General features: G+C 70.9%; 207 protein-coding genes and 1 tRNA gene (2 of these 208 running past the window's edge). 107 read left to right on the top strand and 101 right to left on the bottom strand.

Annotated elements, in window-relative coordinates:
• A protein-coding gene (locus ACZBH1_RS07805) for an ABC transporter substrate-binding protein (RefSeq protein WP_336394269.1) crosses the window boundary here: on the bottom strand, positions 1-956 show its 5' portion. It extends 34 nt beyond the left edge of the window; the window shows 956 of its 990 coding nt (coding positions 1-956); the start codon lies at positions 954-956; its stop codon lies beyond the left edge, outside the window.
• 331 nt (positions 957-1,287) lie between these two features.
• Here ACZBH1_RS07805 and ACZBH1_RS07800 point away from each other — a divergent pair, with 331 nt between their 5' ends.
• The 4 genes from ACZBH1_RS07800 (at position 1,288) to ACZBH1_RS07785 (ending at position 5,240) form a co-directional block, all read left to right on the top strand.
• A complete protein-coding gene (locus ACZBH1_RS07800; RefSeq protein ID WP_463646039.1) occupies positions 1,288-2,172 on the top strand; it encodes a methylenetetrahydrofolate reductase in 885 nt (294 codons plus the stop codon).
• Positions 2,169-3,044 (top strand): formyltetrahydrofolate deformylase, encoded by an 876-nt coding sequence (gene purU, locus ACZBH1_RS07795; RefSeq protein ID WP_336394267.1) that lies wholly within the window; start codon positions 2,169-2,171, stop codon positions 3,042-3,044. Before ACZBH1_RS07800 ends, purU begins: the two co-directional genes overlap by 4 nt.
• Positions 3,045-3,072: 28 nt before the next feature.
• A complete protein-coding gene (ligM, locus tag ACZBH1_RS07790) occupies positions 3,073-4,482 on the top strand; it encodes a vanillate/3-O-methylgallate O-demethylase (RefSeq protein WP_463646038.1) in 1,410 nt (469 codons plus the stop codon).
• 113 nt (positions 4,483-4,595) lie between these two features.
• Positions 4,596-5,240: a PadR family transcriptional regulator gene (locus tag ACZBH1_RS07785; RefSeq protein ID WP_378878795.1), complete on the top strand. Its 645-nt coding sequence runs from the start codon at positions 4,596-4,598 to the stop codon at positions 5,238-5,240.
• Between the two features lie 48 nt (positions 5,241-5,288).
• Here ACZBH1_RS07785 and ACZBH1_RS07780 read toward each other — a convergent pair whose 3' ends face one another.
• Entirely contained in the window at positions 5,289-5,756 is a 468-nt protein-coding gene (locus ACZBH1_RS07780; RefSeq protein WP_336394264.1) for a MarR family winged helix-turn-helix transcriptional regulator, read from the bottom strand.
• 186 nt (positions 5,757-5,942) lie between these two features.
• Between ACZBH1_RS07780 and ACZBH1_RS07775 the strand changes: the two genes are divergently transcribed.
• Positions 5,943-7,730, top strand: a complete 1,788-nt coding sequence (locus tag ACZBH1_RS07775; RefSeq protein ID WP_463646037.1) for a tannase/feruloyl esterase family alpha/beta hydrolase — start codon at positions 5,943-5,945, stop codon at positions 7,728-7,730.
• Between the two features lie 180 nt (positions 7,731-7,910).
• On the opposite strand, the gene ACZBH1_RS07770 is transcribed toward ACZBH1_RS07775, so the two are convergent.
• The 3 genes from ACZBH1_RS07770 to ACZBH1_RS07760 all read right to left on the bottom strand — a co-directional run bounded on the left by ACZBH1_RS07770 (position 7,911) and on the right by ACZBH1_RS07760 (position 11,980).
• Entirely contained in the window at positions 7,911-9,581 is a 1,671-nt protein-coding gene (locus ACZBH1_RS07770; protein WP_463646036.1) for an alkaline phosphatase D family protein, read from the bottom strand.
• 76 nt (positions 9,582-9,657) lie between these two features.
• Positions 9,658-10,329 (bottom strand): Type 1 glutamine amidotransferase-like domain-containing protein, encoded by a 672-nt coding sequence (locus ACZBH1_RS07765; RefSeq protein WP_463646035.1) that lies wholly within the window; start codon positions 10,327-10,329, stop codon positions 9,658-9,660.
• Between the two features lie 154 nt (positions 10,330-10,483).
• The gene (locus ACZBH1_RS07760) at positions 10,484-11,980 is read right to left on the bottom strand and encodes an aldehyde dehydrogenase family protein (protein WP_463646034.1); all 1,497 of its coding nucleotides are present in this window, start codon (positions 11,978-11,980) and stop codon (positions 10,484-10,486) included.
• Positions 11,981-12,217: 237 nt separating this feature from the next.
• Here ACZBH1_RS07760 and ACZBH1_RS07755 point away from each other — a divergent pair, with 237 nt between their 5' ends.
• Positions 12,218-12,877, top strand: a complete 660-nt coding sequence (locus ACZBH1_RS07755) for a GntR family transcriptional regulator (RefSeq protein ID WP_463646033.1) — start codon at positions 12,218-12,220, stop codon at positions 12,875-12,877.
• A 110-nt stretch (positions 12,878-12,987) separates the two neighbouring features.
• Here the strand turns inward: ACZBH1_RS07755 and ACZBH1_RS07750 are convergent, their stop codons facing one another.
• The 5 genes from ACZBH1_RS07750 to ACZBH1_RS07730 are packed head-to-tail and all read right to left on the bottom strand — an operon-like array spanning position 12,988 to position 17,767.
• A complete protein-coding gene (locus tag ACZBH1_RS07750) occupies positions 12,988-14,259 on the bottom strand; it encodes an ABC transporter substrate-binding protein (protein WP_452323627.1) in 1,272 nt (423 codons plus the stop codon).
• An 18-nt stretch (positions 14,260-14,277) separates the two neighbouring features.
• Entirely contained in the window at positions 14,278-15,408 is a 1,131-nt protein-coding gene (locus ACZBH1_RS07745; protein WP_452323628.1) for a branched-chain amino acid ABC transporter permease, read from the bottom strand.
• Positions 15,408-16,289, bottom strand: a complete 882-nt coding sequence (locus ACZBH1_RS07740) for a branched-chain amino acid ABC transporter permease (RefSeq protein ID WP_452323629.1) — start codon at positions 16,287-16,289, stop codon at positions 15,408-15,410. Before ACZBH1_RS07740 ends, ACZBH1_RS07745 begins: the two co-directional genes overlap by 1 nt.
• 1 nt (position 16,290) lies before the next feature.
• The gene (locus ACZBH1_RS07735; RefSeq protein ID WP_336394255.1) at positions 16,291-17,001 is read right to left on the bottom strand and encodes an ABC transporter ATP-binding protein; all 711 of its coding nucleotides are present in this window, start codon (positions 16,999-17,001) and stop codon (positions 16,291-16,293) included.
• A complete protein-coding gene (locus tag ACZBH1_RS07730) occupies positions 16,988-17,767 on the bottom strand; it encodes an ABC transporter ATP-binding protein (protein ID WP_336394254.1) in 780 nt (259 codons plus the stop codon). The genes ACZBH1_RS07735 and ACZBH1_RS07730 overlap by 14 nt, the downstream gene beginning before the upstream one ends.
• 256 nt (positions 17,768-18,023) lie before the next feature.
• Between ACZBH1_RS07730 and ACZBH1_RS07725 the strand changes: the two genes are divergently transcribed.
• The 4 genes from ACZBH1_RS07725 (at position 18,024) to ACZBH1_RS07710 (ending at position 22,986) form a co-directional block, all read left to right on the top strand.
• Positions 18,024-19,394, top strand: coding sequence for an aminomethyl transferase family protein (locus ACZBH1_RS07725; protein ID WP_463646032.1), 1,371 nt, complete (start codon positions 18,024-18,026; stop codon positions 19,392-19,394).
• A gap of 113 nt (positions 19,395-19,507) precedes the next feature.
• Positions 19,508-20,404 carry an IclR family transcriptional regulator gene (locus tag ACZBH1_RS07720; RefSeq protein WP_336394252.1) on the top strand — a complete coding sequence of 299 codons (897 nt, stop codon included), beginning with the start codon at positions 19,508-19,510 and terminating at the stop codon, positions 20,402-20,404.
• 9 nt (positions 20,405-20,413) lie between these two features.
• The gene (locus tag ACZBH1_RS07715; protein ID WP_463646031.1) at positions 20,414-21,193 is read left to right on the top strand and encodes a DUF1932 domain-containing protein; all 780 of its coding nucleotides are present in this window, start codon (positions 20,414-20,416) and stop codon (positions 21,191-21,193) included.
• A gap of 170 nt (positions 21,194-21,363) precedes the next feature.
• A complete protein-coding gene (locus tag ACZBH1_RS07710) occupies positions 21,364-22,986 on the top strand; it encodes a tannase/feruloyl esterase family alpha/beta hydrolase (RefSeq protein ID WP_463646030.1) in 1,623 nt (540 codons plus the stop codon).
• A gap of 75 nt (positions 22,987-23,061) precedes the next feature.
• On the opposite strand, the gene ACZBH1_RS07705 is transcribed toward ACZBH1_RS07710, so the two are convergent.
• Together ACZBH1_RS07705 and ligM (ACZBH1_RS07700) are read right to left on the bottom strand one after the other, a co-directional pair.
• Positions 23,062-23,937, bottom strand: a complete 876-nt coding sequence (locus ACZBH1_RS07705; protein WP_463646029.1) for an IclR family transcriptional regulator — start codon at positions 23,935-23,937, stop codon at positions 23,062-23,064.
• Between the two features lie 63 nt (positions 23,938-24,000).
• On the bottom strand, positions 24,001-25,407 hold the full coding sequence (gene ligM, locus ACZBH1_RS07700; RefSeq protein ID WP_378878813.1) for a vanillate/3-O-methylgallate O-demethylase: 1,407 nt from the start codon (positions 25,405-25,407) through the stop codon (positions 24,001-24,003).
• A gap of 150 nt (positions 25,408-25,557) precedes the next feature.
• Between ligM (ACZBH1_RS07700) and ACZBH1_RS07695 the strand changes: the two genes are divergently transcribed.
• The 4 genes from ACZBH1_RS07695 to ACZBH1_RS07680 are packed head-to-tail and all read left to right on the top strand — an operon-like array spanning position 25,558 to position 29,154.
• Entirely contained in the window at positions 25,558-26,313 is a 756-nt protein-coding gene (locus ACZBH1_RS07695; RefSeq protein ID WP_452323635.1) for a PIG-L deacetylase family protein, read from the top strand.
• Between the two features lie 16 nt (positions 26,314-26,329).
• On the top strand, positions 26,330-27,058 hold the full coding sequence (locus ACZBH1_RS07690; protein ID WP_463646028.1) for a 4-carboxy-4-hydroxy-2-oxoadipate aldolase/oxaloacetate decarboxylase: 729 nt from the start codon (positions 26,330-26,332) through the stop codon (positions 27,056-27,058).
• Positions 27,045-28,133, top strand: coding sequence for a 4-oxalomesaconate tautomerase (locus tag ACZBH1_RS07685; protein ID WP_463646027.1), 1,089 nt, complete (start codon positions 27,045-27,047; stop codon positions 28,131-28,133). Before ACZBH1_RS07690 ends, ACZBH1_RS07685 begins: the two co-directional genes overlap by 14 nt.
• Before the next feature lie 58 nt (positions 28,134-28,191).
• Positions 28,192-29,154: a VOC family protein gene (locus ACZBH1_RS07680; RefSeq protein ID WP_463646026.1), complete on the top strand. Its 963-nt coding sequence runs from the start codon at positions 28,192-28,194 to the stop codon at positions 29,152-29,154.
• A gap of 160 nt (positions 29,155-29,314) precedes the next feature.
• Here the strand turns inward: ACZBH1_RS07680 and ACZBH1_RS07675 are convergent, their stop codons facing one another.
• From ACZBH1_RS07675 to ACZBH1_RS07665, 3 genes are all read right to left on the bottom strand, one after another.
• The gene (locus ACZBH1_RS07675) at positions 29,315-30,427 is read right to left on the bottom strand and encodes a 5-methyltetrahydropteroyltriglutamate--homocysteine S-methyltransferase (RefSeq protein ID WP_378878821.1); all 1,113 of its coding nucleotides are present in this window, start codon (positions 30,425-30,427) and stop codon (positions 29,315-29,317) included.
• A gap of 68 nt (positions 30,428-30,495) precedes the next feature.
• Positions 30,496-31,407: a serine hydrolase gene (locus ACZBH1_RS07670; protein ID WP_378878823.1), complete on the bottom strand. Its 912-nt coding sequence runs from the start codon at positions 31,405-31,407 to the stop codon at positions 30,496-30,498.
• A 64-nt stretch (positions 31,408-31,471) separates the two neighbouring features.
• Positions 31,472-33,454, bottom strand: a complete 1,983-nt coding sequence (locus tag ACZBH1_RS07665) for a M13 family metallopeptidase (RefSeq protein WP_463646025.1) — start codon at positions 33,452-33,454, stop codon at positions 31,472-31,474.
• Positions 33,455-33,599: 145 nt separating this feature from the next.
• Here ACZBH1_RS07665 and ACZBH1_RS07660 point away from each other — a divergent pair, with 145 nt between their 5' ends.
• The 3 genes from ACZBH1_RS07660 to ACZBH1_RS07650 all read left to right on the top strand — a co-directional run bounded on the left by ACZBH1_RS07660 (position 33,600) and on the right by ACZBH1_RS07650 (position 37,280).
• Entirely contained in the window at positions 33,600-34,919 is a 1,320-nt protein-coding gene (locus ACZBH1_RS07660) for an MATE family efflux transporter (RefSeq protein ID WP_336394240.1), read from the top strand.
• Positions 34,920-35,007: 88 nt separating this feature from the next.
• Positions 35,008-36,069, top strand: coding sequence for a semialdehyde dehydrogenase (locus tag ACZBH1_RS07655; protein ID WP_463646024.1), 1,062 nt, complete (start codon positions 35,008-35,010; stop codon positions 36,067-36,069).
• Complete coding sequence (locus ACZBH1_RS07650) at positions 36,066-37,280, top strand: NAD(P)/FAD-dependent oxidoreductase (RefSeq protein WP_463646023.1); 1,215 nt, start codon at positions 36,066-36,068, stop codon at positions 37,278-37,280. The genes ACZBH1_RS07655 and ACZBH1_RS07650 overlap by 4 nt, the downstream gene beginning before the upstream one ends.
• A 12-nt stretch (positions 37,281-37,292) precedes the next feature.
• Here ACZBH1_RS07650 and ACZBH1_RS07645 read toward each other — a convergent pair whose 3' ends face one another.
• Positions 37,293-37,970 carry a TrmH family RNA methyltransferase gene (locus ACZBH1_RS07645; RefSeq protein ID WP_378878829.1) on the bottom strand — a complete coding sequence of 226 codons (678 nt, stop codon included), beginning with the start codon at positions 37,968-37,970 and terminating at the stop codon, positions 37,293-37,295.
• A gap of 124 nt (positions 37,971-38,094) precedes the next feature.
• Between ACZBH1_RS07645 and ACZBH1_RS07640 the strand changes: the two genes are divergently transcribed.
• The 6 genes from ACZBH1_RS07640 (at position 38,095) to ACZBH1_RS07615 (ending at position 43,961) form a co-directional block, all read left to right on the top strand.
• Positions 38,095-39,243, top strand: a complete 1,149-nt coding sequence (locus tag ACZBH1_RS07640; protein WP_463646022.1) for a PP2C family protein-serine/threonine phosphatase — start codon at positions 38,095-38,097, stop codon at positions 39,241-39,243.
• Positions 39,240-41,201, top strand: a complete 1,962-nt coding sequence (locus ACZBH1_RS07635; RefSeq protein WP_463646021.1) for a glycosyltransferase family 2 protein — start codon at positions 39,240-39,242, stop codon at positions 41,199-41,201. Before ACZBH1_RS07640 ends, ACZBH1_RS07635 begins: the two co-directional genes overlap by 4 nt.
• Positions 41,198-41,530 (top strand): STAS domain-containing protein, encoded by a 333-nt coding sequence (locus tag ACZBH1_RS07630; RefSeq protein ID WP_336394235.1) that lies wholly within the window; start codon positions 41,198-41,200, stop codon positions 41,528-41,530. The genes ACZBH1_RS07635 and ACZBH1_RS07630 overlap by 4 nt, the downstream gene beginning before the upstream one ends.
• Positions 41,520-41,933, top strand: coding sequence for an ATP-binding protein (locus tag ACZBH1_RS07625; RefSeq protein WP_452323645.1), 414 nt, complete (start codon positions 41,520-41,522; stop codon positions 41,931-41,933). The genes ACZBH1_RS07630 and ACZBH1_RS07625 overlap by 11 nt, the downstream gene beginning before the upstream one ends.
• A gap of 82 nt (positions 41,934-42,015) precedes the next feature.
• The gene (locus ACZBH1_RS07620) at positions 42,016-43,302 is read left to right on the top strand and encodes an Nramp family divalent metal transporter (protein WP_336395033.1); all 1,287 of its coding nucleotides are present in this window, start codon (positions 42,016-42,018) and stop codon (positions 43,300-43,302) included.
• A gap of 23 nt (positions 43,303-43,325) precedes the next feature.
• Positions 43,326-43,961, top strand: coding sequence for a metal-dependent transcriptional regulator (locus tag ACZBH1_RS07615; RefSeq protein ID WP_463646020.1), 636 nt, complete (start codon positions 43,326-43,328; stop codon positions 43,959-43,961).
• Between the two features lie 118 nt (positions 43,962-44,079).
• On the opposite strand, the gene ACZBH1_RS07610 is transcribed toward ACZBH1_RS07615, so the two are convergent.
• Positions 44,080-45,039, bottom strand: coding sequence for an SDR family NAD(P)-dependent oxidoreductase (locus ACZBH1_RS07610; RefSeq protein ID WP_463646019.1), 960 nt, complete (start codon positions 45,037-45,039; stop codon positions 44,080-44,082).
• Between the two features lie 40 nt (positions 45,040-45,079).
• On the opposite strand from ACZBH1_RS07610, the gene ACZBH1_RS07605 reads away from it, so the two are divergent.
• From ACZBH1_RS07605 to ACZBH1_RS07585, 5 genes are all read left to right on the top strand, one after another.
• Entirely contained in the window at positions 45,080-45,889 is an 810-nt protein-coding gene (locus ACZBH1_RS07605; RefSeq protein ID WP_336394231.1) for an HAD-IIA family hydrolase, read from the top strand.
• Between the two features lie 35 nt (positions 45,890-45,924).
• Positions 45,925-46,497, top strand: coding sequence for a YdeI/OmpD-associated family protein (locus ACZBH1_RS07600; protein ID WP_336394230.1), 573 nt, complete (start codon positions 45,925-45,927; stop codon positions 46,495-46,497).
• 245 nt (positions 46,498-46,742) lie between these two features.
• Positions 46,743-48,071 (top strand): ABC transporter substrate-binding protein, encoded by a 1,329-nt coding sequence (locus tag ACZBH1_RS07595; protein WP_463646017.1) that lies wholly within the window; start codon positions 46,743-46,745, stop codon positions 48,069-48,071.
• A 59-nt stretch (positions 48,072-48,130) separates the two neighbouring features.
• Positions 48,131-49,093: a carbohydrate ABC transporter permease gene (locus ACZBH1_RS07590; protein ID WP_452323648.1), complete on the top strand. Its 963-nt coding sequence runs from the start codon at positions 48,131-48,133 to the stop codon at positions 49,091-49,093.
• Positions 49,087-49,989 carry a carbohydrate ABC transporter permease gene (locus ACZBH1_RS07585; protein WP_463646016.1) on the top strand — a complete coding sequence of 301 codons (903 nt, stop codon included), beginning with the start codon at positions 49,087-49,089 and terminating at the stop codon, positions 49,987-49,989. Before ACZBH1_RS07590 ends, ACZBH1_RS07585 begins: the two co-directional genes overlap by 7 nt.
• On the opposite strand, the gene ACZBH1_RS07580 is transcribed toward ACZBH1_RS07585, so the two are convergent.
• A complete protein-coding gene (locus ACZBH1_RS07580; protein WP_378878837.1) occupies positions 49,990-50,853 on the bottom strand; it encodes a helix-turn-helix domain-containing protein in 864 nt (287 codons plus the stop codon).
• 94 nt (positions 50,854-50,947) lie between these two features.
• Here ACZBH1_RS07580 and ACZBH1_RS07575 point away from each other — a divergent pair, with 94 nt between their 5' ends.
• Both ACZBH1_RS07575 and ACZBH1_RS07570 read left to right on the top strand, forming a co-directional pair.
• Positions 50,948-54,229 carry a DUF5107 domain-containing protein gene (locus tag ACZBH1_RS07575; protein WP_463646015.1) on the top strand — a complete coding sequence of 1,094 codons (3,282 nt, stop codon included), beginning with the start codon at positions 50,948-50,950 and terminating at the stop codon, positions 54,227-54,229.
• A complete protein-coding gene (locus ACZBH1_RS07570; protein WP_463646014.1) occupies positions 54,226-55,530 on the top strand; it encodes a cellulase-like family protein in 1,305 nt (434 codons plus the stop codon). The genes ACZBH1_RS07575 and ACZBH1_RS07570 overlap by 4 nt, the downstream gene beginning before the upstream one ends.
• Before the next feature lie 119 nt (positions 55,531-55,649).
• Here ACZBH1_RS07570 and ACZBH1_RS07565 read toward each other — a convergent pair whose 3' ends face one another.
• The 4 genes from ACZBH1_RS07565 to ACZBH1_RS07550 all read right to left on the bottom strand — a co-directional run bounded on the left by ACZBH1_RS07565 (position 55,650) and on the right by ACZBH1_RS07550 (position 60,575).
• Positions 55,650-56,444 (bottom strand): S1 family peptidase, encoded by a 795-nt coding sequence (locus tag ACZBH1_RS07565; RefSeq protein WP_463646013.1) that lies wholly within the window; start codon positions 56,442-56,444, stop codon positions 55,650-55,652.
• A gap of 127 nt (positions 56,445-56,571) precedes the next feature.
• Positions 56,572-57,150, bottom strand: coding sequence for an orotate phosphoribosyltransferase (gene pyrE / locus ACZBH1_RS07560; protein WP_336394222.1), 579 nt, complete (start codon positions 57,148-57,150; stop codon positions 56,572-56,574).
• 10 nt (positions 57,151-57,160) lie between these two features.
• A complete protein-coding gene (locus ACZBH1_RS07555; protein ID WP_463646012.1) occupies positions 57,161-58,021 on the bottom strand; it encodes a hypothetical protein in 861 nt (286 codons plus the stop codon).
• 274 nt (positions 58,022-58,295) lie between these two features.
• Positions 58,296-60,575, bottom strand: a complete 2,280-nt coding sequence (locus ACZBH1_RS07550; RefSeq protein WP_463646011.1) for a hypothetical protein — start codon at positions 60,573-60,575, stop codon at positions 58,296-58,298.
• 135 nt (positions 60,576-60,710) lie between these two features.
• Here ACZBH1_RS07550 and ACZBH1_RS07545 point away from each other — a divergent pair, with 135 nt between their 5' ends.
• Positions 60,711-61,550: an exodeoxyribonuclease III gene (locus ACZBH1_RS07545; RefSeq protein ID WP_463646010.1), complete on the top strand. Its 840-nt coding sequence runs from the start codon at positions 60,711-60,713 to the stop codon at positions 61,548-61,550.
• Positions 61,551-61,653: 103 nt separating this feature from the next.
• Here ACZBH1_RS07545 and ACZBH1_RS07540 read toward each other — a convergent pair whose 3' ends face one another.
• The 3 genes from ACZBH1_RS07540 to ACZBH1_RS07530 are packed head-to-tail and all read right to left on the bottom strand — an operon-like array spanning position 61,654 to position 63,451.
• Entirely contained in the window at positions 61,654-62,271 is a 618-nt protein-coding gene (locus ACZBH1_RS07540; RefSeq protein ID WP_336394218.1) for a dihydrofolate reductase family protein, read from the bottom strand.
• A 29-nt stretch (positions 62,272-62,300) separates the two neighbouring features.
• A complete protein-coding gene (locus ACZBH1_RS07535; protein WP_463646009.1) occupies positions 62,301-63,014 on the bottom strand; it encodes a winged helix-turn-helix transcriptional regulator in 714 nt (237 codons plus the stop codon).
• Positions 63,014-63,451 (bottom strand): VOC family protein, encoded by a 438-nt coding sequence (locus ACZBH1_RS07530; protein ID WP_463646008.1) that lies wholly within the window; start codon positions 63,449-63,451, stop codon positions 63,014-63,016. Before ACZBH1_RS07530 ends, ACZBH1_RS07535 begins: the two co-directional genes overlap by 1 nt.
• A 154-nt stretch (positions 63,452-63,605) precedes the next feature.
• Between ACZBH1_RS07530 and ACZBH1_RS07525 the strand changes: the two genes are divergently transcribed.
• Both ACZBH1_RS07525 and ACZBH1_RS07520 read left to right on the top strand, forming a co-directional pair.
• Positions 63,606-64,874: a sensor histidine kinase gene (locus tag ACZBH1_RS07525; RefSeq protein ID WP_463646007.1), complete on the top strand. Its 1,269-nt coding sequence runs from the start codon at positions 63,606-63,608 to the stop codon at positions 64,872-64,874.
• A complete protein-coding gene (locus tag ACZBH1_RS07520) occupies positions 64,871-65,641 on the top strand; it encodes a response regulator (protein ID WP_463646006.1) in 771 nt (256 codons plus the stop codon). Before ACZBH1_RS07525 ends, ACZBH1_RS07520 begins: the two co-directional genes overlap by 4 nt.
• A 120-nt stretch (positions 65,642-65,761) precedes the next feature.
• On the opposite strand, the gene ACZBH1_RS07515 is transcribed toward ACZBH1_RS07520, so the two are convergent.
• Positions 65,762-66,331, bottom strand: a complete 570-nt coding sequence (locus ACZBH1_RS07515; protein WP_452323659.1) for an NADPH-dependent FMN reductase — start codon at positions 66,329-66,331, stop codon at positions 65,762-65,764.
• A 342-nt stretch (positions 66,332-66,673) separates the two neighbouring features.
• On the opposite strand from ACZBH1_RS07515, the gene ACZBH1_RS07510 reads away from it, so the two are divergent.
• The 6 genes from ACZBH1_RS07510 (at position 66,674) to ACZBH1_RS07485 (ending at position 74,055) form a co-directional block, all read left to right on the top strand.
• Entirely contained in the window at positions 66,674-70,138 is a 3,465-nt protein-coding gene (locus tag ACZBH1_RS07510; protein WP_463646005.1) for a hypothetical protein, read from the top strand.
• 131 nt (positions 70,139-70,269) lie between these two features.
• On the top strand, positions 70,270-71,154 hold the full coding sequence (locus ACZBH1_RS07505; RefSeq protein ID WP_463646004.1) for an ABC transporter ATP-binding protein: 885 nt from the start codon (positions 70,270-70,272) through the stop codon (positions 71,152-71,154).
• Positions 71,151-72,263, top strand: coding sequence for an ABC transporter permease (locus ACZBH1_RS07500; protein ID WP_463646003.1), 1,113 nt, complete (start codon positions 71,151-71,153; stop codon positions 72,261-72,263). The genes ACZBH1_RS07505 and ACZBH1_RS07500 overlap by 4 nt, the downstream gene beginning before the upstream one ends.
• A gap of 652 nt (positions 72,264-72,915) precedes the next feature.
• Positions 72,916-73,119 carry a hypothetical protein gene (locus ACZBH1_RS07495; RefSeq protein WP_463646002.1) on the top strand — a complete coding sequence of 68 codons (204 nt, stop codon included), beginning with the start codon at positions 72,916-72,918 and terminating at the stop codon, positions 73,117-73,119.
• Positions 73,120-73,166: 47 nt separating this feature from the next.
• Positions 73,167-73,601: a hypothetical protein gene (locus ACZBH1_RS07490; protein WP_463646001.1), complete on the top strand. Its 435-nt coding sequence runs from the start codon at positions 73,167-73,169 to the stop codon at positions 73,599-73,601.
• A gap of 310 nt (positions 73,602-73,911) precedes the next feature.
• Entirely contained in the window at positions 73,912-74,055 is a 144-nt protein-coding gene (locus ACZBH1_RS07485) for a hypothetical protein (protein ID WP_463646000.1), read from the top strand.
• Positions 74,056-74,075: 20 nt separating this feature from the next.
• Here the strand turns inward: ACZBH1_RS07485 and istB are convergent, their stop codons facing one another.
• Positions 74,076-74,867: an IS21-like element helper ATPase IstB gene (gene istB / locus ACZBH1_RS07480; protein ID WP_463645999.1), complete on the bottom strand. Its 792-nt coding sequence runs from the start codon at positions 74,865-74,867 to the stop codon at positions 74,076-74,078.
• A complete protein-coding gene (istA, locus tag ACZBH1_RS07475; protein ID WP_463645998.1) occupies positions 74,867-76,072 on the bottom strand; it encodes an IS21 family transposase in 1,206 nt (401 codons plus the stop codon). Before istA ends, istB begins: the two co-directional genes overlap by 1 nt.
• A gap of 597 nt (positions 76,073-76,669) precedes the next feature.
• On the opposite strand from istA, the gene ACZBH1_RS07470 reads away from it, so the two are divergent.
• On the top strand, positions 76,670-77,134 hold the full coding sequence (locus ACZBH1_RS07470) for an AAA family ATPase (protein WP_463645997.1): 465 nt from the start codon (positions 76,670-76,672) through the stop codon (positions 77,132-77,134).
• Between the two features lie 51 nt (positions 77,135-77,185).
• On the opposite strand, the gene ACZBH1_RS07465 is transcribed toward ACZBH1_RS07470, so the two are convergent.
• Entirely contained in the window at positions 77,186-78,778 is a 1,593-nt protein-coding gene (locus ACZBH1_RS07465) for an alpha/beta hydrolase-fold protein (protein ID WP_463645996.1), read from the bottom strand.
• Between the two features lie 124 nt (positions 78,779-78,902).
• Entirely contained in the window at positions 78,903-80,801 is a 1,899-nt protein-coding gene (locus ACZBH1_RS07460) for a family 43 glycosylhydrolase (protein WP_463645995.1), read from the bottom strand.
• A 227-nt stretch (positions 80,802-81,028) separates the two neighbouring features.
• Here ACZBH1_RS07460 and ACZBH1_RS07455 point away from each other — a divergent pair, with 227 nt between their 5' ends.
• The 11 genes from ACZBH1_RS07455 to ppk2 all read left to right on the top strand — a co-directional run bounded on the left by ACZBH1_RS07455 (position 81,029) and on the right by ppk2 (position 93,151).
• Complete coding sequence (locus ACZBH1_RS07455) at positions 81,029-81,742, top strand: GntR family transcriptional regulator (RefSeq protein ID WP_463645994.1); 714 nt, start codon at positions 81,029-81,031, stop codon at positions 81,740-81,742.
• 77 nt (positions 81,743-81,819) lie between these two features.
• Positions 81,820-82,818 (top strand): sugar phosphate isomerase/epimerase family protein, encoded by a 999-nt coding sequence (locus tag ACZBH1_RS07450; protein ID WP_463645993.1) that lies wholly within the window; start codon positions 81,820-81,822, stop codon positions 82,816-82,818.
• 47 nt (positions 82,819-82,865) lie between these two features.
• Positions 82,866-83,834, top strand: a complete 969-nt coding sequence (locus tag ACZBH1_RS07445; RefSeq protein ID WP_463645992.1) for a 3-hydroxyacyl-CoA dehydrogenase family protein — start codon at positions 82,866-82,868, stop codon at positions 83,832-83,834.
• Positions 83,835-83,931: 97 nt separating this feature from the next.
• On the top strand, positions 83,932-85,305 hold the full coding sequence (locus ACZBH1_RS07440) for an ABC transporter substrate-binding protein (RefSeq protein ID WP_463645991.1): 1,374 nt from the start codon (positions 83,932-83,934) through the stop codon (positions 85,303-85,305).
• A gap of 72 nt (positions 85,306-85,377) precedes the next feature.
• On the top strand, positions 85,378-86,298 hold the full coding sequence (locus ACZBH1_RS07435) for a carbohydrate ABC transporter permease (RefSeq protein WP_463645989.1): 921 nt from the start codon (positions 85,378-85,380) through the stop codon (positions 86,296-86,298).
• A 50-nt stretch (positions 86,299-86,348) separates the two neighbouring features.
• On the top strand, positions 86,349-87,230 hold the full coding sequence (locus ACZBH1_RS07430; RefSeq protein ID WP_463645988.1) for a carbohydrate ABC transporter permease: 882 nt from the start codon (positions 86,349-86,351) through the stop codon (positions 87,228-87,230).
• Entirely contained in the window at positions 87,227-88,792 is a 1,566-nt protein-coding gene (gene arfA, locus ACZBH1_RS07425) for an arabinosylfuranosidase ArfA (RefSeq protein WP_463645987.1), read from the top strand. Before ACZBH1_RS07430 ends, arfA begins: the two co-directional genes overlap by 4 nt.
• Complete coding sequence (locus ACZBH1_RS07420; RefSeq protein ID WP_463645986.1) at positions 88,789-90,552, top strand: dihydroxyacetone kinase family protein; 1,764 nt, start codon at positions 88,789-88,791, stop codon at positions 90,550-90,552. The genes arfA and ACZBH1_RS07420 overlap by 4 nt, the downstream gene beginning before the upstream one ends.
• Positions 90,545-91,015, top strand: a complete 471-nt coding sequence (locus tag ACZBH1_RS07415; RefSeq protein ID WP_463645985.1) for a ribose-5-phosphate isomerase — start codon at positions 90,545-90,547, stop codon at positions 91,013-91,015. Before ACZBH1_RS07420 ends, ACZBH1_RS07415 begins: the two co-directional genes overlap by 8 nt.
• Positions 91,015-91,890 (top strand): triose-phosphate isomerase family protein, encoded by an 876-nt coding sequence (locus tag ACZBH1_RS07410; protein ID WP_463645984.1) that lies wholly within the window; start codon positions 91,015-91,017, stop codon positions 91,888-91,890. Before ACZBH1_RS07415 ends, ACZBH1_RS07410 begins: the two co-directional genes overlap by 1 nt.
• A 418-nt stretch (positions 91,891-92,308) precedes the next feature.
• Positions 92,309-93,151 (top strand): polyphosphate kinase 2, encoded by an 843-nt coding sequence (gene ppk2, locus ACZBH1_RS07405; protein ID WP_463645983.1) that lies wholly within the window; start codon positions 92,309-92,311, stop codon positions 93,149-93,151.
• 537 nt (positions 93,152-93,688) lie between these two features.
• On the opposite strand, the gene ACZBH1_RS07400 is transcribed toward ppk2, so the two are convergent.
• The 4 genes from ACZBH1_RS07400 to ACZBH1_RS07385 all read right to left on the bottom strand — a co-directional run bounded on the left by ACZBH1_RS07400 (position 93,689) and on the right by ACZBH1_RS07385 (position 98,188).
• Positions 93,689-94,735 (bottom strand): glycoside hydrolase family protein, encoded by a 1,047-nt coding sequence (locus ACZBH1_RS07400; RefSeq protein ID WP_463645982.1) that lies wholly within the window; start codon positions 94,733-94,735, stop codon positions 93,689-93,691.
• Between the two features lie 2 nt (positions 94,736-94,737).
• The gene (locus tag ACZBH1_RS07395; protein ID WP_463645981.1) at positions 94,738-95,640 is read right to left on the bottom strand and encodes a carbohydrate ABC transporter permease; all 903 of its coding nucleotides are present in this window, start codon (positions 95,638-95,640) and stop codon (positions 94,738-94,740) included.
• Positions 95,637-96,533, bottom strand: coding sequence for a carbohydrate ABC transporter permease (locus ACZBH1_RS07390; RefSeq protein WP_463645980.1), 897 nt, complete (start codon positions 96,531-96,533; stop codon positions 95,637-95,639). The genes ACZBH1_RS07395 and ACZBH1_RS07390 overlap by 4 nt, the downstream gene beginning before the upstream one ends.
• A gap of 167 nt (positions 96,534-96,700) precedes the next feature.
• Positions 96,701-98,188, bottom strand: coding sequence for an ABC transporter substrate-binding protein (locus ACZBH1_RS07385; RefSeq protein WP_463645979.1), 1,488 nt, complete (start codon positions 98,186-98,188; stop codon positions 96,701-96,703).
• Positions 98,189-98,192: 4 nt separating this feature from the next.
• Between ACZBH1_RS07385 and ACZBH1_RS07380 the strand changes: the two genes are divergently transcribed.
• Both ACZBH1_RS07380 and ACZBH1_RS07375 read left to right on the top strand, forming a co-directional pair.
• Positions 98,193-99,221: a LacI family DNA-binding transcriptional regulator gene (locus ACZBH1_RS07380; RefSeq protein ID WP_463645978.1), complete on the top strand. Its 1,029-nt coding sequence runs from the start codon at positions 98,193-98,195 to the stop codon at positions 99,219-99,221.
• Positions 99,222-99,416: 195 nt separating this feature from the next.
• Positions 99,417-102,359 carry a discoidin domain-containing protein gene (locus ACZBH1_RS07375; protein WP_463645977.1) on the top strand — a complete coding sequence of 981 codons (2,943 nt, stop codon included), beginning with the start codon at positions 99,417-99,419 and terminating at the stop codon, positions 102,357-102,359.
• A gap of 427 nt (positions 102,360-102,786) precedes the next feature.
• Here the strand turns inward: ACZBH1_RS07375 and ACZBH1_RS07370 are convergent, their stop codons facing one another.
• From ACZBH1_RS07370 to ACZBH1_RS07350, 5 genes are all read right to left on the bottom strand, one after another.
• On the bottom strand, positions 102,787-103,803 hold the full coding sequence (locus tag ACZBH1_RS07370; protein ID WP_463645976.1) for a glycoside hydrolase family 43 protein: 1,017 nt from the start codon (positions 103,801-103,803) through the stop codon (positions 102,787-102,789).
• Positions 103,800-105,104 carry a family 1 glycosylhydrolase gene (locus tag ACZBH1_RS07365; RefSeq protein WP_463645975.1) on the bottom strand — a complete coding sequence of 435 codons (1,305 nt, stop codon included), beginning with the start codon at positions 105,102-105,104 and terminating at the stop codon, positions 103,800-103,802. The genes ACZBH1_RS07370 and ACZBH1_RS07365 overlap by 4 nt, the downstream gene beginning before the upstream one ends.
• Entirely contained in the window at positions 105,101-105,988 is an 888-nt protein-coding gene (locus ACZBH1_RS07360; RefSeq protein WP_463645974.1) for a carbohydrate ABC transporter permease, read from the bottom strand. Before ACZBH1_RS07360 ends, ACZBH1_RS07365 begins: the two co-directional genes overlap by 4 nt.
• Complete coding sequence (locus ACZBH1_RS07355) at positions 105,985-106,926, bottom strand: carbohydrate ABC transporter permease (protein WP_463645973.1); 942 nt, start codon at positions 106,924-106,926, stop codon at positions 105,985-105,987. The genes ACZBH1_RS07360 and ACZBH1_RS07355 overlap by 4 nt, the downstream gene beginning before the upstream one ends.
• Positions 106,927-106,994: 68 nt before the next feature.
• A complete protein-coding gene (locus ACZBH1_RS07350; RefSeq protein ID WP_463645972.1) occupies positions 106,995-108,254 on the bottom strand; it encodes an ABC transporter substrate-binding protein in 1,260 nt (419 codons plus the stop codon).
• Between the two features lie 178 nt (positions 108,255-108,432).
• Here ACZBH1_RS07350 and ACZBH1_RS07345 point away from each other — a divergent pair, with 178 nt between their 5' ends.
• The gene (locus ACZBH1_RS07345; RefSeq protein WP_463645971.1) at positions 108,433-109,494 is read left to right on the top strand and encodes a LacI family DNA-binding transcriptional regulator; all 1,062 of its coding nucleotides are present in this window, start codon (positions 108,433-108,435) and stop codon (positions 109,492-109,494) included.
• A gap of 42 nt (positions 109,495-109,536) precedes the next feature.
• Here the strand turns inward: ACZBH1_RS07345 and ACZBH1_RS07340 are convergent, their stop codons facing one another.
• The 10 genes from ACZBH1_RS07340 to ACZBH1_RS07295 form a co-directional block, all read right to left on the bottom strand.
• Positions 109,537-109,734, bottom strand: coding sequence for a helix-hairpin-helix domain-containing protein (locus tag ACZBH1_RS07340; RefSeq protein WP_336394205.1), 198 nt, complete (start codon positions 109,732-109,734; stop codon positions 109,537-109,539).
• 95 nt (positions 109,735-109,829) lie between these two features.
• Entirely contained in the window at positions 109,830-110,432 is a 603-nt protein-coding gene (locus tag ACZBH1_RS07335) for a DUF998 domain-containing protein (RefSeq protein WP_463645970.1), read from the bottom strand.
• The gene (locus ACZBH1_RS07330) at positions 110,429-110,761 is read right to left on the bottom strand and encodes a hypothetical protein (RefSeq protein WP_463645969.1); all 333 of its coding nucleotides are present in this window, start codon (positions 110,759-110,761) and stop codon (positions 110,429-110,431) included. Before ACZBH1_RS07330 ends, ACZBH1_RS07335 begins: the two co-directional genes overlap by 4 nt.
• 104 nt (positions 110,762-110,865) lie before the next feature.
• Complete coding sequence (locus ACZBH1_RS07325; RefSeq protein ID WP_463645968.1) at positions 110,866-112,446, bottom strand: molybdopterin-dependent oxidoreductase; 1,581 nt, start codon at positions 112,444-112,446, stop codon at positions 110,866-110,868.
• A gap of 221 nt (positions 112,447-112,667) precedes the next feature.
• The gene (locus ACZBH1_RS07320) at positions 112,668-113,240 is read right to left on the bottom strand and encodes a YdeI/OmpD-associated family protein (protein WP_336394201.1); all 573 of its coding nucleotides are present in this window, start codon (positions 113,238-113,240) and stop codon (positions 112,668-112,670) included.
• A gap of 96 nt (positions 113,241-113,336) precedes the next feature.
• A complete protein-coding gene (locus ACZBH1_RS07315; RefSeq protein WP_452323670.1) occupies positions 113,337-113,840 on the bottom strand; it encodes an NlpC/P60 family protein in 504 nt (167 codons plus the stop codon).
• Between the two features lie 53 nt (positions 113,841-113,893).
• Positions 113,894-114,280, bottom strand: a complete 387-nt coding sequence (gene panD, locus ACZBH1_RS07310; protein ID WP_378878887.1) for an aspartate 1-decarboxylase — start codon at positions 114,278-114,280, stop codon at positions 113,894-113,896.
• A 104-nt stretch (positions 114,281-114,384) separates the two neighbouring features.
• A complete protein-coding gene (locus tag ACZBH1_RS07305) occupies positions 114,385-115,047 on the bottom strand; it encodes a cation diffusion facilitator family transporter (protein WP_463645967.1) in 663 nt (220 codons plus the stop codon).
• Positions 115,044-115,382: an ArsR/SmtB family transcription factor gene (locus tag ACZBH1_RS07300; RefSeq protein WP_463645966.1), complete on the bottom strand. Its 339-nt coding sequence runs from the start codon at positions 115,380-115,382 to the stop codon at positions 115,044-115,046. The genes ACZBH1_RS07305 and ACZBH1_RS07300 overlap by 4 nt, the downstream gene beginning before the upstream one ends.
• A gap of 148 nt (positions 115,383-115,530) precedes the next feature.
• Positions 115,531-116,337, bottom strand: coding sequence for a trypsin-like serine protease (locus ACZBH1_RS07295; RefSeq protein ID WP_463645965.1), 807 nt, complete (start codon positions 116,335-116,337; stop codon positions 115,531-115,533).
• Positions 116,338-116,532: 195 nt separating this feature from the next.
• Here ACZBH1_RS07295 and ACZBH1_RS07290 point away from each other — a divergent pair, with 195 nt between their 5' ends.
• Both ACZBH1_RS07290 and ACZBH1_RS07285 read left to right on the top strand, forming a co-directional pair.
• A complete protein-coding gene (locus tag ACZBH1_RS07290) occupies positions 116,533-117,006 on the top strand; it encodes a hypothetical protein (protein ID WP_378878895.1) in 474 nt (157 codons plus the stop codon).
• A gap of 91 nt (positions 117,007-117,097) precedes the next feature.
• Positions 117,098-118,465: a glucose-6-phosphate dehydrogenase gene (locus ACZBH1_RS07285; RefSeq protein ID WP_463645964.1), complete on the top strand. Its 1,368-nt coding sequence runs from the start codon at positions 117,098-117,100 to the stop codon at positions 118,463-118,465.
• A 45-nt stretch (positions 118,466-118,510) separates the two neighbouring features.
• Here ACZBH1_RS07285 and ACZBH1_RS07280 read toward each other — a convergent pair whose 3' ends face one another.
• The gene (locus ACZBH1_RS07280) at positions 118,511-118,927 is read right to left on the bottom strand and encodes a VOC family protein (protein ID WP_336394193.1); all 417 of its coding nucleotides are present in this window, start codon (positions 118,925-118,927) and stop codon (positions 118,511-118,513) included.
• A gap of 133 nt (positions 118,928-119,060) precedes the next feature.
• On the opposite strand from ACZBH1_RS07280, the gene ACZBH1_RS07275 reads away from it, so the two are divergent.
• Genes ACZBH1_RS07275 through xdhC form a run of 3 tightly spaced genes read left to right on the top strand, consistent with a single transcriptional unit; the run spans position 119,061 to position 123,779 of the window.
• Entirely contained in the window at positions 119,061-120,488 is a 1,428-nt protein-coding gene (locus ACZBH1_RS07275; RefSeq protein WP_463645963.1) for a xanthine dehydrogenase small subunit, read from the top strand.
• Positions 120,485-122,941 (top strand): xanthine dehydrogenase molybdopterin binding subunit, encoded by a 2,457-nt coding sequence (gene xdhB, locus ACZBH1_RS07270; RefSeq protein WP_463645962.1) that lies wholly within the window; start codon positions 120,485-120,487, stop codon positions 122,939-122,941. The genes ACZBH1_RS07275 and xdhB overlap by 4 nt, the downstream gene beginning before the upstream one ends.
• 4 nt (positions 122,942-122,945) lie before the next feature.
• Positions 122,946-123,779, top strand: coding sequence for a xanthine dehydrogenase accessory protein XdhC (gene xdhC / locus ACZBH1_RS07265; protein WP_463645961.1), 834 nt, complete (start codon positions 122,946-122,948; stop codon positions 123,777-123,779).
• A gap of 20 nt (positions 123,780-123,799) precedes the next feature.
• Here xdhC and ACZBH1_RS07260 read toward each other — a convergent pair whose 3' ends face one another.
• The 3 genes from ACZBH1_RS07260 to ACZBH1_RS07250 all read right to left on the bottom strand — a co-directional run bounded on the left by ACZBH1_RS07260 (position 123,800) and on the right by ACZBH1_RS07250 (position 125,495).
• Entirely contained in the window at positions 123,800-124,291 is a 492-nt protein-coding gene (locus tag ACZBH1_RS07260) for a nucleoside deaminase (RefSeq protein WP_378878905.1), read from the bottom strand.
• Between the two features lie 108 nt (positions 124,292-124,399).
• A complete protein-coding gene (gene rraA, locus ACZBH1_RS07255) occupies positions 124,400-124,867 on the bottom strand; it encodes a ribonuclease E activity regulator RraA (RefSeq protein WP_378878907.1) in 468 nt (155 codons plus the stop codon).
• Positions 124,868-124,958: 91 nt separating this feature from the next.
• Positions 124,959-125,495: an ArsR/SmtB family transcription factor gene (locus tag ACZBH1_RS07250; protein WP_452323677.1), complete on the bottom strand. Its 537-nt coding sequence runs from the start codon at positions 125,493-125,495 to the stop codon at positions 124,959-124,961.
• Positions 125,496-125,552: 57 nt separating this feature from the next.
• Here ACZBH1_RS07250 and ACZBH1_RS07245 point away from each other — a divergent pair, with 57 nt between their 5' ends.
• From ACZBH1_RS07245 to ACZBH1_RS07225, 5 genes are all read left to right on the top strand, one after another.
• Entirely contained in the window at positions 125,553-126,998 is a 1,446-nt protein-coding gene (locus ACZBH1_RS07245) for an MFS transporter (RefSeq protein WP_463645960.1), read from the top strand.
• A gap of 154 nt (positions 126,999-127,152) precedes the next feature.
• Positions 127,153-128,313: a type III polyketide synthase gene (locus ACZBH1_RS07240; RefSeq protein ID WP_463645959.1), complete on the top strand. Its 1,161-nt coding sequence runs from the start codon at positions 127,153-127,155 to the stop codon at positions 128,311-128,313.
• Between the two features lie 70 nt (positions 128,314-128,383).
• Positions 128,384-129,088, top strand: a complete 705-nt coding sequence (locus ACZBH1_RS07235; RefSeq protein ID WP_336394184.1) for a methyltransferase domain-containing protein — start codon at positions 128,384-128,386, stop codon at positions 129,086-129,088.
• On the top strand, positions 129,081-130,241 hold the full coding sequence (locus ACZBH1_RS07230) for an FAD-dependent oxidoreductase (protein ID WP_463645958.1): 1,161 nt from the start codon (positions 129,081-129,083) through the stop codon (positions 130,239-130,241). Before ACZBH1_RS07235 ends, ACZBH1_RS07230 begins: the two co-directional genes overlap by 8 nt.
• A complete protein-coding gene (locus ACZBH1_RS07225; protein ID WP_463645957.1) occupies positions 130,238-130,552 on the top strand; it encodes a hypothetical protein in 315 nt (104 codons plus the stop codon). Before ACZBH1_RS07230 ends, ACZBH1_RS07225 begins: the two co-directional genes overlap by 4 nt.
• Positions 130,553-130,599: 47 nt before the next feature.
• Here ACZBH1_RS07225 and ACZBH1_RS07220 read toward each other — a convergent pair whose 3' ends face one another.
• The 4 genes from ACZBH1_RS07220 to ACZBH1_RS07205 form a co-directional block, all read right to left on the bottom strand.
• Positions 130,600-132,234 (bottom strand): glycoside hydrolase family 10-like protein, encoded by a 1,635-nt coding sequence (locus tag ACZBH1_RS07220; protein ID WP_463645956.1) that lies wholly within the window; start codon positions 132,232-132,234, stop codon positions 130,600-130,602.
• Between the two features lie 81 nt (positions 132,235-132,315).
• Positions 132,316-133,158 (bottom strand): UbiA family prenyltransferase, encoded by an 843-nt coding sequence (locus tag ACZBH1_RS07215; RefSeq protein WP_463645955.1) that lies wholly within the window; start codon positions 133,156-133,158, stop codon positions 132,316-132,318.
• A gap of 392 nt (positions 133,159-133,550) precedes the next feature.
• Positions 133,551-135,767 carry an ATP-dependent Clp protease ATP-binding subunit gene (locus ACZBH1_RS07210; protein ID WP_463645954.1) on the bottom strand — a complete coding sequence of 739 codons (2,217 nt, stop codon included), beginning with the start codon at positions 135,765-135,767 and terminating at the stop codon, positions 133,551-133,553.
• A 97-nt stretch (positions 135,768-135,864) separates the two neighbouring features.
• Positions 135,865-137,532, bottom strand: coding sequence for a SulP family inorganic anion transporter (locus ACZBH1_RS07205; RefSeq protein WP_463645953.1), 1,668 nt, complete (start codon positions 137,530-137,532; stop codon positions 135,865-135,867).
• Between the two features lie 195 nt (positions 137,533-137,727).
• On the opposite strand from ACZBH1_RS07205, the gene ACZBH1_RS07200 reads away from it, so the two are divergent.
• Positions 137,728-138,138 carry a DUF7144 family membrane protein gene (locus ACZBH1_RS07200; RefSeq protein ID WP_463645952.1) on the top strand — a complete coding sequence of 137 codons (411 nt, stop codon included), beginning with the start codon at positions 137,728-137,730 and terminating at the stop codon, positions 138,136-138,138.
• 31 nt (positions 138,139-138,169) lie between these two features.
• On the opposite strand, the gene ACZBH1_RS07195 is transcribed toward ACZBH1_RS07200, so the two are convergent.
• The 3 genes from ACZBH1_RS07195 to ACZBH1_RS07185 all read right to left on the bottom strand — a co-directional run bounded on the left by ACZBH1_RS07195 (position 138,170) and on the right by ACZBH1_RS07185 (position 142,005).
• A complete protein-coding gene (locus ACZBH1_RS07195; protein ID WP_378878931.1) occupies positions 138,170-139,210 on the bottom strand; it encodes a GlxA family transcriptional regulator in 1,041 nt (346 codons plus the stop codon).
• Positions 139,211-139,500: 290 nt separating this feature from the next.
• Positions 139,501-140,781, bottom strand: coding sequence for a glycosyltransferase family 4 protein (locus tag ACZBH1_RS07190; protein ID WP_463645951.1), 1,281 nt, complete (start codon positions 140,779-140,781; stop codon positions 139,501-139,503).
• Between the two features lie 6 nt (positions 140,782-140,787).
• Positions 140,788-142,005, bottom strand: coding sequence for a glycosyltransferase (locus ACZBH1_RS07185; RefSeq protein ID WP_452323687.1), 1,218 nt, complete (start codon positions 142,003-142,005; stop codon positions 140,788-140,790).
• 128 nt (positions 142,006-142,133) lie between these two features.
• On the opposite strand from ACZBH1_RS07185, the gene ACZBH1_RS07180 reads away from it, so the two are divergent.
• The 3 genes from ACZBH1_RS07180 to cls are packed head-to-tail and all read left to right on the top strand — an operon-like array spanning position 142,134 to position 145,181.
• A complete protein-coding gene (locus ACZBH1_RS07180; protein ID WP_463645950.1) occupies positions 142,134-142,775 on the top strand; it encodes a hypothetical protein in 642 nt (213 codons plus the stop codon).
• Positions 142,776-142,804: 29 nt separating this feature from the next.
• The gene (locus tag ACZBH1_RS07175; RefSeq protein ID WP_463645949.1) at positions 142,805-143,650 is read left to right on the top strand and encodes an LLM class F420-dependent oxidoreductase; all 846 of its coding nucleotides are present in this window, start codon (positions 142,805-142,807) and stop codon (positions 143,648-143,650) included.
• A gap of 55 nt (positions 143,651-143,705) precedes the next feature.
• Positions 143,706-145,181: a cardiolipin synthase gene (gene cls / locus ACZBH1_RS07170; protein ID WP_463645948.1), complete on the top strand. Its 1,476-nt coding sequence runs from the start codon at positions 143,706-143,708 to the stop codon at positions 145,179-145,181.
• A gap of 27 nt (positions 145,182-145,208) precedes the next feature.
• Here cls and ACZBH1_RS07165 read toward each other — a convergent pair whose 3' ends face one another.
• A complete protein-coding gene (locus ACZBH1_RS07165; RefSeq protein WP_378878948.1) occupies positions 145,209-146,336 on the bottom strand; it encodes an AI-2E family transporter in 1,128 nt (375 codons plus the stop codon).
• 160 nt (positions 146,337-146,496) lie between these two features.
• Here ACZBH1_RS07165 and ACZBH1_RS07160 point away from each other — a divergent pair, with 160 nt between their 5' ends.
• Genes ACZBH1_RS07160 through ACZBH1_RS07150 form a run of 3 tightly spaced genes read left to right on the top strand, consistent with a single transcriptional unit; the run spans position 146,497 to position 147,692 of the window.
• Complete coding sequence (locus ACZBH1_RS07160) at positions 146,497-146,886, top strand: SHOCT domain-containing protein (RefSeq protein WP_336394169.1); 390 nt, start codon at positions 146,497-146,499, stop codon at positions 146,884-146,886.
• A 24-nt stretch (positions 146,887-146,910) separates the two neighbouring features.
• A complete protein-coding gene (locus tag ACZBH1_RS07155; RefSeq protein ID WP_463645947.1) occupies positions 146,911-147,327 on the top strand; it encodes a DUF6325 family protein in 417 nt (138 codons plus the stop codon).
• Between the two features lie 29 nt (positions 147,328-147,356).
• Positions 147,357-147,692, top strand: a complete 336-nt coding sequence (locus tag ACZBH1_RS07150; RefSeq protein WP_336395032.1) for an SHOCT domain-containing protein — start codon at positions 147,357-147,359, stop codon at positions 147,690-147,692.
• A gap of 69 nt (positions 147,693-147,761) precedes the next feature.
• Here ACZBH1_RS07150 and ACZBH1_RS07145 read toward each other — a convergent pair whose 3' ends face one another.
• Entirely contained in the window at positions 147,762-148,577 is an 816-nt protein-coding gene (locus ACZBH1_RS07145) for a potassium channel family protein (protein WP_378878956.1), read from the bottom strand.
• Positions 148,578-148,688: 111 nt separating this feature from the next.
• Here ACZBH1_RS07145 and ACZBH1_RS07140 point away from each other — a divergent pair, with 111 nt between their 5' ends.
• Positions 148,689-150,053 carry an ion channel protein gene (locus ACZBH1_RS07140; RefSeq protein ID WP_463645946.1) on the top strand — a complete coding sequence of 455 codons (1,365 nt, stop codon included), beginning with the start codon at positions 148,689-148,691 and terminating at the stop codon, positions 150,051-150,053.
• Here ACZBH1_RS07140 and ACZBH1_RS07135 read toward each other — a convergent pair whose 3' ends face one another.
• Both ACZBH1_RS07135 and ACZBH1_RS07130 read right to left on the bottom strand, forming a co-directional pair.
• Positions 150,054-151,148 (bottom strand): DUF998 domain-containing protein, encoded by a 1,095-nt coding sequence (locus ACZBH1_RS07135; RefSeq protein ID WP_463645945.1) that lies wholly within the window; start codon positions 151,146-151,148, stop codon positions 150,054-150,056.
• Positions 151,149-151,184: 36 nt separating this feature from the next.
• A complete protein-coding gene (locus tag ACZBH1_RS07130; RefSeq protein WP_378878964.1) occupies positions 151,185-152,282 on the bottom strand; it encodes an AI-2E family transporter in 1,098 nt (365 codons plus the stop codon).
• Positions 152,283-152,393: 111 nt separating this feature from the next.
• On the opposite strand from ACZBH1_RS07130, the gene ACZBH1_RS07125 reads away from it, so the two are divergent.
• Positions 152,394-153,788 (top strand): DUF2252 domain-containing protein, encoded by a 1,395-nt coding sequence (locus ACZBH1_RS07125; protein ID WP_336394163.1) that lies wholly within the window; start codon positions 152,394-152,396, stop codon positions 153,786-153,788.
• A 114-nt stretch (positions 153,789-153,902) separates the two neighbouring features.
• Here ACZBH1_RS07125 and ACZBH1_RS07120 read toward each other — a convergent pair whose 3' ends face one another.
• A complete protein-coding gene (locus tag ACZBH1_RS07120) occupies positions 153,903-154,316 on the bottom strand; it encodes an MmcQ/YjbR family DNA-binding protein (protein WP_463645943.1) in 414 nt (137 codons plus the stop codon).
• Positions 154,317-154,466: 150 nt separating this feature from the next.
• Here ACZBH1_RS07120 and ACZBH1_RS07115 point away from each other — a divergent pair, with 150 nt between their 5' ends.
• Positions 154,467-155,114 (top strand): hypothetical protein, encoded by a 648-nt coding sequence (locus tag ACZBH1_RS07115; RefSeq protein WP_463645942.1) that lies wholly within the window; start codon positions 154,467-154,469, stop codon positions 155,112-155,114.
• Between the two features lie 9 nt (positions 155,115-155,123).
• On the opposite strand, the gene ACZBH1_RS07110 is transcribed toward ACZBH1_RS07115, so the two are convergent.
• The 7 genes from ACZBH1_RS07110 to ACZBH1_RS07080 all read right to left on the bottom strand — a co-directional run bounded on the left by ACZBH1_RS07110 (position 155,124) and on the right by ACZBH1_RS07080 (position 162,698).
• Positions 155,124-155,603 carry a heat shock protein transcriptional repressor HspR gene (locus ACZBH1_RS07110; RefSeq protein ID WP_336394160.1) on the bottom strand — a complete coding sequence of 160 codons (480 nt, stop codon included), beginning with the start codon at positions 155,601-155,603 and terminating at the stop codon, positions 155,124-155,126.
• 31 nt (positions 155,604-155,634) lie between these two features.
• Complete coding sequence (locus ACZBH1_RS07105; protein WP_336394159.1) at positions 155,635-156,633, bottom strand: DnaJ C-terminal domain-containing protein; 999 nt, start codon at positions 156,631-156,633, stop codon at positions 155,635-155,637.
• Positions 156,634-156,651: 18 nt separating this feature from the next.
• Positions 156,652-157,278 (bottom strand): nucleotide exchange factor GrpE, encoded by a 627-nt coding sequence (locus ACZBH1_RS07100; protein ID WP_463645941.1) that lies wholly within the window; start codon positions 157,276-157,278, stop codon positions 156,652-156,654.
• Positions 157,279-157,280: 2 nt separating this feature from the next.
• Positions 157,281-159,152: a molecular chaperone DnaK gene (gene dnaK / locus ACZBH1_RS07095; RefSeq protein WP_463645940.1), complete on the bottom strand. Its 1,872-nt coding sequence runs from the start codon at positions 159,150-159,152 to the stop codon at positions 157,281-157,283.
• A gap of 205 nt (positions 159,153-159,357) precedes the next feature.
• Positions 159,358-160,557 carry a cation:proton antiporter gene (locus ACZBH1_RS07090; protein ID WP_463645939.1) on the bottom strand — a complete coding sequence of 400 codons (1,200 nt, stop codon included), beginning with the start codon at positions 160,555-160,557 and terminating at the stop codon, positions 159,358-159,360.
• Between the two features lies 1 nt (position 160,558).
• Entirely contained in the window at positions 160,559-161,047 is a 489-nt protein-coding gene (locus ACZBH1_RS07085) for a cation:proton antiporter regulatory subunit (protein ID WP_378878986.1), read from the bottom strand.
• A 73-nt stretch (positions 161,048-161,120) separates the two neighbouring features.
• Complete coding sequence (locus ACZBH1_RS07080) at positions 161,121-162,698, bottom strand: MFS transporter (RefSeq protein WP_463645938.1); 1,578 nt, start codon at positions 162,696-162,698, stop codon at positions 161,121-161,123.
• Between the two features lie 84 nt (positions 162,699-162,782).
• On the opposite strand from ACZBH1_RS07080, the gene ACZBH1_RS07075 reads away from it, so the two are divergent.
• The 3 genes from ACZBH1_RS07075 (at position 162,783) to ACZBH1_RS07065 (ending at position 167,069) form a co-directional block, all read left to right on the top strand.
• On the top strand, positions 162,783-164,228 hold the full coding sequence (locus ACZBH1_RS07075; RefSeq protein WP_463646665.1) for an MFS transporter: 1,446 nt from the start codon (positions 162,783-162,785) through the stop codon (positions 164,226-164,228).
• A 126-nt stretch (positions 164,229-164,354) separates the two neighbouring features.
• Entirely contained in the window at positions 164,355-164,912 is a 558-nt protein-coding gene (locus ACZBH1_RS07070) for a hypothetical protein (protein ID WP_378878992.1), read from the top strand.
• A gap of 120 nt (positions 164,913-165,032) precedes the next feature.
• Entirely contained in the window at positions 165,033-167,069 is a 2,037-nt protein-coding gene (locus ACZBH1_RS07065; RefSeq protein ID WP_463645937.1) for a vWA domain-containing protein, read from the top strand.
• Between the two features lie 133 nt (positions 167,070-167,202).
• Here the strand turns inward: ACZBH1_RS07065 and ACZBH1_RS07060 are convergent, their stop codons facing one another.
• Positions 167,203-167,868: a MarR family winged helix-turn-helix transcriptional regulator gene (locus tag ACZBH1_RS07060; RefSeq protein WP_463645936.1), complete on the bottom strand. Its 666-nt coding sequence runs from the start codon at positions 167,866-167,868 to the stop codon at positions 167,203-167,205.
• 113 nt (positions 167,869-167,981) lie between these two features.
• On the opposite strand from ACZBH1_RS07060, the gene ACZBH1_RS07055 reads away from it, so the two are divergent.
• The 14 genes from ACZBH1_RS07055 (at position 167,982) to ACZBH1_RS06990 (ending at position 182,188) form a co-directional block, all read left to right on the top strand.
• Positions 167,982-168,863, top strand: coding sequence for a MarR family winged helix-turn-helix transcriptional regulator (locus ACZBH1_RS07055; RefSeq protein ID WP_463645935.1), 882 nt, complete (start codon positions 167,982-167,984; stop codon positions 168,861-168,863).
• Between the two features lie 238 nt (positions 168,864-169,101).
• Positions 169,102-169,842: a sirohydrochlorin chelatase gene (locus ACZBH1_RS07050; protein ID WP_463645934.1), complete on the top strand. Its 741-nt coding sequence runs from the start codon at positions 169,102-169,104 to the stop codon at positions 169,840-169,842.
• Positions 169,843-169,995: 153 nt separating this feature from the next.
• On the top strand, positions 169,996-171,723 hold the full coding sequence (locus ACZBH1_RS07045) for a nitrite/sulfite reductase (RefSeq protein WP_463645933.1): 1,728 nt from the start codon (positions 169,996-169,998) through the stop codon (positions 171,721-171,723).
• Positions 171,720-172,463: a phosphoadenylyl-sulfate reductase gene (locus ACZBH1_RS07040; RefSeq protein ID WP_463645932.1), complete on the top strand. Its 744-nt coding sequence runs from the start codon at positions 171,720-171,722 to the stop codon at positions 172,461-172,463. Before ACZBH1_RS07045 ends, ACZBH1_RS07040 begins: the two co-directional genes overlap by 4 nt.
• Positions 172,460-173,410, top strand: a complete 951-nt coding sequence (cysD, locus tag ACZBH1_RS07035) for a sulfate adenylyltransferase subunit CysD (RefSeq protein WP_463645931.1) — start codon at positions 172,460-172,462, stop codon at positions 173,408-173,410. Before ACZBH1_RS07040 ends, cysD begins: the two co-directional genes overlap by 4 nt.
• Positions 173,410-174,750, top strand: a complete 1,341-nt coding sequence (locus tag ACZBH1_RS07030) for a sulfate adenylyltransferase subunit 1 (RefSeq protein WP_463645930.1) — start codon at positions 173,410-173,412, stop codon at positions 174,748-174,750. The genes cysD and ACZBH1_RS07030 overlap by 1 nt, the downstream gene beginning before the upstream one ends.
• Before the next feature lie 91 nt (positions 174,751-174,841).
• A complete protein-coding gene (locus ACZBH1_RS07025; protein ID WP_378879017.1) occupies positions 174,842-175,888 on the top strand; it encodes an aliphatic sulfonate ABC transporter substrate-binding protein in 1,047 nt (348 codons plus the stop codon).
• Position 175,889: 1 nt separating this feature from the next.
• Positions 175,890-176,780: an ABC transporter ATP-binding protein gene (locus ACZBH1_RS07020; RefSeq protein ID WP_463645929.1), complete on the top strand. Its 891-nt coding sequence runs from the start codon at positions 175,890-175,892 to the stop codon at positions 176,778-176,780.
• The gene (locus ACZBH1_RS07015) at positions 176,770-177,690 is read left to right on the top strand and encodes an ABC transporter permease (protein ID WP_452323717.1); all 921 of its coding nucleotides are present in this window, start codon (positions 176,770-176,772) and stop codon (positions 177,688-177,690) included. Before ACZBH1_RS07020 ends, ACZBH1_RS07015 begins: the two co-directional genes overlap by 11 nt.
• Positions 177,687-178,712: a uroporphyrinogen-III C-methyltransferase gene (gene cobA / locus ACZBH1_RS07010; RefSeq protein WP_463645928.1), complete on the top strand. Its 1,026-nt coding sequence runs from the start codon at positions 177,687-177,689 to the stop codon at positions 178,710-178,712. The genes ACZBH1_RS07015 and cobA overlap by 4 nt, the downstream gene beginning before the upstream one ends.
• A complete protein-coding gene (locus ACZBH1_RS07005) occupies positions 178,709-180,103 on the top strand; it encodes an FAD-dependent oxidoreductase (RefSeq protein WP_336394141.1) in 1,395 nt (464 codons plus the stop codon). Before cobA ends, ACZBH1_RS07005 begins: the two co-directional genes overlap by 4 nt.
• The gene (fdxA, locus tag ACZBH1_RS07000) at positions 180,100-180,429 is read left to right on the top strand and encodes a ferredoxin (RefSeq protein ID WP_336394140.1); all 330 of its coding nucleotides are present in this window, start codon (positions 180,100-180,102) and stop codon (positions 180,427-180,429) included. The genes ACZBH1_RS07005 and fdxA overlap by 4 nt, the downstream gene beginning before the upstream one ends.
• Positions 180,422-181,393 (top strand): NAD(P)/FAD-dependent oxidoreductase, encoded by a 972-nt coding sequence (locus tag ACZBH1_RS06995; RefSeq protein WP_463645927.1) that lies wholly within the window; start codon positions 180,422-180,424, stop codon positions 181,391-181,393. Before fdxA ends, ACZBH1_RS06995 begins: the two co-directional genes overlap by 8 nt.
• Positions 181,394-181,522: 129 nt before the next feature.
• Entirely contained in the window at positions 181,523-182,188 is a 666-nt protein-coding gene (locus ACZBH1_RS06990; protein ID WP_463645926.1) for a hypothetical protein, read from the top strand.
• A 10-nt stretch (positions 182,189-182,198) separates the two neighbouring features.
• Here the strand turns inward: ACZBH1_RS06990 and ACZBH1_RS06985 are convergent, their stop codons facing one another.
• Positions 182,199-182,852, bottom strand: a complete 654-nt coding sequence (locus tag ACZBH1_RS06985) for a PadR family transcriptional regulator (protein ID WP_463645925.1) — start codon at positions 182,850-182,852, stop codon at positions 182,199-182,201.
• 296 nt (positions 182,853-183,148) lie between these two features.
• Between ACZBH1_RS06985 and ACZBH1_RS06980 the strand changes: the two genes are divergently transcribed.
• Positions 183,149-184,072 carry a hypothetical protein gene (locus ACZBH1_RS06980; protein ID WP_463645924.1) on the top strand — a complete coding sequence of 308 codons (924 nt, stop codon included), beginning with the start codon at positions 183,149-183,151 and terminating at the stop codon, positions 184,070-184,072.
• Positions 184,073-184,256: 184 nt separating this feature from the next.
• Positions 184,257-185,183 (top strand): hypothetical protein, encoded by a 927-nt coding sequence (locus ACZBH1_RS06975; protein WP_463645923.1) that lies wholly within the window; start codon positions 184,257-184,259, stop codon positions 185,181-185,183.
• A gap of 4 nt (positions 185,184-185,187) precedes the next feature.
• Here the strand turns inward: ACZBH1_RS06975 and dcd are convergent, their stop codons facing one another.
• Positions 185,188-185,793 carry a dCTP deaminase gene (gene dcd / locus ACZBH1_RS06970; RefSeq protein WP_336394134.1) on the bottom strand — a complete coding sequence of 202 codons (606 nt, stop codon included), beginning with the start codon at positions 185,791-185,793 and terminating at the stop codon, positions 185,188-185,190.
• Between the two features lie 57 nt (positions 185,794-185,850).
• Here dcd and ACZBH1_RS06965 point away from each other — a divergent pair.
• The 4 genes from ACZBH1_RS06965 (at position 185,851) to ACZBH1_RS06950 (ending at position 189,063) form a co-directional block, all read left to right on the top strand.
• Positions 185,851-185,924, top strand: a tRNA-Gly gene (locus tag ACZBH1_RS06965).
• A gap of 340 nt (positions 185,925-186,264) precedes the next feature.
• Positions 186,265-187,776, top strand: coding sequence for an HNH endonuclease signature motif containing protein (locus ACZBH1_RS06960; RefSeq protein ID WP_463645922.1), 1,512 nt, complete (start codon positions 186,265-186,267; stop codon positions 187,774-187,776).
• Between the two features lie 171 nt (positions 187,777-187,947).
• The gene (locus ACZBH1_RS06955) at positions 187,948-188,373 is read left to right on the top strand and encodes a pyridoxamine 5'-phosphate oxidase family protein (protein WP_452323725.1); all 426 of its coding nucleotides are present in this window, start codon (positions 187,948-187,950) and stop codon (positions 188,371-188,373) included.
• Positions 188,374-188,394: 21 nt separating this feature from the next.
• On the top strand, positions 188,395-189,063 hold the full coding sequence (locus tag ACZBH1_RS06950) for a hypothetical protein (protein ID WP_463645921.1): 669 nt from the start codon (positions 188,395-188,397) through the stop codon (positions 189,061-189,063).
• A 22-nt stretch (positions 189,064-189,085) separates the two neighbouring features.
• Here ACZBH1_RS06950 and ACZBH1_RS06945 read toward each other — a convergent pair whose 3' ends face one another.
• The 13 genes from ACZBH1_RS06945 to ACZBH1_RS06885 form a co-directional block, all read right to left on the bottom strand.
• Positions 189,086-189,727, bottom strand: coding sequence for a DUF6226 family protein (locus ACZBH1_RS06945; protein WP_378879052.1), 642 nt, complete (start codon positions 189,725-189,727; stop codon positions 189,086-189,088).
• A 94-nt stretch (positions 189,728-189,821) separates the two neighbouring features.
• Positions 189,822-191,588, bottom strand: coding sequence for a glycoside hydrolase family 35 protein (locus ACZBH1_RS06940; protein WP_463645920.1), 1,767 nt, complete (start codon positions 191,586-191,588; stop codon positions 189,822-189,824).
• Complete coding sequence (locus ACZBH1_RS06935) at positions 191,585-192,241, bottom strand: bifunctional 4-hydroxy-2-oxoglutarate aldolase/2-dehydro-3-deoxy-phosphogluconate aldolase (protein WP_463645919.1); 657 nt, start codon at positions 192,239-192,241, stop codon at positions 191,585-191,587. The genes ACZBH1_RS06940 and ACZBH1_RS06935 overlap by 4 nt, the downstream gene beginning before the upstream one ends.
• 112 nt (positions 192,242-192,353) lie before the next feature.
• Positions 192,354-193,271, bottom strand: coding sequence for a sugar kinase (locus tag ACZBH1_RS06930; RefSeq protein ID WP_463645918.1), 918 nt, complete (start codon positions 193,269-193,271; stop codon positions 192,354-192,356).
• A 30-nt stretch (positions 193,272-193,301) separates the two neighbouring features.
• Entirely contained in the window at positions 193,302-194,153 is an 852-nt protein-coding gene (kduI, locus tag ACZBH1_RS06925; RefSeq protein WP_463645917.1) for a 5-dehydro-4-deoxy-D-glucuronate isomerase, read from the bottom strand.
• A gap of 42 nt (positions 194,154-194,195) precedes the next feature.
• On the bottom strand, positions 194,196-194,960 hold the full coding sequence (gene kduD, locus ACZBH1_RS06920) for a 2-dehydro-3-deoxy-D-gluconate 5-dehydrogenase KduD (protein WP_463645916.1): 765 nt from the start codon (positions 194,958-194,960) through the stop codon (positions 194,196-194,198).
• Complete coding sequence (locus ACZBH1_RS06915; protein WP_463645915.1) at positions 194,957-195,838, bottom strand: fumarylacetoacetate hydrolase family protein; 882 nt, start codon at positions 195,836-195,838, stop codon at positions 194,957-194,959. Before ACZBH1_RS06915 ends, kduD begins: the two co-directional genes overlap by 4 nt.
• A complete protein-coding gene (locus tag ACZBH1_RS06910; protein WP_463645914.1) occupies positions 195,835-197,037 on the bottom strand; it encodes a glycoside hydrolase family 88 protein in 1,203 nt (400 codons plus the stop codon). Before ACZBH1_RS06910 ends, ACZBH1_RS06915 begins: the two co-directional genes overlap by 4 nt.
• 46 nt (positions 197,038-197,083) lie before the next feature.
• Positions 197,084-197,773 (bottom strand): ferredoxin-NADPH reductase, encoded by a 690-nt coding sequence (locus ACZBH1_RS06905; protein ID WP_463645913.1) that lies wholly within the window; start codon positions 197,771-197,773, stop codon positions 197,084-197,086.
• Positions 197,774-197,777: 4 nt separating this feature from the next.
• On the bottom strand, positions 197,778-198,737 hold the full coding sequence (locus ACZBH1_RS06900) for a carbohydrate ABC transporter permease (protein WP_463645912.1): 960 nt from the start codon (positions 198,735-198,737) through the stop codon (positions 197,778-197,780).
• Complete coding sequence (locus ACZBH1_RS06895; RefSeq protein WP_378879076.1) at positions 198,737-199,669, bottom strand: carbohydrate ABC transporter permease; 933 nt, start codon at positions 199,667-199,669, stop codon at positions 198,737-198,739. Before ACZBH1_RS06895 ends, ACZBH1_RS06900 begins: the two co-directional genes overlap by 1 nt.
• 81 nt (positions 199,670-199,750) lie before the next feature.
• Positions 199,751-201,055, bottom strand: coding sequence for an ABC transporter substrate-binding protein (locus ACZBH1_RS06890; RefSeq protein WP_452323736.1), 1,305 nt, complete (start codon positions 201,053-201,055; stop codon positions 199,751-199,753).
• 49 nt (positions 201,056-201,104) lie between these two features.
• Positions 201,105-203,159 carry a DUF2264 domain-containing protein gene (locus ACZBH1_RS06885; protein WP_463645911.1) on the bottom strand — a complete coding sequence of 685 codons (2,055 nt, stop codon included), beginning with the start codon at positions 203,157-203,159 and terminating at the stop codon, positions 201,105-201,107.
• Between the two features lie 173 nt (positions 203,160-203,332).
• Here ACZBH1_RS06885 and ACZBH1_RS06880 point away from each other — a divergent pair, with 173 nt between their 5' ends.
• From ACZBH1_RS06880 to ACZBH1_RS06870, 3 genes are all read left to right on the top strand, one after another.
• A complete protein-coding gene (locus tag ACZBH1_RS06880; protein ID WP_463645910.1) occupies positions 203,333-205,312 on the top strand; it encodes a heparinase II/III domain-containing protein in 1,980 nt (659 codons plus the stop codon).
• Entirely contained in the window at positions 205,309-206,415 is a 1,107-nt protein-coding gene (locus ACZBH1_RS06875; RefSeq protein WP_463645909.1) for a LacI family DNA-binding transcriptional regulator, read from the top strand. Before ACZBH1_RS06880 ends, ACZBH1_RS06875 begins: the two co-directional genes overlap by 4 nt.
• 61 nt (positions 206,416-206,476) lie before the next feature.
• A complete protein-coding gene (locus ACZBH1_RS06870) occupies positions 206,477-207,940 on the top strand; it encodes a glutamate-cysteine ligase family protein (RefSeq protein ID WP_463645908.1) in 1,464 nt (487 codons plus the stop codon).
• Positions 207,941-207,974: 34 nt separating this feature from the next.
• On the opposite strand, the gene ACZBH1_RS06865 is transcribed toward ACZBH1_RS06870, so the two are convergent.
• From ACZBH1_RS06865 to ACZBH1_RS06855, 3 genes are all read right to left on the bottom strand, one after another.
• Complete coding sequence (locus ACZBH1_RS06865) at positions 207,975-208,955, bottom strand: Gfo/Idh/MocA family protein (protein WP_378879092.1); 981 nt, start codon at positions 208,953-208,955, stop codon at positions 207,975-207,977.
• A gap of 64 nt (positions 208,956-209,019) precedes the next feature.
• The gene (locus ACZBH1_RS06860; RefSeq protein WP_463645907.1) at positions 209,020-209,928 is read right to left on the bottom strand and encodes an EamA family transporter; all 909 of its coding nucleotides are present in this window, start codon (positions 209,926-209,928) and stop codon (positions 209,020-209,022) included.
• Positions 209,928-211,196, bottom strand: a complete 1,269-nt coding sequence (locus ACZBH1_RS06855) for a serine hydrolase domain-containing protein (RefSeq protein WP_378880208.1) — start codon at positions 211,194-211,196, stop codon at positions 209,928-209,930. Before ACZBH1_RS06855 ends, ACZBH1_RS06860 begins: the two co-directional genes overlap by 1 nt.
• Positions 211,197-211,275: 79 nt before the next feature.
• On the opposite strand from ACZBH1_RS06855, the gene ACZBH1_RS06850 reads away from it, so the two are divergent.
• Positions 211,276-211,602, top strand: a complete 327-nt coding sequence (locus ACZBH1_RS06850) for a DUF2470 domain-containing protein (RefSeq protein ID WP_378879096.1) — start codon at positions 211,276-211,278, stop codon at positions 211,600-211,602.
• A gap of 43 nt (positions 211,603-211,645) precedes the next feature.
• Positions 211,646-212,299: a biliverdin-producing heme oxygenase gene (locus tag ACZBH1_RS06845; RefSeq protein ID WP_378879098.1), complete on the top strand. Its 654-nt coding sequence runs from the start codon at positions 211,646-211,648 to the stop codon at positions 212,297-212,299.
• Positions 212,300-212,330: 31 nt separating this feature from the next.
• Here ACZBH1_RS06845 and ACZBH1_RS06840 read toward each other — a convergent pair whose 3' ends face one another.
• Complete coding sequence (locus tag ACZBH1_RS06840) at positions 212,331-213,695, bottom strand: ATP-dependent DNA helicase (RefSeq protein ID WP_336394110.1); 1,365 nt, start codon at positions 213,693-213,695, stop codon at positions 212,331-212,333.
• A gap of 9 nt (positions 213,696-213,704) precedes the next feature.
• Positions 213,705-214,187: a MerR family transcriptional regulator gene (locus ACZBH1_RS06835; RefSeq protein WP_378879103.1), complete on the bottom strand. Its 483-nt coding sequence runs from the start codon at positions 214,185-214,187 to the stop codon at positions 213,705-213,707.
• Between the two features lie 55 nt (positions 214,188-214,242).
• Between ACZBH1_RS06835 and ACZBH1_RS06830 the strand changes: the two genes are divergently transcribed.
• The 3 genes from ACZBH1_RS06830 to ACZBH1_RS06820 all read left to right on the top strand — a co-directional run bounded on the left by ACZBH1_RS06830 (position 214,243) and on the right by ACZBH1_RS06820 (position 218,119).
• Positions 214,243-215,076, top strand: a complete 834-nt coding sequence (locus ACZBH1_RS06830) for an NAD(P)/FAD-dependent oxidoreductase (protein ID WP_463645906.1) — start codon at positions 214,243-214,245, stop codon at positions 215,074-215,076.
• 159 nt (positions 215,077-215,235) lie between these two features.
• Entirely contained in the window at positions 215,236-216,291 is a 1,056-nt protein-coding gene (locus ACZBH1_RS06825; protein ID WP_463646664.1) for a hypothetical protein, read from the top strand.
• A 40-nt stretch (positions 216,292-216,331) separates the two neighbouring features.
• Positions 216,332-218,119 (top strand): SulP family inorganic anion transporter, encoded by a 1,788-nt coding sequence (locus ACZBH1_RS06820; RefSeq protein ID WP_463645905.1) that lies wholly within the window; start codon positions 216,332-216,334, stop codon positions 218,117-218,119.
• A 19-nt stretch (positions 218,120-218,138) separates the two neighbouring features.
• Here ACZBH1_RS06820 and ACZBH1_RS06815 read toward each other — a convergent pair whose 3' ends face one another.
• The 3 genes from ACZBH1_RS06815 to ACZBH1_RS06805 all read right to left on the bottom strand — a co-directional run bounded on the left by ACZBH1_RS06815 (position 218,139) and on the right by ACZBH1_RS06805 (position 221,625).
• Positions 218,139-220,121, bottom strand: coding sequence for a bifunctional copper resistance protein CopD/cytochrome c oxidase assembly protein (locus tag ACZBH1_RS06815; RefSeq protein ID WP_463645904.1), 1,983 nt, complete (start codon positions 220,119-220,121; stop codon positions 218,139-218,141).
• 143 nt (positions 220,122-220,264) lie between these two features.
• On the bottom strand, positions 220,265-220,552 hold the full coding sequence (locus ACZBH1_RS06810) for an HU family DNA-binding protein (protein ID WP_336394104.1): 288 nt from the start codon (positions 220,550-220,552) through the stop codon (positions 220,265-220,267).
• Between the two features lie 260 nt (positions 220,553-220,812).
• A complete protein-coding gene (locus ACZBH1_RS06805) occupies positions 220,813-221,625 on the bottom strand; it encodes an alpha/beta hydrolase (RefSeq protein ID WP_463645903.1) in 813 nt (270 codons plus the stop codon).
• A 389-nt stretch (positions 221,626-222,014) separates the two neighbouring features.
• Between ACZBH1_RS06805 and ACZBH1_RS06800 the strand changes: the two genes are divergently transcribed.
• Positions 222,015-222,884 carry a potassium channel family protein gene (locus ACZBH1_RS06800; protein ID WP_463645902.1) on the top strand — a complete coding sequence of 290 codons (870 nt, stop codon included), beginning with the start codon at positions 222,015-222,017 and terminating at the stop codon, positions 222,882-222,884.
• Between the two features lie 65 nt (positions 222,885-222,949).
• Here ACZBH1_RS06800 and rpsN read toward each other — a convergent pair whose 3' ends face one another.
• From rpsN to ACZBH1_RS06780, 4 genes are all read right to left on the bottom strand, one after another.
• Complete coding sequence (rpsN, locus tag ACZBH1_RS06795; protein ID WP_127820367.1) at positions 222,950-223,255, bottom strand: 30S ribosomal protein S14; 306 nt, start codon at positions 223,253-223,255, stop codon at positions 222,950-222,952.
• Between the two features lie 3 nt (positions 223,256-223,258).
• Entirely contained in the window at positions 223,259-223,429 is a 171-nt protein-coding gene (gene rpmG / locus ACZBH1_RS06790) for a 50S ribosomal protein L33 (RefSeq protein ID WP_018173550.1), read from the bottom strand.
• Entirely contained in the window at positions 223,429-223,665 is a 237-nt protein-coding gene (gene rpmB, locus ACZBH1_RS06785; protein WP_013584774.1) for a 50S ribosomal protein L28, read from the bottom strand. Before rpmB ends, rpmG begins: the two co-directional genes overlap by 1 nt.
• A gap of 140 nt (positions 223,666-223,805) precedes the next feature.
• Entirely contained in the window at positions 223,806-224,504 is a 699-nt protein-coding gene (locus ACZBH1_RS06780; RefSeq protein ID WP_463645901.1) for a DNA-3-methyladenine glycosylase, read from the bottom strand.
• Positions 224,505-224,578: 74 nt separating this feature from the next.
• On the opposite strand from ACZBH1_RS06780, the gene ACZBH1_RS06775 reads away from it, so the two are divergent.
• The gene (locus ACZBH1_RS06775; protein ID WP_463645900.1) at positions 224,579-226,219 is read left to right on the top strand and encodes an MFS transporter; all 1,641 of its coding nucleotides are present in this window, start codon (positions 224,579-224,581) and stop codon (positions 226,217-226,219) included.
• 164 nt (positions 226,220-226,383) lie between these two features.
• On the opposite strand, the gene ACZBH1_RS06770 is transcribed toward ACZBH1_RS06775, so the two are convergent.
• On the bottom strand, positions 226,384-227,620 hold the 3' portion of the coding sequence (locus ACZBH1_RS06770; protein WP_463645899.1) for a hypothetical protein. It continues 206 nt past the right edge of the window; only the last 1,237 of its 1,443 coding nucleotides appear in the window; its start codon lies beyond the right edge, outside the window; the stop codon is at positions 226,384-226,386.

Genomic DNA, 227,620 nt, shown 5'->3' with positions numbered 1-227,620 from the left:
TCGGCGTCGATGTACGCGAACTCGACCGCCAGGGCGCCGAGGTCTTCGATGCCGGCGTCGGCGAGGTCCCACGTGAAGGTCGGCAGCGTGATGCCGGCGGCCGCCTCCTCGGGGATCTCGAGGTTCGTCGCGATCGCGGCGCGGACCGCCTCCTCGTTGCCGGCCGCCCAGTCGAGGGCCTCAGCCATCGCCTCGGAGTAGGCCGTGACGAGCTCGGGGTCCTCGTCCATGAGCGCCTGCGTCGTGATGTTGGTCAGCACCGTCAGCCCGGGGATCGTCGCCTGGTAGGGCTGGACGACCGAGACGCCGCCGCCGCCCACGATCATGCCGCGGAACGGGTCGGGAGCCCAGGCGGCGTCCATGGTGCCGGCCTCGAGCTGCGCCGGCACGTCGGGGAAGGCGACCTCGACGAACTCGATCGTCGAGGGGTCGCCGCCGTCGTCCTGCACGGCCTTGCGGATGGTGAGGTCGCCGGCCGCGCCGATCGTGTTGACCGACACCTTCTTGCCCGCCAGGTCGGCGGGACGCGCGATGCCCGAGTCGCCGAGCGCCACGACGGCATTGACGTCGTCGCCCTCGGCGATGCTGTTGGCGTAGTTGCCGACGATGACGACGCCGAGGTCCTGGAGGTCGGCGCGGATCGGGCCGAACGGCTGGCCGATGGCGAACTGGATGTCGCCGCTGAGCAGCGCCGGGATCGCGTTGGCGCCGCCCTGCGAGGGGACGACCTCGATCTCGAGGCCGTGCTCCTCGAAGATGCCCTCGTCGATCGCGGCCCAGAGCGCGCCGGTCTCGGCGATGGGGAGGGCTGCGACGCGGACGGTCGTCAGGTCGCCCGAGCCGGCGTCTCCGCCGTCGGACGGGCTCGAGGCGGGATCGGCGCCGGAATCGGTGCAGCCGGCCAGGGCGATAGCGGCGGCGGCGAGTACGCCGACGGTGGCAAGACTCTTCTTCATTGACGGGCCTCTCATGACTGTGCGGGTTCACCGGCCGCCGGGTCCGTCCGACCGGAGTCGGAGTCCCCACCTCGGCGTGCCGGACAAGAGTCATGGTGCGCCACCCTCGAGCGATTGTCAATGGTTTCGTGACGCCCGTCACGATTTTCTTGAAGAACAGGTTCCGGGCGGGTGCGGCATCCGCTCAACGGAATCTGCCCGTCGCCACCGCGGTCCGCGCACCGAACATGGAGGTCACGCACACGACGTGCCTATTGCCATTACCTATGGTGATAGGTATTCTCTGGATACCGGGACGCAGCGACGCACCCGGACGAGGAAAGGACCTCCCATGGCGCACCCGACCCCCGCCTCTCCCTCGGCGGCCGCTCTGGTCGACGGCTTCTCGCTCGAGATGACGGGCAAGGACGTTCCCGGCCTCGAGGAGGCCCGCGAGACCATCCCGCAGGGGACGAAGATCAACGTGACGTTCCTCGGCAACGAGGACCTCGAGATGCGGGTCGCCGCGGCCAAGGCCGTCAAGGAGATGGGCTTCGTCCCCGTCGCCCACATCTCGGCACGGCGGCTGGAGTCGCAGGAGCAGCTCGAGGAGTTCCTCGCCCGCCTGCAGGAGGTCGGGGCCACCGAGCACGTCTTCGCGGTGGGCGGCGACCCGGCCGAGCCCGCCGGCCCGTACCCCGACGCCCTCACCCTGATCCGGTCGGGCCTGCTGAAGAAGTACGGCGCGCGCGAGGTGTCGATCGCCGGCTACCCCGAGGGTCACCCCGACATCCCGGACGACGTGCTGTGGCGCCACCTCGACGAGAAGGCGCTCGCCCTCGCCCAGCAGGGGCTGGATGCCGTCGTCCTCACGCAGTTCGCCTTCGACACCGACCCGGTCATGGCGTGGATCGACCAGGTGCGCGAGCGCGGCATCGACGCGCAGATCCGCATCGGCACCCCCGGTCCCGCCGGCATCAAGCGCCTGCTCGGGTTCGCCCGACGCTTCGGCATCGGCGCCAACGCCATGATCGTGAAGAAGTACGGCTTCTCGCTGACCAACCTCATGGGCACCGCCGGACCCGACCGCTTCGTCTCCGACCTCGCGGAGCTGCTCGCCGCCGACCCGAAGTCCGGCGACGTCAAGCTGCACTTCTACACGTTCGGCGGACTGCTCGCGACCAGCACCTGGGCGCGCGAGTTCGTGGCCGCGCAGTCCTCGGGGGCGCGCCGATGACGGCCCACCTCGAGACGCACCGCGACCACGCCTGCCTGATCGTCCACGGTCCCGATCAGCCGGGTCTCGTCGCGGCGGTGACAGCGCTGATCGCCCGCAACAAGGGCAACATCGTCACCCTCGACCAGTACTCCGACAACCCCGAGGGCGGCGAGTTCTTCCAGCGCGTCGTGTTCCACCGGCCTGACCTGCAGGCGGCCCTGCCCGAGATCGAGGCCGATCTCGACAAGACGCTCGGTCCGCTCGAGATGGAGTGGCGCGTGACCGACCAGTCCATCCCCAAGCGCATGGCGATCCTGGTCTCGACCAGCGACCACTGTCTGCTCGAGCTGCTGTGGCGCCACCGCCGCGGCGAGCTGCCGGTGACGATCCCCATGGTGATCTCCAACCACACCAACACCGCCGAGGACGTCCGCAGCTTCGGCATCCCGTTCTTCCACGTGCCGTCGCAGGGGCCCGACAAGTCGGCGGCCGAGGCGAAGATCGTCGAGCTGCTGAAGGGCAACGCCGACTTCGTCGTGCTCGCCCGCTACATGCAGATCCTCTCGGACACGTTCCTGGACGAGGTCGGCGTGCCGGTGATCAACATCCACCACTCCTTCCTCCCCGCCTTCATCGGCGCCGCGCCCTACCGCAAGGCCAAGGAGCGGGGCGTCAAGCTCATCGGCGCGACGAGCCACTACGTCACCGAGGACCTGGACGAGGGTCCGATCATCGAGCAGGACGTCGCGCGGGTGGACCACTCGATGTCCGCCGCGGACCTGCAGGCCCGCGGGGCGTACGTCGAGCGGGCCGTGCTCTCCCGTGCCGTGCAGTGGCACGCCGAGGACCGCGTGATCCGGCACGGCAACCACACCATCGTCTTCACCTGACCCATCACCAGAACAGAGAGGTTCCCCCATGGCGAAGAATCTGCAGGAGCTCATCGACGCGCAGAACGCCGTCGAGATGCTGCGCAACTCGCAGATCGGCTCGTACATCTACCCGGTGGTCCCCGCGGACTTCCAGAACTGGATCAAGGAGCAGAAGGCGTGGCGCGACACCGCCGTGCTCTACGACCAGTCGCACCACATGGACAATGTGTTCCTCAAGGGCTCCGACGCGATCAAGCTGATCTCCGACACGGCCATCAACTCGGTCGCGACGTTCCCGGTGAACCGCGCCAAGCAGTACGTGCCCACGACCGCGTCGGGCCACGTCATCGGCGACGGCATCCTGTTCCACGAGGCCGAGGACGAGTACGTGTACGTCGGCCGCGCTCCCGCGTCGAACTGGCTGATGTACCACGGTGAGACCGGCGGCTACTCGAACCTCGACGTCACGGTCGACCGGCGTTCGCCGTCGCGCCCGTACGGCGACGCCGTGAGCCGGCGCTACTACCGCTTCCAGATCCAGGGGCCGGCCGCGTGGCAGGTCATCGAGAAGCTCAACGGCGGCCCGCTCGAGCAGCTGAGGTTCTTCGCCATGTCCGAGATGCAGATCGGCGGCGCGAACGTCCGCACGCTGCGCCACGGCATGGCAGGAGCCCCGGGTCTCGAGGTGTGGGGCCCGTACGAGGACCACCACCGCGTGCGCGACCTCATCGTCGAGGCGGGCGCCGAGTTCGGCCTCGTGCCGGTGGGCTCGCGGGCCTATCCGTCGAACACCCTGGAGTCGGGCTGGATCCCGTCGCCGCTTCCCGCCATCTACTCGGGCGATGCCGAGCGCGGCTACCGCGAGTGGCTGGGCGTCGACAGCTATGAGGCGACCGGAACGCTCGCGGGCTCGTTCGTGTCGCAGAACATCGAGGACTACTACCTCACCCCGTGGGAGCTCGGCTACGGCTCGTTCGTCAAGTTCGACCACGACTTCATCGGCCGCGACGCCCTCGAGAAGATCGACCCGGCCACCCAGCGCCGCAAGGTCACGCTGGCGTGGAACGCCGAGGACGTCACGAAGATCTTCGCGTCGCTCTTCGACACCGAGGGCGACAGCTACAAGTTCTTCGACCTGCCGCTGGCGAACTACGGGTCGGCCAACTACGACGCGGTGACGGATGCCGGAGGCGACGTCGTCGGATTCTCGATGTTCACCGGCTACAGCGCGAACGAGAAGCGCGCGCTGTCGCTCGCGACGGTCAACCCCGACGTGCCCGAGGGCGCCGAGGTCACGGTCGTGTGGGGCGAGCCCGACGGGGGCACGAAGAAGGCGTCGGTCGAGCCGCACAAGCAGCTCGAGGTCCGCGCCGTCGTCTCTCCGGTGCCGTACTCGACGGTCGCCCGCCAGACGTACCACGGCGGCTGGCGCACCGGGTACCAGGAATCCGCCTGACCCGCACCGACCCGAGGGGGTCCGCCCGCGCCGGGCGGGCCCCCTCGCACATTCCGTCACGGCGGCGGAGGAGGCATCCGCCGCTCGCTAGTCTCGGGAGGGAGAGGAGTCGCATGAGTCTGCGGTACGCGCTGCTGGCGATCCTGCGGGTCGGCCCGCTGTCGGGCTACGACCTGCAGAAGCAGTTCCACCAGTCCGTCGGCCACGTGTGGCATGCGCCCGACTCGCAGATCTATCCGGAGCTGCGCAAAATGGAGGAGCTCGGCCTCATCGAGGGCGAGGAGCAGCCGCGAGGCGAGCGCGGCACGCGCCGGATGTATCACGTGACGGATGCCGGCAACCAGGCGTTCCTCGACTGGATGGCCGCTCCCCTGGACTACCAGCGGGTGCGCGACCCCGCCCACCTGCGTGCCGCCTACCTCGAGGCGGCCCCGCCCGAGGCCGCGCGCGCCTTCCTCGAGCGGCACATCGCGCAGTGGGAGGGCGAGCTCGCGCAGTGGGAGGGCGAACTCGAGCGCATCGACGCGGTCGCCAACCCCATGCTCGTGCGGCGGCTGGCCGTGACGTCGGACGCCGACCGCGAGCGCACCATCGCCTACAAGCGCTTCGCCTACGAGGGGCTCGTCGAGCGCGCCCAGGGCGAGATCGCCTGGGCGCGCCGCGGGCTGGAGCTGGTCGATCGCCTGGACGGCTCGGCTGTCTCGGGTTCCGCAGCCGAGGTTTCCGGCGCGGCGGTGTCCGGCGCCGCGAAGGGGTAGGTCTCGCAGGCTCGGTGTGCCGCGAGGCGCGTCGGCGCTTCCCCGAGGTCAGCCCTCGCCGTCCGGGCCCTCGAGCTCGAACGCCAGGCGCCGCAGTGTCGTCACGGCGGCGGCGACCTCGTCTTCACTCAGACGCCGGAGGAGCTCGGCGAACGCCTCGTCGAGCGCCCGGCCGGCATCCTCCGCAACGGCGGCTCCCTGCGGCGTTGCGCGGATCAGCCAGACGCGGCCGTCGCGGGGATCTCTCGTGCGGACGACGAGCCCCATCGCGGCAACCTCGTCGACGAGCCTGACGACGTGCGCCTTGTCCAGCCAGAGGGCGCGCGAGACGTCCTGCTGCGACAGGCCTCCGGACGCCACGGCGATCTCCACGAGGGCGTAGCTGCGGGTGCGCAGCCCGAAAGGGGCGAGAACCCGATTCGACACCGTCGCCGCCGCCGACGCGAATCTCGCGGCGAGGAATCCGGGATTGGCGGCGAGCCGCCCCGCGGCGCGCGCGTCGCTCAGTGGTGCCAACGAATCCCCGTTCCGTGCCGGCTGTCTCGGTCGCAGTCTAGTCACGCGGTCGCGCGCTCACGGAGAAATACAGTTGCAATCTGCAACCATTATCTCTAGCTTGTGACCACGCCCGCAACGCAGCCGGCGCATCCCAGATCGTCCGGCGAGAACGACCTCGGCGGACCGGACCGGAAGAGGACTCCCATGTCACGCTTCTTCGATCGCGCTCGCCGGAGCATTCCACAAGACGAACGACCCCCACACGATCGCGCGCGGCGTCGCCTGTCATCGCTCATCGGTGCCGCCGCGGCATCCGTCATCCTCGTCGCCGGCCTCGCGGCTCCCGCCGCCGCGGCGCCGCCCGGGAACTCCGGAGAGCTGCCGCAGCTGTCCGCCGCGCAGCCCGGCGCACTTCAGGAGTGCGAGACGCTCACGGCGTTCACCTTCCCGTCCACGAAGATCGCGCAGGTGTCGCGGGTCGCGGCCGGCACGGTCAGCAACGGCGGGAGCCCGATCGGCGAGCACTGCCTCGTGCGCGGCAGCATGAACGAGCGCGTGAGCACCTTCGACGGGCAGACATATGCCATCGGGTTCGAGATGCGGCTTCCCGTCGAGTGGGCCGGGCGCTTCCTCTACCAGGGCAACGGCGGCCTGGACGGCTCGGTCACGCCCGCACTGGGCGCCACGCGCGGAGGCGAGAGCGGACTGCAGATGGGATTCGCCGTCATCAGCTCCGACGCCGGTCACAACGGCAGTCAGAACCCGCTGTTCGGTCGCGAGCCGCAGGCGCGGCTCGACTACGGCTACCAGGCCGTCGGCACCCTCACGCCGATGGCGAAGGCCCTCATCGCCGATGCCTATGGCCGCGGGCCCGACCGCTCGTACATCACGGGCGGGTCGAACGGAGGTCGCCACACGATGGTGGCCGCGGCGCGCTACGCCGACGAGTACGACGGGTTCCTGGCGATCGCGCCGGGCTTCAACCTGCCGCAGGCGGCGGTCGCCCAACTGTGGGGCGCCCAGCAGTGGGCGAAGGTGGCTGCGTCGCCGGCCGACCTCGGCGCGGCCTTCACGCCGGCCGAGCGCACCCTCGTCGCTCAGGCGATCCTGACCCGCTGCGACGGGCTCGACGGTCTCGCCGACGGCATGGTCTTCGACAGCACAGCGTGCCAGCAGGCGTTCTCGATCACGCGGGACGTGCCCCGCTGTGACGGCGAGCGCGACGGGACATGCCTGACGAAAGAGCAGCAGTCCGTCATCGAGGACGTGTTCGCCGGCGCGCGCACGAGCAACAACAAGGAGATCTACTCCTCGTTCCCGTTCGATGCGGGTCTCACGCAGAGCGGCTGGGCGGGCTGGAAGTTCGGCGCCCCGATCACCCGCGACGCGCCGGCCGTCGGCTTCATCTTCACGACACCGCCTGCCGACCCGAGCATCCTGGCCGATCTGCAGGGGTACGCGATGGGCTTCGACGTCGACACCGAAGCGGCGAAGATCTACGCCACGTCGGGCATCTACACCGAGAGCGCGATGTCGTTCATGACGCCGCCCGACCCCACGCACCTCGACACGCTGCGCGACCGCGGCGCGAAGATGATCGTGATCCACGGCGCTTCGGATGGCGTGTTCTCTCCCGATGACACCGCCGCCTGGTTCGACGAGCTCGACCGGAACGAGGGCGGTGACGCCGAGCAGTTCGCGCGGTACTTCGAGGTTCCCGGCATGGGCCACGTCGCCGGCGGACCGGCCACCGATCAGCACAGCGGGCTCGCCGCGCTGGTGGCCTGGGTCGAGCAGGGGGCCGCGCCTGAGCAGCTGGTCGCGTCGGTCAACCCCGCCAACCCCGAGGTGCCGGCCGATTGGTCGCCGACTCGCTCGCGCCCGCTCTGCGTCTACCCGCAGGTGCCGCAGTACATCTCAGGCGACCCGGAGAGCGCGTCGAGCTTCGCCTGCGGGATGCCGCACCCCGGCCTCGCCTACGGCACCCGCTGACGCGCCATCCGGCGTGCGCGAGAGGGTGGGTCCGGTCAGGACCCACCCTCTGTGGGATGCACATGTGAAGTGGCGGTCCGCCACGAAATCCCCACCCGAAGACGCGATCTCATCGCACAGCGGAGGTGACCCGGTTCGTCGCGGCGCGTGTCCGATGCGCGCGACCAAGCCGGCAGCCGGTCAGGACGACACCGTGGCATCCCGCTCCGCGGGCACCGTGATGGACGCCACCTCTTCGAGACGGGGATGCAGCTCGTCTCCGTCCTCGACCACGCCGGTGTGCCAGGTCATGGTGAGGCCGTCGGGTCCGTCCACCAGCAGCGCGACGTTGTTGTCGAACCACGGGCCCTTCACCGTCTTCCAGCGGAAGGGCGGGTCGGGGACCTTCGCGGAATGCGCGGCTGCGGCACCCATCGGCGTCGCGGCGCCGTACGACATCACGACCGAGAACCACCGCAGGAAGCGGGGCAGCGGGTTCCGCATGGGAGAGCACACGGCCTGCACGATGCGGCTCCCGCTCTGGCGCTCGACCTCAGCCAGATACGAGAAGTGCACGTCACCGGACAGGAAGGTCACCGTCTGCGGCGCCGGGCCCCGGTCGCCGTCCGCCAGCTCCGTCGCGATCCCGGCAACCGCCTGGAAGCTGTTCTGGAACGCCCCCCAGTGCTCCAGGTCGAAGGCCCGCCGCAGCCGTTCGCCGACCCACGCCGCCGGCCGACCCCACGCACCCTGCGCGATGGCCTCATCCCATGCCTCGACATGATGCAGACCCAACGGCAGGAGGAACGGGAGCGAGGTGGCGATGAGGACGTGGCGGAATCCGCCCCGCATATGGTCGTCGAACCACCTGAGCTCCTGAGCGTCCAGCAGCCCCCGCGCCGACGGAGTGAGGTCTCGCGCGGCGCGTGAATCCAGGACGATGAGGCGTGTTCCGTCGAAGTCTCGGGAGTAGCTCCAGAGATAGCTGTCCGGGTCCCTGTCGCACCGGTCGGCGAACGCGTCCAGCACGGCAGTGAGGTCGGGCGAAGCGCCGTCGCGGCGCCCGGTGACCTGCTGCCACATCTCGTCGGCGGCCCGCTCGCGAGGAGACAGGTTGCCGAGGTGCTGGTACACCCAGTACGACGCCAAGCCGGCGACGATGCGTTCGTGCCACCAGGTCGTGGCCTGGATGTCCTTCTTCCAGTCGAGCGAGGCGTTCCAGTCGTCGCGGATGTCGTGGTCGTCGAAGATCATCGCGCTCGGCACGGACGAGAGCAGCCACCGATTGGCGTCGTCCGACCATGCCAGCTGGTAGAGGTGGGCGTACTCCTCGAAGTCCTTGAGCTCCTTGCCGGGTTCCTCATGGATGTCACGACGGCTGCGGATGAACTCCTGCATCTCCTTCGTGGTCGAGTCGGCGTACACCTGGTCGCCGAGGAAGAGCAGCAGGTCCGGCCGGGCCTCGCGGCCGTCGGCCACCGCGAGCGCGAAGGCGCGCAGCGAGTCGACACCATGGGTCCGATTGCCGGACCGGTCGTGAGGGACGCTGGTGCGGCACGAACCGTAGGCGATCCGCGACCGTCGCCCGGGCGCCCGCGTGGCGATCACCGACGCCGGGTACTGGGAATCGGGCTCCGGCCACACGCGTACCCCATCGATCTCGACCGAGTACGGCGAGACGCTGCCGGGCTCGAGCCCGTCGACCTCGACGAGCGCGAAGTGGTGGCCGTGCACCGCGAAGGTGCGGGCCTGCCACGATCGCGCGTCGGCGTGGACGCTGACGACACCGTCGGCGCGCGTCTCCACCCAGATGCTGGCCGATGTGTCATCGACGTAACGCAGCATCGGTCCCAGCACCAGCGGGGTTGCCATGAAGCTGTTCTACCTCGTCCACAGCGCAGCGGCCAGGGAGCGGGCCCTCCGGCGCGGCGGACTCGGGCCCGCGGGCCTACTCGGGAAAGTACCTCCACTGACCTTCCGTGATGACCTCCACCCCGTCATCGGTCACCCTCAGGGCCGTCTGGTCGTCGATGGCGTACGACGGGTGACGGATGCCGGCAGCCCATCTCTCCGCTGCGGCGAGGGAGTTGCCCGGCTCACCGTCGGCCGCGAGGTGCGGGCAGATCGAGAAGTCGACGAGCCCGAGCGCGCTGTCGTCGCCGGCCGGCGGCTTCCAGCCCACGAACTCCTGGCCGATCCGCGGTGTCATCACCATGCTTCCGGCGCTCATGCCCACCCACACCGTCTCCGCCATCGACGGGAACATGTCGGCCAGCCGCGACTCTTGCAGCCAGTGGCTGAGGTAGAGCGCGTCGCCACCGGCAGCCAGCAGGACGTCGGTCTCGAGGACGAGCGGCTTCCAGCGCTCTTCGTCGATGCTCGGCAGCGCCGTGAGCTCCAGCACTCCGATGGACCTCCAGCCCAGATCCACCATGGGATTCTCGGACTTCCCGCTGATGAACTCCCAGGCCTTGACGCCGGGTCCCAGCCACGGGTGGCCGTACTGGGCGGTGGGTATGCACAGTGCGCTGGATTCGCTGATCGGCTTGCCGAGCAGGTCTTCGAGGGCCCGGCGGATGCTCGGATTGGTGACGCCCGCAGACGTGAGAAGAAGCTTCATGTTCCCTTCCCTGCTGCTCGACTCGTCAGCCCCTGCCCGATCACCCTACTTCTCCGGGTTTGGGGCGCGCCGTGCACGTTCGGGGCGCACCGCGTGCGCCCCGAACGCACGGCGTGCGCCCCAAACCCGGAAAAAGGGATCGTGCCGGACGACGTCAGTGGGCCATGGACGCGAGCGCCTCCGGGTCGATCGTGGCGATCGACCGGGTGTCCTGGAAGGCGCGGACGCCCTCGATGCCCTGCTCACGCCCGAAGCCGGACTGCTTCATGCCGCCGAACGGCGCCCGAAGGTCCAGGCGCGTCGCGCCATGGTCGTTGACCCACACGTAGCCGCACACGAGCTGCGACCCGACGCGCTGCGCCGCCTCGGGCGACCCGGTCCACACCGAGCCGCACAGCCCGCCCCACGTGTCGTTCGCGAGGCGCACGGCCTCGGCCTCGTCGTCGAACGGGATCACCGGGATGACGGGACCGAACTGCTCCTGCGTCACCACCCGCAGCTGCGGGTCGGCGTCCACCACGATCGCCGGCCGCACGAAGTTGCCGCCTGCCAGGTCACCACCGGGAAGCTCTCCGAACTCGCGCACGTCGGCGCCGGCATCCTTCGCCTCCTGGATGATCTCGTCCACGAACGCCTTCTGCGCCGGCTGGTGCAGCGGGCCCATCGTGGTGCCCTCCTCCAGGCCGTGCCCGAGCTTGGCCTGCTCGAGGCGGGACGTGAGCCCCGCGACGAGCTCGTCCATCCGCGAGCGGTGCACGAACACGCGCTTGGCGTTCATGCAGATCTGGCCGGTGGTGTCGTAGATCGCGGCGTACAGCCGGTCGAGGTGCGCGTCGTCGAGGATCGCGTCCTCGAGGAACACCGCCGCGTCGTTGCCGCCGAGCTCCAGCGTCACGCGCGTCAGGGTCTTGGACGCCATCTCCATGATCCGCTTGCCGCCGTTGACGCTGCCGGTGAAGCAGACCTTGGCGATGTCGGGGTTCTGGATGAGCCCGGCCATGTCCTGATCGCGACCGGTCACGATGTTGAGCACGCCGGGCGGCAGCTTCTCGGCCACCCGCTGCACCACCCGGGTCGTCGCCAGCGGCGCCGAGGGCGGCGGCTTCACGATCGCGGTGTTGCCGGCCAGCAGCGCGTGCGGGAGGGATGCCCCCAGGATCGCGATCGGCCAGTTGAACGGGACGATCACCGTCACCACGCCCAGCGGCTGATACGCCACCTCGGTCGACACCGGGATGGCGCCCGGCACGGGCGGCAGCGTCTTGGACGCGTCGACCTCGTCGGCGAGCATCAGCGCGAGGTTCCAGCGGATCTCGAACACGAGCGCGTCGATCCACCCCTCCATGCGGATCTTGCCGTTCTCCTGCGACAGGATCGCGGCGTCCGTGTCGCGGTCGTCGGCGATGCCGGCGATCGCCTCGGCCATCTTCGCCGCGCGCTCCTGGGCGCTGAGCGCCGACCACGCCGGGAACGCCTTCTTCGCCGCCGCGACGGCATCCGTCACATCCGAAGCGGATGCCGCGGCCGCCTCGCCGACGACCGCACCAGGCCTTCCGGGGTCGGGGATCGTCAGCACGTCGTCGGTGAAGCGCTCCTCACCTCCGATGTACAGGCCGGTCCGCACCGAAGTCCCTGTCGCCGTATCGCTCATGAACGTCCACCTCTCTGTGTTGGTTCCCGCCGCGCGACGCCGTCGCGCGCCGGTCGTCCGCGGTCCCGCGCCGGGTCTGCGCGGATCGACGTCTCTTCCAGCCTGCCCCTCGGACCCGGACGGATCAAGATTGTCGACGATTTTCGCGCAGATTTCGTATGAAATGCTTCGCAAGCCCGTCCTGATCGCGAGATAGTGTCAGTGCACGGACAACGGCGCCGAAAGGGGAAGACCGAGATGACGGATGCCGCGGTGCTCGGCGAGACCGACACGACCGACCGCCCCGATCTCACGCAGCAGATCCGCGACGCGATCCTCGACGCCCAGTTCGCACCCCACCAGCGCCTCATCGAGGCCGATCTCAGCGAACGCTACGGCGCCTCCCGCGCATCGGTGCGCAACGCCCTGATGAACCTCGCCGGCGAAGGCCTCGTCGAGCGGCTCCCCAACCGCGGCGCGCGCGTCCGCGCGATCTCGGTCGACGAGGCCATCGAGATCGTGGAGGTGCGCATCGGGCTCGAGACGCTCTGCGCGCGCAAGGCGGCCGAGAACGTGACGACGTCCGACGCCGCGCAGCTGCGCGCCCTCCGCGCCGACATCGAGCGCGCGATCGGCTCGGGCGACCTCATGGCGTACTCGCGCCTCAACCAGGAGCTCGACCGCCGCATCCGCGACCTCAGCCGCCACGGCACCGCCACGCAGCTGCTCGAGCGCCTGCGCGCGCAGTCGGCGCGGCACCAGTTCCGCCTCGCGTTCCACCCCGGCCGCGCCGCGACCTCCGCCCCGGAGCACATCGCCATCATCGACGCGATCCTCGCCAAGGACCCCGACGCCGCCGAGGCCGCGACCCGCGCGCACCTGTCGGGCATCGTCGAGGTGCTCCACAGCATGGAGTGAGCCGCGGCCGGGGCGCGGCATCCGTCTCCCGGTTCAGCCGATGCGGCAACGCCGGCACGCAGAGAAAGGGCGGCCGGATGCCTCCGGCCGCCCGTCCTCGTGACCTCAGATCACTCGTCCCAGCTCTCGGCCGGGGCGTAGCCCTTGCCGTTGTACTTCTGCACCTGCACGGTCGAGACCGCCGGCTGCCCGTCCTGGGTCGTGTCGACCGTGGAGCCCTCGAGCATGAGCGGTGCCGTGAAGCCCGAGACGTCGCGCAGCGCCTCCATGAAGTTCTCGCGCGTCGGCTCGGTCATGTTGCCGAACACCTCCTCGAGCGTCGCCCCGATCTGGTACGACCAGACGCAGTGCGGGAACGCCGGGACGTCCGGGTAGTTCGCGTACTCCGCGAGCTGCTCGAGGAACGCCGCCCCCTCCTCGCTCTCGGCGAACGTCGGCGCCGCCGCCGACTGGGCGAACGCCACCGTGTAGACGCCGGGGAACGCCGTGGCGCCGCCCGGTTCGAGGATGGCGGTCGGGCTCGACGTGTTCGACGGGAGGAACCACGACGGGAGCCAGCCGAGCTCCTGCGACTTCTGCAGCGACGAGATCACCAGCGGGGTGATCGACATCGCGTTGAAGAACACGTCGGCACCGGACCCTGCCAGCTCGGTCAGCTGCGCGTCGACCGAGGTGTCGGTGGCCTCGTAGGTGAGCTCCTTCACGATCTCGATGTTGTCGGCGCCCTCGATGGCCGTCTTGAAGCCCTCGACGTAGCCCTCGCCGTAGTCGTCGTTCTGCGAGAGGATCGCGACCTTGTGGTCTTCGGCGGACCCGGCCAGCAGCTCGCCGAACGCCTCGCCCTCGTTCTGGTAGATCGGCACGAACCCGAGCTGCCAGGGGCTCTCCTCCTGGTTGCTGAAGATCGGGTCGCCCGTCATGATCAGCACCTGCGGCACCTCGTCGGCGATCGCCGCGTCGAGCCACGCCCGGTTGGTGGGCGTGCCGAGGCCGGCGGTCATCGCGAAGACGCTGCTCTTGAGCTGGTCGTAGTTGGCCTTGGCCTTCTGCGGGTCGTACTCGTCGTCCAGCGCCTCGATCTCGACGGTGCGGGTGTTGCCGTCGCCGAACTCCACGCCGCCCTCGGCGTTCCTGGCGCCGAAGTACGCGGTGACGCCGGCGACCGTGCAGGTGCCCGGTCCCGCGGTGGGCCCCGACAGCGGCGTGGTGATGCCGAGGGTGATCGAGTCGTCGGTGATGCCGGGACTCGCCTCGGCGGCGCCGCCGTCGTCGGTGCTGTCCGGCGAGTCTCCGCCGCGCGCGCAGCCGGCGGCGAGGACGGCGACGATGCCGATCCCCGCGACGACCGAGGCGACGCGCATCCTTCTGCGATTCGTGCTCATGGATCTGCCTCTCTGTGATTACGACTTCGTCGTAGGGGGTGGTGGTGATTGCGTCGGTGCGGTGCCGGTCGAGGGAGCGCCCAAGGCGTCCCCCACGGTGGGAGCGCCGGTGACGGATGCCGCGGCATCCGCCTGCATCGCACCGCCGGCCGGTCCCGGGCCGCTGTCGGCGCGGCGCCCGCGTCGCCGCCACAGTCGCGGCAGCGACACCAGGCCGCCGGGCAGGATGAACAGCACGATCAGGAGGATCGCGCCCTGCAGCAGAGCGGTGATGTTCGGGTCGATGATCCCGGTGATGTACGGCACGATGACGTACCAGACCCCGCCGAGAAGCGAGCCGATGATGCTGCCGGCACCGCCGATCACCATCGCCGCGAGCAACTCGATCGAGTGGCCGAAGTGCAGCGTCTCGGGCGAGGTGTACTGGATCACGACCATGTACAGGAAGCCGCTCACGCCGCCGATGAGCGAGGCGATCGTGAACGCGAGCACCTTGTAGCGGTACGGCGAGACGCCCAGCGACCCGGCGACCGCCTCGTTCCCCTTCACGATCGCGAACGCGCGGCCGTACTTGCCGCGGACGAGGTTGCTGGTGAGAAGGAAGGTGATCCCGCCGATCAGGAACACGATGTACAGCTGCCACTGGTCGTCGTACAGGCCAGTCCACTCCGGCGCGCTGGAGAAGCGCGCCGAGGTGCCCTGCGAGCCGCCGGTGAAGTCCGACAGGCGCTTGGCGAGCGGCACGCCGACGATCGGCAGGGCGATGGTCACCATGGCGATGGCCAGTCCGCCGAGCCGTGCCGCCGCCAGGGCGATGAGCAGGCCGATGACGGCCGGCACGAGGCAGGCCAGCACGAAGATCAGCGCGATGTTCCAGTCGGCGTTCACGCCGTACGCGGTCACGTACGCGCCGACGCCGACGAAGAAGATCTGGCCGAGCGAGACCTGGCCGGTGTACCCCATCACGACGTTGAGCCCGAGCACGGCGACCGCGAAGACGCCGATGCGGGCGATGGTCTGGTTGGCGAACTCCGGGAGGATCAGCGGCAGCACGATCAGCAGCACGACGACGGCGCCGGTGATCGCCCAGCGCACCCACGGGCGGCTGAGCACCGGGGTCCGGTTCGTGGGGTCCGTGTTCGCAGCCATCAGACGCGCACCACCGCTTTCCGCCCGAACAGGCCCTGTGGCCGCACGATGAGCACGACGAAGATGAGGATGAAGGGCACCGCGATCTTGAGGTCGTGGCCGATGAACGGCACGTAGACGGCGGCGAGGTTCTCCAGCACGCCGATGAGCCACGCGGCCGCCACGACGCCGATGGGGCTCGACAGGCCGCCGAGGATGCACGCCGCGAGGGCGTAGACGAGGGCGGAGTCCATCATGCCGGGCGTCAGGGTGAGCTGCGGTGCCACGAGCACGCCCGCGACCGCGCCGAGGACGGCAGCCAGGCCCCAGCCGATCATGAGGTTGCGGCCGACGTTGACGCCGGAGAACGCGGCGGATGCCGGGTTGATGGCGACCGCCCGGAGCGCGAGGCCGAGCTTCGTGCCGAGGAACAGCGCCTGCAGCAGCAGCATGATCGCGACGATCACGATGAAGGTGCCGAGGGAGCGGACGCTGACCACCGCGCCCGCGACCTGGATGGTCTCCAGCGGGAACAGCGACGGGAACAGCCGGTTGTTGTACGTCCAGATCCAGGCGCAGAACCCCGTGATGAGGGTGAGCAGGCCGATCGTGACGACGACGGCGGTATCGGGGTCGCCGCGCTCGAACCGGCGGATGAGGTAGCGCTCGATGACCGCGCCGAGGAAGAACGAGATCACCACGGCGCCGAGGATGGCGAGCAGGAGCGGGATGCCGAGGCCGTTCAGCGCCCACGCGAGGTAGGCCGACAGCACGGCCATGCCGCCCTGTGCGAAGTTGATGAGCCCGGTCGCCTGGTTGACGAGCACGATGGCGAGGGCGAGCGCGGCGTAGATCGACCCGGTGGAGAGGCCGTCGATGACGAGCTGGATGAAGGTGCCCACGTCAGCCTCCCAGGTACGCGCGGCGGATCTCGTCCATGCCCCGCAGCTCCGCCGACGAGCCGGTGAGGACGTTGCGCCCCGTCTCGAGCACGGTGGCGCTGTCGACGAGGGTGAAGGCGAGGTTGGCGTTCTGCTCGACCACGAGCATCGCGATGCCGGACTCGCTGCGCAGACGCCCGATCGCCTGGTACACGGCCTTGGCGGTGCTGGGGGCGAGCCCGAGGGATGCCTCGTCCAGCAGCAGCAGGCGCGGCTTGGACATGATGGCGCGGGCGATCGCGAGCATCTGCTGCTCGCCGCCGGAGAGCGCGGAGCCGTTCGAGCGGATCCTGTCCTGCAGCTGCGGGAACAGGTCGAGGCAGTAGTCCATGTCCGACGCGATGCCCTTGCGGTCCTTGCGCTTGTAGGCGCCGACCCTGAGGTTCTCGCGCACGGTCAGGTCGGCGAGGGTGCCGCGTCCCTCCGGGACGTGCGCGATCCCGAGCGCCGCGACCTGATCGGGGCGGAGCCCGTGGAGGTCCTTGCCGTCGAAGCGGATCGTGCCGGCGGAGCGCACGGTGCCGGAGATCGCCCGCAGCGTGGTGGTCTTGCCGGCGCCGTTCGCTCCGAGGATGCCGACGGCGCCGCCGTCCGGCACCGTGAGCGACACGCCCTCGAGCACCTGCACGCGGCCGTAGAAGGCGCGGACGTCGGCGAGCTCAAGCAGCGTCATCGACCGCGTCCTTCCCGATGTAGGCCTCGATGACGCGCGGGTCGGACTGGGCCTGCGCCGCCGAACCCTCCATCAGCTTGCGGCCGTGGTCGAGCACGACCACCCGGTCCGTGAGGGCCGAGATGAGGCCCATGTTGTGCTCGACGATGATCACCGTGATGTCGTCGTCGCGCACGCGGCGCACGGTCTCGATGAGCTGTTCGACCTCGGAGTGCGGCAGGCCCGCGGCCGGCTCGTCCAGCAGCAGGAGCCCGGGCTTCGTCAGCAGCGCCCGGCACAGCTCGATGCCCTTGTGCAGGCCGTGCGAGAGCTCGTCGGCGCGCATCTTCGCCGCCCACCCCAGGCCGTTTCGCTCGAGGAGGGCGAGGGCCTCCTCGCGCAGCGCCCGCTCGGCGCGCACGGTGCGCGGGATGCGCAGCGACCACTCCACCGGACCGCCGGGGAGGCGCGTGTGCGCGCCGAGCAGGACGTTCTCCAGCACGGTCTCGCGCAGCTGGAGCGCCGGATGCTGGAACGTGCGCGCCAATCCCCGCCGCGCGAGCGTGGCCGGGGACGAGCCCAGCACCTCCGCGCCGTCGACCGTGATCGAGCCGGAGCTCGGCCGGTAGTGACCGCTGACGCAGTTGAACAGCGAGGTCTTGCCGGCCCCGTTGGGCCCGACCAGTCCGAAGATCTGTCCGGGCTCGACGGTGAACGTGACGTCCTCGAGCACGCTGACGCCGCCGAAGTGAAGGCTGACGTCGCGGACTTCGAGCCGAGCGCCCATGGCCCCACCTTTCGCGTCGTCGCGTCGTGGTCGATCAAGGGGACTCGAGTCCTCCCCTGCTGGGAAAACTACGGATCCCCGGAAAGATTGTCAACGATTTTGGTGTGAAGATTCACAACCGTGACCCTGCGGTTCGATCGTGGCGCGCGGCATCGGGGGTCGTGGCATCCGATTCCGTTGAACGGAACGGCGCCGCGAAGCGCGGAGGGGCCGCTCCTACGCTGACCGCAGCTGACCGCAACCAGAAAGAGGGTCGATGATGACCGAGACACTCGCGCAGGCGATCGATCGCGCGGGGAGCCCCGTGGAGCTGCTGCGCAACCAGAACTGGCCGGCGTTCACCTTCCCGGTGGCGCCGGAGTTCACCAACTGGCGCGATGAGCAGCGGGCCTGGAACACCACGGTGGCGCTGATGGACCAGTCGCACCACATGACGCAGCTGTTCCTCGACGGCGAGGATCTCATCCCGCTGCTGAGCTCGATCTCGCCGAACGCGTTCGCGACGTTCCGCCCGGGGGTCGCGAAACAGCTCATCTCCGTCAACAAGGACGGCTACCTCATCGGCGACGGGATCCTGTTCTACAACGCCGACGGCCCGGAGGGGCTCGTGCTCATCGGCCACCACATCCTCATCGACTGGGTGCGGTTCAACGTCGAGAAGGCGCAGGCGGCCGGCAAGGACGTGCGCTACCGGCTCGAGGCCAACTCGCACATGCGCCAGGGGCCGCCCACCTTCTACCGCTACGAGCTGCAGGGACCGGCGGCCGACCTCGTCATGGAGAAGGTGTTCGGCGGACCGGCGCCGGACATCAAGTTCTTCCACATCGGCGACGTCGAGATCGCCGGGCGGCCGGTCAAGGCGCTCCGCCACGGGATGGCGGGGCAGCCCGGCTTCGAGTTCTACGGCCCGTGGGAGGACAACGAGATCGTCCTGAACGCCCTCATGGAGGCCGGCGCCGAGCACGGCATCCGCCGCGTCGGCGCGAAGGCGTACTCGTCGTCGCCGCTCGAGTCGGGATGGGTGCCGACGCCGTTCCCCGCCGTCTTCGACGACGACTTCGCCGAGTACCGCGCGTGGCTCCCCGCTGCACGCATCGGCTCGGTCGCCGGCTCGCTGTACTCGAGCGACGTCCACGACTTCTACATGACGCCGTTCGACATCGGCCTCGGGCGCTCGGTGCGCTTCGACCATGACTTCCACGGCCGCGAGGCGCTCGAGAAGCACGCCGAGGACCAGCGGCGCCGCAAGGTCACGCTGATCTGGAACGCCGACGACGTCGCCGCGGTCGTCCGCTCGCAGGTCGAGCCCGGCACGCCCGCGAAGTACCTGGACTTCCCCAAGGCCCGCTACGGGCTGTACCAGATGGACGAGATCCTGAAGGACGGGCAGCGCGTGGGGATCTCGACGGATGCCGGATATGTGGCGTACGACCAGCTCTACATGTCGCTGGCCACGCTGGACGTCGGCCTCCGCGACGGCGACGAGGTCGAGGTCGTCTGGGGCGAGGACCCGATCTCGCGCAAGGACTCGGTGGACGCCGACCACCGCCAGGTGCGGATCCGCGCGACCGTCGCCCCCGCTCCGTACCACGACTACGCCCGCACGGTGTACCGCCAGAACGCCTGACGACACCGGCAGAGGGGGTTCGCTGACCCGTCGCCGCGCCTGTCTCGTTTCCGTTCAACGGAAGAGCGCGCGCGGCGCGGGGTTAGCATGGCGACGTCGTCGAGGAGGATGCCGTGGCACGAGGATCGGCCGGCGAGTCGGTGCTGCACCGCCACCTGCGCGTGCTCGAGAGCTTCGACGCGTGGCATCCGTTCCTCACGCTCAGCGAGATCGCCGACGCCGCCGGGATCCCCCGGTCCAGCGCCCACCGCCTCATCGCCGAGCTGGAGCACGAGGGGCTGCTCGAGCGGCTTCCGGACCGGACCTACCGCCTCGGCGTGCGGCTGTGGGAGTTCGCCAGCCGCACGCCGGGGGCGGTCGGGCTGCGCGAGATCGCGCGCCCCTGGCTCGGCGCCGTCCACGAGCGCGTGCGGCAGCACACGCAGCTGGGCGTGCTGAGCGGGCGGGACGTGCTCTTCATCGACCGCATGTCCACGCGCGATGCCGTGGTCAACGCCACGCTCATCGGCGGCCGCATCCCGTTGCACGCGTCGTCGACCGGCCTGGTGCTGCTCGCGCACGCCGACGCGTCGGTCGTCGCCGACGTGATCGCGGGCGGGCTGCGCGCCTATACCGAGCGGACGATCCGGACCGGGGCCGACCTGCAGGCGCAGCTGAGGACGGTGCGCGAGAACGGGTACGCGATGACCGAGGGGCACATCCACCCCGAATCGCGCGGCATCGCGGTGCCTGTGATCGGCCCCGGCGGGACGGTGTACGCCGCGATCGGCGTCGTCGTCCCCAACGACAAGGTCTCGCCCCACCCGTACGTCGAGCTGCTGCGCCGCGCCGCCGCCGGCATCGCGCACGACCTCGCCATCGCGTACCGGCCCGACGTCGACGAGCGCACGCACGGCATCCGCTCGCTGGTGAGCGGATCCCGCCGGTCGCTGGAGTACCTCGAGAGCCTCGACGCCGACCCGCACGACGGGATCCCGCCCGCCGGCGCCGACCGCACGGCCGTGCTCTAGGGTTCGGCCATGACGAGGATCGCGGTCCTGGGGCTCGGCGAGGCCGGCCGCCGCTACGCGCGCGGCCTCGCCCGGGCGGGCGCGGAGGTCCGCGGGTTCGATCCGGCGCACGACCTCGGCGACCCCGAGGTCCCTCAGTCCGCCACGCTCGCCGACGCTCTGGCCGGGGCCGACGTGGCGCTGAGTCTCGTGACCGGCCATGCCGCGGCATCCGTCGCCCGTGACGCCCTCCCGCACGTCGCGGCGGGCGCCGTGTACGCCGACCTCAACACCGCCGCCCCCGAGCAGAAGCAGCAGATCGGCCGACTGGCCGCCGAGCGAGGAGTGGAGATGGCGGATGTCGCGGTGCTCGCACCCGTCGTGCGCGCCGGTCATCGCACCCCCCTGCTGGCCAGCGGCCCGGGTGCGCGCGAGTTCGCGGCACGGATGGCGCCGTTCGAGGTGCCGGTCGAGGTCGTCGACGGCGCCGTGGGCGAGGCCGCCCGGCTGCGACTGCTGCGGAGCCTGTTCATGAAGGGGCTCGCCGCCCTCGTGCTGGAGGGCCTCGGCGCAGCGCGGGCGGCCGGCGCCGAGGACTGGATGCGGACGCAGATGGCCGCGGAGCTCGGGCCCGACGGGGCCGCGCTCGTGGACCGGCTCGTCGAGGGCAGCTCCCAGCACGCGGTGCGCCGCGAGCACGAGGTGCGGGCGGCGCTGGCGGCGCTGGAGTCGTCGGGGCAGCCCGCCGACATGACCCGGGCGACCCTCGCGTGGTTCGAGCGTCTCGTCGCCGAGCGCGACGCCGACTGAGCCCCGCCACCTGCGCGCCGGGAACCATACCCGGCATGCCCCGCCGGCACAACGGCACAGCGCATTGGACGGAAGTCGTGTTGTGGGGCGCGCGGCGAGCTGACATGGTCGCGGCACACGCACGCCGCCGACCCCACGACGGCAGCGCATCACCACGCGAAGGAGCGTCGATGAAGTCAACGTCCAGGCGGCTGACGGCGGTGTCGGTGGGCATCGCCGCAGTCCTCGCCCTCACGGCCGGGGTCGCCCCGGCAGCCGCTGCCCCCGGCGGCCCCCACGCCGCACCACCGGCGCTCACCCCTGCGACGTGCACCTCGCTCGTCGGGCTGGAGATCGCCGAGAAGGCGATCGACCTGCCCACGCGGGGCGCCGTCGTCGAGACCGCGACCTGGGACGCCCCGGGCAGCTACTGCGCCGTGACCGGCTGGATCCGCGCCGTCTCGGCTCCGCAGGACATGCAGTTCCAGGTCAACCTCCCCGCTGCGTGGAACGGACGAACGCTGCAGTTCGGCGGCGGCGGCTTCGACGGGTCGCTCGTGACGGCGACCGGGAACTACACGGCCCAGCCGGCCGGCACCCCCACCGCCCTCGCCCAGGGCTGGGTCACGCTCGGCTCCGACGGCGGGCATCAGGGCGCTCCCGGATTCGACGGCACGTTCCAGCTCGACGAGGAGCTGTTCCTCAACTACGGGCAGTGGTCGGTGAAGAAGGCGCACGACGCGGCGGCGGCCGTCATCGACGCCGCCTACGGCGTCGACGCCGCGTGGTCGTACTTCATCGGCGGGTCCCAGGGCGGGCACGAGGCGCTCGACGCCGCGGCGCGGTATCCGAAGGACTACGACGGCATCGTGGCCAACTACCCCGCCTACAACGTCACGATGATGCACGTCGGGGCGGTGAACTTCCGCGACGCGCTCCTGCTGGAGGGCGGCGCCGGCCACCTCAACGCCGCCGAGACGGCCACCATCACCGGCGCGGTGTACGCCGCGTGCGACGGTCTCGACGGGGCCGTCGACGGGATCGTCAGCGACGTGCAGGGATGCGGCGAGGCGTTCGACGTCCAGACGCTCGCATGCCCTGCGGGCACGGACCCGGCGACGGTCGACACGTGCCTGTCGGAGGTCGAGATCGACGCGGCGCTGAAGATCACGACCGACTACGACCTGGGCATCGACATCGAAGGCAACTCGATCTTCGCCCGGAGCGCGCTGTTCGAGGGAGCCCTCTACCAGGGCTTCGCCGGCTTCGGGAGCGGGCCGCTGTCGCAGGGGCTGCAGTTCCAGGTCTTCGCGGCGACCATGCGCTACGGCGTGGCGGGCGACCCTCCCGGCTTCGACCCGTACACCGTCGATCCGCTCGACTACGCGGATCGCGTGCAGGAGGTCGGCGAGATCATGGATGTGACGGATGTCTCGCTCAACCGATTCCGCGCGCACGGCGGGAAGGTCATCCTGACCCACGGCACGATCGACGACTTCATCACGCCGCACAACACCGTGCAGTACTGGGAGTCGCTGCAGGACGAGTTCGGCAAGCGCCTGGACTCGTTCGCGAAGTTCTACATGGTGCCCGGCTGGGGTCACGGCCAGGGCCGGTTCGTCGCGCAGTACGACGGGCTCGGCGCGATCGTGGACTGGGTCGAGAACGGCGTCGCCCCGTCGGACCTCGTGGCGGGCGACGGCACCGCCGGCGCAGACCGCACCCGTCCGATGTGCGAGTACCCGGCCTGGCCCGAGTACTCCGGGACCGGCTCGGTCGACGACGCGAGCTCGTTCACGTGCGTGACCGGGTGAAGCGCGGCGCCGTCGCGTGACGGCATCCGAGGGCCCCGGCATCTGCACGATGCCGGGGCCTTCGGCTGTGCGCGGTCAGCCGGCCCGTCGTGCGGGCGGTGAGCCGGCGGATCGCTCACCGAGCGACGAGAAGTAGTCCAGCGACCTGCGCGATGTGCTCGCCCACGTGCGGATGCCCTGGCCGCCGTCGGCCGCGCCCGCCTCGTCGAGGGTGCGGGCGATCCCCGCGGCCGCCACCGTCAGCAGCTCGACGAGCGGCTGGGGCGACGTGCCGTCGCTCGGCACGACGACGCCGAGCGCGGCGTGCAGCGCGCCGGTCCGCGCGTCCGCGATCGGCACGGCGAGACCGCGCGTTCCTGGGTGGACATGCCCGTCGGTGAGCGCGAAGCCGTCGGCGCGCACCCGCCGCAGGACGGCGCGCAGCTCGTCGCCGCCGCGGATCGTCGCCGGCGTGAACGCCGGCCATCCGGCGGCGATCACGTCGTCCACGACGCCGGGGCCGGCGTGCGCGAGCAGCACGAGTCCGCTCGAGCTGACCGGAAGCGGCACGCGTCCGCCGATGATCGTCGCGTTCACCACCGCCTCCCGCGTCGACAGCCGCTCGAGGAACAGCACGTCCCGGCCGCTGCGCACACCGAGCTGCGCGTGCTGACGCACCCGCGCATGGACCGCTTCGAGCCACGGACGCGCGAGCTCGCGCAGGCCGACGGCCCCGGGCGTGCGGGCGGCGAACTCCCACAGCCGGATGCCGAGCCGGTACGACCGGTCAGGCATCCGCTCCAGCAGCTCCTCCCGCTCCAGCTCAGCGACCAGGCGATGGGCGGTCGATGCGGCCAGCCCGGTCTCCTCGACGATCTCGGTGAGCGTGAGGCACGGGCGCAGCAGGTCGAACGCCTGCAGCACCCGCAGATGCTTGTGCAGGACGGACTCGCCGTCCGAGGCGCGTGCCACCTCACTCCTCCCTGCCGGGTGACGACGGATGCCGCACCCGCCGGTCGCCGGGACCGGGCAGCGTCAGGCGACGCCCGTCGTGCGCCAGCCGCCGTGGTACTCCTGCCGCGCCGTCACCGCGTACGGGACAGGGCTCACGACCGCGCGGACCTCGATCTGCTCGTGCGGCTCGACGGTGGTCTTGCCCGAACCGCCGTCCGGCTCGCCCCACACCACCCGCACCTCGGCGCCGATCGGCACGTCGCGGTCGACCGTGGCCAGCGACAGGCCGCGCCTCTCGTTCGCCGTCACGCCGGTGAACAGCGACAGGCCCACGGTGCTCCCGTCCGCGTCGATCACGGCGTCGTAGTTCGACGAGCCGTAGTTCGCGTTGGGCAGGTCGAAGAACTGGTATCCCGGCCCCTCGCGGTCGAGCACGCTCGTGAGGATGCGGCCGAGGTCCTCGTCGTTCCACGCGAGCGTGACCTTCTTGCGCTGCGCCTCGGGGTCCACCTGCTCGAGCGCGTCGCGGCCGATGAAGTCGTGGTCGAACTTCACGAACGAGCCGTAGCCGAGGTCCCAGGGGTTGAGGTAGTAGTCCTCGATGTCGTCCGACACGAACGAGCCGGCGAGCGCGTTGATCGCCTCGTAGCTGTTCGCGGGCAGCCATTCGCGGTAGCGGCGCTCGATGTCGCCGCCGGTGTAGATCGCGGGCAGCGGCGACGGGATCCACCCCGACTCGAGGGTGTTCGACGAGTACGCGCGCGAGCCGCACGGCTCGATCCCGAACTCGCGGCCCGCCTCCAGCACGGCGTCGCGGATCCGGCCGTGCTGCTCGTACGGCCCCCAGATCTCCAGGCCGGGCGCTCCGGCCATGCCGTGCCGGAGCGTGCGCACGTGCTCCCCGGCGATCTCGAGCTCGCCCATGTGGAAGAACCGCACCTGCTCCACCTCGCGGCCGGCGAGCTTCTCGATGATCGGCCACGCGTTCGGGCCCTGGATCTGGAAGCGGTAGAACTCGCGGGTGACCGCCTGGCCGTAGGGGCGCGACGGCGAGCGGTCGTCGTAGCGCGTCTCGATGTCGTAGCCGCCGGTCTCGGCGTGGAACTGCAGCCAGTTCGCGCCGGGCGCCCGGCCGACGTAGACGTACTCGTCCTCGGCGAGATGGAAGAGGATGCCGTCGCCGATGACCCCGCCGGTCGACGAGGTCGGCACGAACTGCTTCGCGGTGTTCACGGGGAACTTCGCGAACGAGTTGATCCCGGTGTCCGACAGCAGCTTCAGCGCGTCCGGCCCGGTCATGAAGAAGTTCACCATGTGATGCGTCTGGTCGTAGAGCACGGCCGTCTCGCGCCACGCCTTCTGCTCGCGGCGCCAGTTCGTGAACTCGGCCGGGACCACCGGGTAGATGTACGTGCCGAGCTGCGAGTTGCGCAGCATCTCGACGACGTTCCCCTTCTCGTCCAGCAGCTCCTGCAGATTGCTCGCCATGCCTGTCTCGACTTCCTCGTCCAGTGGTTCGTGCGGGGTGACCTGAGCGCGATGCTACGTGTCGGCTATACCTACATCCAGAGGTATATGGTCGCCACGATTGTAGACAATTTGTTGACCATTTCGCCATGGGTGTGATTCGCTGGCCCCATGACAGTCACCGCCGACACGCTCCTCGTCGTCAGCGCCCACGCCGGGGACTTCGTCTGGCGAGCGGGCGGCGCGATCGCCGCCGCGGCCCTCCGCGGCGACCGCGCCGTGGTGGCCTGCCTGTCCTACGGCGAGCGCGGCGAGTCCGCCAGCCAATGGCTCGAGGGGAGGTCGCTCGAGGAGATCAAGGCCGTCCGCCGCGACGAGGCCGAGGCCGCGGCATCCGCTCTCGGTGCCGAGATCGAGTTCCTCGACCTCGGCGACTACCCGCTCGTCGAGTCGCGCGAGGCCGTCTCACGCCTCGTCGACCTCTACCGGCGCGTGCAGCCCACGGTCGTGCTGACGCACACCCTGCACGACCCGTACAACGGCGACCACCCGGCCGCGGCACGCATGGCGCTCGAGGCCCGCGTGCTCGCCCAGGCCATCGGCGTCGCGAACTCCGACGGCGGGTACCCCGGCAAGGACGACATCATCGGCGCCCCGCCGGTGTTCTTCTTCGAGCCGCATCAGCCCGAGCAGTGCGACTTCACGCCCAACGTGCTCCTCGACATCACCGAGGCGTTCCCGCGCAAGCGCGCGGCGATGGAGTGCCTCCCCGCGCAGAAGCACATGTGGTCGTACTACACCGACCTCGCGGTGCGACGCGGCGTGCAGCTCAAGCGCAACGCCGGCCCCAACCTCGGGCTCCCCCACGAGACGATGGGCGAGGCGTACATGCGTTACTTCCCGCAGGTGACCGGCGTCCTCTCGTGATCAAGGACGCGTCGCGATGAAGCCCGTCGTCGTCACCGACGTCGCCAGAGCGGATGCCGCGACCGCCGCCGCGCTGGGGGCCCACGGCGTCGCGACCGTGCACGAGGCGATGGGCAGGTCCGGGCTCGTGGGGCCGGGCATCCGTCCGATCCAGGACGGCGTTCGGGTCGCCGGCACCGCGGTGACGGTGCTCAGCCACCCCGGCGACAACCTGATGATCCACGCCGCGATCGAGCAGTGCCGCGAGGGCGACCTCCTCGTCGTGGCGACGACGTCGCCGTCCAGCGACGGAGCCTTCGGCGACCTGTTCGCCACGGCGCTCACGGCCCGCGGCGTGCGCGGCCTCGTCACCACGACGGGCGTGCGCGACATCGCGGACCTGCGGGAGATGGGATTCCCCGTCTGGTCGGGTGCCGTGCACGCGCAAGGCACGGTGAAGGCGACGCCGGGATCGGTGAACGTGCCGATCGTCGTCGCCGGGGCGACGGTGCGGCCGGGCGACGTCGTGGTGGCCGACGACGACGGCGTGGTGGTGGTCCCCCGCGAGCGCGCGGCCGACGTGCTGCGCGCGGCCGATGCGCGTGTGTCTAAGGAGGAGGCCGACCGCGCGGCCTACGCGTCGGGCGCGCAGCTCAGCCTCGACCGCAAAGGCCTGCGCCCGCTGCTCTCCGAGCTCGGCGTGGAGTACCTGACGCAGGCGCAGTACGACGCGCGGGGCGGGGCGCGGGGCGATGGCGGCGCCTGACGCGGCTGCGGCCGCGCGCGACGGCATCCGGTGCATGCTGATGCGCGGGGGCACCTCCAAGGGCGCCTACTTCCTCGCGGCGGATCTGCCGGACGACCCGGCCGAGCGCGACGACCTGCTGCTGCGGATCATGGGCTCGCCCGATCCGCGCCAGATCGACGGCATCGGCGGCGCGCACCCGCTCACCAGCAAGGTCGCGATCGTGTCGCCGTCGACCGCGGACGGCATCGACGTCGACTATCTCTTCCTCCAGGTGGGGGTCGACGCGGCGACCGTCGCGGACGCCCAGACCTGCGGCAACCTGCTGGCGGGCATCGGCCCGTTCGCCGTCGAGCGGGGCCTCGTCCCGGCGACGGGCGAACGCACGACGGTCCGCATCCGGCTGCTCAACACGGGTGACACCGCGACCGCCGTCTTCGCGACGACCGACGGCCGCCCCGACTACGACGGCGACGCCGCGATCGACGGTGTGCCCGGCACGGCATCCGCCATCCAGCTGGAGGTCGGCGGCGGCCCCGAGAAGCCCCTGCTTCCGACCGGCGATGCGACCGACGAGATCGACGGCCACACGGTGACGCTCATCGACAACGGGATGCCGGTGGCACTGCTGCGCGCCGACGAGTTCGGCGTCGACGGCAGCGAGACGCCCGCCGCGCTGGAGGGCGCCGCCGAGCTCGCCGCGCGCATCGAGCGCATCCGGCTGGCCGCGGGCCCGCTGATGGGCCTCGGAGACGTCGCGCAGCAGACCGTGCCGAAGATGATCCTCCTCTCGCCGGCGCGCCACGGCGGCGCGATCTCGACCAGGGCCTTCATCCCGGCGCGCGTGCACACGGCGATCGGCGTGCTGATGGCGGCATCCGTCGCCGCGGCGCTGCGCATCCCCGGAGCCGTCGGATCCGGCCTGGCCGGACCGCTCGACGGCGACGAGACCGAGATCGAGCACCCGACCGGCTCGTCCCGGTCGCACGTGCACGTCAGCCGCGACGGCGACGGCACCTGGCGGGCCACGTCGTCGACCGTGCGCACCGCCCGCAAGCTGTTCGACGGCACGGTCTTCCCGAGGCCACGCCGATGACCCGGCTCCCGGCCCCGCCCGACCCACGTCTGCCCGAGACCGTCAGAGAGGACGCACCATGACCGCCGACACGTCGTTCGACGTCGCCCACCTCGCCCACGTCGAGCTGCTCACCCCCACCCCCGCCGAGAGCCGCTGGTTCTTCGAGGAGCTCCTGGCCATGCGGGTCGTCGCCGAGAACGGCGATTCGGTCTACCTCCGCACGTGGGACGAGTACCAGCTCTACACGATCAAGCTCAGGGCGTCGGATGCCGCGGGCGTCGGCCGCACCTCCTTCCGTGCGTCGTCGCAGCAGGCGCTCGAGCGCCGGGTCGCCGCCATCGAGGCGACGGGCCTCGGCCGCGGCTGGGTGGACGGCGACGTCGGGTGCGGCCCGACGTACGAGTTCACCGACCCCGACGGCCACGCGATGGCCATCTTCTACGAGGCCGAGCGGTACGTCGCAACCGACGACAAGCCGGCGCTGAAGAACCAGGCCTCACGGTTCCCCGGGCGCGGGGTCAACGCCCGGCGCCTCGACCACATCAACTACCTCGCGAAGGACGTCGAGGCCAACGGCACCTTCCTCCGCGACGCGCTGGGGATGCGGGAGTCCGAGCGCATCCGGCTCGACAACGGCCGGTTCGCGGCGTGGTGGTTCCACTTCTCGCTGAAGTCCTACGACGTCGTCTACTCCGACGACTGGACCAAGCACGGCAACCGCCTGCACCACATCGCCTTCGCCCCCGACACCCGCGAGGACATCCTCAAGGCCGCCGACATCTTCCTCGAGAACGGCATCCACATCGAGTCGGGCCCCCACAAGCACGCCATCAACCAGACGTTCTTCCTGTACGTCTGGGAGCCTGGCGGCAACCGGATCGAGTTCGCCCAGGCAGGCGCCCGCCTGTTGCTGGACCCCGACCAGCCCGTCGTCGAATGGTCCGAGGCCGAGCGCAAGAAGGGACAGGCGTGGGGCATGAAGACGATCGAGACCTTCCACACCCACGGCACCCCCGTGGTCGACGTCCCCCATCACTGACCTCGCCCGCTCTCGGGGTTCGCCATCCCGGGTTCGGGGCGCGCCGCGTGCGTTCGGGGCGTGCCCCGCGCGCCCCGAACGCACGGCACGCGCCCCAAACCCGGAACCTCAGGCCGGGGAGGGGAGAGTCCGGGGAGGGAAGAGTCCGGGGAGGGAGGGGTCAGCGCCAGACGTCGGCGGCGATGTCGACCACCTCGCGGACCTTCGCCCACTGCTCGTCCTCGGAGAGGACGTTGCCCTCCTCGGTCGAGGCGAAGCCGCACTGCGGGCTCAGCGCGAGCTGGCCGAGGGGTGCGAAAGCGGATGCCTCGTCGATGCGCTGCTTGACGGCATCCACGTTCTCCAGCTCGCCGGTCTTGGACGTGATGAGTCCCAGCACGACCGTCTTGTCGCCCTCGGGCAGGAAGCGCAGCGGCTCGAAGCCGCCCGCGCGCTCGCTGTCGTACTCGAGGAAGTAGCCGTCGTACGCGGTGTTGCCCAGCAGCTGCTCGGCGACCGGCTCGTAGCCGCCGGACGAGATCCACGTCGAGCGGAAGTTGCCGCGGCACACGTGCGTCGTGATGACCAGGTCGTCGGGCTTGCCCTCGAGGATGCGGTTGAGGATGCCGGAGTACCGCTCCGCGATGCCGTCGGTGCGGATGCCACGGCCCCGGGCCTTCTCGAGCTCGGCGTCCGAGCAGAGGTAGGCCCACGCGGTGTCGTCGAACTGGAGGTAGCGGGCGCCCGCGGCGTAGAACGCGGCGACGGCGTCGCGGTACGCCTGCACGAGGTCGTCGACGATGTCCTCGCGGCCGTCGTACTCGGGCGTCAGGATGTGCCCGGGCTCCAGGCGGAAGTCGAGCACCGTCGGCGCCGGGATGCTGAACTTCGGCACGGCGCCGGTCGTGCGCTCGAGCAGGCTCTTGAGCGAGCGGAAGTGGTCGAGGAAGGGGTGGCTGTCGCTGAACCCGATCTTCCCGGTCACCTCGATGCCGCGGGGCTTGGTCTGCACGCCCTGGAACTGGATGCCGTGGTCGAGCTCGACGATGTCGACGCCGTCGAGCAGGCCGAAGAAGTCGAAGTGCCACCACGAGCGGCGGAACTCGCCGTCGGTCGCGAGCTTCAGCCCGGCGTCGGCCTCGCGCACGACGAGCTCGGCGATCGCCGTGTCCTCCGCCACGCGCAGCGCGTCGGCGTCGATCTGGCCGGCCGCGAACCGGCGGCGGGCTTCGGCGAGTTCGGAGGGGCGGAGGAAGCTGCCGACGATGTCGGCGCGGAACGGCGGTGTTGACACCCTGGCGAGGTTACCCGATGCCTCCCGCCATAGGCATCCACTCGTCATCCGGCGTCACCGACCACGCCTCAGAACACGTACTCCATGAGGTCGGTGCCGAGGATGCGGAACGCCTCGTGCGCCCGCAGCCGGTGCGAGATCGAGAGGTCGTCGAAGCAGACGATGAGCGCGTACGACACCCCGGCCCGTGGACCGGCCAGCACCCCCGCCTCGACGCGCACACCGGAGTCCCTGCCCGTCTTGTTGATGAACAGCAGCCCGTGCTCGTCGTTCTCGTGCGAGAACGGGTCGAGACCGGTGGCGGATGCCACGAGCGACAGGTCGTGGTTGAGGCTGAGCCACTCCGCGACCTGGGCGCTCACGCTCGGCGAGACGACCTGCGAGTTCACCAGGGCGGCGAAGACCTCGGCGAGCTCGCGGGCGGAGCCGAGCGCGAAGTGCGGCGCGTCGTCGGGGCCGCGCTCGTCGCGGAAGCGGTCGAGCAGCGCCGAGCGCGCGAGCCCGAGCTCCTCGATGCGGCTGCGCACGGCGGGCAGCCCGACGCGGCGCAGCAGCGCGTTCGCGGCGAGGGCGTCGCCGGTCGAGGCGGTCAGCACGGCGAGGTCCGACAGCGGCAGCGCCGGCGCCTTCAGGTGCTGCCACACGCCGCCCACGCCGACCGGCTCCATGTGCGCGCGGTCGATGATCTCGAGCGGGTCGAGCGTGCCCGACTCGAACGCGGCGGCGACCTCGATCAGCAGCGGCACCACACCGAGCCCCGCGACCGGCAGGGTCACGAAGTCGTCGCCCGAGAGGACGGAGGTGCCGCGGTCGAGGTCGGTGATGCGCACCGAGATCTTCGCGCCGGACGCAGCGAGGTCGTCGAGCGCCTTCAGGGTGGATGTGAATGATCGACGTCCGGCTGCCGCCCTCTTCGGCAGTCGTCGTCCGGTGCCTCGTCGCGCCCCCCGAAGCGACTCGGCATCCTTTCTGGGCTCCATGCCCACGGGTTTCCCTTCCCCTTGAACGTGTTGCGGGGCAGACGGACCGGGATCGGCCCGCTTCTCACCAGATGGTGACGCGCTGATCCTCGTCGAGCCACAGGGCGTCGGACTCGGTCACGCCGAATGCATCGTAGAACGCGTCGATGTTGCGGACGATCTGGTTGCACCGGAACTCGTTGGGCGAGTGCGGGTCGATCGTCAGCAGGCGGATCGTCTCGGCATCCCGCCCCTTCTGCTGCCAGATCTGTCCCCAGCTCAGCAGCAGTCTCTGGATTCCGGTGAAGCCGTCGATCACCGGCGCCTCGGCCGGATCGCCGTTCTCGTCGGTCCCCAGCGACAGGGCGTACGCCTTGATCGCGATGCCGAGTCCGCCGAGGTCGCCGATGTTCTCGCCGATGGTGAGCGCGCCGTTGACGTGGTTCTCCTCGGCGAGACCCAGCGGCACGAGCGCGTCGAACTGGTCGATGAGGTTCTTCGTGCGCTCCTCGAAGGCGGCACGGTCCTCGTCGGTCCACCAGTCCCGCAGCGACCCGTCGCCGTCGAAGCGGCTGCCCTGGTCGTCGAAGCCGTGGCCGATCTCGTGGCCGATCACCGCGCCGATGCCGCCGTAGTTCGCGGCGGCGTCGCGGTCGGCGTCGAAGAACGGGTACTGCAGGATCGCCGCCGGGAACACGATCTCGTTCATCAGCGGGTTGTAGTACGCGTTGACCGTCTGCGGCGTCATGAACCACTCGTCGCGGTCGATCGGCTTGCCGACCTTCGCGAGCTGGCGGTCGTGCTCCCAGACGTGCGCGCGGCGGACGTTGCCGACGAGGTCCTCGGCGTCGATCTCGAGGGTGGAGTAATCCTTCCACTTCACCGGGTAGCCGATCTTTGGCGTGAACGTGCCGAGCTTCGCCAGCGCGCGCTCGCGCGTCTCGGGGCTCATCCACTCCAGCTCGGAGATCGACTGCCGGTACGCATCGACGAGGTTCGCGACGAGCTCGTCCATCGCGTCCTTGGCCGACGGCGGGAAGTGGCGCTCGACGTAGACGCGGCCGATCGCCTCGCCCATCGCGGCCTCGGTGAGGCTCACGCCCCGCTTCCACCGCTCGCGGTTGACCGGGACGCCGGTGAGCTGGGTGCCGTAGAACGAGAAGTTCTCCGCGACGAACTCGTCCGACAGGAACGGCGCCGCCGAGTGCACGACCGCGAAGCGCAGCCACGCCTTCCAGCCCTCGAGGTGCTCGTCGGTCAGCATCACGCCGAGGCCTTCGAGGAAGCTCGGCTGGTACACGTTGATCTCGGCGAACGCGTCGGCGTGGTCGGGGGCCATCCCGTCACGCCACGGCGCGAGGTCGACGCCGACCAGCTCCTGCACCTCGTCCCAGGTCTTGAGGTTGTAGGTCTTGACCGCGTCGCGGCTGGCGACGTTGTCCCAGTGGTGGGTGGCCAGCTCCGTCTCGAGCGCGACGATGAGATCGGCGGATGCCTCGGCCTCGGCGACCCCCGCGAGCTCGAGGATGCGCTGCACGTGGGTGCGGAACGCGATGCGTGTCTCCTGGAAGCTGTCGAGCCGGTAGTAGCTCTCGTCCGGCAGCGACAGGCCGCCCTGGATGAAGAACGGCACGTAGCGCTGCGGGTTGCCCGGGTCGGGCTCGATGTAGAGGTGGATGAGCGCGGCGATCCCGTCGCGCTCGAACTCGCCGACCGTGCGGAGGAACGCCGGGATGGAGTCGATCGCGTCGACCCGGGCCAGCACGTCGGCCAGCGGCGCCCCGCCGAGCTCCTCGATGCGCCCGGTGTCCATGAAGCTCGTGTAGAGGTCGCCGATCTTGCGGGTCTCGGTGCCCGGGTCGGCCTGCTGCGACTCCTCGATGATCGCGTGCACGTCCTTCTCGGCCTGCTCCGCGATGAGGTGGAACGATCCCCACCGCGCCTTGTCGTCCGGGATCTCGGTGCGCTCCAGCCATGAGCCGTTGACGTGGCGGAACAGATCGTCCTGCGGGCGGATCTCGGCGCTGAGCTCCTCGAGCGCGAGACCGGAACGGGGGGCGTCGGTCATGCGTTCCAGGTTAGTCGCCCCATGCCTGGGCGATTCTCGCGTGGGGATGGATCGCCGTCGCATCGTGATGAAGCCCGGCCCCGCGCACGCGGAGGGGGACGGATGCCGCGCCGCGCTGGCGGCGCCGCCTTCTAGGCTCTTCAGCGTGACCACCGACACGCTGAACCGCGACATCCTGCGGCTCGCCGTGCCGGCGCTGGGCGCCCTCGTCGCCGAGCCCCTGTTCCTCATCGTCGACTCGGCCCTCGTCGGGCACCTCGGCGTGGAACCGCTCGCCGGCCTCGGCATCGCCTCGGCGGTGCTGCAGACGATCGTCGGGCTGATGGTCTTCCTGGCGTACTCCACCACCCCGGCGGTCGCCCGCCGGTTCGGCGCCGGAGACCCCACGCGCGCGGTCTCGGTCGGCATCGACGGCATGTGGCTCGCGCTGGGCCTGGGCGCGATCCTCGCCCTGATGGGCTCGCTCGGCACGCCGTTCCTCGTCGGCCTCTTCGGCGCGTCGCCGGGCGTCGCCGAGCAGGCCGAGATCTACCTCGGCATCTCGATGTGGGGGCTTCCCGCGATGCTGGTGGTCTTCGCCGCGACGGGTCTCCTGCGCGGCATGCAGGACACCGTGACGCCGCTGTGGATCGCCGGACTCGGCTTCGGCGCGAACGCCCTGCTGAACTGGGCGTTCATCTACGGGCTCGGCTGGGGCATCGCCGGCTCCGCCCTCGGGACGGTCGTCGCGCAGTGGGGGATGGTGGCCGCCTACGCGGTCGTCGTGGGGCGACTCGCGCGCCGGCACGAGGCATCCGTCCGCCCCCAGCGCGAGGGCGTGCGCGGCTCTGCACGATCGGGCGGCTGGCTGTTCCTGCGGACGGTGTCGCTGCGGGTGGCGCTGCTGGCGACGGTGGCCGTGGCGACCGGCCTCGGCACCGACGAGCTGGCCGGCTGGCAGGTCGCCTTCACGATCTTCTCCACCGCGGCCTTCGCGCTGGACGCGCTGGCGATCGCGGCCCAGGCGCTCATCGGCAAGGGGCTCGGCGCCGACGACACGCACCTCGTCCGCCGTGTGCTCGGGCGCACCGTCGCGTGGGGCGCGTGGTTCGGCATCGTCGTGGGCGCGTTGATCGCCGCGCTGTCGGGGGTGATCGGGCTGCTGTTCACCGGCGATCCCGCGATCGCCGCGCTGGTGCAGCCGGCGCTCATCGTGCTGGCCGTGGCGCAGCCGGTGTGCGGCATCGTCTTCGTGCTCGACGGCGTGCTCATCGGCGCGGGCGACGCGAAGTACCTGGCGATCGTCGGCGTGCTGAACCTCGTCCCGTTCCTCCCCGCGCTGGTGCTCGTCGCCGTGCTGCAGCCGGCCGGCGCGGCGGGCCTGGCGTGGCTGGCCGTCGCGTTCTTCGGCGTCTACATGCTCGCCCGGCTGGTCACGCTCGGCTGGCGCGTGCGCGGGTCCGTCTGGATGACGGTCGGCGTCTGAGGGCGCGCTCGCACCCACGTATCAGCGTGCGGGCCGCCCGCTCCTTGATCGCATGGCGCCCCCACCTCGGCGCCGGAAGGAGCCCGCCGTGTCCGAGAGCGGAACGTTCGCATTCACCGTCCACCCCCGCGCCAGCCTGCGCGAAGACCTCGCGCGCGTGTGGCGGCCGCTGGGGCTCATGCCCGAGGCCGTCTACGACGCGGCGCTGCGGCGCCTGCCGCTCCCGCCGGTCACGATGGCGGGCGTGCAGATCGGCGGCGAGCGCGTCGGCCACGTCGTGCTCGTGCCGTTCGGCGCCCGTCACCTGCTGTCCGACATCGACGGCGGCCGGCGTCGCGTGGGCCGCGCCGTCGACCGCGCCGCCGCGCTCGGCGCCGACGTCGTCGGGCTCGGCGCGCTGACGGCGACCGTGACCGCGGGCGGCGCGTCGCTGCGCGGCCGCTCCGACATCGGCGTGACGAACGGCAACGCGTTCACGGCGGCGATCGTCGAGGACCAGATCCGGATGCTGCTCCCCCACGTCGCGACCAGGACCACGCGCCCTCACGTCGCCGTGGTCGGCGCCAGCGGCAGCGTCGGCACCGCCGTGACGAGGCTGCTGGCACGCGACTCCGCCGGCGCCCGCCTGACGCTGATCGCGCGCACGGCGCCGCGCCTGGAGGCGCTCGCGGCCTCGGTCGCAACCGACGTCGAGGTCGCCACCGCGCACTCGATCGACGCCGTCGGCGATGCCGACCTCGTGGTCCTCCTCACGGCGTCGGCCGACACGCTGCTCGGACCCGACCACCTCGCACCGGGCGCGATCGTGCTCGATGCGACGCAGCCGCGCAACACCTCGCCCGCCCTGGCCACCGCTCGTCCCGATGTACGCGTCGTCGACGGCGGCATCGTGTCGATCCCCAGCCTGCGCCTGGTCGGCGGCGACATCGGGCTGCCCGACGGCCGCTCGTACGCGTGCTTCGCCGAGACCGCGATCCTGGCACTGACCGGCCACCGCGGCCACTTCTCGCTGGGCAACCCGACGCTCGAGCAGGTCGACGCCATCCGCGAGCGCGCGGGGCGCCTGGCGCACCTCGGCTTCCGGGCCGCCGACCCGACGAGCTTCGGCGCACCCGTCGCCCTCGAGCCCCGCACGGCGGTGATCGTATGACCCGCGTCGTGCTGCTCGGCGGCGGGTATGTCACGCTGCACGCCTACGCCACGCTCGCACGTCGCGCGGCGCGCGAGCTGCGGCGCGGCGACCTGGAGATCGTCGTGATCTCGGCCGACCGCGCGCACCGCTTCCACGGGTTCACCGGCGAGCTGCTCTCGGGCATCATCCGTCACGACCGCGTGGCCACCCCGCTGGCCGAGGCCATGCCGCTCGCGCGGATCATCGAGGGCCGGGCGCTGCGCATCGACGCCGTCCGCCGCTCGGTCTCGTACCGACGCGGCGACGACGCCGTCGAGGCGATCGCCTACGACCACCTCGTCGTCGGCACGGGCGCGACCGAGCCGACGGACGCCGTCGCGGGGCTCGCCCGGTACGGCCGCACGCTGCGGGGGCCGGGCGAGATCGCGGCGCTCGCCGATCACCTCGCGACCGTCCCGGGCTCCCCCGTCGTCGTCGCCGGCGGCGGTATCGCGGGGGCCGAGCTGGCGGCCGCCATCGCCGACCGGGGGCACCTCGTCACCCTCGTGCACGGCGGCGAGCGCATCCTCGGCGAGTGGTCCGATCAGCCGCGGCTGCGCTCGCGCGCCGAGGCGGAGCTCGCCCGGCTGGGCGTGCGGGTGGTCACGGGCGTGCGCCTGGCCGAGGTCACGCCGACGGCGGCGGTGCTCGCGGACGGCACGACGCTGATGACGGCGACCGTCGTCGCGACGACCGGGCAGAGCCCCGTGCACCTCCCAGGACTCGACCCGTGGCGCGACGAGCGGGGGCGGCTGCGCACCCAGCGGACGCTCGCCGTGCGCTACGGCGTGTGGGCCGCGGGCGACGGCGCGCGCGTGGAGCACCCGGTGACCCGGCAGCCCGTGCCGGCGAACGCGCTGTGGGCCATGAAGGGCGGCGACCACATCGGTCGCGCCATCGCGCGGAGGATCTCGGGCCGGCCGGCTCGCCCGTTCGCGTACCGGGGGCTCGGGCGCGCGGCCTCGTTCGGCCCCGGCCGGGGCATCTCGGAGCTGTACGGCGTGCCGTTCACGGGTGCGCTCGCGTGGATGCTGCGGCTGGTGTTCTTCCTGCGCTTCATGCCCTCGCGGGCTCGCGCCGCGGGGGTCGTGGCGGATCTCGCCCGCTCCGCGGTCACCGCACGTCAGGGCGAGCAGCAGGGCGCGCTGCGGCTGGGCGGTGAGACCGCCCTGAGCCCGGGACGCGGCTGACCGCGGGCCGGCTCAGGCCCAGCGGCGGCACCACTCGTACATCACGACGGCGGCCGCGGCGCTCGCGTTGATGGACCGGGTGGAGCCGTACTGCTCGATCGCGACGACGCCGGATGCCGCGGCCAGCGCCTCCGGCGAGAGCCCTGGCCCTTCCTGGCCGAAGAGCAGCACGCACGCCTGGGGCAGGTCGGCCGCCGGCAGCGGCTTCGAGCCCTCGACGTTGTCGATCGCGATGACGGGGAGGGATGCGGCATCCGCCCACGCGGCGAAGTCCGCGACGGTCTCGTGGTGGCGCACGTGCTGGTAGCGGTCGGTGACCATGGCGCCGCGGCGGTTCCACCGGCGCCTGCCGATGATGTGCACCTCGGCGGCGAGGAACGCGTTGGCGCTGCGCACGATCGAGCCGATGTTCATGTCGTGCTGCCAGTTCTCGATCGCGACGTGGAACGCGTGCCGGCGGGCGTCGAGGTCGGCGACGATGGCGTCCATCGTCCAGTAGCGGTACGCGTCGACGACGTTGCGGGCGTCCCCGTGCGCGAGCAGCTCGCGGTCGTAGCGGTCGTCGTCCGGCCACGCGTCCGGTCCGCCCGGCCATGGCCCCACCCCGACCGGAAGCGTCGGTTCCGCGGCATCCGAAGGCGGTGTCCCCTCGTGCTCGGGCCGCGATGCGCTCGGGTCGGGCGTGGTCACCGGGAAAGGGTATCCCGGCGCGGCGCGCCGATCCGCGTCGGCGCGTGTTCGCTTTGCGTCGCGAAGTCGCCCTCAGGTCCGGGACCGAACCATACTGGAGTCATCGTGACGACCGGGGGGTCAGTTGTTCGACGACGAAAGGCGCCAGCGCGCCATCGAGGCACTCGGGGTACTCGACACTCCGCCGGATGAGCGGGTGGACCGGGTCGCCCGGCTGGCGCAGGAGATGTTCGGCGTGCCGATGGTGAGCGTCACCCTCATCGACCGCGACAGGCAGTTCCGCAAGGCCCAGATCGGCCTGGGAGGGCGGGAGGCGCCCCGGGAGGGCTCGTTCTGCGACGTCACCATCCGGCAGGAGGGCACGCTCGTGATCGAGGATGCCGCCACCGACGCCGCCTTCGCCGAGAGCCCGTTCGTCCTCGGCGACCCGCATCTGCGCTTCTACGCCGGCCACCCGCTGAAGGCGCCGGGCGGCGAGCAGGTCGGCACGCTCTGCATCATCGACACCCGGCCGCGCACGCTCGACGATCGCGAGAGGGTGCTGCTGAAGGAGCTCGCGCTGTGGGTGCAGTCCGAGCTGACCGACGCCGACGAGCTCGACTACGCCTCGGTCGTGCAGCGCGCCATGCTCCCCGCGCGCACCCCCGACGTCCCCGGGTACACGCTCGCCGCATCGGCGACGCCGGCGGGAAGCCTTCTGGGCGACGTCTACGACTGGCAGGTCGTGGACGGGCGCCTCCGGGTGGCCCTCGCCGACGTCATGGGCAAGGGCACGGGTCCCGCGATCGTCGCAGCGGCCGTCAGGGCGTCGCTGCGCACCGCTCCCACGCGCTCCCTCGCCGACACCGTCTCGGAGGTGGACCGCATGCTCGAGGCCGACCTCGGCGGCGCGAACATCTTCGTCACGGCGGTCGCCGCCGACGTCGACCTCGAGACCGGCGGCGTCTCGTTCATCGACGCCGGCCACAGCCTCGCCTTCATCCTGCGGGCGCACGGCGAGTGGGAGCCGCTGCAGTCGACGGGGCTCCCGCTCGGCATGGGCTTCGACGAGACACGGACCACCTCGGGCGCCCTGCTCGCGCCGGGCGACGTCTTCATGGTGTGCAGCGACGGGCTCCTCGACATCCTCGACCCGGGCGACCCGTTCGGCCACGTGCACGACGTGGTGCGCGACCTCGGCCCGCACGGCGCGGTCGAGGAAGCGCGGCGTCTCGCGCTGCAGCAGGGGGCACCCGACGACGTCACGGTGCTCGTCGTGAGGCGGGATCCGTGACGGCGCGGTTCGTCTGGATCCGCATCCTCGCGCTGCTGTCGGTCCTGCTCGGGGTCAACTACATCGCCTGGCGCTGGCTCGACTCGGTGAACTGGTCGGCGTGGTGGATCGCGGTGCCGCTCGTCATCGCCGAGACGTACAGCCTCATCGACACCTTCCTGTTCTCGCTCACGATGTGGCGCGCACGGGAGCGCCCGGCACCGATGTCGCCGCCGCAGGGCACGGTCGACGTGCTCATCACCACCTACAACGAGCCCGTCGACATGGTGATCGCCACCGCGCGGGCCGCGAAGCGCATCGCCTACCCGCACGAGACGTGGATCCTCGACGACGGCGCACGGCCCGACATGGCGGCCGCCGCGCGCGAGGCGGGGGTCGGCTACATCACGCGCTCGTCCGACTGGGACGGCAAGCCCCGGCACGCCAAGGCGGGCAACCTCAACAACGCGCTCTTCAGCACCGAGGGCGAGTTCCTGCTCATCCTCGACGCCGACCAGGTGCCCGACCCGCTGATCCTGCATCGCACGCTCGGCTACTTCGCCGACGACCCCGAGGTCGCACTCGTGCAGACGCCGCAGTGGTTCAAGAACGTCGACGACGCCGATCCGCTCGGCAGTCAGGCGCCGCTGTTCTACGGGCCCATCCAGCAGGGCAAGGACGGCTGGAACGCCGCGTTCTTCTGCGGCTCCAACGCCGTGCTGCGCCGCGACGCCCTGATGCAGCTCGGCATCGTGGGGTACGTCCGCGACGTCGAGCAGTCCACCGCCCGCACGCTGCGCGCGGCGGAGGCGCTGCTGGTGAAGGCCGCGAGAGACCGCACCGCCGACCCGGCCGTGCGGCTCCAGCTGCGACTGCTCGGCGGCGAGGTCACCCAGGCGCGCGTGCGCCTGGACGCGGGCGATCCGATCGGCGAGGTGACCTACCGCGTGCAGTCGGCGGTCGACACGGCCTCCCGCGAGCTCGTGCGCGGCGATCTGGCCCGCATGCGGGCCGACCTCGCGTCGATCGGCGAGCTGCCGGTGCAGCGCGACGCCGAGCTCGACGCGGTCGTCATCGACGACGCCGGCCTGGACGCCCTCACGACGCGGGAGCTGTCGCCGCTCGGCGCCGTCGGGTCGGTGGCGGCCCTCCTGCAGGCGCTGCGGGTCGATCGCCCCGACGAGGCCCAGCCCGTCCAGCCGATGGCGACGATCTCCGTCACCGAGGACATGGCCACCGCGATGCAGCTGCACTCCCTCGGATGGCGCAGCGTCTACCACCACGAGATCCTCGCGCGAGGCCTCGCGCCCGAGGACCTGCGCACCATGCTGACGCAGCGGCTGCGGTGGGCCCAGGGCACGCTCCAGGTGATGCTGCGCGACAACCCGCTGGCCAAGAAGGGGCTCTCCACCGGCCAGCGGCTCATGTACTTCGCGACGATGTGGAGCTACCTCTCGGGCTTCACCGCTCTGGTCTATCTCGCCGCACCGGTCATCTACCTCGTGTTCGGCGTGATGCCGGTGACCGCGTGGAGCGTGGACTTCTTCGCGCGGTTCCTGCCCTACTTCATCGTGAACCAGGTCCTCTTCCTGGTGGTCGCGAGGGGCCTGCGGACCTGGCGCGGCCAGCAGTACTCCCTCGCGCTGTTCCCGGTGTGGATCAAGGCGTGCACGTCGGCGTTCGCGAACGTGGTCCTCGGACGCCCGCTGGGGTTCGCGGTGACGAAGAAGGACGGCCGCGACGAGTCCGGACCGCCGTGGCGCGAGATCTGGCCGCAGCTGACCGCGATCGCCGTCCTCGTGCTGGCGCTGGTGATCGGCCTCGCCCGGCTGGCCGTCGGCACCTCGGACGGCACCGGCACGCTCGTCAACACCGTGTGGGTGGTCTACGACCTGGCCGTGCTGAGCGTCATCGTCCAGGCCGCCCTGTACCGGGGGCCGACGCGCCCCATCGCCCCGAAGCCCGAGGAGGCTCCGTGAATCTGACAGTGACGCCCGGGACGGACTACGCGCTCGTCCGTCCCGAAGGCCGGCTGACCGCGACATCGGTGCCGCGGCTGCGCCAGGCGGTGGACGAGCTCGTGGGCACGGGCAGCACGCGCATCGTCGTCGACCTCTCCGGCACCGAGTTCGTCGACTCGTCGGGGCTCGGCGCCCTCATCGGCGGGCTCAAGTCGGCCCGCCTCGCCGGCGGCGATCTGCGGATCGCGGCGGCGACCGAGCCGGTCAAGCGCGTGCTCAAGCTCACCAACCTGGATCGCGTGCTGCGCGATCACCCGAGCCCGGAGGCGGCATTCGATGGCGACTGAGGCCGACCTCCGCTGGGAGGGGATCGTCGACGACGCGCTCGTCGACCACGTGCACGACGCGCTCGACGAGCTCTTCCATCGCACCCCGGGCGTGGGCGACGAGGACGCGATGCTGTTCCGCCTGGCGGTGAGCGAGGTGGCGGCCAACGTCGCCGAGCACGCGCAGGCGCGCGAGCCGATCCACGTGACGGTCGAGCTGGATGCCGACGACGAGGCGCTGTCGGCCGTCTTCAGTGACACGGCGGATCCGGCGCTCCTCGACCTCAGCGCCGTCTCCATGCCGGAGGCGGACGCCGAGTCCGGGCGCGGCCTCGCGATCGCGCTGGCCGCGTGCGACGAGCTCATCCACGAGACCGAGGGCGGCAACGTCTGGCGGCTGCGCCGCCGGCGCCGCGACACCTGACGCGCCACTTTTCGGCACACCGAAATCCGGGTATGGTTTCGGTGTGCCGAAAACTGCCGAACTCACGGATGCCCCCACTGGCGTGCGCCGGCGCGGCCTGACACTGCCGCGCCTGGCGTGGCTCATCGGCCCGGCGCTCGTGGCGGGCGTGGCGTACCTCGACCCCGGCAACGTCGCCAGCAACATGACCGCCGGCGCCCGCTACGGGTACCTGCTGGTGTGGGTGGTCGTCGTCGGCAACGTGATGGCGTGGCTCATCCAGTACCTCTCCGCCAAGCTCGGGATCGTCACCGGCCAGAGCCTGCCCGAGACGCTGGGGCGTCGCATCCGCAGTCCGTGGGGCCGCCGCGCCTACTGGCTGCAGGCCGAGCTCGTCGCGATGGCGACCGACATCGCCGAGGTGATCGGCGGGGCCGTCGCGCTGTACCTGCTGTTCGGCATCCCGCTGGTCTGGGGCGGCGCGATCACCGGTGCCGTGTCGATCGGCCTGCTGCTCATCCAGTCACGCAAGGGTCCGCGCCCGTTCGAGTTCGTCGTCATCGGTCTCCTCGTGGTGATCGCGATCGGCTTCTCGTTCGGCGTGCTCGTCGCGCCGCCCGACCCGGCCGGCGTCGCGAGCGGGCTCGTCCCGCGCTTCGAGGGCACCGACTCGGTGCTCCTGGCCGCCTCGATCCTCGGCGCGACGATCATGCCCCACGCGATCTACGCCCACAGCGCGCTCGCCCGCGACCGGTTCGCCCCGCGGCCGGCCGCCGCGTCGGCGCTGAGCGACCGCACCGCCCCCGACGCGACGCTGGCCGAGCTGCGCGGCATCTCGACCCGGCGCCTGCTGCGCGCGACGAAGTGGGACGTGACCATCGCGATGCTCATCGCGGGCACGGTGAACCTCTGCATCCTGCTCCTGGCCGCGGCCAACCTCGCGGGCGTCCCCGGAACCGACTCCCTGGAGGGCGCCTACGCCGCGCTGTACGCCGGGCTCGGACCGCTCGTGGCGACGCTGTTCGCCGTCGGCCTGCTGGCGAGCGGCCTGGCCAGCACCTCGGTGGGCGCCTACGCCGGCGCCGAGATCATGCACGGACTGCTGCACATCCGCGTGCCGCTGCTGGCCCGGCGCCTGGTCACCCTCATCCCGGCGCTGATCATCCTGGCGATCGGCTTCGACCCGACGGTCGCACTCGTGCTCAGCCAGGTGGTGCTGTCGTTCGGCATCCCGTTCGCGCTGGTGCCGCTGGTCGCGCTCACCGCCAAGCGCGAGGTGCTCGGCGGGTACCGCAACCGGGTGTGGACGACGGTCGCGGGGATCGCGGCATCCGTCTTCCTCATCACGCTCAACGGCGTGCTGCTCTGGCTCGTGCTGACGGGCGCGTGAGGCGGCCCCGGTACCCTTTTGACGTGCCCTCCCCCGCCGTCGACGACTATCTGAAGACGATCTACCACCACACCGAGTGGCAGGACGATCGCATCACCCCGTCGCAGCTGGCCGCCGAGCTGGGCCTGGCGCCGTCGAGCGTCACCGAGATGGTGCAGAAGCTCGCGGCGCAGGGCCTGGTGACGCATCGTCCGTACGGCCCGATCGCGCTCTCGGACGACGGCGTGCGCCGGGCGGCGGCGATCATCCGCCGGCACCGGCTCATCGAGACGTGGCTCGTGCAGGAGTTCGGCTACGCGTGGGACGAGGTGCACGACGAGGCCGAGGTGCTCGAGCACGCCATCAGCGACCGGCTGCTCGAGGGCATCGACGAGCGCCTGGGCCGCCCGAGGTTCGACCCGCACGGCGATGCGATCCCGGATGCCGCGGGCGAGGTGCACCGCGAGCCCTTCGTGCTGCTGGCCACCGCGCCGTCGGGGCACGTGGGCCGCGTGCTGCGGGTGAGCGACCGGGACCCCGAGCTGCTGCGCGCGGTCGAGACGGCGGGCGTCGCGGTCGGCACGACGGTGACGGTGACGGATGCCGCCACCCTCCGCATCGGCGAGGCCGACGTCGCGCTGCCCGCCGGCGCCTCCGACGCCGTGTGGCTCACCGCCTGACACTCTCCTGCTCCGTCCGGGAGCACAGGATCGGAACATCCGGACGACACGCCGACAGCGGATGCCGCCACCCGGCGTGTCGCCGAAGACCTCCGACGCTGTGTCGGCCAGGCGGCCGTCAGCGCCGGGCGGCGCCGATGCGCGCGGCGGCGTCGAACGGCCACCGGACGCCGGTCGCCTGCTCGGCCACCTGCCACAGCCGGGCGCCGACCTCGGGGTCGCGCGTGACCTTGGCGGCGGTCTGCTCCCGCGGCTCGCCGCGCGAGCCGGTGCGAGGACCCCAGAAGCCGCCGCTCTCGGCCTCGGGATCGGTCAGGGCGCGCACCAGCGGCCACGCCCCGTGCTCCTTGGACTGCGAGAACGCCGCCTGCAGGTTGTCGCGGAAGCGCTTGGCGCGCGACGGCTCGTTGACGCCGACGATGCCGGGCGTGCGCCCGCCGATCGAGTACCCCGGGTGCGCGACGATGCTCGCGACGTCGACCCCCGCGGCGCGCAGGCGCCGGTCGGCCTCGAAGCCCAGCGCCGCGGTGGCGACCTTGGACTGCACATAGGCGCGCCACGCCGAGTAGTTCTCGACGAGCTGCGGGTCGACCGGGTCGTACGGGGTGAGCGAGGTCGACATGCTCCCCACCCAGACCATGCGGCCGGCGGCCTCGGCGAGCGCCGTCAGCAGCTCGCCGGCGAGGGCGAAGTGGCCGAGCGCGTTGGTGGCGAAGACGACCTCGTTGCCGTCGATCGTCGTCTGGCGCACCTTCGGCGGGTGGACGATCCCGGCGTTGAGCAGCACGCCGTCCAGGGCGCCGCGGCCGCGGATGCTGGCGGCGGCGGAGCGCACCGATCCGAGGTTGGACGTGTCGAGGATGAGCGGGTCGGTGGCGTCGGGCGCGGCATCCGGAACTCTCCTGCGGATCGCGGCGCGGGCCCCCGACAGACGATTCGGATGCCGCGCCGACATGATCACCCGCGCCCCCGCCCGCACCAGCTGCTCGGACGCGAAGTAGCCGAGACCGGTGTTCGAGCCGGTCACCAGATACACCCGACCCGCCAGGTCGGGGAGGCTGCGGGGGTCCCACGTCACGGCTTCGACCCTACGCCTGCCCGCCGCCTAGTCTGGACGCATGCGCACCCGGTCCGACATCGATTGCTGGCTCACCGACATGGACGGCGTCCTCGTGCACGAGAACACGCCGATCCCGGGGGCTTCGGACCTGCTGCAGCAGTGGCGCGAGCAGGGCGTGCCGTTCCTGGTGCTGACCAACAACTCGATCTTCACGCCCCGCGACCTCGCCGCCCGGCTGCGGGCCTCCGGACTCCTGGTGCCCGAGGAGTCCATCTGGACGTCGGCGCTCGCGACGGCGGACTTCCTGAAGTCGCAGATGCCCGGCGGGACGGCGTTCGTGATCGGCGAGGCGGGCCTGACGACGGCGCTCCACGAGGCCGGGTTCATCATGACCGAGACGAATCCCGACTACGTCGTCGTGGGCGAGACCCGCAACTACTCGTTCGAGGCGATCACGAAGGCGATCCGCTTCATCGGGGCCGGCGCCCGCTTCATCGCGACGAACCCCGACGCGACCGGTCCGTCGACCGAGGGCGTGCTGCCGGCCACGGGCGCGATCTCGGCGCTCATCACCAAGGCCACCGGCATGGAGCCGTACGTGGTGGGCAAGCCCAACCCGATGATGTTCCGCTCGGCGATGAACCGCCTCGGCGCCCACTCCGAGAACACGGGCATGATCGGCGACCGCATGGACACCGATGTCGTGGCCGGCATCGAGGCGGGCCTGCACACCGTGCTCGTGCTCACCGGCATCAGCGACGCCGCCGAGATCCAGCGCTACCCGTTCCGCCCCGACGAGGTGCTGGGCTCGGTCGCCGACCTGCTCGACTCCGAGCCGGTCGAGTCCGAGGACCCCGAGCTGCTCTGACCCTCACGTCGGAGCTCACCGATAGGGTCGCGAGCATGGGAGCGCTCGACGACGGCGAGAAGGTGGAGGCGACGGATGCCGCGGCCTGGCGCCGCTGGCTCGCCGAGAACCATCGCACCTCCAAGGGAGCGTGGCTCGTCCGCGCCCGGCCCGGTTCCGGGCTCGAGTTCGTCGGCTACGAGGACGCGATCCTGCAGGCGCTGTGCTTCGGGTGGATCGACGGGCCGGTCCGCTCCTTCGACGAGCAGCGCGGCGGGCTGTGGTTCGCGCCGCGGCGTCCGTCGAGCGGCTGGGCCGCGACGAACAAGGCGCGGGTCGCGCGGCTCGAGGCCGACGGGCTGCTGGCGGAGGCCGGCATCCGTGCCATCGAACTCGCCAAGCAGAACGGCGCGTGGACCGTGCTCGACAACGCCGAGGCGCTGCGCGAGCCCGACGACCTCGCCGCCGCCCTCGACGCCGAGCCGACCGCCCGCGCGGCGTGGGACGCCTTCCCGCCGTCGACCCGCAAGGTGGGCATCGGCGCCGTCGACTCCGCCCGCCGACCCGAGACGCGCGCCGCGCGCATCGCGAAACTCGTGGCCGATGCAGCCGAAGGGAAGCGCCCATGATCTCCGACACCGAGCAGACGCTGCTCCTGCTGACGAGCGCCGTCATCCTGCTCGGCACGCTCACCGTGATCCTGTGGCAGTGGTGGCGCAACCGCGGCAAGCGCGACTGACACGCTCCACCGTCGCTCCATCGGATCGTCCAGGTGGTGGCGCGCTTCGCCCATGTTCCCTGGCGTGACACCGACGTAATCTCGGTGCGCACCATCCAGACGAGGCTGTCCCGTCTGCATCGCAAGGGAGCATGTATGTCCATTTCCACTCGTCGTCGCACCCGAGCGGCGGCCCTTCTCGCCGGCGGCGTCGCCGCCGTCCTGACCCTCGCCGGATGCGCAGGCGGGTCGGGTTCCGACCAGCCCGCAGACGGCGAGCCCGTCGAGATCACCTTCCAGTCGTGGGTGCCGAACATCGACCGTGCCGTCGACGCGTTCAACGACGCGCACGACGACATCCACGTCGAGCTCGAGACCATCACGGCCGGCCCCGACGGCGGCTACGCCACGATGCTGTCGGCGGTCCAGGCCGGCAACCCGGCCGACGTCGTGCAGCTGGGCTACGACGCCATCCCCGACTTCCTCATCAACGACGCCCTCGAGGACATCACCCCGTACGTCTCCGACGCCGAGGAGAAGTTCGTCCCCTGGCAGTGGCAGACCGGTGTCTTCGGCGACAAGGTGTACTCGATCCCGCAGGCGTCGGGGCCGCTCGGCCAGTTCTACCGCGCGGACATCTTCGCGGAGCTGGGCATCGAGTACCCCGAGACGTGGGACGAGTTCTACGAGGCGGCCAAGGTCGTGCGCGCCTCAGGCCCGGACCGCTACATCACGGCCTTCGCGTTCAACCAGGCGCCCTGGATGATCGGCCTCGCGCAGCAGGGCGGCGCGAACTGGTTCGTCGCCGAGGACGACGCCTGGACGGTGTCGATCGACGGCGACGAGACGATCAAGGTGGCCGAGTTCTGGCAGAAGCTCATCGACGAGGACCTCGTGAAGGTGGAGGCCGACTTCTCCAGCGAGTGGAACGCCGACCTGCAGAACGGCAACATCCTCACGTGGATCTCGGGGTCCTGGGCCGACGCGATCCTGCGCGGAACCGCCCCCGACACCGCCGGCAAGTGGGCGGTGGGCGCCATGCCGCAGTGGAACGCCGGCGAGAACGTCTCGGCGACCTGGGCCGGCGGCTCGGCCAACGCCGTGCTGAAGGGCTCGAAGCACCCCGAGGAGGCCGCCGAGTTCGCGGTCTGGCTGAACTCGAACACCGACAGCGTCAGCATCCTCACCGAGATCGGCGCCGGCTGGCCGTCGATCGCCGACACCGGCGCGATCGCGTCGCTGCAGGACGCGCCGGAGGTGTTCGACTTCTACGGCGGGCAGGACATCTGGGACGTCTTCGCCGAGTCCGACAAGGCCGTCGACACGTCGTGGGCCTGGCCGCCGCTGTCGTCGACGCTCTTCGCGAGTCTCACCGACAACGTCAAGGCCGCCGTCGACGCGGGCACACCGCTGCCCGAGGCGTACGCCAAGACCCAGGCCGACATGGTCGCGGCGCTCGAAGAGCGCGGCATCTCGGTCGACTGACACCGATGGGGTGGGCTGCACGGCGGCCCACCCCGTCGCCATTCCCTGGGAGAAGACCCGTGAGTCTCGCTGTCCGCACCCCTGCGCCCGCCGTCGGGCCCGCGTCCGAATCCGCACCTGTCGCCCCACGCCGCCGGCGACGCCTGCCGGGCGCGGTATGGGTTCTCGTGCTGCCCTTCGTCGTCATGTTCGCCGCGTTCTTCGTGGCGCCGATCGTCTATGCCGTCGTGCAGAGCATGTTCACCACGCGCAGCTCCGGGCTCGGCTACGGCGCTCCCGAGACGGTGTTCGTCTTCCTCGACAATTACGTCCGTGCGCTGTCCGACCCCACGTTCGTCGAGAGCCTGGGCCGCCTGGTGCTCTTCTCGGCGATCCTCGTGCCGCTCATGGTGGTCACGGCGCTGGGGCTCGCCCTGCTGCTGGACTCGGGGCGGGCACGGCTCCCGCGGATGTTCCGTGTCATCTACTTCTCGCCCTACGGGGTGCCCGGTGTCGTGGCCACGCTGCTGTGGGGCTTCCTCTACGTGCCGGCGACCAGTCCGGTGCTGCAGGTGCTCGGGTTCGCAGGTGTGAGCTTCGACCCGCTCGCCAGCGGCACGGTGCTCTTCTCGATCGCCAACATCGCACTGTGGGGCTTCGCCGGCTACAACATGGTGATCCTCATGGCGGCGCTGAACGCCATCCCCTCCGAGCTCTACGAGGCCGCGCGCGTCGACGGCGCGTCGGGCTGGGCCACGGTCTGGCACATCAAGCTGCCCCTGGTCCGGCCGTCGATCATCCTGGTCACCGTCTTCACGATCATCGGCACGCTCCAGCTGTTCGTCGAGCCCCTCGTGCTGCGCCCGCTCACCACAGCCATCAGCACGACCTACACGCCGAACCTCGCCGCCTACAACCAGGCCTTCGCGCAGGGCAACCCGAACCTCGCCGCGGCGATGGCCGTCATCGTCGCGATCCTCGGCTTCGCGTTCTCGTTCGGCTTCCTGCGGCTCGTCAACCGGAAGGGGAACCGCGCATGGTGACCTCGGCACAGCCCCGGATGCAGTCCACGACCCAGCCCCGGATGCAGTCCGCCACCCGCGGCGGTGTGAGCACCGTCGCCGTCAACGCGGTGCTGATCGTCGCCGGTGTCTACTTCCTGCTCCCGCTGGTGTGGGTCGTGATCGCCGCGACCAAGTCGCCCGCCGACCTCTTCGGCACGTTCGGCCTGTGGTTCTCCGACTCGCCGCAGGCGTGGGAGAACCTCGTCGCGCTGTTCACCCAGGACGGCGGCGCCTTCACCCGCTGGGTGCTCAACAGCATCATCTATTCGGGCGTGGGCGCCTTCGTGGCGATGGTGCTCTCGGCGGCCTGCGGCTACGCGATCGCCAAGTTCCCGTTCCGCGGACGCGAGGCGCTGTTCTCGGTGATCCTCGGCGGCGTGCTGGTGCCGGCGACGGTGATCGCCCTGCCCCTGTACTTCCTGCTCAACACGTTCGGGCTCACCGGCACCTACTGGGCGGTGCTGCTGCCCAGCATGGTCAGCCCGTTCGGCGTCTACCTCGCGCGCATCCATGCGAACGCGAGCGTGCCCGACGAGGTCATCGAGGCGGCGCGCCTGGACGGCGCCGGCGACCTGCGCATCTTCGCATCGATGGCGACCCGCATGATGATGCCGGCGATGGTGACGATCTTCCTCTTCCAGTTCGTGACCATCTGGAACAACTACCTGCTGCCGCTGGTCATGCTGAACGACACCTCGACGTTCCCGGTCACGCTCGGGCTCACTCTCTGGAACGGCCAGACCCAGCGCGACCCGATGTTCTACTCGCTCGTCGTCGCTGGCTCCGCCGTATCGGCCCTGCTGCTGGTCGCCTTGATGACCGCACTGCAGCGGTTCTGGCGCGCCGACCTCACGGCCGGTGCCACGAAGGGCTGATCAGCCCTTGCGCAGTTCCCGGTACGCGCGCGGGCTCATGCCGTGCGTCCGCCGGAACTGGCGCGAGAAGTAGAACGGATCGTCCATGCCCACCTGCCGGCCGATCTCGGCGACCGGCAGGTGGGTGGTGTCCAGCAGCGCCCGGGCACGGGCCATCTTCAGCGCGTTGTGATGGGCGAGCACGCCTCCGCCGGTCGCCTCGCGGAAGAGCGCGGCGAGGTGCGACGGCGAGACGCCGACCATCGCGGCGAGCTCGGGCACCTGCACCCGGCCGTCGATGCGGTCTTCGAGATAGCGCATCGCGCGTTCGACCGGGGCTCCCTCGCTCGGCAGCGCGCGGTCGACCGCGAGCTGCGTGAACAGCCGCCACGCCATTCCCGACGTCGCTGCCAGGCGGGCGGGCGTGGTGTCGCGCGCCAGCGCGACCGAGATCTCGTCGAGCAGCGAGGTCACGCGGTCCACCTCGCGCAGCGAGAGGGTGACCCGGTCGCGACGGATGCCGGCAGCCTCGACGAGTTCGGGCACATCGGTGCCGCGCACATGGCACCACCAGATGGTCCAGGGCTCGTCGGCCGCCGCGCCGTAGGAATGCGGCATGCCTCCCGGGAGCACGATCGCCGTCGAACTGCCGACGCGCAGGCGGGCCCCGCCTGCCTCGACCCAGCCCGAGCCGGCGACGCACACGATGACGATCGTCTCCTCGGCGCCGCTCGGGCGATGACGACCGTGCAGCTCGGCCCGCGGGAAGTATCCGGCATCCGTCACCAGGATCCGTCGCGTGACGGGGCGCACAAGTGCGGCCTCCACGAGGGGGCGCGGCACGACACTGAGCCGCTGCCGCTCGAAGCCGTCGGCGCGTTCCATTCCGGCATCTTGCCATACGGCGACCAGCGGATCATCCAGGTTCGACGTGCGTTCTCCCATTGTCGCGCGGACCTGCGCGCCGTACTTTTGCCAGGTGACTTCCCCCGCCGACGCCCCGAGCCGCATCGAGCTGCCCACCGCCCCCGCCGACCAGGCGCGCCTCCTCGCCGCCGGCGGCGTCGCCTGCTGGAGCGAGCCGGTGTCGATCGACACCTACGCGGCCGGTGAGCCGGACCCGTTCCCGCTGTTCCTCGACCGCCGGGTCTACCAGGGGTCCAGCGGCAAGGTGTACCCGCTGCCGATGATCGACAGCGTCGCGCACGAGAAGGCGCCGCGGCTGTGGCAGGCGATCCATCTCGAGAACGCCTACGTGCGCCTTCTGCTGCTGCCCGAGATCGGCGGCCGCATCCACATCGGCTACGACAAGGTCGCCGGCTACGACTTCTTCTACCGCAACAACGTCATCAAGCCGGCGCTCGTCGGACTGGCCGGTCCGTGGATCTCGGGCGGCGTGGAGTTCAACTGGCCCCAGCACCACCGGCCGGCGACGTTCCTGCCGGTCGACGCGCGCATCGAGCGCGAAGACGACGGCGCGGTCGTCGTCTGGCACAGCGACCTCGATCCGCTCCAGCGCATGCGGGGCGTGCACGGCGTGCGCCTGCGGCCGGGCTCCTCGCTCATCGAGCTCGAAGCGGCACTGCACAACCGCACCGACGTGCCGCAGACGTTCCTGTGGTGGGCCAATGTCGCCGCGCGCTCGCACGACCAGTACCAGTCGTTCTTCCCCGACGACGTCGCCTATGTCGCCGACCACGCCCGGCGCGCCATCACCGCCTTCCCGCGGGCGGACCGGCCGTACTACGGCGTCGACTACCCGGCGCGCGCCGCCGAGCACGCCGACGCCGACCGCATCGACGTCTACAGCAACATCCCGGTGCCGACGTCGTACATGATCACCGACACCGACGACGACTTCTTCGGCGGCTACGACCATGCCGCCGACGCCGGCTTCGTGCACTGGGCCGACCGGGCGATCTCACCCGGCAAGAAGCAGTGGACATGGGGCGACGGCCCGATCGGCCGAGCGTGGGACGATCAGCTCACCGACGGCGACGGCCCCTACGTCGAGCTCATGGCGGGCGTCTACACCGACAACCAGCCCGACTTCAGCTGGCTGCTCCCGGGCGAGACCAAGCGCTTCCGCCAGTACTGGTACCCGATCCACGGCACCGGCCCGGTCCGGCAGGCGACGACGGATGCTGCCCTCGGGGTCCGTGCCGACGGCGACGGCACGCGCATCACGGCGATCGCCACCCGCTCGCTGCCCGGCGCCTCGATCGAGGTCCGGCGCGGCGGTGCGCTCGTCGAGGCGTGGACGGCGGACCTCTCGCCGGATGCGCCCTTCACGGCGGGCGCGGCGATCCCGGCGGACGCCCCGGAACTCGAGGTACGGATCATCCACTCCGGCGCGCCTCTGGTGGTGTGGCGTGCTCCCACCGGTCACGCCGGCGAGCCGTGGGCCGCGACCGCGCCCGACCAGCCGGAGGACATCCCGTCGAACGACGAGCTGTACGCCACGGCGGTGCACCTGCTGCAGTACCGGCACCCGACGCGGTCCGCGGTGCCGTACCTGCGCGAGGCGCTGCGCCGCGATCCGGGCGACTCGAGGGCCGCCACCGCGCTCGGCGCGTGGCACCTCGCGCGCGGACAGTACGCCGAGGCGCTCGAGCTTCTCACCGCGGCGACAGACCGGCTCACCCGCCGCAACCTCAACCCGCGCGACGGCGAGACGGCGTACCTCCTCGGTCTCGTCCACGAGCGGCTGGGGAACGACGACGCCGCCGATCGGTGGCTGGCGAAGTCGGGCTGGAACGCGGCCTTCGCCGGGGCGGCGGCCCTGGCGCGCGCACGCATCGCCCTGCGCACCGGGTCCCCGACCGCGGCTCTCGCGCTGGCGCGTGCCGCGCGTGCCATCCCGGAGGCGCGCCGGATCGAGGCGCTCGCACTCGCGCGCCACGGCGAGCACGCGGCATCCGTCGCCCTTCTGACAGACCTGCTCACCGACGACCCGCTCGACCCGGCGACGCGGGCGCTGCGGGGCGACCCGCCCCGGCGCGACGCGCGCACCGCCCTCGACGTCGGCGCCGAGCTCGCCCGTGCCGGCGCGTACGACGAGGCGCTGGCCGCAACGGGGCTGGACCTCGAGGCCACTCCGTCGGCGGGGCGCGCCGGTCCGCTTCGCCACTATCTGCGCGCGCACTGGTTCGAGCGCGCCGGGCGGGCGGATGCCGCGGCAGACGAGCGGCGGTCCGCGCGTGCGTCGTCGGCGGCGCTCGCGTTCCCCGCGGGCCTGGATCAGTACGACGCTCTGGTCGCGGCGATCGACGCCGACCCGACCGATGTCGTCGCGTGCGGTCTGCTCGGCATGTGGCTGCTCGACGCGCACCGCGAGGCCGACGCGCTGCAGCACCTCCGCGCGGCGACCGCCGGCGGATCGACAGACCCCGTGGTGTGGCGCAATCTCGCGATCGCTCTCGTGGCTGTCGCCGACGATGACGAGGGTGCCGACGCGGCCCTCGCACAGGCGCTCGCCCTGCGACCCGAAGCGCGCCTCGTCTTCGAGCGCGACGTGCTCGCCGAACGGCGCGGAAGGGATGCCGCCACCCGCCTCGCCATGCTCGAGCGGCACGCCGCGCTGCTCGACGTCCGCGACGACCTGGCTGTGCGCCACGCGAACCTCCTGCTCGATGCGGGGCGGGTCGACGACGCCTGGCGCCTGCTCAGCACACGGCGGTTCCGCCCCTTCGAAGGCGGCGAAGGACGGGTGATCGCGGCGTTCGATCGCGCCGCGTGCACGCTCGCGGAGCGGATGCTCCCGGCGTCGCCGGCAGAGGCAGCGGCCCTCCTCGAGGCGGGATTCGTGCCGCCGCGGTCGCTCGGCGAGGGACGGCACCCCGCTGAGCGTCCGGTGCGGCGGTGGGTGCTCCTCGGTCTCGCGCGCGAAGCGGCCGGCGACCCCGCCGGCGCCGCCGACGCGTGGCGCGAAGCCGTCGCGCCGACGCCGCTCGCCGTCGACCCGCGCCCTGCCGACGAGACCACGTACTGGGAGGGCATCGCACACCTGCACCTCGGCGACGCCGCTGCGGCGAGCGCCGCCTGGGACGCCCTCGACGCGCGCGCGGCCGCCCTGCGCGCGGCGAGGGACGAGGTCGACTACTTCGCCACCTCGGTGCCCGAGCTCACGCCCTTCGACTCCGACACCGCATCGACCCGGGCTGCGACGGCGGACGAACTGGAGCGGCTCGCCGCACGAGGGCGCGCGCGGCAGGGCGCCTCGGCGAACGACGTCCGCACCGCGGGAAGGATCGACGCATGACCGAGCGCTATCTGGGATCCGGCACGATCGAGCGCGACGAGTCGTCCCTCACCGGAAGGGTGCCGGCGCACCTGCCCCAGCGGCTCACGATCACCCTGTGGGACTTCTCCTGGTACACGCAGGCGGGTCCAGGCGAGCCGTACGCCGATCTCGGCGCGGCGATGGCGGATGCCGCATCCCTCGGCTACAACGCCATCCGCATCTGCGCCGCACCGCTGCTGCTCTTCGGCGGGCTGGGGCTCGACGACCTCGCCCGCGACCTCGAGATCGAGGGGCTCGGAGCCTCCCCCGCCGGCGGGTACTTCGGCCAGCGCACCCGCTGGTACGACACTCCGGGCGGCTTCCGCCTCGATCTGCGCGCACGACTTCTGGCGCTGTTCGAGGCCGCCGCGGCGCACGGCATGGGGATCATCCTGGCCAGCTGGGAGTACCAGCAGTCGACCGCGTTCGCCGCCTCTCCCGCGTGGTTCCACGCGATCGACGCGGTGCCGTTCGCCGAACGCTACCGCGTCCTCTCCGCCGCGTGGGACGCGATGATCGGGTGGCTCACCGACCACGGCCACCGTGAGCGGATCGCTCTCGTGGAGCTGCACAACGAGGTCGACTTCTCGATCCTGCCCGCGCTCGAGGACGGCGGAGCGGAGGAGGTGGCGCGGCTGCGGGCGCAGCATCCGGATCTGCTCGTCACCGCCAGCTACGGCAAGCCGCCGCACCTCGCCATGCATCGGCTCCCAGGCAGACTGGGCGCCGCGCAGTTCCACGTCTACAGCTACGGCGTGCTCGACGCCCTGCAGCAACGGGTCGACATCCGGTCGGAGGGCAGCGAGGGCTTCCCCAATGCCGCGCTGCGTTCCCTGCTGCGTCCGGATGCCCCGCCGGTCGCGGACTACGGCCGCGCCGAGGAATGGAAGTACCGCGCGACGGTCGTCACCGACCAGATGATCTACGGCTATGACTGGATCGACCCCGCCGCGTGGGACGCCTGGCTCGTCGCGCACTATCCGCCGTACGAGCAGGTCATGCGTCGCGAGATCGCCTCGCGCACCATCGCGATCGCCGCGTGGGCGCGCTGGCAGGGTGTTCCGGCGATCGTCGGGGAGGGCTGGGTCGGCTACACGCCGCTGCACGGGACGTTCGAGGAGGGCCCGATCGGCCGCGCCCTGGCCGAGCACGGCGTGCGCACCGCCCTCGAGCACGGCGTGTGGGGCGTCGTGCTGTGCTCGAACGCCGCGCCGCACCACCCGATGTGGAAGCTGCGCGATTGGCAACGCGAACTCAACGCCGAGATCCTCGCCGGCTGAGGGTCCGGTCCCGAGCGCTCAGCGCCCCACCACCGCCGCATGCGTCTTGCCCCGGCAGGCGCGGCTGAGGCATCGGGCGCGGGGGCGGCGAATGCCTCTCCCCCACGCCCGAGGCCGCGTCAGCCGGTGAAGGTCGCCAGCCAGTCGAGGTCGTCGGCGCGGTCGACGCGGTACACGCCGCCGGTTCCCGCACACGTCGAGTTCTTGCCGAAGGAGGTGACCCCGGCGATCACGTTGGAGTCACCGATGAAGTTCGGCCCGCCGGAGTCGCCGGAGCAGGTCCCGCCGGTGTGCGCGTTGTTGGAGAGGATCAGCGAGCCGTCGCCGGTGTAGCCGGTGTTGATCGAGATCAGCTTGGGGTAGGACACCATCCGGAGGCGCTCGGCCTGGGTCTTCCACGAGGCCGCGTCGGGGAAGCTCTTCTGCAGTCCGTAGCCCACGGCGGTGAACGTGACGGACTTCTTGTCGGTCTTCAGCGCGTCCAGCTGGTTCAGCGTCGGCAGCACGCCGTACTCGTCGACGTAAACCGGCTCGTCGAGCACCACGACGCCCAGGTCGTGGAGGTAGAACAGCGCGTCGTCGTACTCGGGGTGCGTGTACGGCGTGCCCGACACCTCGCCGGTGTTCGGGTACTGATGGGCGGCGGCATCCCGCAGGTCGTCGTCGAACCAGATCTGTACCTGGTCGGCCCCGAACGTGCAGTGGCCGGCGGTCAGATACAGCGTCGGCGAGATCAGCGTGCCGCTGCAGCGCCACATGGGCGTGCCCTCTTCATCCTGGGCGACCATGATGCCGACGTGGGGATGGCCGTCGCCGTCGGGGATGCCGTCGGTGATGGCCTGGGCCGGAGAGCCGATGGACAGGAACAGCAGTGCCGCTGCGGTTGCAGCGAGAGCGAGCGCGGGTTTGCGCATTCCACACCCCTTCCGTGGGTTGCGGACGAGCATGCCATCGCCATCGGACAGTCGACAAGCGGACACACTCGGCTCGCGCGAGTGCGGCATCTTCCGGCGACCGCCGCGCCGATCGACGGCCCGCGGGCTACTGCGGTTCGAGGCCGAGGTCGTCGAGGTCGATCGCGGCGAGCCACTGCAGGCCCTCGGCCTCGACGGCCGCCTGGGCACCGGTCTTGCGGTCCACGATCACGGCGACGGCGACCGGCTCGGCGCCCTCGCGCCGCAGCGCCTCGACGGCCTTGAGCGCCGACTGGCCGGTGGTCGAGGTGTCTTCGACGACGACGACGCGCTTGCCCGCGACATCCGCCCCCTCCACCTGGCGTCCGCGCCCGTGGTCCTTCGGCTCCTTGCGCACGACGAACGCGTCGAGCGGCTTGTGGGTGCGCGCCGACTCGTGCATGACGGCGTTCGCGATGGGATCCGCGCCGAGGGTGAGCCCGCCGACGGCGACGATGCCGTCGACGTCGCGGATGAGGTCGAGCATGATGCGCCCGATCGACGGCGCCGCACGGTGGTCGAGCGTGAGCTTGCGCATGTCGACGTAGTACGTGGCCTTCTTGCCGCTCGAGAGGGTGAAGTCCCCGTGGAAGACCGCCTCGTCCTGGATCAGCGCGATCAGGTACTGGCGGTCGGCTTCGAGGGCGGGCGTGGAGGCGACGGTCATGCCGTCGAGTCTACGGATGCCGCGCCCCGGCCGATGCGGGTCGCTCGGCGAGCGGGCGCCCGCTGAGGGCGGCGGCGTCGCGCGCGGACGCACGCGGAGCGACGGCGTCGCGACGCTCGTCGGGGCCGGTCGCACCGGGCGGCAGGAGCGCGGCCACGGCGCGCGCGACCGCCGGATCGTCGGCGGCTCCCGCGAGCGCCTCGGTCCGGCCGAGCGCCAGATTCGCCGCCGCGGCGGTGCCGACGTCGCCCGAGTCCGCCATCTTCTCGAGCTGCGCCGAGGCCGCGCCGATCACGCCGGCGCCGAGCAGGCTCTGCAGCACGTCGCGGTCGCCGAGTCCGGCGGCGATCGCCGCGTCTTCGGGCGCCGTGCGTACGAGTGCGACCGGGTTCGACTCGAGCGTCAGTCCCGGCCGCGCCGCGAACCGCGCGACGAGCTCGTACCGCCCGGGCGCCGGGAAGAGCGGGGCGCTCCCCGCGGACAGCAGCGGCACGGAGGCGACGAGGCACTCCCCCGGCGCCAGTTCGACCGACCGCGGCGCGGAGTCGACCGGCCAGGGCCACGCCGCCCGCACAGGCCGGCCGCCGGCCGCTGTGACGAAGATCTCGAGGTCTCCCTCGACGATGTTCAGCCGCGCGCTCACCGTCGCCGCCTCACGCGCGACGAGCTCCGCGTCCGCGTAGGCGATGCGATCGAGGGGAACGGTCCATGCGCCCGCTGCGCTCGCCCGCGGGCCGCTCCGCGCCTCTGCCCCGGGCGCGTCTCCGCGCGCCGTCCCCGGCGCGTCGCCGGGGGCCGTGCCGCGCGCGGGCTCGGCCGAGGCCGGCCAGAGCCGCAGCTCCAGCCCGCCGCCGTCCGCGTGCTTCGTCACGGCTCGATCCTTCCCCTGGACGGGCTCTGTGTCACCCTTCGCAGGAGAATCCGCCCTCCACAGGACGCTGAAGCGTTCCAACCTCCTGTGGAAGGCGACATCTCCTGTCGAACCGGCGCGGGGCCCTCGCTGAACGCGCAGCGCAACCTCCCGCCCGACCGTCTCCGGGCTCTGTGTCACCTCCACAGGAGAAACCGCCCTCCACAGGACGCTGAAGCGTTCCAACCTCCTGCGGAGGGCGATTTCTCCTGTCGAACCGCAGCCATACCCCGGATCAGCGACCCTCGGGCGACACGAAGTCCGCCGCGATGCGCTCGGCCTCGGCGACGTCCTTGCCTGCCGCCGAGCGGGCCCCGCCTTTCGCCCGCGCCTTCAGCGCGGCGATGGTGTCGGCGACGACCGGGGCCTCCTTCTCCGTCGGGCTCGCGACGGTCACCGCCAGCGCGGCGACGCGCTCGGCCGACCGGCCGTGCAGCGCGAGCTCGAGGAAGTGCGCCGCGTCGTCCGGAGCGGCCTCGCGCACGTCGCGGGTGCGGAAGTCCGAGAACGACCGCGCCAGCGCGTTCGCGAGCACCAGCGCTCCGGCGGCGCCGGTGTCGGTGTCGCTGTGCTGCTCGGCCAGGTCCGTGAGGACCGCGCGGGCGGAGGCATCCGTCGCGAAGTCCCCCAGCGCGATCGCACGGCCGACGCCCGGCGTGAGCGTCTTCGCGCTGATGTCGACCTCGGCATCGGAGGCAGGGCCCCGCACGTCGACCGTCACCGGCGCGGAGCGCACCGTGGTCACCGGATCGACCTCGAGCTGGGCGGCGACCGTGTGGCGGCCCGGCTCGGTGAAGGTCACCCCCTGGTTGGTGAAGAACACCTGCACGTGGTTGCGGATCGACTCCCCCGGCTGCAGGACGGTCATCGGCCGCGGGCCGCAGCCGATGGCGACGTCGACCAGATGCTGGAGCGAGTGGTCGGGCGGCGTGTGGAGGAAGACGAGGTCGCCCTCCGACAGGTTGATGAGCGTCGTGACGGTGCGCGCCTGGTCGGAGACGTTCGTCAGCACGACCTCGGCGGTGACGTACTCGCCGACGAACGCCTGCGCGGGCATCGCGACCGTCAGCTCGAGACCGTCGTCGCCCTGGTCGCCCCACAGGCCCGCGGCGTCCACCGGCGCGGGCAGCCCCGCCGACAGGTCGCCGTGGCCCCAGCCGAAGTTCTTCCAGCCGGGTCGCACCTGCGGGTCGGGCGAATGGATCAGCGACGTGCGGTCGTGGTCCGAGAACAGGAACGAGGCGTTGCCGGGGTACGGGTTCGCCGAGGTGGCGAAGCCCATGACGTCGCCGGTCTGGTTCATGATCTCGGTGCCGATGCCCGGGTTGTGCACGTCGTGCTTCGGATGCCACAGGTTGAAGGCGTGCCCCGCCTCGTGCACCAGCGTGCGCAGGAACGCCGCCGGCACCTCGTCCAGCGGTCGGCCCCGCGCGCCGGCGGCGATGAAGGAATCGTTGCCGAGCCGCACGTCGGCGAACCCGGCGGCGCCCTCGCGCGGCACGGTGTCGTCGTCGAACATGATCCCGAACAGCCCGCCCTGCGCCGACCCGACGAACAGCCACAGGCGCCAGCCGTCGCCGGCAACCGCCTGCCGGTGCCCTGTCATGAGCGTCGCGAGCTCGGCGTTGGTGAGCGCGGCGTCCTCGGGCACGTTGATCTCGTCGGTCACGACGGTGACGTCCCATCCGGCCGACGCGTACACCGAGCGCACCGACGCCGCCGCGCCCGAGCCGATGGTGGCGGATGCCGGGAACGCGCGGTTGACCATGGCGTCGACCTCGATGCGGCATCCGCGGTACATCGGCGAGGTCTTCGACGCCGTGACGTTCGTGACCGTGCCGCCGATCGACAGCGTGCCCGTCATGCGCTGCGACGAGCCCAGCAGGGCGCTGGTCGCGGTCACCACGAGCGGACGCCGGCAGCGCAGCGTGAGCGTTCCGGTGTCGGTCGAGACGAACTCCTGCGTGGTGCGGTTCCACAGGTGTCGCACGATCTGCACGGTGAGCGTGCCGCCGGAGTAGGTCGCGCCGTTGGAGCGGAAGTACCAGGTGTACTGGGATGACGGGAACGCCGGGTACCAGCGCAGGTTGAACGCCGTGAGCTCCGACAGCACCGGTGCGTCGTCCTCTCCCGGATCCGGCTCGGCACCGTCGGCCTCGACGTCCCCGCCGAACGGCTGCGGCCGGGGCTCGGGCAGCGGGAACGGCAACGGGCGCTCCACCTCCGTGAGCACGGGAGGGAAGACGCGGCGGGAGTACATGTCGCCCGAGACGCGCAGTGACGACGCGCCGACCTCGATGCGCATGGCACCGCGCACCTCGGGGCCGAACACGGTGCGCCGCTCGAGCTCGAGCAGCCAGGACCCGTCGAGCGTGCCGATGGGGCACGCGCGGGTGAGCATCTCCGGGCGGATGACGGGATCGGGGAGGATGAGCTCCCCGTCGGCGTCGAACTCCAGGGGCGCGGAGTCGTGGGCGGCTTGCGCCCCGTGGCCGCAGCCGCAGTCGTGGTCCATGGTGGGTCTCGCTTTCCCGACCGCGGACGCGGCCGCTGACAAGAAGGAGACTCCTCCCCGAACGGGTGATACGCCAGGGGGGCGGTATCCGCTGGCGTCCTTTCGACGTCGGCCGCCCGCTTTAGGCTGGAGGCCATGCGCCTGGCCACCTGGAACGTCAACTCGATCCGCGCCCGGGTCGACCGCATCGTCGACTTCGCGGTGCGCGAGCACATCGACGTGCTCGCGATGCAGGAGATCAAGTGCAAGGCCGAGCAGTTCCCGTTCGAGCGGTTCGAAGAGGCGGGGTTCCACGTCGAGGCGCACGGCTTCTCGCAGTGGAACGGCGTCGCGATCGCCAGCCGCGAGCCGGTCACCGAGGTGCGCACCGCCTTCTCCGGCATGCCCGGCTTCGAGAAGGGCCACAACGGGCCGGATGCCCCGCAGGAGGCGCGCGCGATGGGCGCGACCGTCGGCGGGGTCGAGGTGTGGAGCCTGTACGTGCCCAATGGCCGCTCGCTCGGCGACCCGCACTACTACTACAAGCTCGACTGGCTGTCGGCGCTCGCGCAGTACACGTCCGACTCGCTGGCCGCGAATCCCGACCTGCCGCTCGCGCTGGTGGGCGACTTCAACATCGCGCCGACGGATGCCGACAACGGCGACCCCGCGGTCGTGCCGGGCTTCTCGACCCACGTGTCACCGCCCGAGCGCGAGGCGTTCGCCGCGCTCGAGGCCGTCGGCCTGCACGACGTGGTTCGCCCGCTGATCCCCACCGGCTACACGTACTGGGACTACAAGCGCCTGAAGTTCCCCCGCAACGAGGGCATGCGCATCGACTTCATCCTGGGGTCCCGCGCGATCGCCGACGCCGTGACGGGCGCGACCATCCACCGGAATGAACGCAAGGGCGAGCTGCCGAGCGACCACGTCCCCGTCGTCGTCGACCTCGACCTCGAGGGCCCCGACGACGACGACCGCCCGATGATCTTCTGACGCGGCGCGGATCAATGCGAGGTACGAGCGTTGATGCGCGCCGGGTCAAGATCGAGTAGCGCGCGAGGAACGAGCACGCGTATCGAGATCTCAGCGACCCCGGTCAGTCCTCCGCGGTCATGTCTCCGGTCCGCACGTCTCCGGCGACGGGACCGTACCGCAGCAGCACGGCGCCGCTCGGACCGGTGACGGCCGGCTCGAGGAGCGTGAAGTTCGCGGGGGCGCACCCCTCGGGGAACACCTTCTTGCCCTGTCCGAGCACCACCGGGTAGATCCACAGCGTCAGCACGTCGAAGAGCTGCTCCATGAGCAGCGTCTGGACGAGGTTGGCGCTGCCGATCACGTGGATGCTCTCGTGGCGCTCGCGCAGCGCCTCGACCTCTCGCGCGAAGTCCATGCCGAGCTGCGACGAGCCCTCCCAGTCGAGGGTCGGCAGACCGCGCGAGGCGACGTACTTCGGCACGCGGTTGAAGACCTCGGCGATGCCGCCCGTCTGGTTCGGCCAGTACCCCGCGAAGATGTCGTAGGTGCGGCGGCCGAGCAGCAGCGCGTCGAGGTTCGAGATGCCGTCCCAGATCGTCTTCCCGATGACCTCGTCGGGGAACGGCGCCTGCCACCCGCCGTAGGGGAAGCCGCCCGTGGTGTCCTCCTGCGGGCCGCCGGGCGCCTGCGCGACCCCGTCGAGCGTGGTGAACAGGTCGATGTGGATGCGACCGGCCATTGTCGTGTCCCTTCAGAAGGCGGCGGGGCTCACGCGGCGAGCGCGGAGCCGGGTTCGATGCGGAAAGTCTGCGCGAACCGTTCGAGAAGTGTCGCATCCCCGGCGACGACCGCGAGCACATCCTGGTCGATCGCTTCGGCCGGGGTCAGTTCGCCCGAGATGACGCGACGGATGCCGGGGCCCGCCGCGAACGTCAGATCGGGCTCGCCCGCCGTCGAGGCCTGCGTGCCCAGCCGCGGGTCGACGGGGCGTCCCGCGGGGTGCAGCTGCGCGATGCGCAGCCGCTCCCGGTCGACCTGCACGCGCAGGGCGACGTCGGCCACATGCACCTCGTAGTCGGCGGGCGGCAGCGAGGCCGCGGCATCCGCTCGGAACGCCGTCCGCAGCGCCATCGTCAGGGAGTCGGCCGTCACGACGTCGTCGGGCTGCGGGTCGCCCATCTGCTGGAAGCCCCACCGGCCCAGCGCGAGCACGATCGGCTCGAGCTCGCGGCCGTACGGCGTCAGCTCGTAGACGAGCCCGCAGTGCAGCAGCGGCACGCGGCGCACGACGCCGCTCTCCTGCAGCTCCTTGAGCCGCGTGGAGAGGATGTTGGTGGGGATCTTGGGCAGCCCCTGCTTGAGGTCGGTGTAGCGCCGGGGGCCGACGAGCAGATCGCGGACGATGAGCAGTGCCCACCGCTCGCCGATCAGCTCGACGGCGGTCGTGACCCCGCAGTACTGTCCGTAGCTGCGGGCTGCCACTACGCCTTCGCCTGCTCCGCGACGTACGCGTCGGGACCCTGCTCGGCGGCCTGCGGCTCCATGAAGACGAACTCGATGCCGTTGCCGTCGGGGTCTTCGAGGTCGCGGCTGTACATGAAGCCGTAGTCCTTCGGCTCGGTCGGCTCGGTGCCGCCGTTGGCGAGGCCGGCCTCGACGATCTTGTCGACCTCCTCGCGCGAGTCGCGGCTGAGGGCGATGAGCACCTGCGCCTGCGTGCGCGGGTCGGCGATCTGCTTGTCGGTGAAGGTCGAGAAGTACTCCTTGGTGAGCACCATGAAGTAGACGTTGTCGTCCCACACGATGCACGCGGCGTTCTCGTCGGTGAACAGCGGATTGATGCCGGCGCCGAGCGACGTGTAGAACGCCTTCGCCCGCTCGAGGTCGCTGGTGGCGATGTTGACGAAGATGTGCGTCATTGCTCTGCTCCTTCAGGCAGGGGCGCCGGGGTGGCGACGCGTCCATGGTTGCAAAAAGCAAGCGCGCTTGTCAATAACAAGTCCCGCAGGTTCGGTGCGGTGAATCCGCCTCGCGGGGGATGCCGCGCCTGCGCCCCCGCCGTAGCGTGGAGGGATGCCCGACCTCCCGCCCTCGACCGCGCGGCCGCGTCCGACACCGCAGGAGCTCCGCGCCGACGTCTGGCTGGCGGCCGGCCTCTTCGTCGCGGCGGTGCTGAGCAGCGCGCTGGGGTCGGTCGCCGGCATCTACGGCGACGATGCGACCGGGGGCATGCAGTGGGCGCTGCTCTACAGCCTCGGGCTCACCGCCCCGCTCGCCGTGCGCCGCCGGTTCCCCGAGATCGTCGTCGTGGCGATCGCGGTGGTGTTCTTCCTCGGCGTGACCTTCCGCATCCCCGACGTGTACGTCAGCAACATCTCGATGTTCATCGCCATGTACACCGTCGGCGCCTGGGTCGACGACCGGCGCCGCGCCCTGTGGGTGCGCGTGGGCGTCATCGTCGGCATGTTCCTGTGGCTGCTCGTGACGACCTTCCAGGCGGCGATCGATCCCAGCGACGAGACGCTGTCGCGCGCCGGCGCGTTCTCGCCGTTCGCGGCCTACATGCTCATCCAATTCCTCGTGAACGCGGCGTTCTTCGGCGGCGCGTACTACATGGGCGACCACGCGTACGCGGCGGCCATGTCGCGCGCCGCGCTGGAGGAGCGAACCCGCGAGCTCGAGCGCGAGCGCGAGGTCACCGCCGCGCAGGCGGTCGCCCTCGATCGCGTGCGCATCGCCCGCGAGCTGCACGACGTCGTCGCGCACCACGTCTCGGCGATGGGCGTGCAGGCGGGCGCCGCCCGCGCCGTGCTGGAACGGGACACGGATGCCGCGCGCGCGGCGCTGCTGGGCGTCGAGGAGTCCGCCCGCGCTGCGCTCGTCGAGCTGCGGCAGCTGCTGGAGACGCTGCGGACATCGGGCGGCGACGCCGACGGCGGCTCGACGGTGCACCTGACGGGCCTCGCCGACCTCGTCGCCCACGCGAACGACAACGGCCTGCCGACCACCCTGACCGTCGTCGGCGAGCCGGTCGAGCTGCCCGATCTCGTGCAGGTCAACGTGTACCGCGTCGCGCAGGAGGCGCTGACGAACGCGCGCCGGCACGGCGGACCGGATGCCGCCGCCGACGTCCGCCTGCGCTACGCGGGTGACGCCGTCGAACTGGAGGTCGCCAACACCGGCCGCTTCGCCTTGGCCGTGCGCCCGGGGCTGGGGATCGTCGGCATGCGCGAGCGCGCCGCCGCGTCGGGTGGCGAGCTGGAGGTCGGCCCGCGGGGCCGCGGCGGGTTCCTCGTGCGGCTGCGCGTGCCCGTTCCTGCGCGCGCGGAGGTGGACGCGTGAGCGCTCCGGTGCGCGTGCTCCTCGTCGACGACCACGCCGTGATGCGGGCGGGGTTCCGGATGATCCTCGAGTCGGCCGGCGACATCGCCGTGGTGGGAGAGGCTGCGAACGGCGTCCAGGCGGTGGCGGCGGCATCCGCTCTGCGTCCCGACGTGATCTGCATGGACGTGCAGATGCCCGAGATGGACGGGCTCGAGGCCACCCGCCGTATCGCGGCGGACGCGGAGTCGCGCGCCGCCGTGGTGGTCGTGACGACGTTCGACCGCGACGACTACCTCTTCGACGCGCTCGCGGCCGGTGCGAGCGGCTTCCTGCTGAAGAACGCCGGGCCCGAGGAGCTGATCTCGGCCGTGCGGATCGCCGCCGCCGGCGACGCCCTGCTCGCCCCCGAGGTCACGCGCCGCGTGATCGCGCGCTTCGCCGTCGCGCCGCCTGGGGAGCCGGCTCCCGGCGTCGACCGTGAGACCCCAATCGGCGGACGAGACCGCGGGGTTTCCCCAGGTTCTCGTCCCTCGGGTGGGGTCTCACCGGCCGAGCGGACGCCAGGCACGCCGGGCCCGGGAGCAGCCCCGGCGGTCGAGCTCACCGAGCGCGAGGCCGAGGTGCTGCGGCTCGTGGCGCAGGCGATGAGCAACGCCGAGATCGCCCAGCGCCTCTACATCGGCGAGGCGACGGTCAAGACACACGTCTCGAACGTGCTGCAGAAGCTCGGCGCACGCGACCGCGTCGCCGCGGTGGTGTACGCCCACCGGCACGGCCTCGCCTGACACACGCGGCAACGCCCGAAGCCACGGATGCCTCGACCCGGGCCCGCAAGGGGCCGGCGGATCGAGGCATCCGATCGGCTGGAACGATGCCGGCGACGGACGCCGCCGGCGAGGGTGAGATCAGGCGGCGACGGGAACCGCGGCGTAGCGGTCGACCAGCGCGCCGAAGGCCTCGAGGTAGCCGACGAGGAACTCGGCGGTCTGGTCGTTGGTGACCTCGCCGTTCTCGGCGAAGAGGCCCGGCGTGGTCTGCACGTAGCCCTCGGGCTGGCCGAGCGTGGGGGCGTTGTAGTGGCTGAGGATCGCCTTGAGGTGCTGCTGCGCGGCGGCGGTGGCGATGCCGCCCTGCGACGTGCCGATGACGGCGGTGGGCTTGCCGTTGAACGAGCCTTGGCCCCACGGGCGGGCGGCCCAGTCGAGGGCGTTCTTGAGCACGCCGGGGATGGAGCGGCTGTACTCGGGGGTCACGATGATGACGCCGTCGACGTCGTCGATGGCCTCCTTGAAGTCGCGTGCGACCTGCGGGAAGTCGGCGTCGTAGTCGGGCGAGTAGAAGGGGAGGTCCGCGATCGGGATCTCGACGAGCGTCGTGCCCTCGGGAGCGAGGCGCTCGAGCGCCTTGGCGAGGCGGCGGTTGATCGAGGTCGACGAGATGCTGCCGACGATGTAGCCGATGGTCCGGTCGGACATGGATTCACTCCTTGAAAAGACAAAGGTCCCCGGCGGGGACCACCGTGGACATTCCACTTCCATGCAATCACATGAATCTGGGATCTATTCCGTCGCATGAAAGATGTCGCCGTATGACGGCGTGGGCGACCGTGAACGTCGCCGGCACGCCTTGTCGCGCCTCAGCCCGGCGAGTAACGTTCGCGGCAGGTTCGGCGGAGCGGGGATCCGCCGGCAGCGGGCATCGGGATGGGGGTCCAGGTGGTCGATCCGACGGCGCCACCGGACGAGCCGGGCGACGCGCACTCGGGGCGCCCGCGACCGGCACGCCGACCACGTCGCCCCGTCCGACGGCTCGTCGGCGTGGGCACACTCTTCCTGCGGCGCGATACGGCGCTGGTCACCGCGATCGCGATCGCGACGACGCTCAGCGCGTTCGCGGCCTACCAGGCGACGCGCGCCGGGGAGGAGGCCGACGAGGCGTTCAGCCATGCCCGCACGCTGCAGGCCGAGGCCGCCCGCGACGAGGGCCGGCTGCAGACTCTCGTCGCCCACGACTCCTTCCTGCTCGGCCAGTACTGCGAGGCGTCCATCGCCCGCGCCGCGGTGCAGGGGACCCTGCTGACGTCGGCGCCGCAGACCACGGAGCTGGTGGCGGCATCGCTGGCGATGGAGTCGCTCGATCCGCTGATCCAGGGCGACCCGCTGTACAGCTGTCCGGCGGACGATGCCGAGCAGGAGGAGCAGGCCGAGCAGGCGCAGAAAGCGGTACAGGAGGAGGAGCAGGAGGAGCAGATCGGCTACTCGGCGCAGCGGGCCGAGCGGCGGGTGCTGCTCGACCTCTCCACCGACTCCCAGCCCGCCGTGGGGGCCGCGGAGGCGACGCGGGAGGCGGAGCGGATCAACCGGCAGGAGCTGCTCTCGATGCTCGCCGGCGTGCTGTTCGCGGCGACCGTCGCGACCCTGATCATCGCCGACGAGCTCGGCAACCGCTCCGCCCGGCCGCGGCTCATCGCGCGCGGCCGAGTCCTCCGCGGGCGGCTGTGGGCGCTCGGCGCCGCCGCCGTGGCGCTGGTGTCGGGCATGACGATCCTCCTCGTCGCGACGGTGGACCCGGTGGCGACCGCGATCGTCTTCGGCGCGGTCGCCGCGGCGCTCCTGGCCGAGATCTTCTGGACCCGCCGGATGCGCGGCCGGCGCACCGCCGCCGACAGCCAGGACGTCGGCACCCGGGCGAAGTGGTGGGCCGAGATCGCTGGGGCGGTGACCCTGGTGATCTTCGCCGCGTCGGCCGCGACGCTGGCGGCCGTCGCCGTCAGCGAGCGCGACGTGCGCGCGGATGCCGATCGCCAGGCGGCGCTCGCGCAGCAGCTCGAGCACGTCGGCCGGCAGACGGCCCTCCGCGACCTCAGCAGGCTGGCGTTGCTGGCGGTCGCCGATGCGCGGTGGACGGCCGCGGAGCACGCGCAGGCCGTGTCGGGGGACGGCGAGGATGCGGCCGCGCTCGGCGCGCGGTGGACCGAGCTCGATCGGCTCACCCTGCAGGTGGAGACCGATCTGCGCGAGGAGATCCAGGCCTCGGCGACCGAACACGTGTCGCAGGACTGTCCGGTCATCACGCCCGGGGCCGCGCTGGGCGGCCTCGACCTCAAAGACATCTCGCGCTACCGGGAGTGGGTCGGCGCGTACCTGATGGAGAGCGAGGAGCCGGCGCGCGCCTGCGAGATGCTCGCCGCGCTCTCGCGCACCGACGCGCGCGCGTGGTCCGCGGACCGATCGCGGCTCATCGTCTCGCTCGTCGTGCTCGGGCTGTGCGGCTTCATGTTCGCGCTCGCCACCGGCAGGGACCGCTCGCCGCGGGCGTCGCAGACGCTGCTCGCGGTGGGCACCGGTGGCGCGCTGGTCGGGATCGCCCTCGCCCTCTCGACCGTGCCGCACATGGTAGCCCGGTCGGATCCTCCCGATCGCGAGACGCTCGCGGCGCACGCGATGGCGGTCGCGCGCGCCGAGAGCTATGCCTGCGACCCCGAGCAGACCGTCGACAGCTGGCACGACACCCTGGACGAGGCGGTGCGCGTGCTCGACCGCCACGGCCCCGTGCACGCCGCCCGCGCCTACGCCCTCGACTGCGCGGCGGCCACGTACGAGTGGCCGGCATGGAGTGGCGACACCTCGCGTGAGGTGCTGCCCGAGATCGTCGCCGACCTGCGCGCGGCGCTGCAGGCGGGCCCGGCGGGGCCGGCGCGGCGCGCCGACCTCGGGTGGTACCTGATCCTGACGGGGATCTACGACGATGACCGCGACGCGCTGAACGAAGGCCTGAGCCTCACCGATGCCGCGCTGCAGGAGATCGCCGACGACGAGCGCCTCGCCGGCAGCACCGTCCACACCGCACGCGCCAATCGGGCCCTCGCGCTCGCCGCCCTGGGCGAGCCGGCGGCCGCGCTCGAGGCATACGAAGAGGTCAGCCGCTGCCTCGCACCCACGGCCGGCTGCGCGGGCGGCGGACTGGACGACAAGCAGCAGCGGGCTGTCCTGAGACTCGCAGCGCTCTCCGACCTCGAGCTGCTCACGGGTGCATCCCGCACGCCCGTCGATCCCGAGCAGGTGGAGGCGTACCGCCTCGCCGTCATGGGTGAGGTCGCGGCGGAGGGAACGTTCCCGGCCGTCGCCGAGGACGCCGCGCTGCGGGTGTGGGGTCAGGACATGGAACTCGAGACGGATGCCGCCGGCAAGGCGGTCGTCGTGTGGCTCCACCGGCGCGAGGACAGTGACGTGTGGGCCGTGCTCGCCCAGCCGAGCCTCGAGACCGCCGAGGTCGGCGACTACTTCGGCACGCCGTACTCCGCGACCGCGATGCTGCCCGCGGGCGAGTATCGGGCGGATGTGTATGCCGACGGGCGCCGATGGGAGTCCGAGGTGGTGCCCAGGGAGCCGAGGGCAGGGATGACGCGCCTGGAAGCGGACTGGGTCGGGGTCAGCCTCGTCGCGCCCGAGGGCTGGGAGTCGCAGTGGGAGTCCGGCACCACGTGGCATGTCGGCCCGGCGGAGGACTCCGGGGTGACGGTGCGCCGGGTGGAGGGGGTCGTCCCCTACGTGCGGTCGGACGAGTTCCTCCGCGGGCGGCTCGACCTCGCCTTCCCCGAGTGGGCCGGCCGCGAGGCGGTGGTCGAGAAGGACGGCTGGTTCCTGGGCGGCCCCAGCTATCGGGCGCTGTTCACCAGCGTCGACGACGAGAACGAGGCCGCGGCGGTCGCGCTGTTCCCCTACACCCAGGGCTACTGGTGCGGCGGCGCCCTGTTCGTGGCGACCACGGATCAGGCCGACACCGACGTCCTCCGCGACATGGTCCTCGATCGCGCGCCCTCCTCGGTCGAGCCGCTGACCGGGAAGGTCTCGACGGCCGGCTTCCGCCTCACAGTGCCGAAGGACTGGGATGCCGCGACCCAGCCACCCGGTGGCGCGGGGCCCCTTCTCACGGCCCGCGACTGCGTCGGCGATTCGGCATCCGTGTCCGTCGAGCGCACGATGCTCGCCGGCACCCTCGACGAGCACGTCGCCGGCGCGATCGCCGGGTATGGCGTGAGCGGCGACTTCCCCTCGTTCGCACTCGTGTCGCGGGCCGCCGCGGTCGTCGACGGCGCGGACGCCGCGGAGGAGGTCGTCTTCACCTACGTCTCGGACGAATGGGTGGATCCCGTGGTCGTGCGCGAGACCCAGGCGAAGCACGGCGACGAGGTGACGACGCTCAGGGTCCGTGTCTACTACGGCGCCGATCCGCACGGCGACGTCTTCCAAGACCTCGTCGCCTCGTGGCGCCTGGAGTGACGGCGGCCGCCCGCGGGTGACTCCACCGCCGAGCGGACCCGTCTCCTTCCGCAGGGGGAGGCGGGGTGCTCGCGGCTTCCGTACGGTGATCTCGACGGACTCGGTCAGCCGAGCCGGAGAGGGGATTCAGGATGCTGCAACTCCGCGGGATCGAGAAGAGCTATGGCGGGCGCCGCGTGCTCGACGACGTGTCGTTCGACGTGCGTCCCGGCCGCCTGACCGGCTTCGTCGGCGGGAACGGCGCCGGCAAGACCACCACGATGCGCATCGTGCTCGGGGTGCTGGGCGGCGACGGCGGCACGGTGACGCTGGACGGCGCCGAGGTGACGGCATCCGACCGCCGCCGCTTCGGCTACATGCCCGAAGAGCGCGGGCTCTACCCGAAGATGAAGGTGCTGGAGCACATCGTGTATCTCGCGCGGCTGCACGGCTTCTCGAAAACGGATGCCACCGCCCGCGCCACGGCCCTGCTCGAGCGGCTCGGACTCGGCGAGCGCCTGAACGACAACGTCGAGACGCTCTCGCTCGGCAACCAGCAGCGCGCGCAGATCGCCGCGGCGCTGGTGCACGACCCGCAGGTGCTGATCCTCGACGAGCCGTTCTCGGGCCTGGACCCGCTGGCCGTCGACGTCGTCGCCGGGGTGCTGCAGCAGCGCGCCGCGGCGGGCGCCGCCGTGCTGTTCTCGTCGCACCAGCTCGACGTCGTCGAGCGGCTCTGCGACGACCTGGTCATCATCGCCGGCGGCACGATCCGCGCCGCCGGCGCCCGCGACACGCTGCGTGCGCAGCACTCCACGCGCCGCTTCGAGCTGGTGTCGGCGGGCGACGCCGGCTGGCTGCGCACCGAGCCCGGCGTCGAGGTGCTCGACTTCGACGGCGGCTACGCCGTGTTCGACGCCGACACCGCCGAGACCGCGCAGCGGGTGCTGCGGCGCGCGGTCGCCCAAGGGGATGTGGCGAGCTTCGCGCCGCAGCATCCGTCCCTCGCCCAGATCTTCAAGGAGGTCATCCAGTGAGCACCCCCGGCACCACCCGCGGCAGCGGCGCGACCCTCGGCAGCGGGCAGGCGATCTGGCTCGTCGCCGAGCGCGAGATCGGGTCGAAGCTGCGCAGCAAGGCGTTCGTGATCTCGACGGCGATCCTGTTCATCGGGGCGCTCGCGCTCGTGATCTGGGCGGGCTTCCAGGCGTCGAACGACAGCGGCACCCCTGTGGCCGTGACGGCCGATGCGCAGCAGTACGTCGCGGCGGCGGAGGGCCTGGACGTCACCGACGTCGACGACCGGGCCGCCGCCGAGGCGCTCGTGGCCGACGGCACCGTGGATGCCGGCGTCGTCGGCGACCCGTCGTCGCCGCTGGGGTTCGCCGTGATCGCCGACTCGTCCCCGCCGACGACGCTGCTGCTGCAGCTCGCGCAGGTGCCGCCCGTCGAGCTGCTGAATCCCGACGAGGGCAACGCCGCGCTCGGCTACATCGCCGCCGTGGGCTTCGGCATCGTGTTCCTGCTGGCCGCGTCGCTGTTCGGCGGCACGATCGCGCAGAGCGTCGTCGAAGAGAAGCAGACCCGCGTGGTGGAGCTGCTGATCTCGGCGATCCCCGTCCGGTCGCTGCTGGCCGGCAAGGTGATCGGCAACACGATCCTCGCGATGGGCCAGATCCTGATCCTCGCCGCCATCGCGGTCATCGGCCTGACCGTCACGGATCAGACGGCGCTGCTGCAGGGACTCGGCGGGCCCATCGCCTGGTTCGCGATCTTCTTCCTGTTCGGCTTCATCCTGCTGGCATCGCTGTTCGCAGCGGCCGCGTCGATGGTGTCGCGCCAGGAGGACATCGGCTCGACCACGATGCCGCTCACGATGCTGGTGATGGCGCCGTACTTCCTGGTGATCTTCTTCAACGACAACCCGGTCGTGCTCGCGATCATGTCGTACGTGCCCTTCTCGGCGCCGGTGGGCATGCCGATGCGCATCTTCCTCGGCCAGGCGCAGTGGTGGGAGCCGCTCGTGTCGATCGCGATCCTCATCGCGACGTGCGTCGCCGCGATCCTCATCGCCGCCCGCATTTACCAGAACTCCCTGCTGCGCATGGGCGGCCGCGTGAAGCTCTCGGAGGCGCTGGCCGGCTGACGGGCGGGGGGCGGATGCCGCCGGCGCTGGGGCGCGTCGGTTGAGGCGCCTCCGCGGGCGGGAGGCGCGGGCGGGGTATACGAGCACCCGTCGGTTGCGGGGGTGCGCGACGGTGGCGGTGCGGGTCTGCCCGCCCGCGGAGGGATCGCAGACGGACGTGCTGAGAGCCGTGCGCGATGGCACCTCCACCGCGCAATGCCCGTTTACGGATCGTCTTGCGGTCGGAGAGATGCGATTCTCGCGGACCGGGCCGTTGTTGACTTCCGCCACGGTTACACGCGAGCATTCGCATGTGGACCGCGCCGGCAAGCTTCTTCTGGGGTTCTCCGCTGTTGCGATCGCGCTCTCCCTCGCCGGGTGTGCCGTGCCCGCGGACCAAGCTGCACCACGACACACCGCGGAGACCACCTCGGCTGCCCCGACGTCGGCACGAACAACCCCGAGCACGTCAGACGCGCCGACCGCGACGCCCACGCCGACACACCCTGTAGACCCGCGAGACACTGTGTACGACGCGGAAGTCGCCGCCTGGGCTGACGAGATCCCCGCGGGGTTCGCATGGCCGTCTTCGATCACAGGCCTCGCCGCTGGCCGCTGGCACGGGAAGGGTGACTGGTCGCGGTATACGACCGCAGCCGGGATCTACCACTGCATGTTCGTCTACGCAGCCTGGGATGCCTACTTCGTCGACAACGATGCGCCCGCATCCAAGCAGTACGCCGCTCGCGCCGACGCGACCATACCGGAACAGCCCTACCCGACGTGGGTGACCAGCGACGACGGATCCATCCTCGACCAGGCGCTCGCGAGCGAGAGTGGCATCTGCAACGGCTTCGTCGGGGATCTGCGGATCTAGGTGCTAGCTCGATTGCGGACTCGCACGTTTCTAGGGAGACCCTGTTGATGGCGCGACCCGACACCGACACCGACGACGCGCCACGGCCCCTGTCAGCCAAGGACCGACGCGTCATCGCGTGGACGATCGCCCTGCTCATCGTCGGCGGGTACGTCATCTGGCAGCTGCTCGGGGTCTGGACCGCTAAGGACGCCGAGCCGCCGGCATGGCTGATCACACCACCGGCGGGCGCAACAATCGTGGGAGAACCTCGGATCGACCGCGAGCCCTACAGAGCCACAACGTATGTGACGGTTCGTCCGGCGGAGGGTGAGAAAGCTCATCAGCTCGTGGAGCGGATGGGACTGTCTGAGCAGCCGACGCAGATCGGCCCCACACCCCTCGACTGGCGGCCCGTGTGGGTTTACAGCAGACCCGTGCAGAACGGTGTCGAGCTAAGGCTGGTGTACCTGCGAGACTCGGAGGACATCATCACGCCCTGACGGCAGCGACGATGCACGCGGAGTCTCGATACCAGCCCAGGGTCGCAGACGACCGACACCACCTCACCGATCTCCAGATCGCTCGCAGAGCCTCTCGTGCGCGTTCCGTACCTCCCGCGCCTCGTCGCGAAGCGCAACGCACATCTCCCGGCCGTGCTCCGCTGACTCGGCGGAATGCGCACGTTGGTCTACCGGCTGCCGTTCGGCGCGGTCGAGGCGCGCCACGGCCGCCGCGTCAGTCAACATCACTCATGTCGGAGGACTGCGCCAGGATTTGTGTCAAACCGTTCATGGGTGGGGAGGAGTTGAGATGTCCGAGGTGATCGCGGCGACGGTGGGCTCTTTGGCTGGCGCGGGGTTGGAAGCCATGAACGGCGGAAGGCGCGATCGTGCGCGTGACAGCCGCGTGTCGACGACGGTTGAAGAACCGGCCAAAACGACGGGCGAAAACTAGGCCACCTGGTTGTCGTTTGCTCAGTCTGCCGGATCCTGTGTCTTGATGCTCGGGAGGCTGTCGATGCCCCTGCCGCGGAGCCGGTAGCTGGCTCCCTTGAGGGTGAGGACGTCGGCGTGGTGGACGATACGGTCGATCATCGCGGCGGCGACGGCCTGGTCGCCGAACACGCCGCCCCACCCGGAGAACGGCAGGTTCGAGGTGAGGATCAGCGACGCGTGTTCGTATCGGCTCGAGACGAGTTGAAAGAAGAGATTCGCGGCGTCCTGTTCGAAGGGCAGGTAGCCGACCTCGTCGACGATGATCAGCCCGTAACGCCGCAGCCGGGCGAGCTCGCGGGGCAGGTTGCCTTGCCGGTGCGCGTCGGTGAGCCGAGTGACCCAGTCCGTCGCGGTCGCGAACAGCACCCGGTGGCCGTGCCGAGCAGCGACGATCCCCAACGCAGTCGCCAAATGCGTCTTCCCGGTTCCGGGCGGGCCGAGCAGGACCACGTTCTGCGCTTCGAGGAGGAACCCGCCCGAGGCGAGAGCGGCCACCTGCTGCCGGGCCGTCGGTTGCGCGTCCCAATCGAAGTCCTCGAGCGTTTTGCGAGCGGGGAACCCGGCGGCGTTGATCCGCAACTCCGCGCCGGACGCGTTGCGGGCGGACACTTCGCGCTCGAGCACGGCGGCGAGGTAGTCCTCGAACGACCAGCCCGCGTCCCGGGCCTGGTCGGCCATCCGGCTGGCGGCTTCGTTGATCCGGGGCGCCTTCAGCGCGCCGGCGAGGTAGGTGATCTGCTTGACCGACTCGGTGCTCTTCGCGCTGGCCATCACGCCACCCCGCTGATTCCGAACGCCCGGTCGTAGTCGGCGAGATCCCGGGTCAGATCTGTGTCGGCGACAGCTGGTCGGGGCTGCTGGAACTGTTGCCGCAGCAACTTCGCTGTGTCGCGGTGGGCCGGGTCGGTGACGACGGCACCGCGCGCCCAGATGCGGCGATGGTCGCCAACGATCCGGCCGTCCAGCCGCACCCGGACCCGGTCAAGGTCAGCGACGACGTCGACCAGCCGGCCGATCGCCGTCGGGTCGACGGAGTAGTCGCTGGCATCCAGACGCACGTAGTAGTCCCGTCCCAGGCGCACCCGTTCCCGCCAGCCCAGCTGCAGCGGGACCGGCGGCAGCGGGAGCATCCGCGACCGGTCGTGTTCGATCAGATCCACCGGCCGCGCCTTGATGGTCCGCACCACCCGGGCGTTGGCGCGCTCCAGCCACTCGGCGAGCTGGGTGTTGAAGTCGGCGGGTGAGGCGAAGGTGCGACCGGGCATGAAGGAGCTCTCCATCCACCCGTTGCGGCGCTCCACGATCCCCTTCGACTCCGGGTCATAGGGCCGCAGTTGCACCACCTTGGTTGCGAGGGTGCCGGCGAACGCGGCCACGCCCTGCGCGAGCCGGCCCTTCTGCCCGATGCCGGGCTCGTTGTCCCAGATCAGCCGGCGCGGCACCCGTCCCAACTGCTGGATCAGCTCCCACGACCCGAGCAACAGGTCCTCGGTCTTGCGTGTCGGGATCATTCTGGCGGTGATGAACCTCGAGTGCGCCGCGACGATCACCAGCACCGGCAGCAGCACACTGCCACCGTCCTCGAGCGGGATCTTCCGCGGCGGAAACCACAGATCGCACTGCGCGGCATCACCCGCCGCCCACAACAACCGATCGGCCGGGTCAACCGGACGATGCTCCGGTCGCAGCCGCCTAACGTTCTCCCGGAACCAGGTGATCGACCCGGTCCATTCGACCCGTTCTGCGATCACCGTCGCCGGCATCGACGGGTGCTCCGTCAGCAACGCCCGCACCCGCGGCTCGAACGGCGAGAACGACGTCGCCTGCGACCTTCGCTGATACTTCGGCGGTTGATCCGACCGCACCGCTGCCGCGACCGTGTCCCTCGCGATCCCGAGGTCCCTCGCCACCTGGCGCTGCGGAACCCCGTCCGCGACCAGCCGCCTGATCAACGCCCAATCTTCCAAGGAGATCACCCACCCAATCTGGTCTGGGTGGCCTAGTTTTCAAGCGTCGTTTTGGCCGGGTTCTCGAACGTCGCCGACACCGCGAACGACGTCGAGCCGGCGCGGACGAAATCTTGGAGGCTCTCCGTCCGCTTCATCGGCGAATGCGCAAGGTGCAGTTCTCACGCGACGCAAAGAAGTGGTCGAAGACGATAGATCGGGCGCTCAGGACTATCGAAGTTCATCGAGACGTGTTGCCCGATGGTTGGCATCTCCATCGAAGCGTTCGGGACGCAGTCGGAGCGGCTACCGGGCTCGGCTTGCATGAGCTACTCGGCGTCGACCCTCGCGAGCTCGCTTCCTTCGATCGACTCTGGCTTGAGCGTGGAGCGGGCTACGTGGACTATGCGATGTACGTCATCGAGCGCTGGCGGTCCGCGTACAAGGAGTCCACTGCAAACCGGATGCAACTCATGGATTTCGACCCGTGGCTTCGAGAGGTCGAACGACGGTCCACCATAGGACCCTGACGTCGAGCTGCGACGGCGCTGGCGCAGGCGTCTCTAGCGAAGAGTCTGCGCGGCAAGGGACCGGCTACCGCACGGCTGAGAACTATGCTCCCGAGTTGTGGATCACATTCTGATCACTGGAATGTCCGGCGTCGGAAAGTCATCGGTGCTGAGCGAACTCTCGCGTCGAGGCCATCGAACGATCGACACGGACTACGGCCGATGGGTGCGCGCAGACGGCGCGTGGGACGAACCGAGAATGGCTTCTCTACTATCGGCCGCCTCGCCCGTGGTCGTAGCCGGCACGGTAGATAATCAGGGACGCTTCCACGACCGCTTCGCGGCCGTCATTCTTCTCAGCGCACCGGTCGAAGTCCTGCTACACCGCCTCTCGACGCGTACGAACAATCCCTACGGAAAATCAGAACGCGACCAGGCCGAGGTTCACCGATACGCGCGGGACATCGAGCCCCTGCTACGTCGCGGCGCGACCCTGGAACTCGATGCGTGCCGACCCATCATCGAACTCGCCGACGAGATCGAGAAGCTCGCAATACCGCACGGCTCCGGTAACGCACGGTAGGCGATGGATATTCTGCGGACCGTTTCCAGGGCAAGGGGCGCCCGGCTGGGGTCACTCGCGGTCGCGGAGACCGGGCGGTTGCACTTCCGGAGCGGAGACCGGTTCGCTGGCCGAGGCGTTGAACAGATCGTCACCGAGGTAGCTAACCTGGATGACACCCGTCTGCAATTGCCTAGGAGATCCAAGGCGAAGGCGTGCCTGGCCTTCGTCATCGATCACCGCTGCGCCGATGGTCTCTCCGTCGAGGATGAACTGGACGGATCCAGTCGGGCGCGCCTGACTGTTCCCAAGCGGTTCGACCGTCGCCACTGCCCACGTGACAGCACCGCGATGTTCGAAGGACACATTGGTCGTGGTGGCACGGAAGGCGACGTTGCGCAGGAAGTGCTCGTATAGCTGACGCGCGGCATCCCACGTATGGGTCCCGTTGACATTGTGCTCGACGACCTCAAGTCCGTGGTTACGGAGCGTATCTACGCGCGCCAGGGAATTCGGTGCGATGTTCCCCAAGTAGTCCTGCAGGCCGGTGCCCATGTGTATACCTCCGCGAATCGCTCGCATGTTCTCGACCTGTGCCGCATCGGGCAGACCGGGGAACGCCGCCGACGCCCACGCGCCGTAATACTCGAACGTCGGTGTGTGGTTGTACAGCAGTCCCAACGCGCGGGCCCCCCCGAGTGACTGACCGCCGAACGCGCGATCTTCCGCGCGATTAGAAACGTTGTACTCGCTCTCGATGAACGGAATCACGTTGTCCTTGACGTCGTGTGCATAACCCGCGTCACCAGCGAGGCCATTGAAGTTGGTTCCGACGATGATCATCGGCTGCGCACGTCCGTCGGCGACGAGGTTCTCCATAATGAAGTTCGAAAGACCTTGTGCGTTCCAGTGGGCCTCGTTCCCTCCCTGACCGTGACTGAGGTAGAGAGTGGGGTAAGGCACCTCGCGATCGGGGTCGTAGCCGGCGGGGAGGTAGACCACCAGGTGGTGCGTTCCGGGCGGGTTGGTGGAGTTCGGCGAGATGTACTGCCGGTGCTCGTAGGTGCCCGTGCGCTCGGGCGGTGTGGGCACCTGGTACGGATAGTCGTAGGTCGGGAAGTCCGGGTGCGCGGGCACGTGGACCTGGACGAAGGTCTGCGCGCCCGTCGGGCTGAGTTGCGATGCCCAGCCCGGGTTGGCGGGATCGATGTATCGCGTGCAACCGGCATTGCTCGGACCAGGGCACTCGTCGTGGACGAAGTGGTAGGAGAAGGTGCCGGCCGGCAGCGGCGTCGTCCACGTCCAGACGCCGTCGGCGCCCTTGGACATGTCCGAGAGGAGGAAGCCCGGAGCGGCCGGCGCGACGATGTCGCCGGGCTCCCACTGAGCGCCGAACTTGCCCTCTGCCGAAGTCGTGTTGATGATGACATCCGGGTCGGAGAACTGCCACTCGCCCCAGATGCGCACCCGCTCCACGTCGTCGGGTGCTGCGTAGCGGAAGGTCACCTCGTAGCCCGTCGGCCCAGTGTCGGTCTTCACCACCTCCGGTCCGAGGTTGAGGTCGGCGGCGTCATCCGCGGCCGCTGGTGCTGTTGCTCCCAGTAGGGCGAGGCTGCCAACGAGCGCAGCGAGTGTCGTGTTCCGCACCACGGCGTGCAGACTCATTCGAATCATGTTGCGTCCTTCTCCTCGATCAAGGGCCGTCCGCCGGACACTCCGGCGCGCGATCCACGTTCCAATAACAGGTCTGGGGTGCCAGTCCGACTGACACCCCAGACAGTTGCTGCACTCAGCCCAGGTGGCGCTTGCTGGTGACGACCTCCTCGCTGACGTTGCCGACCGCGTCAGTCGCGCGAACGGTGATCGTGCTGGCGGCGTCGATCTGGACCGGTCCGTCGTAGACCTGCCATCCGAGGTCGGGCTGATTCGGTTTGCTCGCCCGGTACTCGATGAGAGCGACGCCCGACATGTCGTCGCTGGCCTCGATCACGAGGCGCTGGCGCTTGTCGAGCGACGCCGTGACGACCGGAGCGGTGTTGTCGTACACCATCTCAAGGCGCCACTGCTGCGGCGGCCACTTCGCGGCCTGGGTCAGGTTCCCTGCCTGGTGATCACCATCGCGGCGGAAGCCTCCCACGATCTCGGATCCGACCGACAAACCGGCATCCGACACCTCGAGCGCGAGGTTCGAGGCCTCGCCCACCAAGCGATGGAAGCCGTGACCGGTGTCATCGAAGTACCAGCGCTGCGACGCGCTGTCATCGCACTCTGCCAGAGCGATGGGCGTTCCGACGTTGCCGTCGAGTGAGGTCATGGCGACGCACTGATCCTTCGCGCCGTCGAGGCTCCGCCAGCTGTAGAAGCCATCGCCCTTGCGGTGCAGCTGGAAGTACTGGGCGTTGCTGTCCGCGCATTCCGCGAGAAGGAGGCTGTTTCCGCTTGCGCTGAGGCAGTTCTCACTCGCCACCGGGTTCTGCAGACTGTTCGGGTCGGAGAGGCTCCCCGCCTGCACCCGCAGCTGGTAGAGCGATTTGTCGGAGATGTCGTACGCGCCACCGCCGGGCTCATAGAAGAAGGGCCAGCCGTCGTCCCAGTTGAACGGACGGATGCCCATGACGGTGCCCGGGCGGTGCGCGTGGTACGTGAGGTAAAGCTCCCCGTCCTCGCGGAAGTAGTCCGGCGCGCCGGGTGACCGATACAGACCGCTCGGGGTCACGCCTTCCTGTGCCACACGGCTGTTGAGGATGATGGTTCCGCCGCCCTCGGCGAGGTCCACGCCATTCTTGTCGACGTAAGGGCCCTGGATGTCCTTCGAGCGACCCGCAACGATCTTGTACGTGTTGTCGTTGCCGCTGGCCCGACAGCACCAATCCCACGCGGTGAGGAGGTAGAACCATTCGCCGTGCTTGAAGACGGACGGACCCTCAATGCGGTTGAAGTTGGGGTTCGTCCACGGGAAGCGCTCGCTGGCACGGTCCGCGACTTTCACCGGCTCGCCAATGAGAGTCACCATGTCGGGCGCGAGCTGTTGGATGAAGATGCCGTCGAAGTGCGAGCCCCAGGTCATCCACCAGTTGCCGTCGTCGTCCTTTTCCAGTGCGGCGTCGATGGCGTTGAACGTGTTGTTCTCGGGAGATCGGGTGCCCGACGCCACGATCGGGGCGCCGTGGTCCACGTAACTCGACGGGATTTCCGGAGTCTTGGTGGTCTTCAGGCCGATGGCGGAGTTGTTCGTGCCGAATGCCGAGGTGGAGTAGTAGTAGTAGGTCGTGTCACCAATCTGCTGGACGTGGGGCGCCCACACGGCACTGCCCGCCCACGGAGCGGTCGGGACGTTGCCGATGTTCGTCCACGGTCCTTCCAGCGCCGGGGCCGTCCAGATTCCCCGGTGACTCGGGGCGGCGAAGTAGGTGTCACCCTTCTTCCACACTGTGGGGTCGTGCAGGTTGAGGTTGCCAGTGAGCGGGAGCTGGCCAGCGGGTTCGATGTCGATGGGCGGTGGCGGGGCTGTCTCGGCGGCGGCAGGCGCCGCCGCGAACAGACTGGCTCCAAGCAGCAGTGCCGCCGCCGTCGCAACGACGCGTGATGAGCCTCGAATGAGTTTCACAATGTGCCTTTCCTTCTCAGCGCTGAGAGGACTGCCGTGCACGCGTGCCGCGATATCGTTCGGCGCGGGCGCGCGATACATGACGGAGCAGGAAGTCGTGCGGATGACTCCTCGCCAATCCATCCAGCAGGGTATTTCCTATAGGATAGTGGCGCCGGCGTTTCCGTCAAGAGCCATTTCTTCGTCGCAGGCCGAGTGCCGGCGCAAGACCCTGACGCGGTTCGGGCGAGTAGGGTTAGCGGCCGAGGAGTACGCTCCGCGGCGTGGGAGCGCGACGCGGGCGTCCGGAAGAAGGGCTGGGTGGCACCATGACGATCTCTCGAGCGAGTACGAACGCGGACGAGATCGAGCGTCGCGGGCTGCGCGAACAGGTATACGACTCGGTGCTGCGGAGACTGCTCGACGGCCGGATCGCATCCGGTGAGCGCCTCTCGATTGAGGACGTTGCGCGCACGCTGAACGTCTCGCCCACGCCGGTGCGTGAAGCATTCGTGATGCTCGAGCGCACGGGTCTCGTCTCGCGTGTAGCCCAGCGCGGGTACCGGGTGGCACCGCCGCTGGACGATACGCAGCTGGCCGAGCTTTTCGAGGCGCGGCTCCTGCTCGAAGAGCACGCCGCGCGTCTGGCTCACGCGCGCCGCGACAGCCTCCTGCGGGAACTCAGGCGGATCACCCGCGCGCACGACGCGCATGCCGAGAAGATCGTCGCCTATGGCTGGCAGGAATCTGTCCCGATCGAGACGACCCAGGCGTACTTCACCAGCGACGCCGAGTTCCACAACGCCATCTTCGCCTGCGCCGGCAATCGCTACCTCGCCGATATGTACGGCTCCCTCGGGGCACTGACGCACCGGATGCGCCAGATCGCCGTTCGCGGCCCCGAGGACGTCAGAGAAGCCACTCGGGAGCATCACGCCATCGTCGAGGCGTTCGAATCCGGGGACGCCGAGGCGGCCGCTGCAGCCATGAGGCAGCACATCGAGAATGTCCGGGCCCGTTCGCTGGGTCGCTCCGCCGAGTAGAGAGCGCCGCTCGAGTCACGGAATTGCTTCCCGCCGACCGTTGCCGTCTGTTCCAGTTCCCAATATCCTATTGGAAATTGATTTCTGACCTGCGGGAGGCGCTGGTGCTCGTACCCTTCTCGGCAAGCGACTGGCCGATCGCGACGTGCCTCCACGGTGTTCCGACGAGAACTTTGGCGGGGCAGCCCCTGTACGACGCGTCAGCGGGCGAGTGGATCGACGTCCTGCAACTCGTTCGGTCGGTCGGCTTTGACCTCGTCGAGCTCGCCGACAGCCACGCACGGATCGGCGACATGTCGGCCTCCCGCCTCGAGGACATGAAGACGCTTTTCCAGGAGAACGGAGTTGCGGCACCTGCGGTGCACGTGCAGCGGGCGAGTGTCATCGAGCCCGGTCGTGGCGAGGACAACCTCGCCTACGCGCATCGCACCATAGACGCCGCCGCCGCATGGGGCATGGCCGTCGTGTCCACGGGCCTTCACCAGCCGTTCACCCACGCTCAGCGGCGCGCGCTGTGGTTCTGGACCGAGCCCGGTGCGAGCGACCCTGATGACGGAGACATCTGGGACCTCGCCGTTTCCCGCTTGCGCGAGCTGGGCCGCCACGCGGCGGACGTCGGCCTTGCGCTGTCGCTGGAGATGTACGAGGACACATTCCTGGGATCCGCGGACAGCGCGGTGCGGATGATCGAGGACATCGATCTGCCGAACGTGGGCCTCAATCCCGACATCGGTAACCTCGTGCGTCTTCACCGCCCCGTTGAGGACTGGCGCGAGGCCTACGCGAAGACGCTGCCGTATGCAAACTACTGGCATCTCAAAAACTACAGCCGCGATGAAAGCGGCGACTTCGTGACCTCGGCCCCCACGACGTTGGAGCAGGGAATCATCAACTACCGCCAGGTCATCTCCGAGGCGGTCCGCAGCGGGTACCGCGGCATCCTCCTCATGGAGCACTACGGCGGAGACAGCCTCGGAATCTGTGCGACGAACCGTGAGTACGTCCGGCGGGTTCTTGCCCATCCCATCGCCGAACTGACGCGCAACGCCAAGCGGGAGACCTCCCCGGCGCAATGAGCACTCGACGGGTCGCAGTCCGCACCCGTGAACAGAAAGAAGAGCACATGCAGTCCTACGCAGTCGTCGGATCCGGGTACATGGGAGGGGGCATCGCCCAGGTGCTCGCACTGTCGGGCGCACGGGTGGCGATCGCCGACGTGACGGGCGACATCGCTCGCGCTAACCTCGCTCGCCTCCTGGAAGAAGCGCGCACGTTCGAGGCCGAGAACCTGCTTCCCTCGGGGGCGGCGACGACCATCGCCGAGAACCTCTACGCAGCGGAGTCGATCGAGGACGCCGTGCGCGAAGCGTCGTTCATCGAGGAGGCGGTTCCCGAACGCCTGGAGATCAAGCACGAGACGCTGCGCCGCATCAGCGCGGCCTGCTCGCCAGACGCGGTCATCGGCTCCAACACCTCCACGATCCTCATCTCGGAACTCGCCACGGTAGTCGCCCGCCCCGAGCGGTTCCTCGGGGTGCACTTCTCCAACCCCGCTCCCTTCATCCCCGGCGTCGAGATCATCGCGCATGCCGGCACGGAGGAGCGCGCGATCGAGACCTCCGAAGACGTCGTCCGTGCAACTGGCAAGCTCCCCGCCCGTGTGTCAGACGCTACGGGCTTTGTGCTCAACCGGCTGCAGTACGCGCTCTTCCACGAGGCCTCGCAGATCGTCGAAGAGGGCATCGCGTCACCTGAGGACGTCGACACGATCGTCCGCACCACTTTCGGCTTCCGCCTGCCGTTCTTCGGCCCGTTCGCCATCGCCGACATGGCGGGACTCGACGTCTACGCGCTGTGCTACGCCTCGCTGCAGACTCGGTGGCCGGAGCGGTTTGCGACGCCGCCGTCTCTGCAGGAGCACGTCTCGACTGGTCGATTCGGCACGAAATCCGGCGCCGGCTACCTCGCCATCCCGGCGGAGCGCACGCCCGAGCTCGTGGAGTACCGCAACCGTGCCTATGTCGCGATGGCGAGGCTTCTTCAGGATCTGGGACCCGCCCCCATCGAAAGTGATGGACAACAGCCCCGCTGACATCTATCCTATAGGAAACAGGGCTCCTCCCGACGAGCCCATGGCCACGTCAAGCGTGGTGACAACGAAGTCCGTGCAGTTCGGAAGGAAACAGCAGATGTCAAAGAAGCGTCTCATCGGGCTTGCGGCCGCCACCGCAGCAGCCCTCGCACTCGCCGGCTGCGCCGGCGGGCCAGATCAAGACGCCGACGCCGGCACCACCGGCGGCGGAGGCGGAGATGCCGCCGCGTGCGCCAACACCATCGTCAATCCTGGCGCGGATCAGGTGACGGTGTGGGCGTGGTATCCCGCATTCGAAGGTGTCGTGGACGTCTTCAACGAAAGCCACGATGACGTGCAGGTGTGCTGGGTGAACGCAGGCGTCGGCAAGGACGTATACCCCAAGTTCTCCACCGCGCTGGAGGCGGGCAGCGGTGCTCCCGATGTCATCCAGCTCGAGAACGAGATCATCCCGAGCTTCTCGGTCCGCGGCGGACTTGTCGACCTCGTGGAGTACGGGATCGACGACCTCGAGGATCAGTACGCGCCGGGCGCGTGGAGCGATGTGTCCAGCGGGGAGGCGGTGTATGCCGTCCCCGTCGACCTCGGCCCGGTCGGCATGCTCTACCGTGCCGACATCCTGGAGGCGAACAACATCGCCGTCCCCACGACGTGGGACGAACTGGCGACGGCGGCACAGCAGCTGAAGGATGCCGGCTCGGAGAGCTTCCTCGCCAACTACCCGACGAACGGCCGCTCGTTCAGCCAGGCTCTCTTCGCGCAGGCGGGCAACGTGCCCTTCGACTTCTCCACCGAGAACGTCGAGGAGATCGGGATCAACGTGAACGACGCCGCTACCAAGGAGGTCCTCGAGTACTGGTTCGCACTCATCGACGCGGGCGTCGTCTCGGCCGACGACCGTTCCACGCCTGACTTCAACACCGCGGTGGTGAACGGTCGTCACGCCACCTATCTGGCCGCGGCCTGGGGCCCGGGCTACCTGATGGGGCTGGAGGAGGAGGCCGATCCCGACGCCCGCTGGGCCGCCGCGCCGCTTCCGCAGTGGGACCCCGCCAACCCCGTCCACGTCAACTGGGGCGGCTCATCCTTCGGCGTCACCAGCCAGGCGAAGAACCCCGAGCTCGCAGCGCTCGTCGCCTCCGAGCTGTTCGGCACGGAAGAGGCCTGGCGCATAGGGATCGAGGAGGGTGCGCTCTTCCCGACATACCTCCCCGTTCTCGAGTCCGACTACTTCGTGAACCTCGAGTACCCGTTCTTCGGCGGGCAGCAGATCATGAAGGACGTCTTCATCGAGGCCGCGGCCGCGTACGAGGGCTCCACCTTCAGCCCGTTCCAGACGTTCGCCTACGACAAGCTCACCGAGGCGCAGGCATCCGTGCTGCAGGGCTCCGCGACCATCGATGAAGCTCTGGACACCTATCAGGCCGCACTCGAGGAGTACGCCATCGCGCAGGGATTCACGCTGAAGTAACGTCCGCCCGCGCGGCCGGTCCTCGCTCCGACAGGATCGGCCGCGCGGCATCCCGACTGGAGCCCCCTTCCCATGACCGTCACCACTGCGACGCCCCGACGTCGAGGACTTACCGCCACCGGCCGGACGTCCCTCTACGGGTGGTCATTCGTCGCCCCTTTCGCTGTCGTCTTCCTCATCTTCCTCGCCGCCCCGCTGATCTACGCGTTCTGGCTGAGCCTCAACACCCGCACCCTCACCCGGGGGGTCGTCTTCACCGGCTTCGACAACTACGTACGTGCTTTCACCGACGAGGCCTTCCTCGGCGGAGTGCTGTGGGTGACCGTGTTCTCTGCGGTTCTCATTCCGGTGCAGATGATCGTCTCGCTCGCTGCCGCCCTCGTGATTGATGCGCTCGCCACGCGACTGGCCGCGTTCTCGAGGCTGATGATCTTCATCCCCTACGCCATCCCTGTCGTGATCGGCGCGCTCATGTGGGGCTTCCTCTACAGCCCGCGATTCGGCCCGATCGCCGAGATCGCGGGCTGGTTCGGTGTCGACGCGCCGTACTTCCTGGATTCGCAGTGGGTGTTCTTCGGCTTGATGAATATCGTGACGTGGCAGTGGGCCGGGTACTACATGATCATCATCTACGCCGCGCTGCGCGGCATCGACCCGTCGGTGTACGAGGCGGCCAAGATCGACGGCGCGAATGCGTGGCAGATCGCGCTGCGGATCAAGGTGCCGATGATCTCGTCGGCCATGGTGCTGATCCTGGTGTTCGCCCTCATCGGCACGCTGCAGTTCTTCACCGAACCTCAGGTGCTGCGCTCCATCGCGCAGGGCTCCATCTCGGCATCCTTCACACCGAACATGTACGCCTACTCGATGGGCTTCTCCTATGACCAGATGAACTACGCCTCGGCTATCTCGTTCGCATTGGGCATCTTCGTGGTGATCGGGTCGTACCTGTTCATGTTCCTCACGCGCAAGAAGAGCGGACTCGACTCATGACCCTTCAGGCCCCACCGCAACGGCCCACCGAGATCCTCAGCGACGACGCGATGCCCGAGGACCGGCCGCGCCGCCGTGCCCGCTGGACGTTCGGCGGTCTCCCCGGGCACGTCTTCCTGCTGATCCTGGTCGCCTACTTCTTCCTGCCGCTGTGGTGGCTCATGGTGGCCAGCACGAAGTCCACTTCGGCCCTGTTCAACAGCGAGGGCGGGCCGTTGTGGTTCGATTCCGAGTTCAACCTGTGGAACAACATCGTGGGACTGGCGACCTTCAACGGGGGCGAGTACTTCCGCTGGATGGGTAACTCAGCCCTCTATGCCTTCGTCGGCGGTCTCGGTGCGACGGTCCTTGCGGTGCTCGCCGGATACGGGCTCGCCAAGTACCGCTTCCGCGGACGCCGCATCTCGTTCGCGATCCTTCTCGGCGCCGTGATGATCCCGCACACGGCGCTGGTGATACCCACCTTCGTGCTGCTCAGCGGTATCGGCATGGTGAACACCATCTGGGCCGTCATCCTGCCGTCGCTGTTGAACCCTTTCGGCGTATACCTCATGCGCGTCTATGCGCAGGATGCGATCCCCGACGAACTGCTCGACGCCGCGCGGGTAGATGGCGCCGGCGAGTACCGCACGTTCTTCCAAGTCTGTCTGCCGCTGTTGCGTCCCGCGATCGTCACCGTGTTGCTGCTGTCGATCGTCTCGACGTGGAACAACTACTTCCTGCCGCTGGCGATGCTCAACGACTCGCGGCTGTTCCCCATCACCGTCGGGCTGGGCGTTTGGCAGGGGCAGGCGATACAGAACGCCGGTGGCCCGCAGATCTGGAACCTGATGATCACCGGCGCCTTCTTGTCGATCATTCCTCTCATCATCGCTTTCCTGTCGCTGCAGAAGTACTGGCGCGGCGGCCTGGCGCTCGGGAGTGTCAAGTGAGCGGGGGGGCGGGGCGCCCGGCGTCCGATGGAACGGCATCCGCGGCTTCCGTTCATCTCGACCCGCGCCGCGTGGTCGGCGACCTCGACCGCCGTCTCTTCGGCTCGTTCGTCGAGCATCTTGGCCGAGCCGTGTACAACGGCATCTATGAGCCGGGTCACCCTTCGGCGGATGACAACGGCTTCCGCACCGACGTCCTCGAGCTCGTGCAGGAACTCGGCGTGTCGACTGTGCGCTATCCGGGTGGCAACTTCGTGTCCAGTTATCGGTGGGAGGACGGCGTCGGACCCCGTGAGTCGCGGCCGAAGCGCATCGACCTTGCATGGCACTCCCTCGAGACGAACGAAGTGGGCCTCGACGAGTTCGCACGATGGGCTCGTGCCGCTGACACCGAGCTGATGCTGGCGGTGAATCTGGGCACCCGCGGCATCGAGGCGGCTGTCGACCTCCTCGAGTACGCGAATGTCCGCGAGGGCACCGAGCTGTCCGACGCCCGGATCGCCAACGGTACGGACGTGCCGCACGACGTTCGGATGTGGTGCCTCGGCAACGAGATGGACGGTCCGTGGCAGGTCGGCTACACGGATGCCGAGTCCTACGGTCGGCTCGCGGCTCAGACCGCGCGTGCTATGCGGCGGGTGGATGAGTCGCTCGAGCTGGTGCTCTGCGGCAGCTCCAAACCGGATATGCCCACGTTCGGCGAGTGGGAGCGGCAAGCGCTGCGACATGCGTACGATGTCGTGGACTACATCTCGTGCCACGCGTACTACGAAGAGCTCGACGGCGACCGGGGGAGCTTCCTCGCGTCGGGCGTCAGCATGGACCGGTTCATCGAGGCGGTGGCCGCCACCGCCGACCAGGTGCAGGCCGAGCTCAAGCACGACAAGGTCATGAAGATCTCGTTCGACGAGTGGAACGTCTGGTACAACCGGCGCTTCCACCGCGAGGACAAGATCACGGACCCTCACACGTGGCCGTACGCCCCCCGGCTCCTCGAGGACCGGTACTCCGTGGTGGACGCCGTTGTGGTGGGCGGGCTTCTCATCTCGCTTCTCAATCACGCGGATCGCGTGCGCGCAGCCAGCCTGGCCCAGCTCGTGAACGTTATCGCCCCGATCATGACCGAGCCGGCTGGGCCGGCGTGGCGTCAGACGATCTTCTACCCTTTCGCCGATGCGTCGCGTCTGTCGGCGGGCGTTGTCCTCGACGTGCTGTTGGAGGCCCCGACGTACCCGACCGACAGGTACGGCGACGTGGCGGTCATCGACGCCGCGGCCACCTGGGACGAAGCAGCAGGTGCAGTGTCCGTGTTCCTGGTGAATCGTTCGGAGGAGGAGGTCGCCGTCACCGTCGAGCTCACGGCTCTACCGAATGCACGGGTGGTGGGCGCGTCGAGCTTGTGGAACGAGGACCCGGATGCCTCCAACACCCTCGATTCACCCGACAACGTCACCCCCCGCCCGAACGAGTCGGCGTCCATCGACGGCGACCGCCTCGACGTGAGACTGCCCGCGGTATCGTGGACGGCGGTAGAAATCAGCGCCGAGCCCCGCACGCGATGACGCGTCTGTGGAACGAGCCGGCGGACTTCGCCGACGAGATGATCGAGGGGTTCGTGGCGGCCAACGGCCGCTATGTTCGCCGGGTGCCGGGTGGGGTGGTGCGCAGCACGACGTCGCCGGCCGGTCAGGTCGCGGTCGTGGTCGGCGGCGGCTCGGGCCACTATCCCGCGTTCGGCGGGCTCGTCGGTCCCGGGCTGGCGCACGGGGCGGCGATGGGAAACCTGTTCGCCTCGCCGTCGACCCAGCAGGTGTACGCGGTGGCGAAGGCCGCCGAGGGCGGCGGCGGGGTGTTCTTCAGCTACGGCAACTACGCCGGCGACGTGCTGAACTTCGACGCGGCGCAGGAGCGGCTGCGTGCGGAGGGGATCGCCTGCGAGACGGTGACCGTCACCGATGACATCGTCAGCGCGTCCCCCGACGAGAAGCACCGGCGCCGCGGCATCGCGGGCGATCTGACCGTCTTCCGCATCGCGGCGGCGGCCGCGGAGTCGGGCGCGGATCTGGCTGAGGTCACGCGGCTGGCGCGGCTGGCGAACGAGCGCACCCGGTCGTTCGGGGTCGCGTTCACCGGCTGCACGCTGCCCGGTGCGGAGCAGCCGCTGTTCACGGTGCCCGAGGGGCGGATGGCGATCGGGCTCGGCATCCACGGCGAGCCGGGCATCGACGAGACCGACATCCCCACCGCCGACGGGCTGGCCGAGTTGCTGGTCGAGAAGCTGCTGGCCGAGGTGCCCGACGGCATCGACGTCACGGGGGCTCGCGTCGTGCCGATCCTGAACGGCCTCGGGTCGCTGAAGTACGAGGAGATGTTCGTCGTCTACCGACGCATCGCCCGGCTGCTCGAAGACGCGGGGCTCGAGCTCGTGGACCCGCATGTGGGCGAGTACTGCACGAGCTTCGACATGGCGGGCACCTCGCTGACGCTGTTCTGGCTGGCCGGTGCCGATGAGGACAGCGAGCTCGCCGCACTGTGGGAGACCCCGGTGGACACCCCCGCGTACCGTCGGGGTGCCGTGAGCGCCCGGGAGCGCGTGACGGTGACGGACGCCGCCGCCGACGCCGCGGCCGAGATCCCCGACGCCGACGAGGCCTCCCAGGGCGCCGCCCGGACCGTGCTCGCCGCGGTCCGCGTGATCGCGGAGACCGTCGACGCGCACGTGGACGAGCTGGGCCGGATCGACGCGATCGCCGGTGACGGCGACCACGGCATCGGCATGCAGCGCGGCTCGCGCGCCGCCCTTCACGCGGCGACCGCCGCGGCCGAAGCTGGCGCCGGCGCCCAAACCACCCTCGCCCGCGCGGCCGACGCCTGGAGTGACAAGGCCGGCGGCACGTCCGGCGCGCTGTGGGGCGTCATCCTGAACGCCGTGGCCGCGAAGCTCGGCGACCAGGGCCGCCCGGACGCGGCCGCGGTCGCCGCCGGTGTCGCGGCCGGCTCCCGCGGGGTCACCGACTACGGCAAGGCCGAGGTCGGCGACAAGACCCTCGTCGATGCGCTCGTGCCGTTCAGCACCACGCTGACCGGCGCCGTCGACGCCGGCGCTTCGCTGACCGACGCCTGGCGCACCGCGGCAGACGCCGCCACCCGCGCCGCCGCCGCCACCGCCGACCTCCTCCCCCGCATGGGCCGTGCCCGCACGCACGGCCAGAACAGCGTGGGCACCCCCGACCCGGGCGCGATCTCACTCGCGCTCATCGTGACCGCCGTGGGCCACACCCTCACGGGCGGCGAGAACCAGAAGGGAAACGCCGATGGCTGAGCCGCTGCGCATCGTGATCGGCTGCGACGATGCCGGCTACGAGTACAAGGAGATCCTCAAGAAGGACCTTCAGGACAACCCCGGCGTGGCCGAGGTGATCGACGTGGGCGTGAACGCCGACGGCCACACGCCCTACCCGAAGGTCGCCATCGAGGCCGCACAGCAGGTCGCAGGCGGTTACGCCGACCAGGCGCTGCTGATCTGCGGGACGGGCCTGGGTGTCGCGATCGCCGCGAACAAGGTCCCCGGCATCCGCGCCGTCACCGCCCACGACTCGTACTCGGTCGAACGCGGCGTGCTGTCCAACAACGCCCAGGTGCTCACCATGGGCCAGCGCGTGGTCGGCATCGAACTCGCCCGCCGCCTGGTCCGCGAGTGGCTCACCTACCGCTTCGACACCACCTCCGCCTCAGCCGACAAGGTCGCCGTCATCGACCAGTTCGAGAACACCGGATCCTGCTGATGAGCGAGCACGAACTCCGCCCCGCCGCACCGAGTCCGCACGATCCCACCCCGGATCCGCGAGTCCCGGCGGAGTTCGTGCACGCCCCCGTCACGATCGGGGTCAGCCTGAAGACCTACTTCGGCAACGCGCAGGCGCGCGCATGGTTCGCCGACGTCGCCCAGCGCGCCGCCGCGCACCCCGCCGTGGCCGACGGCACGGTGCGGTTCTTCGTCATCCCCACTTACCTGCAGATCCCCGCCGCCCTCCAGGCGTTCGCCGGCACCCCGGTGTTGGTCGGCGCGCAGGACGTGTCGGAGTTCTCCCCCGGCGCCTACACCGGCGAGGTCACCGCGCAAGAGCTCGCCGAGGTCGGCGTCCAGGTCGCCGAGATCGGCCACGCCGAACGCCGCCGCCTCTTCGACGAGACCGACACCGTCACCGCCGCCAAGGCCGCCGCCGCCCTGAGCCACGGCATCACCCCGGTGCTGTGCATCGGCGAGGCCGAGCGCCTCGGCAGCCCCGCCGCCGCGCTCGCGAACGTCGAGCAGCTCGCCACGGACCTCGACGGCGTCCCCGCCGGACCCGTCATCGTCGCCTACGAGCCGGTCTGGGCCATCGGCGCCGCCGAGCCCGCCCCCGACGACCACATCAGCACCGTCGCCCGCGCCCTCCGCGCCGCACTCGACGCCGACCCCGCCCGCGCCGGCAGCGTCGTCATCTACGGCGGATCCGCCGGACCCGGACTCCTCACCCGCCTCGCAGGCACCGTCGACGGCCTCTTCCTCGGCCGCTTCGCCCACGACCCCGACGCCCTCCACGCCGTGCTCGACGAGGCATCCGCCGCTCTCGGCAGCGGCCCGGCACCTATCGCAAACGCCGCAGCCGCCAGCTGAAGGCCGCTTCGCCGAGCCACTGATCACACCTCCTGCAACAGAAGGGGAGAGCGGACGCGATCAGCGCCGATACCGAAGGAACGGCACGGTGATCAGGCTCTTGCGCGGACGCCCTTCGCCCGCTCAGGGCCCCGCATTCGTGCACTGCCCGCATAACGATCGGCTCAGAGCGCGGTCCAACGCGGACGAGGTTCCCGTTGTCGTCCACCACTGCGCACTCCCGCATCCCGTAGCTGCAAGGAGGCGTCGAGGTCGGGGACGAAGCGGTATCAGGAACCGGCCGTTCCTGGCGGTCGACCCGCTGCCTGCCGCAACTCGGCACGTAGCGCAAGCCCTGGCCGAGGTCGACATCGGCGTGGAGGATATTGCGGCGGCAGGGAAGCGCGGTGATCGACGCCGGGCGAACACAGGGGGAGATATGGCGAAGAAAAGCAGTAGTACGACGTCGGTGCGGCGCGTTCCTAAGCGGTTGTACAAGGCCGAGCTGAAGCGTCTTCAGGTCGAGCTGGTCGAGATGCAGCGATGGGTGGCGAAATCAGGCGCGCGCGTCCTGGTGATCTTCGAGGGCCGTGACGCCGCCGGCAAGGGGGGAGCGATCAAACGGATCACCGAGTACCTCAACCCCCGGCATACGCGCGTGGTCGCCCTCACCAAGCCGTCCAAGCGGGAGCGCGGCCAGTGGTACTTCCAGCGTTACATCGAGCATCTCCCCAGCAAGGGTGAGATCGTGCTGATGGACCGGTCCTGGTACAACCGCGCCGGGGTGGAGCGGGTCATGGGGTACTGCACGGACGAGCAGTATCAGAGGTTCCTGCGCCAGGCGCCTGTCGTGGAGCAGCACCTCATCGAGGACGGCATCCTCCTTATCAAGTATTGGTTCTCGGTCTCGGATGACGAGCAGCAAGCGCGCTTTGTCGCGCGACGCGAAGATCCGATGAAGCTGTGGAAGCTGTCACCGACGGACCTGGAGTCGATTCGCCGGTGGGAGGACTACTCCCGCGCGAAGGACGCCATGTTCGCCGCCACCGACACCCCGGGCTCGCCGTGGTGGGTTGTCGAGAGCGACGACAAGCGCAGCGCGCGCTTGAACGCGATCAGCCACCTCCTCGACAGCGTCCCCTACCACCCCCTGGACCGGCCGAAGATAACGATTCCCGACCGCCCCAAGGCGGACGACTACGAGCGGCCACCGATCGAGCAGTTCCGATACGTTCCCGACGTCGCGGCCCAACTCGGCAAGAAGGCAGCGGAGCGTCCGTAAGAGCCACAACCGCTCCACCGTCGTATGACTTGAGCGGCGGACGAGTCCCGCGCAGCACGATCAGTGCGCCTATGCGTGCGCTCCGTCCGCCGGTCCCATGTGAAGTCGAGCGACGTTGCACCCCTCCCCGACTCGGCGTCAGGCCCAAGCGAGCCGTCGCGCGCGCTGAGCGCCCCCCGAGGGAGCGATCGCTCTCAAGGGGATGCCGAACGAACTCATCCAGGGCTGTTCCCCACCGACCTTGAGCGGGCAATGCCCGAATACGGATCCGTGTGATCGGGAGCGTGTCCGACTGCGGCGCCGCATCGGTGAGGGTCTGGGCCGAGAACTCGTGCGCCACTCGCTGCAGGATGCGTCATCCATCAGCCGGTCGTAGAAGGTGGGACACCTCTTGCTGTCCCATGGCCCGGACATCGTCGCACCCGGCCGGGTGCTCCCGAGGAACTTGGCATGGATTAGGTGTTCCAGCTATCGGCGATGGAGAAAGCTTCCGCGGTTCACCGCGATCGTGAGTGCGGTCTTGCGACTGCATCGGCCTCAGGCGCGGTCGGTGGCGCGGGCGATTCCGCGCAGTTCGTGCTGCCGATACTTTCCCAGCACGACTGGGGATTCGAGCAGCGACACCGCTGTGTAGTAGTGCTCGAGTCGACCGTCCCACGTGATCACCGCGGGCTTGTGTGCGTAGAGTGCGTCAATCGCACCGGTCACGCCCACGTCGATCAACACGGACGAAGACTTCGTCCAGGTGACCAGGTCTGATGAGACGGCGAAGCCCTCGCGTGCGTGGCCGTCGGCGGCGAGGCCGAAGTAGAACATCACCCAGTTGTCGCCGTCGCGTAGCACGCAAGGGTCGGATGCAAAGCGCTCGTCGAACGCGCCAGCCGGTCCCACCGGCAGCACAGGCGTCGACGACACTCGCTTCCACGAGACCAGGTCGCTCGACACGGCGACGCCGGTCTGTTCGATCCACGGTGGCGGCACCACGACCGAGCCGTAGTCGTCGACGTCCTTCGCGTTGTAGAAGACGTAGAAGAGGCCGTCGTGCTCCATGAGCCACGACTTGTAGAGCCCGCCGCGCTCCCACTCACCGGCATCCGCGTCGGTCGGAGACAGCACTCCGCCAATCCGCTCCCACGAGACGAGGTCGCGGCTGCGGGCGAATCCGATGGATGCCGGTCCAGTCTCGTATCCGGAGCCCGGGTACGCGTGGAACGTGCCGTAGTACCAGCCGTCGATGCGGCGCAGTTCGCCTGCCGAGCGCAGGTCGTTGTCGCGCATGATCGAGGTCATGGCCGCGTTGAACTCGCGGAGGGGATCAGCCGGGTCGCGCGGGAACACCACCTCGCCGCGACTCCACGATCCCGACTCGTCGCGCCATGCGAGAGCGGTCTGATACCCGACGCCGTCCCAGCCGACGTACGTCATGCCTTGGTGGCCGTCTACGGAGAAGACGAACGGGCAGTCGACGGCGTGACTGTCGAAGGCGCCCTCGACGAACGAAGGCAGCACGACGTGAGCACTCTCGCGGATGGGGGTGGCGACTCTTTCGGTCGAGTAGTCGAGCGACGTGAGCGTGTCGGTCATGGTCACTTTCCTGTGCCGGCGACGAGGCCGGAGACGTAGTAGCGCTGAAGGAGGATGAAGAGGATCACGCAGGGGAGCATCGTCACGGTGATGCCGGCCTGCAATGCACCCCAGTCGATCGTGTTGAGCGGGCCGTTCTGCGCGTTCACCAGCGCGATCGGCAGCGTGAAGCTCGGATTGTCGTTGAGCAGTACGAGCGCAGCGAGGAACTCGTTCCACGCGGCGAGGAACGCGAACAGTGCGACCGTGACGACACCGGGGGTCACTAGAGGCAGGATCACGCGGGGCAGTGCACCCAACTTTGTGCAGCCGTCGAGTTCGGCGGCCTCGATAAGCTCTTCGGGCACGCTGTCGAACGAGTTCTTCATCATGTAGATCGCGAACGGCATCTGGAACGTCGAGTAGATGAGCGCGAGTCCGAACAGCGAGTTCGTGAGTCCGAACCACACCATGACCGTGAACAGCGAGACCAGCAGTGCAGGGTAGGGCACGAGCAGCATGCCGATCGTGATGCCGAAGAAGACGTTCCTGCCGCGGAAGCGGTAGCGGGCGAGGGCGTAGCCGGCGAGGACCGCGGCGACGGTGGTGATGGCGACCGTCATGAGCGTGACCATCGTGGAGTTCAGCACGTACCCGAGAAGTGACGAGCCGGAGCTGTCGAGCTTGGCGAAGTTCTCGAGCGTGAACTGCGACGGCCACCACACCGGCGGCGAGGCGTTCGCTTCGGTTGGCGACTTGAACGCGCCGATGGTCGTCCACACGATGGGGAAGGCGAACAGGGCGGCGAGCACGGTCGCGACGATGATGCGGATCGGGTGGCGTGACACGTCTTGGGCATGGATGCGGGAGCGCCGTGTGCCGCTTGACGTCGATGACCTGGTGGTGAGCACCTGGGTGGCGGTCATGCCTTCACCTTTCTTCCGCGCTGCAGCTGCACCTGGAGCACCGAGAACACAGCCATCAGCAGCACGACGACCACGGCGACGGCGGCGGCGTAGCCGCGGTCGAGCGCGACGAACGCGGCGTTGTAGAGGTAGTAGACGACGGTGACGGTCGACCCGTCGGGGCCGCCCTTGGTCATTGTGTAGAACTGGTCGAACGCCAGGAACGTCGTCGTGACGGTCAGCAGGATCACCAGCGACAGCGGCTTGACGATCAGCGGCAGGGTGATGCGGGTGAGGGTGGTCCACGCGCCGGCGCCGTCGAGCTTGGCGGCTTCGTAGATCTCGGCGGGGATCGAGTCCATCCCGGTGAGCAGCACCAGCATCGCGAGGCCCGCGGTCTTCCAGATCGTCATGACCACGACGATCGACAGCGTGGTGGTCGGTTCGGCGAACCAGTCGACGCCCGCGGGAGCGAGCCCGAGTGACACGAAGATCGATGGCAGCACGCCGGTGCGGGCGTTGCTCATGGACAGCCAGAGCAGTCCGGCGGGTGCGAAACCGATCGTGACGGGGGCGAACAGCAGCGCCCGCACGGCGGTGCGTCCCGCGAAGCGCGGGCGCACCAGCAGGGCGAGACCGAGTGAGAGAAGGATGCCGGCCACGGACGTCACGACGGTGTAGGCGACCGTGAACAGCACGGCCTCCCCGAAGTCGCCGTCAGTGACGACGGCGCCGTAGTTGGCGAGGCCGACGGCCTCGGGGACACCGAAGGTGGGCCAGTCGAAGAACGACATATAGACCGTCAGGCCGAACGGCAGCACGAAGAAGAGGGCGATCAGGATCGCGGCGGGTGCGGCCAGCGCCCAGCCCGAGAGGTTCTCACCGCGCCGGCGACTGCGGGGCCTGCGTGCCATGGTCACCTCCGTGGGGGTGCCGCTGTCTGCGGCTGAGGCCGCGGCCGCGGGCGGCCGGGCGAGGACTGCGGACTTCGACATCATGGCTTCCGTTCGGCGGTTCGACAGAGGTTCGGAAGGAGAGCGCGGGCTCCCGGCACACGGGATGCCGGGAGCCCGCTGGGTACTCACTTGGTGATCGCGTCCGAGGCTTCCTGAGCCTTGGCCGTGGCCTCGGCGGGATTGGCGCCGTTGAAGACGACCGACTGGAACATCTCGAGGAACGGACCCTGAGCGCTGGCGACGACCTCGTTATAGAAGGGCGATACGTAGGTTTGGCCCGACTTGACGAGTTCGGCGGGGATGGTGAACTGCGGCCCGAGTTCGTCGGGGGCGGTCACATCGGTGCGCGGGGGCAACGCCGGAAGCGAGAAGTAGACGTCTTCCGAGGTTTCGGTCGAGGTCAGCCACTGGATGAAGTCCCAGGCCTCGTTGGGGTGTTCGGTGCCGGCGGTGATTGCCGCCACGTCGCCGCCTGAGAACGTGGCGAACTCGCCATCGCTGCGGCCGGGAATGGGGGCCAGGCCGAACTCGAACTCGGGGTCGATGCCGAGTGTGGAGGTGTTCACTCCGTTTCCGCCGGCGAAGTTGATGCCGATCTTGCCCGAGGCGAAGACTGCGAAGAAGCCGTCGCCGGCGTCGGTCTTGGCGGTGTCGGGGATGTCGCCGTTCTCGTACATCTGCTGCATGAACGCGAGGGCGTCCTGCGTGGCGGCGTTGTCCCAGTTGAAGGTGCCGTCTTCGTTCACGACCTCGGTTCCCTGCGCCCAGATGGTGGGTGTGAAGTCGTACGCGAGGCTGCCGGGTGCGCCGCCGGAGAGGTAGAAGCCTTTGTTGCCGTCGCCGAGCGCCGTGATCGCCGCGGCCGCATCGGCGATGCCCTCCCAGGTGGTCGGTGGGGCTTCGGGGTCGAGGCCGGCCTGCGCGAACAGGTCTTTGTTGTACAGGTACAGCGAGGTGTCGGCCACATACGGCACGCCGTAGACGCGGTCGTCGGAGGTCGAGGCCATGATGTGCGAGGGGGACAGGTTCTCGAGCGCACCGGCCTCATCGAGCAGATCGGTGATGTCCAGCGCGGCGCCAGTCTCGATGATCTGCGGCATGAAGACCAGATCGGCCGCGAGGATGTCGGGAAGCGAACCGGACTGCGCCGCCTGCGCGAACTTGGTCACATACTGGTCGGCCGGCACGTGGGTGATCTCGATCTGGTTCTCGTGTGTGTCGTTGTAGGCCTCGACGACCGCGTCGGTCACTGCCTCGTTGCCCGGACGCACCCAGAGGCTGAGCGTGGCCCCCGTGTCCTCAGCGGTGATCTCGTCGGTGGAGGCCGCGCCGCCGGCCGATCCGCCGGCGCATCCGGTGAGCGCGAGTGCGAAGATGCCGGCCGAAGCGGCGAGGGTTGCCGCACGGGTCGAGCGTTTCATGGGGAACTCCGTTGTTGTGAAGGGAAACGAGGTCCCGCGAGAGCGGGAGAGGCGCCGGTACTGAACAATTTCAGAAACGGGTTGCGGGATCGAAGATAGCCATTCGGAAACAGGAGCGCAACCCGCCTGTGAAAAATGAAAAGTTTGCGCCGGATGGCATGGAAAACTTTTCCACAGTCCCGCTATAGTCACTTCCGTGACTACCGCATCTGACTCGAACCCCAGGCGCCGTGTGACCGCCGGCGACGTCGCCGAGCGCGCCGGCGTCTCGATCTCGACAGTGTCGAAGGCCCTTTCTGGCAAGGGTGCCGTGCGCTATGAAACCAAGCAGCGGATTCTCGCCGCCGCCGACGAGCTCGGCTTTCAGGCTAACCAGGTCGCCACGAGCCTGTTCACCGGTCGCACGAACACGATCGGCGTCATCACCAGCGACCAGTTCGGGCGCCTCACCGTGCCGGTGCTGCTGGGTGCGATCGAGAAGCTGTCGGAGCGCGAGATCGCGCTCGTGCTGTGCGACGGCCGTGGCGACCCGATCCGCGAGCAGCATTTCGTCGACTCCTTCCTGCGGCGCCGCGTTGACGGCATCCTGGTCACCGGGGCGGGGGAGTTCGGCCGCGACAGTCTGCGTGCCGACCTGCCGGTGCCGGTGGTGTACGCGATGTCCTGGTCGCGAGACGAAAAGGACACGTCAGTCGTTCCCGACGACGCCGAAGGGTCGCGCATGGCGACCCGGCACCTGCTCTCGACAGGGCGCGAGAAGCTCGTGTTCATCTCGGGACCGCAGCGCGACGATGCGTCACGCAAGCGACTGGCGGCCACGCGCGAGGTGCTCGCCGAGCGCGGCCTCGACCTGGTGCACGCCCCCCTCTTCGGGGAATGGAGCGAGCGCTGGGGGCGTCAGGCCGTCAAGCAGGTGATCCTCTCGGGCGTCGAGTTCGACGGCGTCGTGTGCGCGAGCGATCAGGTGGCGCGTGGGGTGACGGAGGCGCTGCGCGAGGCGCAGATCGCCGTCCCGCGTCAGGTCGGCGTCATCGGCTTCGACAACTGGGACGTCATGGTCGAGGCCAGTCAGCCGCCGCTGTCCACGATCGACATGAGCCTGCATGAGGTGGGCGCTGCGGCGGCCACGGCGCTGCTCGAGGCCATCGAGACCGGACGGCTTGAGCCCGGCATCAGCCGCATCGACTGCGAATTCATCCCGCGCGAGTCGACTGCCGTCGCCTGAAGCCGCATGGATGCAGAGGTGTATCCGTACGGAAATATCACGGAAATTCTTGACATATAGAGAAACGGGTTGCCATAGTGCTGGTGACCCCGCACGCCGAAGTGCTCGCGGTGTCGATCCACTGTCGAATCCACACCCCCTTCGCCGTCCCCGGCGTGCTCCGGCGCGCCCTCGCGAAGAACGAGGAGCTCCGAGATGACACTCAACCACCCACGAATCACGGCGCGTCGCGTCGCCGCCGTCGCTGCCGTCGCCGCGCTGGCAGCGACCGGCACCGCCGGACTCAACCCCGCGTACGCTGCCCCAGTCGGGGCCGCGCCCGGCGCGGCATCCAACGGGAACGATCGCACGATCGCGCACGACCAGGCTGCCAAGCAGCTGACCCTCACCGACGGCGACCTGCGCATGGTCGTCGACTACGCCGGCGCCGCGCGCGTCACCTCCTTCACGCAGGACGGTGTCGAACTGCTCGCCGAAGGCATGTACAGCACGGCCGAGATCGCGGGCTCCGGTGCCGTGCTCGACAGCCGCACCCTCGCGGCCGACCCCACGGTGACGGTGCGCGGCAAGAAGGTCGACCTCACGTTCGAGATGGCGAACGCCGACCTCACGGTTGACGAAACCTGGTCATTTTCGCTGAACAAGGGGGACATCGACCTCGACGTCGACCGCACCTACGACTGGGCTGGCGGCGCCACACCGAGCCTCGCCCACAACGGACAACTCGAGATCGGGTGGGCCCGCGTGTGGGACAACATCCGCCGGCCGGGTGACGGGGGCAACATCCCGATCGGCAACGCCTACGCCGGCACCGACGGCTTCTACCTCAACGAGCCGAACGACCGGTACGGCGTCGAACAGTCGGCATTCGTGATGCTCGCGAACGAAGGGAAGCGCGCGCTCGCCGTCGACGCGACCAGCGCCCATCGCGACCTCGCGACCGAGTTCGCGTACGGCGGTGACAACACGTACCAGGAGACCCAGGTGCGCGACGGCGGCGAGTGGGAGTATGTCGTCGGCACCAAGGAGCAGGGCTTCGTGTACAGCGGGCACAGCTCGAACGGTACCGACCGATACATCTACCTACCTGCCGCGTCGGCCGACCGCACCGACTCGGTGTCGTTCTCGTTCGCCTCGGCTGACTTCGATGCCTACTACGACCTCGGCGGCACGATCAACGGCATCGCCGACACAGCGGCTCTCACGTCACTGCTCAACGACTTCGGCCGCTCGGGCGTCGTCGACGAGGAGTACGGGATGTCGACCGTGGGTCTGCGCTACCTCGGCAACGGCCCGTACGACCTGGCGCACTCGAACCCGACGGTCATGGGCTACTTCGACCCGGCGATGACCGAGTCGCAGAAGGGCGTGCTGGAGTACTTCCGCGATTACGCCCAGGGCGCGAACGGCCACATGTTCGGCCGCACGTACCGGCTCAGCAACCCGTGGGGCGACAACAACCTGCACGACGCAGACCCGGCCTACGCCGCCGCGATCGCCGAGATGTACGACTACTCGCCCGACACCGAGTGGCTCGCCTCGATGCGCGACTCCGCGCACCGCGCGATCGGATACATGCTCGAGCAGCGCTATGACGCACCGACAGGAATGTTCCACAACGGCATCACCGATTGCAAGAGCCGCCGCGGCATCATGGAGTGGAACGACGCCTTCTACGTCAAGTGGCAGAGCGGCTACGTGAACGAGTTGATGTACCACGCGCTCACAAAGTGGGCGACGCTCGAGCGCGACGTCTTCGGCGACACGCAGCGGGCCACCCACTACGCCGACACGGCCGCAGCGCTCAAGGAGCAGTTCAACAAGGATGCCGCCGACGGCGGTCTCTGGGATCCCGAAATGGGCTCCTTCGCGTTCTGGCGCTGCCCCGACGGCACCGTCCAGGCATCGGTCAAGCACACGCAGCTGAACCTGCAGGCGATCGCGTTCGGCATGGTCGACATCGACCGCGCACGGGCAATCCTCGACAACCTCGACGTGGAGATGAAGAAGAACCGGCTACCGATGCTGCCGATGAACTTCTACCCGATCCTCCCCAACACCGAGGAGTGGAGCGGCGATCACTTCCAGTCGGGCCTCGAAGACGGACCCATCTACCCCTTCATGACCGAGCTGTACATGAAGGCGGCGGCGTTCGTCGGCGAGCGCGACCGCTCGCTGGAGTATCTCGACGCCACGCTCGCACGGTACACGCGCGACGGGTTCGTCGGCTGGAGCTTCCTCGACTGGTCGCTCGAGCCCCGCTTCGGCGAGGAGTGGTTCCCGACCAACGCGAACGCGGCGGGCGGCGTCTATACGGCGATGCTCGGCATCCAGCCCCAGCCCGACGGCGTGCAGATCGCACCCAACTTCCCCGCGGCCATGAACGGTACGACCGTGACGCGCACGATCCACGAGAACGACGAGCTGACCGTCACCTACCACTCGGTGCTTGATCAGACCGTGGACTACTCCGCGAAGGATCAGACGGTCGTCATGGAATGGTCGGGCCAGCAGCCCGGTGGGGGGTACACCGTGCGCGAGGGCACGCGCACGCACGAGGTGGCCGCCGATGAGTCGGGCATCGTGCGCTACACCCTAGAGGGCAAGGTGAAGAAGACCCGCGTCACCCTGGTCGACGGCTCGGTCGAAGGGCATGTGCTCACCACCGACGTGCCCGAGAACCTGGCTGTCGGCGCACCCACCACGGTGAGCAGCTCGTGGGAGGAAGACCGCTTCCTGCAGCCGGGCGTCACCGACGGCTCACGCTTCAGCACCGACCCGTCGATGGGCTGGTCGAGCAATTCCGAGTTGGCCGTCGACCACGCCGAGTGGCTGACGATCGACCTCGGCTCGGCCGCACGGGTCACCCGGGTCGACCTGCTGCCGCGCAACTACGACGGACGCGACATCGGCCGCGGCTTCCCCGTCGACTTCACGATCGAGACATCCGTCGACGGCGAGACGTGGATGCCGGCGGCCGCAGAGACCGGATTCGCCCAGCCAACGAGCTTCGATGTGCCGACCTGGTCCTTCGAGCCTCGCGACGCGCGATACGTGCGCGTGACCGGAACGTCGCTGCGTCAGACCGACGGCGGCTACCGGATGCAGTTGGCCGAGATCGAGGTGTTCGGCGGGTAGGCGTCTCAACTTGTAGTGGGTGCGCGGTCTCCGGGCCGCGCACCCTCACTTTTCGCTGCCAGATTCGTGTTGTTCCCGAGGGAAGTACGTAGATCATGAGCCGCAATCACTGAGAAACCCTTAGCAAGCCCCGCCCTATCGTGTCGCGCGGGGCTTCGGCCTGTATGGGGTCGACGCCTTCGGCGTCATCACCGCCGTCGCCGGATCTTGACCAACCACATCCAGGCGTTGCCCGGTCAGGGATCCCCTTGGGGCTGGGACCATTGAGGGACGGCCGCCGCGCGACGCGGAACGCCGACGGGCACCCGACCCCGTCGAGGTCATTGGCGGCGTCTGGGAGGAGAGAGGGACCCGCCGTCGATCGCGACTCCTACCGGCGCACGAACAGAGCCGGCGATGCCGTCCTTTCGGCATCACTCCGTCGGGTTCACGACGCGGCTGGCTCGGCGGCAGGTGGGAGATCGGCGAGCAGGCGCCGGCGTTCCGCGTCCGTGATCGGGATGACCGATCCGTGGCGGAACCGCGGCGGGAGACTCTGCGCCGTGCGCGCCCAGCGACCTGAGCCGAGATCGTCCGTTTCGAAGAGGACGTAGCCGGTGCCGCCGCCGTATGGCGGCCAATCCAGCAGCAGGAACCAGCGGTCGTCGGTGTTCGAGGGCACCACGATGGGCCCCTCCCCGTGGGTGACGTGATCCGATCCGATCCGCTCGGCGACGAGATCCCAGGCCGATCCGACGGCATCCGTCGTGGCACGGAACAGATCGGGGCTGATCTCGTGGAAGACGTGCATCACGTCGGGTCGCTCGTCTTTGGTGAAGCGGTGGTAGGCACCGCCATGCCGGATCACCGTGGAATCGATCGTCCCGTAGCCGGCGGCGCGGCGCACGTCGATCCAGACACGCGGCTCCGAGAAGGTGACGAAGTCGTCGGTCGTCGCGATCATCATGCGGTTGTAGCTATCGGCGTTGCGGCGTTCGGCGACGCCTTCCTCGTAGAGGTTTGAAGCCCAGTACACGGCGTACGTCTGCGCTTCTTCGCTCCATATGGCCTCGGGCGCCCACACGTTGCCTGCCCGTTCCGGTGCCATCACCTGTACACGCCGCGGGCCGTCCCACGTCACCAGATCGCTCGACTCCCACACGAGCAGCGCGGTACTGCCGTGCTCCTGAGCGGTGCGGAAGTGACCGATGCCGAATACCTGCAGATCGGTGGCCAGAATGACGAACCGTTCACCGTCGCGCAACCGCATGATGAACGGGTCGCGGATCCCGCCCGTTCCGACGGACGAACGCAGCACCGGGTCGCCGCCGGCCAGCATGTCCCATTCGCTGAGCGTGTTGCCGCGGCTCACGGCGAAGTGAACCTGCTCCGCGTCGGGGCCGTCCTCCCCCACGAAGTGGGCGAAGAGATACGCCTCGTACTTCTCCTGTGCGCCATCGCTCATCGCAGCCCCTCCATCGTTCGCTCGGCCTGTGCCCACGAGCCTTCATCCCGCCGCCGTACGAGCGCCGCGAACGCGTCGGCGACCGCCGTTCGGCGGCGTTGCAGACCTCCTGCAGACTCATCCAGTTCATACAGTCCCATGGCCAGCTGATGGTCCGACTTCGGCCCGGAGCTGTGCCGGTATGTCCACTCGTACATGTCGAACAGCGGCCACCAGGTGTATCCGACGACCGCAAGCCCGTCGGTGCGGAGTCGTTCGACTTCTGCGACGGATGCCGCGAGCCAGTCGATCCGCTCCGCGACGGTCCCGGTGACGCATGTCTCGGTCACCATGACCGGCGCCTGGTACCGCCGCGCGTATTCGACGAGCATCTCGGACAGCCCGGCCAGGCCGTCGTCGCGCGTCGGCCGCGGGTCCTCGAAGCCGCCGCGGTGATGGACGCCCGGCTCGAAGACCTCGGTCGAGTGGCGGGGGTAGTAGTTCACGCCCATGATGTCGGGATGGGCCGGGCGGCGAACGAGATCGTCGAGCGTGCTTTCGTCGGCGCCGTGGCGCAGCAGGAGATCGAGCAGCGGATGCTCCGCCCCCACCCGGCCCGTGACGAGGTCTTCGACGAGGAACGCCTGGTGCCGCAGCCGCTCGGCCGTCTCACGGTGCTCAGGTGCATCGACCGCGCCGGCGTACCGCAGCGAAGCATCGACGTGCACGAAGGTCGCCCGCTCCCCCAGCACCTCACTGATGCCGTGCTGGGTCGCTTGGAAGCCCTTCGCGATCGCGAGCGCGAGCCGCGCAGCGCCTTCCTCGCCCTGCAGATACGGCGGCCAGTAGCCGTATTCGCCGCAGAACAGCACATGGATCATCGGCTCGTTCACCGGTGTGTAGTCGGTGACAAGGTCGGAGTAGCGCTCGGCCGCGGCCACCGCGTATTCTGCCACCCGCTGCGGGTAGTCGGGTGCGGCGAACTGCCCGTCCAGCCAGAGCGGGGTGCCGTAATGCAGAAGATCGATGACCGGACGGATGCCCAACTCGACCATGCGGCCGATCACCCGATCCGTCCATCCCCAATCCCAGCGCCCGGGTTCGGGATTCACCCGATGCCACGGGATTCCCCAGCGAAGGAACTCCGCACCGACGCCGGCGGCGAGGTCGAGGTCGCCACGCCAGCGCGTGTAGTGCTCGGTGAGCTCATACTCGTCGATGGGTCGAAGACCGGGCCCGCTCTGCGGAACGAACGTGTTCTCGATGCCGAGCCCGAACCTGAGCGGACCGTCGGTGTACCAGTCAGTCAATCGATCTCTCATTTCAGGCCGGTCGACGCGACGCTCTCGATGAAGCGCCGCTGCACGAGGAGGAACATGATCGCGAGCGGGAGCACGGCGATGAGGGAGCCGGCCATCATGACGCCTTGGGGGATGATCCCTCCAGGGCCCGTCAGCAGCGTGAGTCCGGACGTGATCGTCCCCATCTCGATGTCGGTGGTGAACACGAGCGGCCAGAGCAGGTCGTTCCAGTTGTTCACGAAGGTGAAGATCGCGAGCGTCAGCAGCGCGGGCTTCGCGTTCGGCAGCACGACGTTCCAGAAGATCCGCCACTCGGATGCGCCGTCCAGTCGGGCCGCGTTGTCGAGGTCGCGCGGCAGCGAGAGGAAGAACTGCCGCAGGAAGAAGATGCCGAACGCGTCGGCCGCCCGTGGCGCGATCAGCCCGGCGTAGGTGTTCACCCAGCCGAGGTCGCTGACGAGCTGGTAGATGGGGATCAACGTGGCCTGGAACGGGATCATGAGGCTGGCGATGATCGCGATGAGCAGCACACGGCTGCCGCGGAAGTCGATTCTCGCGAGCGCGTACGCCGCCAGGGAGTCGAACAGCAGCGCGAACGCGGTCACTCCGCCGGCGAAGATGAAGCTGTTCACGATCAGCCGCGCGAACGGCAGCTCTTCGAAGATCTGGACGAAGTTGTCGAGGGTCCAGACCTCGGGCAGCAGCGTCGGAGGATAGGCGTTGACCTCGGCGACGGGCTTGAACGCGGTGAACGCGATGATCGCGATGGGCAGCAGCACGAGGGCCGAAGCGGCCAGCGCGGCCAGCAGGAGAAGGATGCTGGCAGCCCGCCCCGTCTTGCGGTGGCCGGTCTTGCGGGCAGGCGGGGTGGAGACGGCGACCGGCGGGGTCGTGACGGAGGTCATTGCGCGTCCTTCTCTCGACGACTGAAGAATCGGAACTGGACGAGGCTGAGCACGAGAGTGATGAGCAGCAGCACGTAGGAGAGCGCCGAGGCGAAGCCCAGCTCGAGCTTCTTGAACCCGGACGTGTAGATCTCCATGACGACGGTCTGCGTCGTTCCATAGGGGCCGCCTCCGGTCATCACGTAGATCTGGTCGAAGGCCTGCAGCGCCGCGATCAGGGCGACGATCATGACGAAGGCGAGGGTATTGCTGAGCATGGGGAGCGTGATGTGCCTGAACCGCTGCCACGCGTTCGCTCCGTCGACGCGTGCAGCCTCGTACAGCGAGCCTGGGATCTCCTGCAGGCCGGCGATGAAGATCACCAAGTAGAACCCGAAGCTCTTCCACACGGCGACGAGCGCGACCGTCGGCATCGCCAGCGCCGGATCTTGCAGTACGTTCCCGAGTTGGATGCCGAAGGCGCGGAGCCAGTGGTTCAGCAAGCCGATCTGTGGGTCGAGGAGGTAGGACCAGGCGAATGCGGCGACCGCGAGGGAGACGATGAACGGCAGGAACAGCACCGTGCGGAACGCACCGCGCCCAGCCAGCCGCCGATGGTTCACCAGGAGCGCGAGCAGCAGAGCGGCGATGATGGCGGTCGGCGTGAAGAGGAGCGCGTAATACGCCGTGTTCCCCATCGCCTGCAGCACGTCGGGGTCGGTGAATACGCGCACGTAGTTGTCGAACCCGACGTACTCCTCCTGCCCGAAACCGGAGGCGTCGGTGAACGAGAGCCGGAGCGCCGACAGCATCGGCCACGCCACGAAGACGAGAAGGATGACGAGCGCGGGCGCGAGGAACCCCAGCGCGATCAGGGAGGTGCGCCTGGACGACCCGACGGGGGTCCTGCCGCCCAGTTGAGGCGCCGGACGATACGGGCGCTGCGTGATTGTCGCCATGTTTCTCCAGGGGCCGCGACGCCGACTGCGCGCCGCGGCCCCGATCGGGGTCGGATGATCAGCGGACGCTACTGGAGCGCCGCCTGGACCTCGTCTTGCGCGACGGGCAGCAGATCGTCCAGGTCCTCACCTGCGACGGCGCGCTGGGTCAGGTCGTCCACGGCGTCGAGGACGTCGACGCTGTTGACGACGCCGGGCAGGAGCGCCCGGCTGGTCGGGGCGATCTCCGTGAGCGAGACGACGACCGGGTTCTCCGCGACGGCATCGGCCGGGACATCCGTCCGCAGTGGCGGCCATCCGGAGCCGAGCGACCACTGTGCCGCGACGTCGAGGTCGAAGAAGTATGAGAAGAACGCCTCGGCGCCCACGGTCTCGGCCTCCCCGGCCTGCGCGGTGACTCCCATCGCGACGCCGATGGCGGACGCCGCCTGGTCCTCGGGCCCGGCGGGAACCGCGGCGATGCCGTAGTCGATGCCGCTGTCCTTGGCGATCGACGCCATCCACGGGCCGCCGACGTGCATCGCCGCCTTGCCCGAGCTGAACAGCTCGTCGGCGCCGATCCCGTCGAGCCCGGTCGGCGAGATCTTGTCATCGCGGATGGCCGAGACCCAGTACTCGAGAGCCTCGCGATTCGCGTCGGAATCGATGACGGCGGTTTCCGCGTCCTCCACCAGATCGCCGCCCGCACCGTAGAAGAGCGTCGGCCACAGTCCGTTCGCGACGGTGTCGTGGTCGGGAAGCGCGAGCCCGTACTGCTCCGGCGTGCCGTCGCCGTCGGCATCCACGGTGAGCTGCGTCGCCGCGGTCCGCCATTCGTCCCAGGTCTGCGGGAAGCCCGCGATGCCTGCAGCGGCGAACAGCGTCTTGTTGTAGAACACCGAAAGCGGAACGAAGCCTGTGGGCACGCCGTAGGGGGCCCCGTTCACGGTGACCATGTCGACGGCCTGCGGGTTGAGCTCCTCGGTGTTGCTGTCGGCACTGCCGTACCAGTCGCTCAGGTCGACGAACGCGCCGCGGTCGGCGTAGACGGGTAGACGCTCCGCCGGCATCGCCACGATGTCGGGGCCCTCGTCCGCAGACAGCGCGGGCAACAGCGTGTCGTCGATCACAGCCCAGGTCTTCACCTCGGTCTCGATCTCGAGATCGTCCTGAGAGGCGTTGAAATCATCGACGATCTGCTGCAACACGTCACCATCGGCTTCGGTGTAGCCGTGCCAGAACGTGAGTTCTACGGGTCCGGCGGATTCCTCGGGCGCAGCGGCGGTGCAGCCTGCCAGCGCGAGAGCGGCGGCGGCGCCCATCGCCGCGAGGCCGAGAGGTCGTTTCATGGGGGACACTCCTTCGTGACGACCGGAGACGGGTATCGCCGGCATGATCCATGGGTTAGGTAATCGATGTCGGTAATCGATGTACGAGACAGTATGAGCCTCTGACGTCACGCCCGTCAAGTTGCGCTGCTCGCGGTATTACATCGATGTACGATGAGCTTCCGGAAGGGAGAGTGGTGTGACCGTCAAGATGCAGGACGTCGCCCGCCTGGCCGGCGTGTCTACGAAGACCGTCTCGAACGTCATCAACGGGCGCCCCTACGTAGCCGTCGAGACCCGCGAGAAAGTCGAGGCCGCGATCGAAGCGCTCGACTACAAGCTCAACCTGGCCGCGCGGAACCTGCGCTCCGGTCGGAGCGGGGTCATCGGTCTCGCCGTTCCGAGCCTTTCCGTCGCGTATTTCGCGGAGCTGGCCGAGGCGACCATCGCCGCAGCCGAGGAGCACGGCCTCGTCGTGCAGATCGAGCGGACCGGCAGCGCCGCTCGCGAACGAGCGCTGCTCGACAGTCCTCGGCTTCAGCACATCGACGGGCTGATCCTGAACCCGATGGACCACGGTGCGGAGGAGCTCGAGAGTGTGCAGCTCTCGGTGCCGACCGTCGTTCTCGGCGACCATCCGGTCGGGGGCGCCGCGGTCCACGTCAGCACCGACCAACGTGCCGCCGCCGCTCTCGCCACTGAGCACCTGCTTCTCACCGGCCGACGACGGATCGCCGTCATCGGCGCCCGAAGTGCCGACACCCGGGGTTCGGCGGCGCTGCGATTCGACGGCTACCGCACGGTGCTGGAACGGGCCGGGATCCCGATCGAGCCCGACCTGATCGCAGAGGCCGATCCATGGATCCAAGTCAACGGCGCCACCGCCATGCGCGAGCTGCTCGATCGCGGCGCGGAGTTCGATGCCGTTTTCGCATTCAACGACAGCCTCGCGCTCGGCGCGATGCGCGCACTCGATGACGCCGGGCTGCACGTGCCCGGCGACATCGCCGTGATCGGCATCGACAACACGGCCGAGGCGTCCTACTCCATCCCGAGCCTCAGCACCGTCGACCTCGGCCGACAACGCATCGCCGAAACCGCCGTCGCCGCACTCACCGAGCAGATGACCTCCACCGAGCACCCAGCCCCGCGACGCGTGCTGGTCGACTTCACCCTTCAGGCGAGGGAGTCCACAGGGCCGAAGGCAGCGGGCTCATGGGTGGCGAACGATCGGGCTGGCGGCGGTGCGCGGCCGAAGTAGTCGACTGCGGATCCCTCATCGCCATCCTCGAAACGGGCACGGCTATGTCGCGAAGCGCAGCCCGCGCGCGTCGAGCTCCTCCGCGAGGATCCGCACGGCCTTCGGGCCGACACCATGGATCTCGAGCAGGTCGGACGCGGTGAACGAAGTGAGTTGATCGAATCGAGTGATCCCGTGTACGGCGAGCGCACGCCGTGCGACCTTCCCGAGCGACACCGGGAACTCCGATTCCCCTTCCACGCGGACACCTTATCGGCCGCACGCGGGGGTTCAGATTCGATTCCGTTGCGTTCAGGAGCCCAGGCCTGGCGGACTCGCTGCGCCTTGCGGTCGCATCACATGACGGACAGGACACCGATCGCGGCAAGCACCACCCATGCCAGGTAGGCGAGGAGGCAGAATCTGTCGGGCCATCCGATGCGGATCTCCGGCGAGCCGCCCTGCCCCCCTGCGGGGGCAAGGGCGATGAGGAACCACACGAGGCCGGCCAACGGAACAACGGATGCGACCGCCAGCGTCCAGCCGAGCTCCGGCGCCACCCCGACCCCTGCCAGCAGCGCAGCAGGCGGGAAGCCCGCGAGCAACACTGCGCCGAGCACCGTGTGCACCCTGCCCGCGGCTGTTGCACCGGCTCGCGGAGTCATGATCGGATCAGCGTCGATGAACGCGGCACCGAGCGCGCCCAGTGCGACAGCGGCGAGGCCGACGGTCAACACGCCACCGAACGGCCACAAGGCGACGCACGCCGCTGCCAGGCCGATGGCCATCCCGACGAAGGCCAGGCGCATGACCCACCCGTAACGCCCGAGGGAGTACTCGCTGATCATCCGCCAGGACGGGTCGTACTCGGGCTCGAGCACGTGAAGGATCGCGATCAGCCCCACCGTGATCCCGCCGGCGACCATCGCCGTCACGGCGGCGATGTCAGCGGCGCTCACTGGGTTACGGCGAATGCCGTGCCCCAGAGAGGGGCGAGCGAGACCGCAGCCACGATGAGCACTGTCGCCGCCCCGAACGCGACGATGTCGATCAACGGAAGCACCCGGGCGGCGAGCCGCCGGGTCACGGCGACGAGGAGCACCACGGCTGCACCGGCTGCGCAGGTCACCAGCAGCCAACCGACGAACCACGCGAGGACGGCCAAGTCCTCGGTCGCGTCCAGCGCGGCCGGAGTTCCGGCATTCCGAACCCAGAGCGAGTGGTAGGCCCAGAGCGAGAGCACTGCTCCGGTCGACAGCGCGAGCGCGACAGCGCCGGGTATCGTCAACCGATCATTCGTCGCTACCTTCTCCACAGGGGGAACCATAGCGCCGCGTTCTGAGTGATGTCGACGGTGGCGGCCCGATCCGATCGCGAGAGGTGGATGCGGCCTCATGACACAGCGATCAGGGATCGCTGCCAGCCGGAGGATCCGTTGGGCGCGATGGGTGCAGGCTCTTCGAGCTGCAGCTCGCCGTTCTTGTTGATCGCACGCACAGAGACGTAGTGGGTGCCGGGCGCGGCATCCCACTCCATGACCCATTGCACCCAGGTGTCGGAGTTGATCGGTGTCGACAGGGTCGCGCGCTGCCACTCGTCGTCGTCGATGCGCACCTCGACGGCCTCGATGCCGACCGACTGCGCCCATGCCACGCCCGCGATGGGGATGCGGCCTGCCGAGACGGTCTTGCCGATCTTCGGGGTGTCGATGCGCGACGAGAACTTGATGGGCGCCTGAGCGCTGTAGCCGCGTGGCGTCCAGTACGCCTCGTCCCGCTCGAACGTGGTGACCGTGAGCTCGGTCACCCACTTCGTAGCCGACACATAGCCGTACAGGCCCGGCACGACCATGCGGACGGGGAACCCGTGTTCGGGCGGGAGCGGCTCACCGTTCATGCCGACGGCGAGGATGGCGTCCAGTCCGTCGTCGGTGAGCGCGGAGAGCGGGGTGCTGGCGGTGTAGCCGTCGACGCTGCGAGACAGCACCATGTCGGCGTCGGCCTGCGGACCCGCCAGGCGCAGGACGTCGCGGATCGGCACGCCGAGCCACATCGCGTTGCCGACGAGGTCGCCGCCGACGACGTTGGACACGCAGGTCAGCGTGATCGCGTACTCGTCGAGCCCCATCGCCAAGAGCTCGTCGAAGGTGAGCTCGACGCGCTGGTCCACCATGCCGTCGATCACGAGCCGCCAAGCGACCGGGTCGACCGTCGGCACCGTGAGCGCGGTGTCCACCCGGTAGAAGTCGGCATTGGGAGTGAACAACGGTGTGATGCCCGGGACGTCGAGTTCCGCTCCGTCGGGGATCGTCACCGACGACCGGGGCGCAGGCAGGCGCAAGCGCTGGCGAATGGCCTCGACGGATGACGTCGCCACGGTCACCGCCCGCGCCGTGATGCCGACCACCACCGCGGACACCCCGGCGATGCCCGCGAGCACGAAGAACCGTCGTCGGTCGATCGCCGCCGCACTGTCATCGCTGGGTTCGGCCGCGACCGCCGGCGTGGCAACGGAGCGCTGCCATGCTCGGAGTCGGCGGCAGAGGAGTGAGAGCGCCACGGATCCTGCCAGCGCCCCGATCACGGGCGGGACGAACGCGAGGGGTGTGGCTCCGGCGCGCGTCACGATCGCCGCGACCGACAGCGCTCCCGCGACGGCGAGCGCGATGACCCCCAGCGGCGGCCGCAGGAACTGCAGGACGCCCGCTACCGCCGACGCGATCACCACCGCCAGACCGAGCCCGACCAGCAGCGCGATCTTGTCGTACTCCCCGAACGTCGAGATCGCGAGCTCCTTGAGGGGCTGCGGAATGACGTCGATGACGAACGACCCGACCGCCAGCACCGGACTCGCCTCCCGGGCCACCAGCAATGCCGCCAGCTCCGCAGCCGCAAGGAACACCAGCCCGCTGATCACTCCCGCGACCGCGGCGAAGACGACGAATGCGCTGCGTCCACTCCGTCTTGCCACCATGCCCCCGATCACCCGCTCGCTGAGTGATTCGGAGGCGGGCGCCGATCGGATCGGAGAAGTGCCGCACCACCTCCTCGAGCTGTCGTTCCGATCCGTCGAGGCGCTCGCTCGACGTCGCCCGGTGGAGGATCCCTCGCCGCTCCCCCGCCCATCGTATTGATCGGATCGCGCCCACGATAGGCGGTCGTCCGCGGCGTGCGGCAGCGCACTCCGGGCGGTCGTCAGTGGATGGATTCGCCCCGCTTGAGCATCTCGACGTACTCGGCGACGCGTGCGGCTCGCGACGCCGGCCGCTTGAGATTGGCCACGCGGAACGCCATCGCGAACCGGTTCTGCGCCGACTGACTCGCGAACGCCTCGGCGATCCTGGGATCCGCGTCCAAGGCCTCCTGCAACTCCACGGGAAGGTCGCCATCACTCTGCCGATACGCGCTGTCCCAACGCCCGTCCGCCTTCGCGCGGTCGATCTCGTGCTGGCCTTGCGGCCGCATCCGACCCTCCTCGATCAGCCGGGTCACGTGACCGATGTTGACCTTCGACCAGATGCTCCGAGGCCGCCGTGGCGTGAAGGTGTGCAGGTAGTAGTCGGCATCGAGGGATTGCGTCTGGCCATCGATCCACCCGAAGCACAGCGCCACATCGAGCGCCTCGGCATACGTGATGCCGGGCTGGGTCGACGCCTTCTTCCGCAGTCGCAGCCGGACCCCTGTCGGGTCAGGGTCCGAGTCGAGCCACGCCTCCCAATCCGCGACCGTGTCGACGTGCAGCACGGGTTTGGTCACGCGGTCGGCCATGACGGGAGGATAGCTCCGGGCACCGACACGACAACCGGGGCAGGGCGAGCTCTTGCTCGAGTCGCCTGGATGGGAACACCGCGCGACGGTTCGGCCTCAGTGCTGTGAGAAACGGGCGGTCTGCATCTGCGCGGCGACGTCAGCGGGATCCTCGGCGCCATAGGACTTCGGTGTGCTGTTCTCGAGCACCCTGCTCAAGGGCGTCCACCCCGCGGCCGAAAGCGGCTCCCACCCCGGCGCCGGGCTCAGCGCTGCGATGGCGCGGTGGTCATCGATTCGGACGCGATCCCATGCGTGGATCACGAGACCGTTGCCGAGGCTGAGGCCGACGTGACCCCAGTTCCGGCGTGTGCCCATGATGTCTCCGACGCCGTCGTAGAAGACCAGCGCCCCCAGCGGGGGCACACCCGAGTTCTCGGCAGAGCCGTACAGTCGAGCGGACTCCGCGGCGTAGTCTCCGCCGAAGATCTCGATGCCGTTGGAGCGTTCGATCGCGTCTTCGACGAACGCAAGGCAACGAGTGGCGTAGTCCGTGTCGCCAAGGCGGGCTCGCGCCCACACGATCGCGTTGGCTGCAATTTCGCGCGTGTCGGTAGTCATCGTGGCGAGCCTACGGGCCCGCGGATGCCGCGCGAAGCGTCGCAGCGGTCGTGTCATCCGGCGTGTGTCAGCACCCGAACGGTGGTGTTGGGAGCGGCTGACGGATCGGTCTCACCGAGTTCGATCACGATAGGCCGGTGGCGGAGCAACTCGTCGCGCTCGTACTGGGCGTACGACATCACGATCACGACGTCGCCCGTGTGGACCAGGCGCGCAGCTGCCCCGTTGATCTGCATGACTCCGGAACCGCGCTCCCCCGCGATCGTGTAGGTCTCGAACCGCGCACCGTTGTTCACGTCGACCACGTGAACCTGCTCGTTCTCGAGGATGTCAGCGAGCGCGAGAAGGTCGGCGTCGATCGTGATCGACCCCACGTAGTTGAGATCGCTGCCCGTCACGGTCGCGCGATGCAGCTTGGACTTGAGCATGGTTCGAAGCACGTGCGCGACCCGTTCGGTGGTTTGATGGACTGGATCTAAGAATAGTCGTCGCCGCGGCGTCCGCTCGCCGCGACCGTAACGTGCTGCGTCGCGGAGCCGACCTGTCACGCGCGGTGCTCGGCGTCGTCGCCCTCGAGGATCATGCCCACGGAGGTAGCGCAGGCGTCGCCGCCCCAAGCCTCGACGCCCTCGCGGATGGCGAAGCCGGCGATGACCAGGCCTGCGAGCGCGTCGGCCCACCACCAGCCGAAGAGACTGTTGAGCAGCAACCCGATCAGGACGGCGGCGGACAGGTAGGCGCAGATCAGCGTCTGCTTGGAGTCGGCGACCGCGGTGGCGGAGCCGAGCTCGCGCCCCGCGCGACGTTCAGCGAGAGACAGGAACGGCATGACGACGATGCTGAGAGCGGTGATCATGATCCCGAGCGTGCTGTGCTCCGCTTCGGCCCGACTCAGCAGCGCCAGCAGCGACGTCGCGATGACGTAGGCGGCGAGGGCGAAGAACGCGACGGCGATGACACGGAGCGTGGGCTTCTCCCAGCGCTCCGGATCCCGGCGAGTGAACTGCCACGCGACCGCCGCGGCGGAGAGCACCTCGATCGTCGAGTCCAGCCCGAACGCGATCAGGGCGCCGGACGACGCGAGGCTGCCGGCGGTGATCGCGACGATCGCTTCGACCACGTTGTAGGAGATGGTGGCCGAGACGATCCAGCGAATCCGTCGCTGCAGCACACGCCGACGGTCGGCGCTCAGGGCAGTCGCGCTCATGCGCAGGAGCACCCTTCCCCGTCGCAGCAGTCCGGTTCGACGACCAGGACCACCTGAAGCAGCTCGCTCAACGCCGGCGCCAAGTGCGGGTCGGCGAGCCGGTACTCGCTGCGCCGGCCATCCGGAGAGGCTTCTACGAGACCGCAACCACGAAGGCAGGCGAGCTGGTTCGACATCACCTGCCGCGACACCCCGAGCGCATCCGCCAGATCCGACGGGTACGCCGAGCCGTCTCGCAGCGCCAGCAGGATGCCCACTCGCGTCGGGTCGGAAAGCGCCGACCCGAGCCTGGCGAGCGCGGCGGTGTGGGTGAGCGTGGCGGTGAGAACGGGCACGGCGCCAAAGATACAGGCCCTCGTGAATTAAGGCAGCCGTGAATCGTCGGCGTCCCCAGTCACCGCACCAGCGAGGTCCTCGAGCGGCTCGACACCCTCTGGCCCGGCCCCGGCATCGCTCCGGAGGCGTACGCCTGGTGATTCGCGGTCAGGGAAGGGTCACGTATTGACCCAGGAAGTCGCGGGCTGACTCGGTGTCCAGCCGGTAGGTCTGGCTGGTGGCCCGACACCAGCGGTCGGTGCGCACCGTGGTCGAGACCACGAGGCTGCTGTCGACGCCGCCCAGGAAATGCGGCCCGCCCGAATCACCGAAACAGGTGCCGCCGTCGCCGGTCGAGGGATTCTGCGACAGCTCGAGGGAGTTCGGCCTCAGCGACTGGAAGCTCTGCAGCGCGTAGCGACGCACGCCGTCGCGGCCTTCTACGGAGTTCGGCCCGCCGGTCTTGTCGGTGCGCACGGCGCCGTAGCCGACGGTGGTGAACGTGCTGTCGCGAAGCTCGCCGCTGGCGTTGAGCTGGTCGAGGAGGCCCGCGGTCGGCAGCTCTGCGGGGACGACACCGGGTGGTGCGCTGTCGAGCAGCACCACGGCGATGTCGTGGGTGTCGTCCTGCCGGCCCGAACCCCACAGCGGATGCTGGATCGCGGTTCCCGAGATGAGCCCGGCCGGTGCCGCCGCATCCTCGTCATACGTCGACTCGAACGAGACGTAGTAGGGCTGGCCGACGCTCTCGAGCACGTCGACGCAGTGGGCGACCGTCAGGAAGACGAAGTCGGCGATCAAGGTGCCCGAGCACGTGATGTCGGGTCCGGGGCTTCCGGCGCTCCGGTCGATCACGACGACGCCGACATTGGGGTGCAGGTCACCGTCCTCATCGCCGAAGGTGATCGCGGATGCCGGTGCGGTGCCGGCCCACGCGAGAGCCAGAGCGAGCACGAGGATGAGCAGTCGTCGCATGATCCGACCTTCCTCGCCAGCTCCGTCGTTGCCGGGCTTGGTGCGGCCCATTAGACCCGGACCCGCCCCCTGTCCACGGGGGTCCGTGCACGGCTCGTCCGGCGACGACGCGCGACCGCGCTGGCCGGCACCGGCCCCGCCGACATCGACGAAATGTCGCGTCCGGCGTACGCTGGCGCTCGGGAGCCGAGAGTCATGAGATGGCGACACGAGAAACAGCCCGTCCTCAGCGACGATGAGCAGATCGGGCGCTACGCCTACGTGCTCGGGAACGTCCCCGCGAGCGTCGCCGACAAGGCCTACGCGGCCGCCTTCGCCGGGTTCCCGGCCGCGCAGCGTGAGGACATCCTCGGGCAGCTGCTGTCGCAGCTGCCGCCGGGAGCGGAGACGCCGCCATCCGACGATCCGCTCGCGTTCGCCTCATTCATGCGCGACCTCATGTCGCGCGATGCCCTGGTGCGCATCCCCAGTGCCGCCGTCTTCGCGGCCGCGTTCGTGGCGAGTCCTCCGGTCGCCGCCTACTTCACGACCGGCGCGGGTTCGGTGACCATGGACCATCAGCCGCCCTGGGTGCACGCACTGGGCGGCCACGAGACCGCGCCCGTCGATGCCGGCAGGGTGCATCACCGCCCCCGGCTGGATATGGGCGACTGGCGCGGGGCCGGCTGACGTCCGCTACGACCGCCGCGCACCGTTGCATAGGAGCCGCGCACCCGCCAGCCCCTCCCCCGGCGCAGCGGTCGCTGGCTAACGTGGGCGCATGTCGGCGGAGACCACGCTTCTGATCCTCGGCGCCTCGGGCGACCTCACCTCACGACTGCTGCTGCCGGCGCTCGGCCAGCTGCTCACCCTCGAGCCGCACCGCCGCATCCGGCTGCGCGGCGCCGGCATCGACGACTGGGACGACGCGCACTGGCGCGAGACCGTGCGGCGCTCGTTCGAGTCGGCTGGATTCGCGGCGGCATTCGACGCGATCGCCGAGACGACCTACCAGCGCGCCGACATCACCGACCCCGGCGACCTCGCTCGCCTGCTGTCCGACCGCGACGGCCGGCTCGCCCTCTACTTCGCCGTACCGCCCGCCGTCACGAAGGCGGCGTGCGAGGCGCTCGTCGGCGTCGAGATCCCCGACGGGACGGTGCTCGCGCTCGAGAAGCCGTTCGGCGTCGACGAGGTGACCGCCCGCGCGCTCAATGCGACGCTGGAGCGCCTGGTGCCCGAGGCGCAGGTGTTCCGCATCGACCACTTCCTCGGCCGGTCGACGACGCTCAACCTGCTCGGCGTGCGCTTCGCCAACCGCATCTTCGCACCGGTGTGGTCGGCGCAGCACATCGAGTCCGTCGTCATCCGCTACGACGAGACGCTCGGGCTCGAGGGACGTGCCGGCTACTACGACCGGGCCGGGGCCCTCGCCGACATGATCCAGAGCCACCTGCTGCAGGTGATGGCGATCCTCGCGATGGAGCCGCCGGCGACGCTGCACGAGCGCGACTTCCGCGACGCCACCTCGGCCGTGCTGCGCGCGACGCACGTGTGGGGCGGCGATCCCGCGACGGCATCGCGGCGGGCGCGCTACACCGCGGGCACCATCGGCGAGCGGCAGCTGCCGTCCTATGCGGACGAGCCCGGCGTCGACGCCGCACGCCAGACCGAGACGCTCGCGGAGCTCGTGTGCGAGGTGCGCAACGAGCGGTGGCGGGGCGTGCCGTTCACGCTGCGCTCGGGCAAGGCGCTCCCCGAGAAGAAGGGCGAGGTCGTCGTGACGTTCCGCCGGGTCAACCACGTGCCGGAAGGGCTCGTCGGCCAGGCGCCAGGATCCGTCCTGCGCTTCTCGCTGGGACCCGACCACATGGACCTCGAGCTCAACGTCAACGGCGGCGACGACCCGTTCGAGCTCGAGCGCGCGACGATCGGGGCCGACCTCGGCGAGGGCGCGCTCAAGGCCTACGGCGAGGTGCTGTCGGGCATCCTCGATGCCGACGCCACCCTCGCGGTGCGCGGCGACGCCGCCGAGGAGTCCTGGCGCATCGTCGACCCCGTGCTGGCCGCCTGGCGCGCCGGCGACGTGCCGCTCGAGGAGTACCCCGCCGGGTCGCTGGGCCCCGAAGGCTGGCCGGTGCTGCCGTGACGGATGACGGATGCCGCGGGCCGCGGCATCCGTCTCTCGCAGCCGTCAGCCCGCGCCGCCCAGCATCTGCGGCGCCATCTCGCCCACCGCGATGACGTTGCCCGCCGGGTCGCGGAACCACGCGATGTCGGGACCGCCCTCGAAGCCCCGCGAGATGCCCTTCTCGTCGGTGCCGTAGTCCGGATCGGTGTAGATCTTGGTCACCACGCCTCGCGCGTTGAGGTCGTCGACGGCGGAGTCCACGTCGTCGACCTCGAAGTTGAGGATGGTGAAGACGGCCGGCTCGTGGTCCTCCTTCGGGTAGACGAACACGTGGCCGCCGCCGGGGAGGGCGATCGTGAAGCCGCCGCCCATCTCCTCGTAGACGGTCACGTTCAGCCCGAGCGTGTCGCGATAGAAGGCCGCGGCTGCGCCGATGTCGGGTACGGCGAAGCTCGAGAACGGCCGATCGGGTGTGAACATGCCAACCTCCCAGTGTGTGTCCCACGGCAACGATCCTCTTGCCCCGTGGGCGTGTCCAGAGGGGCGTCGCTCACCGTCGGCCGACAGTCGCGCGGCGTAGACTCCGGGCATCCATACGAACAGTGACACCGCAGTGACAGTCAACGGGCGGCCCCGGCCGCTCGCCGGCACGCCCCCGCACGCCTCCGCGCTGGACTGGCTGCGCGGCCTCGGCCTGACCGGCGCGAAGGAGGGCTGCGCCGAGGGCGAGTGCGGCGCGTGCGCGGTGCTGCTAGCCACCCCGACGCCAGACGGCGGCACGTCCTTGACGCCCGTGAACGCGTGCCTGCTGCCGGCCCTCGCGCTGGACGGCCAGGAGGTCGTCACCGCCGAGGGGCTCGGCTCGCCCGACGACCTGCATCCGGTGCAGGAGGAGCTCGCGGCGGCCGGCGGCTCGCAGTGCGGATACTGCACGCCCGGCTTCGTGTGCAGCATGGCCGCCGAGTTCTACCGGCCGGACCGCGCGCCGCAGGAGGCCACCGCCGAGCACGGGCCGAACGGGTTCGACCTGCACGCCATCGGCGGCAACCTCTGCCGCTGCACCGGCTACCGCCCGATCCGCGATGCCGCGTTCGCGCTCGGGATGCCGCAGCCCGGCGACCCGCTCCGGGAGCGGCTCGACGCGCCTGCGCCCGAGGCCGTCGCCACCGATGAAGAGGTGGCGGGCGCGCGCTTCGTGCGGCCGGCGTCCCTCGACGAGGCGCTCGTCCTCCTGCGCGACGAGCCCACCGCGGTCCCGGTGGCGGGATGCACCGACTGGGGCGTCGAGGTGAACCTGCGCGGCGCCCGCGCGCCGATCGTCGTGGCCATCGACCGGCTGGCCGAGCTGCGCGCCGTCGAGGTGGGCGACGACGTCATCCGCATCGGCGCCGCTGTTGCGCTGTCCGACGTCGAGCGCTCCCTCGGTGAGCGCGTGCCGCTCCTCGGGCAGCTGCTCCCCCAGTTCGCGTCGCGGCTGATCCGCAACCGGGCCACCCTCGGCGGCAACCTGGGCACCGCGTCGCCCATCGGGGACGCCGCCCCGGCGCTGCTCGCGCTCGGGGCCGAGGTCGTGCTCGTGTCCGCCGACGGCGGCGAGCGCGCCGTCGACCTGGCGGACTACTTCACGGGTTACCGCACCACCGTCCGGCGCCCGGGCGAGCTCATCCGCGAGGTGCGCATCCCCGCGTCCGGCCACTCGATCACGGCGTTCCACAAGGTCTCGAAGCGGCGCTTCGACGACATCTCGTCGGTGGCGGTCGCGGTCGCGCTCGACCTCGAGGACGGAATCATCGCGCGCGCCCGCATCGGACTGGGCGGCGTCGCCGCCACGCCGCTGCGTGCGTACGCCACCGAGCGGGCGCTCATCGGACGCCCGTGGGACGCCGACACGGCACGGGCGGCCTCCGCCGTGCTCGAGGGCGAGGGCACGCCCATGAGCGACCACCGCGCCGGAGCGGCGTACCGCGCGCGGATGCTCGGCACGGCACTGTTCGCCCTGCACGCGGGCGCCGCATCCGATCCGGCGGAGGTGCCGGCATGAGCGGGCTCGCCGATCGCCCCGAGAACCCCGTGGTCGGTCGGCCGGCCGTGCACGAGAGCGCCGCGCTGCACGTCTCCGGCGCCGCCGTGTACACCGACGACCTCGCGGCACGCGCGCACGGCGTGCTCACCGCGTGGCCGGTGGCCTCGACCTCGGCGCACGCCCGGGTGACGCTCGACGTCACCCCGGCCGCCGCCGTGCCGGGGGTCGTCCGCGTGCTCACCGCCGACGACGTGCCGGGCGTCAACGACGCCGGAGTCAAGCACGACGAGCCGCTCTTCCCGTCCGAGGCGATGTTCCACGGGCACGCGCTGGCGTGGGTGCTCGGCGAGACGCCGGAGGCGGCGCGGCTGGGCGCCGCCGCCGTCGTCGTCTCGTACGAGCCGCTGCCGTCGCTCATCACGGTGCCCGAGGCCATCCAGGCCGGGTCGTTCCAGGGCAAGGCGCTGACGATCGAACGCGGGGACGCGGCATCCGCCCTCTCCTCCTCCGCCGTCGTGCTCGAGGGCGTGAGCGAGTGCGGCGGGCAGGAGCACTTCTCGCTCGAGACCCACGCGGCCTTCGCGGTGCGCGAGCCCGACGGGCGGTACTTCGTCGAATCGTCGACGCAGCACCCGTCCGAGACGCAGGAGATCGTGGCGCACGTGCTCGGCGTCGCGTCGAGCGAGGTGACGGTGCAGTGCCTGCGCATGGGCGGGGGGTTCGGCGGCAAGGAGATGCAGCCGCACGGGTTCGCCGCGATCGCCGCGCTCGGGGCGAAGCTCACCGGCCGCCCGGTGCGGCTGCGTCTCACCCGCGCGCAGGACATCACGATGACCGGCAAGCGGCACCCGTTCCACATGTCGTGGCGCGTCGGCTTCGACGCCGACGGCCGCCTGCAGGCGCTGGAGGCGACGCTGACGTCGGACGGCGGGTGGAGCCTGGACCTGTCGGAGCCGGTGCTCGGCCGTGCCCTGTGCCACGTCGACAACGCCTACTGGATCCCGAACGTGCGCGTGCACGGACGCGTGGCGAAGACGAACAAGCCGTCGAACACCGCGTTCCGCGGGTTCGGCGGGCCGCAGGGCTCGTTCCTGATCGAAGACATCCTGGGCCGCGCGGCTCCCGTGCTGGGGCTCGACCCGCTCGAGCTGCGTGAGAAGAACTTCTACCGCCCCGGGCAGTCCACGCACTACGGGCAGCCGGTGAAGGACGCCGAGCGCATCTCGGTCATCTGGAACCAGCTCCGCGCCGAGAGCGACCTCGACGCCCGGCTGCGCGAGGTCGCGCAGTTCAACGCCGCCCACCCCGATCGCAAGCGCGGGCTGGCGATGACCCCCGTGAAGTTCGGCATCTCGTTCACCTTCACGTCCTTCAACCAGGCCGGCGCGCTCGTCATCGTCTACCGCGACGGCTCGGTGCTCATCAACCACGGCGGCACCGAGATGGGGCAGGGACTGCACACGAAGATGCTGCAGGTCGCCGCGACCGCTCTCGGCGTGGAGCTGCACCAGGTTCGGCTGGCACCCACCCGCACCGACAAGGTGCCCAACACCTCCGCCACGGCGGCGTCGTCGAGCGCCGACCTCAACGGCGGCGCGATCAAGATCGCGTGCGAGGAGATCCGCGGCCGGCTCGCCACCGTCGCCGGGCGCCTGCTCGGCATCGACGAGCGCGACGTGCGGTTCTCGGGCGGCGAGGTCTTCGCGCTCGGCGGCACCGGGCCGCGTCTGACGTTCGCGGAGGTCGTCGCCGCCGCCTACCTGCAGCGCGTGCAGCTCTTCGCCGCGGGCTACTACCGCACCGAGGGCCTGCACTGGGACGCCGACCGCCAGCAGGGGTCGCCCTTCAAGTACTTCGCCTACGGCTGCGCGGCCACCGAGGTCGAGGTCGACGGGTTCACCGGCGCCTACCGGCTGCGGCGGGTCGACATCGTGCACGACGCCGGCGACTCGCTGTCGCCGCGGCTCGACCTCGGGCAGGTCGAGGGCGGCTTCGTGCAGGGCGTCGGCTGGCTGACGCTCGAGGAGCTGCGGTGGGATGACGGCGACGGCCCCGCCCGCGGCCGCCTGCAGACCCCGTCGGCGAGCACCTACAAGCTGCCGAGCCTGTCCGAGATGCCCGAGGAGTTCCACGTGCGGCTCTTCGACGACGCCCGCGAGGACGGTGCCGTGTACGGCTCGAAGGCCGTCGGTGAGCCGCCGCTCCTGCTCGCCTTCAGCGCCCGCGAGGCCCTCCGGCAGGCGGTCGGGGCGTTCGGCCCGCAGGGACGCAGCGTCGAGCTCGCCTCCCCGGCGACACCCGAGGCGGTGTTCTGGGCGGTCGAGGCCGCGCGCGCCGCCGACGGCCACGGGGCGGAGCCGCGTCAGGCGGAGGCGTCGGTCGACGGCAACGGAGGCAAGCCGCGCACGGCCGAGGCATCCGTCGACGACTCCGGCACGAGCGAGACCGGCCTGCTCACGGCGGGCCGCTGAGGCCATGGACTGGCTCGACGCGGTGCAGGCACTGCGTGCCGCACGAACGCCGGCCGTCATCGTGACGCTGGCGATGGTGCGCGGGCACGCCCCGCGCAACGGCGGCGCGAAGATGGTCGTCTCGCCCGCCGAGGTGTTCGGCACGGTCGGCGGCGGCAACCTCGAGGCGACCGCCGTGTCGCGGGCGCGCGCGATGCTCGAAGCGGGCGCGGCCGAGCCCGACCTGCTCACGCTCACCCTCAGCGACAAGGCGACGACGGACTATGGGGTGCAGTGCTGTGGAGGCGAGGTCACGCTGATGCTGGAACCGGTGCGGGTCGTCCCCTCCATCGCCGTGTTCGGACTGGGCCACGTCGGCCTCGAACTGGCGCGCATCCTCGCCCGCCAGCACGTCGACCTGCACCTCGTCGACTCCCGCGACACCATGCTGGAGCCCGCCCGGCTCGGCGTGGACGGCGCGCCGGGGCCGCTGGGCGACGCCGTCGCGCACGTCTTCGTGCACCGCGCCCATGTGCCCGAGTCCGTGCTGCGCGAGGTGCCGGCCGGAACGCACGTGCTCGTCATGACCCACGATCATGCCGAGGACCTCGCGATCGTCGATCAGGCCCTGCGCGTCGAGGGCATCGGCTCGATCGGGCTCATCGGCTCGCGTTCGAAGTGGGCCCGCTTCCGCGCGCGATTGACGGATGCCGGGCACGACGACGCCGCGCTGGCCCGCGTCGTGACCCCCATCGGCCTTGCCGAGGTCGCCGGCAAGCAGCCCGCCACGATCGCGGTGAGCGTCGCTGCGCGCCTGCTGCAGCTCATCGAGGAGACCGCCCCCGTCGCGGGTTCCTGAGCCGGCTCTCGCGGCGGGGCTCAGTACTCGATGCGGGTGGCGGTGCGGTGCCACTCCGTGAAGGGGGCGACCCTGACCTCGTCGGGGAGGGCGACGGATGCCACCGGCATGGCCTCGCGGTGCTCCGGGCCGCCGTCGAAGTACTGGTAGAAGCGGGCGTCGTCGAACCCGGCGGCGGCCGCGTCCTCGCGGTCGGCGGCGAAGTACACGCGGTCCACCCGCGCCCACAGCGCCGCGCCGAGGCACATCGGGCAGGGCTCGCAGCTCGCGTACAGCGTCGCCCCGCTGAGGTCGAACGTGCCGAGCCCCTGGCAGGCGCGGCGGATCGCGGTGACCTCGGCGTGGGCGGATGGGTCGAGGTCGGCGGTCACCCGGTTGACGCCCTCGAACACACGGCCGTCGGCCGACACGACCACGGCGCCGAACGGCCCACCCGCGTTGCGGACGTTCTCGGTCGCGATCTCGATGGCGCGGGCGAGGTGACGGGCCGGTTCCCGGTCGAAGGAGGACACGCTTCACCCTACGAGCGGGCGACGCCGCGCGCACCGCACCGCGCCGCGACCCCGCCCGTCTCGGCGCTCGGCGTGGCGTCGGGGTCGGTGCCCGGCGTGGCGCCGGGGTCAGCGCTCGACGAGCACGCCGTCCGCGTCGGCCCAGACGTGCCTGCCCGGCGAGAACACCACACCGGCGATCTCCACCGGCACATCCACCTCGCCGGCGCCGGCCTTGGCGCTCTTGCGGGGATTCGACCCGAGCGCCTTGACGCCGAGGTCGAGCGCCGCGAGCGCGGCACGGTCGCGGACCGCGCCGTGCACGATGATGCCGGACCAGCCGTTCTCGACGGCGGAGCCCGCGATGAGGTCGCCGACGAGCGCCGACTCGAGCGAGCCGCCCCCGTCGACGACGAGCACCGCGCCGTCGCCGGGCGTGGCGAGCACCGACTTCACGAGCGCGTTGTCGCGGTGGCAGCGCACGGTGCGGATCGGCCCGTCGAAGGCCACCCGCCCGCCCAGGTCGCACAGCTGCAGCGCGAGCGAGTCCAGCTCGTCGCCGCGATCGTCGTACAGGTCGGCCGTCGCGGTGGTCATGGGCTCAGGCTATGACGCGGCCGCGGGGCGCGGCATCCGTCATCGGCAGAAGTTCCCGCACCCTTCTGCCGGCCGCAAGAAGCGCCGGACCTCAGCCGGCCGCGGGCGGATTCTCGTCGGGGTGCAGCGTGCTGAAGAACGAGTACGTGTCGCCGTCGGGGTCGGGACCGCGCTCCTTGAACTCGTTGACGAGCTCGTACAACCGGTGCTGGAACTCCTCCCGGTGCTCGGCGGTGAGCTTGAGGCCGAGCCAGGTGGTGTCGAGGTCGTCGGGATCGACGCCCTCGATCTGCTGCAGGAACGTCTCGATCAGCACAGGCGAGCCGCCCGGCATCGACGTGCGCCACGACAGCCCGGTCGCGCGATACGGCACCTCGCGGGCGCCCTGCGCGCCGCTGCGCTCGGGCTCGGCTGCGAGGTATCCGGTCTGCACGAGGGTGCGCACGTGATGCAGCATCGTGCCGGGGTTCATGCCGAGCAGCTCGGCGAGCTCCTTGTTGGTGCGCGACTCGAACGCGCACAGTCGCAGCACGCGCAATCGCAGCGGCGAGCTCAGCGCACGCATGCGGGCCTCGGCCTCGGGATCCCCCGCGCGCAGCTCGATGCGCTCCTCGCCGGCGTCCGCCATGCCCTCAGCGTACAAGAGTGATTGACAGCCCTCAATCAGTCGCTCAAACTGATTGACATGTCCCAATCAGACGAGCCGGCGGTGGCGGACGACATCGACGACGGCGTGCGCGCCGAAGCTCGCGCCGAAGCGTCCACCCCCGTCTCGCGCGCCAGCGCCGAGGGCGCGGTGGAGGCGGATCAGGATGCCGCCGCCCCCGCCGCCGCGCGCGCCGCGGCGCCGAAGGGCTCGCTGTGGCGGGACCGCAACTTCCTCACACTGTGGGGCGGCCAGGCCTTCAGCCAGTTCGGCGCCCAGATCACCGAGCTCGCGATCCCCGTCCTCGCCGTGCTGGCGCTGAACGCCACCGAGTGGGAGGTCGGCCTGCTGAACGCGGCGCAGGTCGCAGCCTTCCTCGTGGTCGGCCTCCCCGCCGGCGCCTGGATCGACCGCATGCGCAAGCGCCGCGTCATGATCTGGGCCGACCTCTTGCGCGCCGTCGCCCTCGCCTCGCTGCCGGTGCTCGCGATCCTCGGCGTGCTCGAGATCTGGCACATGATCGTCGTCGCCCTCGTCATGGGCGTCGCGACCGTCTTCTTCGACGTTTCTTATCAGAGCATCATCCCGTCGCTGGTGCGCTCGAACCAGATCGCGGAGGCGAACGGCAAGCTGCAGTCGACGTACGAGCTCGCCAACATCGCCGGACCCGGCATCGGCGGCTGGCTCATCGGCGTTCTCACGGCGCCACTGGCGATCCTTGCGACCGTCGCGACCTACCTCGTGTCGTTCGTGGCGCTGCTCTTCACCCGCGACCACGAGCAGCTGCGGGCCCCCGAGGACCGCAAGCCGCTCGTCCACGAGATCGGCGAGGGCCTGCGGTGGGTGTTCGGCAACCCGCTGCTGCGACGGATCGTCGGCACCACCGGCGGGGGGAACTTCTTCGGCACGATCGCCACCACGCTTCTGCCGATCTTCCTGCTGCGGGACCTCGGATTCACGCCCGAGATGCTGGGGCTGGTCTTCTCGGTGGGCGCGATCGGCGGCGTCGCGGGCGCCATCGCCACGCCGCGCATCGTCGCCCGGCTGGGTGAGGCCCGCGCGATCCCGGTCAGCGCCATCGCGTTCTGCGTCGCACCCTTCTTCCTGCCCGTCGCGTCGCTCTTTCCGGCGCTCGCCTTCCCGTTCCTCGCGGTGCAGGGCTTCATCATGAGCTTCACGGTCCTGCTGTACAACATCACGCAGGTGACGTTCCGCCAGCGCATCACCCCGCCGCGGCTGCTGGGCCGCATGAACGCGTCGATCCGGTTCGTCGTGTGGGGAGTCATGCCCATCGCCGCACTGCTGGCCGGCGCACTCGGCACCTGGATCGGCACGGTGCCGACGCTGTGGATCGCGGCCGCCGGTCAGCTGCTGGCGTGCCTGTTCGTGGCGATCGGCCCGTTCTGGCGCATGCGGGAGCTGCCCGACGCGCACGCCGAGCACACCGCGCCTCTCGAGAAGCGGGCGGACCGCACCGAGGACTGACGGAAGATCCGGATGCCGCGGCCCGTCGTGCAGGGGCGGGTCGCGGCATCCGCCCTGCCGTCGCCTGCAGGGGCGGGTCGCGGCATCCGTATCCCAGGTCCGAAGATCTGGCAATCCGATGCGTTCCGGCGTCCGGGCATGCTTAGGTTGCTCCATGACGGCCCGCATCGTCTCGATCGGCACGGCGGTTCCTCCGACCCGCATCCAGCAGGACGACGTCCGCGCTCTCTTCGCCGCGCAGGACGGCGTGGACCGGCTGACGCGGCGGCGCATCCAGGCCGTGTTCGACGCGTCGGCCATCGAGCGCCGCCACACCGTCGTCGACGAGCTGGCGGCCCTGCCCGGCGTCCTCGACGATTCCGCCGAGCGCACCTTCCTCGGCGCGGACGGACTGCTTCGTTCCCCCACGACGGGCACCCGCAACGACCTCTACACGCGCCTCGCGCCGGGGCTCACGGCCGCGGCCGCGCGTACCGCGCTCGCCGACAGCGGGATCGAGGCATCCGCCGTCACACACGTCGTCACCGTCTCGTGCACCGGGTTCTTCGCCCCCGGCCCCGACTACCGGCTGGTCCGCGACCTCGGGCTGCCCACGACGGTGGAGCGCTGCCACCTCGGGTTCATCGGGTGCGCGGCGGCGCTCCCGGCGCTGCGGGTCGCGACCGCCCTCGCGCACACGCGGCCCGACGCCGTCGTGCTGGTGGTGTGCGTGGAGCTCTGCTCCCTGCACGTGCGCGCGTCGTCGGACCCGCAGCAGATCGTCGCGGCATCCGTCTTCGCCGACGGCGCGGCCGCTGCTGTCGTCACGGCAGACGCGGAGATCGGGCGTCCGGGCGGGCTGGAGCTCGAGCGATTCGGGACGGCGCTGACCGACGAGGGCGAGAGCGACATGGTCTGGACCATCGGCGACAACGGGTTCGAGATGGTGCTCTCGGCGGAGGTGCCCCGCATCATCGGGCGGGAGATCCGCGGCGCGGTGACGCGCTTCGTCGGCGACGGCGAGCCGCCCGCGGCGTGGGCGGTGCACCCCGGCGGTCGCAGCGTGCTCGACCGGGTCGAGGCGGGGCTGGAGCTCGCCCCCGACGCCCTCGCCGCCTCGCGCACCGTGCTGCGCGAGTACGGCAACATGTCGAGCGCCACGATCCTGTTCATCCTGGCGGCGCTGCTGCGCGACGACGCCCTCGCCGACGGGACGCGGGTCGCGGGGCTCGCCTTCGGTCCCGGCCTGACGGTGGAGTCGGCGCTGCTCACGCGACGGCGGCCCGCCGGCCTGGAGGTCGACCGGGGGTCGCTCGCCATGGCGGCCACGGCATGATGGCGGGCGTCGCCGGGGGCTCGGGGGCTGCGGGGAGCGTGGCGTTTGCGGCGAGCGCGGGGGTTCGGGCGTGAGTCTCGCCGTCCGCGACGAGCGGCTCGCCGAGATCATGGACGACCCCGCGTGCGACCCGGAGCGCCTGCGCGCGACGCTGCAGCGCTTCGAGACCGTGAATCGGCTGATCTCGGGATGGGGCACCGTGTACCGCACCATGCTGCGGCCGCACCTCGCCGGGCTGGGGCGGCCCGCCCGCGTGCTCGACATCGGGTCGGGTGGCGGCGATCTCGTCGCGCGGCTCGCGTCCGCCGCGCGGAGCGACGGCCTCGACGTGTCGTGGGTCGGCGTCGATCCTGACGCCCGCGCGCACGAGGTCGCGGAGTCGCGCGAGCCGATTCCCGGGGCGACGTTCCGATGCGCGGATGCCGCGACCCTCGTCGACGAGGGCGATCCGTTCGACGCCGTGCTCTCGAACCACGTTCTGCATCATCTCAACGGTGACCTCGAGCGGTTCGCGGCGGAGTCCCGCGCGCTGTCGAGCGGGATCGTGCTGCACAGCGACATCGCCCGCTCCCGCGTCGCCTACGGGCTGTACGCCGTCGGGATCACGCCGTTCCAGGCGGGCACGTTCCTGCGCACGGACGGGCTGCGCTCCATCCGCCGCAGCTACACCCCCGGCGAGCTCGCGGCGCGCCTCGACGACGCCGACCCCGGCGCATGGACCGTGCGGATCCCGGTGCCCTTCCGACTCGTCGCCGCAGCGCAGGGCGATGGCTGACGTCGTCGTCGTCGGGGCCGGGCCGGTGGGCATACTGCTCGCCGGCGCGCTGCGGCGGCGAGACATCGACGTCGAGGTGCTCGAACGGCGCCCCGCCGCAGGGGACGGAACGCGGGCCATCGGCATCCATGCACCCGTGCTGTCGACCCTCGAGGCCTCGGGCGTGACGGATCGCCTGCTCGCGCACGCGGTCCGGGTGCACCGCGGGGAGGCGCGCTCGAACGGGCGGCTGCTCGGCACGGTGCGGTTCGACCGGCTTGCGACCCGCTTCCCCTTCGTGGCGACCCTTCCCCAGGCCGCGACCGAGGCCGTGCTCGCGGCCGACGCGCCGGAGCCGCTGCGGGGGGCGAACGTCATGGCGGTGCTGCCGCGCGCCGAAGCCGTGGTGGTGCGCGCGGGCATCGGCGGCCGCCCCGCCGAGCTCGAGGCGACGCTCGTCGTGGTCGCGGCGGGCGCGGGCGGACGCGACCTCGTCTACCGGCCGGGCGCCGTGCGGCGGCGCGAGTACCCCGACCGCTATCTGATGACGGATGCCACCACCGGCCACCACGCCGACCCCGACGTCGCGGTGGTGCACCTGGACCGGGACGGCGTGCTGGAGTCGTTCCCCCTCCCGGGTGGCTCGCGACGATTCGTGGCGTGGGACGACCCTCGCGCCGACGACGACCCCGCCGCTCGGGCGCAGCGGCTGCGCGACGCGCTCGCCCGCCGCGGCGAGCACGCCGCGGCGGACGCGGTGCAGACGGCGACGGCCTTCGGTGTGCGCCGGGTCGTGGCGCCCCGGCTGCGCAACGGGCGCATCTTCTCGATCGGCGACGCAGCGCACGAGGTCAGCCCGATCGGGGGCCAGGGCATGAACCTCGGCCTGCTCGACGCCGCGACGCTCGCACCGCTGCTCGCCTCGTGGGTGACGACCGGCTCGGCGCCCGAAGTCGAGCTGGCGCGCTGGGAGGCGCGGCGCCTGCGCTCGGCCCGCCGGGCCGCGGCGCTCGCGTCGATGAACACGGCGCTCGGCCGGCCGCTCCGTGCCGCCGACGCCGCGCGGCGGGCGGGGGTGCGGGCGATGCTCGCGCCGCCGTCGGCGCCGCTCTTCGCCCGCGCGTACGCCATGGGCTTCGACGCGGACGCCGAACGAGGGTGGAGCCGCGGATGAGCGCTGCCCACGCGGCATCCCGTCGCATCGAGCTGACGCTGCACAAGCCCTGGTTCGCGCTCTACGCCGGCGTCAGGCCGACGCTCGTCATCGACGGGCGCGGCCAGCCGACGCAGTGGGGCCTCGGCACGTGGCAGGTCCCCGCCGACCGGACCGTGACGCTCGGCGTCTTCCTCTTCAACCGGCTCTGGCGCTTCGGCCAGGCCGAGTTCACGCTCGAGCCGGACGACCCGCCGGCCGTGGTGTACCGGGCGCCGGTGCTGCCCTTCACCGCCGGCCGGATGCGCACGCCGACGAACAGACCCGCGTAGTCCCGGCGCGGGCCGTCCCCGGGCACCGTCAGCGAGCGCGCACGCCGCTACTCGGTGACGCGCACGCCGCTGGCCGCGCTCTCGTTCCAGACCCGGTCGAGGGCGGTGACCGCGTACGTGTACACCGCGCCGGGCTCGGCGGTCGCATCGACGAAACGCTGCACCACCCCGGGCTGCGCGCGCCGTGTGGCCACGAGGTTGGCGGCATCCTCGGTGTCGATCGCGGCGACCTGGCCGTCAGCACGATAGACGGCGAAGGACGTCGCGCGGGCGCTCGGGGGTGCGGCATCCGACCACTGCACCGTGACTCCGCCCGCGCCGTGCACGGCGTTCGCGAGCACGGGCGTGCGAAGGTCGCCGGCCGGCAGCCACGGCATCGCCGGCACGATCGCCGGACGCGAGTAGTGGTCGGCGCGCACGATCGACATCGACCCCTTCGGGTCGGCGGGCACGTGCTTGGCAGAGAAGTACACGTTGCCGTGCACGGGGGCGCGCGTCGCGTCGATCTCGCGGTCGAACGTCAGATGGTTCGAGAGCTCGGCCGGATCGGTGAAGACGCCCGAGGTCACCTTGTAGAGCGCCTCGCCGATGTAGAGGTGCGTGCCCGATTTCGCCGCCACGTCGGCCCACCACGGCACCAGCTTCGCGTAGTCCGCGACCGCGAGCCCGAACTGCCAGTAGATCTGGGGGTTGATGTAGTCGAGCCAGCCCTCGAGCACCCACTTGCGGGTGTCTGCGAACTGCATGTCGTACGACTGCGAGCCGCCGGTCTCGGAGCCGAGCGGGTCGGTCGTGCGGTTGCGCCAGATGCCGAACGGGCTGATCCCGAACTTCACCCACGGCTTCAGCGCCTTGATGCGCTGAGAGACCGAGTGCACGAAGGTGTTCACGTTGTGGCGCCGCCAGTCGGCGATGTCCGCGAAGCCCGCGCCGTGCGCGGCGTAGGTGGCGGCATCCGGAATCGTCTGCCCGGCCACCGGGTAGGGGTAGAAGTAGTCGTCGAAGTGCACGCCGTCGATGTCGTAGTTCTCGACCGAGTGCAGGATCGCCTGCTGGATGTGCTCCTGCGCCTCGGGCAGGCCCGGGTCGAAGTAGAGCTTGCCGCCGTACGCCCAGATCCAGTCCGGATGCACGCGGGCGGGGTGGTCGGGCACGAGTGCCGAGGGGTCGGCACCCATCGACACCCGGTAGGGGTTGTACCAGGTGTGCAGCTCGAGGTTGCGGCGGTGGGCCTCCTCGACGATGAACGCGAGCGGGTCGTAGCCCGGGTCGCGACCCTGCACGCCGGTGAGGTACTGCGACCACGGCTCGAGCGGGCTCGGCCAGAACGCGTCGGCGGTGGGGCGCACCTGCACGAACACCGCGTTCAGGTGGAACTGCTCGGCGACATCGAGCCAGTGGAGGAACTCGGCCTTCTGATCGGCGGCGCTGAGCCCGGTGCGCGACGGCCAGTCGATGTTGACGACCGACGAGATCCACATCGCCCGCAGCTCGCGCTTGCGCGGTGCGAGAGCGGATGCCTCGGCTCCCGCGGTCGCGGCGAGCGCCGGGGCCGGGCTCAGCGTGCCGATCGTGACGGTGAAGGCGGATGCCGCGGCGCCCGCGACAGCGAGCGTGAGGAAGCCGCGCCGGTCGAGGCCGGGCGAGAGCTGGGGTTCGTGGGGCGTGCGGTCGAGGGGCATCGTCGATCCTCCTGGTCGGTTCGTTCTGGAAGATACTTCCAGAACCTGTCCGATATGTGAAGGGTTGCTTCCGGACGGCCCTCAGGCGGCGAGCGCCTCTCCGGAGGCGACGAGCTGCACCGCGAGCAGCAGGGCGGCGAGCATGACGAGCCGGAACAGCAGCCGGCTCGGCGGACGCGTGGCCGCGAGCCACGCGGTCGCGCCGGCGAGGACGACGACCGCGGTGAAGAACACCCACGACACGGGCGGCACCGCGGCGAGGTCTCCTCCGGCGGCGCCGAGCAGCACTGCGACCGCGCCGCCCACGACGCCGATCGCTGCGACGATGGCCGAGACGCGGGGGCCGAGCCGGTGCGGCAGCCCGCGCACGCCCGTGCGCGCGTCGTCGTCGAGGTCGGGCAGCACGTTGGTGAGGTGCACGGCCGCCCCGAGCGCGGCACCGGCGATCCACGCCCACCCCGGCGCGAACGCCGGGTCGGGCGCCGCCAGTGTCGCCAGCGACGGGAACAGCCCGAAGCTGACGAGGAACGGCACGATCGACCAGGGCGTTGACTTCAGCCCCCCGTTGTACGCCCACGCCGAGCCGAGGGTGAGGGCGTGCGCCGCCAGCATCCGCCATCCGAGCGGTGCCGACAGCACGAGGGCCGCGGCGAGCAGTCCCCCGGCCGCGCCCCACGCCACGCCGAGCCGGACGTCGCCCCGCGCGAGCGGCTTGTCGGCGCGGCCGACCTCCCGGTCACGCGCGGCGTCGAGCGCGTCGTTGGAGATGCCGATCGACAGCTGGCCGGCGAACACCGCGAGCGTCAGCAGCACCAGCCGCCAGGGCTCGAGGCCGGTCGCGATCCCCAGCGCCAGGGCGAGCGCCGTCACGACGAGGGTGGGCCCGGGATGCGACGAGCCCCACAGGGCGCGGACGGAGCGCATCCTCGATGCTCTCACGCCCCGCCCCTCGGCCGCGGCGGGCCCGGCTGGCTACGGCGAGCGCCTCGGGCTGCGGCATCCGTCCCCCTCCACGCAGGCGAAAAACACCGCGAACGCGACGGGACACCACGGGATCGGGCGGTGTCTCGTCGCGTCTGCGGTGTCTCGTCGCGTCTGCGGTGTCTCGTCGCGTCTGCGGTGTTTACCCCGGGAGACGCCGGGCGAGAGGCGTGGCATGGGGACTGGCGCCTCGGGCAGCGGCATCCGTCCCCCTCCACGCAGGCGAAACACCACGAACGCGACGGGACACCACGGGATCGGGCGGTGTCTCGTCGCGTCTGCGGTGTCTACCCCGGGAGACGCCGCACACCGCCCGCGCCGCGAGGCGCCCGGCGTCAGTCGTCCAGCAGCTCGGCCTCGATCACGTCGTCGTCCTCGGCCACCGGCGGGGCGGATGCCACGGGGCCGTCGCTCGTCAGCACGAGCTGCGAGCCGTCGGCCGCCACGTCGACCCGGACGATGTCGCCGTCGCGCACGCCGCCCGACAGCAGCGCCATCGCGAGGCGGTCCTGGATCTCGGACTGGATGAGGCGGCGCAGCGGTCGGGCACCGAACACGGGGTCGTAGCCGCGCTCGGCGAGCCACGCGCGCGCGTCGGGCGTGACGGCGAGGGTCAGGCGGCGGTCCTTCAGCCGCCGCTGCAGGGCGTCGACCGTGAGCTCGACGATCTGGGCCAGGTCGTCCTCGCTGAGCGCCGAGAACATCACGACGTCGTCGAGGCGGTTGAGGAACTCCGGCTTGAACGCCTGCCGCACGATCGCCATGACCGACTCGCGCTTCTGCTCGAACGACAGCGTCGGGTCGATCAGGATCGGCGAGCCGAGGTTCGAGGTGAGGATCAGGATCACGTTCGCGAAGTCGACCGTGCGGCCCTGGCCGTCGGTGAGGCGCCCGTCGTCCATGACCTGCAGCAGCACGTCGAACACTTCGGGGTGGGCCTTCTCGACCTCGTCGAGCAGCACCACCGAGTAGGGGCGCCGCCGCACGGCCTCGGTGAGCTGACCGCCCTGCTCGTAGCCGATGTAGCCGGGAGGGGCGCCGACCAGGCGCGAGACGGTGTGCTTCTCGCCGTACTCCGACATGTCGATGCGCACCATGGCGTGCTCGTCGTCGAAGAGGAAGTCGGCGAGCGCCTTGGCCAGCTCGGTCTTGCCGACGCCGGTGGGACCGAGGAACAGGAACGACCCCGTCGGACGACCCGGGTCGCTGATGCCGGCCCGGCTGCGGCGCACCGCGTCGGCGACGGCCTTCACCGCCGACTTCTGGCCGATGAGGCGCTTGCCGAGCTCGCTCTCGAGGTGCAGCAGCTTCTCGCTCTCGCCCTGCAGCAGACGCCCGACCGGGATGCCGGTCCATGCCGCGATGACGGCGGCGATGTCCTCGTCGGTGACCTGCTCGTTGACCATGCGGTCCTCCGACGACGCGGCCTCGGCCTGCTCGGCCTGCGCGATCTCGACCTGGAGGCGCTTGATCGTCTCGTACTCGAGCTTGGAGGCGCGCGTGTAGTCCGCCTCGCGCAGCGCGCGGTCGCGGTCGATGATCGCCTGGTCGAGCTGCTTCTTCAGCTCGCCGACCCGGTTCAGGCTCGCGCGCTCGCGCTCCCACCGCTTCTCGAGCTCGGAGAGCTCCGCCTCGGCGGTGCCCATCTGCTCGCGCAGCTTCGCCAGCCGCTCCTTCGACGCGGGGTCCTTCTCCTTCTTGAGCGCCAGCTCCTCGAGCCGCATGCGGTCGAGCTGACGGCGCAGCTGGTCGATCTCGAGCGGGCTCGAGTCGATCTCCATCTTCAGGCGGCTCATCGCCTCGTCGATCAGGTCGATGGCCTTGTCGGGAAGCTGACGGGAGGGGATGTAGCGATTGGAGAGGGATGCCGCGGCCACGAGCGCGCCGTCGCTGATGGTCACCCCGTGGTGGGCCTCGTACCGACCCTTGAGCCCGCGCAGGATCGCCACGGTGTCCTCAACCGATGGCTCGCCGACGTACACCTGCTGGAAGCGACGCTCGAGGGCGGCATCCTTCTCGATGAACTCGCGATACTCGTTGAGGGTGGTGGCGCCGATGAGGCGCAGCTCGCCGCGCGCGAGCATGGGCTTGAGCATGTTGGATGCCGCGACCGACCCCTCGCCGCCGCCCGCGCCCATCAGCACGTGCAGCTCGTCGATGAACGTGATGATGCGTCCGTCGGACTCGGTGATCTCCTTGAGGACGGCCTTCAGCCGCTCCTCGAACTGGCCGCGGTACATCGCGCCCGCGACGAGCGCGGAGATGTCGAGCGTCACGAGCTCCTTGTTCTTGAGGGACTCCGCGACGTCGCCCGCCACGATCCGCTGGGCGAGGCCCTCGACGACGGCGGTCTTGCCGACGCCGGGCTCGCCGATGAGGACGGGGTTGTTCTTCGTGCGGCGGGTCAGCACCTGGCTGACGCGCCGGATCTCGCTGTCGCGCCCGATGACGGGGTCGAGCTTGCCCTGGCGGGCGCGGTCGGTGAGGTTGATCCCGAACTGCTTGAGGGCGCTCTGCGCGTCCTCCTGCCCGGGCTGCTGCGTGGCGTTCATCTGTCTCCTGAGATCTTGGGACCCGACTTCGCAAAGTTGAGTCGTTGTGACTCAAGTTTACCAGCGCATGCCGCTGAGCGCCAGCACCGCTCGGCGCTCAGCGTTCCCGCAGCTCGTCGCGCGCGTCGTCGTACGCCGCGCGGAGGGTCTCGCCGACCCACTCGGAGCCGCGGTACACGTTGCGCTCGCCGATGATCGCGGTGAGACCGCCGGCGTCCAGCTGCGAGATGACCCGATCCGCGGTCGCGACGATCTTGAGCGTCGAGCCGGCATCGCGCAGCTGCGCGGCGAACCGCCGCAGCACCTCGACATGCGACAGCCCGATCTCGTCCGTTCCCCGCAGCCGCACGACGACCACCGAGCCGCTGGACTCCCGACTGACGTCCGGCAGCTGACGCTCGAACACCGGCGCGCTGGCGAAGAAGAGGCTGCCGTACGGCTGGAGCACGAGCACCTCCCCCGCCGGGACGACCGGGGGCGGGTCGCTCTCGCGCATGCGCCCGTCGGGAGACAGGTGCACCGCGCGCACCCGCACGCTGTTCGACTGCTCGGCGACGTAGAGGATCACGCCGAGCCCGACCCCCACCAGCACCGCGAACTGCAGCGGGATGATCAGGGTGAGGCCGAAGGTGACGGCCATGACAGTGGTGGGCAGCGCGCCCGATTTCATCACCGAGTACACGCGGCTCGGCTTGATGGCCCGCCAGCCGACCACGATCAGCAGGCCGGCGAGGGCGGGCATGGCCACGAACGCGACGACATCGGCCGCGAGGAAGACGACGAGCGCCATGACGATGCCCGCGATGAAGAGCGCCATCCGCGACTTCGCACCGGCCTGCACGATGAGCGACGAGCCCGACATCGACCCGCCCACGGGCATGCCCTGGAACAGCCCCGACACCACGTTGCCCAGCCCCTGACCGAGGAAGTCGCGGTTGGCGTCGGCGCGCTTCCCGCTGGGAGTGGGGATTCCCGCCGAGACCGCCGCGCCCTGCACGAGCCCGATGAAGGTCAGCGAGAGCGCGGGGATGAGCAGCGACGGCACGTCGGCGATGCTGGGCAGCACCGGCGCCGGCAGGCCCCGCGGCACGTCGACGATGTCGCGCAGCAGCACGACCTCGCCGCGCACCCAGAGGTTCAGCAGCACCGCGCAGACCGATCCGACGACGACGGCGATGACGAGCCCCAGGCTGCCCACCCGCGTCGGCAGCAGCACCACGATCACGAGCACCGAGATCGCGCCGACGACGAGCGAGGGGATGTTCCACTGCCCGATGTGCACCAGCACGTCGAGGGTCTTGAGCAGACGGTTGGCGCCCTCCGCCTGGTAGCCGGTGAAGTTCGACAGCTGGCCGAGGACGATGTTGACGCCGATGGCCGTGACGAAGCCCGTCATCACCGCGGTCGGCACGAAGCTGATCAGGCGCCCGCCGCGGAGGAGCCCCGCGATCGCCATGATGATGCCGGTGAGGATCGCGAGGGTGAAGAGGCCACGGCCGGGGTCGGGCAGCCGGTCGAGCTCGGCGTCCGAGACCACGAGCGCCATGGCGCTGGTGGCCTGGACCGCCATGAAGGCGCTGCTGGTCAGCGCGGCCGCACCCACCATCCCGAACAGGTAGCCGTAGAGCCCGGCCAGCGGGTTCACGCCGGCGAGCAGGCCCGCCGCGAGCCCGTCGGGCACCGCCTCGACGCCGAGGATCACCCCGGCGACGGCATCCTTGCGGAGAGTCGCGCGCGAGAACCACGTGCGCGGGTCGAGCGGCATTCGCCCACGGTAGCGAAGGCCACCGCCCTGCGGTCGGGCCGACCCCCGGCCGGGGCACCGCGGGACGAATTTCACGCGACCTGTGTGACGAGGTCTCTTCCCAGGGTTCTCCCAGGCTCGCTAGCGTGTCGATCGACGCAGGCCTCCGGCCCGCGCCGCAGTCCGGCACCCTCGCCGCCACGAAAGGACGCTCACATGACCGACAACGACACCACCGTCACGGGATGGGTGGGCTGGGGCGTCTTCGCCGCCGTGGTCCTCATCATCGCCGGCACCATCGACGCCTTCCACGGCCTCCAGGCCCTGATCGGCCCCGACACCGCGTTCTTCGTCGGCGAGTCGGCGCTGTTCTCCCTCGACATCCAGTCGTGGGGCTGGTGGCACCTCATCATCGGCCTGCTGCTGATCCTGACCGGCATCGCGCTGCTCACCGGCGCGACGTGGGCGCGGGTCGTGGCCATCGTCCTCGTCTCGCTCAACGCGATCGGTCAGCTGACCCTCATCGCCGCGCAGCCGTGGCTGTCGCTCGCGGTCCTCGCGCTCGACGTCCTCGTGATCTACGCGCTCACGGTCCACGGTCGCGAGCTGAAGGGCTACGCCCGCTAAGCCGAGCCCGGCACGCCTGACGCCCTGCGCGTCAGGCCACCGGCTCGAGAACGGATGCCTCGGCCACCGCTTCGGCGGCGGCCGGGGCATCCGTCATCGCGGCGTCGCCGCATTCCTCGTCGAGGTTGCAGGCGAAGCGTGCGCGGTACGCCGTCGGCGTGATGCCGAGCACGCGCGCGAAGTTCTGCCGCAGCACGGCGGCCGAGCCGAAGCCGGACTCGTACGCGATGCGGTCGAGCCCGAGGTCGGTCTTCTCGAGGAGGCGCTGCGCGTGGATGATGCGCTGACGCGCGAGCCACGCGGCCGGCGTCGCGCCGTGGTCGGCCTTGAAGCGGCGGGCGAACGTCCGCGGCGACATGTGCGCCTTGGCGGCGAGCTGGTCGACGGTGAGCTCGAGACGCAGGTTGTCGAGCATCCAATCGGTCACCGGCGCGAGCGAAAGCGACGTCGTGGCGGGCAGCGGGTTGGCGATGAACTGCGCCTGGCCGCCGTCGCGCTGCGGCGGCACGACCATGCGACGGGCGATGATGTTCGTCAGCTCGGCGCCGAGCTCCTGGCGCAGCAGGTGCAGGCACGCGTCGAGGCCGGCGGCTGTGCCGGCGCTGGTGATGATGCGGCCGTCCTGCACGTAGAGGACGTCGGGGTCGACGTCGATGGACGGGTACATCTCCTTCATCTTCTGGGCGTACATCCAGTGGGTGGTCGCGCGTCGCCCGTCGAGCACCCCTGAGGCGGCGAGCACGAACGACCCGCTGCAGACGCTGAGCACCCACGCGCCGCGGGCGACCGCCGCGCGGATCACGTCGAGCACGCGCTCGTCGATGCGGCCCCAGTACTGATGCGGAACCGGCGACACGACGACGAGGTCGGCCTCGTAGGCGAAGGACAGGTCCTCATGGACGTTGATCGAGAAGCCCATCTTGGACTCCACGACCCCGGGATCGGGAGTCACGACGCGGAAGTCGAAGCTGGGGATGCCGTCCTCGGAGCGGTCGAGGCCGAAGGCCTCGCACGCGACGCCGAACTCGAACGGGGCGAACCCGTCCGTCACGATGCAGGCGACCGTCTTCATCTCGATCCCTCGTCTCATCTCGTCCGCCGCGCCAGATCTGGCGTGGCAGTTTTCGTTCGTTGTATGTCCATCCTGCCACTCGTGGCAGTTACAGCGCAAGCGTAGCGTTTCTGCCATGTTCATGGTGATTCTCATCTCAGCCCTGTCCGTGGCGGCCATCGGGTCGACGATCGCCGCCCTCCGCACCGACGGCTACCGTCGGATTCCCACCGACCGCACCCGCCTTCCCTGACACCGCCGCGCGGATCCCGCTCCCCGTCTCTGAGGGGCGGGCACCGCGCGCGGACCGTTCAGGCGGTGACGCGCTCGTAGACGGCGATCATCGCCGCGGTCCGCGACGACTGGCGGAAGCGCTCACGCATCGACGCGTCGGGGATGCGCGCGGTTCCGGCGGCGATGTCGGATGCCGCCTGCCGCAGCGCGGCCGCGAGCGCGGCCGTCGACGGGTCCGCCGTGACGCCGTCCCCCGCCGTCCAGTGGCCCGACTCGAGCTCGGCGGCCAGATCGGGGTCGCTCACGACGGCGGGCGTGCCGAGCGAGGCCGCCTCGAAGATCGTCATCCCCTGCGTCTCGAAGCCGATGGAAGTCTGCACGACCGCGTCGGCGGCGGCGATCCGCCGCAGTGTCTGCGGGTACGGCATCCGTCCCGCGAACGTCACGGACGCGCGAGGCCGCAGCTTCTCGACGAGCCGCCGCGCCGCGCGGAGCTGGCCGCCGCCGCCGATGATCTCGATGTCGGCGTCGATGCCCGACGCGGCCACCGCCTTGAGGAAAGGCAGCAGGCGCTTCTCGGGGCTCATCCGGCCCAGCCAGACCAGCCGCGGCCGGCCGGGGGCGCGCTCCGTCTCGCCGGCGAGGACCTCGTCGAGGACGTCGTCGTCGATGCCGTTCCAGATCACGTCGACCATGGGCGGAGTCGGCGCCGCCTCCAGGTGAGGCAGGACGCCGCGGCGCCCGGCGGGAACCGCCCCGTGCGCCTCGAGCCGCCGGGCGAAGTGCGACGAGGGTGCGGTGACGGCATCCGACCGGAGCGCGAACCGGCGCAGGTACGACCAGCCGTCCCGGCCGACCGGCTTCGCCTCGCCGGCGACGCCGAGGGCGCGGCGCTGCCAGGCGTTGAGCACACGCAGCACCGTCTTCGGGAAGGGCGCGGTCGCCTCGATGCCGACGTCGACGCGGTTGTGCATGGTGTGCACCACCGGCAGCCCGTGGCGCTGCGCATACCGGTGCCCGATGAGGGCGCCCCAGAAGTCGGCCTGCACATGGACGACGTCCACCGGCGGGCGCCCGGTCGCCTCGACGAGGCGGCGGAGGGCGGCATCCAGCCATCGATCGGTGCGCCGGCCCGGCCACGACATCGAGTACTCGCGATCGACCGTGATCGGGATCGACGGCAGGTCCACGTACGAGGGATCGGATGCCTCCGCCCGAGCCCGCGGCCCGTGCATCGCCGGCGCGACCAGCGTGACGGTGTGGCCGGCCCTCTCGAGGAAGCGGCGCTGCAGCCGCATCGACACCTGTGCCCCGCCGAGCGACTCGACGTGCTGGTCGCCGAACATCAGGACGTGCACGGTGCGCTACTCCGGCAGCGGCTCGTCGCGGTACAGCGCCTCGAACGTGTCGAGCGTGCGGCGCATGTCATGCACCTTGACCCCCTCCAGCGAGGCCTGCTGCATGCGCAGGCGCTCCTCGGGCGACTGGGTGAGCACGGTCGTGAGCTTGGCCGCGAGGTCGTCCACGTCGCCGGGGCGGAAGAGGTAGCCGTTCTCGCCGTCGTGGACGAGGTGCGGGAGCGCGACGGCGTCGGCCGCGACGACCGGCAGTCCCGACGCCATCGCCTCCATCGTGGCGATGGACTGCAGCTCGGCGATCGAGGCGATCGCGAACACGCTCGCGTTCGACAGCAGCGACCGCAGCTCCTCGTCGCTGGTGTGCCCGTGGAAGTGCACGCGCTCCGTCAGGCCGAGCTCCTCGGTGAGCTGCTCGAGGTTGCGGCGCTGATCGCCGCTGCCGACGATGTCGAAGCGCACGTCGAGGGCGGGGTCCAGGGCGGCGATCGCGCGCAGGATGACGTCGATCTGCTTCTCGGTGGTGAGGCGTCCGACGAAGACGATCCGGTGCGCGTCGCGGGGCGTGAAGTCGGCGGTGTAGTTCGACGCGTCGATGCCGCAGCTGATCGGGATGACGCCCTTGATGTCGATGGTCGACTCGAGGAAGTCCGCCGCCTTGCGCGTCGGCGTGGTGACCGCGCGCGTCAGGTCGAACGTGCGCTTCGCGTCAGCCCACGCAAGCTTGACGAAGCGCTTGTTCAGCACGTCGGGCAGCGTCGTGAAGTCGAGGATGTTCTCGGCCATCACGTGGTTGGTCGCCACGATCGGGATGCCGCGCTTGGTCGCCTCGCGCGACAGGCCGCGGCCGATGACGATGTGGGACTGGATGTGGACGACATCGGGCTTCACCTGGTCGAGCACGCGCCGGGCGTAGTGCTTCGACCGGAACGGCATGACGAAGGTGAGCCAGTCGTGCGGGTACCAGCGCCACGACGGCAGCCGGTGCATCGTCATCGGCTGGCCCTCGATCACCTCAGTGAAGGTGCCGTGCTCGCGGTGCGTCTTGCTGGGGGCCATCACGTGCACCTCGTGCCCGCGGGACACCAGGCCGGCGGCGAGGCGCTCGGCGAACCGCGCCGCGCCGTTCACGTGCGGCAGGAAGGTGTCGGCGCCGATGAGGATCTTCAGCGCGCGCGGGGGCGCGGCATCGGCGGACGTGTCGTCGGGCGTCGCAGGATCGGTCACGGGATTGGGCCTGTCTGTGCGGCGGGGGGCGCGGTGGCGGGGGTGGGACACACGCGGGCTCCACTGTACCCGAGGGGTCTCCCGGACCTCCCCAGGAACGCGCCAGACGGCCCACGTACGCTGGGGGCATGCCCCGACTGCAGGCCGACGCCGACCCCAGCCTCTGGGTTCCCGTGACCGAATCCCTCGGCTTCCGCGGCCGCCGCCATCGCAAGGCGGCCATCCGGATGCTGCTCGGCCAGGCGCAGACCGCGCTCGGCGGCGCCGCGGGGACCGCCCTCCCCGGTCCCGCGGGCGACGCGCGCACCGGCGCGCGGCCGGGGAGCGGCATGGCGGCGTGGGCGATGAGCCAGGCCGCGCCGTTCCTCATGCGCAGGGCCGCCGGCAGGGTGCTCGTCTGGGTGTGGAAGGCCGACGCCGAGCTGGTCGTCGTGATGGCCCAGATCCAGCAGGCGACCAACGACCTGCGGGCCGCGCGCGCGATGATGCCGATGGAGTACGACGACACCGAATCGTTCCGCAACCCGTACCTCGGCGTCGGGGAGAAGCTCGAGATGTCGCTGCCGTCCGATCCGCGCACGCCCCCGTTCGCCACCTACACGTGGGACACCGGCACGCACTTCGTCACCGTCAACGCCGTGTGCTCCGACCGGGCGCGGTTCGGTACCGTGATCGGCAGCGTCGACGACCTCGCCCGCACCGTCCGCGTCGTCGACGACCTCGCGGTGGGCGAGTCGCCCGACGTGCTGCGCATCGAGCCCAGGAACTGACCCGACGAGGCCGAACCCGAGGAGCGCACGTGACCCCCGAGCCGAGGCATCCCGCATCCCATCGACCGCTGCGCATCGGCGTGCAGCTGGCGCCCCAGCACGGCTCCTACGCGGCCTACCGCGACGCGGTGCTGCGCGCGGAGGAGATGGGCGTGGACGCCATCTTCAACTGGGACCACTTCTTCCCGCTCACCGCGCCGATGGACGCGGAGCACTTCGAGGCCTGGACGGTGCTCGCCGCGATGGCGGAGCAGACCGAGCGGGTCGAGTTCGGCCCACTGGTGAACTGCAGCTCGTACCGCAATCCCGACCTGCAGGCCGACATGGCCCGCACCGTGGATCACATCAGCGCGAGGGCGACCGGGACCGGCCGGCTGATCTTCGGCACCGGCTCGGGGTGGGCCCAGCACGACTACGACGAGTACGGCTACGAGTACGGCACGGTCGGGTCGCGCCTGGATGCCCTCGCCGAGGACCTGCCCCGCATCCGCGCCCGGTGGGACCGGCTGAATCCGGCGCCGACCCGCCGCATCCCGGTGCTCATCGGCGGGCAGGGAGAGCGCAAGACACTGCGCCTGGTCGCGCAGCACGCCGATATCTGGCACACCTTCACGAAGCTCGACGACCTGCCGCGCAAGATCGCCGTGCTCCACGAGTGGTGCGCGCGGGAAGAGCGCGACCCCGCCGATATCGAGCTGTCGACCGGCTACACGATCCGCGGATTCGGGCCGCTGCTGGAGACGGATGCCCCGGCCCGCCTGTACGAGCTCGGGTTCCGGCTCATCATCCCGGCCATCGACGGACCCGAGTACGACCTGTCGCCGCTCGTCCCCCTCCTGGAGTGGCGGAACCTCGTCAACGGCTTCCGTCCCTGAGAATCACGCGTGGTGCACGACGCGCGCCGGGGCGGGCGGGTGCCACACTGAGCCCGTGGACTCGACTTTCCTCGCCAACCTGTCGTGGTCGCTCGCCGCGCTCGTGCACGCCGCGATCGTCATCACCGCCCTCATCGTCATCCCGCGCGGGCGCAAGCCGACGGCCGCGATGGCGTGGATCCTGCTCATCGTGGTGCTCCCCGGGCTGGGGGTGGTGCTGTACCTCGTCATCGGCAACTTCCGGCTCCCGCAGCGCCGGCGCGCGGAGCAGGCGCGCATCGACGGCCTCATCCGCAGCCGCGTGACCTCGAACGGCCTCCAGGCCTCCGACGCCCGCTGGCCGCGGTGGTTCCAGCGCGTGGTCGAGCAGAACGAGAACCTCACGGCGCTGCCGGCGTCGTCGGGCAACGAGGCGACGCTGTACGGGGACTACCAGGCGTCGATCGACGCCATGGCGGCCGAGATCGACACCGCCCGCAGCTTCGTGCACGTCGAGTTCTTCATAGTCGCGTGGGACGACACCACCCGCGGCTTCTTCTCCGCGATGGAGCGGGCGGTCGCGCGCGGGGTGACGGTGCGCCTTCTCGCCGACTACGTGGCCACGCGGCGGCTCGCCAACGCGAAGGCGACGTTCGCCGAGCTGGACCGCATCGGCGTGACGTGGTCGTGGATGCTCCCCGTCGAGCCGTTCAAGGGGAAGTACCAGCGACCCGACCTGCGCAACCACCGCAAGATCGTCGTCGTCGACGGGCGGGTCGGATTCATGGGGTCGCAGAACCTCATCGACCGCAGCTACGACTCCCCGAAGAACATCAAGCGCGGCCTCAAGTGGCAGGAGCTGATGACCCGGCTCTCCGGGCCGGTGGTGGCCGCGGTCAACGCGGTGTTCCTCTCGGACTGGCTCATCGAGACCGGCGAGGATCTGTCGGCCACGGCGCACGTGCCGGCCGGCCGGCTGGAGGCATCCGATGCGGCCGATGCGCTGGTGTGCCAGGTGGTGCCGAGCGGTCCCGGCTACGACACCGAGAACAACCTGCGCCTGTTCCTCTCGCTCATCTACGGCGCCACCGAGAAGGTCATCCTCACGAGTCCCTATTTCGTCCCCGACGAGGCCATGGTCTACGCCATCACGACCGCGTGCCAGCGCGGCCTCGAGGTGCAGCTGTTCGTCTCCGAGATCGGCGACCAGTTCATGGTGTGGCACGCGCAGCGGTCGTACTACACCGCCCTGCTCGAGGCGGGCGTGCGCATCTTCCTCTACCCCGCGCCGTTCATCCTGCACTCGAAGCACTTCTCGATCGACGACGACATCGCCGTGATCGGGTCGAGCAACATGGACATCCGGTCGTTCAGCCTCAACAGCGAGGTGTCGCTCATGGTGCGCGGCGCGTCGTTCGTCACCGCGATGCGCGAGGTGGAGCAGGCGTACCGCGACGCGGGCCGCGAGCTCACCCTGGAGGAATGGCGTCGCGAGCCCGCCCGGGCCACGTTCCTCGACGGCCTGATGCGCCTCACGTCCGCGCTGAACTGACCGCGGGCCGTCCGGTCTTCGCGCGCGTCAGACCTTGAGGTCCTGGCGGGGCACGACGACCTCGCGGATGATGAGCAGGATCGAGGCCATCACGGGCAGCGCGACCAGCACGCCGACGATCCCCGCGAGCGCGCCGCCGGCCAGGGCGCCGATCAGCACGAGGGCGGCGGGGATCTCGATCGCCTTGTTCATGACCCGCGGGCTGATGACGTACGACTCGAGCTGGATGTAGACGAGGTACGCGACGAAGAAGATCAGCGCCTGCGTGGGGCTCGTGAACAGCGCGATGACCGACGCGAAGATCCAGAAGATGACCGAGCCGAACAGCGGGATGAGGGTGACGACGAACGCGATCACCGCCATGAGCGCGGGGAACGGCAGCTGGATGACCAGGTGCAGCACGAAGACGGCGGCAGCGTTGAGCGACGACAGTATGACCGAGCCGATGAGAGCGCTTCCGACCGAGCCGGTGATGCGCTCGGTGAGGTCCTCCAGCCGCGGGCGATTGCGCGCCGGCGCCAGCGAGTAGAGGGCGCGCTTGGCCGCCGTCAGCGACGCGAGGAAGTAGAGCGTGAGGGCGATGACGATGAAGCTCGCCGAGATCGCGGCGACGAAGCCGACCCCGACCGCCAGCACTCCGCCACCCAGCATCGCGAGGGTCGACGGTGCGGAGATCCAGGATGCCACCTGCTCGAGCGCGCCCAGCACCGCGACCTGGGCGTCCGGGGCCAGCCGCGCGAACCACTCGGACTCGGGGATGTTCTCGACGAGCTCGGGGATCGCCTGCACGAGCTGCACGACCTGGGCGATGACGGGCGGCAGCACGAACACGAAGACCGCGACCATCACGAGGGCGAACCCGCAGAAGACGATCGCGATGCCGATGCTGCGCTTGACGCGGTGACGTTCCAGCATGCGCACCAGCGGGTCCAGCCCGACCGCCAGGAACATCGCGAGGATGATGTAGACGAGGATCGTCGAGATCGAGCCGATCGCCGACCCCAGTACGAGCGCCGCGAGCACGCCGATCGTCACGAGGAAGCCGGTCGCCAGCGGGTGGTCGAGCGCCGCGCTGATGCGGGCCAAGCCTCGCGGCCGCTCATCGACCGGCGCACCGGCGACACCCGAGTCGGCGAGGACTGGTTCATCGGTCATGGGGACATGATGCCCCCAAGACGCCCGCAAATCGTCTAAATCGCGTCATGTGATCCGCGTGGAATCGGAGGTAGTCTCACCGCCAAGGGCCCCCGCCGCCGAGGCGGGCGCTCATCTCACAGCGACGGGCGCTGCCCGTCCCGACGATTGGACCCCTGGCATGGGTGGCAGTATCTGGGACCTGATTCTCTGGTTCTTCTGGATCTTCGTGTTCGTGGCCTACCTGATGGTCGTGTTCTCGATCATCGCCGACATCTTCCGCGACGACTCGCTGAACGGCTGGCTGAAGGCCGTCTGGATCATCTTCCTGATCTTCCTGCCCTTCCTCACCGCGCTGATCTACCTGATCGCACGTGGGAACGGCATGCAGAAGCGGTCGATCGAGCAGGCCCAGGCCATGCGCTCCGCGCAGGACGCCTACATCCGTCAGACGGCGGGGACGACGACCAGCGCGGCCGACGACATCGCCAAGGCCAAGACCCTGCTGGATTCCGGCGCGATCACGCAGGCCGAGTTCGACGCCCTCAAGGCGAAGGCGCTGGCGGCCTAGCCGCCACGGATCAGGAGGACTGACATGACGACATTCGACTACGGGCCCATCGAGTTCTATGCGATCGCGTTCGACGGCGATCGGCCGGGCCCTGCCGTGCTGCAGGCGATCGACGACCTCGTGGACTCCGGCACGGTCAACCTGCTCGACCTCGTGTTCGCGCGGCGTTCACCCGAGGGCGAGATCGAGGTGCTGGAGCTCTCCGACACGGTCGATGACGGCGCCCCCGCTCTCGACCTCGCGGGCCTCGCCGGCCAGGACGACATCCTCTACCTCGCCGAGAGCCTCGAGCCCGGCAAGTCGGCGGCGATCCTCGTCGTCGAGCTGCTGTGGGCGAAGTCCTTCGCGGCCGCGCTGTACGACGCCGGCGGCGCCGTCATCGCCCGCGAGGGCATCCCCGCACCCGTCGTCAACGCGTTCCTCTCCGAGCACGCGGACTGAAGGAGGAGAAAGACATGCCACTGGGAAGAATGGGCCGCCCCGGCCTCATCGGAATGGCCGCCCGCACCGCGGTCGTGGCCGGCACTGCGACCGCCGTTTCGGGGCGCGTCCAGCATCGCCAGCAGGAGAAGTACTACGAGCAGTCGCAGCAGGAGGCCTATGAGGCCGCCCAGCAGCAGGCGGCCATGGACCAGGCCGCAGCCCAGGCCGTCGCCAACGCCCAGGCCGCTCAGGCTCCTGCGCCGGCGGCGCCGGCCGCGGGCGACGACATGATGGCCAAGCTCGGCCAGCTCGCCCAGCTTCACGCGCAGGGGATCCTATCTGACGAGGAGTTCACCGCCGCGAAGGCCAAGTTGCTCGGCTGACCGCCGCACGCCGGAGGGCCGCTTCCCTGGGGGCGGCCCTCTCGCCGTTCCAGCGCGGCGCGCAGGCGCTCAGCCGCCCGGCCGGTCGTCCCCGCCGTCGCCGATCCCGTCCGGATGATGGTGTCCGCCGCCCCCACCGCCGGTCGGAGGATTCCCAGACGGTCGTCCGCCGGGTCCGGCATCACCGCCCGGAGGTCGCGCGGACAGCTCCTCGATCCGCGCCATGAGCGCACGCACCTGGGCGCGGGTCGCGGGCTCCTGGTCGTCGCGATCGCGGGCGGCCCGCTCGAGCACCCACGACGCCAGCGTCGCGGTGATGACGCCGGCCAGCGCCACTCCGCCCAGCATCAGGCCCACGCCCACCCATCGCCCGGCATCCGTCACCGGCACGTAGTCGCCGAAACCCGTCGTCGTCACCGTGACGCACGACCACCAGAGGGCGATCGCGAACGACGTGATGTCGGCATCCGGCGCATGGCGCTCGGCCTCGAGCACCGCCAGCGACGCGATGTAGACGAGGATGGCCGAGGCACCGGCGCCGTAGACGAGGATGCGGGTGCGCAGCACCCCGCCGGCCGTGGTTCTCAGGCCCGGCATCAGCGTGATCACCCGCAGCAGACGCACCAGGCGCAGCACGGGGATGAGGGCGAACGTCAGCGCGGCGAGGTGGGTGCGGAACCAGGTGCGACGGTCCTCCGCCAGCATGAGCCGGACGAGATAGTCGACGATGAACATCGCCCACGTGACGAACACGACCGTCGTCGCGATCGTGCGGGCCGTCCCGTCGAGGTCGGCGATCACCCGCCACGAGTACGCCACCAGGTAGGCGAGCCCGGCGATGACGAGCACCGTCTCGGTGCGTGCATGCCAGGTTCGCTCGTCCACAGCCGAATCATGGCGCATGGGGCCGCGCGACGGCCCGCAGGCGCGCCCGCGCGCCGGGATCGCACCGCGCATCGCTCGCGATGCGCGCGTCCCGGCCGCTAGGGTGTGGCCATGTCGGGCCCCACCGCGCCCTCGCCGGAGCCGGCCGCAGCACCGGCGCCGCGGCTCACCGTCCGCCGCCTCGTGCTGCTGTCCATCCCCGCGATCCTCATCGGCGTGCTGTCGGCGCTCACGCTCCGGGTGCTCGAGGAGATCGCCGACGGGCTCGAGGATGTGCTGTGGACGAGCATCCCGGGCTCCCTCGGCATCGACCCGGACTCGGGGTGGTGGATCTTCGCCGTCCTCACCGCCACGGGCGTCGCGGTGGGGATGGTGGTGTGGCTCGTGCCCGGGCATGCGGGGCCCGACTCAGCCACCACCGAGCTGGCCGCGACACCGATTCCGCTGTCCGCCCTCCCCGGGCTCGCGGTGGTGCTCATCCTGAGCCTCGCCGGAGGGGTGAGCCTCGGGCCCGAGAACCCGATCATCGCGGTGAACGTCTCGCTGGCGGTGGCCCTCGTCGCCCGCATCGCGCGCGCGGTGCCGGCGCCGCTCGTGGGGGCGCTGGCGATCTCGGCGACGATCGGCGCCCTGTTCGGCACGCCGGTGGCCGCCGCCCTCGTGTTCACCGGCATGGTGGGCGGGTTCGCGATGGGCGGGTCGCTGTGGGACAAGCTGTTCCTGCCGCTCGTCGCCGCAGGAGCGGGTTCGGTCACCACCTTCCTGCTCGGCGGCGGCTTCGGCGCGGCGGCGCCGTTCGCGCCCTACGGCACACCGCAGCCGCTCGATCTGCTCCGCGGCGCGCTCATCGCGTGCGCGGCCGCGGCGTTCGCGCTGGTCGGCGTCTACCTCTTCCCCCTCGTGCACCGCGCCTTCCACGCCCTGCGGCATCCGCTCCTCTTCACCGTCGCCGGGGGCATCGTACTGGGCGCCCTCGGCGCGATCGGCGGACCCCTCACCCTGTTCAAGGGGCTGGATCAGAGCGCCGAGCTTCTCGCCGACCCGGGCGACCACCCACCGGCACAGCTCGTGCTGATCCTGCTCGTGAAGCTGGCGGCGCTCGTCGTCGCGGCATCCGCCGGCTTCCGCGGCGGGCGGATCTTCCCCGCGGTGTTCCTCGGAGTGGCGGCGGGACTTCTCGGCAGCGCCCTCGTGCCGGGCATGTCCCCCTCGCTCGCAGTGGCCTGCGGTGTGCTGGGCGTGGTGATCGCCATCGCCCGCGACGGCTGGGTCGCGCTGTTCGTGGCGGTGGCGATGGTGGACGACATCACAGTGCTGCCGATGCTCTGCCTCATCGTGCTGCCGGCGTGGCTGGCGGTCACGTGGGCGCGACCGATGCTGATCACGCCCGAGGACCTCGCCCGCGAGCGGTCGCCCGCCGCCCTGCCGTGGGAACGCCGGTCGGCCGGGCACGGCACGTCGGCCACTCGGGACTGATCAGCCGGCTGCGGGCGCGCGCGTGTCCTGCTCGAGGGCCGCGGCGTTGCGGATGAACAGCACGATCCACGTGAAGACCAGGATGCCGGCGACCAGCTCCACCGCCGTGAGCGTGTAGTAGCCGGCGAAGAAGAACCCCGCCAGCACGAGCGTGACCCCGAGGAACAGCCAGCCGAGCACCACGAACGCGCGCGGGATGCCGGTGATCCATCGGGGCAGCCCGATGACGAGCACGCCGTACGCGACGACCATGCCGGAGGCGACACCGGTGTGCAGGGCGAAGAAGTCGTCGACGGGGAACAACCCGACCAGTCCGAGGAACACTCCGACCACGATGAGGCTGACCCGAACCCGCCCGACGCCCTTCGGGTTGTCGGTGGGGATGCCGCGTGTGGAGTACCGCGCGAGCGTCGTCACCAGGAAGCCGGCGACGATGATCGTGATGTTGAAGGCGAAGGCCGACACGTTCGACGACATGCCGAGGGCGCTGAGGTTGTCCTTCCACCAGTCCGGGTTGCTGGCGGTGAGCATGCTGGCGAGGACTCCGAACACCAGGAACACGGCGAGGACGGCGGCGAGCAGCTGCAGGTCCATGTGGCTCGCCGAGTAGAAGGCGACGTACCCGCTCGCCGCCGCCGCCGCGCCGCTGAGGAGGATCGCCGCCACGGGGAACACCTGCGCGCCGATGAACGCCTGCTCCAGGATGACCGCCAGCAGCGTCCAGCCCAGGAGCGCGATGACGCCGTGCGCGAAGGCGAGGGCCGCGACGTCGAGGTAGTCCAGCACGCCGTACCGGCTGCGGCCGCCGCGCACGTGGACCGCGAACCGGCCGGCGATCACCGCGGCGAGCGCCGTGACGCCCGAGGCGATCGCGGCGAACTGTCCAGCAGACCCGGGCCCGGCGATCGGCGCGGGCTGGAGCCCGAACGCCGCGAGGGCGGCCAGCCCGACGACGACGAACGCGAGCGCGCCGACGCCGAGGGCGAGGGATTCCAGCGAGCGCTCGCTGGAGGCGTCGAGCAACCGCGTCGCGGTGAGGCTGCGCCGCGTCGCGGGCTCGTCGGGGACCTTCGAGTCGAGTGAGGTCTGGGTCATGACTGCCTCCGGGTGCGAGGTGGGCGAGCGGTCGGGTCAGGAAGGAGAAGCGGCGTCTCGCGCCGCGGCGGCGGGGGTCGCGGTGCGGTCGCCGGAGAGCCAGCGCAACCATAGCGAGCCGGGGTCGCCCTCGAGGACGAGCGCCCGGACGAAGAGCGTGAGCGGGATGGACAGGATCGCGCCGAGCGGGCCGATGACGAAGGTCCAGAAGATCACCGAGAAGAAGCTCAGCGTGAGGCTGAGGTCCACGGCGTCGCTGACGAACTTCGGCTGCACGAGCACCTGCAGCACGACGTTGACGACGCTGTAGACCGCGATCACCGCGAGCAGCAGCGGCCAGCCGCCCACGACGAACGCGAGCACCGCGGGCGGGATCAGGCCCAGGACGAAGCCGATGTTCGGGATGAAGTTCGTCACGAACGCCAGCACCGCCCACACGATCGGCGCCGGCACGCCCAAGGCCCACAGGGCAAGTCCGTCGATGATCGCCACGACGGCGCCGAACGACGCGTTCACGACGTAGTAGCGACGGATGCCGCGGTTCAGGCGCCGGACCCGCGCGAGCACCGGTCGGCGCTCGGCGCCGAACACGCGCTCCGCGTCGCGATACCGTGCCGCGTCGGCCCCCGTGAAGATGATGTACGAGACGACGAAGAAGAGCGCCGTCAGGACGGCGAGCACCGTCCCCCCGAAACTCGAGAAGAGCTGCACGAGCGCCTGCGGATCGAGGACGGAGGCCGCGGCATCCGTCGCCTCCTGGGCGAGCCCTGCCGACGCGAGCCAGGCGCGGAAGTCGTCGACGCCGCCACGCAGCTGGTCGAGGTAGTCCCTGACGAGCTGCGCGAACTCCGCGCCGGCCACCCACAGCAGCAGTCCCATCAGCGCCAGCACCAGGTAGGCGACGAGGATGACTGCGGTGGTGCCCGCCCACCGCGGCCAGCCGCGGCGATCGAGCGGGCGGCGGACGGGCTCGCAGATCACGACGAGCACGATGCCCAGCGCGAGCGGCCCGACCAGCTCGCGCGCGAAGTACACGCCCGCGAGCACGATCACGGACGCCGCCAGCACGATCAGCACCCTCGCACCCGGCGACAGCACGGGTGCCGGCGGGGCGGGTGGCGCAGCGCGGGTCACGGCGTCAGGGTACCGAGGTCTTCGCACCGCGGCGGGAACGGCGCGCTCGCATCGTGGGCGCCGGGCCGCGCTCCCTGTCGCGCATGCGTCCGGTGATGCCACACTGAGCGCATGTCACTGACCGAGACGAGCCCGATCGCCCAGAGCTGGGCGGCCCCGCGATCGCTGCAGCAGCACCTCGACGACGGCCGTGCGGCGCGCGAGCGGACGCCGCGCGAGTCCCTGGCCGTCCTGCCGACCGGCGAGCGCGATCCGATGGGGATCCTCGACGCGCAGGACGAGACGCGCGTTCCCGAGCTGGTCCCGATCCGCACGGAGCGCATGGCGGCGAACCCGTTCGCGTTCTATCGCGGCACCGCGGCGCTCATGGCGGCAGACCTCGGCCGCTCACCGAGCACCGATCTGCTCGTCGGGTCGTGCGGCGACGCGCACGTGGCCAACTTCGGCCTGTACGGGTCGCCGCAGCGCACCCTCGTGTTCGACCTGAACGACTTCGACGAGGCCGCGTGGGCGCCCTGGGAGTGGGACCTCAAGCGCCTGGTCACGAGCATCGTCATCGCCGGCCAGTCGACGTCGCGCGACGACCGGGTGATCCGCGACGCGGCGCTCGAGGCGGTGCGCACCTACGCACGGTCGCTCCGCGCCGGCGCCAAGCGCAGCCCGCTGAAGCGCTACTACGACCGGTTCGATGCGCTCGCGGCCGAGGAGGCCGCGGACGCCGAGACCCGCGACGTCATCGCCGGCGCCGTCCGCGACGCCGAGCGGCGCACCGGCAAGCGCGCCGCCCGGAAGCTCACCACGTTCGACGACGACGGGCGCATCGTGTTCGTCGAGTCGCCGCCCACCATGACGCACGTCGGCGCGCTGATGGAGGGCCGCGTGCTGAGCGTGCTCGACCAGTTCCGCGAGTCGGTGAGCGTCGACATCCGCGCCCTCCTCCAGAAGTACTCGCTCTCGGACGTGTCGCTGCGGGTGGTGGGCGTCGGCAGCGTCGGCACGCGCTGCTTCCTGCTGTCGATGCAGGACGGCGACGACGGGGTGCTCATCCTGCAGGGCAAGGAGGCCGGCCGCAGCGTCCTCATCGAGCACGGCGGGATCGAGCAGCCGCCCGGGGTGACCCGCTACATCGAGCAGCACGGCGAGGGCGGCCGCGTCGTGGCGATGCAGCGCATCCTGCAGGCCGTCTCGGACCCGTTCCTCGGCCACGTGCGCCGCTCGCCGGAGGGGGCCCAGCGCGACTTCTACGTGCGGCAGTTCCACGACATGAAGGGCGGCTTCGAGATCGACACGCTCGACGACGTCCCCTTCCGGTGGTACGCCGACGCGTGCGCGGCGACGCTCGCCCGTGCGCACGGGCAATCGCCCGACGCGGCCACGGTCTCGGGCTACGTCGGCCGCGGCAAGGCCGTGGGCGAGGCGATCCTGGAGTGGGCGTACGCGTACGCCGCGCTCTCGTACGCCGACTGGGAGCTCTTCCGCAGGCACCGCAACGTCGACGCGGTCTGACGGCGGCCCTGGCGGCGGCGTGCGTACACAGCGTCGGAGGTCTGTGCAGACACGCCGGATCACGGATGCCTCGGCCCGGCGTGTCGCCGAGAACCTCCGATTCCGTGCCCGGCGTCAGGCCGACGGCGGGTGGGAATCGAGCCACTCTCGCCCGACGCGCTTGGTGACCTTGAGCAGCCAGGCGTCGGTGATCACCTCGCGCAGGTGATCGGCGGCGACGGCGTCGAGCCGTACGAGCACCGCGGGAAAGCCGTCGAAGTGCGGGATGGTGAAGAACGCGTCGGGATACGTCTCGAGCAGCGCCTCCTTCACCTGGAGTCCGTCGGTGCGCACGCCCACGATGTCGCCCGCCGGCCAGCTGCGGCCGAGCGCCTCGAGCTGCTCGAGGTCGCGCCGGCTCGGGCCGCGCTGCCAGACGAAGGCGCCGGCCGGCGTGCGCCAGGTCGCCCCGCCGCGGTGCCCGTCGACGCGCTCGACCACCTCCGGCAGGTCGAGCGCGATGGCGCGCACGTCGTCGAGGGTCGCCATGCCCCCATGGTGTCGCACCCGCGGCTTCGGCGTAACCGGCTGCACCGGCGCACGGACACCACGGGACTTTCGGCTCACCCGGGCGTACCCGCACGCTCGTAGCGTGTGCGGTGGAGCCCTCGCGGGCTCGATCCGGAAGTGAGGCACATCATGAAGCGCCTGCCCGTGCAGATCACCCTCGGCGCGGTCGTCCTCGTCGCCGGCGTGCTGCTGTTCATCCAGACCGCCGGGTGGGCGACGATCCCCGGCCCCGTCTGGGCCGCTGTGCTGGCCGTGGCGAGCGGCGCGTTCTGGTTCGTGTTCTTCGCCGACGCCGACGCGTGGTGGGCCGCCATCCCCGGTGCGGCGCTCGCCGGCGCCGCCGTCACACCGCTGATGGAACTCGACCCCGACGGACTCGGCCAGTGGACCGAGGTGCCGATGCTGGCCCTGCTCGGCGTCGGCTTCGCGGCGATCTACCTGCGAGACCACCGCCGCTGGTGGGCGATCATCCCGGCCGGGGTGCTGCTGACGCTCTCGATCGTCACCGCCATCGCGGCGGCGGCGAGCGGTCCCGTCGTCGGGGCCGTCTTCCTGACCGGCGCGGCCGTGACGTTCGCCCTGGTCGCGCTGCTGCCCGGCGGCCAGACGCGCCGGTGGTGGGCGCTGATCCCTGCCGGGGCGCTCGCGATCGCCGCGCTCGTCGTGCTGGCGGGAGCGTCGGAGTGGCTCCTCGTGCTGAACCTCGCCTGGCCGCTGGCGATCGTGGCCGCCGGCACGTTCATCATCTGGCGCGCGCTGCGCCCCAGCCGCCGCTGAGGCGTCCGCTCAGGATGCCGGACCGCCGGGCCGATCGGCATCGCCGGTCGCCGGCGCGATCGGTGTGCGCGGGCGCCACACGACGATCTCGGTCGCCCGGCGCACGCGGGTGCCGTGCCGCAGCGTCACCACCGAGCCCGTCGAGCCGGCCGCGAAGACGCGCGCACCCGGACGCTTCTCGAGCTCGGCGCGCATGCGGTCCTCGAGGTCGCGCACGCGGCCGTGGAGCTCCTGCACGCGGTTCTCGAGCTCGAGGATGCGCATGATCGCCGGAAGGCCGATGCCGTCGGACGACATGCGCGCGACCTCGCGAAGCTGCTCCACGTGGCGCAGTGAGTACCGCCGGGAGCCGCCCTGCGTGCGGGCGGGCACGACCAGACCCAGCCGGTCGTACTGACGCAGCGTCTGCGGGTGCATGCCCGACAGCTCGGCGGCGACGGCGATCGCGAAGATCGGGGCATCCTCGTCGATCTCGTTCTCGGTCATCATCGTCACCTCCTCACGTCCCGAAACGAGGATGTCAGCCCCGCGCCTTCGTCATGAGGTCGGCGCGCGGGTTCTCCTTCGGCTCCAGGCTCTGGAACCGCTCGAGCGCCTCGCGGGCGGCGTCGTCGAGGTGCGACGGCACGGCCACCTGCACCTCGGCGAGCAGATCGCCGGTGCCCTTGCTCGTCTGCACTCCGCGACCCTTCACCCGCAGCACGCGGCCGGAGGGGGTGCCCGGCGCGACGCGCAGCCGCACCGGGTCGCCGCCGAGGGTCGGCACCTCGATGGTCGCACCCAGCGTCGCCTCGGTGAACGTCACCGGCACGACCACCCGGAGGTTCAGGCCCTCCCGCGTGAAGACCGGATGCGGCCGCACGGCCACCTGCACCACGACGTCGCCGTGCTCGCCGCCGTCGGGCGACGGGCGGCCGCGGCCGCGGAGCCGGATCTTCTGCCCGTCGGACACGCCGGCCGGGATCTTCACCTTGAAGGGCTTGCCGTCGTCGCCCTGGAGCGTGATCGTCTCGCCCTTGGTCGCCGTGATGAAGTCGATCGTCGTGCGCGCCGTGACGTCGGCGCCCCGGGTCGGGCCGCCGTAGCCGCGGAAGCCCCCGCTCGGCTGCCCGAACCGGCCCGTGCCGAACCCGGTGCCGCGCTGCTGCTGATTGAACATCGCGAAGATGTCGTCGAAGTCCTCGGCCGACTGGTACCGGGCACCGCGGCCCTGGTTGAACATCGAGAAGACATCCTCGAAGCCCCCCGCGCCCCCCTGGCCGCCCGCGGTGAAGCGGGCACCCGAGCCCATTGCGCGGATCTGGTCGTACTCCTTGCGCTGCTCGGGGTCGGAGAGCACCGAGTACGCCTCGCTGACCTCCTTGAACTTCGCCTCGGCGGCCGCGTCACCCTGGTTGGAGTCGGGGTGATACCGGCGGGCGAGCTTGCGGTACGTCTTCTTCAGGTCCGCCTCGCTGACGTCCTTGGCGACGCCGAGCACCGAGTAGAAGTCCTTGTCGAACCAGTCCTGACTGGCCATGGATGCCCCTCTCCGGTGCTACTCGGCCGGCACAGCGACGACGACCTTCGCCGGACGCAGTTCCACCGAGCCGAGCCGATAGCCGATCTCGACGACCTCGAGGATCGTCGTCTCGGTCACACCCGGGGTCGGCGCCTGGAAGATCGCCTCGTGCTGCTGCGGGTCGAACACCTCGCCGGACGCACCGTAGGTGCTGAGCCCGATCCGCTCGGCGACGCCGCGGAGCTTCTCGGCGATCGCCGCGAACGGCGAGCCCTCCTCGAGGTCGCCGTGCTTCTCGGCACGGTCGAGGTCGTCGAGCACGGGCAGCAGGCCCTTCGCGACCGCTCCCTTGGCGCGCTCGATCTCGACCTCGCGCTGCTCCTCGGTGCGGCGGCGGTAGTTGGCGTACTCCGCCTGCAAACGCTTCAGATCGTTCAGCAGCTGCGACTCGAGGTCGGCGATCACGGCGTCCTCGGCCGCGGCATCCGCGTTCTGCTGCGCACCCAGGATGTCGTCCACGGTCAGCTCTTCGCCGTCGGCGTCGCCCCCGTCCTGCGGCGCGGGGCCGGAGGCGTCCGCCTCCGGCCCCTCACCCTCAGGCCGGACCTCGCCGCCGTCTTCCGGCTCTTCGACCGGGTCGGGATTGTGGTCCTTGTTCGCCATGATTACTTCTTCTCGTCCTCGTCTTCGACGACCTCGGCGTCGACGACATCCTCATCGGAGGTCGCCTGGTCCTGCTGGTCGCCGGCCGGCGCGTCGGTCGGGGCATCGGTCGGCTGCGAGGCCTGGCTCGAGGCGTAGATGGCCTCGCCCAGCTTCGTCTGCGACTGCGAGAGCTTGTCGAACGCGGTCTTCACGGCGTCGTCGTCCTCGCCCGCCAGAGCGGTCTTCAGCGCGTCGACGTCGCCCTGCACCTCGGCCTTCACCTCGGCGGGGAGCTTGTCCTCGTTCTCCTTGATGAGCTTCTCGATCGAGTACGACAGCGTCTCGGCCTGGTTGCGGATCTCGGCGGCCTCACGGCGCTTCTTGTCCTCGGCCGCGTGCTCCTCGGCCTCGCGCACCATCCGCTCGATGTCGTCCTTCGGCAGCGACGAGCCGCCGGTGATCGTCATCGACTGCTCCTTGCCGGTGCCCTTGTCCTTCGCCGACACGTGGACGATGCCGTTCGCGTCGATGTCGAAGGTGACCTCGATCTGCGGGATGCCGCGCGGCGCCGGCGCGATGCCGGTCAGCTCGAACGTGCCCAGCGGCTTGTTGTCGCGGGTGAACTCGCGCTCGCCCTGGAAGACCTGGATCGCGACCGACGGCTGGTTGTCGTCGGCGGTCGTGAAGGTCTCCGAGCGCTTGGTCGGAATGGCGGTGTTGCGCTCGATGAGCTTGGTCATGATGCCGCCCTTGGTCTCGATGCCGAGGCTCAGGGGTGTGACGTCGATGAGCAGGACGTCCTTGCGCTCGCCCTTGAGGACGCCGGCCTGGAGGGCAGCGCCCACGGCGACGACCTCGTCCGGGTTCACGCCCTTGTTGGGCTCCTGGCCGCCGGTCTCCTTCTTGACCAGCTCCGACACGGCGGGCATGCGGGTCGAGCCGCCGACGAGCACGACGTGGTCGATGTCGCCGACCTTGATGCCGGCCTCGCGGATGACGTCCTCGAACGGCTTCTTAGTGCGGTCGAGCAGGTCCTTGGTGAGGTCCTCGAACTTCGCGCGCGTGATCGTCTCGCTGAGCGACACCGGGCCGGAGTCCGTGAGCGAGAGGTACGGCAGGTTCACGGAGGTGCTCGTCGACGAGGAGAGCTCCTTCTTCGCCTGCTCGGCGGCCTCCTTCAGACGCTGCAGCGCGATCTTGTCGCCCGAGACGTCGACGCCGGTGGTGTCCTTGAACTGCTTGATCAGGTAGTCGACGACACGCTGGTCCCAGTCGTCGCCGCCGAGGCGGTTGTCACCGGCCGTGGCGCGCACCTGGATGGTCGAGAAGTCGTCGTCCTTGCCCACCTCGAGCAGGGAGACGTCGAAGGTCCCGCCACCGAGGTCGAAGACGAGGATGAGCTCGTCCTCCTTGCCCTTGTCGAGTCCGTACGCGAGGGCCGCGGCGGTGGGCTCGTTGATGATGCGCAGCACGTTCAGGCCCGAGATCTCCCCGGCCTCCTTCGTGGCCTGGCGCTCGGCGTCGTTGAAGTACGCGGGGACGGTGATGACGGCATCCGTCACCGTGTCGCCGAGGTACTGCTCGGCGTCGCGCTTGAGCTTCTGGAGGATGCGCGCCGAGATCTCCTGCGGCGTCCAGCGCTTGCCGTCGACGTCGAAGCCCCAGTCGGTGCCCATGTGGCGCTTGACCGACGAGACGGTGCGGTCGACGTTGGTGACGGCCTGGCGCTTGGCGGTCTCGCCGACGAGCACCTCGCCGTCCTTGGTGAACGCGACGACCGACGGGGTCGTGCGGAAGCCCTCGGCGTTCGCGATGACCTTGGGCTCGCCGCCCTCGAGGACGCTCACGACCGAGTTGGTCGTACCGAGGTCGATTCCAACAGCACGTGCCATGTGTTTCTCTCCTTCGTGTGGGTGGAGACGGATGCCGCCACCCGGGGTTTACGGGAAGCCTTCTCGCACCCTCGACCGCTCGAACGTGAGGGTTGAGTCGCGATGGCTCAACCATACGCCGGGTGCCGGCATCCGTCAAATCAAACTTGATACGGATGGACTCAAGTTCACTCGGCGACACGCGGCGCATCGGGGTGTGCGCAGGTCAGGATGCCCTCGCCCCGGACGCCCGGCGGTTCGTCTGCACGCGCCCCGTCCATGCCGCGAACCACGCGGCGTCGGGGACCCGCGCCAGGAGCGGGCCCGCGATCATCGTGATCAGCACGTAGGCCGTCGCGAACGCAGCGAGCGACCTGTCGACTCCGGCGCCGACGGCGAGCCCCGCGATGACGATCGAGAACTCCCCGCGCGGGGTCAGCGCGAAGCCCGCCCGCCATCGGCCGGCCTCGGCGATGCCCACCGCCCGCGCCGCCCGGTATCCGGTCAGGACCTTCGTCGCCATCGTCACGACCGCGAGCACGGCCGCAGGGATGAGGACGGCGACGAGGTCGGCCGGATCGGTGGACAGGCCGAAGAACAGGAAGAACACCGAGGCGAACAGGTCCCGCAGCGGCGACAGCAGCCGGTGGGCGTGGGCGGCGACGGGTCCGGAGATCGCGATGCCGACGAGGAAGGCCCCGACCGCGGCCGACACGTTCGCCTGGGCCGCGAGCCCCGCGACGATGAGCGTGAGCCCGAGCACCGAGAGCAGCAGCACCTCGGCGTTGCGGGACCACACCAGGCGCGAGACGACCTTGCCGTGGCGCAGCGCGATGTACAGGATCAGGGTCACCGCGGCGAGGGAGACGACGACGGTCACGACCGCCGCCCCCGGGTCCAGGCCGATGAGCACCGCCGTGAGGATCGGCAGGTAGAACGCCATCGCGAGATCCTCGATGACGAGGATCGACAGCACGACGGGGGTCTCGCGGTTCGCGAGGCGCCCCAGGTCCTGCAGCATCCGCGCGATCACCCCCGACGACGAGACCCACGTGATGCCCGCCAGTGCGAGCGCGGCCACCGGCCCCCAGCCGAGGATCAGCGCGGCGAGGGCCCCGGGCGCCGCGCCCAGCACCGCGTCCAGGACGCCGGCACGGCGGGAGCGGCGGAGATTGCCGAACAGCTCGTCTGCGGTGTACTCCAGCCCGAGCAGCAGGAGCAGGAGGATGACGCCGATCTCCGCGCCGACCTCGATGAACTCCTCGCCCGCGCTGAACGGGAGGAGGCCTCCCTCTCCGAACGCGAGTCCCGCCAGGAGGATGAGCGGGATCGGAGAGATGCCGATCCTGCCCGCGAGCCGGCCGAGCAGGGCGATGCCGAGGAGGAGCGCGCCGATCTCGATGAGAACGAGCGCTCCGTCGTCCATGTCACACCCCGTCGATGATGCGCGCGAGATGCTCGAGGCCGTCGGGCGTGCCGACGGCGACGACCGTGTCGCCCACCAGCAGGAGGTCGGCCGGACCGGGCGCCGGAAGCACGCCGCCGCCCCGGACGATCGCCACGATCGAGCACCGGGTCACGGTGCGCGCCCGGGTGTCGCCGAGCCGGCGGCCGGCGAAGGGGCTGTCGGCCCGCAGCGTGATGTTGGCCGTCGAGAGCCCGTCGATCTGCTCCCTCAGCCCCGCGAGCTGGGTGAGGATCACCGAACCGCCGAGGACTTCCGACAGGGCGGTGGCCTCCTCGTCGGTCATCGCGACGCGCTGCGCAGTACGGTCGGGATCTCGCTCGTCGGCGATGGCGAGCTCGCGCCCGCCGTCGCGGAAGGTGACGACCGAAAGCCGGCGACCGGCGTTCGTCTCGAGGTCGTGCCGCACGCCGATCCCGGGCAGCTCTGCACGTTCCACATGCACGGACATGCCCTCATGATTCCACTGCGGCCGGGGTCGCGGGGAACGATCCCGCACGGCGGAGGCCGGGCGCAGGACCGCGTCAGGCCAGGAGCGTCTCGGCGCCCGTCGGCTTCGGGTCCGGCAGGCGTCGCATGCGGAGCGCGTTGAGCACGCCCAGCACGGTCGCGAGGATCGGGATGAGGAGCGCGACCTGGAGCGCGATGTGGCGAGCCTCCGTGTTGATGCGGATCACCTCGTCGGCGGCCTCCGGCGGCTCGTCGGCCAGGAGCTCTTCCAGGCCGGAGTTGGACATGAGCTGCGCGTCCTCCTCCAGCACGGTGGCCACCTGCTCCTGCTGCTGCGCGTCGAGCACGGTGCTGGAGTACGCCATCGACGTGAAGGTCGACGCGAGCGTGGCGAGCATGATCGCGCCGGCGAACGCGAGGCCGAACGAGAGCCCGAACGACCCCGCGGCCGAGTTGACGCCGGCCGCCTCGCTCACCCGCTCGTCCGAGACCGGCGAGAGCGTGTAGTTGTTGAGCTGCGAGACCAGCAGGCCGAGCCCCGAACCGGCGATGACGAGCGGAACGGCGAGGTACCACCCCGAGTCGGCGATCGGGACGAGCGGCACGATCGCGACGAGCCCGACCAGGGCCAGCGAGAACCCGAGGAGGATGAGGTTGGCCGGCCGCCCCTTGCCGCGGCGGCCGACCCATATCGCGACGACGAACATGCTGAGCGACAGCGGCGCGATCGACAGGCCCGCCTGCAGCGCGTCGTACTCGAGCACCATCTGCAGATAGAGCGGCAGCACGATCATCGTGCCGCCGAGGGCGATCTGCTGCAGCAGCTGACCGCTCACCCCGGTGCGGAACGGCTTCGACGAGAACAGCGCCGGATCGAGCAGCACCGGCTTGCCCTTCTTCTTGCGCGCGTTCAGCCACCACGCCAGTCCCCCGAGCGCCACCACGCCGAGCCCGATGAGCAGGCCGACGTAGCCGCCGCCCTCCTGCCACACCAGGATGCCGAGCACGACGCCGCCCATGCCGACGACCGACAGCCCGGCGCCGACGAGGTCGATGGACCGGTCGCCGGTGTACTTCACGTCCTTGACGAGCCCGATGCCGAGCAGGACGACGCCGATGATGACGGCCTCGAGCGCGAACGCGACCCGGTAGGACCAGAAGGTCGTGATGAATCCGCCGAGCAGCGGGCCGACCGCCGCCGCGATCGCCGCCGACGCCCCGACGAGCGCGTAGACCCGCTTCTGGTGACCGCCGGCGAAGTTGCCGTGGATGAGCGACTGCATGGAGGGCAGGAGGAGGGATGCCCCGATCCCGCCGATCACCGCCCAGAAGATGATGACGGCGGTGAGACTCTGGGCGAAGGTCATCGCCACGGCGCCCACGGCGTACCCGAGGAGGCCCAGGATGTAGGCGAGCTTGCGGCCGATGAGGTCGCCGGTCTTCCCGCCGATGAGGATGAAGGCGGCCGACACGAGCGCCTCGAGTGCGATGGCGCCCTGGACGCCGCTCGCCGTCGTGTCGAGTTCGGCCACGACGGCGGAGATGGAGACGTTCATGATCGACGTGTCCACCACCAGCACGAACATCGCCATCGCGAGCAGGAGGGCGAGGCGCCTGTTGAACGGCGGCGCGGCGGCGGATTCCCCGGTCATGGACGAAGCAAACCATCATCGGCCTCCCGGGCGCTACGGTGAATGCGCACCAGCCGTTCATCGAAGGGGTCCAGCGTGACCGACATGAGCTCCCCCGCCCCCGGACCCGACGAACCCGGTCCCGCCGACGAGCACGCACTGTCGACCGCGGCGCTGAGCACCGACGGCCTCGACGACACCCCGGTGCCGCGGCGCCAGGTGTTCGCCTGGGCGCTGTGGGACTGGGCGACGCAGCCGTTCAACTCGGTCATCCTGACCTTCGTCTTCGTCTCGCTCTACCTGGTGTCCGACAGCTTCCTGCCGGAGGGCGTGGCCGGTCAGAACGCCGACGGCGAGCTGGTGTGCTCGCGGGCGGCGGATGCGGCGACCGAGTACTGCTCGGGCCTGGCGGACCTGTCGGAGTGGTACGGGTGGGTGACCTTCGCCGCCGGCATCCTGATCCTGCTCCTGGCCCCGGTGCTCGGTCAGCGCGCCGATGCGGCCGGGACGAAGAAGCGCTGGGTCGTCGGCGCGACCGCCGCACTGGCGCTGCTGCAGTTCGCCCTGTTCTTCGTCTACAGCGACACGATGTTCTTCTGGCTCGGCGCGATCCTCGTCGCGCTCGGCTCGGTGGCGTCCGAGATCGCCGGCGTCAACTACAACGCGATGCTGGTGCAGGTCTCCACGCCCAGGACGATCGGCCGGGTCAGCGGCCTGGGCTGGGGTCTCGGTTACATCGGCGGCATCCTCGCCCTCGCGATCGTGGTCGTGCTCAACACGGTCGGCTGGTTCGGCCTGGACGTGTCGGACGGCCTGGCGTACCGGCTCATCGCCGTCGGCGCCGCCGTGTGGACGGTCGTGTTCGCGCTGCCGTTCGTCTTCCTCGTGCCGGAGTCGGCCCCTCGCCCCGACCGCAGGCGCGTGGGGTTCTTCGAGAGCTACGCGGTCCTCGTGCGGGACGTGATCGCGCTGTTCCGCGAGCACCGCAGCACGTTCTGGTTCCTCATCGCCAGCGCGGTGTACCGGGACGGCCTCGCCGGCGTCTTCGCCTTCGGCGGGGTGCTCGCCGCGGTGTCGTTCGGCTTCGGCGCCACCGAGGTCATCGCATTCGGCATCGCGCTGAACCTCGTCGCCGGCGTCTCGACGATCGTCGCCGGCCGCCTGGACGACCGGTTCGGAGCCCGCGCCGTCATCATCACGGCGCTGTCGATCCTCATCGTGAGCGCTCTGTTCGTCTTCTTCCTCCGCGAGGGCGGCAAGCCGGTGTTCTGGATCGGCGGCATCATCCTCTCGGCCGCCGTGGGGCCCGCGCAGGCGTCGAGCCGGTCGCTGCTGGCCCGCGTCACCCCGCGCGACATGCAGGGCGAGGTGTTCGGCCTCTATGCCACGACCGGCCGCGTGATGAGCTTCCTCTCGCCGCTGCTGTGGTCGGCGTTCATCGCGGGATTCGGCGCGACCCACTACGGGATCCTCGGGATCGTCATCGTGCTGGTGGCGGGCCTGCTGCTGCTCATCCCGGTGAAGCTCAGGCCGGGCGACATCGGGCGATGAGTCCGACGGGCCGGTCGGGGACGACCGGGGGCGCGAGGATCGGATACCCTCGCTTGCGGTGACCTGGTCACCGGTGCGACCCGGGGGGCGTCGCGACTCGCAGCGCAGCCCTACCCGGAAGGCACCGTGACGATCCCCCTCACCGAGCGACGACGAGCCGCGCGCCACCGGCGGGCGGTGGCGTACTGGTGCGTCATCATCGCGCTGCTGTTCTCCCTCTGGGTGGGCACCACCGTCGCGCCGCCGGTCTGGGTGCGCACGCCGGCGCTCTTCGGCCACCTTGCGGCGGTGATCGTGGGGCTCGGAGCCGCGGTGCTGCTCGAGATGAGCGGATTGCTCTGGATGCTGCGCCGCGCGGTCCTCACCGACCTCCGGCGGGTCGAGCGCACCGTGACGGGCCTCGCGTGGCTCGGTATCGGCGGGCTGCTCGCGACCGGGGCCTTCCTGCAGCCGGATCTGTCCGATCCCCTCACCACCGTCAAGATGGTCGCCGTGCTCGTCGCGGCGATGAACGGCGTCGCGATGACGCGGCTGACCGCCGAGCTCGCACGTCTCCCGGAGGGGGCGCGGTTCCGCGCGATCCCGAGGCGGCTCCAGCTGTGGTGCGTGTGGAGCGCGGTCGTCTCGCAGGCCGCGTGGTGGACGGCGGTGCTCATCGGCATGCTCAACACCGCTTCGCGGTGATCTCCCGGCATTCTCGCCCTCGCCCCCCATGCGGGCTCGGGTTAGGCTCTAGCCTGACCGGACTATCCGGCCGGTGACCCCCCGCCCGGCCGCACGTCCGCATCACCTCCGAGGATGCCCATGCGCGATCGCATGCGCGGCACCGAGGACGCGCCCGGGCCACGCCGCGGCCAGTCCTCCAGTCCGTCGACGACCCCGGCGCCCGCCAGGTCCACGCCCGCACCCGCCGCCCCCTCCGTCGGCGCGTCGACGAAGCCGTCGGCGATCGACGACCGCCGCGACCGGCGCCGTCGCCGCCGCCGCCGGCTGCTGATGTGGACGACGGTCGCGGGCATCGTCGTGCTGGTCGGCTCGATCAGCACCGTGTCCTACGCGATCGTCAGCAATCTCGCCCAGCCGGGTCCCGCCGCGGACGAGCCGGCGCCCGCCGCACCCGCGGACGCCGCCGTCGAGCTGATCGAGTTCCCGCAGGACGAGCCGGCCGCCGCGGCCGGCGCCCAGCCCTGCACGACGGTGAACGTGCTGTCATCGTTCGAGAACGCCCAGATGGTCGAGAGTCTCGCCGCCGCGTACAACAGCAGTCCGCGCAACGTGGCGGGCTCGTGCGTCACCGTGACCACCAGTCGGGACAAGTCCGGCGTCGCAGCCGCCGTGGTGGCCGCAGGCTTCCCCAGCCTCGCCGACGACCAGAAGCCCGCCGTGTGGCTGCCCGACTCGTCGACGTGGGTCGACGTCGCCCAGGCCGAGGGAGCGACCTCGCTGCGCGCGGAGGGCAGCAGCGTGGCGGTCTCCGACATCGTCCTGGCGATGCCCGAGGGCCTGGCCGAGGCGATCGGGTGGGATGCCGAGGCTCCGACGTGGTCCGCCGTGTTCGAGTCCGCCGGCGACGCGGATCTGTGGAGCGGCCTCGGACACCCCGAGTGGGGCGAGTTCAAGCTGGGCAAGACGAGCCCACTGGTGGCGACGTCGGGCGAGGCGGCCATGTTCGCTTCGTACGGCACCGCGGCCGGCTCCCTCGACGACCTGACGGCGACCCAGGTCGAGGACCCAGAGGTGCAGGCGGCCGTGCACCAGAACGAGCTCACGACGAGCCACTACATGGCCACGCCCGAGCACTTCCTCTGGCATGCGCGCCAGGCGGAGGCATCCGGTTCCGCCGCCGACTTCCTGTCCGCCGTGATCGTCGACGAGAAGTCGGTGTGGGACTACAACCGCGGCATCACCAGCCGCGATGGCGTCACCCGGACGCAGGCCGAGCCGCCGGCGGAGCAGCTGGTGCCGATCTATCCGGCGGACGGCTACTACTCGGCCGACAATCCCGCGGTGCGCCTCACGGGCGCGTGGATCGACCCGGTGGAGTCCGAGGCCGCGGCGGACTTCATCCGCTTCGCGCACACCGCGCAGGGCCAGGCCGCCGTCCGCGCCGCGGGCTACCGTGACCTCAACCGCATGCTCGACGAGAGCGTCGCGCAGGTCGGCCGGCTCGACGTCGCGCAGCGGGGCACGCTCGCGTTCCCCGGCGCCGACGTCGTGACGGCCGTGCAGGCGTCGTTCACCGAGGTGCGCAAGCGCGCGAACGTCCTGTTCCTCCTGGACGTGTCGGGGTCGATGGACGAGGCGATCTCGCCGTCCGACACGAAGCTGACCCAGGCGCGGAAGGCGATCGACGCGGCGCTCGGACACTTCACCAGCGGCGACGACGTCGGGCTGGCCGCCTTCGCGCAGGCGCCCGACGGCGCGATGGTGCCCGGCCTGGTGTCACCGGTCGCCGACATCGGCGGATCGCGCGATGCCTTCCTCGGCGCGCTCGGCGGCCTCTCGTCGATGGGCGACACCCCCCTCTACCAGGCGGTGGACGCCTTCGCGGCGCAGCAGGCCGCGTCGTGGTCGAGCGATCGCATCAATGCGATCGTCCTGCTCAGCGACGGCGAGAACGACGCGCCGAACGCGCCGACGATCGGCGCCGACCAGATGCTCGCGAACCTGGCCGACATGCACCACGAGACGCCGGTGCTGATCTTCACGCTCGCGTACGGCGCGGACGCCGACGTGGCGACGCTGCAGTCGATCTCCGGCGCCACCGGAGCCCACTACTACGACGCGACCGACCCGTCCAAGCTCGAAGCCGTGCTCGGCGACCTGGTGACCAGCTTCTGACCTGGCGGCCGCCGGGTCGATCCCGGCGTGGGAGGAGCCGCGGATGCTCCGGCGTCGTCGGTCACCCTCTTCGCGGTAGCGATGAGAGGGCGCGATCGGCAGGGGCGGCGACGGTGCGCCGTCCCCCGGCCGGTCAGCTCTGAGGACGCGGCCAGGAGTCGGCGAGCTTGGTCAGCAGGCGCGCGAGCTCGGCGCGCTCCTCGTCGGTGAAGGCCGCCAGCGCGGCATCCATCGCCTCCCGGCGCTCGCCCCGGAAGCCACGCACCAACCGGGCGCCGGTGTCCGTGAGCGCCACCCGGGTGCGGCGTGCGTCGTCGGGGTCGGCCTCGCGCCGCACCAGATCCAGTTGCACGGCCTGCTGCACCAGCCGCGACGCCCGCGGCTGGTCCACGCCGACGGCGTCGCCGATCTCGCCGACCGAGAGAGGATGGGATGCCGCGGCCAGCGCCTCCAGCATCCGCATGCGCGCCGGTCCGCCGATGCGACCGGGGCCGAGCCAGGGCGGTGCGCCGTGGCCGCCCGGCCCTCCGCGCCCCCACGGGCCGCGACCCGGGAAGCCGTTCGGGCCGTCGCCGGGAGCTGCGCCTTCCCTGTGGCCGCGCGCGCCGTGCGGTGCGTCGTGCCCGTGCGCGCCGTGCGGTGCGTCGTGCCCGTGGGCGCCGTGCGGTGCGTCGTGCCCGTGGGCGTGCGGACCGCCGTGCGGTCCCTCCGCCCACGGCGGTCGTGGCATCCGTCGACCGCGCAGTCGCGCCAGTGCGGCGGCGATCGCGTCGGACGGGTCGTCGGGGGTGGACGGCATGCCCTCAATTTACATGCGTCTTGACATGTATCCCAAATGCATGTCACACTGCATGTACATGCGTTTCGACATGTAACGTGCGGCGGCCGCGATCCGCCCTGAAAGGACTTCTCATGAACGACCAGAATGAACAGAACGACCCCGAAGACCACAGCGACTCCCCCGGTTCGACGGACCGTCGCCCCCTCGGCTATTGGCTGCGGGTGGTCGATGGGCTGCTCGACCGCGAGTTCGCCTCGGCGCTCGATGCCGAGGGCATCTCGCGCCGCGACTGGATGGCGCTCAACGTGCTGTCGGGCGACATCGACGCTCCCGAGGTGCGTGAGCGCCTGATCCGCCGGGGCAAGCGCCTGCGCGGGCTCGAGGAGCGCGGCTGGGTGCAGGAGCACGGCGACGGCACCTGGAGCCTGACCGACCTCGGCCGGGCGGAGCGGGAGCGCGTCGGCGCGATCGTCGACGGCATCCGCTCCCGCGTCACCGGCGCGGTGGGCGACGACGCGTACGCGGCGATGACGGCCTCGCTCGAGGCGATCGCCCGCGAGCTGGGCTGGGACGAGGGCGCGGCGCACCGCGAGCGCGGCTTCGGCCGCCCGGGGTTCGGGCGGCCCGGCTTCGGGCGTTTCGGCGGCCCTGGCTTCGGGGGCGGATTCGGCCCCGGTCTCGGCGGGCGTCCCCGCCCCTTCGAGCCCGACATCCACGACGGCTACGGTCCCAACCTCCACCGCGGGTTCGCGCCCGGGCATCCCGGCCACCCCGCCGAGCGCTTCGACGAGCCGATGCGCGGCGAGCCCCACGCCACGTTCGACGACGGATGCCACGGCCACCACTGGCACGCCCGTCAGGGTCACGCGGGACACGGCGGCCACGGCCACGGCGGTCACGGCGGCCACGGCGGTCACGGCGGTCATCGCCACAGCGGCGGTCGCGCGCAGCGCGCGTACGAGCGCGGCTTCGACGCCGGGTTCGCGCGGGGCCGGGCGGCCGGCGCCGCGTGAGGCGCGGCATCCGTTCCACCACCCACTGACCCCCGAAACACCGCAATCGCGTCGAGACACCATGCCAGCGCGTGGTGTCTCGACGCGTTCGTGGTGTTTCACCTCAAGTTCCACGCCCGTCCACCCCGAAGCACCGCACGCCGAGCGCCGGGCACCGCACGCCGAGCGCCGGGCACGCGACGCCGAGCGCCGGGCACCGCCGACGCCCGTCACACGCGCGTCACGCGGGGAGGGCACAATGGGGCGCGTGACACCCACGCCCGCACTGCTCGCCATCTCGCACGGCACGTCGTCGCCCGCCGGGCAGGCGGCTGTCGAGTCGCTCGTGGCGGCGGTCGCCCGGCGGCTGCCCGACGTCACGGTGCGGCTCGGCCATGTGGACGTGCAGCAGCCGGATGTCGCGGCATCCCTCGACGGGATCCCCGCGGGCACCCCCGTCGTGATCGTGCCGCTGCTGCTGTCGGCGGGGTACCACGTGCGCGTCGACCTGAAGCAGCAGACCGCCGGGCGGGAAGGCGTCGTGATCGCCCCCGCGCTCGGGCCCGACGCACGACTGGTCGACGCGCTCCTCGCGCGTCTCGAGCCGCTGGCTCCCGGCCCGGCCGACCAGCTGGTGCTCGCCGTCGCCGGCTCCAGCGACGACCGCGCGAACGAGGACTGCCGCGTCACCGCCCGCATGCTCGGGGAGCGGCTCGGACGCGAGGTGACCACCGGCTTCCTCGCCGCCGCCGACCCCCGGCTCGACGCCGCCGTCGCGGCCGCGCAGACCGCGGTGGCCGCGCGCGCCGCGGTCGACGGGCCGGGCGCGGTCGTCGTCGCCGACTACCTCATCGCGCCCGGATACTTCCACGATCTCGCGGTCCGGCTGGCAGGCTCCGCCCGGGTGGCGCCTCCGCTGCTCGGCGACGACGAGCCGCCGTCGGCCCTCGTCGACCTGGTGATCGACCGCTACACCGAAGCCGCCGGACTGCCGCACTGAATCACGGCACCCGCAACTGTGTGACGCCCCGTTACGCCGGTTAACGCCCCTTGACACTCGGGTAGGCCCGCGGGCCGCTCGCTTCTAGCCTCACGGAATGGGCTCGATAGAGTCCTGCCCGGGCACGACCCGGGATCGACCCCGGAGGCCACCGTGACCATCAGCGACACCGAAGCGCGTGCAGAGGCGGAGCGCCCGCGCGCAGCCGTGCGCCCCCCGCGCGCGTCGTCGAAGCCCAACGGTCAGTGGAAGATCGACGGCACGACCCCCCTCAACGGCAACGAGGAGTGGAAGCAGGTCGACAACGGACTGAGCGTGCGCGAGCGCATCGAGAACGTCTACTCGAAGGGCGGCTTCGCCTCGATCGACCCGACCGATCTGCACGGCCGGTTCCGCGTGTGGGGCCTCTACACGCAGCGCAAGCCCGGCATCGACGGCGGCCGCACCGCGACCCTCACGCCCGAGGAGCTCGAAGACGAGTACTTCATGCTCCGCGTCCGCATCGACGGCGGCCAGCTCACCACCGAGCAGCTGCGCGTCATCGCCGGCATCTCCACCGAGTTCGCGCGCGACACCGCCGACATCACCGACCGTCAGAACATCCAGCTGCACTGGATCCGCGTCGAGGACATCCCCGAGATCTGGCGCCGCCTGGAGGCCGTGGGCCTGTCGACCACGGAGGCGTGCGGCGACGTCCCCCGCGTGATCCTCGGCTCGCCCGTGGCCGGCATCGCCGCCGACGAGCTCATCGACCCGACGCCGCAGATCCACGAGATCACCGCGCGCTTCCTCGGCGACCAGACGCTGGCCAACCTGCCGCGCAAGTTCAAGTCGGCCATCACCGGCCACCCGAGCCAGGACGTCGTGCATGAGATCAACGACGTGGCTTTCGTCGCGGTCGAGCACCCCGAGCTGGGCATCGGCTACGACCTGTGGGTCGGCGGCGCGCTCTCGACGACCCCGCGCCTGGGCGAGCGCCTCGGCACGTTCGTGCGGCCGGACCAGGTGGCGGATGCCTGGCACGGCGTCACCCAGATCTTCCGCGACTACGGCTACCGGCGCCTGCGCAACAAGGCGCGTCTGAAGTTCCTGCTCGCCGAGTGGGGCACCGAGAAGTTCCGCCAGGTGCTGCAGGACGAGTACCTCGGCTACGAGCTTCCCGACGGCCCCGCCCCTGCGCGGCCGCAGACGATCGGCGACCACGTCGGCGTGCACGAGCAGAAGGACGGCCGCTTCTACATTGGCGTCACCCCCATCGTCGGGCGGGTCTCGGGTCCGGCCCTCGCGAAGCTCGCCGACGTCATCGAGGCGCACGGCTCGACGCGCCTGCGCACCACGCCGCACCAGAAGCTCGTGATCCTCGACGTGCCCGCCGAGAACGTCGAGCCGCTCGTCGGCGAGCTCGACGCCATCGGGCTGCAGGCGCGTCCCAGCCTCATCCGCCGCGGCACGATCGCGTGCACCGGCATCGAGTTCTGCAAGCTTGCGATCGTCGAGACGAAGGTCAACGCGACCGCCGCCGTGCTCGACCTCGAGAAGCGTCTCGACCGGTTCGAGCTGCCGCATCCGATCTCGCTCCACGTCAACGGCTGCCCCAACTCCTGCGCGCGCATCCAGACCGCCGACATCGGCCTGAAGGGCCAGCTCGTCACGATCGACGGCGAGCAGGTTCCCGGGTACCAGGTGCACCTCGGCGGCGGCCTGGCCTCGCAGGACCGCGACGAGCCCGGCCTCGGCCGCACCGTCCGCGGCCTGAAGGTGGCCGCCGACGGCATCGCCGACTACGTCGAGCGCGTCGTGACCCGCTTCCTCGCCGACCGCGAGGCCGGCGAGACGTTCGCCCAGTGGGCGCACCGCGCCGAGGAGGAGGCCCTGCAGTGACCGTCTCCCTCGCACCCCGCATCGCCGTCAAGCGCACGCGCGAAGAGCTCGAGGCCCTCGCCGAGCAGGGCAACCTCGAGCTCGGCAGCCTGACCGACCACGAGGCATCCGCTGCGGAGGTCGTCGCGTGGGTCGCGCGGAATTTCGGGACGGATGCCGCCGCCGTCGCCTGCTCGATGGCCGACGCCGCCCTGCCGCACCTCGTGGCGGAGCAGCTCCCGGGCGTGGACGTGCTGTTCCTCGACACCGGGTATCACTTCACCGAGACCTACGCGACGCGCGACGAGGTGCAGCGCGTGCTCGACGTGCGGATCGTGGACATCACGCCCGACCAGACCGTCGCCGAGCAGGACGCCGAGTTCGGCGCGAAGCTCTTCGAGCGGGACCCGGGCCTGTGCTGCGCGCGGCGCAAGGTCGCACCCCTCCAGCAGGCGCTCGGCGGGTACGAGGTGTGGTTCACGGGCGTCCGCCGCGACGAGGCCCCCACCCGCACCAACACCCCCCTCGTGACGTGGGACGAGCGCAACGGGCTCGTGAAGGTGAACCCGGTCGCGGCCTGGAGCTTCGACGACGTGCTCTCGTACGCCGCGGCGCACAAGGCGCCGGTGAACCTGCTCGTCGGGTTCGGCTACCCCTCGATCGGCTGCGAGCCGTGCACGAAGCCGGTCGCCCCCGGCGAAGACCCCCGGTCCGGCCGCTGGGCCGGCTCCGCCAAGACCGAATGCGGGCTCCACGAATGACTGATCTCGATACGGCTCCCACCTCGCCCGCTCGATCGGCGGCGGAAGCGTCCGCCGCGCTGTCCACGCTCGACCTGCTCGAGGCCGAGGCGATCCACGTCATCCGCGAGGTCGTCGCCGAGTTCGAGCGCCCGGTGCTGCTGTTCTCCGGCGGCAAGGACTCCGTCGTCGTGCTGCACCTGGCGACCAAGGCGTTCGCGCCCGGCCGCGTGCCGTTCCCGGTGCTGCACGTCGACACCGGCCACAACTTCCCCGAGGTCATCGCCTTCCGCGACGAGACCGTCGAGCGTCTCGGCATCCGTCTCGAGGTCGCGAGCGTGCAGGACTACATCGACGACGGACGCCTCCAGGAGCGCGCCGACGGCACCCGCAACCCCCTGCAGACGCTGCCGCTGCTCGACGCGATCGCCGCCGGGCGCCACGACGCCGTCTTCGGCGGGGCGCGCCGCGACGAGGACAAGGCCCGCGCCAAGGAGCGCATCATCTCGCTGCGCGACGAGTTCGGCCAGTGGGATCCGCGCAACCAGCGCCCGGAGCTGTGGAGCCTGTACAACGGCCGGCACACGCCCGGTCAGCATGTGCGCGCCTTCCCGATCTCGAACTGGACCGAGCTCGACGTCTGGCGCTACATCGAGCGCGAGAGGATCGCGCTGCCGCCGCTGTACTTCGCGCACGAGCGCGACGTGTACGCCCGCGACGGCATGTGGCGCCCCGTCGGCCCGTTCTCGCCGCCCCGCGAGGACGAGACCGTCGAGCGCCGCACGGTGCGCTACCGCACGGTCGGCGACATGAGCTGCACCGGAGCGGTGGAATCGGATGCCGCGGACCTCGCCGCCATCGTCGCCGAGGTCGCCGTCTCCACCCTCACCGAACGCGGCGCCACGCGCGCCGACGACCGCCTCAGCGAGGCGGCCATGGAGGACCGCAAGAAGGACGGGTACTTCTGATGCTGGATCTCGACACGCCTCACGCCCCGGCTCTCGACGCCGCGGGGACCGGCACGCCCACGCTGTTCCGGTTCGCGACGGCCGGCTCGGTCGACGACGGCAAGTCGACGCTCGTCGGCCGGCTGCTGCACGACTCGAAGGCGATCCTCGCCGACCAGCTCGAGCAGGTCGCCCGCACGTCGGCGGACCGCGGCTTCGCGCACGGCGACTTCGACTTCGCGCTCCTCACCGACGGCCTGCGCGCCGAGCGCGAGCAGGGCATCACGATCGACGTCGCCTACCGCTACTTCTCGACCGGCGCGCGGTCGTTCATCCTCGCCGACTGCCCGGGCCACGTGCAGTACACGCGCAACATGGTGACCGGCGCGACGACCGCCGACGCGGTCGTGGTGCTCGTCGATGCGCGCAAGGGCGTCGTCGAGCAGACCAAGCGCCACCTCGCCGTCGTCGCCCTCCTGCGCGTGCCGCACGTGATCGTCGCGGTCAACAAGATCGACCTCGTGGCCTTCTCGCCGGAGATCTTCGCCGACGTGTCCGCTCAGGCCGAGGCGGTGGCGACCGAGCTCGGCATCGAGGATCTGCACGTCATCCCGGTGTCGGCGCTCGAAGGCGACAACATCGTCGAGCGGTCCGAGCGCACGCCCTGGTACGAGGGGCCGGCTCTCCTCGGGCTGCTCGAGACGCTTCCGACCGCCGACGTCGAGCGCGACCTCGAGCCGCTGCGGCTGCCCGTCCAGCTCGTGCTGCGCCCGCAGGGCGGGCTCGCCCCCGGCATCGCTCCCGACGAGGCGGAGCGCCTGCGCGACTACCGTGCCGTCGCGGGTCGGATCTCGAGCGGCGTCGTGCGCGTCGGCGATCGCGTGGAGGTCTTCCCGGCGGGCAGCGCCACCACCGTCACCGGCATCCGCTCGGCCGGCGTCGAGGTCGACGAGGCGACGGCCCCGCAGTCCGTCTCGCTCGAGTTCGAGGACGACATCGACACCGCGCGCGGCGCCCTCGTCGTCACCGCCGGCTCACTGCCCCAGGCTCGTCGCGAGTTCGACGCGGAGCTCTTCCAGCTCGACGCGCGGGCGCTGGTCCCCGGCATCCGCGTGCTCATCAAGCACGGCACCGCGACCGTGCAGGCGATCGTCGCGCAGATCGAGTCCCGCTACGACCTCGACGCGCTGGTGCACGAGCCGGCGCAGACGCTCGAGACCAACGACATCGGCCGCGTGCGGCTGCGGCTGGCGGCCGACCTGCCGCTCGAGCCGTACCGCGACAGCCGCCCCGGGGGCTCGTTCCTCGTCATCCATCCGTCCGACGGCGCGACCCTCGCCGCCGGCATCGTGCGCGACTGACCGAGTCCGGCATCCGCGCGCACCCGCACCACCCACCCCTGACCCGAACCACCGAACCGAAGGAGGCGACACCGTGAACACAATCCGCACCATGACGACGATCACAACCCTGGGACTCGTGGCGGCGATGATGTCGGGCTGCGCCTCCGCCGCGGCAGAGGCCGGCGACGGCGGCGCCCCGGTGACGGAGCTGCGCCTCGGGTACTTCGCGAACGTCACGCATGCCCCCGCGCTCGTCGGGCTCGAGGAGGGGCTGTTCGCCGACGCGCTCGGCGACGTCGAGGTGACCACGCAGGTCTTCAACGCGGGGCCTGCCGCCATCGAGGCGCTGTCGGCAGGCGCCATCGACGCCACCTACATCGGCCCCAACCCGTCGATCAACACGTTCATCCAGTCCGGCGGCGAGTCCGCCCGCATCGTCGCCGGCGCGGCGACCGGTGGCGCAGCCCTCGTGGTCCGCGACGGCATCGACGAGCCGGCCGACCTCGACGGCACGACGATCGCGACGCCGCAGCTCGGCAACACGCAGGACGTCTCGGCGCGGGTCTGGCTGGCCGACGAGGGGTTCGAGACCGACACCTCCGGCGGCGGCGACGTGCAGATCACGCCGACCGACAACGCCCAGACACTGACGCTGTTCCAGGACGGTCAGGTCGACGGCGCCTGGGTGCCGGAGCCCTGGGTGTCGCGCCTGGTGATCGACGCCGGCGCGCACGTGCTGCAGGACGAGGCCGACCTGTGGCAGGACGGCGAGTTCCCGACCACCGTGCTGCTGGTGCGCAAGGACTTCCTCGATCAGCATCCCGACGTGGTGGCAGACCTCCTGACCGGCCACGCGGCCGCCGTGCAGTGGATCGCCGACAACCCCGGCGACGCGCCGGCGGTCATCAACGGCGCCATCGAGGACGAGACCGGCAAGCCGCTGGCGGATGCGGTGATCGAGCGCGCTCTCGAGCACGTGACGTTCTCGGTCGACCCGCACGCCGACGCCTTCGAGACGCTCGTCGAGAACGGCATCGAGGCAGGCACGCAGAAGGCGGGTTCGATCGAGGGCCTGTTCGACCTGACCCTGCTCAACGACCAGCTGACGGCGGCCGGCGGCGAGCCCGTCTCGGCCGCAGGACTCGGCGAGGACTGACATGAGCACCGCACCCGCTTCCGCCTCTGGCGCCGCGCAGGGCTCGAAGGCCCGCGTGCCGGCCGCTCCGGAGACGGGCGCGCCCGCCTCCGCGGGCACGCCTTTCACGCCGAGCTTCGACAGCGTCGCGCCGGTCCCCGTGCCCGCTCCGGCCGTCCCGCCCGCCGTGCGGATCGACGCGGTGTCCAAGCGGTTCGGCTCCGCCCCGGTCGTGCTCGACGACGTGTCGCTCGACATCGCCCCCGGGGAGTTCGTGTGCCTGCTGGGGGCGTCCGGGTGCGGCAAGTCCACGCTCCTGAACCTCATCGCCGGGCTCGATCGCCCGAGCACCGGCCGCATCGAGACCCCTGACGAGGGCTCGGCCGTCATGTTCCAGGAGTCGGCTCTCATGCCGTGGCTGACCGCCCGCAAGAACGTCGAACTGGCGCTCCGCCTGCGAGGCGTGCCGCGCGGCGAGCGTCGCGAGAAGGCGCTCGCGCTCCTGGACACCGTGAACCTCGCGGATGCCGCCGACAAGCGCCCGCACGAGCTCTCCGGCGGCATGCGCCAGCGCGTCGCGCTCGCACGCGCCCTCGCGCAGGACCGGCCCGTGCTGCTGATGGACGAGCCGTTCGCGGCACTCGACGCCATCACCCGCGACCTCCTCCACGAGGAGCTCGAGCGCGTGTGGCGCGCCACCGGTCGCACCATCGTGTTCGTCACGCACAACGTGCGGGAGGCTGCCCGCCTCGGCCAGCGCGTCGTGCTGATGGGCAGCCGTCCCGGCCGCATCGTGCAGCAGTGGCAGATCGCGAAGACCACCGGGCGCCGCATCGAGTCGCCCGAGGTGGCCGCACTCTCGGTGGAGATCACCGACCAGCTGCGGAAGGAGATCCGCCGCAATGCCGCATGACAGCCTGACCGTTCCGAAGACGGATGCCGCGGCATCCGTCACCTCCGACGATCTGCGCTCGCTCGAGGCGGGCCTGGACCGGCTGCAGACCGACGCGGCCTCGGGCACCGGGCGCTGGCGCCGCGTCGCCCAGAGCGTCGTGCCGCCGATCGTCTTCCTCGTGCTGCTGATCGTCGCCTGGCAGCTGTACGTCGTCATCGCCGACCCGCGGCCCGATAAGGTTCCGAGTCCCGTGGACGTGTGGAACGCGCTGGGCCTGGCGTGGGAGACCGGTCGCCTGCAGGAGGCCGTCGCGACCAGCCTCGAGCGCGGGGTCGCCGGCTTCCTCATCGCGATCGTCGTCGGCACACCCATCGGGCTGCTTCTCGCCGAGGTGCGCCCGATCCGCCGCGCGGTCGGACCGATCATCTCGGGCCTGCAGGTGCTGCCGTCGGTGGCCTGGGTGCCCGCTGCGATCATCTGGTTCGGCCTGTCCGACGCGACCGTCTACTTCGTCATCCTCATGGGCGCCATCCCGTCGATCGTGAACGGCCTCATTGCCGGCATCGACCAGGTGCCCCCGCAGCTGCGGCGCGTCGGCACGGTGCTCGGCGCCTCGCGCTGGCAGCTGGCCACCGCCGTCATCCTGCCCGCCGCGCTGCCCGGCTACCTCGCCGGACTCAAGCAGGGATGGGCGTTCTCGTGGCGCTCGCTGATGGCGGCCGAGATCATCGCGACGGGCGGCTCCATCGGCTTCGGCCTGGGCTCGATGCTCGACCAGTCGCGGGAGCTCGCCGACATGGCCGGGGTCCTCGCCACCATCATCCTCATCCTGGCCATCGGCATCCTCATCGAGCTCGTCTTCTTCGGGCCGCTGGAGCGCCGCATGCTGAAGCGCCGTGGCCTGCTCATCACGGGAGGTGCCCGATGACCGGCCGCCCCGAGCCCCTCGAGTCACTCGAGTCCCTCGACCCCTCCTTCCCCGGATCCGGAAATCGGACATCCGCACGTTTTCCGGAGCATCCGGCCGGGGAGGTCCGGAAACACGCCGAATCTCCGAATTCCGGAGCGACGGATGCGACAGATGCCGCGGATGCGACGGATGCCACGGATGCCACGGGGGCTACGGATGCCACGGCCGACGCCACCACGACCGGGACGGTCTGGCTGGTCGGGGCCGGGCCGGGCGACGCCGGGCTGCTCACCGTCAAGGGCCTGCGCGCCCTGGAAGCGGCGGACGTGATCGTCGCGGACCGGCTCGGCGCGCGCGCCGTGCTCGAGGGGCTCGCCGCCGACGGCGTCGAGCTGCGGGCGGAGGTCGTCGACGTCGGCAAGACGCCGGGCCACCACGCCGTGCCGCAGGACGCCATCAACGCCCTCCTGGTGCAGCTCGCCCTCGACGGCAAGACGGTCGTCCGCCTCAAGGGCGGAGACCCGTACGTCTTCGGGCGCGGCGGCGAGGAGCTCTTCGCCTGCCAGGAGGCGGGCGTCCCCGTCCAGGTCGTGCCGGGGATCACCAGCGCGATCTCGGTGCCCGCGATCGCCGGCATACCGCTCACCCACCGCGGCGTGGCCACCGCGTTCACGGTCGCCACCGCGCACGACCAGATCGAGTCCCTCGGCGGCGGCCGCGACCACACCGTCGTGCTGCTCATGGGGATCGGCACCCTGGCGAACTCCGCGATCATCCTCGCCCGCGGCGAGCGCGGCGCGGACTGCCCGGTGGCGGTCGTCGAGGACGGCTACGGGCCTCGCCAGCGCGTCACCGTCGGCACCCTCGCCACGATCGCCCACCAGGCCGCGGAGCGAGGCATCCGCTCCCCCGCCGTCGTGGTCGTGGGCGACGTCGTGCGGCTCAGCCCGTACGCCCCCGCGGAACTCGCCACCCTCGAACTCACCCACTTCGACCCCCTCGCCGTCCCCGGCACCTCCCGAAAGGCCCCCACGCAGTGACCTCTTCGAGCCTCCAGAACCTCCGCGTCGCGATCGTCGGCGCCGGTCCCGCCGGCATCTACGCGGGCAACATCCTCACCAACGCCGTGAACGACGCCGGCGGCTCGGTCGCGATCGATCTGTTCGAGTCGCTTCCCGCGCCCTACGGCCTCATCCGCTACGGCGTCGCACCCGACCACCCGCGCATCAAGGGCATCGTCAACTCGCTGCACGAGATGCTCGACGCCGGAACCACCCGGTTCATCGGCAACGTCGAGGTCGGCCGCGACATCGCGCTGGAGGAGCTGCACGAGCGGTACGACGCGGTGATCCTCGCCACCGGGGCCATCCGCGACGCCGCCCTCGACATCCCCGGCATCGACCTGCCCGGATCGTTCGGCGCGGCGGACTTCGTCGCCTGGTTCGACGGCCACCCCGACGTGCCCACCGAGTGGACGCTCGACCAGCGCGAGGTCGCCGTCATCGGCAACGGCAACGTCGCGCTCGACGTCGCCCGCATCCTCGCCAAGCACGCCGTGGACCTCCGCTCGACCGAGATCGCCGACAACGTGCTCGCGGGCCTGGAGGCATCCGCCGTCACCGACGTGCACGTGTTCGGCCGCCGCGGTCCCGCCGACATCAAGTTCACGCCGATCGAGCTGCGCGAGCTCGGCGAGGTGCCGGACGTCGACATCGTCGTGCACGACGAGGACTTCGCCTACCTCGAAGGCCTCACGCCGGCCAACAACCAGCTGAAGGTCATGCTCCGCATCCTCGAGAGCTGGCGCACGCGCGAGTCCACGGGGGCCAGCCGCCGCCTGCACCTGCACTTCTACCACTCGCCCGTCGAGGTGCTCGGCGACGGCAAGGTCGAGGGCCTGCGCTTCGAGCGCACCGAGCCGACAGGGGACGGGCGCGTGCGCGGCACGGGCGAGTTCCGCGAGTACCCGGTGCAGCAGGTGTACCGCGCCGTCGGCTACTACGGCACCCCGGTGATCGACGCGCCGTTCGACGAGAAGGCCGGCGTCGTCTCGAATGTCGAGGGACGGGTGACGGATGCCGCGACCACCGGCGACGCCGACGCTCCGGTGGTCCCGGGCCTCTACGCGACCGGCTGGATCAAGCGCGGACCGGTCGGGCTCATCGGCCACACCAAGTCCGACGCCATGGAGACCATCGCGCACCTCGTCGCCGACATCGAGGCGGGGCGGCTCTCGGCCCCCGCGGTGGCCGGCGACGTGCTGAACCTGCTCGACGAGCGCGAGGTCGCGTACACGACGTGGGAGGGCTGGCTGGCTCTGGATGCGCACGAGCGGGAGCTCGGGGCGAACCACCTCCACACGCGGGAGCGCGTGAAGGTCGTTCCGCGCGACGAGCAGGTCGGCATCTCGCGGGGAGCGCTCGTCCGGTGACGTACGTGATCGCACTGCCGTGCGTCGATGTGAAGGACCGCGCCTGCATCGACGAGTGCCCGGTCGACTGCATCTACGAGGGCGAGCGGTCGCTGTACATCCACCCCGACGAGTGCGTCGACTGCGGGGCCTGCGAGCCGGTCTGCCCGGTCGAGGCCATCTACTACGAGGACGACCTGCCCGACCAGTGGCAGGACTACTACACCGCGAACGTGGAGTTCTTCGACGACATCGGCTCGCCGGGCGGCGCCGCGAAGACCGGCGTGATCGCGAAGGACCATCCGATCATCGCCGCCCTCCCTCCCCAAGGAGACGGTCATGACTGACACCGCACCCGCTAGCGACGCCCCGCCGGCCGAGGTCGACGTCGTCATCGTGGGCGGGGGCCCGGCCGGGCTCTCCGCCGCGCTCAACCTCGGTCGTGCCCGCGCCTCCGTGGCGGTCATCGACGCCGGTAGGCCCCGCAACGCGGCGACGCTGCGCTCGCACGGCTTCCTCACGCGCGACGGCATCCCCCCGCTCGAGCTGCGCAAGCTCGCGCGGGCGGAGCTCGCCGCCTACCCCGACGTGCGGGTGTACGACCGCACGGTCGTGACGGCACTGCTGGAGAAGGACTGCGGCGACGGACGCCGCTTCATCGCCGCGCTGAACGGGCGCGGCTCGGGCATCCCTCCCGCCGTCTCGGCCCGCTCGGTGCTCGTGGCCACCGGCCTCCGCGAGACACTGCCCGACATCCCGAGCCTCCGCGCGTTCTACGGGATGACCGTGTTCAGCTGCGCCGCGTGCGACGCGTGGGAGCTGCAGGACCGCCCGCTCGCGCTCATCGGCGAGACGCCCGATCTGGCCGCCCGGGCGCGGCTGATCGCCCGCTGGACCGACCGGCTCACCGTCTTCACCAACGGGTCGGACGCCGTCGACACGGTCGAGGAGGCCGAGCTCGCGGCATCCGGGATCATCGTCGAGCGTCGCGTCATCGACGACCTCGAGGGCGACAAGGGCGCCGTGTCGGCGGTGCGCCTGCAGGGCGGCGACCGCGTCGAGATCGACGGCGGGTTCGTGCGCCCGCAATGGCACCCCGCGCTGGACTTCGTCGCCGGCATCGACCTCGAGCGCGACGGGTTCGGCAACCTGGTCACCGACCGCTCCGGGCGCACGTCCGTCGCGGGTCTGTATGCGGCGGGGGATGCCGCGTCCCCCGGTCCGCAGCAGCTCATCGTCGCCGCGGGGCAGGGCGCGCGCGCGGCGGCCGTGCTCGTCCACGACCTCGTCGGGGTGCGCACCGCCCACTGACCCACGGGCACCCGCGCGGCGCCACCGCTCGCGGGATTCCCGCCCCGCGGCGGCGCGTCACGGGATGTTCACGGTCCGGCCACGTGCGCGTTCTCGAACGCGACGCCTCGGTCGGACATGCTGTCGCAGATGTCCGACGACGTGGCCGAGGAGCTCAGAAGGCTGCGGGCGCGAGCCTACGGACCCGACGCCGACATCCACGACGACCCGGACGCCCTCCAGCGGCTGCGCGAGCTCGAAGGCCACGCCCTCGACGCGGCGGCGCCGGGCGCGCAGGCCCGCGACGACCGGGCGGCTCCCGCCGGAGATCCGGCTGTCGCGGCATCCCGCATCCGGCGCCCGTGGTGGGAGCGGCACCGGGCCCTCCTCTGGGGCGCGTCGCTGCTGCTCGCCATGCTCCTCGGCGCGGCACTGGTCTCGGCGCAGCAGTCGCCGGGTCGGGAGCGTGTCGCCGTGCTCGGCGTGGACGCCGACGGGCAGTGGCCGGAGCAGATGTGGGGGCCGCGCCCGCCGGACGGCGTGACGTTCGAGGAGTACCGCGGTCTCACCGCGATCGCGTCCGCACGCGACTTCGGCAACAGGACCAGCAGCACCTGCTTGTGGGTGTACGACTCGACCTCGGTGAACTTCGGCCTCTCGGCCGGCTCGTGCACCGCGGGCTCGGTCCCCGCCTCGGCGACGATCCTCGTCACCGCGCAGGCGCCGCGGCCGCTGCTCGAGGAGTTCGGCGAGGGCACGGCGCTGGAGTTCGTCCTCGATCGCGACCGGGTGCTCGTCTCTGCGCAGCGTCCGTAGCCCCGGCCGGTCACGCGCCGTCGGCGTGACCGGACTCCCAGGCCTCGCGGCCCGGGGCGAGCATGTCGCTCACCTGATCGCCGTGCGCCGCCGGCGTCACCGTGTCGGGCCAGTCCGCGATCTGCTGCTCGGCCCAGTCGGCCCACGCGAGGATGTGGTCGTAATGGCCGATCATGAACGTGTTGGCCAGTGCGAACAGGTGCTTGCGCTCGGGGAACGTGCCGCCGGTCGCGCTGATGAACGCCGCGTAGCGGGCGAACAGGTCGCGTTGGGCGAGGGCCCGCTCTCGCGTCTGCGCGAGGGTCGAGCGGAGGTCGTCGAGCGAGCCCTGATCCGAGAGCAGCACGCGCACCATGCCCTCGAACTCGAACGACGGCGGACGCACCGGCGTCGTCAGCCACCGGGCGAGGGCCTCGCGCCCCTCTGGGGTGATCGAGTAGATCGTGCGCGCGCGCTTGCCGGTGTGCTCCTGGCGGGTGTCGACGAAGCCGGCATCGCGGAGGCGATTGAGTACCGCGTACCGGCCGCGGTCGGCCGACGGCCACAGCTCGGCGACGCCGCGGCCGAGCTGCTCGGCCAGCTGGTACGCCGACCAGTCGCGCGCGGCGAGGAGACCGAGGGTCAGGTACGCCGTCGTCGAGAGCTCGCGCTCGGGCACCGGCATCCTCTCCTTCTCCCCTGCGTCGCTGCGGATCCGGCACAGGATCGGATCGGCTCGGGACGTAAAAGGGTATCCCGCTCGCGACAGATCGACCCTATACTGCAGAGTGCAGTAAGCGCGGATAGGCGCTGTGGGAGCGCATCTGCGCATTCGGCGGGCCGACGTGGGGACGAGGACCGCCGCAGCGGCGGGCGATCGTGGGGATCGCCCGCCGCCATCTGCCCGTGTGCGCGCGGCGGGAGCGCCAGGATCACCGGGATCAGCGCGGGGTCCGCCCCGGGTGGGGCAGGATGGCATCGATGTCAACGCCGACCGACTCTTCGCAGGACGAGCTCCGCGCACTACGCGAGCGCGCCTACGGTCCGGATGCCGACATCCACGACGATCCCGTCGCCCTCGCGCGACTGCAGGAGCTGCAGATCCAGGACCAGGCCGCCCGCGCGGCCGCTCGAGCCGCTGTGCCGTCGTCTCGCGCGGCAGGAGCCGGACCGGCCGATGACGCCTCCGACGTGAGAGCGACGGATGCCGCGTCGCGCGGGGAGTCCCTCGATCGAGGCTTCGGCGCCGCGACGTCGACGAGCACGCTGGTCGCTCCTGGCGCGCTGCGTACGCCCGGAACGGACGCAGACCCGCTCACGACATCCGACCCGGAGGACGGGCCGGCGGGCACGCCGTCCGGGGCTTCGGATCCTGCCGCACCGTCGGACGGCGAGGACGCCCTCGATCCCGACGAGAGCGGTCAGGCGCCTCCGCGACCGTGGTGGCGACGACGCATCCCCGTGCTGTGGGCGGCGTCCGTGGTCGCGGGAGTGCTGGTCGGCGTCGGCCTCACGCTCGGGACGCAGGCGATCGAGGCCGGCCGGATCGCCGTGCTGCAGGAGGATACCGCCGCCGAGTGGCCGGAGGAGTGGTTCGGGTCCCAGCAAGGCGGGCGGGTGTTCGACGAGTTCCACGGGCTCACCGTGCTGGTGTTCCCGCAGTCCTTCGGCCCCGACGGCACGCAGACCTGCCTGTACGTCGTCACCGACCAGGGCGGCGGTTTCGGCGCGGGCAGCTGCGGAGCCGGCTCCTACCCGGCGATCGCGTCGATGGAGGTCGGCCGCCTCTCCCCCGACGAGCTGCGCGACGCCTTCCCCGACGGCACCGCCCTGCAGTTCGTGCACGAGGGCTCCACGGTGAACGTCTACGCGAAGGCCCCCAGCCTGGTCGAGCCGACGCCGTGAGATGACGGATGCCGCGGGCCGCGGCATCCGTTCATCGAGACGCCGCTGGCCGCCGACCCGGCACGGGGAGTACGGTGGCGGCAGCGCCTCGGCTCGGGGGTCGCCGTGACCGATCGCGGCGGAGGGCGGGCGGCGCAAGCTGGATCGCCCATGGCCGCCGGTCCGGTGTGGGGAGGGCGCGCTCATGTCGACATCCGAGCAGCCGGTGACGGGCGACGAGCTGCGCCTGCTCCGCGCCCGCGCCTACGGGCCGGACGCGGACATCCTGGACGACCCGGAGGCGATGCGCCGACTGCGCGAGCTCGAGGAGCAGGCGCGGCTTGCAGGGGAGGCATCCGATCCCGCGGCGTCCGGCGCTGTGGCATCCAGTTCTGCGGCGGCCGGTTCGGCGGCGGCCGGTTCGGAGGCGGCCGACCCCGGCGCTGAAGACCCCAGGGCGATCGCTGCGGCGACGTCCGCCGGAGCGGCGGCCGACCTGGCCGCGAACGCCCGGCGCGGACTCGAGGACGCGGTGCACAGCGGTGTCGCCGAGGCACCGGGCACTCGGTCCGATGACGCTGACACCGATGCAAGCCGCACCCCAGACGGGGTTCCGCCCGCGGACGCTGTGCAGGGGCCGTCGCCGACCCCCGCGCCGGCGGGCGGACCGTGGTGGCGGCGGACGCGGACGCTGTGGATCGCCTCCGTCGTGCTCGCAGCTGTCGTCGCCTCGGCGGTGACGCTGGCGGCTTCGACGCTGAGCACCGGCCGGGTCGCCGTGCTCGCGGTCGATCCCGACGCCGAGCCGCCCGACGGATTCTTCGATCAGGCGGGTGAGGGCGTGGTGTTCGAGGAGTTCTTCGGCCTGACCGCCGTGCTCGCGCAGCAAGTGTGGACGCGCGGCGAGGTGCTCGACTGCGTCTTCGTCCGCTCAGCGGCCGGCGACGCGCAGATGGCCACCGGCGGCTGCGCCGGCGGCGGCTTCCCTCCGACGGCGGCCATGGTGGTCACGCCGTCGTTCCCGCGGGAGCTGCGCGAGCGGTTCCCGGACGGCACCGCGCTGCAGTTCGTCGTCGAGGGCTCCGAGGTGCACGTCTACGCGAAGGAGCCGGTGGTCGATCCCACCCCGTGAGGGCTCAGGCGCCGCGGCTCCCGGCATCCGTCGCCCCGACATCGGTGCGGTGGAAGTTCTGGAACGATCGGGATGCCGTCGGCCCGCGCTGACCCTGATACCTGTTGCCGTACGCGCCCGAGCCGTACGGGTTCTCGGCCGGAGAGGTGAGGCGGAAGTAGCAGACCTGGCCGATCTTCATGCCGGGCCAGAGCTTGATCGGGAGCGTCGCGACGTTGGAGAGCTCCAGCGTGACGTGCCCGGTGAAGCCCGGGTCGATGAAGCCGGCGGTGGAGTGGGTCAGCAGGCCCAGCCGTCCGAGCGAGGACTTGCCCTCGAGGCGGGCGGCGATGTCGTCGGGGAGGGAGATCTGCTCGAAGGTCGACCCCAGCGCGAACTCCCCCGGGTGCAGGATGAACGGCTCGTCGGGCTCCACCTCGATGAGGCGCGTGAGGTCGGGCTGGTCCTCGGCCGGATCGATGAACGGGTACTTGTGGTTGTCGAACAGCCGGAAGTACCGATCGAGACGCACATCGACGCTCGAGGGCTGCACCATCGCGGGCTCCCACGGGTCGAGCGCGATGCGCCCCGCGTCGATCTCGAGCCGGATGTCGCGGTCACTGAGCAGCACGGAGTCAGCCTAGCGGGGCGGTCCTGTTATGCTGGCCGGGCGCCGTAACAGGCGCTCGGGGCTGTAGTTCAATGGCAGAACTTCTGCTTCCCAAGCAGACAGCGCGGGTTCGATTCCCGTCAGCCCCTCCATGTCAGTCCGACGACGACTGCCGTTCCTGTTCGTCCGCCCTCGCGACCGCTACCTCACGCTCTGGCCGGAGCGAGACGTGATGCCGCGACCGAGCTGATCGCCGTCAAGTCGACGACCCGCGAGCTCGGCGCCGGCCAGGCGCCCGCACTGCTGCAGCGCTTCGTCGACGAGGAGCTCGCGCGCGCCGAGGGCGTACGAGACGCTTCCGCTCCCGCACGATCCCGCTGAGGTGAGGGCACGCGCCGTTGTGGTGTTCCGACGGGTCGTGGGCTGATCGGGCCTGTTGCGGCGTCGCCCATCGGCCTGCTCGATGTCGGAGGTCCGTCGTACATTTGTTCTATGAACTCCTCGGCGCCCGCCTCCCCCGCGATGCGGTTGACGGATGCCGCGACCCGGCTCGCAGAGCGGCTCCCGGCGGCTCCCCTCGAGCTCGCGGCGCTCGGTGACGAGGACCTTCTCGCCGTGCTGGCGGACGCCACCGATGCCCGCAAGGCTCTCGAGCTGATCGTCGCGCGCGCCTCGGCCGAGGTGTCGCGCCGGTCGGCACGGGATCTCGGCTACGAAGGGCTCGCGCAGCGGAAGGGCGCCCGCACCGGGACCGCGCTCGTGCAGCAGATCACCGGGTTGGGACGGTCCGACGTCGCGCGGGCGGTCGAAGCCGGCACGGAGCTCTCCGGCGCGGAGCCCTCCGGCGCGGCGGGGTCGGGGACTCCCGTGTGCGGCACGGAAGAGGCGGCGAACGGCGCGATCCGGGCGGACGTGCCGGAGTGGCATGAACTCCTGTGCGATGCACTCTCCGGTGGTGGCATCTCGCAGGCGCAGTTCCACGCCATCCGCACGGGTCTCGGCGAGCCGCCGGTCGATCGCTACCCCGACCTCGCACCCGACTTCCTCCCGCAGGCCTGGACCCGTGCGGTTCGGCTGCTGCTCGAGGAGGTCTCGGCGTTCCCTGTGGAGGAGCTGCGGCAGCAGGCGCGCATCGCCCGTGACCGGCTCGACCCGGTAGGCGTCACCCTGCGATTCGAGGAGCGCTTCGCGGCCCGCTCGTTCCGCCGGTGGATCGACGAGAGCGGGCAGCGGCACGCGCACATCCTGTTCGACGACGACGCCGGCGCGTGGGTCGACGCGCTCCTGCAGGCCGCGCTGCGCCCGCGCCGGGGCCCCCGGTTCGTGGGGTCCGACGCGGTCGACAAGGCACGCGCGGCCGAGTCGGACGACCGCACCAACGAGCAGCTGCAGTACGACACGATCATGGCGGTGCTGCGCACCGGTGCGCACGCGAACCCGGAGCAGGCTTTCGGCGACCGTCAGCCCGGCGTGCGCATCGTCGTCGAGGCGGCCGCCATCTCAGCCGCCTCGGGCCGGGCGGAGATGCAGGTCGCCGGAGTCGGCCATCTCGAAGACGGTGGACACGCGGTCCCCGGCGGAGTGATCGAGGCGCGGCTGTGCGACGCCGGAGCCGTCGCCATGATGTGGGGCTCGGACGGGCGTCCGCTCGACGTCGGTCGCGAACTGCGACTGTTCACCCGCAGGCAGCGCATCGCCATCGCCGCTCGCGACGGCGGCTGTGTGTGGCCATCATGCAGCGCCCCGGTCTCGCAGTGCGAATACCATCACATCGATCACTGGTGGGAGGATCACGGCCGCACCGACGTCGACGACGGCGTCGCCCTGTGCCGCAACTGCCACCTGCGACTGCACAATCAGCGATGGCGCATCTCGCGAGAGCGCGATGCCGCCACGGGCGCCGACACCTACTGGCTGCATCCACCGCCCGACCCCCTGACCGGAGAGCTCGGCGAGCGCGTCGGGCTCACATCGAAGTCGCCCCGCCGCTTCGCGATCGCCTGACCCCTGCGCTCGGGCGACGCGTCGCAGCCGGCCGCGTGAGGCTGCGGCCTGCCGCGGAGCCGGCCGCGGGGCCTGTAGGTGGGCGGCCGGTGGGTGGGCTGGCCGGCGGGTCGCGGCATCCGTCTTCCGGGCCTCTGCAGAATCCCCGCACGGCTGTCGTACTGTGAGCGGGTGAGCTTCGATCCCGGGGACGTGTCGGCATTCACGGCCTTCGTGCGCGCTCGAGGCCAGGGCGTCGTGGCGACCGTCTCTCCTTCGGGCGCGCCCGAAGCGGCGCTGGTCGGACTGGCGGCCCTCGACGACGGAACGCTCGTGTTCGACACACACGCCGCGTCACGAAAGGCCGAGAACCTCCGCCACGACCACCGGATCGCCGTGGTCGTCGGCACGGTCGACGAGCTCTCGGTGCAGATCGAGGGCTTCGCCGCCATCGCGCACGGCGCGCATCGCGAGCGCTACGGCGCCGCGTACGCCGCGCAGTTCCCCGGATCACACGCGCTCGATCCGGACTTCGCGGTGGTCGCCGTCCGCCCCTCGTGGGTGCGCGTCTACGACGCCTCGGTCACCCCCGCGCGTGTGTCGGAAGCGCGCTGGTGATCCTCCGCTAGATTCGTCGTCGTGCTGCCACGCCTCGCCCTGCTCCTCATCGCCTCAGCACTCCTGCTCACCGGCTGCACCTCCTCCGGCTCCACCCCCGAGGCCGTCGCCACCACACCGGCGACCGACACATCGCAGACGCCGACGCCGACCCCGACGGCGACCGAAGCCCGCGCGCTGGTCCTCGGCGTCGAGAGCATCGACCTCGTCGACGGCGCGAGTGCGGAGACGTTCCCCCTCTACGACGACGCAGAACCGCTGCTCGCCCTCGTCGCGGAGCTCACCGGCGAGCCGCGCAGCGGCGAGGACTTCGAGGACCCGTGGGGCAACGGCGAGGTGATGGGCACCGTCTACCGCTGGGACGACGTGTGGGTGTCGGTCCTCGAGGGCGGAGGACCGACGAGCGTCACCGTGCTCTCCGCGTCGGTCGGAGATACGCCCGCGCGGACCGCCGACGGCATCGCGGTGGGCAGCGCTCGCGACGACGTGCTCGCCGCCGGCGGGTGGGACGACTGGGATGAGGACGGGGACGGCATCGCGGACCACCTGGGCATCGACGAGCAGGAAGCCGAAGGAACGCAATCCCTCACCCGTCCCGGCGAGACCGGGTGGAACTTCGTCGGCATGACGCTCGACGGGGACGTCGTCACCGAGTTGCGCACACCGGCGAACGACTACTCCGACGTCTGAACACCATCGCCCGACCGGGCGATCACCGTTCGCGGACCGGCCAGGGCGCCCAGACACGACCTGCCTTCAGAGCACGCCTCGCTGACCGCCAGCGGTCGCGCGGGTAGTCCTGGCGGCGGCTCGATCCGCCGCGCCAGCCCCCTGCGGACTCGAGGCGGAACGTCACAGGGAGCCGGCCCCGCCCACTGATGCTCTCGGACAGCCCGCCGCTCACCACACTGACCACGGTCTCCTCCAGCTCGTCGGCGCAGCGCTCCCACGTCTCGTCGCAGGCGTCGCAGCCGCACGACGGGAAGACGGCATCGTGCAGCAGCCCGAGATGCAGATGGATGCCGGGGAAGGAGGTGAACACGAAGGTCAGCGGCGACGCCGCCTCATCTGCGGGCCGGACCCGCACTGCGCGTAGCGGCTGCGGCGGCGGCCGCAGCAGGTCCGCGGCGACGCCGAGGGAGTCCTCGACCGTGACGTCGTACGACGTGGCGAGCCAGTCGATCAGCGCGTCCGCGACCTCGTGCAGCGGCGCGAACCGCTCCAGGTTGCTCGTCACCGAGTACGAATCGCCCGGCGGCGAGTCCCCGCCCCACCGCTCGCCGTAGCGGACCACGACGCCGTCCGCGTCCACGAACGCGCGCGGCGCGGGCGAAGGACGTACGTAGTCCGGCATCCCGACACCGTACCGCGGGCGGCTCGTCGCAGGCCGGCCGGCCTCTCGCCCCACGGAGATGCAACGCACCGCCGGCTGCTCGTCGCGTCGCGGGCTACTCGTCGCGCTGGCCGAGATCCGGCTCCGCCACGAATCGGGCGATCGGGTCGGCGACGCGGTCGAGCTCGATCACCACGATGGTGTTCTCCCCCGCGACGAGCGCCGCCGCCGGCACGAAGAGCGTCCGCTGCGGACCGCTGGACCAGTATCTGCCGAGCAGGAACCCGTTGACCAGCGCGAAGCCCTTGCCCCAGCCGGCGGTGTCGAGGAACAGATCGGCAGGCTCGTCGAGCGAGAAGGTCCCCCGCAGACCGAACGGCGCCACACCGGCCGGCCGAACCGCGTCCGCCATCGGCGCGTCCGCGACGCGACGCGCGGCGTCCTCGAGGGCGATCGCCGTCGACGACCACCCCGAGACGGCCGCACCGTCGAGGGTGACGGGCCCGATGAGCCCCTTCGCCTCGCCCAGGTGCGGCCCGTAGTTCACGCGCCCCTGCTCCTCGACCAGCACCCGCACGTGCCGGCCTGCCGGCACGACGAGGGCATCCTCGTGGCGGGTGCGCGAGAGCGTGCCGACGGATACGCCGTCGACCGACACCCATGCGTGGTCGCGGACCTCGCCGACCCGCAGCACGCCGCCCCGGCCTCCCGGCAGATCAGCCTCGTATACCACCAGGGCCCCGAGGTGCCCGAGCTCCTCGAACGTCGGCGGGTCACCCGCCGCAACTCCCGCCGCAGTCCCGGCCGCAGCGCCGAACTCGACGACGTCGAGCGCGACCGTCAGCTCCGGCGCGGGGCCGCTCGCCGGCGGCACCTCGTCGGGCACCGGCGCGTAGCGCGCGATCACCTCGCGGAAGGCGAAGTACTTCTCCGTCGGGTCGCCGCGCTCGTCCAGCGGCGCGTCGTAGTCGTACGACGTCACGATGGGGAGGAAGCGCCCCTTGTGATTCGCCCCGTTGGTCAGTCCGAAGTTCGTGCCGCCGTGGAACATGTAGAAGTTGACGGATGCGCCGGACGCGAGGAGCGCCTCGAGCTCGGCCGCGGACTCGTCCGCCGACGTGGTGTGGTGGTACGCCCCCCACCAGTCGAACCAGCCGTCCCAGAACTCCGCGCACATCAGCGGACCCGTCGGCTGATGACGGCGGAGCGTCTCGAGGCGCTCGGTCGCCCGCGAGCCGAAGGAGCCCGTGAGGTGCACGCCGGCGACACTGCCGTCGCTCAGCATCTGGTCGGTCGGCTGGTCGATCGTGGTCAGCGGCACGGTGATGCCGGCATCCTTCGTCACGCGCACCAGGTGCTCGAGGTACGCCGTGTCGTCACCGTACGCGCCGTACTCGTTCTCGATCTGGACGAGGATCACCGGTCCCCCGCGATCGATCTGCCGGGGCGCGACGATGTCGTATACACGCTCGAGGTACGCCGACACCTCGGCGAGGTACGCCGGCTCGGAGCGGCGCAGCCCGATGCCCGGCATCCCCGTCAGCCATGTCGGCAGGCCCCCGTTATGCCATTCGGCGCATATGTACGGGCCGGGCCGCACGATCGCGTGCATCCCCTCGGCGGCGACGAGATCGAGGAACGCCCCGAGGTCGTTCCAGCCCGTCGCATCCCACTCGCCGCGGCGAGGTTCGTGGGCGTTCCACGCGACGTACGTCTCGATGGTGTTGAGGCCCATCAGGCGCGCCTTGCGGATGCGGTCGGCCCACTGGCCGGGGTGGACGCGGAAGTAGTGCAGCGCCCCGGAGAGCACGCGGAACGGCTCGCCGTCGAGCAGGAAGTCGGAGTCGCCGATCGCGAACGATCGGACCGTCGCGCCGGTCACCGGGCGGAACCGCTGCGTGCGCTCAGCACCTCGGCGAGGCGCTCGAGCTGCGAAGCGTCCTCGAGCGCCGAGCCGACCGCCGCAACGCGCACGCCCGCGTCGAGGAACTCGTCGACGTTGGACGCGTTCAGGCCGCCGGTGGCGACGAAGCGCACCTGCGGGAACGGCCCGCGGATGTGCGCGAACCAGTCGCTGCCGAGCCAGGTCGCCGGGAACGCCTTGAGCCAGGTGAGCCCGAGCGACACGGCCAGCTGCACCTCGCTGGGCGTCGCGACGCCGGGGAGGATCGGGATGCCGGCATCCTGCGCCGCCCGCACCACGACGGGGTCGAGCCCGGGCGACACGAGGTAGGACGCACCGGCGTCGGCGGCCAGCGTCACCTGCTCGGGGGTGATGATCGTGCCGGCGCCGACGCTCTTGCCGCGGGTCGCGCCGATGCGGACGACCTCCCGCAGGGCGCGCTCGTCCTCGTCGGTCTGCAGCGGCACCTCCACGGAGTCGATGCCGAGATCCCACGCGGTCTCGGACAGGCGGACGGAGCGCTCGACGCCCATGCCCCGCAGGATCGCCATGAGCGGCGCCCCGGCGAACGCCGTCTCGAACCAGGCGCCCTGGGCCGCGGCATCCGTGCTGCTCGTCGATGAGGTGGTCATTCGGAAGTCCTTCGTTCGTCGCGTTCGGTCATCATCTCGGGTTCGGGGCGCACGGCGCGCGTTCGGGGCGGACGGCGCGCGCCCCGAACGCGCGGGACGCGCCCCAAACCCGTCATGCGGTCGGGCCGCCGGGCAGCGGCACCCGCGCGGCGGGCTCGTCGATCGAGTCGGTGGTGGTCTGGAGGGTGCGCGCGGCGCGCTCGTGGCCGGCGCGCAGCCGGGCAGGCACGGGCGCGCCGGAGAGGCGCCCGGCGAGGTATCCGCCGGCGAACGCGTCGCCGGCGCCCACCGGCTCGACGACCTCGACGACCAGGGCGGGCTCGAACACCTCGTCGGCGCCGACGAATGCGGTCGCGCCGACGTCGCCGTCCTTGACGATGAGCTCGGCGACCGCCGGCAGCAGCGCCCGCACCTCGGCGGCGGTGGCGGTGCCCCACAGGGTCTCGGCCTCGTCGCGGCCGACGAGCACGATGTCGGCGGCGCGGGCCAGCTCGAGCAGCACCGGGGCGGCGGTGGCGGCATCCCACAGCGGCGCGCGGTGGTTGACGTCGAACGACACCGGCACGCCGTGCTCCCGGGCGCGCGCCATGACGCGGGCGAGGAAGGACGACGCGGATGCCGAGATCGCGGCCGTGATGCCCGACACGTGCAGCAGGTCGACGCCGTCGAACGCCACCGCGTCGGCGTCCGCGTCGCTCAGGTGGGCGGCCGCGGAGCCCCGGCGGTAGTAGAGGACGCCGTTGCCGGGGTCCTTCACGTACAGCCCGGTGGGGTGCGCGCCGTCGAACACGACCCGCGACACGTCTACGCCGCGGGCGGCGAGCTGCCGAGCGATGCGGTGGCCGAGCGCGTCATCTCCGAGGCGGCTGAACCAGACCGCGCGGTGGCCGAGCGCGGCCACGTGGGCGGCGACGTTGGACTCCGCACCGCCCGCGTCGAGGAGGAAGGCGTCGGCGTCCGACACGGGCGTCGCGACGACCGGCGTGACCATCGCCATCGTCTCGCCGATCGCGAGCAGCGTCAGGGGCATCGCCCCAGCGTAGTCAGGCTGCGGCATCCGTCAGCGCAGGTCGGTGACGGGCGCGGCATCCATGTCGTCGAAGGCCTGGTTCTCGCCCGCCATCGCCCAGACGAACGTGTACGACGACGTGCCGACCCCCGAGTGCAGCGACCACGACGGCGAGATGACGGCCTGGCGGTCGGCCACGACGACGTGACGCGTCTCTTCGCGCTCGCCCATCAGGTGGATGACGCGGGCGTCCTCGGGCAGGTCGAAGTACAGGTAGCACTCGGTGCGACGGTCGTGCGTGTGGGCGGGCATGGTGTTCCACATGGAGCCCGGGTGCAGCTCGGTGACGCCCATGACGATCTGGCAGCTCTTGACGCCGTTCTCGTGGATGTACTGGTTGAGCGTGCGGCGGTTCGAGGTGACCTGGTCGCCGAGCTCGCGCACGGTGCCCTCGCCGGGCGAGACCAGCGCGGCCGGGTAGGCGGTGTGCGCCGGTGCCGAGAACAGGTAGAACTGCGCGCCCTGGTCACCGGAGCCGTCCGCGTCGGCGAACGAGATCGAGCGGATGCCGCGGCCGAGGTACAGGCACGCGCCCTTGACGAGCGTGTAGACCTCGCCGTCGGCGGTGACCGTGCCGGTGCCCCCGACGTTGATGATGCCGACCTCGCGGTGCTCGAGGAAGTAGTCGCTGCGGATCTCGGGGTAGCCGCCGAGCTCGAGCACACCGCCGGCGGGCACGGCGCCGCCCAGCACGATGCGGTCGTGGTGCGTGTACGTCAGGCGGATCTCGCCGGGCACGAACACGTCGGGGATGAGGTAGGTGTCGCGCAGGTCCTGGGTGGTCATGCCCGGGATCTGTGCGGGGTTGGTCGCGTAGCGCTGCGGGATGTGCGTCTCGGTCACGGGTTCTCTCCTGGTGTGCGTGAAGGCTTGTGGGGCGTGAGGTCAGCGGACGAGCCAGCCGCCGTCGACGGGGATGACGGCGCCGGTCACGTAGGCGGCGGCGTCCGAGGCGAGGAAGACGAACACGCCCTGCAGATCGGATGCCTCGCCCCAGCGCCCCGCCGGGATGCGCGACAGGATCGACGCGGCGCGGTCCTCGTCGGCGCGCAGCGGCGCGGTGTTGTCGGTCGCCATGTAGCCCGGGGCGACGGCGTTGACGGTGACGCCGGCGGCGGCCCACTCGTTCGCCAGCGCCTTGGTCAATCCGGCCACCGCGTGCTTGGAGGCGGTGTATGCCGGAACGAGAATGCCGCCCTGGAACGACAGCATGGACGCGACGTTGATGATGCGTCCGCTCCCCTGAGCCAGCATGTGGCGGCCCGCGGACTGTGACAGGTGGAACACGGCGTCGAGGTTGATCGCGAGCACGTCGTCCCAGTCGCCGAGCGGGTAGTCGACGGCGGGCGCGCGGCGGATCGTGCCGGCGTTGTTCACGAGGATGTCGAGGCCGCCGAGCTCGGCGATCACCTCGTCGACCGCGGACGCGAGCTCGTGGGGAGTGGCCGAGACGAGGTCGCGCTGCACGCGGTGGACGCGGCGGCCGGTCGCGGCGATGAGGTCCGCGGTGGCCGAGGCGTCGCCGCGGTCGAGGAGCGCGACGTCGGCACCGGCCTCGGCGAGCGCGACCGCGGCACCCTGACCGAGCCCCCGGCTCGACCCGGTGACGAGCGCGACCTTGCCGTCGAGGCGGAACGAATCGAGGATCATGCGGCGGCCTCCTGGTGGGCGACGAATCGGGTGGTGAGCTCGCCGATGCCCGAGATCCGCACGGTGACCGCGTCGCCGTCGGCGAGCGGGCGGTGCGCGTCCTGGGCGGCGGGCAGCTTCTGCGGGGTTCCGGTCGAGACGATGTCGCCCGGCTCGAGGGTCAGCACCTGGCTGAGGTGATGGATGACGAACGCCACGCTGAAGATCGTGGTCGACGTCGACTGCGACACCGTGACGACGCCGTCGCGCACGACCTCGACGAGGAGGTCCTGCGGGTCGGGCACCTCGTCGGGCGTCACGACCCAGGGGCCGAGGGGTGCGAAGCCGTCCGAGCACTTGCCCAGCGCCCACTGGCTCTGCCGCCGCTGCCACGCGCGGTCCGACACATCGTCGAGGATCGTGTACCCGCCGACGTGGTCGAGCGCGTCCTCCAGCGACACCCGCTGCGCGCGGCGGCCGATGACGACCGCCACCTCGCCCTCGTAGTCCACGTCGGTCGCACCCGGCGGGATCACGACCGGCTCGTTCGGCCCCGCCAGCGTGTTCGGGGTCTTCACGAACACGTCGGGATGTTCGGGGTCGTTCGCGGTCGGATCGATGCCGTCCGGCACATGACCGCGGTAGTTGTAGCCGAGGCACAGGATCTTCCCCGGCGTCACCGGTGCGAGCAGCGCCGCGGAGTCGAACGGCGCCAGGAGCGAGGCGTCGGCGGCGGCCGCCCTCTGACGCGCGGCGGCCAGCGCCGCGGCATCCGTCAGCAGGTCCTCGACCGAGCAGGCGAGGTCGCCGAGGTCCAGCAGCCGTTCGCCCTCGGCGCCCGCGACGACCGCACCGGGCCGCGGTCCCCCGTCGACGCCTGTGTACCTGACGAGCCTCACCAGTACTTCCTCCACTCGGGGCGCGCAACCCGCATGAGGGCCTCGAGGTAGAAGTAGTCGCCCCAGAGGGTGCCCTCGTCGACGCCGTTGTCCTTCGGCAGGTCGTAGACCGAGTGCAGGAGGAGCGCGTCCGAGTCCTCGGGAGCGGCCGGGGCGTAGTTCTCGACGAGCGACGCCAGGATCGCGTGGGCACGCGTCGTCCACTCGGCCGCGCGCGCGGCATCCGTCTCCACCTTCGCCAGCTCGAGCAGTCCGCACACCGCGATGGCGGCGGCCGAGCTGTCGCGCGGCGCGTCGCTGCCGTCGGTGTACACGAGGTCCCAGAAGGGCACCTCGTCGGCGGGGAGGTGCCGCAGGAAGTACTCCGTGCAGCGGCGGGATGCCTCGAGCAGGCGCTCGTCGCCGGTCACGGCATAGTTCATCGCGAAGCCGTAGATGCCCCACGCCTGGCCACGCGCCCAGCACGACTCGTCGAACGCGCCCTGCTCGGTGGCGCCGCGGAGCGGCTCGCCGGTGGCGGCATCCCAGTAGAACGTGTGGAAGGTCGAGTCGTCCTCGCGCAGGATGTGGTCGCGCAGCTGCGCGGTGTGGCGTGCGACGGCGTCGGCGAAGCGCTCCTGGCCGGTCTGCTCGTGCGCCCAGGTCAGCAGCGGCATGTTCATGAGGCTGTCGATGATCGTGCGGCCGCGCTGCGCCGGGTCGGAGAGGTCGCCCCACGCCTGGATGATGCCCGCGGGCTCCAGGAACCGGCGCATCAGGTGGTCGGCGGCCAGCAGCGACGCGTCGCGGGCGGCCGGATCGCCGACGAGCCGCCACGCGGCGACCGTCGACAGCGTGTACAGGAAGCCCAGGTCGTGGGTGTCGAGGTCCTCCTCGGCGCGGACGCGGCGCGCGAAGTCGGCGACGTCGACCAGTGCGGCCTCGCGGAACGCCTCGTCGCCGCTCAGCTCCCACCCGAGCCACAGCATGCCGGTGCGGAAGCTGGTGGTCCAGCCGCGGTTGCCGCCGCGGGGGATGGATCCCTCGGCCGGGCGCAGCTCGTAGCGGTCGTCCACCGTCGTGTCGCCGGGGTACGCGCCGCCGAAGGTCGCGATGTTGCGCCGGACCGTCGACAGGGCGGCGTCGATCGCGCCGGCGACGGCCACCGGCGAGTCGGCGGGCGTGGCGGTGGTGCCCGAGACGGGCGAGGTGGACGTCATGGAGGAATCCTTCGAAGCAGGGGAACGGAGAACGGATGCCGCGGGCTCAGGCTTGCGCGGCCGCCTTCTCGTCGAGGTCGAGCACGGGGCGGAGCGTGAAGCGGGAGTTGGTCCACGCGAAGTACAGGGCGGCGGAGGCGGTGAGCCCGAGACCGAGCGCGGGCGCGGTGGCGAACACGGCGGCCTGCGCCACGAGTGCGAGCAGCGACGCGGCGGTGAGGTACCAGCGCTTGAGGCTCAGGTAGAGACTCGCGCGCAGCACGTCCCGCAGCCGGGCGGCCGGCGCCTCGGCGAGCGCGACCAGCGCCACCAGCCCCACCGCGACCGCCACGAGCACGAGCACCGCCAGCAGCGGCACCGTGACCACCGCGACCGCCGTGTTCGACAGCATCCGCACATCCACGAGGAGCACCACGACCGCCGCGGTGACCGCCGCACCGATCAGGAGCGCCCGGCGCCACGTGTCGCGCAGCCCTGCGGCGAACGCGCGGATCGGGCCGAGCCCACCCGCGCCGTGCTCGCGGAAGGCCCGGAATGCCGCAGCCACGCCCGGTGCCGCGAGCGGCGCCGTGGCGGCCACCAGCGGCCAGGAGTGCAGCGGATCGGTGGTGGCGAGCACCGCGACCAGCGGCAGGCACGCGATCACCAGCAGCAGGTTGACCACGAGCGCGAGGTAGATGATCCCGATGAGGGACGCCCACATCTCGTGCGACACCAGGCCGTTGAGCTTCTTCATGCGCTCAGCCCTTCAGACCGCTCGTCGCGATGCCCTCGACGAAGTACTTCTGGCCGAGCAGGAAGATGATCGCGATCGGGATGACCGAGATCGTCAGCCCCGCGAACAGCAGCGCGTAGTTGGTGTCGTAGAGGTTGGAGACGAAGCTCTTCAGGCCCAGCTGGATCGTCCACAGGTCGGGGTTGCGCAGGTAGATGAGCGGCCCGAGGTAGTCGTTCCACGTGTTGACGAAGGTGAGCAGCGTCAGCGAGGCCAGGGCCGGGATCGACAGCGGCAGCATGATCTTGCGCCAGATCGCGTATTCGCTGAGTCCGTCGATGCGCGCCGCCTCGGAGAGCTCCTCGGGGATGGTCTCGTAGAACTGCTTCATCAGGAACACGCCGAACGCGCCGAACGCCTGCAGCAGGATGATCGCCCACAGCGTGTTGGACACCTTGAAATTCGACAGCAGGATGAACTGCGGGATCATGTACGACTGCCACGGCACGGCGATGGTGCCGACGTACAGCAGGAACAGCACGTCGCGACCGCGGAACCTCATGCGCGCGAAGCCGTACGCGGCGAACGATCCGGTGAGCACCTGCAGGAACGTGACGACCACCGCGAGGAACAGCGTGTTGCGGATCCAGACGAGCATGTTCGACTCGGTCCAGATGTCGAGATAGTTCTGCCACACGAAGGTCTCGGGGAGCCACTTCACCGGCACCGAGAAGACCTCGTTGGCAGACTTGAACGAGCTCAGCACCATCCACGCGAACGGCGTCAGCAGCCCGATCGCGAAGACGACCAGCGCGACGTACATGGCGACCCGCGCGGCGCGCCGCCCCGGCGTCATCTTCTCGCGGGACGTCGGCGCCTGCATGGGTGGCTCCTCGGCGAGCTTGCGCAGGCCGCGGCGCGCCTCGGACGGCGCCGTGTAGTCGGCGACCAGGAGCTCGACGTCCTTCTCGATCTGCTCGGCCATCAGCTGCTCCGCTTCTTGTTCCAGAGGAACTGCACGATCGTGACGATGATGCACATGAAGAACAGCGCCACCGCGGCCGCCGAGGCGTACCCGAACTGGCTCTCTTCGAAGCCCTTGCGGTAGATGAACTGCGACATCACGAGGGTGGACTGACCCGGGCCGCCGTCGGTCATGACGAGGATCAGGTCGAAGATCTTGAACGAGTTGATCGTCAGCATCACGGTGACGAAGAACATGGTGGGGCGCAGGCACGGCAGCGTCACGTTGACGAACCGCTGCCAGACACTCGCCCCGTCGACGCGGGCGGCCTCGTGCAGCTCACGGGGCACCGTCTGCAGGCCCGCGAGGAACAGGATCATGTAGTAGCCCATGTCGCGCCACGTGCCGACGATCACCACGGCCGGCATCGCCCACTCGGGCGAGGTGAGCCATCCGGGCGGGTTCTGGATGCCGATGAACCGGAGGAACTCGTTGATCGGGCCGTACTCGGGGCTGAAGAGCAGGTTCCACACCACGGCGATCGCGACGATCGAGGTGATGTACGGGAAGAAGGCGGCGGTGCGGAAGAACGCGACGCCGCGGAGCTTGTTGTTCAGCAGCAGCGCCAGACCCAGCGAGACGGCGATCGTCAGCGGGATGTGCAGCGCGGAGTAGTACAGGGTGTTGAGGACCGAGATGCGGAAGCTGCCGTCGCCCAGCAGCCGCTCGAAGTTGTCCAGGCCCACCCAGTTCGCCGTGCCGAAGACGTTCCAGTTCGTGAACGACATGTAGAAGAGCACGACGATGGGGATGAGCGTGAGCAGACCGAAGCCGAGGAAGTTCGGAAGGATGAAGCTCCATCCGATGAGGGTGTTGCGCAGCCGCAGCTTCGAGCGCCGTCGGCGCACGGGCGGCGGCGCGGTGCCGGCCTCGGTGGCGGTGATGGTCGCCATGGCGGACCTCCAGGGGATGGATGGGTGAAGCGGGGGGATGGTGACCGGCCCGCCCGCAGCGCGGGCCGGTCACCGAGAGGATCAGTCGAGGCCGACCTCGTTGGCGACGCGGTCCTCCGCCTCGGCGATCGCGTCCGACACCGATGCCGAGCCCGACATGATCGCGGTGTGCATGTCGCCGAGGATGCCCTGGATCGCCGCAGCCTTGTTCGACGTCGGGTTCTCGGGGTGCACCTCGTGGGTCGAGTAGGCGAAGGCCGACAGGTCGTCGGTGGGGGCGCCGTCGACCGAGAAGTACGTCTCGACGACCGCGTCGGTCAGCAGCGCCGGCGTGATGCCGATCTCGGCGAGGATCTGAGCGCCTTCCTCACCGGCGGCGAACGCGAGGAACTTCTTCGCGGCGGCGACCTTGCCCTCGTCGATCGCGGCGTTGATGCCGAAGCCGGTCGGGTCGCCGAAGGTCACCGGGGTGTTGTCCAGGCCCGCGGTCTCGGAGTCGGCCTGCGGGATGGGCGCGATTCCCCACTCGAAGTCGTCCGCGTCGCCCGAGGCCTGCTGGGCGATGAGTGTGGCCACGAACCAGGTGCCCATGGGCAGCATCGCGGCGTTCTGCTTGCCGAACTCGCCCTGGTAGGTGAGCTGGTTCGCCTTCGCGGTGTTGAAGTCGACCTGGTCGCCGGCGTCCTGCAGCGCGAGGACGTTCTCGTAGAAGGGCGCCATGTAGCCGTAGTCGCCCTCGAGGATGTCACCGTCGGACTGCGCGTTCGCGAAGCCCTGGACGGTCGACTGCCAGTTGTGCAGGTAGGCGGCCTTGGCGGCGCTGCCGGCACCGGCGAGGCCGCTGTTCAGCTCGGCGGCGGCGTCGGCGTAGTCGTCCCACGTCCACGATCCGTCGGGATACTCGACGCCCGCCTCGTCGAACAGCGCCTTGTTGTAGTACAGCACCCACGAGTCGTTGCGGTAGGGCACGGCGTAGGCGGTGCCGTCGACCTCGTACGAGGCCGCGCCGCTGATGCCGTCGGGCAGCTCGACGTCCGACACGTCGAGGAGCTGGCCGCCCTCGACGAACGTCGGGACGAACTTGACCTCCTTCTGCGTGATGATGTCGGGGCCCGCGCCGGCGGCGAGGTCGGCGGTGAGCAGCGTGTTGTACTCGGCCGCGTCGTAGCCCTTGACCTCGACGGTGATGTCGGGGTTCTCCTCGTGGAACGCATCGGCGAGCGCCTGGAACTCCGGCGTCGTGTCGAGGCTCCAGCCCGAGAGCGAGAGGGTGACCGGGCCCGATTCCTCGGGCGCGGCGGCCTCGTCGCCGCCGCCACTGCAGCCGGCGAGAGCGAGCGTTGCGACCACGGCGATGCCGGCCGCGGCAGCGTATGAGCGCTTCATTCTGGGGGTACTCCTTTGTGATTGCGGACCCGCCCTCGGGCCCGTCGGGTTACCGGTTCGCGGGGGATCCGGGGTGTGCGAGGCGACTCGTGGTCGCGGTCCCGTCCGGCCAGCTGACCGTGACGGTGGTCTGGGAGCCGTGCGCGTCGACGGCGACGGCGGCGCCGGCGGGCGACGCGAGATCTGCGGTGGTGAGCTCGACGAGCGTCGCGACCCACTGCCCCACCTCGACCGGGTACGACACGACCGGCACGCCGGCGACGGGTCCGAGCGGACCGGCGTCGTGGCGGATGTCGATCGCCGTCTCGCCTTCACCGAGCAGGGGACGGATGCTGCTGCGCAGCCGTGCGGCAGGAGCCGACGCCCGCGGGCCCGAGCCAGGGGCCGGTACGCGCGGCGTGTTCGCCACGACCGAGGCTGCGGCATCCGTCGTCTCCTGCTCGACCGACTCGGCCGCGACGGCCCAGCCGCCCACGCGGAGGCGGAGCGACGCGGCGGTCACGCCGGATTCGAGCGCGTCGACACGGGCGAGGCGCACCTCCCACGGACCGCGCACGAGCGAGTGCACCTCGACGGTGCCCGCGACCTCGATCTCGCCGTCGATGCCCGAGCCGTGACGGTGGGCGGAGGGGCGCGGCGCGATCCAGTGGGCGCGCGAGATGGACGCGGCGATGCCGATCCGGCCGCCCTCGTCGTCCTGGACGCGGACGTCGATGAGCTCCATGGCGGATCGGTGGGTGGCGCGTCCGGCCGCGTCGACGAGGGCGACGGACTGCTCGAGAGGCTCCTCCCACGCCCGCTCGTCCGCGAGCGGGCCGGCGGCGGTCGAGTAGCCGATGCGGGCGTAGAGGGGCGAGTCGCCGACGAGGGTGCCCTCGGCGGCGTGGTCGGTGCCGTGGTTCACGATGCGTACGATGCCGTCGGCCCGCGTGCCCGAGACGACCCAGCCTGCCGGCCGCACGGTGCGCAGCTCGTCGCCCGACTCGATGGGCAGCGGCTCGGTCTCGGCCGCCCACACGGGGTGGTCGGCGGGAAGCGCGATGCCGAGGAGTCCCTTCACGGCCCAGTACGGGGAGCCGGGACCCGAGTAGGACTGCGCGAGCTGGCGCCACTCGTGGTGCCAGCCCATGGTGAGGACGCCGTCCTGCGCCGGGACGCCGGCGTCATGGAAGTGAGCGACCACGGCGTTCGCCGCGCGGCGCAGCTGCCCGAGCGGCACGGAGGGGACGCCGGCGAACGCGCCGACCCAGAACGGCGCGGCGGCCGCGAAGCGGTAGATGAGGCTGCGGCCCTGCACGAGCGGCGAGCCGTCGGCGCCGACCAGGCACACGGCGTCCTGGAGGAAGCGGTCGAGCCGCGCGATGTCGGCGGCGGTGCGGCCGGCGGCGAGCGTGTCTGCGCCCTGCATGCGCGACCACAGCACCGGGTAGGTGTGGAGGGCCCAGCCGACGTAGTGGTCGTACGAGCGCTCGAACCCGTCCGAGATCCAGCCGTCCTCACGCAGGAGCGCGTCATGCAGGGCGAGATCGTCGGCGATGTCGTCGGCCGACCAGGGCCCGCCGACGGAGCGCAGGAACGTCTGCACCACGACGCGGAACCAGAGCCAGTTCGTCTTCGGGTAGCCCGCATCGCCGACGACCGGAGCGAGGTAGTCGATGACGCGCTGCTGCGTCAGCTCGTCCAGGCGGTCCCAGATCCACGGGCGGGTCATGTCGAGCACCAGCGCCAGGGACGCCGCCTCGACCTTCGCCTGGGCGTGCTCCTCCAGACGCACCCAGCGGTCCTCGGCCTGCGGGTCAACGCCCGTCACGATGCCGCGGCGGTAGAACTCGGCGAGCTCCTCGGTGCCCTCGCCGCGGGCGCCGGCGATGCGGAAGCCGGCGAGCAGGAAGGTGCGCGCGAAGCCCTCGAGCCCGTCGACGGCGTGCCCGTAGCCGCCCTCGGCGCCCGGGAAGTGGATGCGCCCGGCGCCGGGCGACGCGAACGAGCGGGCGGTGTCGAGCAGGCGGTCGGCGTAGGCGAGCCACTCGTCGCGGGTCCAGTCGACACGCGCGCCGGCGAGCGGTGCGGTGCGGTGCGCTGTCTCGTGCTGCTGGACTGTCACTCGGGATCTCCCTCGATGCCGTCTTCTCGCCGCTGGTTCGGGCCAGCGGAAAGCGAACGTTCGGGAGCGTATCAACCGTTTTCGTTCATTGCAAGACTGGTTTCGACTTGTTATGATCGTTTCTGATCGTTTAATGCGATCGTTCCCCGGCTGGAAATCAACGAGGAGGACCCTTGGCCACGGCGACCGTGCCCTTCGAGGGAGTGCTGGCTGACGCCTACCACCGGCAGGCGGGCGCCGGCTCGGCCGGCTTCGCCGCGGCGCTGGCGGGTCTCCTCGTCGCACCCGGACGGGCGCTCCCCGTCGCGTCCTCGGAAGACCGGGGCGTGTGGGGGGCACGCGGCAGCGCCGACCCCGCGGGCGTCGCCGACGTGCTCGAACGCGCCGCGGCGGACCGCACCGCGCCGTGGCCGGTGCCGCTCGCCACCGACGCCGCCCGGCTCCATGACGACGGCGACCGTGAGGGATGGGAGCGCATCGTCTTCGAGCGCCAGCGCCGAGTCGCCCGCGCCGCGATCGCCGCCGCGCACCACGCCGACGACCCCGTCCTCGGTCCCGGATGGCTCGCCGAGGTCCTCGACGGCGTGTGGCTCATCTGCGAGCAGAGCTCGTGGTGCTGGCCGGCCCACGACGACGCCTTCCGCGAGCGCGGATCGGTGCTGCCTACGGTGGAGTCCCCCTACCTCGACCTCGGCGCAGGCGAAGCCGTCGCGCTTCTGACCTGGATCGACCACCTCCTCGGAGAACGGCTCGAAGCCCGGTACCCCGGCATCCGCTCCCGCATCCGCCGCGAAGCCCGCGTGCGGGTGTTCGAGCCGTTCACCCTTCGCCGCGACTGGCACTGGATCGGCCTGGACGGCGACGTCCACAACTGGAACCCGTGGATCCACGGCAACGTCCTGACCGCGGCCCTCCGGCTGCTCGACGACCCGGCCGAGGCCGACGAGCGCGCACGCATCGTCGGCCTCGCGATCGAGGGCATCGACCGGTACGTCTCGGCGCTCCCCGCCGACGGCGCCATCGACGAGGGCTACGCCTACTGGTGGAACGGCGCCTGCCGCGCCCTCGAGGCGCTCGACATCGTGCGCCACGCCACCGGCGGCGTGCTCGACGCCTCGGGCATCCCGGCGCTGCGCGAGACCGTCGCCTTCCCGCACCGCATGCATCTCGGCGGCGACTGGTACCTCAACGTCGCGGACGGCCAGGCCCGTCCGCCGGCCGCACAGCCGTGGCACGCCCTGCATCGCGCGGCACGCAGCGCCGGGGACGCGGATGCCGCGGCCCACGCCGCCTCGCACCGCATCGCCGGCATGCCCGCCGCGACCGAGCACGAGGGCTTCGGACGCCTGCTGCAGGGCATCACCGACCCGGAGTGGGTGGGCGCCGACCGCGCGGCGTCGCCGCTCCCCCGCGACGTGTGGCTCCCCTCCACCGAGGTGATGCTCGCCCGTGAGCACGGCGGCACGGCGCGGGGCCTGACGGTCGCGGTCAAGGGCGGCCACAACGGCGAGCACCACAACCACAACGACGTCGGGTCGTTCGTGGTCGCCTCCGACGGCGTCCCCGTCATCGTCGACGCCGGCCGGCCCACGTACACCCTGCAGACCTTCGGCGAGGGTCGCTACGACATCTGGACCATGCAGAGCGGCTGGCACAACGTGCCCGTGATCGCCGGGCACGAGCAGAGCCCCGGTGCGCGGTTCGCGGCGGCTGCCGTGGCGGCGTCGGCCGACGAGGACGCGTCGTCGCTCTCGCTCGAGCTCTCGGGCGCCTACGCCGGCGCGACGGGCCCGTGGCGGCGGACGGTGCGGCTCGAGCGATCGTCGCGGCGCGTCGTCGTCGAGGACCGCTGGACGCCTTCCCCCGCGCACGAGCCCGCGAGCCCGCGGACCTCGGTGCGGATGCTGCTGGCCGGCGAGGTGCGCCGGGAGGCGGCATCCGTCATCGTCACCCCCCACGGCCCAGCGACGCCGGTGCGCATCTCGTGGCCCGAGGGGACCGAGGCCGACCTCGTCGTGCGGGCCCTCGACGACCCGATGCTCGCGGACGTGTGGGGCGCGGCACTGACCCGCCTCGATCTCGACGTGACGACGCGTGACGGCATCGCGGTCACGGTAGAACTGGACCTGACGAACGCGGAGGACGCCCGATGACCGACCAGACACCGGCGCTGCTGGCCGCCGAGCGGCGCGCCCACGTGCTGGCGATGCTCGAGCGCGACGGCGCCGTGCGGGTCGCGCAGCTGATGGAGGATCTCGGTGTCGCGCCGGTGACGCTGCGCCGGGACCTGGCCCAGATGGAGCGCGAGGGCCTTCTCGTCCGCGTGCACGGCGGTGCGGTTCCGTCGGCCGGCGGCTTCGACGACGCGGATGCCGCCCCCTCGTCCGCCCCGTCCCGCACGGGTTCGATCGCGATGCTCGTGCCGTCGCTGAGCTTCTACTGGCCCAGCGTCGTGCGCGGCGCCGAGACCGAGGCGACGCGCCACGGCTTCCGGGTCGTGCTGCGCGGCGCGTCGTACGAGCTGCAGGACGAGCGTCCGGTGCTCGAGCGCCTCGTCCATACCGAGGGGGTCCGCGGGCTCGTCGTCGCCCCCAACACCGACACCCCCCACGCGCAGGACGTCGTGCAGTGGCTCGCCGGCTGCGGCGTGCCGAACGTGCTCGTCGAGCGCGACGCGGTGCTGCTGCCCGACCGCAGCCCGGTCGAGAACGTCACGACCGACCACGCGCTGGGCGCCGTGCTGGCCGCGCGCCACCTCGCCGCGCTGGGGCACCGCAAGGTGGGGCTCATCATCGCGCGGGACTCCCCCACGTCGCGCAAGATCGCGGCCGGGTGGCAGGCGGCCTGCCTCGAGCTGGGGCTGACGCCCTCGGACCACTTCGAGACCAGCCTCCCGCCGCGCACCAGCCCGGACTTCTCCGCGGTGGTCGACGCGACGCTGGACGCCGCGCTGTCGAACTCGGTCACGGCGATCCTCGTGCACTCCGACCCCGAGGCGATGGCCTTCGTCGACCTGGCGCTCAACCGCGGCATCTCCGTGCCGGGGGACCTCTCGATCGTCGCCTACGACGACGAGGTGGCCGAGCTCTTCACCCCGGCGCTCACCGCGGTCAGCCCGCCGCGGGCCGCCGTCGGAGCCGCGGCCGTGGAGCTGCTCGCGCGCCGCCTGGACGATCCCACCCGCCCCGTGCACCGCGTGGTGCTGAACCCGACGCTCAACGTGCGCGACTCGACGGCGCCGCCGCGGGGCGCGTAGCAGTCCACGGCGCCGCGGCGGTTCACTGGCCGCCTGCGGAGGCGGTCGCTAGAGTGCCGCCATGGGGGAGGACGTCCAGGCACAGGAGTTCACCCGCGCCGATCGCACGCGTCACCGCGAGAAGGTCCGGCGCAACCTGGACGTGTTCGCACGCATGCTGCGCGAGGCGCACTTCGACACCGACGACCCCATGACCGGCCTGGAGGTCGAGCTCAACCTCGTCGACGACGCCGGCGACCCCGCCCTGCGCAACGCCGAGGCGCTGGACGCGATCGCGGATGCCGCGTTCCAGACCGAGCTCGGGCAGTTCAACGTCGAGATCAACGTGCCGCCCGCCCGGCTGCGGCTGGACGGGCTGCGCACGTTCGAGGAGGGCCTGCGCCGCAGTCTCAACAACGCCGAGGCGAGATCGTCGACGGTGGGCGCGCACCTCGTCATGATCGGCATCCTCCCCACTCTCGCCGAGGAGCACCTGCGGCCGGCGAGCATCAGCGCGAACCCGCGCTACCGCCTGCTGAGCGAGCAGATCCTCGACGCCCGCGGCGAGGACATCTCGATCTCGATCGCGGGTCCCGAGCGACTGGACGCCACGGCGGACTCGATCGTCCCGGAGGCGGCGTGCACCAGCATGCAGCTGCACGTGCAGACCTCGCCGGAGTCGTTCGCGGCGTACTGGAACGCCTCGCAGGCGATCGCCGGCGTGCAGCTGGCGGTCTCGGCGAACTCCCCGTACCTGCTCGGCCGTGAGCTGTGGCGCGAGACGCGGATCCCGCTGTTCGAGCAGGCCACCGACACCCGCAGCGAGGAGCTCAAGGCGCAGGGCGTGCGGCCGCGGGTCTGGTTCGGCGACCGCTGGATCACGTCCGTCTTCGACCTCTTCGAGGAGAACGTGCGGTACTTCCCGCCGCTCCTTCCGATCGTGCACGACGAGGATCCCATGGCGGTGCTCGACGCCGGCGGCATCCCCGGACTGGACGAGCTCCGCCTCCACAACGGCACGATCTACCGATGGAACCGCCCGGTCTACGACATCTCGGCCGGCGTGCCGCACCTGCGCGTCGAGAACCGCCTGCTCGCGGCCGGCCCGACCGTGGTCGACATGGTCGCCAACGCCGCGTTCTACTTCGGTCTCGTCCGCGCGATCGCCGAGAACGACCGGCCGCTGTGGTCGCAGCTGTCGTTCAGCACCGCCGAGGAGAACTTCCACACCGCCGCCCGAGACGGCATCGACGCGCAGCTCTACTGGCCGGGCGTCGGGCAGGTGCCCGCCACCGAGCTGGTGCTGCGACGGCTGCTGCCGCTGGCCCACCAGGGTCTCGAGGCGTGGGGGGTGGAGGCATCCGTCCGCGATCGCCTCCTCGGTGTCATCGAGGGGCGCTGCATCACCGGCGTCACCGGGGCCACCTGGTTCGTGAACAGGGTGCATGAACGTGCCGGCATGGAGCGGTACGACGCCCTCCGCGCCACGCTGCGCGAGTACCGCGAAGCGATGCACGCCAACGAGCCCGTGCACACCTGGGCGTGACCCGGTTGCCCGGGTGCGAACCCCGGCGGGTCGCTCAGCCGGCGAGCGCGGCCGCGCGCCAGTCCGTCAGCACGCGGGCGGCCGCACGCGTGTGCGACCAGGGCATCTCTGGCACCTCGAGACGCCCGTCCTGGAGGACCCGCGAGAGCGCGTCGGCCTCGGCCGCCATCGGCTGCACCACGGGGAGCTCGACCACCCGCTCGTCGCCGTCGCGCCGGATGAGCAGCGCATCGGGGCTCGCGGTGCGGCTCCCCCACGCGTTGGGCAGCACGACCTCCGCCTCGGCGAAGGTGAGCACGGCGGTGTCGGACAGGTCCTCGATCACCGAGGTCGCGATCGCGGCCGTCAGGTCGCCGAAGCGCAGTTCCGCCGAGGCGGTGCCGTCGACGCCGCCGACCACCCGGGCCTCGAACCGGCCATACTCCGGGTCGATCGGCCGGCCGGATGCCGCAGCCAGGTCGATCGCGAGCGCCAGCGGATAGCACCCGACGTCGAGGATGGCCCCTCCCGCCAGCGCAGGGTCGAACAGGCGTCCCTCGCGGGTGCCGGCGTCGAAGCCGAACGCGCCCTGAACGCGCTGCAGCTCGCCGAGCTCGCCACCACGGGCGAGTTCGCGCAGCGCCTCGGCGAACGGGCCGAACCGCGTCTTGAACGCCTCGAGGAACGGACGCTGCACGCGTTGCGCGGTGTCGAGGATCCGCTCCACCTCGTCGAGCGTCGGGCTCGCGGGCTTCTCGCACAGCACGGCCTTGCCGGCCTCCAGCGCGCGGACGGCGAGGTCGGCGTGGGTGGTGTGGACGGTGCCGACGTAGACCGCGTCGACGTCATCGCGGGCGAGGATCTCGTCGTAGGTCCCGGATGCCGTCGCGCCGTGCTCCGCGGCGAATCCCGCCGCCCTGTCCGCCGACGAGCTGCCCACCGCGTGCAGCACTCCGCGCTCGGACGCGCGCAGCCCCACGACGAAGTCCCTGCTGATCGCGCCGGGGCCGAGCACTGCCCATCTCGTCTTCACCATGACCCGATCGTAGCCAGCGCCGCGCCGCAGCCCGCTCGGGAGTCCTCCCGCGCCGTCCGGGCCGTCAGGCGACGGGCTCGGCTGCCTCCTTCGCCGCGCGGGCCGAGGATCGCACCGCGCCCATGCTCGCGGCGATGACGAGTCCGATGCCGAGCACCTCGAGCACCGTCATATGTTGTCCGAGGAATATGAAGCCGGCCAGCGCCGCGGTTGCGGGAGCGAGGCTCATCAGGATCGCGAACACGGCGGCCGGAAGCCGCCGCAGCGCGATCAGCTCGAAGGCGTACGGGATCGTCGACGACAGCACGGCGACGGCCGCGCCGAGGGCGACCAGGTCGAGCCGCAGCAGTGCGGGTCCGGCATCCGCGATGCCGAACGGCAGCGAGACGATCGCGCCCACGGCCATCGCGAGCGCCAGCCCGTCGAGCCTCGGGAACGCCCTGCCGACGCGGGCCGAGGCGAGGATGTAGAACGCCCAGCTCGCCGCGGCGCCGAGCGCGAACAGCACGCCGAGCGGATCCAGGCGATCCCATCCGCCCCCGCCGAGCGCGATGACGCCCGCCAGCGCGAGGAGCGCCCACAGCCAGGCCGAGGCCCTCCGGCTCGCGACGATCGAGAGCACGAGGGGCCCGAGCACCTCTATCGTGACCGTGACCCCGAGCGGCAGCCGCTCGAGCGCGAGGTAGAAGAGCGCATTCATCAGCGCCAGCACGAGGCCGAAGAGCGCGACCGCCGTCCAGTCCGGGCGCGAGTGCCCGCGGAGCCGCGGACGGGCGATGAGCAGCAGGATCGCCGCCGAGAACACCAGCCGCAGCATGACCATGCCGAGGGGCCCGACCTGAGGGAAGAGCAGGACTGCGAGCGAAGCGCCGACCTCCTGACAGGCGAGTCCCGCGACCACCAGGAGGATCGCCGGCGTCGAGCCGGAGCCGCTCGCCCGTGCCGGGGCTTCCGAGTGGCCGGAGCTCGGCACTACGCCGCCGGCGGTGCGCACACCGCCGCGGCGGCGATCGCCTCGTGATACTGCTCAGGGGTCCAGGGCAGACCCGCGTCGGGGGCCGTCTCACCGTCGGCGGCGGGGGTCTTGGATGCGATGGCCGCGAGCTCCCACGCGAGGTACTCGCCGATCGCCGCCGACGCCGTGGAGCTGTTCAGCACGACCGCGACCGTCAGCCCAGTGGCCGGGTCGGCGAACGCGGCGGTGAGGTATCCGGGCACCTTGCCGTACTGGCCGACGAGCGAGCCGGCGATGATCGCGCCGCCGTCGGCGTTGAGCCACGTCGGCGCGTCGGGCGCGACCGGCACGGGATTGCCGAAGCGGTCGTCGTCCTCGACCAGTCGACCGGTCGCCAGCGCCTGGACGTACCGTCCGAGGTCCTCGATGTCGGTGACCACGCCGCCGTCGGTGAAGCCGGTGGTCGCCGAGACGCCGGTGAGGTCGACCGGCGCCGCGCAGTCCAGCACACCCTCGGCGTTGTTCACCGCCTGGCCGCCCTGGAGCACTCCGGAGTCGGGCAGCGGGCCCAGCGCGGTCGCCTCCAGGGCGAGCGGGCCGGCGACGTACCGCTCGATCAGGTCGGCGGCCGTTGCTCCCGTGGCGCGCTCCAGGGCGAGGCCCAGCAGCACATAGCCCGCGTCGGAGTCGCGGTAAGCGACGCCGGGCTCCGTCGTGCGGGGCTGGCCGAGGCCGAAGCTCGCGAGATAGCGGGGATCCCACCTGCGCTCGGGGTTGGACAGCCACAGCGGATACAGCTGCGTGCCGTACGAGCCGATGCCCGACGTGCCGTCGCAGAGCTCGGAGAGGCTGACGTCGGCGAGGTCCGGGACACCCGAGACGTAGTCCGCGACGCTGTCGCCGAGCTTGACGATGCCTTCCGCGGCGACCTCGTACAGCACGTCGCAGGTCATCGCCCGGGTGACCTTGCCGGCGCGGAACACCTGGTCGGCCGTCACCTCGCCGCCGCCGTCCGGCCGCTGGGCGCCGACACCGGTGACCCAGCTCCCGCTCCAGGGCGCCCAGACGCCCACGATCGCGCCCGAGGACCCGGTGGTCGTCATGGCGTGGGTGACGGCATCCGTCATCTGCTGCACGGTCTCGTCCGAGAAGGAGGCGGTCGACTGCACCGGGGCGTCGTCGGCCTCGACCTCGCCGCCGAACGAGCAGCCGGCCAGCACGAGGGCTGACATCAGCGCGCCGCCGATGACCGCGATGGCGCGGCGACTTCTGGAGCGGGTCCGCATGCTCACCCCCCGATGATCGTGCATGAATTCAAACACACGACAGCCGGTGTCGTCGCACCCCGATCCGTATGGTATGAGCATGACCCATCGGTTCGACGATGCCGCCCTGACGGGCGTGCTCGGCCACATGAACGGCGACCACGCCGGCGACAACCTCCTCATCGCCCGCGCGTTCGCCCCGCAGGCCGCGACAGGCCCGGACACGATCGCATCGTCGCGGATGACGGGCTTCGACGGCGAGGGGGGGATCTGGGAGGCCACCCTCACCGACGGGTCGGTGATCGAGGTCGCCGTGCCGTGGCCGGGAGGACCCATCACAGAGCGCCCCGAGGTGCGGCGCGAGATCGTGGCGCTGTACGACGAGGCCTGCCGCCGGCTCGGGATGGCGCCCCGACCGCACGCGTAGAAATTCATGTTAGGTTCGCCTTATCTTCAGTTACCATGAAGGTATGAGCGACCCGATCCCGTTCTCCGCCGCACTCCGCGAGCGCTCGAGTCGCGCGCACTCGTCGAGCGAGACGGCCGGCTTCATGTCCGACCTCATGACGGGGGAGGGCACGCGCGACGACTACATCGCGCTGGTCGTCCAGCACTGGTTCATCTACGAGGCCCTCGAGCGCGCCGCGAGCCGCATGCGCCACGATCCGATCGCCTCGGTGTTCATCACCGACAAGCTCACGCGCCTGCCAGCGCTCGAGGCCGACCTCGGGTTCCTCATCGGGCCGGACTGGCGCGAGCGCATCGAGCCGCTGCCGACGACCCGGCGCTACGTCGAGCGGATCGACCAGGTCGGCGCCACGTGGCCGGGGGGCTTCGTCGCCCACCACTACACGCGATATCTCGGCGATCTGTCGGGCGGGCAGTTCATCGGCCGCCTGATGTCGCGCCGCTTCGGCTTCGAGACCAACGGCATCGGCTTCTACCTCTTCGACGACATCGCCGACCCCAAGGCGTTCAAGGACGTCTACCGCGAGCAGCTCGACGCCGCCCCGTGGGATGCCGCCGAGCAGGAGCGCGTCATCGACGAGGTGCTGCTGGCCTATCGCTTCAACACCGAGCTGTTCGAGGACCTCGCCGCCGCCAAGGCCTCCCAGGTCGCCTGAGCCGGCCGCCGGCCGCCGGCCGCCGGCAGGCTCAGGTCACCGGCATGCCGCGCACGGCCGAGGCCATGAACCGCTGCACGTCGGGGTCGACGCGGATGTCGCTCGGGCGCAGCGGCCGCGACAGGTACAGTCCGTCCAGCGAGGTCAGCCTCGACAGGGCGACGTACGTCTGCCCGGGGGCGAACGCGCCCGAGCCGAGGTCGATGATCGCCCGGTCGTAGGTCTTGCCCTGCGACTTGTGGATGGTGACCGCCCACGCCAGGCGCAGCGGGAACTGGGTGAACTCGGCGACGATGTCGCGGGTCAGCTGCTTCGACCCCGGATCGTACGAGTAACGGTACTTCTCCCACACCGAGGGCTCGACGTCGAACTCCTCGCCCTCGACGTCGACGCGCACCGTCTCGCCGGCGATGCGCGTGACGGTGCCGATGGTGCCGTTGACCCAGCGCGGCGGCTCGCCGAAGGACTGCGTGTCGTTGCGCAGGAACATCACCTGGGCCCCGACCTTGAGCTTGAGCTCGAGGTCGGCCGGGTACGCGGCATCCCCCCGTCCGAAGTCGCCGCTGACCTCCGCCATCGCCGTCTGCTCGCGCCCGATGAGCTCGGTCAGATGACGGCGGTTGATGTTGTTGACGATGTCGTTGCGCGTGGCGAGCGTGATGATCGGGTGCTCGCCGTCGCGCGGATCCGGGGGGGTGCGCGCACCGGTGTCGTTGAGGACCTGGGCGATGTCGGCCGTCACCCGGCCATACCGGACGGCGTTGAGCATCGCCTTGAACGCGGGGTCGCTCTGGCGGTGGATGTCGATCAGCTCGCGGACGTTCAGCCCGGCGCCGTACGAGCCGACGTCGAGGATGCCGTCGCTCGCGGCCTCGCCGACCCACACCTTGGCGTCGAAGAACCAGAACGAGCGGTAGTGGTCGCGCACGTAGCGCAGCTCGTCGCCGCGGGGCGGCACGGGCGCCAGCTGGTACGGGTCGCCGAACATGACGATCTGCGTGCCGCCGAAGGGCTCCGCCCGGCGGCCCCGCGCCTTGCGCAGCGACCGGTCGATCGCGTCCATGAGGTCGGCGTTGACCATCGAGATCTCGTCGATGACGAGCGTGTCGATCGCGTTGAGCAGCTTGCGCGTCGCGTCGGACTGGTCCTCGTCGTGCGCGCCGATGATGCCGAGCGGCAGCTTGAAGAGCGAGTGGATCGTCTGGCCGTCGACGTTCAGGGCCGCCACGCCGGTCGGCGCGCACACCGCGATCTGCTTGCCGGTGTTCCAGGCGAGGTGCTGCAGCAGCGTGGACTTGCCGGTGCCGGCGCGTCCGGTCACGAACACGTGCTCGCGTGTGTCCTCGATGAGACGGAACAGCGCCTCCTGCTCGGCGGAGAGGGGCGGCGTGTTCACCGATTCATGCTAACGAGCCGACACCGCCTTCCGGCGCCCCGGCGCCGGATCGGTGGACGACCCGCGGCCGTCCACAGCGGACTCCGCCTCCCGCCAGACGCCCGTTCCCGCCACCACCTCGTCCATGATCGCCCGGAACCGCGGGCACGTCGTGATGTCGTGCGACCGGCAGTTCAGCGCGTGCTCGGTCATCCGCCGCGACCGCTCCATGTCGGCCATGCGGCGGTCGAGGTCCGCGAGATGCTCCTCGAGGACTCGATGGCGCTCCGGTGCCTGCTCGTCCAGCAGCACGCCGATCTGCTCGAGGCTCATGCCGGCGTTCCGGCTGCGGACGATGACGCCGATCCGCACGAGGTCGTCGTCGCCGAACCGCCGGCGGTCCGCGCCGTCCCGCGCCGGCCGGAGCAGTCCCATGCCCTCCCAGTGCCGCAGGACGTGCGTGGGCAGCGAGAACCGGGCCGCCGCCTCGCCGATGGACAGACTTGACTTCATGTCGACATGAAGTCACAGGATCGATCCCGACGCAACCCGACGAGAGGATCACCCCATGTACGACGTCATCGTGATCGGCGGCGGCCCGGCCGGCCTCCAGGCCGCGCTCACCATCGGCCGCATGCACCGCGACGTGCTGCTGCTCGATTCCGGCGAGTACCGCAATGCGACCGTGGACCACGCGCACAACCTCATCACCAACGACGGCCGCAGCCCCGCCGAGCTGCGCCGCCTGGCGCGTGAGGAGCTGGCGGCCTACCCGACCGTCGAGGTGCGCACGACGACGGTCGCCGCGGCCTCCGGCGCGCTCGGGGACTTCGCCGTGTCGACCGCCGAGGGCACCGAGCACGCCCGCCGCCTGGTGCTGGCGACGGGCATGCGCGACGAGCTGCCGGCGGTGCCCGGCCTCGCGCAGCAGTGGGGGAGGCGGGTCGCGCAGTGCCCCTTCTGCCACGGCCACGAGTTCGCCGGCGAGCGCGTCGCGATCCTCATCGAGGGCGACCACGGGCTCATGATCGAGCGGATGCTGCGCCCCGTCGTCGCGGCGGCGCTCATCGTGCGCCCGGCCGACCTGGCCGAGGTCGCCGAGGTGGGCGGCGGGCTGGAGCTGACGTACGCCGACGGGCGGGTCGAGCGGGTGGCCGGTGTGTTCACCGCCGCGACGGCGAGCCAGCGGGCGCCCTTCGCCGCCCAGCTCGGCTGCGCGCACCTGCCCGGGGGCGGGGTGGAGGTCGACCCGCTCGGCCGCACCACGGTGCCGGGGGTGTACGCCGGCGGCGACATGGCGCACCTCGCGACGGTGCCCGGGCCGATGGTGTCCCTGGCTGCCGCGATCGCCTCGGGGCAGCTCGCCGGCGCCAGCGCCGTGCGCGACGACGTCATGGTGTGACTCGGGCGACAGACGCACAGGGGCCTCCCGGTCAGGGGTTTCTAGACTGTTGCCGTGGACCAAGGGGCGGTGGACACGGCAGCCGGTCGCGCGAGCGCGCCATCGGTCGATTCCGCGGGCCGCACCGCCCCCGCGGGCACGGCCCCGACGGCGACGCTCATCCGGCCGCCTCACAAGCGCCGCCGCTCGAACCTCGCTCTGGACCTCAGCCTTCTCGGCCTCATCGGCCTGCTCCTCGTCGCAGCGCTGTTCGCGGCCTGGGGCGCGGTGGAGCGGCACTTCTACAGCCCCGTGGCGTTCGTGGAGGGCTACGTGCGCCTGCTCGAGCAGGGACGCGCCGCCGACGCCCTCGCGGTCCCGGGTGTCCGGGTGAGCTCGGCCGAGCTCGAGGCGGCGGGGCTTCCGCCCACCGCCTCCGACGCTCTGCTGCGCAGCGACGCCCTCGCCCCCATCGACGATGTGCGCGTGGTGTCCGAGGAGCAGGACGGCGACGTCACGCACGTGACGGTCTCGTACCAGGCGCGGGGCTACGAAGGACGCACCACGTTCTCGGTCGAGCGGGACGGGTCGATCGGCCTGGCGCCGACGTGGCGATTCGCCGAGAGCCCGCTCGCGGTGATGAACCTGGCGGTGACCGGCTCCATGGCCTTCGACGTCAACGGCTTCGAGATCGACAAGCGCCAGGTCTCGCCGGAGGGGGCGGATGCCGACCCCGCGGCGCCCGTCTCGCTGCTGGTCTTCTCACCCGGCCTGTACTCCGTGTCCGTCGACACGGCGATCTCGAGCACCCCCGGCGTCGCGGTGCTGTCCGACAGCCCGTTCCAGGCCATCCCGGTGAACGTGCAGGCGCAGCCCACCGAGGAGTTCGTGCGAGTGGTCCAGGAGAAGGTCGAGGAGTTCCTCACCGCCTGCGCGACGCAGGAGGTGCTGCAGCCCACCGCGTGTCCGTTCGGCTACTTCGTGCAGGACAGGATCGCGTCGCTCCCGGAGTGGTCGATCGTGCGGCAGCCCACCGTCGAAGTCGAGCCGAACGGCGCCGGCTGGTCGATCCTGCCCGCCGAGGCGGTGGCGCACATCCACGTCGACATCCGCTCGCTCTTCGACGGCAAGGTCCGCCAGATGAGCGAGGACGTCCCCTTCATCGTCAAGGGCGAGATCACCGTGCGGCCCGACGGCAACGTGGCGATCGTCGTGACGGGTCCCGACACCACCTGATCGCGCTCCCGTCGGCCAAGATGGTGCCGAGGAGCCGACGATGACCGCAGTCGACAGGATCGCCCGCTGGGTCCCGGGCGTGGCGACCGCCCGCGCGTACGAGCGGCGGTGGCTGTGGCCGGACATCCGGTCCGGCCTGGTCCTGACGGCTCTCCTCATCCCGGCCGGGATGGGCTACGCGGTCGTCGCCGGGCTGCCCCCCGAGACCGGGCTGTACGCCACCATCGTGCCGCTGCTGGCCTATGCCCTCTTCGGCCCGTCGCGTGTGCTGGTGCTCGGCCCGGACTCGGCGCTCGCACCGATCATCGCCGCGGCGATCCTGCCTCTCGCGCTCGGCGACGAGCCGCGGGCGGTCGCCCTTGCCGGGCTGCTGGCGATCATGGTCGGCGTGCTCCTGCTGCTGGGCGGCATCCTCCGCCTGGGCGTGGTGACCGACCTGCTGTCCAAGCCCATCCGCGTCGGCTACCTCAACGCGATCGCCGTCATCGTGATCGTCTCCCAGCTGCCGACGCTGCTGGGGTTCTCGATCGACGCTGACTCGCTCTGGCAGCGTGTCGTCGCCATCGGGCAGGGCGTCGCCGGCGGGATGGTGGACCCGCTCGCCGTCGCCTTCGGCGTGGGCTCCCTCGCGGTGATCCTCATCCTCAAGCCGCTGCGCCGGGTCCGCATACCGGGCGTCCTCGTCGTCGTCGTGGTCGCGACGGCGCTCACGGCGATCTTCGGCCTGTCCGATCGGCTCGCCGTCGTCGGCGCGCTCCCGCAGGGACTCCCGGCTCCCGCCCTCGGCGGCCTGCAGTGGAGCGACGTCCTGGCGCTCGTGCTCCCGGCGGCGGGCATCGCCCTCGTCGCCTTCACCGACACGGCGGTCCTCTCGCGGACGTTCGCCGCACGTCGCGGCGAAGACGTCGACGGCAGCCAGGAGATGGCCGGGGTCGGGATCGCGAACATCGCCGGAGGCCTCTTCGGCGGCTTCCCCGTCTCCGGATCGTCGTCGCGCACGCCGGTCGCAGAGCAGTCCGGTGCCCGCACGCAGCTCACCGGCGTCGTGGGCGCGGTGCTCCTGATCGTCTTCATCCTCGTGCTGCCGGGCCTCACCGACGACCTCCCGTCGGCGACGCTGGCCGCCGTCGTCACGAGCGCGGCCATCGGCCTCATCGACCTGCGGGGGTTCACCCGACTCGTCCGCATCCACGCCGTCGACGCGGTCCTGTCCGCCGCCGCGTTCCTCGGCGTGCTCGTCTTCGGCGTGCTCGAGGGCATCGTCATCGCGATCGGACTGTCGTTCGTCGCCTTCGTCAACCGGTCATGGCGTCCGTACAAGGCCGAGCTCGGCCTGGTGGAAGGGCTGCGCGGCTACCACGACCTCTCGCGCAACCCCGATGCGAAGCGCATCCCCGGCGTGGTCATCGTCCGCTTCGACGCGCCCCTCTTCTTCGCGAACGGCGGCGTCTTCGACGACTGGGTGCGCGCGCGCGTCCGTGCCGCCGGCGACGACGTGCACACCGTGATCCTCGCCGCCGAGCCGATCACCGACATCGACACCTCCGCCGCCGACGAGCTCGTCGAGCTCGACCAGTACCTGCAGGTGCGCGGCATCCGCCTCGTGATCGCGGAGATGAAATCACCCGTCGTCGACACCCTCGCCCGGTTCGGCCTCACCGGCCGGTTCACCCCCGACCGCTTCGCACCCACCGTCGGCGCCGCGGTCGACGCGCTGACGGGCACCCTGCGCACCGACATCGCCGGCACCAACCCGGACGAGGCGCCCCGTCCCTCGCCCGGCACGGATCCCGGCGCGGGCGACCTCGGACGCCCGCCTGCGCCCTGACCAGCGGCGTGCGACCGTCTCAGCGGCCGGAGCCGGCCTTCGCGTCCTTCTCGGCGAGCTCCGCCAGCCGGGCGTTGTACGCCTCCAGCTCGGCGTCGCCGGTGCGGTCGGCGTGCCGGTCGCGTCGCTTCGTCTCGCGCGCATCGCTCCGGCTCCACTGGATCGCCACCGTGATCGCGAGGATGAGCGTCGGTATCTCGCCGATCGACCACGCCACACCGCCGCCGGTGTACTGGTCCTCCAGCGGAGTCGCGCCCCACGTGCGCCCCATGGATCCGAACCACTCGGCCACCATGAGGCCCTCCTGCATCATGATCGCGATGCCGAAGAAGGCGTGCATCGCCATGACGCCGATGAGCAGCAGGAGACGCCCGGGATAGGGGAGCCGGTAGGGCACCGGGTCGATGCCGATGAGCGAGAGCACGAAGAGGTAGCCGGTGATGAGGAAGTGGGCGACCATCCACTCGTGCCCGAGGTGGTCGTAGAGCGACCAGCGGAACAGATCGGTGTAGTAGAACACCCACAGCGAGCCGACGAAGAGCCCGGCCGCGACGAACGGGTGGGTCAGCACGCGGGCGACCGGGGAGTGCACGGCCCAGAGGATCCACTCCCGGCCGCCGCGGGTGCCGTCGTCGCGCTTGCGGATCGCCCGCGCAGCGAGGGTGACCGGAGCCCCCGCGACCAGCAGCAGCGGGATCGCCATGGTCAGCAGCATGTGGCCGATCATGTGCATGCTGAACAGGTAGTCCTGGTAGACGTTGATCACACCGCCGGTCACCCACACGAGCAGCGCCATGCCCGCGACCCACAGGACGGTGCGGTACACCGGCCACGCGTCGCCGCGACGGCGCAGGCGCCACACGCCGGCGAGGTAGAAGAAGACCGCGAAGGCCGCCACGACGGCCCACAGCAGGTCGACGTTCCATGCGGTGACCCAGCGCTCGATCGTGAGCTCCGGCGGCAGCGGCGCGCCGGTGAGCCGCTCGGCCGGGGTCGGCGTCGTGGGAATCAGGGGCTCGACCGGCGGGGGCGTGCGGGCGAGGGCGGCCGCCGCACCGCTGGCCACGCCCATCAGGGCGAGCTCGAAGACGACGAGGCTCCAGAACGCGCGGGAGGCGGCCGCGGTCGTCAATCTGCCGATGAGTCGCGCGCGATACCAGGCGCCGAACAGCCCGAGCCCGATGAGCGCCACGATCTTCACCGCGAGGATGAGGCCGTAGGGCGACAGCAGGGCCGACCAGTCCTGCAGCCCGATCGCCGCCCGCACGGTGCCCGAGAACGCCACGACCGCGAACGCGGCGAGCGCGATGCTCGAGTAGCGGGCGACCGTGTCGGCCGTGGCGTCGCGTGACTGCAGGGGACGCACCACCACGATGAGCAGCAGGCCGCCGAGCCACGCCGCGGCCGCGATGATGTGGAGGATCAGCGCGGTCATGGCCTCGTGGTGGAACGCCTCTTCGCCCGAGTGGCCCTGCGTGCCCATGGGAACGAGGGATGCCGCGGCCAGCAGCGCGACGAAGAGCGTCGCCGTCCACGAGCGCACCGCGAAGGTGAGGACCGTGAGCGCGGCGCCGGCGATCGTCGTGATCAGCCAGGTGCGACCCACCTCGGTCTCGACGATGAAGCGGCCCAGCAGCGCGCCGAACTCCGGCCCCATGCTGATCACGGGGTTGAACGCGTCGACGAACGTGAGGAATCCGGTGGCGCCCGCGGCCATCGTGAAGACGGCCGCCGAGATCGACGCGGTGTCCAGGGCGATGTCGAACTCGCGTTCGCCGGCTCGCAGCGTGAACAGGGCGGTCACGAGGACGCCGACCATGCCCGCCGCGGCGAGGTTGACCACGAGCTTCGCGGTGGGAAGGCTCCAGCGCACCACGGGGCCGGGATCCGCGATCGCGAGCGGCGCGGCGCCGCCGCCGTACGCGAGCGCCCACACCATGGTCGCGAGCGCGGCCACGACGAGGATCGCGGGCCCGGCGGCCCGCAGGGCGCGGGAGTTCACCGCTCCAGCCTACGTTGCGCCGGGTGGGCGGCCGGTCGGGTCGGGAGGCGTGCGCCGGCCCGTCGCGGCGCCTGCCGGGCGGACGAACAGAAGAGGGGATGCCGCGGGTCGCGGCATCCCCTCTTCTCGAAATCTGCGTCGGATTACTTGACGGCGGCCTTCAGCTTCGAGCCGGCGGTGACCTTGACGCGCTTGCCCGCGGGGATCTTGATCTCCTCGCCGGTCTGCGGGTTGCGGCCGGTGCGGGCCGAGGTGGCGACCTGCTCGAAGGCGAGCCAGCCGGGGATCGAGACCTTGCTGCCGTTGGCGACCGCGTCGGAGACGGTGGAGAAGAGGGAGTCGAGCACGCCCGAGACGGCGGACTGGCTCTGGCCGGTCGCGCTCGCGATGCTCGCGACGAGCTCGGTCTTGGTGATGGTCTTGTCGGCCATTGGTTGTGTCCTCCAAAGACGACGAGTGCCGTCTTGTCATTGCTCGGACCGGATGGCGTTGCCCCCCGGCTGGTCCTGTCGACCGGGACCGAATGTACCCGACGACGCCGACAGAACCGCGTATTTCCGCGGTTTTCGGAGGTTTCTGGCGGTGTGTCGCGTGATTTCTGGGGCTCCTGTGGCCTCTGGGGCCGGATTTCGCCCACCGCGATCACTTCCCGTGGGCCGCGGCCGGGCCGCTGTCGGGGCCGTCCGCGGCCTCAGGCGTGCAGCCGGCGAAGCGCCGTCACCACGTCGTCGTGCCAGCGCCGGGCGGCCGGCAGCGCGCCGGTGAAGATCGGGGTGTCGTGCGTAACGCCCTGGTACCGCACGACGCTCGCGTCGACCCCCGCGGCGCGCAGAGCGGCGCCGTAGGCGTCGCCGTCGCCGCGGAGCGGGTCGTACTCGGCGGTGAGGATGACCGCCGGCGGAAGGCCCCCGTGCGATGCCGCGCGCAACGGGGACGCGTAGGCGTCGCGCGCGTCCTGGGCGCGGGGAAGATAGGTGCGCGCGACCGAGCGGAGCTCGCGCAACGCCAGGAAGCTCGGGATGCGCAGCGCTCGAGTGGCGCGCAGATCCAGGTGTGCACCGGTGAGGTCGACGACGGGCACCTCGAGCACCTGCAGTCGGAGCGGATGCCGCGCGCGATCGCGGTTGACGAGGGTGAGCGCCGCGGCGATGTTTCCTCCCGCCGAGACCCCCAGCAGGCCGATCCGATCGGCGTCCACGCCCACCTCGCCGGCGGCTCCGAAGAGCCAGTCCAGTGCAGCGTAGGCCTGCTCGACCTGCACCGGCCAGCGATGCTCCGGCGCGAGCGCATAGTTCACGGCGGCGATGGCGACGTGGGCGTCGATGCACCGGCGGCGGTAGGCGGCATCCGTCGTCGGATAGTCGATCCCCCCGATCCGGAACGCGCCGCCGAAGAACGCCAGCACCGCAGGCACCGGCGCGTCGCCCACGACCGGCGGGTGATAGATCCGCACGCGCACGGACGGATGCCCCGGCACGGCCACCTCGTGCTCGGTGGTGCGCACCTCGGGGCCCGGCGTCCCGACCGTGCGCAGCTCGGTGCGGTCCCATGCGATCGCCGCACGGCGGTGCCGGGCACGGGCACGGGCGCGGGATCGGGACCGATGCTCGGCAGGGGCGTCGCGGCCCCGGGCTTCAGCGCCGTGGGGTCCGCGTGGGACGTGGCGTCCGGCGCGGGCTTGTCGGAAGCCTTCGCCGCGGCAGGAGCCGCCGTCCCGCCGCGGTCGAACGGCCAGAGCGCTGCGAGTCTCGACCGCACCGAGCCGAGAGCCTGATCGAACATGTACCTGCGGTGCACCCGCAGGCGCTCCTCGAAGAACGGGTCGAGCGGCATGATCCTATCTTGCGTCGAGAGCGCCTGCCGTCGGTGCTCCCGGGCGAATACTGTGGCGTCATGACCGTCGTGAGCACCATCGCCGGCGTGCTGCTCATCGTCATCGCGCTCAACGACGTGTTCCACACCCTGCTGCGTCCGGCCTCCACCGGGCGCCTGACCACCTACATGTTCCGGGCGGCCTGGTCGGTGTCGCACCGCCGGCCCGCCCTGCTGACGGTCGGCGGGCCGCTGACGATCCTCGTGACGATCGGGGTGTGGATCGTGCTCGTCACCGTCGGGTGGGCCCTGATCTACGTGCCGCACTTCCCCGACGGCTTCTCGTACAGCGATCTCGATCCGAACGACTATCACCCGTTCGTCGAGGCGCTGACCTACTCGCTCGTCGCCCTCACCACTCTGGGCCTGGGCGACGTGGTTCCCGCCGAGCCGCTGATCCGGCTCCTGTCGCCGCTGGAGGCCCTGACGGGGTTCGCGCTGCTGTCGGCGTCCGTCTCGTGGTTCATGCAGCTCTACCCCGCTCTCGCCCGCCGGCGGGCGCTGGCGGTGGAGCTGACGAGCCTCCATCGCTCGAGGATCACCGCGCTGCCGCCGGAGCTGCCTCCCGGCAGGGCGGCATCCGTCATCGCCTCCGTCGGGCGGGCGATCGCCGAGCTGACCGCCGATCTCGTGCAGAACACCGAGATCTTCTACTTCGCCGAGCGCGACGAGCGGCTGTCGGCCGCCCGCGCCGTCGGCTACGCCATGGAGCTGCGCGATCAGGCCCTGCAGTCCGGCAACGGCGAGGTTCGCATCGAGGGGGCGTTCCTGGAACAGGTGCTGGATGAGCTGGCCCGCGTGCTCACGGATCAGTACGCGCACGTGACGGGCGAGTCCACCGACGCGGTGCTGCGGGCCGTCGCCGGCAGCCACGGGCATCAGCTGTCGTGATGCCCGTGGATATGCGGAAGGCCCGGAGTTCCGAGGAACTCCGGGCCTTCCGGTGAAGCGGGTGCTTACCAGCTCGACTTGGTCACGCCGGGCAGCTCGCCACGGTGCGCCATGTCACGGAAGCGGACACGCGAGATGCCGAACTTCGTGAGGACACCGCGGGGGCGGCCGTCGATGACGTCGCGCGAACGAACGCGGACGGGCGATGCGTTGCGGGGCAGCTTCTGCAGGCCCACGCGAGCGGCTTCGCGCTCCTCGTCGGTCGACGTCGGCGACACGAGCGCCTTCTTCAGCTCGGCGCGCTTGGCGGCGTAGCGGTCGACGACCACCTTGCGCTGCTCGTTGCGCGCGATCTTGCTCTTCTTAGCCATGGATCAGCGCTCCTCTCGGAAATCGACGTGCTTGCGGATGACCGGGTCGTACTTCTTCAGCACGATGCGGTCGGGGTTGTTGCGGCGGTTCTTGCGCGTCACGTAGGTGTACCCCGTGCCGGCGGTCGAACGCAGCTTGATGATCGGACGGACGTCCTGTGCCTTCTTGGCCATCAGAGCTTCACACCCTTCGCCTGGAGGTCACGCACGACCGCCTCGATGCCACGGGCGTCGATCACCTTGATGCCCTTGGCCGAGACGTTGAGCTTGATGTTGCGACCCAGCGACGGAACGAAGTAGGTCTTCTTCTGCACGTTCGGGTCGAAGCGGCGCTTCGTCCGGCGGTGCGAGTGCGAGATGTTGTGACCGAAGCCGGGAACTGCTCCAGTCACCTGGCACACTGCTGCCATAGTGATGTCTCCTTAGTACCGTGGAGCCGGACGGCCCCACCCAAGATCCCTTGTCTGCACCCCGCGCCCGACCCGGCCGGTGAAGGCCTCGTTCGGGAGTGGGATACGTACTGCGTGCTGGAGTGCGCGCAGACAAAGAGTCAGTCTAGCACGGACGGCGTGTCGCCCTTGTCGGCGGCCTCCCGCGCGCCGCGCCCCCAGCGGAAGGGCGACACGGTGGGGTCGCTCGGCACCCAGTACCGCCACGGGTACGCCGCCGTCCCCGCGACGCCCGCGACCCCCACGCGCGGGCCCGACGCGATGTCGGCGAGCGGGTCGACGAGCAGCTGCAGGCGCGCGCGGGCACCGTGCCGAGGCTCGCCGGTGATCGCGTCGATGCCGTCGTGCAGCGGATGCCGCAGCCCCACGGCGTCTCCGAATCGGCCGGGCCCGCGGGCCAGGTCGCGCGTCGTGCGCGCGGCGGGGCGGCGGCGGGACGCGGCATCCACCCCCTCGATCACCTGCCCGGCGCGCAGCAGCACACCGCCGGCGACGCCTTCGGGCCCGCAGACCACGTTCACGCAGGAGTGGATGCCGTGGCTCAGGTAGACGTACAGGTGCCCCGGTTCGCCCCACATCGTGGCGTTGCGCGCTGTGGGCCCCATGCGCGCGTGCGATCCAGGATCGGGGACGGGACCCGTGCCACGGCCGTGGTACGCCTCGACCTCGGTGACCCGCACGGCCACCGTCTCGCCGTCGACCACGGTCTCGAGGCGTGCGCCGAGGAGTCTCGGCGCCACCTCGGCGGGAAGGGCTTCGAGGTCAGAACGGGTCGCCGCCCGCCACCCGTGCCGCACCATGCGTGCGAGTCTACGTCCGCCCCTGCGGCCCCCGGGTCGCGCACGGGTCGCCGTGCAACCGCTACTGTTCGCGCATGGGGAAGTGGTTCGTGCTCATCCTGCTGAGCGTGGCGCAGTTCATCATGGTGCTCGACAGCACGGTGATGAACGTGTCGATCTCGACGGTGGCATCCGATCTCGGCACCGACATCTCGGGCATGCAGGCGGCCATCACGTTCTATGCGCTGACGATGGCGGCCTTCATGCTCACCGGCGGCAAGCTGGGCGACCGGTGGGGCCGCAGTCTCGCCTTCCGCATCGGCTCGGTCGTGTACGGCGTCGGCTCGCTGACGACGGCCCTGAGTCCCAACCTCACGGTGCTGATGCTGGGTTGGTCGCTCGTCGAGGGCCTGGGCGCCGTCCTGGTGATCCCCGCGATCGCGGCGCTGGCGGCGATCAACTACGAGGGGCGGGCGCGCGTGGTCGCGTTCGCCGTGCTCGGCGCGGTGACCGGCGGCGCCGCGGCGGCCGGCCCCCTCATCGGCGGGCTCGTCACGACGTACTCGTCGTGGCGCTACGTCTTCGTCGCCGAGGCCATCGTCATGACCCTCGTGCTCCTCGTGTCGGGCCGCATCAAGGACGTCCCGGGCGACCGCGGCCTCAAGATCGACCTGCTCAGCGTGGTGCTGTCGGCGCTCGGCCTCGGGCTGCTGGTCTACGGCATCCTGCAGTCCAAGACATGGGGCTGGGTCGTGCCGCTGAACCCGCCCGTGATCAACGGCGAGCCCTTCGCACCCTTCGGCGTCTCACCCGTGGCGTACCTGATCCTGCTGTCGATCCTCGTGCTCTGGGGGTTCGTCCGGCGCCAGCAGCATCTCGAGCGGACCGGCGGCGTGCCGCTGCTGAAGGTCAGCCTGCTGCGGATCCCCGCGCTGCGCAGCGGCCTGACGATGTTCATGGCGCAGTACTTCGCCATCGCCGCGCTGTTCTTCGTCATCCCGGTGTACCTGCAGACGATCCTGGGCTTCGACGCTCTGCAGACCGGCCTGAAGATCCTCCCGCTCTCGGCCGGCCTCATCGTGTTCTCGATGGTGGGGTCGCGCCTGTCGACGGTCCGCTCGGCGAAGAACATCGGCCGCATCGGCCAGCTCACGCTCGGCCTGGGCGTGCTCGTCGTCTTCCTCGCCGTGCAGCCCGAGCTCGCCGACTGGACGTTCGCCGCCGGCATGTTCATCGTCGGCGCGGGCTTCGGCCTGCTCGCCTCCCAGCTCGGGAACGTCAACATGTCGGCCGTGGAGCAGTCCGACACGTCGGAGGTCGGCGGCCTGCAGGGCACGTTCCAGAACCTCGGCTCCTCGTTCGGCACCGCCGTCGTCGGATCGGTGTTCATCCTCCTCCTCACGTCGGGCTTCACGGCGGCGGTGCAGCAGAGTGACACGCTGCCCGACGACATCCGCGAGCAGGTCGTCGCCACGGCGTCGAAGGGGGCGCCGATCATCTCGCAGCAGCAGGCCGAGGACCTGTTGACGGATGCCGGCGCCGACCCCGAATCCGCCGCCGAGGTCGCCCAGCTCTACGCCGACACGCAGGTGGAGTCGCTGCGGCAGTCGCTGTTCTTCGTCTTCGCCCTGACGGTGCTGGGTCTCATGCTGGCGTCCGGGCTGCCGTCGAAGCTCCCGGAGCCGGCCGCGGCCGCCGGGGAGGCATCCGCTCCACCGCCCCGCGCCGCGTCATAGCGCGAGCCCGCGGCGGCCGCCGTTCCCCGCGAGCCTTCGCAACCGCCCGCCGAGTAACCGCGACGTCGTCGAATGACCACGCTGTCGGCGACGGTAGCGTGGTCGCTCGCCGAGATCGTGGTTCGTGGGCAGGGGTGCATACGCGCGGATGCCACGCGGGAGCGTCAGAGCGGGGGCACCTGGCACCACGAGATAGACGCCCCGTTGAGCGCGACGACCTCCTCGCCGTCGTCCACCTTCAGGATGCGGGTCTGCGGACGCTCGGGCAGCGGCAGCTGATAGGTGTCGTACGGGTTGGTGACGGCATCCGGCGCCAGCATGAGCGCGACGTACCGGGCGCTCGGAGATATGCAGACCTGGATGACGGCATCCGTCTCCGCCAGCTCGGTGAGCATGCGCGTGGCGCCGTCCGCGTCGACCAGCGCGACCGAGGTGCGGCCCGTCGGCACGTCGTCCTCGAGCACCGCGGCGGTCCGGATGGTCGAGCCGTCGGGCAGCGGCGTCACCGACGTGGTGCCGCCCAGATCGGCCTCGGGCGCGACGAGGGGCTCCTCGCTGGCGTCGGTGAGGTCGATGACCACGGACTGCTCGAGGCGGTCGACGACGGCCTCGCTGGATCCGCGCGCGATGCCGTCGATCCCGACGGCCGCGCCGAGGGCGGTCGCCGCGCCGGCATCGGCGCCCGACCCGGTCAGCAGCAGCGACCCGTCGAACGACATCAGCAGGATGCTGTCGGTGTCGGGCACGAACCGCCACTCGGCGACCCGCGGGTCGGAGCCCGAGACCTCGATCTCGCGCGGCTCGGCGTCGACGTCGCCGAGCGAGGCCGTGAACAGCCGGCTCTCGCGGCCCGAATCGGCGTCGAGCTCGGCGTCCGAGAAGGTGTACCCGATCCGCTCGCCGCGGTCGGCGCTCTGGAGGTTCGAGATGAACCCGTCGCCGGGCAGCGGCAGCTCCTGCTCGTTCTCGCCGTCCAGGTCGGTCACGATGAGCCCCGGCTGGTCGTCGTCGGTGCGCACCGACACCACGAGGTGCTCGCCGGTCGCGCGGAAGTCCTCGATGTGCGGGTGGCGGAAGACGGGCACCGCGTTCTGCCCGGTGAGGTCGGTGCGGTAGATGAGGTCGCCGTCCGTCCCGCCCGCCTGGTCGGCACCGCCGCGCTGCAGCAGGAACATCTCGGTGGGCGGCGTGCGGAACGTCTCGGTGATGGTGGCGGTCGGGCCGCCGCCGAGGGAGGCGACGTCGTCGATGGCGACGGTGTACTCGGTGTCGTCCCACAGCGGCAGCGCGAACCGCACGCCGACGCTGCGACCGGACGTGTCGACCTCGAAGGGCGTCTCGGGGGTGATCGTCACCTGCGAGGGGTCGACCTCGGCGAGCGACTGCGTCGTCGTGACGATG

Source organism: Microbacterium sp. ZXT2-5, assembly GCF_055329545.1.
This window is presented reverse-complemented; position numbering and strand designations above follow the sequence as displayed.

Excerpts from the sequence above, each read along its gene's own strand:
- cobA (WP_463645928.1), top strand. The coding sequence starts at position 177,687 with ATGACCGGCCGCCCCGAGCCCCTCGAGTCACTCGAGTCCCTCGACCCC.
- ACZBH1_RS06975 (WP_463645923.1), top strand. The coding sequence starts at position 184,257 with ATGTCGACATCCGAGCAGCCGGTGACGGGCGACGAGCTGCGCCTGCTC.
- ACZBH1_RS07665 (WP_463646025.1), bottom strand. The coding sequence starts at position 33,454 with ATGACCGACGCCCCCCGTTCCGGTCTCGCGCTCGAGGAGCTCAGCGCC.
- rpmB (WP_013584774.1), bottom strand. The coding sequence starts at position 223,665 with ATGGCAGCAGTGTGCCAGGTGACTGGAGCAGTTCCCGGCTTCGGTCAC.
- ACZBH1_RS07680 (WP_463646026.1), top strand. The coding sequence starts at position 28,192 with ATGACCGCCGACACGTCGTTCGACGTCGCCCACCTCGCCCACGTCGAG.
- ACZBH1_RS06865 (WP_378879092.1), bottom strand. The coding sequence starts at position 208,955 with ATGGTGAAGACGAGATGGGCAGTGCTCGGCCCCGGCGCGATCAGCAGG.
- ACZBH1_RS06935 (WP_463645919.1), bottom strand. The coding sequence starts at position 192,241 with ATGACCACCTCATCGACGAGCAGCACGGATGCCGCGGCCCAGGGCGCC.
- ACZBH1_RS07075 (WP_463646665.1), top strand. The coding sequence starts at position 162,783 with ATGAGCTCCCCCGCCCCCGGACCCGACGAACCCGGTCCCGCCGACGAG.
- ACZBH1_RS07515 (WP_452323659.1), bottom strand. The coding sequence starts at position 66,331 with ATGTCCGACCGGACCATCGGCTACATCGTCGGCAGCATCTCGTCGACC.
- cysD (WP_463645931.1), top strand. The coding sequence starts at position 172,460 with ATGACTGATCTCGATACGGCTCCCACCTCGCCCGCTCGATCGGCGGCG.
- ACZBH1_RS07785 (WP_378878795.1), top strand. The coding sequence starts at position 4,596 with ATGAGTCTGCGGTACGCGCTGCTGGCGATCCTGCGGGTCGGCCCGCTG.
- ACZBH1_RS06875 (WP_463645909.1), top strand. The coding sequence starts at position 205,309 with ATGACCGACCAGACACCGGCGCTGCTGGCCGCCGAGCGGCGCGCCCAC.
- ACZBH1_RS06895 (WP_378879076.1), bottom strand. The coding sequence starts at position 199,669 with ATGGCGACCATCACCGCCACCGAGGCCGGCACCGCGCCGCCGCCCGTG.
- ACZBH1_RS07585 (WP_463646016.1), top strand. The coding sequence starts at position 49,087 with ATGGTGACCTCGGCACAGCCCCGGATGCAGTCCACGACCCAGCCCCGG.
- ACZBH1_RS07495 (WP_463646002.1), top strand. The coding sequence starts at position 72,916 with ATGTTCGTCTACGCAGCCTGGGATGCCTACTTCGTCGACAACGATGCG.
- xdhB (WP_463645962.1), top strand. The coding sequence starts at position 120,485 with ATGAGCGGGCTCGCCGATCGCCCCGAGAACCCCGTGGTCGGTCGGCCG.
- ACZBH1_RS07140 (WP_463645946.1), top strand. The coding sequence starts at position 148,689 with ATGTCGGGCCCCACCGCGCCCTCGCCGGAGCCGGCCGCAGCACCGGCG.
- ACZBH1_RS07770 (WP_463646036.1), bottom strand. The coding sequence starts at position 9,581 with ATGGCAACCCCGCTGGTGCTGGGACCGATGCTGCGTTACGTCGATGAC.
- ACZBH1_RS07390 (WP_463645980.1), bottom strand. The coding sequence starts at position 96,533 with ATGGCACGCAGGCCCCGCAGTCGCCGGCGCGGTGAGAACCTCTCGGGC.
- ACZBH1_RS07460 (WP_463645995.1), bottom strand. The coding sequence starts at position 80,801 with ATGTATCGCGCGCCCGCGCCGAACGATATCGCGGCACGCGTGCACGGC.
- ligM (WP_378878813.1), bottom strand. The coding sequence starts at position 25,407 with ATGGCGAGCAATCTGCAGGAGCTGCTGGACGAGAAGGGGAACGTCGTC.
- ACZBH1_RS07750 (WP_452323627.1), bottom strand. The coding sequence starts at position 14,259 with ATGAGCACGAATCGCAGAAGGATGCGCGTCGCCTCGGTCGTCGCGGGG.
- ACZBH1_RS07025 (WP_378879017.1), top strand. The coding sequence starts at position 174,842 with ATGACGACGATCACAACCCTGGGACTCGTGGCGGCGATGATGTCGGGC.
- ACZBH1_RS06810 (WP_336394104.1), bottom strand. The coding sequence starts at position 220,552 with ATGGCCGACAAGACCATCACCAAGACCGAGCTCGTCGCGAGCATCGCG.
- ACZBH1_RS07090 (WP_463645939.1), bottom strand. The coding sequence starts at position 160,557 with ATGGACGACGGAGCGCTCGTTCTCATCGAGATCGGCGCGCTCCTCCTC.
- ACZBH1_RS07030 (WP_463645930.1), top strand. The coding sequence starts at position 173,410 with ATGCTGGATCTCGACACGCCTCACGCCCCGGCTCTCGACGCCGCGGGG.
- ACZBH1_RS06930 (WP_463645918.1), bottom strand. The coding sequence starts at position 193,271 with ATGCCCCTGACGCTGCTCGCGATCGGCGAGACGATGGCGATGGTCACG.
- ACZBH1_RS07375 (WP_463645977.1), top strand. The coding sequence starts at position 99,417 with ATGACACTCAACCACCCACGAATCACGGCGCGTCGCGTCGCCGCCGTC.
- ACZBH1_RS07085 (WP_378878986.1), bottom strand. The coding sequence starts at position 161,047 with ATGTCCGTGCATGTGGAACGTGCAGAGCTGCCCGGGATCGGCGTGCGG.
- ACZBH1_RS06960 (WP_463645922.1), top strand. The coding sequence starts at position 186,265 with ATGAACTCCTCGGCGCCCGCCTCCCCCGCGATGCGGTTGACGGATGCC.
- ACZBH1_RS07200 (WP_463645952.1), top strand. The coding sequence starts at position 137,728 with ATGACCGACAACGACACCACCGTCACGGGATGGGTGGGCTGGGGCGTC.
- ACZBH1_RS07735 (WP_336394255.1), bottom strand. The coding sequence starts at position 17,001 with ATGACGCTGCTTGAGCTCGCCGACGTCCGCGCCTTCTACGGCCGCGTG.
- ACZBH1_RS07120 (WP_463645943.1), bottom strand. The coding sequence starts at position 154,316 with ATGGCGACCCTCGACGACGTGCGCGCCATCGCGCTCGACCTGCCGGAG.
- ACZBH1_RS07650 (WP_463646023.1), top strand. The coding sequence starts at position 36,066 with ATGACCCGCGTCGTGCTGCTCGGCGGCGGGTATGTCACGCTGCACGCC.
- ACZBH1_RS07485 (WP_463646000.1), top strand. The coding sequence starts at position 73,912 with ATGTCCGAGGTGATCGCGGCGACGGTGGGCTCTTTGGCTGGCGCGGGG.
- ACZBH1_RS07455 (WP_463645994.1), top strand. The coding sequence starts at position 81,029 with ATGACGATCTCTCGAGCGAGTACGAACGCGGACGAGATCGAGCGTCGC.
- ACZBH1_RS07250 (WP_452323677.1), bottom strand. The coding sequence starts at position 125,495 with ATGGCGGACGCCGGCGAGGAGCGCATCGAGCTGCGCGCGGGGGATCCC.
- ACZBH1_RS07305 (WP_463645967.1), bottom strand. The coding sequence starts at position 115,047 with ATGAGCGCGACTGCCCTGAGCGCCGACCGTCGGCGTGTGCTGCAGCGA.
- ACZBH1_RS07295 (WP_463645965.1), bottom strand. The coding sequence starts at position 116,337 with ATGCGACGACTGCTCATCCTCGTGCTCGCTCTGGCTCTCGCGTGGGCC.
- ACZBH1_RS06985 (WP_463645925.1), bottom strand. The coding sequence starts at position 182,852 with ATGCCGGTGCCCGAGCGCGAGCTCTCGACGACGGCGTACCTGACCCTC.
- dnaK (WP_463645940.1), bottom strand. The coding sequence starts at position 159,152 with ATGGCACGTGCTGTTGGAATCGACCTCGGTACGACCAACTCGGTCGTG.
- ACZBH1_RS07125 (WP_336394163.1), top strand. The coding sequence starts at position 152,394 with ATGTCACTGACCGAGACGAGCCCGATCGCCCAGAGCTGGGCGGCCCCG.
- ACZBH1_RS07290 (WP_378878895.1), top strand. The coding sequence starts at position 116,533 with ATGAGATGGCGACACGAGAAACAGCCCGTCCTCAGCGACGATGAGCAG.
- ACZBH1_RS07490 (WP_463646001.1), top strand. The coding sequence starts at position 73,167 with ATGGCGCGACCCGACACCGACACCGACGACGCGCCACGGCCCCTGTCA.
- ACZBH1_RS07245 (WP_463645960.1), top strand. The coding sequence starts at position 125,553 with ATGTCCCAATCAGACGAGCCGGCGGTGGCGGACGACATCGACGACGGC.
- ACZBH1_RS06995 (WP_463645927.1), top strand. The coding sequence starts at position 180,422 with ATGACTGACACCGCACCCGCTAGCGACGCCCCGCCGGCCGAGGTCGAC.
- ACZBH1_RS07355 (WP_463645973.1), bottom strand. The coding sequence starts at position 106,926 with ATGGCGACAATCACGCAGCGCCCGTATCGTCCGGCGCCTCAACTGGGC.
- ACZBH1_RS07525 (WP_463646007.1), top strand. The coding sequence starts at position 63,606 with ATGCCCGACCTCCCGCCCTCGACCGCGCGGCCGCGTCCGACACCGCAG.
- ACZBH1_RS07600 (WP_336394230.1), top strand. The coding sequence starts at position 45,925 with ATGGGAGCGCTCGACGACGGCGAGAAGGTGGAGGCGACGGATGCCGCG.
- ACZBH1_RS07240 (WP_463645959.1), top strand. The coding sequence starts at position 127,153 with ATGACGGCCCGCATCGTCTCGATCGGCACGGCGGTTCCTCCGACCCGC.
- ACZBH1_RS07315 (WP_452323670.1), bottom strand. The coding sequence starts at position 113,840 with ATGACTACCGACACGCGCGAAATTGCAGCCAACGCGATCGTGTGGGCG.
- ACZBH1_RS06945 (WP_378879052.1), bottom strand. The coding sequence starts at position 189,727 with ATGCCGGACTACGTACGTCCTTCGCCCGCGCCGCGCGCGTTCGTGGAC.
- rraA (WP_378878907.1), bottom strand. The coding sequence starts at position 124,867 with ATGACCACCGCGACGGCCGACCTGTACGACGATCGCGGCGACGAGCTG.
- ACZBH1_RS07225 (WP_463645957.1), top strand. The coding sequence starts at position 130,238 with ATGAGCGCTGCCCACGCGGCATCCCGTCGCATCGAGCTGACGCTGCAC.
- ACZBH1_RS07210 (WP_463645954.1), bottom strand. The coding sequence starts at position 135,767 with ATGAACGCCACGCAGCAGCCCGGGCAGGAGGACGCGCAGAGCGCCCTC.
- ACZBH1_RS06990 (WP_463645926.1), top strand. The coding sequence starts at position 181,523 with ATGTCCGACGACGTGGCCGAGGAGCTCAGAAGGCTGCGGGCGCGAGCC.
- ACZBH1_RS07545 (WP_463646010.1), top strand. The coding sequence starts at position 60,711 with ATGCGCCTGGCCACCTGGAACGTCAACTCGATCCGCGCCCGGGTCGAC.
- ACZBH1_RS07445 (WP_463645992.1), top strand. The coding sequence starts at position 82,866 with ATGCAGTCCTACGCAGTCGTCGGATCCGGGTACATGGGAGGGGGCATC.
- ACZBH1_RS06775 (WP_463645900.1), top strand. The coding sequence starts at position 224,579 with ATGGGGAAGTGGTTCGTGCTCATCCTGCTGAGCGTGGCGCAGTTCATC.
- ACZBH1_RS07765 (WP_463646035.1), bottom strand. The coding sequence starts at position 10,329 with ATGAAGCTTCTTCTCACGTCTGCGGGCGTCACCAATCCGAGCATCCGC.
- ACZBH1_RS07350 (WP_463645972.1), bottom strand. The coding sequence starts at position 108,254 with ATGAAACGACCTCTCGGCCTCGCGGCGATGGGCGCCGCCGCCGCTCTC.
- ACZBH1_RS07595 (WP_463646017.1), top strand. The coding sequence starts at position 46,743 with ATGTCCATTTCCACTCGTCGTCGCACCCGAGCGGCGGCCCTTCTCGCC.
- ACZBH1_RS06890 (WP_452323736.1), bottom strand. The coding sequence starts at position 201,055 with ATGAAGCGCTCATACGCTGCCGCGGCCGGCATCGCCGTGGTCGCAACG.
- ACZBH1_RS07775 (WP_463646037.1), top strand. The coding sequence starts at position 5,943 with ATGTCACGCTTCTTCGATCGCGCTCGCCGGAGCATTCCACAAGACGAA.
- ACZBH1_RS07320 (WP_336394201.1), bottom strand. The coding sequence starts at position 113,240 with ATGGCCGACCGCGTGACCAAACCCGTGCTGCACGTCGACACGGTCGCG.
- rpmG (WP_018173550.1), bottom strand. The coding sequence starts at position 223,429 with ATGGCCAAGAAGGCACAGGACGTCCGTCCGATCATCAAGCTGCGTTCG.
- ACZBH1_RS07160 (WP_336394169.1), top strand. The coding sequence starts at position 146,497 with ATGGGTGGCAGTATCTGGGACCTGATTCTCTGGTTCTTCTGGATCTTC.
- ACZBH1_RS07020 (WP_463645929.1), top strand. The coding sequence starts at position 175,890 with ATGAGCACCGCACCCGCTTCCGCCTCTGGCGCCGCGCAGGGCTCGAAG.
- ACZBH1_RS07325 (WP_463645968.1), bottom strand. The coding sequence starts at position 112,446 with ATGGTGGCAAGACGGAGTGGACGCAGCGCATTCGTCGTCTTCGCCGCG.
- ACZBH1_RS07435 (WP_463645989.1), top strand. The coding sequence starts at position 85,378 with ATGACCGTCACCACTGCGACGCCCCGACGTCGAGGACTTACCGCCACC.
- ACZBH1_RS07015 (WP_452323717.1), top strand. The coding sequence starts at position 176,770 with ATGCCGCATGACAGCCTGACCGTTCCGAAGACGGATGCCGCGGCATCC.
- ACZBH1_RS07215 (WP_463645955.1), bottom strand. The coding sequence starts at position 133,158 with ATGCGCTCCGTCCGCGCCCTGTGGGGCTCGTCGCATCCCGGGCCCACC.
- ACZBH1_RS07670 (WP_378878823.1), bottom strand. The coding sequence starts at position 31,407 with ATGGAGCCCAGAAAGGATGCCGAGTCGCTTCGGGGGGCGCGACGAGGC.
- rpsN (WP_127820367.1), bottom strand. The coding sequence starts at position 223,255 with ATGGCTAAGAAGAGCAAGATCGCGCGCAACGAGCAGCGCAAGGTGGTC.
- ppk2 (WP_463645983.1), top strand. The coding sequence starts at position 92,309 with ATGGCGAAGAAAAGCAGTAGTACGACGTCGGTGCGGCGCGTTCCTAAG.
- ACZBH1_RS07100 (WP_463645941.1), bottom strand. The coding sequence starts at position 157,278 with ATGGCGAACAAGGACCACAATCCCGACCCGGTCGAAGAGCCGGAAGAC.
- xdhC (WP_463645961.1), top strand. The coding sequence starts at position 122,946 with ATGGACTGGCTCGACGCGGTGCAGGCACTGCGTGCCGCACGAACGCCG.
- ACZBH1_RS07695 (WP_452323635.1), top strand. The coding sequence starts at position 25,558 with ATGACAGTCACCGCCGACACGCTCCTCGTCGTCAGCGCCCACGCCGGG.
- ACZBH1_RS07440 (WP_463645991.1), top strand. The coding sequence starts at position 83,932 with ATGTCAAAGAAGCGTCTCATCGGGCTTGCGGCCGCCACCGCAGCAGCC.
- ACZBH1_RS07155 (WP_463645947.1), top strand. The coding sequence starts at position 146,911 with ATGACGACATTCGACTACGGGCCCATCGAGTTCTATGCGATCGCGTTC.
- ACZBH1_RS07685 (WP_463646027.1), top strand. The coding sequence starts at position 27,045 with ATGGCGGCGCCTGACGCGGCTGCGGCCGCGCGCGACGGCATCCGGTGC.
- ACZBH1_RS07430 (WP_463645988.1), top strand. The coding sequence starts at position 86,349 with ATGCCCGAGGACCGGCCGCGCCGCCGTGCCCGCTGGACGTTCGGCGGT.
- ACZBH1_RS06820 (WP_463645905.1), top strand. The coding sequence starts at position 216,332 with ATGACCGCAGTCGACAGGATCGCCCGCTGGGTCCCGGGCGTGGCGACC.
- ACZBH1_RS06830 (WP_463645906.1), top strand. The coding sequence starts at position 214,243 with ATGTACGACGTCATCGTGATCGGCGGCGGCCCGGCCGGCCTCCAGGCC.
- ACZBH1_RS07280 (WP_336394193.1), bottom strand. The coding sequence starts at position 118,927 with ATGTTCACACCCGATCGGCCGTTCTCGAGCTTCGCCGTACCCGACATC.
- ACZBH1_RS07060 (WP_463645936.1), bottom strand. The coding sequence starts at position 167,868 with ATGCCGTCCACCCCCGACGACCCGTCCGACGCGATCGCCGCCGCACTG.
- ACZBH1_RS07690 (WP_463646028.1), top strand. The coding sequence starts at position 26,330 with ATGAAGCCCGTCGTCGTCACCGACGTCGCCAGAGCGGATGCCGCGACC.
- ACZBH1_RS07715 (WP_463646031.1), top strand. The coding sequence starts at position 20,414 with ATGACGAGGATCGCGGTCCTGGGGCTCGGCGAGGCCGGCCGCCGCTAC.
- ACZBH1_RS07080 (WP_463645938.1), bottom strand. The coding sequence starts at position 162,698 with ATGACCGGGGAATCCGCCGCCGCGCCGCCGTTCAACAGGCGCCTCGCC.
- ACZBH1_RS07180 (WP_463645950.1), top strand. The coding sequence starts at position 142,134 with ATGCCCCGACTGCAGGCCGACGCCGACCCCAGCCTCTGGGTTCCCGTG.
- ACZBH1_RS07110 (WP_336394160.1), bottom strand. The coding sequence starts at position 155,603 with ATGATGACCGAGAACGAGATCGACGAGGATGCCCCGATCTTCGCGATC.
- ACZBH1_RS06910 (WP_463645914.1), bottom strand. The coding sequence starts at position 197,037 with ATGACGTCCACCTCGCCCGTCTCGGGCACCACCGCCACGCCCGCCGAC.
- ACZBH1_RS07150 (WP_336395032.1), top strand. The coding sequence starts at position 147,357 with ATGGGCCGCCCCGGCCTCATCGGAATGGCCGCCCGCACCGCGGTCGTG.
- ACZBH1_RS07365 (WP_463645975.1), bottom strand. The coding sequence starts at position 105,104 with ATGAGAGATCGATTGACTGACTGGTACACCGACGGTCCGCTCAGGTTC.
- ACZBH1_RS07410 (WP_463645984.1), top strand. The coding sequence starts at position 91,015 with ATGAGCGAGCACGAACTCCGCCCCGCCGCACCGAGTCCGCACGATCCC.
- ACZBH1_RS07625 (WP_452323645.1), top strand. The coding sequence starts at position 41,520 with ATGGCGACTGAGGCCGACCTCCGCTGGGAGGGGATCGTCGACGACGCG.
- ACZBH1_RS07220 (WP_463645956.1), bottom strand. The coding sequence starts at position 132,234 with ATGCCCCTCGACCGCACGCCCCACGAACCCCAGCTCTCGCCCGGCCTC.
- ACZBH1_RS06780 (WP_463645901.1), bottom strand. The coding sequence starts at position 224,504 with ATGGTGCGGCACGGGTGGCGGGCGGCGACCCGTTCTGACCTCGAAGCC.
- ACZBH1_RS06835 (WP_378879103.1), bottom strand. The coding sequence starts at position 214,187 with ATGAAGTCAAGTCTGTCCATCGGCGAGGCGGCGGCCCGGTTCTCGCTG.
- ACZBH1_RS07415 (WP_463645985.1), top strand. The coding sequence starts at position 90,545 with ATGGCTGAGCCGCTGCGCATCGTGATCGGCTGCGACGATGCCGGCTAC.
- ACZBH1_RS07205 (WP_463645953.1), bottom strand. The coding sequence starts at position 137,532 with ATGCCGCTCGACCCGCGCACGTGGTTCTCGCGCGCGACTCTCCGCAAG.
- ACZBH1_RS07540 (WP_336394218.1), bottom strand. The coding sequence starts at position 62,271 with ATGGCCGGTCGCATCCACATCGACCTGTTCACCACGCTCGACGGGGTC.
- ACZBH1_RS06980 (WP_463645924.1), top strand. The coding sequence starts at position 183,149 with ATGTCAACGCCGACCGACTCTTCGCAGGACGAGCTCCGCGCACTACGC.
- ACZBH1_RS07420 (WP_463645986.1), top strand. The coding sequence starts at position 88,789 with ATGACGCGTCTGTGGAACGAGCCGGCGGACTTCGCCGACGAGATGATC.
- ACZBH1_RS07605 (WP_336394231.1), top strand. The coding sequence starts at position 45,080 with ATGCGCACCCGGTCCGACATCGATTGCTGGCTCACCGACATGGACGGC.
- ACZBH1_RS07055 (WP_463645935.1), top strand. The coding sequence starts at position 167,982 with ATGAACGACCAGAATGAACAGAACGACCCCGAAGACCACAGCGACTCC.
- ACZBH1_RS07370 (WP_463645976.1), bottom strand. The coding sequence starts at position 103,803 with ATGAGCGATGGCGCACAGGAGAAGTACGAGGCGTATCTCTTCGCCCAC.
- ACZBH1_RS07230 (WP_463645958.1), top strand. The coding sequence starts at position 129,081 with ATGGCTGACGTCGTCGTCGTCGGGGCCGGGCCGGTGGGCATACTGCTC.
- ACZBH1_RS06800 (WP_463645902.1), top strand. The coding sequence starts at position 222,015 with ATGACCGTCGTGAGCACCATCGCCGGCGTGCTGCTCATCGTCATCGCG.
- pyrE (WP_336394222.1), bottom strand. The coding sequence starts at position 57,150 with ATGACCGTCGCCTCCACGCCCGCCCTCGAAGCCGACCGCCAGTACCTG.
- ACZBH1_RS07505 (WP_463646004.1), top strand. The coding sequence starts at position 70,270 with ATGCTGCAACTCCGCGGGATCGAGAAGAGCTATGGCGGGCGCCGCGTG.
- ACZBH1_RS06845 (WP_378879098.1), top strand. The coding sequence starts at position 211,646 with ATGAGCGACCCGATCCCGTTCTCCGCCGCACTCCGCGAGCGCTCGAGT.
- ACZBH1_RS07580 (WP_378878837.1), bottom strand. The coding sequence starts at position 50,853 with ATGGAACGCGCCGACGGCTTCGAGCGGCAGCGGCTCAGTGTCGTGCCG.
- ACZBH1_RS07745 (WP_452323628.1), bottom strand. The coding sequence starts at position 15,408 with ATGGCTGCGAACACGGACCCCACGAACCGGACCCCGGTGCTCAGCCGC.
- ACZBH1_RS07285 (WP_463645964.1), top strand. The coding sequence starts at position 117,098 with ATGTCGGCGGAGACCACGCTTCTGATCCTCGGCGCCTCGGGCGACCTC.
- ACZBH1_RS07135 (WP_463645945.1), bottom strand. The coding sequence starts at position 151,148 with ATGACCCAGACCTCACTCGACTCGAAGGTCCCCGACGAGCCCGCGACG.
- ACZBH1_RS07530 (WP_463646008.1), bottom strand. The coding sequence starts at position 63,451 with ATGACGCACATCTTCGTCAACATCGCCACCAGCGACCTCGAGCGGGCG.
- ACZBH1_RS07395 (WP_463645981.1), bottom strand. The coding sequence starts at position 95,640 with ATGACCGCCACCCAGGTGCTCACCACCAGGTCATCGACGTCAAGCGGC.
- ligM (WP_463646038.1), top strand. The coding sequence starts at position 3,073 with ATGGCGAAGAATCTGCAGGAGCTCATCGACGCGCAGAACGCCGTCGAG.
- ACZBH1_RS07360 (WP_463645974.1), bottom strand. The coding sequence starts at position 105,988 with ATGACCTCCGTCACGACCCCGCCGGTCGCCGTCTCCACCCCGCCTGCC.
- ACZBH1_RS06855 (WP_378880208.1), bottom strand. The coding sequence starts at position 211,196 with ATGCGGACCCGCTCCAGAAGTCGCCGCGCCATCGCGGTCATCGGCGGC.
- istB (WP_463645999.1), bottom strand. The coding sequence starts at position 74,867 with ATGGCCAGCGCGAAGAGCACCGAGTCGGTCAAGCAGATCACCTACCTC.
- ACZBH1_RS07730 (WP_336394254.1), bottom strand. The coding sequence starts at position 17,767 with ATGGGCGCTCGGCTCGAAGTCCGCGACGTCAGCCTTCACTTCGGCGGC.
- ACZBH1_RS07725 (WP_463646032.1), top strand. The coding sequence starts at position 18,024 with ATGATGACCGAGACACTCGCGCAGGCGATCGATCGCGCGGGGAGCCCC.
- ACZBH1_RS07570 (WP_463646014.1), top strand. The coding sequence starts at position 54,226 with ATGACCGAGCGCTATCTGGGATCCGGCACGATCGAGCGCGACGAGTCG.
- ACZBH1_RS07565 (WP_463646013.1), bottom strand. The coding sequence starts at position 56,444 with ATGCGCAAACCCGCGCTCGCTCTCGCTGCAACCGCAGCGGCACTGCTG.
- ACZBH1_RS07050 (WP_463645934.1), top strand. The coding sequence starts at position 169,102 with ATGGGGCGCGTGACACCCACGCCCGCACTGCTCGCCATCTCGCACGGC.
- ACZBH1_RS07065 (WP_463645937.1), top strand. The coding sequence starts at position 165,033 with ATGCGCGATCGCATGCGCGGCACCGAGGACGCGCCCGGGCCACGCCGC.
- ACZBH1_RS06850 (WP_378879096.1), top strand. The coding sequence starts at position 211,276 with ATGACCCATCGGTTCGACGATGCCGCCCTGACGGGCGTGCTCGGCCAC.
- ACZBH1_RS07400 (WP_463645982.1), bottom strand. The coding sequence starts at position 94,735 with ATGACCGACACGCTCACGTCGCTCGACTACTCGACCGAAAGAGTCGCC.
- ACZBH1_RS07755 (WP_463646033.1), top strand. The coding sequence starts at position 12,218 with ATGACGGATGCCGCGGTGCTCGGCGAGACCGACACGACCGACCGCCCC.
- ACZBH1_RS07105 (WP_336394159.1), bottom strand. The coding sequence starts at position 156,633 with ATGGCCAGTCAGGACTGGTTCGACAAGGACTTCTACTCGGTGCTCGGC.
- ACZBH1_RS07165 (WP_378878948.1), bottom strand. The coding sequence starts at position 146,336 with ATGACCGATGAACCAGTCCTCGCCGACTCGGGTGTCGCCGGTGCGCCG.
- ACZBH1_RS06900 (WP_463645912.1), bottom strand. The coding sequence starts at position 198,737 with ATGGCCGAGCAGATCGAGAAGGACGTCGAGCTCCTGGTCGCCGACTAC.
- ACZBH1_RS07550 (WP_463646011.1), bottom strand. The coding sequence starts at position 60,575 with ATGGACCACGACTGCGGCTGCGGCCACGGGGCGCAAGCCGCCCACGAC.
- ACZBH1_RS07465 (WP_463645996.1), bottom strand. The coding sequence starts at position 78,778 with ATGAGTCTGCACGCCGTGGTGCGGAACACGACACTCGCTGCGCTCGTT.
- ACZBH1_RS06870 (WP_463645908.1), top strand. The coding sequence starts at position 206,477 with ATGGGGGAGGACGTCCAGGCACAGGAGTTCACCCGCGCCGATCGCACG.
- ACZBH1_RS07800 (WP_463646039.1), top strand. The coding sequence starts at position 1,288 with ATGGCGCACCCGACCCCCGCCTCTCCCTCGGCGGCCGCTCTGGTCGAC.
- purU (WP_336394267.1), top strand. The coding sequence starts at position 2,169 with ATGACGGCCCACCTCGAGACGCACCGCGACCACGCCTGCCTGATCGTC.
- kduD (WP_463645916.1), bottom strand. The coding sequence starts at position 194,960 with ATGATCCTCGATTCGTTCCGCCTCGACGGCAAGGTCGCGCTCGTCACC.
- ACZBH1_RS07760 (WP_463646034.1), bottom strand. The coding sequence starts at position 11,980 with ATGAGCGATACGGCGACAGGGACTTCGGTGCGGACCGGCCTGTACATC.
- ACZBH1_RS06905 (WP_463645913.1), bottom strand. The coding sequence starts at position 197,773 with ATGAAGAAGCTCAACGGCCTGGTGTCGCACGAGATGTGGGCGTCCCTC.
- ACZBH1_RS07195 (WP_378878931.1), bottom strand. The coding sequence starts at position 139,210 with ATGAAGACGGTCGCCTGCATCGTGACGGACGGGTTCGCCCCGTTCGAG.
- ACZBH1_RS07710 (WP_463646030.1), top strand. The coding sequence starts at position 21,364 with ATGAAGTCAACGTCCAGGCGGCTGACGGCGGTGTCGGTGGGCATCGCC.
- ACZBH1_RS07115 (WP_463645942.1), top strand. The coding sequence starts at position 154,467 with ATGAAGCGCCTGCCCGTGCAGATCACCCTCGGCGCGGTCGTCCTCGTC.